Consider the following 230,686-nt stretch of genomic DNA (forward strand, 5'->3'; position numbering starts at 1 on the left):
GAGTTACTTTTGCTATGTATGAAATTTATGCCAAACAATGTGGTGCAAAGTGTTATAAAACTCAAAGTATTACTCATAATTTAGATGAGTTTAAAAAACTTTATGAAACGCACAAAGATGAAATTAAACTTATTTTTTTATGCTTACCAAACAATCCTTTAGGCGAGTGTTTGGATGCAAGTGAGGCGACCGAGTTTATTAAAGGTGTAAATGAGGATTGTTTAGTTGTGATTGATGCAGCTTATAATGAATTTGCAAGTTTTAAAGATAGCAAAAAACATTTAGAACCTTGTGAATTGATTAAAGAATTTGACAATGTGCTTTATTTGGGAACTTTTTCTAAACTTTATGGATTAGGAGGCTTACGCATTGGTTATGGCATAGCTAATGCTAATATTATTAGTGCATTTTACAAGCTTCGTGCTCCTTTTAATGTGAGCAATCTTGCTTTAAAAGCAGCAGTTGCAGCAATGGATGATGATGAATTTACTGAAAAAACTTTAGAGAATAATTTTTCTCAAATGGAGCTTTATAAAGAATTTGCTAAAAAACATAATATCAAAATTATCGATAGTTATACAAATTTCATCACTTATTTTTTTGATGAAAAAAATAGTACAGATTTGTCTGAAAAATTGCTTAAAAAGGGTATAATAATAAGAAATTTAAAAAGCTATGGTTTAAATGCTATACGCATTACTATAGGAACATCTTATGAAAATGAAAAATTTTTTACAGAATTTGATAAGATTTTAAGATAGATAAATCAAATAAAAATATGTAAAATTCGCTAAACTAAGGGATGAGAATTAATGGATTTTAAAAATATGCTTCATCAAATTGGGCAACTTTATCAAAATTTAACTCGCAAGCAGCGTATAGTGATTGCTGCATCTATTATAGTTGTGGTTGGGTTTTTGGTTTTTTTAGCTTTATTTCGTGGAAGTGGTAGTAATGCAAATAATGGATATGCAGTTTTAGTTGAAAATGTAAGCCCAAGTTCTTCTGCTGCAATTGTAGCTAAACTTGAACAAAATAATATTCCCTATAAATTAGAAAGTGAAAATAAAATTTTAGTTCCACAAGATCAGGTTTATCGTCAAAGAATGTTTATTGCAAGCGAAGGTCTTATAAAAGATAGTCGCGTGGGTTTTGAAGCTTTTGATACTCAAGCTTTTGGAGCTACAAATGAAGAGCAAAAGGTAAAATACCAAAGAGCCATAGAAGGCGAACTTGCAAGAACTATTGAGACTTTAGAACCTATTCGTAGCGCTGTTGTACACATAGCATTTCCTAAAGATAGTGTTTTTACTGAAAGGCAAATTCCGCCTACAGCTTCAGTTGTTGTTAATGTTCGCGAAGGCTTAAAGCTTACTAGAAAACAAATTGATGGTATAAAAAATATTGTTTCAGCGGCAGTTCCAAAACTTACTAAAGAAAATGTTAAGATTAGTGATCAAAGTGGTGTGCCTTTAGATGAGCAAGAAGCATATGAAGATGACTTGGTTCGTGCGCAAATTAAATTTAAAAGTGATCAAGAAAAAGCTTTAGAAGATAAGATTATAGAAAATTTAGCTCCTTTTGCAGGTGGCATGGATAAAGTAAAAGTGAGTGTAAATATAGATTTTGATTTTTCCAAGCAAGAATCTCAAAGTGAAATTTATGATCCAAATCCTATAGTACGTAGTGAGCAAACTTTAAACGAGGAAAGAACAGGTAGAAAAGATCCAGAAATTCAGGGTGTTCCAGGTGCTGTTTCTAATATAGGTCCTGTTGAAGGACTTGACAATAAGGGTCAAATTGACACTTATAAAAAAAATCAAGTTACTACAAATAATGAACTTTCTAAAACTATCACAAATACCAAAAAACAATTTGCAACAGTTTTACGCACTTCAGCAGCTGTTACTATAGATGGAAAATATCAAGATGTGGTTGATGAAAATGGGGATGTGAAAAGCGAATATGTCCCATTGACTAAAGAAGAGCTTGCAAGTGTTGAGAGTATAGTTAAAAATACTATTAATTTTAGCGCTACTAGAGGTGATAGTGTTGTGGTGCAAAATTTACCATTTCATCGTGAGTCGATTAGAGTTGAGAGTAAAGTTAAAACTTTTTACAATCGTTTTGTTGAGCCATTTATTCCGCCGGTTAAATACTTTATTGCAGCGATTTTACTTTTTATTTTTTACAAAAAAGTTATTGCTCCATTTACTCAAAAAATGCTTGAAGATGTCGCAGCACAAGAGGAAATGCAGCAAGGTCCAAATGCTGTTTTAGATGATGCTGAAGATGCTTTAGAGAAATTTAATGCAGCAAGGAAAAAAGTTGAAGAACAACTTGGTTTTGGGGATAACTTCAATGAAGATTCTATCCAGTATGAGGTTTTGCTTGAAAAATTGCGTGGTTTGGTAAGTGATAAAGGTGAGGAAATTGCAGCACTTTTGCAAAACTTAATTCAAAATGATAGCGAATTTGGCGAAAAGGATATGTGATGATAAAGCTAAGTGAAGAACAAAAAATGGTCTATGATGATTTATCGATGCCTGAGAAGGTAGCGATATTTCTTATACAACTTGGCGAAGATGCAACCACTTCTGTGTTTTCACATATGGAAATTGATGTAATCACAGAAATTTCACGTTATATTGCTATGGCTAAAAATGTTGATAGATCTGTAGCTACTGCAGTTTTAGAAGAATTTTACACTCTGCTTCAATCAAATCAATATATTAAAAGTGGTGGTTTGGAATATGCTAAAGAAATACTTTTTCGTACTTTTGGACCAGAGATTGCAAATAAAATTCTTGAAAAACTCACTAAAAGTATGGAGAATAATCAAAATTTTGCTTATTTGGCGCAAATTAAACCACAGCAACTTGCAGACTTTATTACCAAAGAGCACCCACAAACCATCGCTCTTATTTTGGCACACATGGATTCTATTCATGCGGCAGAAACTTTAGAGTATTTTAGCGATGAATTAAGGGCTGAGGTGGTTATAAGAATGGCAAATCTTGGTGATATTTCTCCAAGTATTATTAAAAGAGTTTCTGCAGTGCTAGAAAGCAAGCTTGAAAGTCTTACCTCTTATAAGGTTGAAGTGGGCGGCCCAAGAGCAGTAGCAGAAGTGCTTAATCGTTTGGGTCAAAAAGCAAGCAAATCAACCATTACTTATATTGAACAAAGTGATGAACGCTTAGCAGAGACTATTAAAGAGCTTATGTTTACTTTCGATGATATACAAAAACTTAGCACTCAGGCTATAAGAGAAATTTTAAAAGTAGCCGATAAGCGTGATTTAATGATAGGTTTAAAAGGTGCAAGTGAAGAGTTAAAGCAAAAATTCTTAGCCAATATGTCTACGCGTGCAAGCGAAGCTTTTCTTGAAGAAATGGGTTTTTTGGGTGCTGTGCGTGTTAAAGATGTTGAAGATGCACAAAGAAAGGTTGTTGAAGTGGTGCAAAAACTTGCAGAACAAGGTCTTGTTCAAACAGGCGATGCGGATGAAATGATAGAGTAGGTGAGAGATGGTTAATCGTAGCAATGTAATTTCTGGTGGGGCTTCTGATCAGCATGTTGTTGAAGGATATCGTTTTAAAGTTATTTCAGAATTTGATAATCATACAGGTGAAAAAAAACATACTCAAACTCCAGATGAAGAAAATACTAATATATCTTTAAATGACGAAAAACCAGTCGAAGAAAATCAAGTCATTGCCTCTACACAAGCTGTTATGGAAACTCAAATTCCAACATTTCAACCAAGCTTTGTTGAAGATTTACTTAAAAAAACAGATGAAATGTCAAGCAATATTATTAAACTTCAAATGCAAATAGAAAGCCAAGAGAGTGAATTTAATAACCGCTTAAATTCAGAACTTGAAAATGCTAAAGAAAAATTTACCAAAGAGGGTTATGAGAAAGCAAAAGAAGAATTTCAAAAGGAATTGAGTGATTTTAAAGATAAGTATTTAAAAAGTATAGCCAAACTTGATAATGCTTGCGAAAATCTTGAAAATTTCATAGAAAAAAATGAGAAAGAATTAGCAGATACTGCTATAGATATCGCTAAAGAAGTAATCTTAAAAGAACTTGAACTAAATTCAAGTAAGATAGCTTATGCTTTGGCTAAAGATTTAATCGGTGAGCTTAAGGGTGCTAGTGCAATTGAGCTTAAGGTTAATGCAGAGGATTATGAGTATTTAAAAGAGCAATTTGATCAGAATGCTCATATTAAAATAAGTCTTGATGATGCAATTAGCAAAGGAAGTGTTGTTATTATAAGTGACGCAGGCAATATAGAATCCAATCTTAACTCTCGTCTAACTAAAATTAAAAAAATGGTGAATAATGAGTAAAAAATTTGCCCATACTCAAGAAGAGTTAGAAAAGCTAAGTTTAAAAGAATTAGAAAATTTAGCAGCATCTATGCGTGAAAAAATCATACAAGTTGTGAGTAAAAATGGTGGGCATTTAAGTTCAAATTTGGGTGCTGTAGAACTTAGTATAGCAATGCATTTGGTTTTTGATGCAAAAAAAGATCCTTTTATTTTTGATGTGTCGCATCAGTCTTATACACACAAGCTTTTAAGCGGAAAAGAAGAAATATTTGATACTTTAAGACAAATCAATGGTTTAAGTGGTTATACAAAACCTAGCGAGGGAGATTATTTTGTAGCAGGGCATTCTAGTACCTCTATTTCTTTGGCAGTAGGTGCTTGTAAGGCTATTGCTTTAAAGGGTGAAAAGCGTATTCCTGTTGCTTTGATTGGAGATGGTGCTTTAAGTGCGGGTATGGCCTATGAGGCTTTAAATGAATTGGGTGATTCTAAATTTCCTTGCGTAATACTTTTAAATGATAATGAAATGAGTATTTCAAAACCAATTGGAGCAATTTCAAAGTATCTTTCTCAGGCTATGGCAACGCAGTTTTATCAAAGTTTTAAAAAGCGTATTGCTAAAATGTTGGATATATTGCCTGATAGTGCTACTTATATGGCCAAGCGTTTTGAAGAGAGTTTTAAACTTATTACCCCTGGGCTTTTGTTTGAAGAATTAGGGCTTGAATATATAGGGCCTATTGATGGACATAATTTAGGTGAAATTATTTCTGCATTAAAACAAGCAAAAGCTATGCAAAAGCCTTGTGTGATACATGCTCAAACCATAAAGGGTAAAGGCTATGCTTTAGCTGAAGGAAAACATGCTAAATGGCACGGGGTGGGAGCCTTTGATATAGATAGTGGAGAGAGTGTTAAAAAAAGTGATACTAAAAAATCTGCTACTGAAATTTTTTCTAAGAATTTGCTTGATTTAGCCTCAAAATATGAAAATATTGTTGGGGTTACGGCGGCTATGCCAAGTGGAACAGGTCTTGATAAGCTTATAGAAAAATATCCAAATCGTTTTTGGGATGTGGCTATTGCAGAACAGCATGCAGTAACTTCTATGGCCGCTATGGCAAAAGAAGGATTTAAACCTTTTATTGCAATATATAGCACCTTTTTGCAGCGTGCTTATGATCAAGTGATCCATGATTGTGCGATTATGAATTTAAATGTGGTTTTTGCTATGGATAGGGCAGGGATAGTAGGCGAAGATGGGGAGACGCATCAAGGTGTTTTTGATCTTAGTTTTTTAGCTCCTTTGCCAAATTTCACTCTTTTAGCCCCAAGAGATGAACAAATGATGCAAAATATAATGGAGTATGCTTATTTACATCAAGGACCTATTGCTTTGCGTTATCCTAGAGGGAGTTTTATTTTGGATAAAGAATTTAATCCTTGTGAGATAAAACTTGGTAAGGCACAATGGCTTGTAAAAAATAATAGTGAAATTGCTTTTTTAGGTTATGGACAAGGTGTGGCAAAAGCGTGGCAAGTCTTAAGAGCCTTGCAAGAAATGAATAATAATGCTAATTTGATTGATTTAATTTTTGCTAAACCTTTAGATGAAGAGCTTTTGTGTGAGCTTGCTAAAAAAAGTAAAATTTGGTTTATTTTTAGTGAAAATGTTAAAATTGGCGGTATAGAAAGTTTAATTAATAATTTTTTACAAAAATATGATTTGCATGTAAAAGTTGTTAGCTTTGAATATGAAGACAAATTTATTGAACATGGAAAAACAAGTGAGGTGGAAAAAAATCTAGAAAAAGATGTCAATAGTTTGTTGACGAAAGTTTTAAAATTTTATCATTAAATAATAAAAAATATTATTTAATATAAACTTCTTTTAATAAAAATTTTATTATTATTTTTACTTAAAAAAGCAAGGAATAAATAAAATGGAATTACTACAAATGCTTAAAAAACATGAGTTAAAAGCTACTCCGCAAAGACTATGTGTTTTAAAAATTTTAAAAAGACATGAGCATCCTAATATTGATGAATTATATACAGAAATTAAAAAAGAATACCCTTCAATCTCTTTAGCGACGGTTTATAAAAATCTTAATACTTTACAAGAACAAGGTTTAGTTGTTGAAATCAATGTTTTAAATCAAAAAACTTGTTACGATATCTATGAAGAAGAACATATTCATGTTGTTTGCACCAAATGTGGTGGTATAGAGGATTTAAGTTTTAAAGATGCTAAGCTTTATGAATATCAAGAGCATTTAGAAAAAAAGATAGGCAATCTCGTCAATCATCTGTCTGTTTGTGCTTATGTTGATAATTGCAAAAAGTGTCATTAAGCAAAATAAGGTTAAAATAACCCATATATTTTAAGGGTTATTTTAATGGTTTATGAAATTCAAAAAAACTTTTTACTATCTGATTGCACTCTTTTAGAGAATTTAAAAAAAGATAATATACCTTTTCGAAATTCTAAATTTGAAACTTTTTATACTCAAATAACTTCAAATCATAGTGTTAAATTTCAAAGTTTTTGCAATGAATTTTATAAAATTACAAAATTTAATAATTCAATTTTAGAACAGAATCAAGAAGAGAAAATTTCTAAAAAAAAATTTGAAAAAGCTCGAAAAAAGATTATAGGAAAGAGCATTAAAAAAGAACGCTTCGAATTTAAATTTTGCTCTTTAAAAAGTTATATTGATATTTATGAAGAGCCTAAAATTTGTATTTTAAAAATATTTTTTCCAACTTTGGATAGTTCCAATGAATTTAAAATTCCTAAAGATTTTAAAATTCAAAAAGAATTACATCATGATTTAAATTCTAAACATATCGTTTTATATGGTTTTGAATATCAAAATTTTGATATAGAGAAATGTTTTAAAATTATAGAAAAAAATCAGAATTTTAGCTTGGATTTTCCAAATTATATTAATGCTTATGATGGATTTAGAATTTTTTTATTTTATTTATTTAAAAAATTAAAATTTTATTGGACTTTATCTTTAGAGAGAAAAGATAAGCAAAGTTTATGCGAATTTTTATTTTATTCAAGAAGCTTGTATATAGTTTTATCAAGTATGAATACTATTTTAGATAAAAATTTGAGTAATATTTTGGCTTTAAAGTTTAAAGATATAACGAAAAAAACTCAAGATATTTTAGCAAGTGAAAATTCAAATCAAGATTTATTGCTATTTTTAAGCGATGAAAAAATCCAAGATTTGTTTAATGATTTTGATTTTTTCATAAAGGAAAATTCTTTTTATGAAGGCGATTGCAAAGATAGGTTTTTTAAACAACTTGTTGCGTTAGAACTTAGAAAAAAAATTATTTTATTTAGAAAAAATATACTAAAAAATTTTGATTTAGAGCTTTTTGAAAATAGTTTTTTTGAATTGGCAATATTTTTAGAATATTTTTATCATTTTTTAGAGATAAAAAATTTAAACAAACTTTATGAAAAATATTCCAAAGATAGGGATAAAAATATTTTTTCCAAAATAATCAATAATAAAAATAAATTTTGCAAATTGCTTAAAAAATCAAGTAAAAATTTGAAAATTTACAAAGGATAAAAATGCAAAAACAAGAAAAAATTATAGAAATGTTTAATCAAATTGCACCTACTTATGATAAGGCGAATAGAATTTTAAGCTTTGGAGCTGATGTAGCGTGGCGCAAAAAAGCTTGTCAAAGAGTGATGAGTTTGTATTTAAAAAAAGATTTAAAAATCGCTGATATTGCCTGTGGCACAGGGGATATGATAGAGATTTGGCAAGAGAGTGCTTTAAAAATGGAAAAAAATATTTTAAATATTAAAGGTATTGATCCAAGTAGTGGCATGCTAAATGTTGCAAAAGAAAAATTTCCAAATGTCGAATTTATAAAAGCAGGGGCGCAAAATTTACCTTTAGAAAGTCAAAGTTTAGATATTTTAAGTATTAGTTATGGCATTCGCAATGTTGTAGAAAGACAAAAAGCCTTAAGCGAATTTGCTAGAGTACTTCAAAAAGATGGTATTTTGGTAGTTTTGGAATTTACAAAAAGAGAAAAGGGTGGATTTATAGCAGCTTGTAGAGATTTTTATCTTAAAAATATTTTACCAAGTATAGGTGGGATAATCAGTAAAAATAAAAGTGCTTATGAGTATTTGCCAAACTCTATTGAAGGATTTTTAAGTAAGGAAGAGTTCATCTTAGAACTTAAAAATGCTGGTTTTGAAATACTTGATTATAAAAGTTTTAGCTTTGGCGTGAGTTCAATGTTTATAGCAAAAAAACTATGACACCAACAGAATTAAATCTTAAAGCAAAGGCTTTATTAGAAACACATTTTGATGATATAGTTTTAAGTGGAGAAATTTCAAAAATTACTTTGCATGGTTCAGGACATTGGTATTTTGATTTAAAAGATGAAAGATCAAGCATTGCTTGTGCTATGTTTAAAGGAGCTAATTTAAAAGTCGGATTTAAACCAGCTGTGGGGAATTTTTTAGAGCTTTGTGGAAGTGTAAGTTTATATCCTGAAAGTGGTCGTTATCAATTTATCGCTACTAGTATGAAAAAAGCAGGTTTTGGGGATTTGGAAGCACAGTTTTTGGCTTTAAAAGAGCGTTTGCAAAAAGAAGGACTTTTTGATCCACGCTTTAAAAAATCTTTGCCAAAATTTCCTAAAAAAGTAGGCATTATCACTTCAAAAACTTCTGCTGCTTTGCAAGATATGTTAAAACTTATTCACCAAAAAGAATATTTTTTGGCAAAAATTTATATTTTTGATGCTTTAACTCAAGGAAATAATGCTCCTTTTTCTCTTATACAAGCTTTAAAAAAAGCCGATGATATGGATTTAGATGTTCTTATTATAGCACGTGGTGGAGGAAGCAGAGAAGATCTTTTTTGTTTTAATGATGAAAATTTAGCAAGAGAGATTTTTAAAGCAAAAACTCCTATTATTTCAGCCATAGGACATGAGATTGATTATGTTATTAGTGATTTTGTTGCAGATTTTAGAGCTCCAACGCCTTCAGCTGCTATAGATACTTTGTTTTATTCTAAGTTGGATATAGAGCAAAGTTTGGATTTAATGGAAGAAAAATTAATGCAACTTTGGAATTATAAAATACAAAATTATGAAAATTTGCTTTTAAATTTAAGCAAATTTTTCAAATTTAATTCTTTGCCAAAAATAATAGATGAAAAAATAAAACAAAGCCATAATATAGAAAAGCAATTAAATCATCTATTGGCAAATCAAATGCGTTATAATGAATTAAAATTAGATAAATTGCAAAATGCTTATTTGCAACATGAGAATTTTTTTAATAAAAGCAAAAAGTTTATTTGTATCAGAAAAAATGGTAAAATAGCAAATTTAGAAGATCTTAAGAGTGATGATATCGTTATTTTAAGTTCTCAAACTTCTCAAAAAGAAGCAAAAATTTTATAAGGATAGATTATGAGAAAAATCAATTTCAGTGCAGGGCCATCGACTTTACCTTTAGAAATTTTAGAGCAAGCTCAAAAAGAACTCTGTGATTATCAGGGTAGGGGTTATTCTATAATGGAAATTTCTCACCGCACAAAAGTATTTGAAGAAGTGCATTTTGGAGCACAAGAGAAAGCTAAAAAACTTTACGGGTTAAATGATGATTATGAAGTATTATTTTTACAAGGTGGAGCAAGTTTACAATTTGCTATGATTCCTATGAATTTGGCTTTAAATGGGATTTGTGAATATGCAAATACAGGAGTTTGGACAAAAAAAGCAATTAAAGAAGCACAAATTTTAGGTGTCAATGTTAAAACCGTAGCAAGTAGCGAGGAAAGTAATTTTAATCATATTCCTAGAGTGGAATTTAGAGATAATGCTGATTATGCTTATATTTGTTCTAACAATACTATTTACGGCACTCAATATCAAAATTATCCTAAAACTAAAACTCCTTTGATTGTGGATGCATCGAGTGATTTTTTTTCTAGAAAAGTAGATTTTTCAAATATTGCTCTTTTTTATGGCGGAGTGCAAAAAAATGCTGGAATTTCGGGTTTAAGTTGTATTTTTATCCGTAAAGATATGTTAGAAAGATCTAAAAATAAACAAATTCCTAGTATGTTAAATTATTTGACTCATGCTGAGAATCAGTCCTTGTTTAATACGCCTCCAACCTTTGCCATTTATATGTTTAATCTTGAAATGGATTGGCTTTTAAATCAAGGCGGACTTGATAAAGTACATGAGAAAAATTCTCAAAAAGCTGCTATGCTTTATGAGTGTATTGATTTAAGTAATGGATTTTATAAAGGACATGCAGATAAAAAGGACAGATCTTTAATGAATGTGAGTTTTAATATTGCTAAAAATAAAGATTTAGAGCCTCTTTTTGTAAAGGAAGCCGAAGAAGCTGGAATGATAGGACTTAAAGGACATAGAATTTTAGGAGGAATTCGTGCAAGTATTTATAATGCGCTTAATTTGGATCAGGTAAAAACCTTGTGTGAATTTATGAAAGAATTTCAAGGAAAATATGCATGATAAAGCGTTTTGATGAGTGCGATAGAATGTCGCAAATTATTGTTTTTGATAAATATTTTAAGACTGCAGGACAAGTGGCTTTTGAACCTAGCGGAGATATTAAAAAACAAACTAAAGAAGCGCTTGCAGAACTTGATGCTTTGTTTGAAAAAATAGGCGCAAGCAAAGGAGATTTGATTCAAATTCAAATCTGGTTAGCTAATATGCAAGATTTTGATGCAATGAATGAAACTTATGATGCTTGGATTAAAAATTATCCTAAACCTGTTAGAGCTTGTGTAGGAAGTGCTTTAGCAGAGGGTTATTTGGTAGAAATTCAAGCTTTTGGAAAGCTAAGAGAGAATTAAAAATTCTCTCCTCCAAATTTTAAAAGCGCAGATCCCCAAGTAAAACCACCGCCAAAAGCATCTAGTAAGATCAGATTTCCTTTTTTAAGTCGTCCTTCTTCATAGGCATCATTCATTGCCATAGGTATAGAAGCAGCTGAAGTATTGCCATATTTTTGTACGGTAATCACACATTTTTCATCGCTTAGATTGAGTTTTTCTTGGACGGCTTTAATGATGCGTAGATTAGCTTGATGAGGAATAAAAAGATCAATTTCTTGTGCTAAAATGTTATTTTTAGCTAAAATTTCTACAACATCATTGCTAAGCGTGTTTACTGCTATTTTAAAAACTTCATTGCCTTTCATTTGCATAGAAAGTGTTTGACATAGACTTGATTTTTGCGATCTTTGAGTCATTAAAAGATCTCCATAATTACCATTGCTTGCAGTATGTACATCAAGGATATGATTTTCATTGTCCAAACTTACAACTCCAGCACCCGCACCGTCTCCAAAGAGTATGCAAATGCTTCTGTCATTGTAATCCATAATTGAACTTGTTTTTTCAGCTCCTACGATTAAAACATTTTTTTTCAAACCACTTTCTACTAAGGCTTTAGCTTGTTCAAGCAAATAGATAAAACCAGAACAAGCTGCTGAAATATCAAAAGCACTAATATTTACAAGTCCTAAATTTGAAGCAATTTTACAAGCCGTTGAAGGCATAGTAAAATAATCAGGACTTAAAGTGGCTACAAGAATCGCATCAATATCTTCAGGTTTTAAATTTGCTCTTTCTATGGCTTTTAATGCAGCTTTTGTGCCCAAATCGCTAGAATTTTCATTTTCACTGGCAATGCGTCTTTCTTTAATACCTGTGCGTCTAGTGATCCATTCATCGGTGGTATCTACTATTTTTTCAAGATCAGCATTGCTTAAAATTTTTTCTGGAATATAAGAAGCTATACTTTTAAGACCGGCTTTAAGCATTGTATTTCCCAAGTTCATTTTCTATAAGTTCATTGATATGAGATTGGCTAAAATTTATAGCTTGAAAAATTGCATTTTTAATAGCTCTAGAATCACTTTTTCCATGACTTATGATCACGCAGCCATTAACTCCAAGAAGGGGTGCTCCGCCATATTCTTGCCAATCTGTGTGTTTTTTTAATTTTTTAAAAGATGACTTCATAAGTAAAGCACCTATTTTAGAAATAAAAGATTGCTTTACTTCGTTTTTTAGAAGCTGAAAAATAGCTGTTGCTACACCTTCACAAGCCTTTAAGATAACGTTTCCATCAAAACCATCGCAGACTAAAACATCTATTTCACCATTGAAAATATCTCTACCTTCAGCATTACCTATAAAATTTGGAATTTTTTTCATAAGCTGATGACTTTCTTTGGTAAGTTCATTGCCTTTGCATTCTTCTTCACCATTAGAAAGTAAAGCAAGGCGTGGTTTTTGAATTTGCATAATTTCTCTAGCATAAACTTCACCCATTATGGCAAATTGAAATAAATTTTCAGCTTTACAATCTGTATTAGCTCCAACATCCAAAAGTAAAGTTCTGTTAACGATATTTGGCATTAAAGTGGCAATAGCAGGTCTTGAAATACCTTTAAGTCTTCCAAGCCTTAAGGTAGCCAAAGACATACTTGCTCCACTATGACCCGCTGAAACTACAGCATCTACTTTTTTTTCTTTTAATAAATTAATAGCTTTGTATATGGTTGTTTCTTTATTTTTTAAAGCATCTGTGGCATTTCCATTCATCGAAAAAATTTCACTAGCTTCTTCGTATTGTATATATTGTTCTAATTTTTTTGGTATTAAAGGTTTTAGAATTTTAGAATTTCCCACTAAGATAGCGTTAAAAGGTTTTGCTTCTAGTGCCTTTAAAACGCCTTCTATAATGGGTTTTTCTCCAAAATCACCACCCATTGCATCAATGGCAATGTTAATCATTGATTTTAATATTCCTTAGTTGTTGGATTCGCACGGTGAGGCATTTTGTAGCTTCCATCTTTGTCTTTTATAGGCATAGGAAGACTAACTTTATAGTGAGTTCTGCGTTTAGCTGCACGAGTTTTGCTCACTCTTCTCTTTGGTACTGCCATTTTTTCTCCTTTATAAAATTTAATTAATTATTGCAATTTATGCAATAAAAATAATCACTCAAATAAGCTTCAAGCTCGCTAATAGCAACTTCTATTAAATTAATATGTCCATCAAAAAATTCTATAGTATTGCTCAATTCGTTTGCTTCATCTTTAAAAATACCATCACTTGCAAAAAGTTCTAAATGTTCTTTAATTTCAAGTTCTAACTCAGTTCCACAACTATCACAAGGTCTATAGATAAAACCTTGCATAATAGCATTTATTTTAACAAGCTTAGGATTTATTTTTACTAAATTTCCCTCAAAAATCATATTTTCAAGATTAAGCTTAAAAGGATATTCCTTTGTATTAATCTTAGAAAAAGGGATTTTCATTTAGCAAATTTCATTTGGTTTAAAGAAAAAATCAATTTCTATTTTTGCATTTTCCAAGCTGTCACTTCCATGAACAGCATTAGCATCAATACTCTCAGCAAAATCGGCTCTAATTGTTCCTGCTTTAGCTTCTTTAGGATTTGTCGCTCCCATTAAATCTCTATTTTTTAATACAGCACCTTCTCCTTCTAGTACAGAAACAACAACAGGACCGCTAATCATAAATTCAACCAAGTCTTTAAAAAAAGGTCTTTCTTTATGAACAGCATAAAAATTTTCAGCTTGTTCTTTACTAAGTTGAACTTTTTTCATTGCAGCGATTCTTAATCCATTGCTTTCAAAACGATCTAAAATTTTTCCTATAACACCTTTTTTAACAGCATCAGGTTTAATTATAGATAAAGTTTTTTCCATCTTTGTAATAACTCCTTATTTTAATAAAGCTTAAAATTATACTTGAATTTGTTTAAAGAAAGTTAAATTAAAAGAAAAAGCTAGGAATCTCTAGCTTTTTAATTTTTTAAAATTATGCAAAAACTGGAGTGTCCCCACTTCTCATATCAGCGCCAATATTATCACGACTTGGTTGTCCTGATTCTACAGCACTCCAAACTATACATCCATCTGTTGGGCAAGCACTGGCACAAGCTGGTTGATCATTATGTCCTACGCATTCAACGCATTTGTTTGCATAAACATAATATCTATCTTCACCTTCTGGATTGTTAGCATCATCAACGATAGCACTCACTGGACACTCATCAATACAAGAACCACAAGCAATACATATATCTGTAATTTTTACAGCCATTTTTTCTCCTTTTTAATATTAAGATTTAAAAGATTTTAGCATAAAATTCTTAAATAATGTAAATTTTGATAATCAAAAATTTACATTATTTGATAATAATTATAACTTTCTTAAATTTTTAATATTATTTTAGATATTTAAAAAAAAATAAAGATTTAAACGATATAATTTCGTTATCAATAAAATTTATTATTTAGGAGAAAATATGATAGTTACTAAAAAAGCTTTAGATTTTACTGCTCCAGCAGTATTGGGAAACAATGAAATTGTTCAAGATTTTAATCTTTATAAAAACATAGGTCCAAAAGGAGCGGTAGTATTCTTTTATCCAAAAGATTTTACTTTTGTTTGTCCTTCAGAAATTATAGCTTTTGACAAAAGATATCAAGAATTTAAAAATCGTGGCATTGAAGTAATTGGAATTTCAGGAGATAATGAATTTTCACATTTTGCTTGGAAAAATACTCCAGTAAATCAAGGTGGTATTGGTCAGGTTAAATTTCCGCTTGTTGCTGACTTAACTAAGCAGATTGCTAGAAATTTTGATGTACTTTATGCAGAAGCAGTTGCCCTTCGTGGTTCGTTCTTGCTTGATGCTGATGGAACAGTTCGCCATGCTGTGGTTAATGATTTACCACTAGGTAGAAATATAGATGAAATGTTAAGAATGGTTGATACTATGCTTTTTACAAATGAGCATGGTGAAGTTTGTCCTGCAGGATGGAATAAGGGCGATGAAGGTATGAAAGCTAACCCTAAAGGCGTGGCTGAATATCTTGGCAAAAACGAAGCTAAACTTTAATTTCTTAGTATAAAGCCTCTTTACGAGGCTTTTTCTTCATTTTTATTCTTTAATTGAAATTCATAAATTTTCTACTATAATTTTACACACATATTAAAATTTTTATTTAGGCTAAAATATGGCAGGCGAAGATCAAGAAAAAACAGAAGAACCCACGTCCAAAAAGATAGAAGATGCGCGTAAAGAAGGTAATGTTCCAAAGTCTCAAGATGCGGCAGCTATTGTAACTTTGATAATTGGAGTAACTATAACTTTATTTATGATGAGTTTTATGGGCGAGAGAATTGTAAATTTATATAGATACTATCAAAGTTTTATTGGTGTTGAATTTGATTTGCGTATTATTCAAGCCATTATGATTAAAAGCATTTTTGAGGTTTTAATTATTCTTGCACCTATTGTTTTAAGTATTATGATTGCTGGGGTTTTGGGAAATATTATGCAATTTGGTTTTATTTTTACAACTAAACCTATTATGCCAAATTTAGGAAAAATCAATCCTCTAAAAGGTTTAAAAAACCTTTTTTCATTGAAAAAAATTGTTGAAAGTATAAAAATTATTTTAAAAGTGGGTATTGTTTTTACTATAGCTTTTATAGTTTTACTTAAATTTATGCAAGAGCTTCCAAGAGTTGAGCTTTATACTATGGTTGCACAGCTTACTTGGCTAAGAGACAGAGCTATTGTTTTAGCAGCTATTGTTATAGTTGCTTTTTTAATTATTGCTGTTTTAGATGTTTTTTTGGTGCGTTTTCAGTATTTTAAAGGTTTGCGTATGAGCAAACAAGAAATAAAAGATGAGTATAAACAAATGGAAGGAGATCCTCAGGTTAAAGGTAGAATTCGTAGACTTCAAATGGAAGCTGCGCGTCGTCGTATGGTTCAAGATGTTGCAGGTGCGGATGTGGTGATCACAAACCCAACGCATTATGCCGTAGCTATTCGTTATGATACAGGTAAAGAACAAGCCCCTAGGGTTGTTGCCAAAGGAGTGGATTTTCTCGCTCTTCGCATAAAACAAGTAGCCTATGAAAATAATGTTGTAGTTTATGAAAATCCTCCTTTAGCAAGAGAGCTTTATAAAGCTTGTGATGTTAATGATCTTATTCCTAGGGAAATGTTTAAAGCTGTAGCTGAGGTGCTAGGATTTGTTTATAATACAAATAATAAGAGTCGTTTAGCTGGTCAAGTAAAAAAAGGAAACTAAAACTTTTAAGGTGCTTTAGTTCCTATTTTGTTAATAAGCTCAAGAACCGATTTTTGAGTACTTGTATCTGCTGTATCGACTTTAAAATATATTTCTACTCTATTATTTTCTAGAGTTTGTGGATTTCCATTGATAGGATTATTAAGCCCGTAGCTTTTAATGCTAATATTTTTCAAATTTGCTCCACCTTCTATAAAATATTTTAATACATTTTCCGCTCTTTGGTAGGCGAGTTCATAACTTCTTATAATAGAGTCGCTATTGTCTGTATAGCCTCTAATTTCTATTTTTGCTTGAGGTGGCAAATATGTTGTTAGCTCAGCCATACGTTTTAAATAATCTTGTATATCAGCTGAAACGATTTGAGCACTACCTCTTTCAAATTCAACTTTAGATGGAAGGTTAAGAGCAACCTGATTATCGCTTTGATCTAGAGCTGCTTGAAGACGTTTGATAGTTTCTTGCTGTGTCATAGTCATTTGTTTTAACGATTTGAGTTCATCGCTTTCTTCTTTTGCTGCGCCTTTATATTTTTCTTGGGTTTTACTCTCTTCTTTGACTGTTTGAGTAGAGGTGTAATCAAAGATTTTAACAAATTCAGTTTTTAAAGCCTCTACTTTAGCAGGATTTGTTTTAGAAATTGCCCAAAGAGCAATAAAAAGTGCCAAAAGCAAACTTAGAAAGTCTGCATAAGGCACAGCCCATTTTTCACCTGCTGGACATTCTGGGCATTTATGTTTTTTAGCCATTTTTAACCTTTGTCAAATTGTGAAATTCTTGGATCATCGTGACTTAAGAAGTTAAAAAGTTTAGCTTCTAAATCTCTAGGATTGGCACCTTCTGCAATTCCTTTTATAGCTTCAGTAATAACAATTTGCTCTTTTACAAGATCCATTCCATTAGCTTTTAATTTTTTCCCCCAAGGAGCAAAAAGTGCATAAGCGCCAAAAATTCCCGTAACTGTAGCTGTGAAAGCACCTGAAATACCTGCTGCCATTGCTTGAGGATTGTCTAGTAATTTAAGAGCTAAAATAAGTCCAAAAACCGCTCCAACAAGCCCCATGGTAGGACAAGTCTCTCCAAATACTATCCAATATTCTGCACATTCTTTATAATGCTCTTCAAGTTGTTCAGTTTGTATTTCCATGCTTTCATGAATTTCTTCAAAGCTTTTACCATCTACAAGCATCATCATAGCATTTTTTAAAAATTCATTTTCAATCTCACTGGTTCTTGATTCTAACGCTAAAAGACCATCTCGTCTTGCAATAATAGCAAATTCTATTAACTGGGCTATCCTTTCGGGTAAATTTACTCCAGAACCTTTAAAAACAACTTTGAGTTCTTTGTAGGCTGCTTTTACAATTTTTTTATGCGTAGAAGTCATTGCGCAAAATGCAGCTGTTGGCATAACTATGAGAAAGGAAGAAAGATGCACAACATGCAAAGGATTGCCTCCCTCTAGTATATCTCCTACCGAAATACTAGTAACTGCAAGCACCATTCCTAATATGGTTGAAAGATCCATTAATTATCTCCTTGATTATTTTAAATCGCCCCAATTTTTGGCGATACTTGAACTTGTTTTTAATTTTACTTTTAATTTTACTATATTTTCCATAATATCTCTAGTTTTTTTTACAAAATTTTCACACAAATCGTCTTTTACTTCAAAAATTAATTCATCGTGAATTTGCAAAATAAGCTTTTTGTCTTCATTTAATTCTTTATTGATTTCTAGCATTGCAAGTTTGATTACATCAGCCGCTGAGCCTTGTAAGATTGAATTAATGCTTTCTCTTTCATACATGGCAATTTGCATAGGTTTTGCGTTTTCAAAATCAAAATAACGCTTGCGACCGCTTAAAGTAGTGATAAAGCCATTTTGTTTAGCTTCATTTTTAACTGTTTCAAAATATTTTTTAATACTAGTAAAATTTTCAAAATATTTTTCTATGTAAGATTTGGCTAAATGAGCTTCTATTTTTAAATTTTGACTTAAAGTTTTATAGCCCATGCCATAAATAAGTCCAAAATTTATACTTTTTGCAACACTTCTGGTTTCATAATTGCTTTCTCCAAAAATCATTATAGCTGTTCTTGCATGTATATCTTCATCGTTGGCAAAAGCATTTAAAAGTTTTTCATCTTCGCTAAAATGTGCAAGCATTCTCAGTTCGATTTGAGAATAATCAAGAGAGATAAAACTAAATCCATCTTTAGCTACAAAGCAAGATTTATAATCTTTTGCGTATTGTCCGTGTGCAGGAATATTTTGCAAATTTGGATCCTTAGATGAAAGGCGTCCTGTAGCGGTTCCAGTTTGTAAAAAACTTGAATAAATGCGTGAATTTTTATCTTTTAATGCTAGTTTTAACAAAGGTTCGCAATAAGTGGAATAAAGCTTGGCAAGTTCCCTATAATCTAAAATTTTGGTAATCGCAGGATGTTTATCTAAAAGTGCATTTAAAACTTTTTCATCGGTAGAATATCCTGTTTTACCTTTTTTTCCACTTGGGAGTTTGAGTTTTTCAAAAAGTATATCACCTACTTGTTTAGGTGAATTTAGGTTGAATCTATCCTCACAAAGAGTATAAATTTCTTCACTTAAATTTTTGATTTCATTTTCAAATTTTTTCATAAGGATTTCAAGTGCATTTGTATCAAGCTTTATGCCATTTTCTTCCATCATCATAATGATTTTAATGAAATCAAATTCACAGTTTTTAGCAAGTTCTAATAAAGGAGTTTCAAGATTTTTTAAAAAATAAAGATAAAATCTTAAAGTGATATAAGCATCTTCTGCAGCGTATTTACAAGCTTTTTCAAGTTCTACACTTGCAAAATTTTCTCCTTTTTTAACAAGGCTTTCAAAATGCAAGGTTTCGTAATTAAAAAGTCTTAAGGCTAAATCATCCATATTTACTCTTGAAGAAGGATTTTTAAGCCATGCCAAAATCATTGTATCTGCGTATTTTTGAGGTAAATTTAATCCAAAATTGTTTTGAATGATTTTAAAATCATATTTGAGATTGTGCCCTATAACAAAATGATTAAAGATTACTTCTATAGCTTTTTTGGCACTTTGCAATGAGATTTGCTCACCTACTCCAAGATAATTATGAGTTAAAGGCACGTAAAAGGCTTCATTTTCATTCATGCAAAAACTAAAACCAACAATTTTTGCTTCTTTAGTATCAAGTCCTGTGGTTTCGGTATCAAAAGCAATAATACTTTCTTTATCAAGGGTATTTAAAATTTCAAAAAGTTTGTTTTCATCTTGTACTAAAGTGGCTTTAAAACCTAAATTTTTATCTTTATTATCAGGATTTTGACGCAGTTTTTTAAGCAAAGTATTAAGTTCGTAATGTTCTAAAATTTCAAGTATTTTTAAAAGAGGTTCTTCATCAGGATAAGTGGCTTTTTCTATGAGATTTTGTACTTCTAAATTGTCATACAAAGAAGCTAATTTTTTGCTTAAAAATGCATTTTCCTTACCCTCTAAAAGCAAGTTACGACTTCTTTCGTTACGTACTAGGGTTAAATTTTCATAAATTCCCTCTATGCTACCAAACTCATCAAGCAAGGTTTTAGCTCCTTTTACACCTATACCTTTAACGCCTGGAATATTATCAGAACTATCCCCACAAAGAGCTAAAAAATCTCTGATTTGATTAGGTTTTACTCCGTATTTTTCTAAACACGCTGCTTCATCATAGTCGTTTTTAGAAATAGGACTGTAAATGCTTGTTTTACCATCTTTTATGAGTTGATAAAGATCTTTATCTTGAGTGATAATGCGTACAAAAATATCCCTATCTTCACAAGTTTTTACAAAAGAAGCGATGATATCATCGGCTTCATAACCTTCTTGAGAAACGCTTATAAAACCCATTTTTTCTATCATCTTTATGCAAATTGGAATTTGTTCTAGAAGTTCAGGCGGTGGTGGAGTGCGATTTTGTTTATAGTTTGGATCAATTTCACTACGAAAAGTTTTTCCTTTGGAATCTAATGCAAAAACAATATAATCACTTTTATATTCATTTTTTAAGCTATAAATAAAATTTGCAAAACCGCTAATCATTCCACTAGCTTGTCCTTGTGAATTTTTAAAACCTTTTAATGCGTAGTAAAGTCTGAAAAAAAATCCAAAAGTATCAATAATAGTTAAAGTTTTCATAATAATTTCTTCTTTTGATAAAATATATTTTTTGGTTATATTATTTCAAAATTTTGCTTAAAATGTCTCGAAATTTAAAGATATTTAAGCGAAAATACTTCAATTTTTAGTCATAATATCGAGTAGAGTAAAAATTTTATATGAATAACGTAAGGAAAATGTAATGACAAATCAGCAAATTGATGGAATTGCAGATAAGAATTTTAACACACCTGAAGGTAGAAAAGTTTTTAAAAAGGCAGTTTTTTCTTGCTGGTTGGGAACTGCTATGGAATATGCAGATTTTGCACTTTATGGTTTAGCAGCTGCAACAATTTTTTCAGAAGTATTTTTTCCTGAGCAAACTCCAGTAATTGCACTTTTGCTTAGTTTTGTAACTTATGGCATAGGTTTTATTGCAAGACCTATTGGGGCTTTGTTTTTTGGTCATTTAGGTGATAAACACGGAAGAAAAAATGTTATGATGGCTACAATAGCTTTAATGGGAATTTCAACTACTCTGATAGGTTTTATCCCAAGTTATGCAGTGATTGGTGTTTGGGCGCCTATTTGTTTGGTTGCATTGCGTTTTATGCAGGGTTTTGGCGCAGGAGCTGAACTTTCAGGTGGAACAGTTATGCTAGGAGAATATGCTCCTAGCAAGAGAAGAGGGCTTGTTTCTTCTGTGATTGCTTTAGGATCAAATAGTGGAACTTTGCTTGCGTCTTTTGTATGGCTTTTGATGGTACAAATGGATGAAGCAAGTTTTAAAGAATGGGGCTGGAGAGTTCCTTTTATGGGAAGTATTTTAATCGCTCTTTTTGCTGTATATATTCGTTTTCATGTCAAAGAAACCCCTGTTTTTGAAAAGCAAAAAAATGAAATGATGAAATTGCGTCTTAATAACGAAAAGCATATGAAAAAAGATGAAAGAAGTTTTTGGCAAAGAAGTCGTGCTTTTTGGACTATGGTGGGCTTAAGAATAGGCGAAAATGGACCTTCTTATCTTGCGCAAGGTTTTATTGTAGGTTATGTGACTAAAATTTTACTTTTAGACAAATCAGTAGCTACTACAGCGGTAATGATAGCTTCATTGGTAGGGTTTTTAGTTATTCCTTTGGCGGGTTATTTAAGTGATAAATTTGGAAGATGTATTACTTATAGAATGTTTTGTTTGCTTTTAATGATTTATGCTTTTCCTGCTTTTATGCTTTTAGATAGTAAAAATGAAATTATTGTGATTTTAACTATTATTGTAGGTATGTCTTTAGCATCTTTAGGGATTTTTGGTGTGCAAGCGGCTTGGGGTGTGGAGCTTTTTGGGGTAAAAAACCGTTATACAAAAATGGCTTTTGCTAAGGAGCTAGGTTCTATTCTTTCAGGAGGAACAGCGCCTATGGTGGCTTCTGCTTTGCTTGCATATTATGGCGCTTGGTGGCCTATCGCGACATATTTTGTATTAACTGCAGGTATAGGTTTTGTGACTACATTTTTTGCGCCAGAAACTAGAGGTAGAGATTTAAATAAAATAGAAGATGCGATATGAGACTTATCTTAGACACGGACATAGGCAATGCTATTGCAGGAGCAAATACTGATGATGGTTTAGCACTTGCTTTGATTTTGTCATCTAAAGAAATCAAACTTGAAATGCTAAGCACAGTTTGCGGTAATGTTCCAAGCCTTGTTGCCTATAGTGTGGCTAAGGATTTATTTAAACGTTTAAATTTAAATATCCCCGTTTATTTGGGAGCGAATGAAGCCCTAAAAGAACCAAGTAAAGCTTGGCGTCAAAGACTTGATGAAAGTGTTAAAAATTTTAAACTTGAATATCTTTGGGAAAATATAAAAAGTCCTGAAATTTTAGAAAATATAAATCCTGATGCGATTTTTAAAATGGGTGAGTTGGTGAGTAAAAATCCTAAAGAAATTTCTATTTGTGCGATAGGACCTTTGACAAATATCGCTATGACTATGAAAATTTTTAAAGATTTTGATATAAATCTTAAAGAGCTTTTTATTATGGGCGGCAGTTTTGATATGCCTTATTACACTAAAGATACAAATTTTGGTTTTGATCCTGAGGCGGCTAGTATAGTGCTAAATTCAAGAGCTAAAATTACACTCATACCTTATAATGCAACCATGCAGACTTTATTAACACACGAGGATTTAAAAGAGTTGCAAGGTAAGAATATTTTATGTGATTTTATCGTTGAAACTTTAGGTGTTTGGATTGATTATGCCTCTAAAACACGTGGTACAAAGGGAACTTGGATACATGATGCTTTAACGATAGCTTACGCATTAGATTCTAGTATTGCAGATTTTGATGAGTGTTATGCTGATGTTATTTGCGATAGTTCTTTGGCAAGAGGTATGAGTTGGCGTTGTTTTAAAGAACCAAAAATGAGTATGGGGGTGGATTTAAGCACTAAAAATTGTGTTAAAATTCTAAAAAATGTAGACAATGCAAAGCTTTTAAAACTTATAAAAGAGAGGTTTTTAAAAGGAGTTTGCTATGAAAATTATGAAAGCATAACGACTTAATTTTCCAAGTAAGATAAAAAATATAGTTTTTAAAAAAGAATATTTCGCAAAACCAAGTCCCAAGGCAAAAAGATCTCCTACTAAAGGTAAAAAAGTAAAAAAAGCAAATATACTTCCAAATTTAGCAAAATTAGCATTGAAATTTTCTAATTTTTTTAAGGATTTGCTAAAGTATTTTTCTAAAATTTTTTCTTTTCCAAAATACGCTAAAGCATAAGTACTTAAACTTCCTAAGGTATTACCCAAAGTGGCTACGATAAGTACCAAATTCGGAGTAAAATCAAGTTTTATAAAGCCTAAAACAAAGGCTTCACTTGCTAAGGGTAATAGTGTGCTTGAAAGAAAACACACCATGAAAAGCCCCAAATAGCTAATATCATTATATAAAAAATCAAACATAAAATTATGATTTTTGTGTATTTTTAAGCTCTAAGTCTAGATAATATCCTGTGTAAGAACGGGTTTTTTTGTGTTCTTTAGCGACTTTTTCCACGCTTCCTGTGCTTATAACTTTTCCACCTTTAACTCCACCTTCAGGCCCCATATCGATGATATAATCAGCATTTTTAATCACATCTAAATTATGTTCTATCACAAAAACAGAATTTTTAAGATCAACCAAATGTTGTAAAACTAAGATGAGTTTATTGACATCTTCAAAATGCAGTCCTGTTGTAGGTTCATCAAGTATATAAAGCGTTTTTCCTGTATCGTTACGGCTTAGTTCTTTAGCAAGTTTGATTCTTTGTGCTTCACCTCCACTTAAGGTGGTGGCATTTTGTCCTAGAGTTAGATAATCTAAACCCACTTTTACTAGAGTATCTAATTTTTGTTTGATTTTAGGAACGGCTGTAAAAAATTCACTCGCTTCTAAAACACTCATATTTAAAATTTCACTGATATTTTTGCCTTTATATTTAATTTCTAGCGTGGCATCATTGTAGCGTTTGCCCCCGCAAGTATCACAAACTACCATAACATCAGGTAAAAAATGCATTTCTATTTTGATTTCTCCATCTCCGCTACATTTCTCACATCTTCCACCCTTGACATTAAAAGAAAAGCGTCCGGCTTTATAACCACGCATTTTGGCTTCTTTAGTGGCGGCAAAAAGATTTCTGATTTCATCCATAGCACCTGTATAGGTGGCAGGATTTGAACGTGGTGTGCGCCCAATTGGGCTTTGATCAAGATAAATGACTTTATCAAGTTTTTCAAGTCCTTCTATTTGTACTCCGCCAAGTTTTTTAACTTTTTTCGCACGGTTTAATTCCTCTTGTGCAAAAGGAAGTAGGGTTTGAAGTATCAAAGAGCTTTTTCCAGAACCTGAAACTCCTGTTATAGCGACTAAATTTTGCAAAGGAAATTTTACGCTTAAATCTTGGATATTGTTAATATTTACATTTTTAAGCTCAAGCCATTCTTTCTGTGTTCTGTTTTGAAGTTGTGAAATTTGTTTTTTACCATTCATATAAAGTGCAGTTTCGCTTTTGCTTTTTAAAAGTTCTTTATAAGTTCCACTAAATACAACCTCACCCCCAAATTTTCCTGCTTTTGGACCAATATCTACAATAAAATCTGCTTCTTCTATGGTCATTTTATCATGCTCTACGACAATTAGGGTATTGCCCTTTTGTTGTAAATTTCTTAAAGTTTTAATCAGTTTTGCAGTATCTCTTTCATGAAGTCCTATGCTAGGCTCATCTAAGACATACATCACTCCGCTTAAACCACTGCCAATTTGTGAAGCTATGCGGATTCTTTGTGCTTCACCCCCACTAATCGTTCTTGCATCGCGCCCTAAAGAAAGATAACCTAGCCCCACATCATACAAGAAAAACAATCTTTCGTTGATTTCTTTTAGGATAGGTTTAGAAATAAGTTTTTGTTGCTCGCTTAAATAAGAAAAATTTTTCTCATCTGCAAAAAAGGCCGTACTATCTTCTATGCTCATATCTAAAATTTCACCCAAGCTTTTTTTGGCTACTTTCACGGCTAAACTTTCAGGTTTTAAACGATGCCCACCGCAGTCTTTACAAATTTTTTCACTCATATATTCGGCTAAATCTTTTTCATCTTTTAGCATTTCATAAGCCATTTTAACCACGCCTTCAAAAGTGCGTTTTAGGCGATTTCTTTTCCAAAGAAATTCTATAGTTTTGGCATTACCATACAATACAAGACGTTTTTGTTCTTCGTTTAATTGCATAAAAGGTATTTTGATAGGAATTTCATTTTGTTCGCAAAAGGCGATTAGGAATTTATAATAATAACTTTTATTAAAACCATACATGATTTTAACAGCACCGTTTTCGAGACTTAAATTTTCATCGATGATTTTTTTCATATCTAAAGTATAACGAATTCCAAGTCCATCGCAAGCTTCACATGCTCCTTTTGGAGAATTAAAAGAAAAGCTTAAAGGCTCGAGTGGAACAAAGGAAATTTTACAATCAAAACAAGCTGAATGCTCGCTAAAATGATAGTGTTTATTAAGGTTTATTTCCTCATGATTTAAAACTTCTATTTCTATTTCTCCAAAGCTTTCTTGTAAGCCTTTTTCTATATCGCTTGCAAGACGAGAAAGTAAATCTTCTTGAATTTCAAGCCTATCTATGACAAGTTTAATGGTGTGTTTTTTGGTTTTGGCTAGTTCAATTTCTTCATCAAGTCTTACCAAAACTCCATCAATTTGAGCTCTTACATAGCCTTTGTTGCGTAAATTTTCAAGCAAATCTGCATAAGTTCCTTTTTTTTCTCGTATGAGTGGGGCGTAGATGATGATTTTTGCACCTTTTGGAAATTTTAAAATTTCACTAACTATATCACTTACACTCATAGACGAAATTTTTTGTCCGCATTGATGACAATGTTGAATGCCAACTCTTGCGTATAAAAGTCTTAGATAATCATAAATTTCAGTGATGGTTCCTACAGTAGAGCGTGGATTTTTAGAAGTAGTTTTTTGATCTATGGCAATGGCTGGAGTTAAACCTTCGATTTTATCGACATCAGGTTTGTCTACCTTATCTAAAAATTGTCTGGCGTAAGCACTTAAACTTTCTATATAACGGCGTTGTCCTTCAGCATAAAGAGTTCCAAAAGCAAGGGTTGATTTTCCACTTCCGCTCAGTCCTGTAAAAACAATGAGTTTGTTTTTGGGAATTTCAAGGTGGATATTTTTTAGGTTATTTTCTCTTGCGCCAATGATTTTTATGGTATCGTTCATAGTCTTTCCTAAACATTAAATAAATTTAAGATTTTAGCATAATAATATTAAAAGAACTTGGATAAATCCAAGTTAAAAATTTATAAAATTTAGCTTATTAAGCAAAGAGTGGGTGGTTCCAAGTATTGATAAGGCATATACGCAAAGTAAAATTTTTCTATGAGCTGAAATATGCATTTTTTCTATGATTTTAATTCCTATAAAAACTCCAACCATAGAAGCTATACCTACTAGTATTCCTTTATGAATAACTTCAGAGTCTATAACTCCAGAATTTGAAAAAGATATAATACCAGAGACTGAAGCAAAAATAACAAAAAACAAGGATAAGGAAACAACTTTTTTATTATCATAGCCTAAAAAATAAGCTAAAATCGGAGCAATTAAAAGTCCGCCACCAATTCCCAAAGAAATAGCAAAAATACCAGTAAAAGCTCCAGCAATAAATAAAATGACATTCTTTACACAAACGCTTCTTTGATTTTGCACAATGTTTTCTTTAATTCCAAAAGCATATTTGATAAAAAATATACAACTTACCGCCAAAAATACGCTAGTAAGAGCTACATCACTTAAAGCTTTTAAAAGCATTCCGCTAAAGCTTGCCCCTATGAGCCCTCCAAAACCTATCATAATACCATCTTTAAGATTTAGATTTTTTTTCTTATAATTAATATAAGAGCCAAAAACTGCTGCAAAAATCATTTGTAATACTGAAATTCCGATAGCATGGTGAGCACTTGCTCCAAGTGCGAACATAGAAGGAACGATAATCATACCTCCACCAATGCCAAAAAGTCCAGAAGCAATACCTGAAATGATTCCTATGATTAGATAAGGTAAATCTGTGATTTCCATAGCTTTTCCTAAAAAATACTAAATATTTCAAATACGGAATAATTTTATCTTATTAAGCTAAGTATTATCTTAGTTTTTTATAACAATAGAATATTTTTTTTGGTAACTTTAAGCATCGTAAAAATGTTTCAAAATATTATAAAATATAAAGATTTTATAATATTTATTTTAAATTTAAAGCAAAATTTATATTTATTGATTAAAATTAATTAAGACTTTAAAAATTTTCATAAAAGTCTTAATTTTTGAAATATTTTATAAGAAAGGTAAAAGATGAGTGAAAATGATTTTTTTAGTAATTCTTTGATTTTAAAACTTACACACACTCTTCGCTCTTGGCGTTTCTAAAATTCTTTTTATCTAAATTTTTTCTTTAATATTATTTTAATTTATTTTTTTTAAAAAAAGGTTTATTATGTTTGTTAAAAATGTAAATTTTTATTATAGACAAATCCTTGAAAAATTTGAAAATTCTTATTTTGCAGAGGATTTGACCAAGGTAATTATAGGGATTGATTGTGATTATTTAGATGCTAATGAATTATCCTTTAGCGAGTTTAAGGCAAAATATTATGAAGCTTTAAGCAAGAATAAAATTTGCGACTTTGCTGGATTTTTTGGAGTTTTTAGTGCAAATTTTGTATCTTTGTTTGAAAAAATTCCACTTTCTTCTAAGAAAAATTATGATTTTCCTTTATTTTTATTTGCCAATGCTAAGGCTTATTTGATTTATGAGAAAAATAGCAAGATGTTTTTTAAATTTGGTGCTTCAAAATATTTTGAATATTTAAAAGATGATATTGAACCAATGAAAAAGAAACAAAAAAATGATTTTGAAATTTTAAATTCTTTAGAAGATGAAAAAAATGATTTTTTAAAAATGTGCGAAAAAGCCAAAGAATATCTTTTAAGTGGAGATATTTTTCAAGTGGTCTTAAGTAAGCAACTTTGTATCAAACATCAAGTAAATGCTTTTGATTATTATGAGAGTTTAAGTGCTTTAAATCCAAGCGCTTATATGTTTTATTTTCCAAGTAAATATGGTGTTGTTTTGGGTTCTTCTCCAGAGTTTTTATTGAAAATTAAAAAAAGAGAGATTTATTTAGCCCCTATTGCTGGAACTAGAAATTTGGAAAATAACTGTGATCTTTTAGCTTTAGAAAAAGATCTTTTAAGTGATGAAAAAGAACTTAGTGAACATAAGATGCTTGTAGATTTAGCAAGAAATGATGCTTCTAAATTTGGCACTCAAACAAGAGTGGAAAATCTTTTTTCTATTATTAAAAATAAATTTGTAATGCACATAGTGAGTGAAGTGTATGCCAATATGAAAGAAGATGCGAGTATTTTTGATGTGATTGAAGCAGTTTTTCCAGCGGGAACTTTAAGCGGAGCTCCTAAAATAAGAGCTTTAGAGATCACTAGCGAGCTTGAAGATTGCGATCGTGGAATTTATGGTGGTGCGGTAGGATTTTTAAATTTTAACGAAGACATAACTTTAGCGATTTTAATCCGTTGCGCTTTTTTTACTCAAGATAAGGCTTATTTGGCAAGTGGGGCGGGTATTGTTTTGCAAAGTGAGAGTCAAAAAGAATATGCAGAAATTTGTGCTAAACGCAAGGCGCTTTTGGTAGCTTTTGAAAATTTAAAAAAGGAAAATCAATGATACTTTTAATTGATAATTATGATTCTTTTGTTTTTAATGTTAAAAGCATGTTAGAGCAACTCAGCAATGATGAAATTTTAGTAAGAAGAAATGATGCAATTTCTCTGAGTGAAATTAAAAATTTAAATCCTACTCATATTATTTTAAGTCCTGGTCCAAAGCATCCAAGTCAAAGTGGGATTTGTCTTGAAATTTTTAAAGCAAGGCTTAATATCCCTGTTTTGGGCATTTGCTTAGGGCATCAAGCTTTAGCTTTAGCTTTTGATTCTTTAGTGGTTAAGATGCAAGAGCCTATGCATGCAAAAAATTCTTTGATAAAACAGTGCAGGGAAAATGAATTATTTTCTAATTTGCCTTCAAATTTTAGTGTAATGCGTTATCATTCTTTAGAGGTTAAACAGCTTAGTGATGAGCTTGAAATTTTAGCCCTTGATGAAAAGGGTGTGATTATGGCTTTGGGACATAAAAATTTACCTTATTATGGTGTGCAATTTCATCCTGAAAGCTATTTTAGTGAATATGGCTTACAACTTTTTTCTAATTTTTTAAAACAAGATATAAAAAAACCACAAAAACAAGAAAATCCTTTAAGTTTTTATTTGCAAAAAATGAGTGAAAATCATTTTTTACAAAGCGATGATTTTGAGCAAATTTGTAAGATTATTATGTCTAAAGATTATGAAATTTTACAAGTAGCGGCTTTGTTGATTTTAATCACTGAAAAGTCTTTAAACGAAAAATCTTTAAGTGCTTTTGTAAGACAAATTTTAAGATATTCTCAAACTTTTAGTGATGAGAGTGAGATGATTGATATTTGTGGAACAGGTGGAGATGGTTTTAAAAGTATCAATGTTTCTACGACTAGTGCTTTTATTTTAGCAGCTTTAGGAGTAAAAGTAGCCAAACACGGAAATCGTGCCATTTCAAGTTCTAGCGGAAGTACAGATGTGTTAGAAGCTTTAAATATAACTACTCCAAACACTTTAGAATCAGTTTTAAAACAACTAAATAATCAAGGGCTTAGTTTTTTACATGCTCCATTTTTTCATCCTTTGGTAGGAGAACTTAAAGAGGTCAGATCAAGACTTGGAGTAAGAACGGTTTTTAATGTTTTAGGTCCTTTATTGCACCCTAATTTAAAGTTAAAATATCAACTTATGGGAAATTATCACGCACCTGTGCATAGGCTTTTGATAGAGGTTTTAAAAAATTTAGGACGCAAAAAAGCTTTAGTGGTAAGAGGAAATGATGGTATGGATGAGCTTAGTATTTGCGATGAAAGTAAAATTTATGAGCTTTGTGAAGGAGAAATTTTAGAGTATTCTATCTGTCCTGAACAATTTGGTTTTAAAAGAGCTTTTCATAGTGAAATCATAGGATCTAGTGCATATGACAACGCTAAAGATTTAAAAGATATTTTAAGCGGTAGAATGCAAGGGGCAAAATTTGATTTGGTAGTTTTAAATGCTATGTTTGCACTTTATACAGCCAATAAAGCAAGTTCGCCTTTAGTGGCTAAAGATATGATTTTAGAAGCCATTTATTCAGGTAAGGTTATAGAATATTTTAAGGAGTATCAAGCTTATGCTAAAGCTTAAAATTTGTGGTATTAAAGATGAAAAAAATGCCAAAGATTTAGCTTTTTTAAATATTGATTTTTTTGGACTTATTTTTGCTAAAAGTCCAAGAAGAGTGAGTTTAGAACAAGCAAGAAATTTAAGTGCAATTTTTCATGAAAAAGATAAAAAAGTTGTCGGTGTTTTTGTAGATGAAAATTTGGAACAAATTTTAAGATGTATTAAAGAAGCTAAGCTTGATGGGATACAAATTTATCGCACTATTACCAAAGAAGAATTTGAAATTTTAAAGGTGCAAAATGTTTTTGTTTGGCAGGTGATTAGTGTGGAAAATAGTTTAGATTTAAAAAGTGAAATTTTTGCTAATTTAGTACTTTTTGATGCTAAGGGAATTTTAAAGGGCGGTAATGGAATAAGTTTTGATTGGACTTTATTAGGTTCTTATACTAAAGATTTTGCATTAGCTGGAGGCATAGGTTTGGATAATGTTCATAAGGCTGTACAAACGGGAGCTAAAATTTTAGATCTTAATTCAAAACTTGAAGATGAAAAAGGCTTAAAAGATATCAACAAAATAAAACAAATTTTAAAGGAGTTGAAAAAATGAAAAAAGCGTATTATGGGGATTTTGGTGGGCAGTTTTTGCCTGAAAGTGCAATGTTTGCTTTAAATGAGCTAGAAGGTGCTTTTTTGAAATTTTCTAAAGATAAACTCTTTAAAAAAGAATTAAACGAGCTTTTAAAAACTTATGTAGGGCGTCCTACTCCACTTTATTTTGCTAGAAATTTAAGCAAAAAATATCAGCATGAAATTTATTTAAAACGCGAGGATTTAAATCATACCGGAGCACATAAAATCAATAATGCCATCGCTCAAGCCCTTTTAGCAAAAAAAATGGGAAAGAAAAAAATCATAGCAGAAACAGGAGCAGGTCAACACGGGCTTGCAACAGCCACTGCAGCAGCACTTTTAGGACTTGAATGTGAAATTTATATGGGGGCAACCGATGTGCAAAGACAGGCTTTAAATGTTTATAAAATGGAGCTTTTGGGTGCTAAAATTCATGCAGTACAAAGTGGGCTTAAAACTCTAAAAGAAGCTACTACTGCGGCTATTCAAGCTTGGGTTGGAGATATTAAAAATATTTTTTATGTGGTTGGAAGTGCGGTAGGTCCTTATCCTTATCCTAAAATGGTAATGCATTTTCAAAGTATTATAGGAAAAGAATGCAAAATGCAACTTCAAAAACTCAATAAAAAAGTAGATTATATTATCGCAGCTGTTGGGGGTGGAAGCAATGCAGCTGGGATTTTTTATGATTTTATCAAAGATGAAAATGTTAAACTTATAGGTATTGAAGCAGGGGGGCTTGGCATTGATACGCCTTATCATGCAGCGACTTTAAATAAGGGAAAAACAGGCATTATTCACGGTATGAAAACCAAGGTTTTACAAGATGATTTAGGCAATATCTTGCCTGTACATAGTGTTTCTGCAGGGCTTGATTATCCAGGAATTGGTCCTTTGCATGCTTTTTTATTTGAAAGCAAAAGAGCGCAATATCATGCTATAAGTGATGAAGAATGTATGCAGGCTTTAAAATTACTTTGTAAAGAAGAAGGTATTATTGCAGCGATTGAAAGTTCGCATGCTTTGGCATTTTTAGAAAAACTTTGTCCAACTTTAAAAAAGAAAAGCGTGATAGTAGTAAATCTTTCAGGCAGGGGAGATAAAGATATGCAAATGATTAGAGATTATAAAAAAGGGGTGATTTATGGTTGATTTTAGAAAATTTTATAAAGAAAATGCAAATGTGGCTTATACGGTTTTAGGTTATCCAAATCTTCAAACAAGTGAAGCTTTTTTGCAAAGATTGGATCAAAGCCCTATTGATATTTTAGAACTTGGTGTTGCTTATAGTGATCCTATTGCCGATGGTGAGATTATTGCAGATGCGGCAAAAATAGCTCTTGATCAAGGCGTGGATATTCATAGTGTTTTTGAGCTTTTAGCTAGGATAAAAACTAAAAAAGCTTTGGTTTTTATGGTTTATTATAATTTAATTTTTTCTTATGGCTTGGAAAAATTTGTAAAAAAAGCAAAATCTTTAGGGATTTGTGCTTTGATTGTGCCTGAATTGAGTTTTGAAGAAAGTGATGATTTAATTAAAGAGTGTGAAAGATATAATATAGCTTTAATTACACTTGTAAGTGTTACAACCCCTAAAGAAAGGGTTAAAAAGTTAGTAAAACATGCTAAAGGTTTTATTTATTTATTAGCAAGCATAGGTATTACAGGTACGAAAAGTGTCGAAGAAGCAATCTTACAAGATAAAGTAAAAGAAATCAGATCTTTTACAAATTTGCCTATTTTTGTAGGCTTTGGCATTCAAAATAATCAAGATGTAAAAAGAATGAGAAAAGTTGCTGACGGAGTGATTGTGGGAACTAGCATAGTAAAGTGTTTTAAACAAGGAAATTTGGATATAATAATGAAAGATATTGAAGAAATTTTCAAAAAATAAAATTTTAAAACATATTTTTATTTTATATTTACTATAATTTTAAATTAAGTTTTTTATAAAGGTGGTAGTTATGTTAAAGATTCTTGAGTATTCCATCACTCATTTTTGCGAGCATATCTTAAGACTTCGCATTGAAGCAGCTCAAGATATAAGCGGTGAACTTTATGGAGCGAGTATTCCTATCATGGGCAAAAGCGAAGGAGAATGTAATTTTTATTTATTTTTTCCAAAAGAATTTTTAAAAAAAATTGCAGAAATTTTAATTAATGATGAAAAATTTAAAGAAGATGACTGGTGCGATTTAACTAAAGAATGTGCCAATCAGATTATAGGTTATGCTAAAAATTTGTTAAATGATGCCAAGGGTGATGACGAGTATAAACTCGGAATTCCGGAATATTTAGGAAAAGTTGATTTTTCTGAAATAGTTCTAGATGAAGCTTTAACTTATAAATTTGAAAATTGTTATTTTAGAATAGGATATTGCAAATAATGAGCGATGATATAGAGTTTAGCATTCATCATGGGCTTTTACAATCTTATGAAGATATCTTAGATATTACAGTAGATTTTGTAAGCGAGCTTGGAACTACAAATATGAGTGTAGCGGAGCTTTTAAAACTTGAAGTAGGTTCGGTTATTGATCTTGAAAAGCCTGCTGGAGAAAGCGTTGAGCTTTATATCAATAAAAGAATTTTTGGCAAAGGCGAGGTTATGGTTTATGAAAAAAATCTCGCTATAAGAATTAATGAAATTTTGGATTCTAAGACTGTGCTTCAATACTTTAAAAAAGAAATTTAAATGAGATTGCTAGTATTATTTTTTTTAATTTTACCTTTATATAGTGTTGAGCTGATTAGTTTTAATATCTACGATAGAAATGATCGAGTAGATTTAATGCTTTCTTTTGATAATGCCTATAATGGCAAGATTTCTCAAAAAAAAGAAAAAAATTTAACTCTTTTAACTTTTAGTGATTTAACGTATTCTAAAGATGAATTAAAAGAACTTAACTCTCAACTTGTAGATAAAATTAGTATTAGTTCTAAAAATAATAATACCTATATTATACTACAAAACAAACAAAATATTAATTTAGAACTTAGCTCTATCAATGATAAATTTGGAGTAAGGATACGAGCTATAGAGCAAGGAAAAGCAAATATCGAATCTGTACCTACAACTACTGTGAATAATTCTCAAGAATTAATGCCTAAACCAAAAAGTACAAGTTTAGAAGGGTATGATTATACAAATTATATCTTAGTAATGCTAATTTTAGTTATTTTGTTAATAGTGCTTTGGTGGTTTAAAAAGACTATGGTTTATAAAAATAACAATGTTTCTAGAGATTTTACTATGATTTTCCAAAGATTTTTAGATAAAAATAATCAACTTGTTATTTTTGATCACGCTAATAAACGTTATACAATGATAATAGGTAATTCCAATGTGCTTTTAGAAAGTGTTGAAATTCCAGAGGAACAAACAATAAAACATACAGAAAAAACAGAGAAAAATTTTGATTCTTTTTTTGAAGAGAATAAAAAAAGAATTCAAAATCTTATAGAGCAGCGTCAAAAAGGTAAAAAATCTTAAATTTTTTGATTGATTGCTAATGCTATGGTAGCTGGTTTTGCAATTTTTTTGAGCTCATCTTTGGGTAAATTAAGAATTTTGTTTTCTTGATATATATAAAGAGTATTGTTTGCAAAAGCAAAATCAATCTTATCTTCATTTGTGCTTAAAGTTTTAGCTAAGCACAAAATAAAATTAAGCCATGAAATGGTATGAATATTGGGTAAAAGTTGTTTATAGGGTTCAAGATTATAAGGATTAACTTTTTTTCCATTAAGCTTAATAATACTAGCAATTAAAGCTTTTTCTTTATGCGAAAATCCATAATTTAATCCACCTAGTACAAAATGAGCAGAGTGTTCATTAGCAAAATAGAAATTTAAATATTCTCCAATATGGCATAATTTGGCAGCATTTAGTAAAGTATGCTTATAGTTATCGTTAAGTTTATGAAGATTTTTAAGGGTTGTAAAAATTTGCAGAGCAAAATGTGGAGTTTTATTTTTTTGTTTTGATTGTAAAAATTTATCTTGCAAACATTTTAAACTGGGATTGAAATTTGGTGGAAATGTGATTTTAGGACGAAGTAAATCTTGCAAATAAACTCCTTCTCTGATTCCAACCCCACTCGTGATAACTTGTTTGGCTTTTATTTTTTCCGCAATCTTTAAAAAAATAAATATACCCTCTTTAATGGTATCAAAACGATCCTTTTTTATGCCAAAATTGATTAAAGAGTCTAAGTTTGAATTAAAAATTTTTAAAATATGTCCTTTTTCTTCATCTAGCATATAGCGAAAATCATGTAAATTTTTCAGTGGATAGGAATTTTTTTGCATGATGGAATTAGATATTGCTCTTAAGCTTCCACCTATTGCAATAAGGTTTTGATTGTAAAATTCTTTAGGAATTTGTTCTAAAATTGGTTTTATAAATTCTTCTAAAGAATCCATTTTTCCAGTATCATAGAACAATTCTTTTAGCCTAACAGTGCCAATATCAAGAGATATGCAAGAAATAATTCTATTATTTTTTATTAAACACAATTCACTAGAACCACCACCTATGTCTAAAGTGGTTCCATCCTTAAAAGGACTTAATAAATTTAGAGCTGCAAGACCACCTAAGTAACTTTCGCTTTTTCCATCTATACAGCGTATATTTAAAGACAGATTATCTTTGATTCTTTTAATGAAATTTTTTGAATTTGGGGCATCTCTTAAGGCTGATGTGCCTACTATAAATATTTTTTTGCACTTATGCTTTAAAGCGCATTGTTTGAAAAAAGCTAAGGCATCTTCGGCTCTTTGCATGGCTTCTTCTTGGAGAATTTTGCCATTATTATAAGCATTTTCTCCAAGTCTTACTTTGCGTTTGTATTCGCAAGTTGTATAAAAACCATATCTAGAAGTTTTTTCAAAAATCACCATTCTAATGGAGTTTGAGCCAAGATCAACAACGGCTGTTTTTTTTGCCATTAAAATTCTCTATCTCTATGTTTGAGTTTTAATTCTTCTATAGTTTCTACATTATCAGGATCAGGAATGATACATTCATATGGGCAAGCAACAATACAGGCAGGCTCTGAAAAATCATTAACGCACTCTGAACAAAGATCAGGGTCTATTACATAAATTGGACTATTTTCATAAATAGCTTCATCAGGACATTCTTCTCTGCAAGCATCACAACATACGCAGTCTTTTGTAATTAAAAGAGACATCATAACCTTTCAAAAATTTAAAAAATAATTTTAGTTTATACAATAACCAAACTTAAATAAAATATAAAAATAGAAATAAAGATAAATTTTTTGCACCGAAGGTGCAAAATTGTTAAGATTTTTTAGGGAAGCAGAAACGGTATCCTCTACGACGAACTGTTTCTATGGTAGATATATTTAATGGTTTATCCATTTTTTGACGAATTTGATTGATAGCTACTTCGATAACATTTGGAGTTACTAGCTCAGGTTCTTCCCAGATGGCATCTAAAAGTTGTTCTTTGGATACAATTTGATCCGAATGTCTTGCTAAGTGCGTTAAAACTTCAAAAGGTTTTCCTTTAAGTTCTATATCTTGATCTTTATAAGTAATTTTTTCCTCATCTGGATCAATAACTAAGTCTTCAATTTTAATAACATTGGTTCCGCCAAGTCTTAGTCTTGCTTCAATTCTTGCGAGTAGAATATCAAAATCTAAAGGTTTTGTAACAAAATCATCAGCTCCAGCTTTCAAAGCTTTGATTTCTGTTTCTTTGTCTGTTTTTGAAGACATAATCATAACTGAAGTTCTTGGAGATTTATGCTTAATAGTGTTAACAAGTTCCGCTCCATCTCCATCAGGTAAAGTCCAGTTTGCTAAAACTAAATCATAATGTCTAATGCCGATAAAGTATTCTCCATCTTTAAAATTTTCAGAAGAATCAGTTTGATAACCAAATTCATTAAGATTGTCTATAATTGTTTTATTTAGGCTAATCTCATCTTCTATAACTAAAATTCTCATTTGTTCTATCCTTATTAAGAAAAATTTAAAGAATTATATCATAGCTTAAGTAAATGTTTAGATATCTTTAAAAAAAAATTAATATTTTTTTTTCAATTTAACCCCAACTGTAGCATTTTTTATTATATGGGGTTTGAAAATTTTTATGTTAAGATTGGTTAAATTAGGAAAATCTTTTTTTAAATTTAAGCTTACAAAGTCTAAAGACTCTTCAAGGGTGTAAAATTCTTCTTTTTTATACCATGTTTTAATTTTGGTAATTACCTCTGCATAATTTAAAAATTCATTTGCTTTAGCTTTAAGCTTGATAATAATTTTTTGTTTTTTTTTTCTTTCGAAATCTAATATACCAATGATACACTTAAAGTGAAATTTTATTTTTATATGACTTTGCATTCTTCTTTAAAAATCAATCTTTTAATATTAGGTAGATGTTTATATACTATAATAAAAGCGATAATGAAAACGGGTGCATGTGTATGAATTTCTAAGTCATAATTAAATATAAAAGAACTTATAACAAAAGCAAGTAACGCTGCCAAAGAAGCTAGCGAAGATATTTTAAAAATTTTTCCAATAACTACCCACACAATAAATGCTGTAAGCACTTCCAATGGAAGTAAAACTATCATAGCGCCTGCTCCTGTTGCTATGCCTTTCCCTCCTTCAAATAACAAGTAAATTGAAAAACAGTGTCCAAAAATAGCCAAAACTGCGACGCTCCAAAGCAAAGCTTGATCATAATGAAGAAATTTCAAGATTAGTAAAGGAATAGCTGCTTTTGCAAAATCTAAAATTATTGTAGCAATGGCAAGTTTTTTTGCTAGTTTGGGATTTTTTTCTTTTACTACTCTTAAAACATTGGTTGCTCCTATACTTTTTGAACCTTCTTTTTTGATATCAGTTTTAGCAAAAAATTTAGCTAGGATTAGCCCAAAAGGGATTGAACCTAAAAGATATATAAAAGCGTAAATTATTAAATTTTCCATAATATCCTTTTCAAATCATCTTAAAATTTTAAGATTTATAACTAAAAATTATATCTTATGAAAATAAATAAACAAAAAATAATTTTTAAGATAAAAATAGTATTAATTAATTGTAAATATTTTTTAATAATATTTATTTTTATTTAAGCTCTAAATGATTATTATTTTATTTTAATTTATCTTTAATAGGAGTTTATAAATGAAAGTAAAATCATTGCTAATCGCATCCTTAGTTGCTTTTTCAAGCTTAAATGCTGCAAGTCTTATAGATGAAGCTAAAAATTCAGGTCTTGTTGCCTTACCAAAAGATCAAAAAGGCGTTGATGAAATTTTAAAACAAAATGGAGTAAAGGCTAGTGAATTTACTCTTGAAAAAGCAGAGCTTGGCAAAAAGCTCTATTTTGAACCACGTCTTTCAAAAAGTGGTATCATTTCTTGTAATACCTGTCATAATGTAGGACTTGGTGGAACAGATGGAATCAGTACTGCAATAGGTCATAAATGGACAGCAAATCCTCATCATTTAAATTCACCAACAGTTTATAATGCAGTTTTAAATAATACTCAATTTTGGGATGGTCGTGCAGGAACATTAGCCGATCAAGCTAAAGGTCCAATCCAAGCTGATCCTGAAATGGCAACTCCTGCTAAACTTGCAGTAGAAAAAATTTCATCTTTGCCTGAATATGTGAGTGAGTTTAAAAAAATCTATGGTAAAAGCGGTGTAAATTTTGACAATATTGCTGATGCAATTGCAAATTTTGAAAGAACTTTGATCACTCCATCTCGTTTTGATAAATTTTTAGAAGGCGATGAAAAAGCTTTAACAAAAGAAGAACAAAAAGGCTTAAAGCTTTTTATAGATAAAGGTTGTGTAGCTTGTCATAATGGTGTGAATTTAGGTGGCAATATGCAAGCGTTTGAAGTTGCTGGTAAATATAAATTTGCAAATTTAGGTGATTTTAAAGGTGATGCAAATGGCATGGTAAAAACTCCAACTTTAAGAAATGTTGCTGAAACTGCTCCATATTTTCATAATGGTGCGATTTGGAATTTAAAAGATGCTATTAAGGAAATGGGTAGTGTGCAACTTGGCATTAAAATTTCTGATAAAGAAGCAAAAAGTATTGAAACTTTCTTAAAATCTTTAACAGGAACAAAACCAGCAATTGTTTATCCACAACTTCCTATTTCTACTGAAAAAACTCCTAAACCTGAACTATAAGGTTCCAAACAAGCTCTAATTTTAGAGCTTGTTTAAATTTCTTTATCTTAGCTTTGTTATAATTGTCTTTAAATTTTGCTAGAAAGGTTTGCAATGAAACTTTTTGGAACTGATGGAGTTCGTGGAAAAGCGGGTGAATTTTTAGATAGTTTTTTGGCTATGCGTTTAGCAATGGCTGCGGGTATTTATTTTAAAGATAAAAGTATTACTAATAATATCTTAGTAGGAAAAGATACAAGAAGAAGCGGCTATATGATAGAAAATGCTATTGTTTCAGGGCTTACTTCTATAGGATATAATGTTATACAAATTGGTCCTATGCCAACTCCTGCGATTGCATTCTTAACTGAAGATATGCGTTGTGATGCAGGGATTATGATTTCAGCTTCTCACAATCCTTATTATGATAATGGTATTAAATTTTTTGATGCTCATGGAAACAAACTCAGTGAAGATATAGAGAAAAAAATAGAAGAAATTTATTTTGATGATAAGCTTATACAAGCCTCTAAGGTAGATATGGAGAAAATTGGTCAAGCGAAAAGAATTGATGATGTTATAGGAAGGTATATTGTTTCTATTAAAAATTCTTTTCCAAAAGATCTTACTTTAAAGTCTTTGCGTGTGGTTTTAGATGTGGCTCATGGGGCAGCTTATAAGGTAGCACCTACTGTTTTTAAGGAATTAGGTGCTGAAGTTATAGTAATGAGCGATAAACCTAATGGACTTAATATCAATGAAAATTGTGGAGCTTTACATCCTGCAAATTTAGCTGCTGAGGTAAAGCGTTTGCGTGCAGATGTGGGCTTTGCTTTTGATGGTGATGCAGATCGTTTGGTGGTTGTAGATGAAAAAGGCGAAGTGGCTAATGGAGATAGTTTATTAGGGGTTTTAGCACTTTATCTTAAAGAACAAGGTAAATTACAATCAAGTGTTGTAGCCACTATAATGAGTAATGGTGCTTTAAAAGAATTTTTAAATAAACATGGTATAGAACTTGATACTTGTAATGTGGGCGATAAATATGTGCTTGAAAAATTAAAAGCCAATGGTGGAAATTTTGGTGGAGAGCAAAGTGGGCATATTATTTTTAGTGATTATGCAAAAACTGGAGATGGTTTGATAGCCGCCTTGCAATTTAGTGCTTTAATGCTTTCTAAGAAAAAATCTGCAAGCTCTATTTTGGGTCAAGTCAAACCTTATCCTCAGCTTTTAACCAATCTTAAAATTGCAGAAAAAAAAGATTTAGATAAAATTAAAGGTTTAAAAGAATTAAAAAAAGATTTAGAAAATAAAAATATTAATACCTTATTTCGCTATTCTGGAACAGAAAATTTGATAAGACTTTTACTAGAAGCCAGAGATATTAAGCTCTTAGAAAAAGAAATGAAAAATGTTGTGGAGTTTTTTAAGAAAGCTTTAAATGACTAAAACTTTTAAATTTATTTTTTATTTTTGGGGTGCCTTTGTTTTGGTTTTTGCCCTTGATCAATGGGTAAAATCCTTAACTTTAGCAGGATTTAGATGGCAGAGTGAATACCTAGATTTAACTTATGCTCTAAATACAGGCGTAGCTTTTTCAATGTTGAGTTTTTTAGAACATAATTTAAAATATTTACATCTTGCTTTAATTGGCGTGCTTTTTATTTATCTTTTTTGGCAAAGAACACTTTTAAAAACTCATAGCATAGCTTTTGGAATGATGCTTGGTGCCGGCGTTTCAAATTTATTGGATCGTTTTATACATGGAGGTGTAGTGGATATGTTTTTTTGGCATAAATGGTTTAATTTTGCTATTTTTAATGTTGCAGATGTCATGATAAATATAAGTGTGGCTTTGATTTTAATACAAGAAATATTTAAAAAAAGGAAAAAAGATGACAGAATGGATTAATGATTATTATTTTTGGATTAAATGGGTGCATTATTTGGCATTTGTTTCTTGGATGGCGGGTCTTTTTTATTTACCTCGTCTTTTTGTGTATCATGCTGAACATAAAGACAATAAAGGTTTTGTCGAGGTTGTAAAAATTCAAGAAAGAAAGCTTTATTATTATATACAAACTCCTGCCATGATTGTGACTTTAATCACAGGAAGTTTAATGTTGCATGCTCATAAGGAAGTTTTAATGGTAGGTGCGGGTTTTATGCATGTTAAACTTACCTGTGTTACACTTTTGATTATTTTTCATATACATAATTATTATTGTTTAAAAGCTTTAGCAAATGATACTTCTACTAAAAGTGGAAAATATTTTAGAATTTATAATGAATTTCCAACTATAATGTTTATTATCATCGCTTTAATGATGGTTGTTCGTCCCTTTTAGTTTGTCTCCGCTTTAAATTCCATACTAGCGGAGTTAAGCGGATCAATATTTTCTTTCATGATATCGATATAATCTTTATTTTTAAGACGCTTATCATCTCTAAATACTGCGCGCACAAGATCCATTCCTGTGTAAAAATCTTTCATTAAAACCACAAAAAGATATTGACCAAATTCAGTTGCGATTAAAGCATTTTGATCTTTTATGATGGCACCACTTGTTTTAAGTCCTAAAAGTTCTATGAAAAGTTCTTTTTCGAGATTGCAATTTAGAGTTTTATTAAATTTATCAATTTCTATTTTCCCTGAAAAAATTTCAGTTAAAAAGACATATTTGATAATTTCTTTTTTATCAAAACAAGCTTTGGCTATATTAGCATTTTGTTTTTCTTGTATAAATTTAGCATAATCATTTAGATTAAATGCATTGATTAAAAGCTCCCCATCTAAAAAGCTAAAAGCTCCGCTGCCTACTCCTAGGTATTCATGATGAGAACTGACATATTCGTCATTAAGCTTGTTTTTTTCTAAAGAAAAACTCCAACCATTGTTTTGGGTATAGTCTTTAAAAAATTCTCGTATGATTTGATAATAAGCAAATTCATTATCTTTAATGCTCACTCCTAGACTTTTAGCGATATTATCTTTGGTAAGATTTGATTTCATTAAAGGATAGGTTGTGATTTGTTGCGGGGCTAAATTTTTAGCAATTTCTAAGTCATTTAAAAGTTGTTTTTCGTTTTGTCCTGGAAGATTGAAAATAAGATCTATACTAAAAATAGGTAAAATTCCTAAAGCTTTTGAAATTTTTTCTTGAAGTTCTTTAGATGAACCAAATTTATTATATCTTGCCACTTTTTTCAAAGTTTCATCATCAAAACTTTGAATCCCGCAACTTAAACGATCAATTATACCTTTAAACATAGAAAGCTTATTTGGATCAATATGATTTGGATCGCTTTCGCATGAAATTTCTTTTATATTAAATAACTTTTTACAAAGTTCTAAGGTTTTTAATAATTCCTCTTCATCAATCAGTGTTGTACCACCACCCACATACATGGAGGTAAAATCAAAACCTTTATTTTTCATGATTTTAATTTCTTCTCTAAGATTTTGAAAATATACTTTGGCTAAATTTTCATCATAATAATATTTATGAAAGCTACAATAAGGACAAAAAGTATGGCAAAAAGGTACATGGGCATAAAGCATATAGCTTTTGTCTTGTTTTGGAATTTTTTCTTCGGGTTGTTTTAAAAGTTCGACATTGAAACCTTTTTGGAGGGATTTTTCCATCATAGTATGAGAGTATTTTAAAGCTAAATTTTGAAATAAATTCATAAGTGGCCTATATATTAAAATATTTAAGATATAACTTTATCAATTTTTAGCTAAAATAGGAGTAAATTTTTTATTTCTTAAATAAAAAATGGGATTAAGTTTTTAAATTATTTAAAAAGGATATAAAATGGATAAAGCCAAAATTGTTCAAAATTTAAATGCTTTGTTTAAACAAAGAGCAGAGTTTTACTCTTATTTTGATGAAAATATTGCCAAAATCAATGATACTGAAGTATTTGATTTTAAGAATGCTAAAAATTTAAATCCAGAAGAGGTATATAAGCAATTTTATCATTTTGATTATGCTATAAGAAAATTATTGCCTGCTATTTACAAGGTTTATGAAATTACAGATACAGATTTAGATAAAGATTTTTAATTTATTTAGAGAATAGAACGAACTATTCTCTAAAAGATATATCTAAATTTTTTGATTCTTCTTTTATATTTTTACTCGTGTCTTCATTTTGCTCAAATCCTCCACCAAATGCTTTGATTACATCTACTATGGAATTGGCATAAGAATATTTAGTATTATTAAAAGCAACGGCAGCATTAAGCCAATTTTGACGTGCCTCTAAATAATCTTGCAAAGACATTTCTCCTATATCATAGCGTTCTTTAGCAATTTCATAGATTCTTTTGTAAGATTGTTCGCTTGCTTGTGCATTATCGTATTGTAAGCGTATAGTTTTTCTAGCTACTAAAGCATAGCGAATTTCTCCAAAAGCAGTAATCAAAGTATTTTGATAATTTACAAAAGCTTCATCTTTATTAAGCTTGGCTAAATTTACATTTTGGTAAATTTCACCCCAATGAAAAATAGGCAGAGTAAAGTTTCCACCTATATTCCAAGTCTTAGAACCTCCTTTAACCAAGGTATCTAAATCCCCGCTTTCAAATCCCAATAATCCTGTTAAAGAAAGGCTAGGTAAGAAAGCCGTGCGAGCTACTCCAACAAGATAATTTTGCTGAGTTAATTTTTCTAAAGAAGAGCCAATATCTGGACGTTGAAGCAAGATGGTACTTGAAATTCCAGTTGGAATGTCAAATTCTTTAAGATTAAAAACTTGATAGCTTTGATTTTTGTAAAGTATGTCATTTAAATCATTTGAAGTTAAAATTTTTAAAGCTTTAAGGTAATTTTCTTTATTTAACTTTGCTTCATTATATTGCAAAGCCATACTTTCTAAGTTGGCTCTTGCTTGAGCAAGTTCATATTCACCTACAGCACCAACTTGAAATTTTTCATCATTAATCCTATAAATTTCTTTTGCCGATTCATAGGTTTCTTTAAGAGCATTTTCATTTTCATAAGCATTTACAAGATTAAAATAAGTTTGAACTGTATTTGAAATAACAGAAAGTCTTGCAGCTTCATAATCATACTCACTTGCTTTAAAGCCTGATTTTGAGGCGCGATATGTATCGCGATATTTTCCCCAAAGATCGATTTCATAGCTTAAATTAAGTCCCATTTTAAAATCATTACCGTAACTTACTTCCCCAGTTCGATTGCTTGGAGCATTTATAGCTGTTTTTGCACGACTTCCGCTTGCACTACCATCAAATTTTGGCAACAAACTGCTAAAATCTATACCTAATTGAGCAGCAGCTTGTTCCATGTGTATGAAGGCAAGTTTTAAATCATTATTATTTTTAAGTGCTAAATCAACCACTTTATTTAAATTTTCATCATCAAAGTCTTTCCACCAATTTTTTGTGATAGAGCTATTGTTTTCTTTTTCCCAAGATAAGGCTCCAAGCTTATTATCAATGCTATAGTTTGCTTCGGGAGTATTTAAATTTGGACTTAAAGAGCAAGCTGAAATCAAAAGAGTAAAACTTGCTATAGTGCTAATTGAAATTATTTTATTCATGAACCTTACCTCTTTTTTTATCTAGCCATTCATTAAAATTTTCTAAAAGATAGAAAAATAAAGGCACGAAGAATATCGCTAAAGTTGATGCTGCGATCATTCCACCAACAAGCCCTGTTCCTAAAGAGTGTCTTGAAGCACTTCCTGCTCCTGTTGCGAAAATCATTGGTAAGACCCCAAAAGTAAATGCCAAAGAAGTCATTATGATAGGACGAAAACGAAGTTTTGCTGCTGCAACAGCTGCTTCAAAAACTCCTTTACCTTTTTTAAAGCGCTCTTCCATTGCAAATTCTACGATTAAGATAGCATTTTTAGCTGAAAGTCCAATCAAGAGCAAAAGTCCTGTTTGAAAATATATATCATTGCTAAATCCTCTTAAATATACCAATAAAAATGATCCAAATACCGCAAAAGGTACAGCTGTTACGACTGCTAAAGGTATAAGCCATCTTTCATATTGAGCAGCTAGAATTAAAAAGACAAATATCATACCTAAAGCAAAAGCATAACTTGCTGTTCCTTTACTAGAAACTTCTTGATAAGCTGATCCACTCCAAGCTATGGAATAATCATCCCCTAAAGTTTCTTTTGCTACTTGAGCAATCGCTTCTATAGCTTGACCTGAAGTATAACCTGGTGCGGGTTGACCTTGAACTTGTGCTGCTGGGAAAAGGTTGAATCGTTTTACATCATCAGGCCCTGAACTTCTTTGTAAAGTTAAGAAAGAATCAAGTGGTATCATTTTTCCATCATTTGATCTTACAAAAATATTTTTTAACGCATCTTGTGTATTTCTAAAATCACCTTTTGCGCGGATATTTACTTGGAAATTTTTACCTAGCATAGAAAAATCATTAACATAATAAGTGCCTATAGTTGCATTCATCGTGTTAAAAACATCTTGCATGTTAAGATTGTAGTGTTTTAATTTATCTCTATCAATTATAAGCTTGTATTGAGGGAAAGTTGTATCAAGGGTTGTTCTTACTCTTGATAGCTCTTTTCTTTGGTTGGCCACAGCAACAAGTTTATTTACATCTTTTTGTATTTCATCATAGCTTTTTCCGCTTTTGTTTTGAACATACATTTCAAAACCGCCTGTGATACTTAATCCAGGTATAGGAGGTAAGCCTATAAATACACTTGAAGCATTGCGATCAAAAGCAAATTTTTTATTAAGTTCGGCTATAATTTGATCAGCGCTTACATTTCTATCTTTCCAATCTTGCAAACCTATAAACATTGCAGCGGCATTTTCTTTGAGTGAACTTGTAAAAAGATCAAATCCTATCATAGCCATTGCATCTTTAACTCCATTAGTTTTTAAAACTTCTTGGCTTATGTGATCAACCTCTGAAATTGTTCTATGGAGTGCTGAAGCTGAAGGAAGATTAATAATGCTAATCATCAAACCTTGATCTTCTTCAGGAACTAAAGAATTTGGTACTGCTTTATAGAGATAAAAAATTGCTCCAAGCATAATACAAAAAATTAAAACAAAACGAATGGTTCTTTTTAGGATATATGCTACTCCTGCGCTAAATACAGAGGTGCTCCAATCAAAAAAATCATTAAATTTCTTTACAAATTTAAATGGCTCTCCTTCATTGCGTCGCAAAAAGAGTGCACATAAAGAAGGTGTTAAGGTAAGAGCAACAAAACCTGATATGGTTACAGATATAGCTAAGGTAAGAGCAAATTGTCTTTGAATTTCTCCAACAAAACCTGATATAAAAGAAACTGGTACAAAAACAGCACAAAGCACAAGAACAATTGAAATAACCGGAGAGCTAACTTCTTGCATCGCTTGGATAGCAGCATCTTTTACGCTTATTTGCTCATTTTCATGTAAAATCCTATCAATATTTTCTACAACTATAATCGCATCATCTACAACAATCCCTATAGCTAAAATCAAGGCAAAAAGCGTAAGCAAGTTAATACTAAAACCTAAAACATAAAGTCCAGCAAAAGTTCCTAACAATGAAACAGGAACAGCGATCATAGGTATGAGTGTCGAGCGGAAGTTCTTTAAGAACATATACATAACAATAATAACCAAAATCAACGCTTCAACAAAGGTTTTTATAACTTCTTTAATAGACTCGATAACAAATTTAGTCGTATCATAAGGAATCTTATATTCTAAACCCTCAGGAAAGCTCTTTGATAGTTCTTGCATTTTAGCTTCTACAAGTTTTGCTGTATTGAGTGCGTTTGCCCCTGATTGAAGATTGATCATAATTGGAACTGCATCATTGCCATTTAATCGTCCTTGTGAGCTGTATTGTTGTGATCCTATTTCCACATCAGCTACATCTTTAAGTCTTAAAAATGATCCATCATTATTTGTTCTTAAAATAATGTTTTCAAATTCACTAGGATTTTGTAGTCTTCCTTGCATAGTGATTGAATAAACATAAGGGGATTTTTGGGTTACAGGTTCTTCGCCAATTTTACCAGTTGCGTATTGGGCATTTTGGTCATTAACCGCAGAAATTACATCAGTAGCTGTGATTCCAAATTTATTTAATAAATCAGGCTTGAGCCAAATTCTTAAAGAATAATTACGATTTCCTATAGCGTTTGCATCTCCAACTCCTGGAACCCTTTTTAACTCATCTAAAACATTTAAAGTGATATAGTTATATACATCTACTGCACTCATTGAGCCATCACTTGAATACATAGAAATTGCAGCAAGTGTTGTTGAGGAAGTTTTTCTAACTGTTACTCCAAGTTTTTTAACTGCATCTGGCATTTTTGCAGTTGCGGCTGAAATTCTATTATTAACATCTATGGTGGCTTGATCAGGATCTGTACCGATATCAAAATAAACAGTCAAACTCATAGTTCCTGAAGAACTTGAAGTTGAATCCATGTAAATCATATTATCTGCGCCATTGATTGCATCTTCGATAGGACTTGCAACTGTTGAAGCAATGGTTTGTGCATCAGCTCCTGTGTAAGTTGCACTTACTTTAACTGTAGGAGGGGTTAAAGAAGGATATTGTTCTATAGGTAAATTTGTAAGACCTATAACTCCAGCTAAAGAAATGATAATTGCAACAACTGAAGCAAAAACAGGTCTTTCGATAAAAAATTTAGAAAACATTATTGTGCTCCAATTTCTTTAACTTCGCTACCAACTTGAATTTTTTTAAAGTTATCTAAAATGATTTTATCGCCATTTTGCAATCCTTTGTCAATAATGGCATATTCATTGTTTTGGTAGCTTATATGTACAGAAGATTTTTCTACTTTTCCATTTTTAACAAGAAGAACATAAACATCATTTTGATTTTGTTTAACAGCTATTTGAGGCACTTTAAAGCCATTTTTTTGTATAAAACCTTCTGAAGTAATTGTTGCAAAAGCACCTGGTAAAAGTGTTGAGTTGTTGTTGTCAAATATAGCTTTGGCTTTTACTGTTCCACTATTAGCATCTATAACAGAATCAATAAAATAAAGTTTGCCTTGAACGGTTTCTCCATTAAGATTTAAATTTGCATGAATGCTGTCTAAATCCCATTTTCCACTTTGAGTATTGCGGACTAAATTTAGTTTATCTGTATCTGAAATAAAGAAATCTGCGTAAATAGGATTTAAATTTGTAACTCTAACTAGTTCAGTTGTTGAAGCACTTACATAATCTCCTATATTAACTAAAGCATCTCCTATAGTACCATCAAAAGGAGCTTTTATTTCGGTATGATCTAGATCAATTCTTGCATTTGCAAGCTGTGCTCTAGCACTTGCTAGACTAGCTTTTGAATTGTTAAATGTAGCAAGAGAAGAGTCGTATTCCTTTTGAGAGATTGCACTTTTACTAAAAAGAGCTTTAGAACGATTAAAATCCTTGCTTGCATTTTCGAAAGTTGCCTTAGCCATTAAAGCTTGTCCGTAAGCTGAATCAACACTAGCTTTAAATTTATCTTGTTCTATAATAAATAATGTTTGTCCTTTTTTTACCTTATCTCCAGCTTTAAAAAGTTTATTTACTATTACGCCGCTAACTTGAGGTTTTATAATGACATCATAATCACTGACAAGTTTAGCAGGGTAAGTAAAACTAAGTGGTAAATCTTCAGATTTAGCACTCATGGTTGTTACAGGTTGAGGCGGCATTTGTATTTTTGGTACTTCTTCTTTGCTGCAAGCAGTGAGTAAAAGCACAACACCTAAAGCTAAAATAGTATTTTTTTGAAATAATTTCATGGTTTTGCCTTGAAAAATTAAATTAAAAATTGTAATTTTATTACAAAAATTTTTGGCTAATTATATCTTAATTTTGGTTAATAAAATTATTTTTTAAGCTTTGGAGCTATTGATTCCATTTAGAAAAACATTTACAACAAATTCAACATGTTCTTTTTGTTCTTTTTTATTTTTCAAAGGAGCGTTAATTAAAACATTAAGATGATGATAAGGTTCTTTTAACATAGTGCAAAAAAGAACAGCAAGTTTTTCTGCATTTTTTTTCATATAAGAATTATTTTGTTGCTTGAAAAAATCCATAAGTATGTTATAGGAAAAATTTTGTTGATTGTTTTCTATCCAATTGGCAAGATGTCTATCTTTGTCATAAACTTGAGAATAGATAATTTTACCAAAAGCTACAGCTTCTGGTTGATTGAAAATTTCTATAAAAGCTAAACCAAAAGAAGTTAAAATTTCTTTTAAAGTGCCATTTTCAATTTCTTGTGTTTTGGAATAAATAAGATGAAAGTGTTTTTTACATATGTCATCTAAAATTTCAAAGAATAGCCCTTCTTTACTTTTAAAACCATCATAAATATTAGAATAAGATCCTCCAGATAATTTAATAATATCACTCAAACTTGTTTCTTGGTATCCTTTTGTTAAAAAAAGCTCTAAGGCCACTGCTTTGATTTTTTCTTGTCTGGCTAAAACTTTTTGTGATGGTGTTCTATTTGAGTTCATTTTTATCCTTTATAAGAGTGCTTTTAGGGTATACAAATATACTTTTTCTAAAAACCGAAATTTTTTCATTATCCTTTGCGTAAGCTTTTATATGTAAAGGAAAGATTACGTCTTTTTTATCATTATTTGCTAAATTTTTTGTAGCCCTGATAACAACTATTTTTTTGACTTGTTCTCCTGCTTTTAATTTAAAAGGTTTGTTTGGTCTTATGATTTCAATTCCATCATTTATTCCTTCTAAATTTGCTGTAAAATAATATTCATGAGGTTTAGAATCTGTATTTTGAAACAAAAAGGTATAAGCATTTGAAATGACTAATTCACCTTTAACATTTGAAATATTATATAATTCACTACTACGATTGATATTTAAAAGCATGCTTTCTTTTTTGCTTCCCATGATGATTAAAGCCAGTAAAGCAATTAGAAGAACTATAAAATATGCTATCGTTCTAAATCTTAAATAATGAACCTTAGAACGCGTTTCAATAGCTTTTGCACTTGTCCAATTGATCAAACTTGGACGATTAAATTTGCTTTGAACCTTAGAGCAAGCATCGGCACATTCAAGACAATTAATACATTCAAGTTGCATTCCTTTGCGTATGTCAATATGAGTTGGACAGATGCTAACACAGGCTTCGCAACCTATGCATTCTCCCTCAGGCGGTTTTTTATGAAGTTTGGTGTGTCCATCATAGATCAAGCCCCCGCGTTTTTCATCGTAGATCACTTGCATTGTATCATGATCGAACATTACAGATTGTATTCTTGCATAAGGACAGACATAAACACAAAATTTTTCTTGTAAATAGGTAATATCCAAAGTAAAAAGTAAGCTAGCACAAAATAAAATTCCAAGTAAAAGTAGATGCTCGCCAGGATTTTGAATATAATTGAAAAAATCTTCAGGAGGAATAAAGTACCAAAGTAAATTACTAACAGCAACTAAAGATATAAAATAAAAAATTATTACTCCAAGAAATTTTTTAAAATATTGTCCCTCATATTCTTTTTGTTTGTTATTGATATTTTTGCGAATTTTAAGAAATTTAGTTTGTATGATATCTCTATATATAACTCTAAAAATCGTTTGTGGACAACTCCAAGCACACCAAATTCTTCCACCTAAAGTTGTAATAAAAAAAATAAATAAAAAAAGAAATATAAGAACAAAAGGCATGAGATAAAATTCTTGTGTTGAAAAAGAAATAAAAAATAGGTTTAATTTAGAATGATCAAAACTTAAAAGAAAAAAATGATTCTCATTAATTCTTATGAAAGGTAGGGCAAATATGATAATACTTGCAATTAAATATACAAAATATCGTTCTTTTGTATAGTTTGTAATGTGTCCTTGCATTTTTAGACCTTAAATTATAATTTTTTAGTACTTTGTAATTAAGGATTATAACCGATAAAAACTAAAACAATTTTTAAATGCTTTCTAAGTTAGAATTAATAAGAAGTGTTTTATAATTATATTTCACAACAAAAATTTACACAGAAAGGTGGTGAGGACTGTGCCAGGAATCAAGGTGCATCCTAACGAGTCTTTTGATGAAGCGTATCGTAAATTCAAAAAACAAGTAGATAGAAATCTAGTTGTGACTGAAGTAAGAGCAAGAAGATTTTTTGAGCCTATGACTGAAATTCGCAAAAAACAAAAAATTTCAGCACGCAAAAAAATGCTTAAAAGACTTTATATGCTTAGACGCTACGAGTCAAGACTCTAACCCAAAAGCCCGAAAGGGCTTTTTTATATCTACAAACTTCATTTGGTATTAAATTAAAAAGTATTTATTATTTTTTGTTAAAATTTCTAATTTAAATTTTCTGTTTTTAGGATAAACTTATGAAAAAAATCAAAAAAATCATTCAAATTGGTATGATAGGTGGTTTAGCAGCTGTTGCTGGAGGTGCTTTAGCAGGTTGTAGAAGTAATAATGACAATTCAGATACTTTAAATCAAGCAGCTAATGCTCAAGGAGCTTTTGTAATTATCGAAGAAACAGCTCCAGGGCAGTATAAAATCAAAGATCAATATCCAAGTGATGAAACAAGGGTAGTTTTAAAAGATCTTAATGGCACAGAAAGAATTTTATCCAAAGAAGAAATGGATGCTTTGATTAAAGAAGAAGCAGCTAAAATTGATAATGGAACTTCAAATTTAACTAAAGACAATGGACAAATCAGTAGTGGGGGATTGAGTTTAGGGGAAACTTTACTCGCAAGTGCTGCAGGTGCTATTTTAGGAAGTTGGATAGGTTCAAAACTTTTCAATAATCAAAATTTTGCCAACCAACAACGCGGTGCTTTTTCAAATCAAAGTGCTTATCAAAGGAGTGTTAATAGTTTTAATAAAGCAGGCACAACAAGCTCTGCTTCAAGTGCTAAAAAATCAGGCTTTTTTGGCGGAGGCTCTAAAGCCACAAGTTCTAGTTCTTCTTTTGGTTCTTAAGGATAAATAATGCAATTACTACAAGTAGATAAACTTCAAAAAGATTATTTAGAAAATATAGGTTTTTCTTGGCATACAGATGAAGATGGAAGTGATTATATTAGCAATAAGTTAGTTTGTGTTAAGGAAAGTGAAGCTAATGCTTATTATGAAGCGGTAAATGAGCTTTATGATATGTTTATTGCTGCAGCGCAAGAAGTGATTGATAATGATCGTTTTGATGAGCTTGGAATTCCTTTTAATCTTATTGATGCAATTAAGATGAGTTGGGAAAATGAGGTTCATTGGCATTTATATGGGCGTTTTGATTTAGCGGGTGGACTTGATGGCAAGCCTATAAAACTTATAGAATTTAATGCTGATACCCCTACTGCTCTTTTTGAAAGTGCGATTTTACAATGGGCACTTTTAAAACAAAATGGAATGGATGAAAGCGCACAATTTAATAGCATTTATGAAAGTTTGATGGATAATTTTAAAAGACTTATTACCCTTGATGAAAGTGTTGAAGGGTTTGAAGAGCATTATCAAGGATGGAAAATTCTTTTTTCAAGTGTTGCAGGAAGTAAAGAAGAAGAAATCACTACAAAATTGCTTGCACATATAGCCAATGAAGCAGGTTTTCAAACTAATTTTTCCTTTGTGGATGAGGTGGAATTTAGCGAAGAGGGTATTTTTAAAGAGGGCGAAAATTATGAGTATTGGTTTAAGCTTATTCCTTGGGAAGATATAGCCATAGAAGAGGGTGAACTTGCCATGCTTTTAACTCAAATCATGCGTAATCAAAGAGCAATTATTTTAAATCCTGCTTATACGCTTTTATTTCAATCTAAGGGAATTTTAAAAATTCTATGGGAACTTTATCCAAATCATCCATTACTTTTAGAAACAAAAGATACTCCTTTGGAAGGTAAAAACTATGTTAAAAAACCTGTTTTTGGTAGAGAAGGTGCAAATATCAGTATAATTAAAGATGGAAAAACTTTGCATGAGAATGTAGGTCCTTATGGGAATAATAAGGCTATTTATCAAGAATATGTAGAGTTTAATTCATGTGAAAACGAATACTATCAAGCAGGTGTTTTCTTTGCTTATGAAGGGTGTGGCTTAGGATTTAGAAAAGGAGGACTTGTGCTTGATAATTATTCTAAATTTGTAGGACATATTATAAAGGATTGAAAAATGAAAATTGTTTGTTTAGATGCGGCAACTTTAGGGGATTATGATTTAAGTGTTTTTGAAAAATTTGGTTCTTTGCAAATTTATACCACAACAAATAAAGAGCAAACCATAGAGCGTTTAAAAGATGCTAATGTCGCCATGACAAACAAGGTTGTAATTGATAAAGATGTGATTGATGCTTGTAAAAATTTAAAACTCATTTTGGAAACTGCTACAGGGGTTAATAATATCGATATTGAGTATGCTAAAGAAAAAGGTATTATTGTAAAAAATGCTGCTGGGTATTCTACTATGAGTGTGGTGCAACATACTTTTGCGTTTATGTTTGCTTTTTTAAATCAAGTGCTTTATTATGACAAATGGAGCAAAGAGGGTAAATGGTGTGAAAGTCCTATTTTTACAGATTATAGTAGAATTTTAAACACCTTAAGTGGTAAAAAACATGGTATTATAGGTTTAGGAACCATAGGTAAAGAAGTGGCAAAAATTTCAAAGGCTTTTGGAGTCGAAATTTATTATTATTCTACGAGTGGAGCTAATAAAAACGCAGATTTTGTACATTTGGAATTAAAAGATTTATTAAAAACTTGCGATATTATAAGTATCCACGCACCTTTAAATGAAAAAACCAAAAATTTACTCGCCTTTGAAGAATTAAAGCTTTTAAAAGATAATGCGATTTTGATTAATGTAGGAAGAGGTGGGATTGTCAATGAAAATGATTTAGCTAAAATCATAGATGAAAAAAATATTCGTGTAGGGCTTGATGTTTTAGAAATTGAACCTATGATGAAAAATCATCCACTTTTAAGCATTAAAAATAAAGAAAATCTTATTATCACTCCTCATGTTGCGTGGGCGAGCAAGGAGGCTTTAAATGCTTTAATGGATATAGTTTATAATAATTTAAAAGAATGGATAGAAAATGGCAAGTGAACATAGTTTTGATATTTCAGCAGCTTTAGATAAACAAGAGTTAAAAAATGCTTTTGAACAAGCTAAAAAAGAACTTGATAGTCGTTATGACTTAAAAGGAATTAAGTGTGAGATTGATTTAAGCGAAAAAGAGAGTATTTTTAAACTCAGTTCTTCTAGTGAAGGAAAGCTTGATGTTTTAAAAGATATAGTGATTTCTAAACTTATCAAAAGAGGAATTAATCCTAATGCTATTAAAGAGCTTTCTCGTGAAAGTGGAGCAATGTTTCGTTTAAATTTGAAAGCAAACGATGCTATTGATAGTGAAAATGCCAAAAAAATCAATAAAGCTATCAAAGATAGCAAACTTAAAGTTAATTCTTCGATTCGTGGTGAAGAAATTCGTGTTGTAGCAAAACAAATTGATGATTTACAAGCTGTGATGAAGCTTGTAAAAGAGCTTGATTTAGAGTTAAATATCAGTTTTAAAAATCTTAAATAAGGTCAAATTTGAAGCATTGTTTAGCTCTGTGTTTTATTTTTTTTCTTTGTGCTTGTAGTGTGAAAAATCAAAATTTTTCGAGTCAAAGCTTGATGGTTTTGATTGCTTCTCCTATGATAAAAATCAATGACGCAGCTTTTTTAAAAAAAGAAAATAATGCTTTAAATTTAGAAGTTTATAAACTAGGGCAAGCTTTTTTTGAACTCAAAATCAAAGATAAAATTTGTATCAATGCAGTGTGTTATGATAAAAAAGTGTTTAATCAAAAATTTTTTAAAAATGTATATTATGATGATATTTTAAGTGATATTTTAAAGGCAAATGCTTTATGGCAGGGTAAAAATTTAGAAAAAACTGATTGTGGTTTTGAACAAAATTTAAAAGCAAAAAATTATGAAATTTTTTATCAAGTTTGTGATAATAAAGTAAGTTTTTTTGATAAAATTTCACATACTAAAATTATCTTAACGCATATTCAAAATTAAAGGATAGAGTTTGAAATTTTTTTTACTGGTATTTTGCTTTGTAAATCTAGCTTTAGCGCAAGTTTATAAAGGTGAATTGTATTTTTATCATTTGCAGGATAAAGAAATTTTTGCCATAGTTTATGATAATGCGCCTATGACTCCACTTTTTGACAGGGATAAAAATCAAACAAGTTCTAGTTTTTTAATTATTGATGATATAAATGGAAATTTAGAGATTCCGCTCGTTAAGACAAATGATTTTTGGCAGGATGAGCGTAAAAAATATAAAATCAATTCTTCTAAAATGCTTACATATGATAATAAAAATTTTCAAGGAGAAAATTTAGGAACAACTACTTTAGAACTTGTTGAAACGCAAGATGGCATTCGTATAAAGCGTAGTCTTGATTTTATAGGTTTTAATGATGATTTTAAAGAATTTCATCCTGTTCATAAGAGTGTATTTAGTTTTGAACAAATTCGCCAAAAGCCTATTTTTTTACAAGATGGAAAAATTAGTTTTGAAGAATGGTATTATTTTTATGAAGATGGTATGAGCCGTGCTATTTTAGAGTTAAATAATTTTGTTTATGATATTAATGCTCACGCATTTGTAAAACTAAATGATTTGTATAATACTAAAAATCAAAAATTTCAAAATCTTTTACATGAGAAGCTTAAAAATACATGTGATGAGTGTTTTGAAGATCTGCAAAATTTACAATTTAATAATAATTTTTTGCTTAATAATGGAAAACTAAAAATTTGTTATCTACCTTTTGAAGGTCATTTTTTAGATGAAAATATTTGCGTAGAATTTAACGAAGATGAGCTTAAGGAATTTAAAAAATAATGGAAAAATTAAAAAATTTTTTAATTTTGAAAAATATAGAAGATACTCAAATTTATAAAGAGCTTAAGTGTGCTAAAAATGAGGCTTTGATTCTTAGGGAGCTTTGTAGAAATTATGTCGTTTCTATTTCTTCTATCAATGCCTTTACTTTATTATCGACAATTTTTGGAAATGATAAGTATCTTTATCTTGATGCTTTGGAGGATTTAAAAAAACTTATCGAAAGAGGTTTTGTAAATCAAAATTCGAGTTTTTTTAAAAGTTTAGAAAATAATAAAACTCAAACATTAACTCTTGCCTTATTGCAAAGTGAGCTTAGTCTAAGTGAATATTTTTTAGAATTTTTAGAAGCAAAACCTCGTTTAAATTTTGAGAAACAAGAGGCTTATGCAGATTATTTAGAATATTTAAAAGATGAATTTGCGCGTATTCAATTATACGAAAGATTAAGTTTTATACAAAAAAGTGCTTATAATAGTGAAATAAAAAATCAAATTAAACTTTATGAAAAACATATCAAAGAAAGACTAAAAAAAAGTAAATTTTATAATGTATTGGCTGATATTTTTAAAGAATACAATCTTGAACATAAAGAACAAATTATTTTTCTAGCACTTTTAAAAGAAGAATACGCCTTAAGTAATGAAAGTTCGATTTCTAGAGAAATGAATTCTTTACTTTCTTTAATCAGTGAAAATGATTTAGAAAGGCATAAAAATAAAAAACTATTACAAGAAAATGCTCCTCTTTTAAACTTAATCGAGTATGATGAATATTTAAATGCTTTTGGAGATATTTCTAAAAGTTTTTTTATTATCGATGAAATTTTACAAAGAATTATAAATTTTGAACCAAAACAAAGTAAAAAAATCAAAATTGAAAGTGTTTTAAAAGATCAAGATATTTTCGAGCTTATAGAACCAAGCACTGACATCAATGATATTATTATGCCTGAAAATACAAAAGAGCTTTTAGAAAATATTTTAAAACAACAAGATAAAAAAGTCCTAGAAAGACTTCATTCTTGGGGTATAAAGAGTAATAAAAATATAGAAGCTAAAATTATTTTTTATGGTCCTGCTGGTACTGGAAAAACTATGTCAGCTTTAGCTATGGCTAAATCAATGAAAAAATCTGTTCTTAGTTTTGACTGTTCTAAAATTTTGAGCAAATGGGTTGGAGAGAGTGAGCAAAATGTAAGAAAAATTTTTGATACTTATAAAAATATCGTGCAAACTTGTAAACAAAGTCCTATTTTACTTCTCAATGAAGCTGATCAGTTTTTAAGTACGCGTGTAGATGGAAGTAGTGGTAGCGATAAAATGCATAATCAAATGCAAAATATATTCTTAGAGCAAATTGAGCGTTTTAGTGGTGTGATTATCGCTACGACAAATTTTTTAGAAAGCTTAGATAGTGCATTTTCAAGAAGATTTGATTATAAGATAGAATTTAAAAAACCTGATTTTAAAGATAGGCTTAAAATTTGGGAAAAATTTCTACCTAAAAAAGCATTATTTGAAAAAGATTTTGATATAAATATTTTATCAAAATATGAATTAAGTGGAGCACAAATTTTAATGGTGGTGAAGAATACAGCTTTGAAAGTAGCTGTATCAAAAGATGGGGTTTTTAAAATGCAAGATTTTATAGAAAGCATACAAAAAGAATTAAATTCAAGTTTTGATAAAAGTAAGATTGTTGGATTTTAACTTTTTTAATGTTTTTGTATAGCGAACTATAAAATAAAACAAAGCTATAATTAAAGCACTCCATTCCCAAAACATAGGAATTTTTGGGGTTAAAAAATAATGATAACTTGCCAAAACTAAGCATAAATATCCTAGTTTTCTGATTTTACTAAGTTTTTTAAAGATTTTAAAAGAACTTAAAAGCATTAAAAATATGATTAAAAATGCGATAAATCCACTTGCTTCTAATAAACGATGTGAAATATCATCGAAAAGCCTTAAAATTTGAGCATTTCTATCAAAAATAAAATAATTTAAAAAGTGCAAAATCGCCCAAAAAGCTGCAAAAATACCTAAAATTTTAGGATAATTTTTTGTTTTTTTAAATTTAAGTAAAGAAAATAAAAGACTTAAATTTAAAAAGATTAAAGCAAATATTCCAGTGTAAATATAGGCTTCTTTTACAAAATCAAAGGCTTTTATGATATGATAAAAGCCATAAATTAAACTTATGATAAAGCTAAAATAAGCAAGAAATTTAAAGTATTTTGTCTGCATTAAAAATTCACTTTCAAGTCCATGTTTTTATATAAACTTGCCACTTCTTTTTCATATCCATTAAACATTAAAGTAGGTTTGGTAAAGAAGTCTCCTAAAGCCCTCTCGTTAGCTTGAGACCATCTAGGATGAGAAACATTAGGATTGACATTAGCATAAAAACCATATTCACTTGGAGCGTAACTTTCCCAAGTGGATTTAGGCTGTTCTTTGGTAAATTCTATTTTAACTATGGATTTAATACTTTTAAAGCCATATTTCCAAGGAACAACAAGGCGTATTGGAGCGCCATTTTGAGGCTTTAAGGCTTTTTTATACATTCCTACTGCAAGCAAGGTAAGAGGATGCATAGCTTCATCCATGCGAAGTCCTTCTACATAAGGATAGTCTATAGTTGGAAATAAAGCGTCTTGATCGGGAAATTGACTCTTATCTAAAAGAGTGGTGAATTTAACAAATTTTGCATCGCTTGTAGGTTTTGCCATTTCAATCAAACGACGCAATTCAAAGCCTACCCAAGGTACCACCATAGACCAAGTTTCAACACAGCGAAAACGATAAATTCTTTCTTCTAGTGGAAATTTTAAAATATCTTCCATGCTTAAAGTTAAAGGTTTTTCTATTTCTCCACTGATATCGATTTTCCAATTTTGAGTATTGAAATTTTGTGCCAATGATACAGCCTTTCTTTTATCTGTTGAAAATTCATAAAAATTGACATAATTTGTAGCCAGTTCTTCATCGCTGATTTCAAGTTTGTTTGGATTAGTATCGCTTGTGAAATTTAAAGCAGATAGTTTAGAAGCAAGCACGCTTGAACTTATTAAAGCACCCGCTCCAAGTTTTAAAAAATCTCTTCTTTTTTTATATAAATTCTCAGGAGTTATAATCATAATTTTTCCTTATTAAAAATTTTTATTATTAAACTATAACAATGTTAATACAGGATTAATTTTGTGTGATTTTTTCAAGTTCTATATTGTAGAATATTTCTTCGCAAAATTCTTTATAATGATTAAGTAGTTTAATTTTTGAAGTTTCTTGCATTAGAATTTTAAATTCTAATTTTTTTAATTTTCTAAGTTCATCCTTGAGCTCTTTATCTTTTGAAAACAATAAAAAATATTCTTTAAAGATGAGCTCATAAATTTCAAAAGTTCCATCGATAAGATAATTAATCGCTTTATCAAGATGCCGATTAGAGTCTTTAAAATTTAAAGGATTTAAAACCATGAAACAAAGATGAATCATGGCGAAGTGAAAATATTTAAGATGTTTTTCAGGTAAGGTGAACAAATCGCTTTTTTGAAAATTTTGAAGATTGTTAAAGTCAGAATTCAAGAAATGATAGCCAAAACAGTCATTGATATTTGAAATCAAATTTTTAATTTTTTGTTCTCCATCAAGTTTTTTTCTAAAGGCTACAAAATAAGCGAGAGCCTTGTAAAATATTTGAAAAAATTCAATATGTTTATTTTCTCTTAGACAAATAAGACTTAAATCTTTTGGAGAAGTGGAGTGCTCTTGCATATAATTATAAACTTTCAGGGAAATTTTATTTCTTACCTCAAGCAAGTAGCTCAAGTCTTTTTGTTTTAAAATTTGATAATAAAAAAATATAAAATCTTTAATTAAACCTTTATGATCTTTTTCAAATAATGAAATTTGAAAATCCACGCTAAGAAACTGATTGTAAAGATTAAAGTAATCGCATTCTAATTGTTGATAATTCAATATTTTATCCCACACTTAGCATAAAATTCTTTTAAAGCATGTTCTTTATCAGGCTGAGTTTTAATCCATTCTTCAAAGTGATTACACATATCCCATTCTTTTTGCTGAATTACTTCATAGTTTTGCTCTATATCGTTTTCGCTTATATTTTTTCTGTGTATTTTGTTTAAAATTTTTTCACATACAGCCCTAGGATTTTCATTTTTATATATAGGCCTTCCCACAACGATATAATCACTCAAATTTTCTCTAGCCATTGCAAGATTAGCAACACGTTTTTGATCATCACTTGTTTCTCCAAAAGGACGAATTCCAGGAGTGAGGGTTAAGAAATTTGAACTTGTGTGCTCTTTAATTTTTTTGCTTTCAAAAACCGAACATACCATACCATCAAGTCCATTTTCATAGGAAATTTTTGAAAAATTAATTACAGCTTCTTCAATTTTTTGTCTATAAATACTAAAGAAATTTTCTTCATCAAAACTCGTAAGAGCAGAAACTGCTAAAACCAAAGGTCTTTTTGAAAATTTGCTAAGCCGTGTCATAACTTCTTGTATAGCTATTTTTCCAGCACTTGCGTGGATATTGATCATATCAACACCAAGTTTTGATACTTCTTCGCAAGCATCTGCCATAGTGTTGGGAATATCATGAATTTTAAGATCAAGAAATATTTTAAAATCATCAACTTTTTTAAGTTCTTCTATGAATTTAAAACCATCTCTTAAATATGCTCTTAAACCTACTTTTAACCATATGTCTAAATTTTTTAATTCTTTGGCAAGTTGTAAGCATTCTTCTTTTGTAGAAAGATCAAGTGCGACACAAAGCTTCATTTTTTAGCCTTTATTAAGGCATCTAAAACTCCATTTATAAATTTTGGAGAATTGTCATTAGCAAGTTCTTTAGCAAGTTCTATAGCCTCATTGATGACAATGGCGCTAGGAGTATCGGTAAAAAGTAACTCATAAGCTCCAAGTCTTAGTATAGCTCTTTCTACATGTCCTAAAGCTGTAATTTGATTATCATTTAGAAATGAATTTAAGGTTTCATCAATATTGTTTAAATTATCTAAAATTCCATTATATAAATTTAAAGTAAAATTTTTTTGTTCATTGCGTATTTTTTTTTCATCTAAAATTTCATCTACAAAAACGTTGTTTTGAGAATTTAATTCAAAAGCATAAAGTAAGGAGATGACGCTTTGGCGAACTTGATGACGCGTTGCCATTAAAGCTCCTTGCTTAAATTTAACATCTCGATTACAGTTGTCATAGCTTCAAAGCCTTTATTGCCTGCCTTGCTTCCAGCTCTTTCTATGGCTTGTTCTATTGTGTCTGTAGTTAAAACACCAAAGCTTACAGGGATATTATGATTTAAACTCACATTGGCTATGCCTTTGGTGGTTTCTGCTGAAACATAGTCAAAATGCGGAGTTGAGCCACGAATTACTGCACCTACGCAACAAATTGCATCAAATTTTTTGCTTTCTATAGCTTTTTTTAACGCATACGGAAGTTCAAAAGCACCAGGAACAAGTATAAGGCTTAGATTTTCCTCTTTGCCTCCGTGTCTTAAAAAAGCATCTTTTGCTCCTTCTACAAGGCGATCTGTGATGATATGATTAAATCTTGCATTAATGATAGCAATTTTTGTATTTGAGTCTAAATTTAATTTTCCTTCAATAATATTCATTTGTTTTCCTTTATGATATTTTGTATTTCTAGTAATGTATTAACGCAATTTTTAAGGCGTGTAAGATTAAGCATATTGGGTCCATCGCATAAAGCCTCGCAAGGATTAATATGTGTTTCAAAGAAAAAGCCATCTATGCCTACGGCTGCTGCCGCTCTTGCTAAAGGTTCTACAAATTCGCTTTTCCCTCCGCTGCTTCCACCTGCAGCCCCTGGCATTTGTACGCTATGGGTAGCATCAAAAATAACTGGAGCAAATTCACGCATGATAACTAAAGAACGCATATCTACTACTAAATTTCCATAGCCAAAGCTAGCTCCTCTTTCAGCTACAAAAACACTATTTTTTTGAGCAGCTTCATAGCCTTCATCTTCTATACCACGGGTTTGTAGAACTTTTTTAACGCTGTATTTGATATCGCTTGGGTTTAAAAATTGTCCTTTTTTGATATTAACTTTTGCCTTAGTTTTTGCTGCGGCTACAAGTAAATCGGTTTGACGACATAAAAAAGCAGGAATTTGCAAGACATCAGCTACTTCACTTACAGGGTTTGCTTGATTGCTTTCGTGTATATCGGTTAAGATTTTCATACCAAATTCATCTTTTACGCTTTGTAAAATTTTTAATCCTTCTTCAAGACCAGGACCTCGAAAAGAATTAATACTTGTGCGATTGGCCTTATCAAAACTTGATTTGAAATAAAATTCTATATTTGGATTTTCATTAAAATTTTTTAACTGTTCAGCAACTTTAAAAATCAAATCTTTGCTTTCTATCACGCAAGGACCAGCAATGAGTATCATTTTTTTCATTTTTTTCCTTTGTTCTTAACTAAAATTAATCCACCAAAAATAATGCCTATTATACCTAAAAAAACCATAGTACTTGGTAAATTATCTCCCAAAATTATCCCAACTATCATACTAAATACTACATCAAGATAACTAACTCCGGCAACCACTCCTGCTTGTTTAGCGATACCATAAGCTTTAGTGACATGAATTTGATAAATGGTGCCTAAAGTTCCCATAATGGCAATGATAAGCCAAGCTGTAAGACTTGGCATCACAAAAGGTGCTAGAATGAAATCTAAATGTAAAGAATCAAGATGCTGTGGTTCAAAAAATTCAGCACTGATCATAGAAATTAAAGGCATTAAGGTTCCTAAAAGGATAAAAGAAAAGGCAATTTGTTCTGTAGTGTAAGATTTTCTAAGTTCTCTTACACTTGTAAGAGCTAAAGCGGCTAAAAATCCACTCGTGATACCTATAACTGAATTTTTTAAATCAAAGCCTGAATGATTTAAATTATGAGCCCAAGGCTGAGCGATTAAAAGCACTCCACCAAATGCTATTAAAATTCCTATCCAGCCTTTGATGCCAATATTTTCTTTAAAAACAACAAAAGCTATTAAAGTAATAAAAATAGGAGCAGTTTTTTGAAAAGCAAAAGCTCCGCCTAGTGTAATATTTGAAACATTATAGAAAAACATATATAATGAAAGCGTGCCTACTACTCCACGAAATACCAAGAGCCAAAAATGTCCCCCTTCTTTATGCGCCTTAGATCGTTTTAAAAGATAGACTATGAAAAAAATTCCTATGATATTTCTAAAAAACATAATTTCTATAGAACTCATTTCCTTGCTAAGAATTTTTGCACAAGCTCCCATAAGTGCAAAATCCAAACATGCTAAAATCATGAAATAAATTCCTAAATTATGCTTGATTACTTTTAGCATTTTTTTCCTTGACTAAAATCTGGGTTAATTCTAGTCTTTTTTTGCTTAATATTAAGCCAAATTTTATATAATTTTAAAAATATAATTTTCTAGGAAAAAAATGCAAAGCATCATACTTATAGGCAAGCCAAATGTTGGTAAATCAAGCCTTTTTAATAGAATGGCAAGACAAAGAATAGCTATTACAAGTGATATTTCAGGTACAACTAGAGATACAAATAAAACAGAAATTCATATTAATTCAAAAAAAGCCATGCTTATTGATAGTGGAGGGCTTGATGAAAGTGATGAACTTTTTAAAAATGTGAAAAAAAACACTTTAAAAGTAGCCAAAGAAAGCGATATCATACTTTATCTAGTTGATGGGAAATTAGCGCCTGATGATGAGGATAAACAGTTTTTTTATTCTTTAAAAAAACTTGGAAAACCTATAGCCTTAGTGGTTAATAAAGTAGATAATAAAAAAGACGAAGAAAGGGCTTGGGAGTTTGCAAATTTTGGCGTAAAGGAAATCTTTAATCTTTCAGTAACCCATAATGTAGGCTTAGATGAACTTTATGAATGGCTTGAAAAATTTTTATATGAAGAGTTTTTAATCCCCGATGAAGAAGAAAATTTAGAAGATTTTTTAGAGCATTATGAAGAAGGAAAAGAATTTCAATTTAAAGAAGTCGATCAAAATCATATCAGAGTGGGTATTGTAGGGCGTGTAAATGTTGGAAAATCAAGTCTTTTAAACGCTTTGGTTAAGCAAGAACGCAGTGTTGTAAGTTCTATTGCAGGAACTACTATAGATCCTGTTAATGAAAGTGTAGTTCATAAAGATAAAGTGATAGAATTTGTTGATACTGCAGGTATTAGAAAAAGGGGTAAAATTCAAGGACTCGAACGCTTTGCCCTAAATCGCACGGAAAAAATTTTATCTCATTCTCAAATAGCACTTTTGGTTTTAGATGCGCATGAGGGCTTTAACGAGCTTGATGAACGCATTGCTGGGCTTGTGGCTAAGCATTATTTGGGTGTGATTATTGTTTTAAATAAATGGGATAAAAGTGAGATGGATTTTGATAAGACTGTAAAAGAATTGCGTCTTGATCGTTTTAAATTTCTAGCTTACGCACCCGTGATTAGCGTATCAGCTTTAAGTGGAAAAAGGGTGCATGTTTTACTCGATAAAATTTTGCAAATTTTTGAAAATTTCACTCAAAAAATCCAAACTTCTAAGCTTAATACCTTGATAGAAAATGCCACAAGAGCACATCCTTTGCCGCATGATTATGGGAAATTGGTTAAAATTTATTATGCAGTACAATATGACTTAGCACCGCCAAAAATTGCACTTATTATGAATCGTCCTAAGGCCTTGCATTTTAGCTATAAGCGTTATTTACAAAATCAAATCAGAAAAGAATTTAATTTTGAAGGTGTGCCTTTAGTGATTGCTTCGCGTAAAAAGGGCAGTAAAGAAAATGATGAAAGCTAAAAATATCGTTTTTATAGGATTTATGGGTTCTGGAAAAAGCACTTTAGCAAGAGCTTTAGCTAAGGATTTAGATCTTGTTTTTTTAGATAGTGATTTTTTAATAGAACAAAAATTTAATCAAAAAGTCAGTGAAATTTTTGAACAAAAAAGGGAAAATTTTTTTAGAGAACAAGAGCAAAAAATGGCTGATTTTTTTAGTTCTTGTGAGAAAGCTTGTATTGCTACAGGTGGGGGTTTTGTTAATGTTTCAAATTTAGAAAAAGCAGGTTTTTGTATTTATTTAAAAGCAGATTTTGAATATTTAAAAAAGCGTTTAGACAAAGATGAAATTTCTAAAAGACCTTTATTTTATGATGAAATTAAAGCAAAAAAATTATATAATGAGCGTTTAAGCAAGTATGAACAAAAGGCAAATTTTATTTTAAATATAGAAAATAAAAATATAGATGAGCTTTTAAGCGAGATTAAAAAGGTGATAAAATGAGAGTATTAACAGGCCTTCAGCCAAGTGGCGATTTGCATATAGGTAATTATTTTGGTGCGATTAAGCAAATGGTAGATGCACAAGAAAAAAGCCAAATGTTTATGTTTATTGCTAATTATCATGCCATGACTTCTTCTCAAGATGGAGAAAAACTTAAACAAAATTCCTTAAAAGCTGCTGCGGCTTTTTTAAGCCTTGGTATAGATCCTCAAAAAAGCGTTTTTTGGTTGCAAAGTGATGTTAAGGAAGTTATGGAGCTTTATTGGATTTTATCGCAATTTACTCCTATGGGTTTATTAGAGCGTGCACATAGTTACAAGGATAAAGTTGCTAAGGGACTTAGTGCTTCACATGGGCTTTTTTCTTATCCTGTTTTAATGGCGGCAGATATTTTACTTTTTGATACACGAATTGTCCCTGTAGGAAAAGATCAAATCCAGCATGTTGAAATCGCACGCGATATTGCTTTAAAAGTTAATAATGAATGGGGTGAAATTTTTACCCTTCCAGAAGCGAGAGTTAATGAAGAAGTAGCTGTGGTTGTGGGTACTGATGGAGCAAAAATGAGTAAATCTTATCAAAATACTATAGATATTTTTAGCAGTGAAAAAACCTTAAAAAAACAAATTTCTTCCATAGTTACAGATAGTACCGCTTTAGAAGATCCAAAAGATCATGAAAACTGCAATATTTTTAAAATCGCAAAGCTTTTTTTAGATGAATCAGGGCAAAAAGAATTGCAAATACGTTATGAAAAAGGTGGTGAGGGTTATGGACATTTTAAAATGTATTTAAACGAGCTTGTAAATGCTTATTTTAAAGAAGCAAGAGAAAAATATAATGAGCTTTTAGAAAAGCCTTCGCATTTGAAAGAAATTTTGGATTTTGGTGCGACAAAAGCAAGAAAAATCGCCCAAGAAAAAATGCAAAAAATTTATGAAAAAATCGGACTTTAAGGAGTAGAAAATGCTAGATTTAAAAAATTTGCAAAATAATTTTGATGAAGTGGCTAAAAAGTTAAAAAATAAAAAAGTTGATGAAAATATCTTAAAAAAACTTGCTGAACTTTTTGCAAGTTTAAAAAAAGAAAAAACAGCTTTAGAAGAATTTCAAGCTTTTCAAAATAAATTCAGTAAAGAACTTGCTACAGCCGAAGATAAAGAAAGTTTAAAAGCAAAATTAAGCGAAAATAAAAGTAAAATTAATGAGCAAAGCACTAAAGTAAATGCTTTAGAAAATGAGCTTGAAGAAATCGCTCATGCCATCCCAAATATCCCTGATGAATGTGTGCCTGCGGGTGAAGACGAAAATGAAAATGTGGAGCTTAAAAAAGTTTTAAATCCACCTAGTTTTGATTTTACTCCAAAAGAACATTTTGAATTAGGCGAGAGTTTAAATTGGCTTGATTTTATGCGTGGGGTAAAAATTTCACAAAGTCGTTTTTGTGTGCTTAAAAATGAAGGAGCTTTATTAAGCCGTGCTTTGGTAAATTATATGATAGATTTTAATAGAAGTCGTGGATTTGAATTTGTTAATGTACCTTTTTTGGTAAATGGTGCTACTATGTTTGGGACGGGTCAGTTGCCAAAATTTAAAGAAGATATGTATAAGGTAGATGATGAGGATTTGTATTTGATCTCAACTTCTGAAATTCCAGTAACCAATCTTTACAGCGGAGAAATTTTAGCGAGTGAAACTTTACCTATAAAAATGACTTGTTATAGCGCTTGTTTTAGAAAAGAAGCAGGCAGTGCAGGGCGTGATACAAGGGGTATTATAAGACAACACCAGTTTGAAAAAGTAGAGCTTGTAAGTATCACTAAACCTGAGCAAAGTGATAGTGTGTTTAATGAAATGCTTGAGTGTGCAAGTGATTTGCTGAGTTCTTTAGGTTTAGCGCATAGACATTTGATGCTTTGCACTGGAGATTTGGGTTTTAGTGCAGCAAAAACTGTAGATCTTGAAGTGTGGCTTCCAGGACAAAATAAATATCGTGAGATCAGCTCGGTTTCAAATTGTCGTGATTTTCAAGCAAGACGCGCTAAAATTCGCTATAAAAACGAACAAGGAAAAAATGAACTCGTCCACACTCTTAATGGCTCATCTTTGGCAGTAGGAAGAACCTTGGTAGCGATTATGGAAAATTATCAAGATAAAGAAGGAAAAATTCATATTCCTGATGTTTTGAAAAAATATTTTTAAAGAGTATAGATGGCTGAACAAGAAGATATAATACTAGAAAAACCCGAAGATGGCTTAAATCAACCAAGACTTGATGAGAGTTTAGAGGGATTTAAAGGGCAAGAGGGGCAAGCTCCAGAAGATGAAGAATTTGCATCATTGCCAGAAGAATTACCTCAAGAAAATAGTGAAAGTGGTTTTAAATTTACAAGAGAAAGTGCGCCTGAAGATGTATCAACTTTTGAAGAAGTTGAAAGTCAAGAGCCTACGCCTTGGTATAAAGATCGTAAGTTTATGTCTCTTGTGGGTTTATCTTTGGGGATTATTTGTATTTTAGTTTTTACACTTTTTTATTTAACTTTTAGTGAAGGAAAAATTAAACCAGATATTATAGCTTCTAAGCCTTTAGAACAACCTGTTATTATGCCTGATGAATCATATAAATACAATGATATGCAAAGAATTGATGGTATGATCCAAAAAGCAAATGCTTTATATTTAAAGGGTGAGGTTGAACAGGCTTTAAAAGTTTATGAGCAAGTTGCCGTATATAATGAATCTTTATCTAATTATAATTTAGGCGTTTCTCAAATGAATGAGAATAAATTCCAAGAAGCTTTTGAAAGCTTCAAGAAAGCTATAGCCAATGGAGAAAATCAAAGTGTAGCTGCTATCAATGCTGCTGTTTGTGCTTTAAAGCTTAATGATAAGGAAAAATTTAGATATTATATTGATTTAGCTCAAGTGTATCTTCCAAAAGAAGGAAAATCAAAATTATATGATTATTATTTAAGCTTGATTAATTATTACAAAGGATATTACCCTGAGGCCTTACAAATGTTACAAAGAACAGATGTGGAGCCGTATTCTGATGTTGCAAAGTATTTGTCTGCTAAAATTTATGCAAAAATGGACTTTGATTCCAAGGCTATACAGCAATTAAATTCTCAAGGCAATTTTGAATCTAGTTTATCTTTAGGTCTTTTATACGCTAGAATAGGAGAATATGCTAAAGCTAAAGTCGCTTTAAGTACAGCGATGAAAATTGAAAGAGATTTTAATCAGAGTTTGGCGGCTTTAACATTGGTTGATATTAAAACAGGAAATTATCAAGATATGTTAGCGCGCTTGCAAAATTCTTATGATAACGATAAAGATAGATATAAGATTTTAGATACTTATAAAATTCAAGTTCGTTTAAATAAGGATCTTTTTAATATAGCAGTTGCTCAAAATTCTTTTTCAAAAGATTTGCTAAAAAAACAAAAAGATCAATTCGATTTGCTTTTTTATTTTGCACCTTATCAGGTTTTTGATAGTAAGCAGGCTGCTTTATATATTAAAAAAGCTAATGTTACAGATTTCGTTGATGATAGTACTGATGCGGGAATTTATCTTAATATAAGCAAGGCTCTTTCATCTACCAATGTAAAAATTGCCAATATTATTAACTATGCATTAAATCAGAAGTTACGCCTTGCTAACCAAGAATTTCAAAAACTTATCAAGGATTATCCAGAACATAGTATTTTACATTATAATTTGGCTTTAACTTATGCCCAAATGCAAAATTATGAACTTGCTTATAAGCATTTTTCAAGTTCATATCATCTTAATCCTAAAAATTACTTAGCAGGTGCTTTTGCTATGTTTTGTGCAAAATTAATTGATATTGATACAACTAAACTTTACAATGAAATTCTTGATAATATAGCTGCTGATTCTAATTTTAAAGCTAATATGCAAAAAAGTATGTTATTTTTAGTTAATAATAATTATATTTCTATGCTTCCTTATTTAGATGAAACAAAAAAAGATACGCCTTTGAGTTTGATTTTTGAAGCTATTGTTGCTAAAAATAATAATCTTAATAATCAAGTAGATGTGAAAATTGCTAAATTGCGTTCAGAGTTGCCTGAAGATATTTTGGCAAATATTTTGTATTTTAATTCTTTAAATTCAAATTTAAATATTAAAGAATATGCTCAAAATGCTCAAATTCATTTTAAAAATTTAAAACTTGATTATCGTAGTGTTTTTGGTGGGCCAAATATAGCTAGGGAATTTTATGTTAATTTAATGCATATTGCAGGGCTTTTAAATTTAGAAAGACAGAAATTTAAAGAGTTGATTAATGTTTCAGGAGCAAAAGATGAGGGTATTTTACAAACTTTAGCTTATTTGGATATTTTTGCACAGCAATACGAGGAGGCTTATGCGCTTTATAATTCTTTGATTGATGATTATGGAGCTAAAGATACTAAAACTTTATTTTTAGCAGCCGTAGCAGCCGTAGGTGCAAATAATCCAAATTCAGCTATAGCGCTTTTGCAGCTTTCTAAACTTACAGATAAAAATAACAAAGAGAGTAAAGCAGCTCTTGGTATGTTGTATCAAGAAGTAAAGAACTATGAAGCTGCGATATCTCAGTATAAAACTTTACCTAATAATTTTAAGAGTGAATTTTTTACTTTTGATATTAATAACAACTAAAAATGCTTAGAAATTTCTAAGCATTTTTAGTTAAGCTTGAAGATCTAGAGTTTTTCCGCCTAGTTCATCGATGCGATCGCTAACTTTTTTAAGTGCCGCATCTATTGTATCTTGACTGATTTGAGGAAGTTCTCCACCCCACATTTTTTCTGCTTGCTCAAATCCTTTTTTCATACCTTCAAGACCTTTTTTCAATTTTTCAACATCATCGCCACCGCCTTTAATAACAAAATCCGCGATGCGATTGGCTGTATTTTCCACTCCAAAAAAACCATCTTCACTTACAAGTTGTTGAAGTTCATCTGTATTCATATCAAGTGGATTTTTGCCACTGTAGCCTAAGGATGCAAAATCAATATTTGTAAGTATAGATTTCGCAGTATCTAAATTGGCACCATTTAAAAGACTATCTAGTCCAGTTTGGGCATTGCTCGAACCTATTACAGCATTCATTGTTTGCTGTTGAAACTGAACTAGGTAAATTTGTGTAATGCCTTTTCCACCAAGTGCATTTAATTTTTCAAGGGTATTTTTATCTACATCCTTGCTAGAATTAGCACTTTGAACATTTTTGTCTTTTGTGTTTTCCTTAGCATCATCTGCCTTCTTATTGCTAACTTGTGTTTGTGCCATGCTAGCGATATTTGAAAAAGTATTCACTTGCATATTTGCTCCTTTGTGTGAGGCTTTAATTTATATCGACTTTTGACTTAAAAAATTTATAAGGACATTAAATTCCTTATTTTCAAAGGAATTTAATGTTTTATTGTAGATAATAAGCAATTTGCTCTTTATTGAGAATGCGGATAAGATTGCTAGTACCTTCTACTCCTGTTGGAAAGCCTGCAGTTAGAAGATAGCATTTATCTTCATCCATAAAACCTTTTTCAACACTTGATCTTACAGAGTCTTTTAATAATTCTGTAAGTTCATTACTTTTGTTAACCAAGATTGCAGGATTAACTCCCCAAACTATACTTAAAGAGTTTAAGGTTTTTTCAGAATGCCCTACTGCTATGATTTCTATATTTGGACGATATCTCGCAATCTTAATAGCAGATTTTCCGCTACTTGTTAAAGAAAAAATAGCATCAGCGTTAAGATCTGTTGCAAGATGAGCTGAAGAACGCATGATTTTATCTGTATTGTCTAAATCATTAAAATCATTAAATTTGTTATATGGATAGCGTTTTTCTGTTTCTATTATAGTTTGGCACATTATATCAACAGCGTTTGCAGGATCTATACCAACGGCACTTTCTTCACTTAGCATTACTGCATCTGTTCCATCTAAAACAGCATTTGCAACATCTGAAATTTCAGCTCTTGTGGCGGTTTTGCTTTTGGCTAATGAAAAAAGCATCTGAGTCGCAGTAATAACAGGCTTAGAGGCATTGTTTGCTTTTTGTATAATTTCTTTTTGGATATTAGGAACTTTATAATAAGGTACCTCAATACCTAAGTCTCCTCTTGCAACCATTATACCATCGCTAGATTTAATAATCTCATCAATATTTTCTACTGCATCAAATTTTTCAATTTTTGCAAAAATAGATATTTTTGCGTTATTTTGTGCTAAAATTTCACGAACTTCATCAATATCGTGCGCATTTTGTACGAAAGATATTGCTAAAAAATCTACTTCATTTTTTATACCCCAAAGTAAATCATTTTTATCTTTTTGTGTAATAACATCAATATTGATTTTAGTATTCGGAAAATTAATACCTTTATTTGAGTTTAAAAAACCATCATTTTCTATAATGGTTTCAATTTTTTGATCATCTATGTTTACTACTTTAGCACGAATTGATCCATCATATAGATAAATATATTCATCAATTTTTAACATATCTAAAATAGATTTTTGATTGATACTGATTTTATAATGATTTTGAGCAATCTTCTCCCCTAAAATTGTTTCACGATAAAAATCAAGTCTATCACCCTTTTTTAATTCAAATGGTTCTTTAAGTTCACCTGTACGAATTTTAGGACCACTAATGTCTTGTAAAATTCCAATACGAGTATGCAATTCTTTAGCTACTCTTCTTATGGTATCTAAGTTTTTTTTATGATACTCATGTGTTCCATGAGAAAAGTTTAAACGGAAAACATTTGCACCATTGATAATCATTTGGCGTAGAATTTCTTCCTTTTCGCTTGCTGGACCTACTGTGGCTACAATTTTTGTTTTTTTAAGCATGGTAAACTCCTTTTGAAATTATTGTAGCTAAAAATAGAAACAAAATGATTACAATAATTCTGAAGAAAATTTATCTTCGTTAAATTCCATTCCTAGGTAATTACATATAAGCTTTGCATCTCTTTCAGCATTTCCTAAACAACTTGTTGCCCCAGGACTTGGAGTCATATTGAAAATAATACCAGGGGTTTCTGTGATGCTTGCTTCACCTAGCATTAATTCTCCTTTAGTTTTATCAATAACTTGTGGTCTTACGCCTCCAAAACCTTTCGCATAATAAATATCGCTTGCTTTAAGACTTGGGACTATTTTTTTGGCATCTTTAACAAATAAGCTTTTATCAATAAAAGGTAGTTCAAAAAGATAATTATAAAAGATGTAATTTCTAATTGTTGCATCTTTAAACATATTAAAAGTTACTTTTAAAACAGTTTTATCAAGTTTTAGTGCTTCAAAAAATTCTGGAACTGATTTTAGACCATGATAACGTTCTAGTTTTGGAATAACAAGTGCAGTAGGTCCAAAGCGAGTGTTCATATCAGCAAGCAAATCAGGATCTCCATGAAGGGCTGCAAATGGAAGTTTAGGATTTTGCACCATATAAACTTTGCCATTTAAAAGTTTTTGTTTGGTTAAATAAAAACTTCCTGCAACAGGCCAACAAGACTTATCCATACCTAAGTTCATTTTATGTGCTAAATATAAAGAGTGCGCCCCAGCATTGACAACTACGCTTTTGGCATGGTATTCTTGATGATTTGAGGTTTTTAATATAAAAATATCATCTTTTTTTTCTATGTGAATAATTTCTTGATTAAAGGCAACGAAAGTATTTTTATTTTGTTTTTGGGCTTGTCCTATTAGATTTATACTCATTTTCCCAAAATCTACAGTTGTAAAAACCTCGCCGCTTTCAACACCCATGGCACAGATATTTTCAGGTCTATCTTGATTGCAATCTTCTCCTAAAACAACCTTGGGTTCAATTTGTTTGATTTTTGCTTTATCGAAAAATTTTATATAAGGATAAAGTTCTTTAAATTCTTCATAGCGTTTTTTCATATAATCACATTCTATATCTCCAACAGCTAGAGCCATTTTTTGATGAGAAAACATGAAATTATTTTGCGCATTTTGCATGAGTCCATATTTAACTATCATATCAGCTGTTCTTTTTACTTTTCGCGCTTTTTCTAAAGTATAATTGGTTTCAATATCTCCACAATGAATGGTTTGAGAATTACTCGTTCCCTTAGAATTTAATGTTGCAGCTGTATTATATTTTTCTATCAAAGCAATATTTTTAATATTTGTATATCTTGCAAGCTCGTAAAATAATGCTGCTCCCGAAATTCCAGCTCCGATGACAAGCACATCAAATTCTTGTTGACCCATTGTTTTTCCTTTTTTTATTTTAATAAACTTTTTTCTAAATAAAGTTTAATTGAATTTGTTTTACAAAAAGTTAAATTTCATTAAGGTTTGATATCAATGAGAATTTTTGTAACATTTTTAATAAAGTAAATTGGGATTTTCTTTTATAATCTTTTTCATTCCTCGAAAGATTAAAAGTTTATCATAAATTGCGTGATCGAAATAATTTGCTAAAAATTGTCCATCTCCACCAGTGAAATAAAGCTTTTTATTTTGAGCGGCATCTTTTATCAGTAGGTAAATTCCTTTAAAAACACCATAACTTAAAGCATCCATAGTTTTTTGCGGGAATGCATCAAGACTAACTTGAGTGTTAAATTCACTTTTTAATCGTGGTGAAATATGGCTATAAATTTTTTTATAATTTGCAATACCTGGTAAGATAAAACCACCAAGATGTATAGAATTAGAAATAATATCAATTGTAATAGCACTACCTGCATCTACAACAACCCCATCTTCAATAGTATAACAAGCTGCTATGCGATCGATTCCTAATCCTTGATAAATTGTATCAAATAAAAAATAAGGTTCAAGATTGATAAAATTTTTTTGATTTTTTAAATGTTCTTTGAGATGTTCATTGACATTGATATAAAAAATTTTTTGTTCATTTTTAAATTCTAAAAACTGATCTATACTAAGAGTAAAATATTTGTTATCATCTAGGAAATTAGCATTTGAATTCCCAATATCACAGAGCAACATAGATATTAAATCCTTTCATTTCTAGATGATTTTTTGCTTTAGAGCAAAGAGAAGCCATGCTAAAAAAATATTTGTTATTTATGTTAATTTGCTGTGCTAGATTTTCTAAAAATAAGGCATCTTTCATTAAAAATTTTGTTTTTCCTGTATACATAAAAAGAATGTTATTTTGATCTTTAGCACAAATATAACTTTTTTTTCTAGTCAACATACTTAAGTCATAGGGCTTTAAATTTAATTTTAAAGACTTTATTGTTTGTTCTAAAATTTTTATCATAACAAATCTAAAATTTTATCTCCGTAGTAAAATTTACCATTCCCCATGAAAGAAATTTTATCAATAGCTTCTGAAAGTTTAAATACTTGTGCATTATCTAAATTTAGATTCATTTTGATAAGATAGCCTGTTTTTTCAAAAATATATAAATAATTATTGTATATATTACTTTTTACAAAAATAGCAAATTCAAATTTTTTTTCCGCAATTTTTCTTAAGTTATAATCAGTTTTAATAATAGTGCCATCTTTTTCTAGTATAAAAATACCATCATCGCTAAGTGCAACATCTTTTATGTCAGCATCAAGATAAAGAGTTCTAGCGGGGCTTACAATAATGATTTTTTTAGCTGTTGCTGCTATAAGTTTATCTCCGATTACGCTTAGATGGATTACATTGTTGAAAAAATTTTCTGCCGAAATAACCACGTCTTTAATGACTTGAAGATTGTTTCTTGAAAGAATTAAAATTTTGCCATCTAGCGTTGGATATACGATGATATTGTCTAAAAATATAGGATTAGCGGTACGACTGTCTTGAGCTGGAGCTGAGGTTAGGGTTTGGCTGAATTTAATACCCAAAGAACGATTTGCAAGAACTATAGTATTATTTGCAAGTACAAGGGCTAAATCATCTCCATTAGAAGCTACTCCTACAACACTAGCGTCAAATTGAAAATTATAAATTTCATTATAAGAATTGTCAAAAATTTTTAAATTTCCATTATTATCTGCAGTAAAATATTCCCCATCTTGATAAGCTAGAAGCATATAATTTTTAGGAAGTTTAAACTTGTCTATGGAAATATTATTTTTTAAGATAGCTGTATTATTGCTAAGTTTTGCAGAAACTAGATTCCAATCAACGATTTTACTTTTTAAATTGCTATTATGACTTAAATCTCCATCGGTTTGTTTTGGTTCAAAATATTGTCTTTTGGTGCCACAAGCACATAGAAATATTAAACAAAATAGTGTTAAAAATATTTTTTTCATTGTGTAATGCCTTGATAATGTTTGAGATTTTTAGCTATTTGATTTAAACTTGAATTTTCTTTTATCTGAGAAAGTAAAACATTAGCTTCTTCGATTTTATTTTGCTCTAAAAATTTGTAAGCTTCTAATAATTTATCATAATTTTTTAAAAATATCGATTTATCCCCTAAAGATAATGCGATAATATTTTTAAGTAAAGTGTTTGTTTGAGTATTACTGTAAATTTGTTTTAGTTCATTTTGGAGAGCTGTATTATTAAAATCATTAATATTTTCTTTTAGTAAAAAGATAGCGTAAAGATTGGTATTTTTATTTTTAAGTTGTTCTAAAAGATTTTTATTGCTAGGATCTTGTATTAGATTGGCATAAATTTCATTTGCTTCTTTTGTTTTATAATCGTTTATTTTTGAGATTATAAAATTTCCAGCAAACCAAGCAACTAAAATTATCACAACAGCAGATATATAAAATTTATACTTGCGTATAAATCTCTCTCCTTTGATAAAATTTTCTATAAATTGTTCTTCTGTGTTAAGTTCATTTTTAACAGCTTTTAAATTATCTTTTAGTCCCAAAATTTATCCTTGAAAAAATATTTTTATTTTTGTATAGAAAAATTATGATATTGTATCATATAAATTGCAAAATATCCTAAACAATTTAAAGCTTTTTATGATATAATTTTCAAAATTTTAACTTTTTTATTAAGGTTTAAGAAATGCAAATAGATGAGAAATTATTAAGCAAGCTTGAAAAATTAAGTGCTTTACAAATAACAAAAAACAGAAATGAAACCATTGCACAGTTAAGTGAAATTGTGAATTTTGTTGCAAAATTAAACGAACTTGATTTAGATTCCCAAGAGATTACTGTGAGTACTATAAAAGGTGGAGCTCCTTTGAGGATTGATGAGATAAGAAATAGCAATGTTATTGATGAGGTTTTAGATTGTGCTCCAAAAAAACAAGAACATTTTTTTGTTGTTCCTAAAATCATAGAATGATTAACTTAGCATTTAGTGCTTATTTGTAGAATAAATTTAAAACAAAAAAAATCAGAGAGTGATTGAAATGAATTTTTATTGGTTTGATGCTTTTATTTTAGGATTTACCTTGCTTTTAGGGCTTAAGGGTATTATCAATGGTTTGATAAAAGAAATTTTTGGACTTTTGGGTATTATTGGTGGTGTTTTTATTGCTTCAAAATATGCAACTCAAGCAGCTGAATTTATACAAAGTGCTTTTTATAAGATAGAAAATCAAAGCTTAGCTGGATTTGCTGGATTTTTGGCCATATTAATTATTTTTTGGATAGTTTGTTTATTGGTGGGTAATTTTCTTTCTAAGTTGATTAAATTAAGTGGCCTAGGTTTTTTAGATCGTATTGGTGGCTTTATATTTGGTGGAGCAAAAATCTTTTTAATTTTTGCAATTTTGGTTTTTTGTGTAGCAAGAATCGATTTTTTAAATGATAAATTAGATAATTTTGCTAAAAATAGCTATACTTTAAATTTACTTAAAGAAACGGGATCTTTTATTATGAATCAACCTTTAACAGAAAATAGTCTAGATCATGCTAATGAAAAGTTGCAAGATATTGTAAGTGATTTAAACAATACTCAAAAAGGGGAGTGATATGCTGATAGAAAATGTGGAATATGATGTTTTACTTGAGAGATTTAAAAAAATATTAAGACAAGGCGGACTTAAATATACTAAGCAAAGAGAAGTGCTTTTAAAAACTCTTTATCACAGTGATACTCATTACACACCCGAAAGTTTATATATGGAAATCAAACAAGCTGAACCTGATTTAAATGTAGGAATTGCAACTGTTTATCGTACTTTAAATTTGCTTGAAGAAGCAGAAATGGTAACTTCCATTTCTTTTGGTTCGGCAGGTAAAAAATACGAGCTTGCCAATAAACCTCACCATGATCATATGATATGTAAAAATTGCGGAAAAATTATAGAATTTGAAAATCCTATTATAGAAAGACAGCAAGCCTTGATTGCAAAAGAACATGGTTTTAAACTTACAGGGCATTTGATGCAGCTTTATGGTGTTTGTGGTGATTGTAATAATCAAAAAGCAAAGGTAAAAATATAAATGTTTGATAATATTTTAGAGCAGCAAAGAATAGAAAAAGCTAAAGAGTTAAAAAATTTAGGGATTAATCCTTATCCTCATTTTTTAGAAAAGGAAATGTCTTTAAAGACTTTTAAGGATAAATTTTCTTATATTTTAGAGCAAGTTGAAAAAAGAGATGAAAGTGTCAATGCTGTTGTTGCAGGACGTTTGAAACTTTTGCGTATAGCTGGGAAATCAATTTTTGCAAACATTGAAGATGAGGATACAAATTTACAAATTTATTTTAGTAAAGATAGCGTAGGCGAAGAGCTTTATACGATTTTAAAAAAGAATTTAGAGGTGGGTGATATTGTTTTGGTTAAAGGTTTTCCTTTTGTAACTAAAACAGGTGAATTTAGTTTGCATGCAAGCGAAGTAAAACTCGCTACAAAAGCTATTGTTCCTTTACCTGAAAAATATCATGGATTAACAGATATTGAGCAAAGATATCGTAAACGTTATGTTGATATGATAATGAATGTCGAAGTTAGAAAAGATTTTTTAGTGCGTTCTAAAGTGGTGAGTTTAATCCGTCATTTTTTTGAAAATAAAGGCTTTTTAGAAGTAGAAACTCCTATGATGCATCCGATTGCAGGTGGAGCAAACGCTAAGCCTTTTGTAACTTTTCATAATTCTTTAGGCGTAGAAAGATTTTTAAGAATTGCTCCAGAACTTTATCTTAAAAGACTTATAGTAGGTGGTTTTGAGGCGGTTTTTGAAATCAATCGTTGTTTTAGAAACGAAGGTATGGATTTAACTCATAATCCCGAATTTACAACTATAGAATTTTATTGGGCCTATCATAATTATAAAGATTTAATGGATTTAACCGAAGAACTTTTTGCTTTACTTTTGGATAAACTTAATTTAGGAAAAACAATAGAATTTGATGGAAAAATGATAAATTTTTCTAAACCTTTTGAAAGAATAACCTATAAAGACGCACTTTGTAAGTATGGTGGTTTAGATAGGGATTTAATCGAAGATAAGGAAAAAATTCTTACTAAATTAAAAGCAGATGGTTTTGAAGCGAATGAAAAGCTTGAACTTGGACATTTGCAAGCTGAACTTTTTGACAATTATGTGGAAGAAAAATTGATCAATCCTACTTTTGTGATTGATTTTCCTATTTCCATAAGTCCTTTATCAAGACGTAGCGATGAGGATTCTCAGATTGCTGAGAGATTTGAGTTGTTTATTTGCGGAAGAGAATTGGCAAATGGTTTTAATGAGCTTAATGATCCTCTTGATCAATATGAGAGATTTTTAAAACAAATTGAAGCTAAAAATGCAGGCGATGAAGAGGCTTGTGAAATGGATGAAGATTTTGTAAATGCTTTGGGTTATGGAATGCCTCCAACGGCAGGGCAGGGCATAGGTATAGATAGACTTGTTATGCTTTTGACAAATAAAAAATCCATTCGTGATGTGATATTGTTTCCTGCAATGCGTCCATTAAAATCAGAACTAAAGGAGAAAGAATGAGTTTAGAAATGTTTGATAAAGAAATTTTTGATTTAACAAACAAAGAGTTAGAGCGTCAATGTGAAGGTCTTGAAATGATAGCGAGTGAAAATTTCACTTTACCTGAAGTAATGGAAGTTATGGGAAGTATCTTGACAAACAAATACGCAGAAGGTTATCCGGGTAAAAGATATTATGGTGGTTGTGAATTTGTTGATGAGATTGAAACTCTAGCCATTCAAAGATGTAAAAAACTTTTTAATTGTAAATTTGCTAATGTTCAGCCTAATTCAGGTTCTCAAGCTAATCAAGGTGTTTATGCGGCTTTGATTAATCCAGGTGATAAAATTTTAGGAATGGATTTAAGTCATGGTGGACATTTAACTCATGGTGCAAAAGTAAGTTCTTCGGGCAAAATGTATGAAAGCTGTTTTTACGGCGTAGAACTTGATGGAAGAATTGATTATGAAAAAGTAAGAGAAATTGCTAAAAAAGAAAAACCAAAACTTATAGTTTGTGGAGCTAGTGCTTATGCAAGAGTGATTGATTTTGCTAAATTTAGAGAAATTGCTGATGAAATAGGTGCCTATCTTTTTGCTGATATAGCACATATTGCAGGTCTTGTTGTGGCAGGTGAGCATCCAAGTCCTTTTCCATACGCTCATGTAGTAAGCTCAACTACACATAAAACTTTGCGTGGCCCAAGAGGTGGTATTATTATGACAAATGATGAAGAGCTTGCTAAAAAAATTAATTCTGCCATTTTTCCAGGTATTCAAGGTGGTCCTTTGATGCATGTAATTGCTGCAAAAGCAGTAGGATTTAAATTTAATCTTAGCGATGAGTGGAAAGTTTATGCAAAACAAGTAAGAACTAATGCTCAAGTTTTAGCTAATGTTTTAATGGATAGAAAATTTAAACTTGTTAGCGATGGAACGGATAATCACCTTGTTTTAATGAGTTTTTTAGATCGTGAATTTAGTGGAAAAGATGCAGATTTAGCTCTTGGAAATGCAGGTATTACTGCAAATAAAAATACTGTTCCAGGAGAGATTAGAAGTCCTTTTATCACAAGTGGATTAAGACTTGGAACTCCAGCCCTTACTGCCAGAGGTTTTAAAGAAAAAGAAATGGAAATTGTGTCAAATTATATTGCAGATATTTTAGATGATATTAATAATGAAAAATTACAAGAGAATATTAAACAAGAATTAAAAAAACTTGCAAGTAATTTTATTATTTATGAAAGGGCTATGTTTTGATTTCACCAATGGATATGTCGCTAATTAAAATAATTGGCGATCATTATTATATAAGACGCGATAAAATTGTAAATAAAATTACACATAGAGGTCGCTTATTTTTTGATAAATTTGAAAGAGTTGATGCTCCTTTAAATTTAAATGTCATGAGAGAACACGCTGCTAAAAAAATTGTTGTCGCTCATGATTTAATAACAAAAGATAATAAAGTAGAAAATATTGTCTTTGATTATAATGGTTTTAATGCTGAAAGATTTTATCACCGTGCACAACTTATTTTAAGAGAAGAAGGTTTTATAAATTTCACAGCCTATAAGACTAAAACTCCAGGACATTTACATCTTTATATTCACAAAGGACACACGGCGTTAAACGAAGGTTATTCTTTAGCGTCTAAACTTTCAATGATGTTTGCAAGTAAAATGCCAGTAGAATGGAAGGTGTTTCCTAGCATGGATGTACCTAGGGAATTTAATATTTTAATATTGCCTTATGAGGTTTATCAAAAAGAACGAGGAAGTTCTTGGTCTAAGCATATGTAAGAAAGGACAAATTATGGAAAATCAAAAAAATGAATTTGATGATATTATTTTAGAAAAAAGTAATAAAAGTGAAAAAGTAAAAAAAATTCTTTTACGAGTTATTGCTTTAGTTATTTTGTTTTTAGCTATCATGATAGTTATGAAGCTTATTAATGGTAGTGGTGATGAAAATACGCAAAATCAAAGTGTATTGCCAAGTGAACCTATAGCAACTCAAGACAATAACAATGATACTTCTTTTGAAAGTATGCCAATTACAGATAATACTTCAGCAGAAGATCAATTTGAGGCATTAAGAAAACAATTTCAAGATGAACAAAATACAACTCAAAATACAACAACCTCTAGTTCAAATAACAATGATACTACAAATTTTGCTATGCCTGATCAAGAAGTTCCAGCAGAACCAACAGCAACTACTTCAGAAAATACCACTCCACAAGCAAGTACTCCTAAACAAGAAGTAACACAAACTGCAAAACCTAAAGAAGAAGCAAAAAAACAAACAGCTGTAAAAAAAGAAAAAGAAAGTGCAAAACAAACCCCTAAAAAAGAACAAAATGCAAATGATTTATTTAAAAATGTTGATGCTAAACCTGTATATCCAAGTGGTTTAGCATCGGGTATTTATGTGCAAATTTTCTCAGTAAGTAATTTGGATCAAAAATCAAAAGAACTTGCTTCTGTAAAGCAAAAAGGTTATGATTATAAACTTTATAAAACTACAGTTGGAGGTAAAGAAATTACCAAGGTTTTAATAGGACCATTTGAAAAGGCAGATATTGCAGCAGAACTTGCTAAAATCCGTAAGGATATTGCAAAAGATGCTTTTTCTTTTACTTTAAAATGAAATTTTTAGCAGTTATAGGCGATCCTATTTCTCACTCTAAATCGCCTAGAATGCATAATAATGCTATTAAAGCCTTAGGGCTTGATAGCATTTATACACGCTATCATTTAAGAAATGCTAACTGTTTAAGAGAAGATTTTTTTAAATTAGGACTTAGTGGAGCTAATATTACTTTGCCTTTTAAGGAAAAAGCTTTAGATATTGCTGATGTGAAGGATGATTTTGCTAGAAATATTGGCTCTGCAAATACTTTATGCTTAAAAGAAGATAAAATTTACGCTTATAATACTGATGCTTTAGGTTTTTTAGAAGCTATTAAGGATTTTGATAATATAAAAAAAGCTTTGATTTTGGGTGCTGGAGGTACAGCTTTGGCGCTTGCTTATGCATTAAAACAAAAAGGCGTAGAAGTGTATATAGCTAATCGTAGTAAAGAAAGATTTAAAGATTTTTTAGCTTATCCAACTTATCTTTATAAAAACTTGCAAGATTTTGACTTTGATTTGGTTATAAATTCAACTTCTGCTGGATTAAAAGATGAAAATTTACCTTGTGATAGAGAGCTTTTAGATAGAATTTTACCTAAAGCTAAATTTGCTTTTGAGGTAATTTATGGCAGAGAAACACCTTTTTATAGATTGTGTAAAGAGTATCATTTAAAAATTAAAGATGGACTTGATATGCTTTTATGGCAAGGAGTTTTTGCTTTTGAACTTTTTTTTGAAATACAAGATAAAAGAGAGATGATAAAAAATGCAATGCAACAGGCATTGATTTTAAAGTAGAATGATAGTTATTTTTCTTGTATAAGAAAATCTTATTTTTTGTGTGAGAAAGTTTAATTTTCCCACAAGTTTTATCATTCAAATATTTCTACCCCATCTTGATTTTTACTTTGATTATTTTGATTTGTTGAAGATGGATTTGTAGGAATATTTTGTGTAGGCGTGTTTTCAATTGTATTATTTTGATTAGAATTTGTTTGAGGTAAGCTTTCTTCAAAGGTAGCATCGCCATCAAAACTATTAAAACCACTGTTTGTATTAGGTATAGTTTTGCCTATGTCTGTTGCTTTTGGTAGATTGTTATAAAGTGTATTTAATGTATTTTTATAAAAAGCTAAAAAACTTTTATCAATTTCAAAAGCAGGTTGCTCTAAACCTTTATTGAGTTGAGTTGGTACGGTAGAGATAGTAGTTTTAAACATATTAACCCCATCATCATTTTTAATAGGATAGTTAAGCGCAACTAAAGAATCTAGTTTAGTGCTACTTGAAAGATTGGTTGAATTTTGTGGATTGTGTGCATCTATAAAATCTATTTTACCTTTAAAATTTATACCTAAATTGGATTTTACATAATCTCCACTCATAAAATTGCTTGTTTTTTGTGCATTTTTTTCTTCCGTATAAATACTGATTGAACTTTTAAGAGTGTAGTCTGGATTAGTAGTAACTATTTTATAGCCTTTTAGTTGAGCGATGGTTTTGATCTGCTCTTCTAAATTTTGTTTTAAAAGATCAATTTCTTTTTCTATGCGAATTTTAAGCACTGAATTTTCAAAATAATCAGAATAATTGTTATTTTGTTCTATATTAATAGGCTCAAGAGCAATGCTTACTCCAGAATCAATAGGTTCAACCTTTGTTGGAACTTGGGGTTTAAAATTTGGCATAGAAACATTGACAAAATTACTGCTTGTACTCCCACAAGCTGCTAAAATTAACATACTACTAGCAAGTAAAATATATTTTTTCATTTTTTACCTTTATTTAATGTGTTTGTGTTAATTATAGCAAGTTAAAGTTTTTTTGTTATATTTTTATAAAAGAAAATTAGGAAAGATATATGGAATTTTGGCAGCATATTTATTCAAATTTTAATGTTATAGCTTTTAGCATCTTTGGTTTAAAGGTGCATTGGTATGGCATTATGTATGTTATAGCTTTGCTTTTGGCTTTGCTTTTGGCTAAATTTTTTGTAAGAAAATTTCAACTAGACATTAATGAAAAACATTTGGATAGTTATTTTATATGGGTTGAAATAGGGGTTATTTTAGGTGCAAGGCTTGGATATATTTTGATTTATGATGCAAATACTATGTATTATATTACTCATCCTTGGCAAATTTTTAATCCTTATATTAATGGTGAATTTGTAGGTATTCGAGGTATGAGTTATCATGGAGCAATTATAGGATTTTTGATAGCTACTTTATTGTTTTGTAAAAAATATAAAACAAATCCTTGGATTTTTCTTGATTTGGTTGCTTTAAGTGTTCCATTGGCTTATGTTTTTGGTCGTATAGGAAATTTTTTAAATCAAGAGCTTTTTGGTCGCATTACAAATGTGCCTTGGGGAATTTATGTTGATGGAGTATTGCGCCATCCATCGCAACTTTATGAAGCATTTTTAGAAGGTATTGTTGTTTTTATTATAGTTTATTTAGCAAGATTTAAGCAAAGTTTTCAAGGGGAATTGATTCTTGTGTATGCTGGTGCTTATTCATTGGCAAGATTTATATGTGAATTTTATCGCGAGCCTGATTTTGGTATAGGTTTTGTTTTATGGGGTATGAGTATGGGGCAAATTTTAAGTTTTATAATGTTTATAACAGCTTTGTTAGTTTATATTTGTATAAAGTTTAAAAAAGTAAATATTTAATCTATCTTAAAGACTTTTGTAATATAATGAAATGGATTTTTTTAATTTCTTTTTACAAAGGAGTAAAGATGCGTGAGCTTATCGAAGGTTATTTGGGTAAGAGCATTGAGGGCAAAAAAAGTAAAATGCCTGCGAAATTAGACTTTATCCAAAGCGCCTCAGGGCTTTTTTTAGGTCTTTTTATGTGGGTGCATATGCTTTTTGTTTCTACAATTTTAGTCAGTGAGGATTTTTTTAATTCTGTGGTACATTTTTTAGAATTAAAATTTGTTTACGATAATCCTGTTATGAGTTATCTTACTTCATTTTTAGCCGCCTGTGTTTTAGTGGTTTTTTTCGTTCATGCTTTACTTGCAATGAGAAAATTTCCTATTAATTACCGTCAGTATCAAATACTAAGAACACACAGTAAAAAAATGAATCACAGCGATACTTCGTTATGGTGGGTTCAAGCTTTTACAGGTTTTATTATGTTTTTCTTAGGTTCTGCTCATCTTATTTTTATTGTAACCAATGCAGATAAAATCAGCGGCGATATGTCAGGAGATAGGGTTGTAAGCCATTTTATGTGGCTTTTTTATGCTGTTCTTTTAGTCTGTGTTGAACTTCATGGAAGTATAGGGCTTTATAGACTTTGTGTTAAATGGGGTTGGTTTGAAGGAAAAAATGTAAAAGAAAGTCGCAAAAAGCTTAAAACTGCTAAATGGATAATCAGTATTTTCTTCCTAGTTTTAGGTGTGTTAAGTCTTGCAGCATTTATAAAAATAGGTTATGAAAACTACCAAAATCAAACTCAAACTACTGCGATGATAAAAAACTACAATGGAGCAAATTATGAATATACAATATAGTGATGCTTTAGTAATAGGCGGAGGATTAGCAGGTCTTAGAGCGGCTATTGAAGTAGCAAAGAGTGGCCAAAGTGTAACACTTTTAAGTATTTGTCCAGTGAAGCGTTCTCACTCTGCAGCGGTGCAAGGAGGTATGCAGGCAAGTTTAGCAAATGGGGCAAAAGGTGAGGGTGATAATGAAGATCTTCACTTCGCAGATACAGTAAAAGGAAGTGATTGGGGCTGTGATCAAGAAGTAGCAAGAATGTTTGCTCAAACTGCGCCAAAAGCAGTGCGTGAGCTTGCGGCTTGGGGTGTGCCTTGGACTAGAGTTACTAAAGGTCCAAGAACTGTTGTAATCAATGCACAAAAAACTGTGATTGAAGAAAAAGAAGAAGCGCACGGGCTTATTAATGCTAGAGATTTTGGTGGAACTAAAAAATGGAGAACTTGCTATATCGCAGATGCAACAGGGCATTGTATGCTTTATGGTGTAGCAAATGAAGCTATTAAACATCAAGTAAAAATTATTGATAGAATGGAAGCAGTAAGAATTATCCATGATGGTAAAAAATGCTTAGGTGTGATTGCTAGAGATTTAACCAATGGACAACTCATTGCTTATATCGCAAGAGGAACTATGATAGCAACAGGGGGCTATGGTAGAATTTATAAACAAACTACAAATGCGGTAATTTGCGAAGGAACAGGTGCGGCTATCGCTCTTGAAACGGGACTTTGTAGACTTTCTAATATGGAAGCAGTGCAATTTCACCCAACTCCTATTGTGCCAAGCGGTATTTTGCTTACTGAGGGTTGTCGTGGCGATGGCGGAATTTTACGTGACGTGGATGGATATCGTTTTATGCCTGATTATGAGCCAGAGAAAAAAGAACTTGCAAGCCGTGATGTGGTAAGTCGTAGAATGATGGAGCATATTCGTAAAGGTAAAGGTGTAAAAAGTCCTTATGGAGATCATTTATGGCTTGATATTTCTATACTAGGTCGTGCGCATGTGGAAAAAAATCTTCGCGATGTGCAAGATATTTGTAAAACTTTTAATGGTATTGATCCAGCAGATGAAGGTCCAAAAGGTTGGGCTCCAGTTCTTCCAATGCAGCATTATTCTATGGGTGGAATTAGAACTAAACCAACGGGTGAAAGTCAATGGTTAAACGGACTTTTTGCTTGTGGAGAAGCAGCTTGCTGGGATATGCACGGATTTAATCGTTTAGGTGGAAATTCATGTGCTGAAACTGTTGTAGCAGGTATGATAGTGGGAGATTATTTTGCAGATTATTGTAAAAATAATGGTGAAGTAATTGACACAAATGTAGTAAAAGACTTCTTAACTAAAGAGTATCAATATTTAAAATCTTTAGTAGATAAAGAGGGTAAACATAATGTTTTTGAAATTAAAAATAGAATGAAAGAAATTATGTGGGATAAGGTAGCCATCTTTAGAACAGGTGAAGGTTTGAAAGAAGCAGTAGATGAACTTGAAAAACTTTATAAAGATTCTCAAGATGTTAAAGTACATTGTAAAGAACTTGATTGTGCAAATCCAGAGCTTGAAGAAGCGTATAGAGTACCAAGAATGTTAAAAATAGCACTTTGTGTAGCTTATGGAGCGCTTTTAAGAACAGAAAGTCGTGGGGCGCATTATAGGGAAGATTATCCAAAAAGAGATGATTTAAATTGGATGAAAAGAACCAATACTTTTTGGGTAGAAGGCGAAACATTACCACGCATAGAATATGAAGAGCTTGATATTATGAAAATGGAAATTCCACCAGCATTCCGTGGATATGGAGCTAAAGGAAATATTATAGAAAATCCTTTAAGTGAAAAACGCCAAGCTGAAGTGGATGCAATACGTGAAAAAATGGAAGCTGAAGGCAAAGGTCGTTATGAAATTCAAAACGCTTTAATGCCTTATGAATTACAAGCTAAATATAAAGCACCAAACCAAAGAATAGGAGTTGATTATGAGTAGAAAATTGACAATAAAGGCATTTAAATATAATCCTTTAAGCAAAATTTCTAAACCACATTTTGTAACTTATGAGCTTGAAGAAACTCCTTTTATGACGGTTTTTGTATGTTTGACTTTGATCCGTGAAAAAATGGATGCGGATCTGAGTTTTGACTTTGTTTGTCGTGCAGGGATTTGCGGATCTTGTGCAATGATGATTAATGGAGTGCCAAAACTTGCTTGTAAAACTTTAACTAAAGATTATCCTGATGGAGTGATAGAGCTTATGCCTATGCCTGCATTTAGGCATATTAAAGATTTAAGCGTGAATACAGGCGAGTGGTTTGAAGACATGTGTAAGCGTGTTGAAAGCTGGGTGCATAATGAAAAAGAAACTGATATTTCTAAACTTGAAGAACGCATTGAGCCAGAAGTTGCGGATGAAACTTTTGAACTTGATCGTTGTATAGAGTGTGGAATTTGTGTAGCTTCTTGTGCAACTAAACTTATGCGCCCAAATTTCATAGCTGCTACAGGACTTTTAAGAACAGCTAGATATTTACAAGATCCGCATGACCATAGAAGTGTGGAAGATTTTTATGAATTAGTAGGCGATGATGATGGTGTTTTTGGTTGTATGTCATTGCTTGCTTGTGAAGATAATTGCCCTAAAGAATTACCTTTGCAAAGTAAAATCGCTTATATGAGAAGACAACTTGTCGCTCAAAGAAACAAATAAATCTTTCCCCTTTTTAAGGGGAAGATTATGAAAGAATTATTCCAAAAAATTTGGCAAAATGAACTTCAATTTTTAAATTTTGATGCTAAATTTCAAGATAAAAGCAAACTTGATACGGCCGAGTGTGCGATTATTTTAAGTGTCAATAAAGACAATTATGAAAGATATTTTCTCTTAAAAGAATTTCAAGAGCTTTGCAAAAAAATTGATTTAAGAGTGGATATTTTTAGTATACAAAATGCTCAAATTTGTATTTTAAATTTTTTTAAATCAGGTTTTATTTCAAAGCAAGATTTGCTTAAGGCTCTAAAAATTTTAGAAAAAATTTCAAAAAATACTGAAATATTTGATTTTATTTCACAAGAAAAAGTTCAAAGTATAGATCAAAAAGCTTTATTTCAAAATGATTTTAAAGAATTAAACACCATTAATTTAGAGCTTCAAAAGCTAAGTTTTGATGAAAATTTAAAATCAAGACTTCAAAAAACTTTGGAAAAATTTCAAAATTTAGAGTTTAATATAGCCATCACTGGCGTGATGAATGCAGGAAAATCAAGCCTTTTAAATGCTCTTTTAAAAGAAGATTTTTTAGGGGTTTCAAACATACCTGAAACAGCTAATTTAACAGTATTAAGCTATGGTAAGAGTGAAGAAGCAAAGATATATTTTTGGGATAAAAAAGAATGGCAAAATATACTTGAAAGTTCGCACTTTAATGCAGATTTAAAAGAATTTATTGATAAGCTGGATAAGAGTGTAAATATAGAGGATTTTATCAAGGATAAACCTTTAATACAAAATATCGCACTTTGTGAACTTAAAAATTTCAGTTCAGCTAAAAATAAAATTTCAGCTTTAATTAAAAAAATAGAAATTAAAAGTCATTTAGATTTTTTAAAAAATAATATTTCCATAGTTGATACTCCAGGGCTTGATGATGTTGTAGTCCAAAGAGAAATTGTTACAAATGAGTATCTTAGAGAAAGTGATTTTTTAATTCATTTAATGAATGCTTCTCAAAGCTTAACTCAAAAAGATGCAGACTTTTTGGTGCATTGTCTTTTAAATTCAAGGCTGAGTAAGTTTTTAATTGTTTTAACTAAAGCGGATTTGTTAAGCAAAAAGGATTTAGAAGAAGTCATTGTTTATACCAAAGAAAGCTTAAAATCAAGACTTGTGGATTTAGATGAAAATTTGGTGGAAAAGATTGATTTTTTATGTGTGAGTGCTAAAATGGCAAGTGATTTTTATAAGGGTTTAGCACCTAAGGAAAGTTTGCAAAAAAGTGGTATGCAAGAATTTGAAAACTATCTTTTTAACGAGCTTTATGCAGGAGAAAAAAGCAAGATTGCCTTAAGAGCTTACAAAAAAGAATTACATTTGGAACTTAAAAATATTCTAAGCAAATATGAAATGCAAAATCGTCTTATTAAGGAGAATAAACAAGGTGTAAGTGAAGAAAATCAAAAGCTTTTACTTGAACTTCAAAAGCAAAATATCTTATTAAAAGAAGCACAAGATGAAATTTCAAATTCCATTGTAAAACTTAAAAATATAGATAATGGTATAGATAATCTTGTTTTACTTTTGGCTAAAAAATTAAAAGAACGCTTGATAGATGAGTTTAAATATTTAAAAAATAATGCACAAAAGCTTAATCTTTCTCGTATTTTAAATATAGTTGATATTACTACAAAAGATGGGATTAATGATATTTTAAGAGAAATTAAATTTGAAAATATTAAAAAAATCGAGGAGCTTAAAACAAATTTGTCTTTAAAATATGATTTTTTAAAAGATGATTTTGATAATGGTTTTGAAGGTTTTAAAGATGGAATTTCAAAAAATATAGATAGTATTTTTCAAAGTGAAAAATTTGCACTTTTAAGATTGAAAATTGAAAAATTAAGCAATTTAAAATCAGATTTATATGAGCTTGAAACGAATTTAGATATGGTTATTTTTGATACTTTTAAAGAATTTAAAATGAGCGAAATTTTAAATTCTTTAAATATCAATGGAGCATTTTTTGAGTTTTTAAATGATAAATTAAAACATTATGAAAAAAATCAAAAATCAAAATTAGAAAGTCTTGAAAAAGTTTTACAGAGTCTGAAAAATCAAGATATTAATATTTTAAATTCTTTTGAAGAAAATTTAGAAAAAATTGAAAAATTAAAACAACTTGAAATGGGGCTTTTAAATGCAGATTAATCTTTTAAATGATTTTATAAAAGCCTATGAAAATACTTATAGTGTGAGTTTTGATGATAGTTTTAAAGGGCGTATTCAAGAGCTTTGCAAGGAACTTAATGAGCCTTTTATGCACGCAAGTTATGCTTTAGAAAATGAATTAAAAGAGCTTGTGTTTTCTTTGGATAAGAATGTTAATATCGCTATTATAGGGCAGTTTTCAAGCGGTAAATCAAGTTTGCTAAATTTGATCTTAAGGCGTGATTGTTTGCCTACGGGTGTTGTTCCTGTTACTTTTAAACCTACTTTTTTACGCTATGCAAAAGAATATTTTTTAAGAGTAGAATTTGAAGATGGAAGTGATATTATCACAAATATAGAAAAATTAGCCTTTTATACGGATCAAAGAAATGAAGTAAAACAAGCAAAAAGTTTGCATATTTTTGCACCCATTCCTTTACTTGAAAAAATCACTCTTGTAGATACTCCAGGTTTAAATGCAAATGAAAATGATACTTTAACAACTTTTGATGAGCTTAAAAATATTCATGGGGCGATTTGGTTAAGTTTAATTGATAATGCAGGTAAAAAAAGTGAAGAAGATGCCATAAAAGCAAATTTAGAACTTTTAGGAGAAAATAGCATTTGTGTATTAAATCAAAAAGATAAATTAAGCGCAGAAGAGCTAGATAATGTTTTAAATTTTGCAAAAAGTGTGTTTTTAAAATATTTTAATGAGCTTATTGCTATTTCTTGCAAAGAAGCTAAAGATGAGCAAAGCTATGAAAAATCTAATTTTCAATCTTTGCTTGATTTTTTAACTCAGCTAGATACAACAGCTTTAAAAGAAAAATTTGTTAAAAGAAAAATTTTAAATTTATGCGAAATTTTAGAAGATGAAAACCAACTTTTTGTAGGTATTTTTGATCGTTTATTAAATCAATTTCAAAGTTATGAAAAGCATTTACTTTTAGCGTATGAAAATTTTTTAAAAGAGATTGAAATTTTAAATCATCAGATTTTAGAACAGCTTAAAAGCATTAGCGAAAGAATTTCTAGTGAAATTTTTGCAAGTGTTAAGGAAAAAGATGCTTATTTTTACAAAGAAAGCAAAGGATTTTTAAAGAAAGATTTATACACAAGATATGATTATAAAGCGCCTTATATTTCAAGCGACGATGCTTTTTTGGCGATGTTTTACAATAGTGATGTAATGAGTAAAGAGTTTAAAAAAATCAAAAATGAACTTTATAAATCTTTTGAAGAAATCAAGATGAAATTAAAAGATTTTATAAACATACTTGAAAGAGAAATTTTGCTTTTTAAAGCAGAATTTTCAAACATACAAAAAGATCACATTTTCCAAAGTGATAAAAATTTTAGTGAATTAAGAGCTTTTTGCAATGCAAGTGATGAGTACTTTTTGAAAGATTTTAAGGAGCTTTTATTTAAAAGTATTTTAGAGCTTGATTTATTTTTTGAAAAATTAAATCTTAAGGCTTTTACAAATTATGAAAATGCTACGAAACTAAGCCTTGCATTTTTTAGTCGTAAAATCAATGAAAGCCGTGTTCTTTATGAGCTTGATAGTTCTGAATTCGTACTTTTTTATCCTAAAAAAAGCGAAATTTATGAAAGAGTTTTAAATGAATTAAATGTTTATGAGTTTGAAACTTTGCTTATTAATAAGCCTATTTTGACAAAAATTGCAAAAAATTTTTTAGAACAAAGTCAAAATTTAATCCAAGAAAAAAATAAATTTTTAGATCTTAAAAAAGCAGAACTTCAAAAAAGAAGAGTACAGATTTTAAATGTTAGAGAAAGTATAAAGGAAGATTAATGAGAATATTTTTAGCTTTATTTTTATTTTTTAATTCATTACTTGCATTAAGTGAATTAGAAGAAGGTTTAAAACTTTATGAAGCAAATAAATTTGATAAAGCTTATGAAATTTTTAAAAGCCTTTGTGAAAAAGATATTTCTAAAGCTTGTTTTTCTTTAGCTTTTATGTACGAAAGTGCTAAGGGTATGAGTAAGGATTTAAATCAAGCTTATAAATTTTATGATAAAGCTTGTAAATTGGGTTTAGCAAGTGCGTGTTCTAATATGGCTTTGCTTTTGCAAAATCAAGGTTATAAAAATGAAGCTCTTTTGGCTTTTAATAAAGCTTGTACTTTAGGAGAATCGTTAAGTTGTAATAATATAGCTTTATTTTATGAAAAAGAAAAAGATGGACAAATGGCCTCAAGTTTTTATAAAAGATCTTGTGATTTAAAAAATGCAAGAGCTTGTTATCAATTAGGGTCTTTATATGATAAAGGAGAGCTTGTTAAAGCAAGTGTAAAATCTGCCCTTGCTTTTTATTCTAAATCTTGCACTTTAGGTTTTGGTGAGTCTTGTTATTTGTTAGGACGCTATAATCAACTAGAAAAACAAGATTTAACAAAGGCAAAAAGATATTTTGGTATGGCTTGTGATCAAAAACATCAAGAAGCTTGTGCAGCTTATAAAGAACTTAATTCTAAAGATATAGAGCTTTATTAAAAGTTCTATTTTCATTACTTTCAAAGATATTCTTAAATAAAATTAAGAATAACACAAAATTTATCGCTTTTTAAAGTTAAATTTATATTAATAGGGCTAATATAGTCTTATTTAAATTATTATCAAGGAGAAGTAATGCAAGACAATATTATTGATCGCAGAAGCTTTTTTAAACTAGGGCTTTTAGGTGGTTCTGTAGTAGCAGCTAGTACTATAGGTGGCGGTGCTGTTTTAAAGGCAGCAGAACTTACGCATTCGCATCAAGCTTCACAAGGAAAATCAAATAAAGTTAGAGGTAGAATGTTTTTTCAAACTCAAACTGAATTTGATACCTTAAGTGCAGCCTGTGAAAGAATTTATCCTAAAGATGAGCAAGGAGAAGGAGCTATAGGTTTAGGCGTACCTTATTTTATCGATAATCAGCTAGCTAGTGCTTATGGTTATAATGATAGAGAATATATGCAAGGACCTTTCATTGAGGGTAAAGCTGAACAAGGCTATCAAACTCCTATGCAACGCAAAGATATTTTTTTAGAAGGTGTGCATGCTCTTGAAGAAAATGCTCAAAAGCGTTATAAAAAATCTTTTTCTCTGCTTAAAGGTGGAGATCAGGATAAAATTCTAAGCGATTTTGAAAAAGGAAAAATTCAAACTACGGGTTTTAAATCTTCTTATTTTTTCACTCTTTTAAGAGATATGACAGTAGCTGGAGTTTTAGCTGATCCAATTTATGGCGGAAATGATAATAAAAATGGTTGGAGAATGATGCAATATCCAGGCGCACAAATGAGCTATGTGGATAAAATTGCAAGTGATGAATTTTTTAACATTGAACCTATGAGTTTAGCAGATATGGAGAGTTAAAATGGCTGAAGTATTAAAAAAAGTAGATGTGGTAACAGTTGGGGCAGGATGGACTGGAGGTATAGTGGCTGCAGAGCTTACTAAAGCAGGTTTGAATGTACTTAGTTTAGAACGCGGACATATGCAAAGTACTGAAAATTTTAATTTTATCCATGATGAGTGGAGATACGGGATTAATTATGGTTTGATGCAAGATTGCTCGAAAGACACTGTGACTTTTCGCCATGATCCTAGTGGTTTAGCCTTGCCTTATCGTAAAATGGGTTCGTTTTTATTGGGTAATAATGTTGGCGGTGCAGGGGTGCATTGGAATGGTTGGACTTTTAGGTTTATGCCTTATGATTTTGAAATTCAAACCCTAAGCAAACAAAGATATGGTAATAAATTAGGTAATGATTATACCTTGCAAGATTGGGGTGTGACTTATAAGGATATGGAGCCTTATTATGATAGATTTGAAAAAACCTGTGGGGTATCAGGTGAGCCAAATCCTTTAGCGGAAAAAATGGGAGCTTTTAGATCCAGTCCTTATCCACAAGAACCTCTTGAAAATACTAAAATGCTTAAACGATTTGAAAGTGCAGCAAAAAGTTCAAATTTACACACTTATCGTTTGCCAGCTTCAAATTCTAAAGGTGGCTATACAAACCCTGATGGTCAAGATTTAGCTCCTTGTCAATACTGTGCGTATTGTGAGCGTTTTGGTTGTGAGTATGGCGCAAAAGCAAGTCCTTTAAACACAGTAATTCCAAAGGCTATGAGCACAGGTAAATACACTATACGCACTTATAGCAATGTAACGCAAATTCTTAAAAAAGACGGAAAAGTAACGGGGGTAAAATTTGTCGATACTAGAACGATGAAAGAGTATATTCAACCTGCTGATATAGTTGTGCTTACAAGTTATATGTTTAACAATGCTAAGCTTTTAATGGTAAGCAACATAGGTGAGCAATACGATCCAAAAACAGGTAAAGGAACTTTAGGTAGAAATTATTGTTATCAAATGAACATGGGTACAACAGCTTTCTTTGATGAGCAATTTAACACCTTCATGGGTTCAGGTGCTTTAGGAACTACGAGTGATGATTTTAACGGAGATAATTTTGATCATTCTAAGGAAAAATTCCTTCATGGAGCTATGATTTATAGCGTTCAGCTTGGAACTCGCCCTATACAATCAGCCCCACTTCCAGCAGGAGCTCCAACTTGGGGTGCTGAATTTAAAAAAGCATTAAACTATAATTTCACAAGAGCTATTACCGTAGCAGGACAAGGTGCTTCTTTGCCTCATAAGAATAATTATTTAAGTCTTGATCCAACTTATAAAGATGCTTTTGGTATGCCACTTTTACGCTTAACTTATAATTTCACCGATCAAGATAGAGCTTTGCATAAATTTATCACAGATAAAACAGCTGAGGTAGCAAAAAGAATGCAAGGAGTAAAATCAATCAAAAAAGGTGCTTATCTTAAGGATTATAGCGTTGTGCCTTATCAATCTACTCATAACACAGGTGGAACAACAATGGGTGCAGATAGAGAAACTAGTGTGGTTAATACTTATTTACAACACTGGGATGCGGATAATCTTTTTGTTGTAGGAGCAGGAAATTTCCAACACAATAGTGGATATAATCCAACTGATACTGTGGGAGCTTTGGCTTATCGCTGTGCTGAAGGTATTTTAAAATATCATAAAAGTGGAAAAAGCTTAGCTTGATAATAACTTGAGAGTTTTTGAAAACTCTCAAGATTATAAATTTTTAATTTTCTGCCGATATAGTATAATATCAAGGAAGGCAAAAATGATTAATGATATAAATTCTTATTTAAACTACAATTATACAAAAAGGCAAATGGAGTTTGCTCTTGGAGGGTGGTATACAAGATGATTACTTTAAGTTCTTTTAATAGATATTTTGGAAATAATCCTCTATAGACACTTACTAAAATTAGAGATGAAAGTATTGAAAATGGAAATCCTGAGCTTACAAAAGAAGCAAGAGAAAAACTTGGTAATAGTTTTATAAATATGTACAAGGATTATGTGAAACTAAGCGATAAAGTAGAATTGGTTGAAGGATCAATAGAAGATAAACTTAGGAAAAATGAATTTTCAGAATCTGAGGTTAAAAGCTTATTTAAATGGATAGATGAAAATACAAAATCACCCCATTGGATGGAAGTTGATGGGGTGAGTTATGATGAAGCTTATATTAAAGTTTTTCATACAAGTAAAAATATAGACGAATTTAAAACAAAATATCTTGAGCTTCAACAAAAATATTTAGTCGATTTTAGAAATATTAATTCATCGCAAAAAAATTCAGAAGAAAACAAAGAAGAAGCTTTTAAACCTATACAAGCAGAAAGTAAAAACAAAGAAACTTACAAAGATGATAGCACAAGAAACGAACTTGTAAAAAAACTGTTAGAAGGTAAATTTAGCACTAGTAAAGAATTAGAACTTCTTTTTGGTATGAAATTTAGTGATGATGATGCAGGAGAATTTAATAAAATCCTTTCTTTAAATTCTACACCAAAAAGTATAGATATAAAGGCTTGAAAATGCAAAAATTTAATTATAAAAAGGATAAAAAATGTTAAATATTTTACATACAAATTCAAGTCATCGTTTTCCATAAATGTATACCCAAGGAAGTTCATCAAATATATGATACTTTAAAGCTTATGGAACGGCAAGAATATACAAAAAATTAGAAGCCAAAAAAGAAGAGAAGCAAAGTAATACTACAAATGTGGATAAAGCAGATAATAAAAAAGATAAATTTTTAGACATGTCCGTTTAGTTTTAAAACAAAGCTTTATTTATAAGGAAGATTGGCATAAATTTTTTATTTAAATTAAGAATTTTAAGATGCGATATTGAATTTAATGTCGTTATTTTGTGAGTTTTGTTGATAAGTTCTAGCGACAAAATTTTTAAAGTCTTTATCAAAATTTGAATTTTTATCGTTGTTTTTTGAATCTTTATTTGTTTTTTCTAAGCTATTTTCTGAATTTTTGTCATCTTTTTCTTTATTTTCTTCTTCTTTTTCTTTGGTTTCTTCGGCTTTAAGCTTCATTGCTTCAGCTCTTGCTTCAAATTCCATTTTTGCAGCATTTGCTGCAACTTTATAATCTTGTGGGCTAGGATCAGCAGGAGCCATAGCTGCTGCTGCAATTTGTCTTGCATTGGCTATAGTTTCTTCTGGTGTGTTTCCTTTTTGCATGCTGATAGGAACTTCACCCGCTGTAGCATACATTTGATTATCAGGGCCTCTTGTATAAGTAAAACTTGCAGCACCTGCTAAGCCGCCGCCCGCTGCTTGATGCGCAGCTTCATGAGCCTTTACATTTCTATCGATACTTTGGAGTTCGCGAACTTGAGCTACTTCTTTTTGGCTTAGCTCTACGCCATTAACCATTTGGGTTTGTTCGCCATTTTTTTCTTTATCATCTTTATTTTCACTAAGATTTTTTTCATCTTTTTGAGTGGAATCAGATTGATTTGTTTTATCAAAAGAAGGTTTGCTAGAGTAGTAATCATAAGAGTTATAACTTGAACTAATTTGCATTTATCCTCCTTTTTGTTTTTTAAATTTTTAGGAATTTTAACGCATTTTGACTTAAAAATTTGATAAATTTTGTAAAATAATCATAAATACAATTTCAAAGGAATGTAATGATTTATGAAAATGATTTGATTTATATAGAGAAAGAGGAGGCTCAAGTGCCTTGGCTTAAAATTTTTACTAAAGAAATTTATAAAGAATTTAGCGATTGTCCTTTAGAGTTGCAAAAGGAACTTTTTGAAAAAATTTTATTTTGTGAAAAGGCTATGATAGAATTTTACAAACCTGAAAAAATCAATATCGCCTCTTTTGCAAATTATGTGCCAAGGGTGCATTTTCATGTTATGGCAAGATTTAAAGAAGATGCGTTTTTTCCAGAGTGTATGTGGGGAAAACAGCAAAGAGAAACAATAAAGCTTGATTTGCCTAAATTTGAAGAATTTGTAAAATTTTTAAATAGTAAAATTTTTTGATTTTTATTAATGATTTGTTATGTTTTATCTAATAAAATTTTTATATTGAAAATTACTATAAAAAAGGAAAAAAATGAAAAAAGTTTTATTGAGTTCATTGGTTGCGGTGTCTTTGTTAAGCACAGGTTTGTTTGCTAAAGAATATACTTTAGATAAAGCACATACAGATGTAGGTTTTAAAATCAAACATTTACAAATTAGCAATGTAAAAGGAAATTTCAAAGATTATTCTGCGGTGATTGATTTTGATCCTGCGAGTGCTGAATTTAAAAAGCTTGATGTAACTATAAAAATCGCATCTGTAAATACAGAAAATCAAACAAGAGATAATCACTTACAACAAGATGATTTTTTCAAAGCAAAAAAATATCCTGATATGACTTTTACAATGAAAAAATATGAAAAAATCGATAATGAAAAAGGCAAAATGACAGGAACTTTAACTATAGCTGGAGTTTCTAAAGATATCGTTTTAGATGCTGAAATCGGCGGTGTAGCTAAAGGCAAAGATGGAAAAGAAAAAATAGGATTTTCTTTAAATGGAAAAATCAAACGCTCTGATTTTAAATTTGCAACAAGTACTTCAACTATTACTTTAAGTGATGATATTAATTTAAATATCGAAGTTGAAGCGAACGAAAAATAATTTTTTAGTCTAAGAGTCTTGCTCTTAGACTTTGTAAATTTTTATCCAAATTTTCTTCACTTTCTTGCCAAATCAATTTAAAATCCGGTTTAAAATTTTCATTTTCTAAATTAAATTCCGTGTTTTTCAAGGTGGATTCTAAAAAAGCAAGATGATTTAAAGCTTGATTTTTATCATTAAAAATTAAAATAAAATCATTTTCTACGATAAAAATTTTTGCTCTAAAGCGTTTTAAAATTTTTGCAATTTGTTTTAAAATGAGTTTGGTATAGCTTTCTTTGGTATCTTTTAGTTCATTAAAATGAAGCAAGGCAATGATATAGTTGTTTTTTCCTTTTGTAAAGCGTGTAAGGCTTTTTTCATTGGGTAGCTTTGTTAAGGTGTCAAAAAAAGCTAACCTATAAGCGTGATTTAAAAGATAAAAACAAAAAACCAAACTTGCAAATTCAAAATATCTTATTCCTGCTCCTTCTTGGAATAAAAATTGAAAATACGCAGTAAAAAATGCGATAAGAAGATAATATTCTTTAGTTTTAAAGGTTTTGATAAAAATGAGTATTAAGCCGACTAAAAAAAATAAAAATCCTAATTCACTCACAGGTTTAAAAAAATCTAATGCAATAAAATGAAATTCTAAACCAGCACTATTAAAAGTAGTATTTCTAGGTAAAATGATACTTAAAATGCCTATAAAAATAAGGGTTGTAATTGAAGCGATATTTTTTTTATTTAAAATTAAAACATGATGTTTTCCAACGCAAAATAGAGTAAAAATCATAGGTAAAAATAAAGCTACAAATAAATTAGCTTGAAAAAAACTTGTATAAAAATAAGGCAACTTGGCTCCTAATAGCACTAAAGTTAAAAAGAAAATTTTTGAATTTTTAAAGTAAAAGGATAATACAAGTGCTGAAATTTCAAAAATAAAACTCAATGATATTAAAAAATCTAATAAAAACATTATCAAATCCTTGATTTTAATAAAAGTGATAATTGTATAGAAAAAAGCTTAAAAGCGGATTTTATTTAAATTTAGCAATTTCATCTTGTATGGTTTGTTCTATATGGAGTAATTCTTCATGAGTTTTTTTGCTATTATCTAAAAGTTCATCAAATTTAAAGCCAAGCATAACAATACGATATAAATTGGGTTTATATTTTCTCCAATTATATAAAGTGCTAACATCAATGTCTAGTTCATATGCCATATCACGCTTGCTCTTTTTTGTCATTTTTTACCTTAAAAATTTAGCCTTTAAAAAATTTTACATTAAAATTTCTTTATTAAAAACACTTGAAATATTCAATCTTTTATATAAAATATATTTAATATTTCAATATTAATTAAGTTATAGTATGGAATAATAGTTTTTATAAAATTTTTATTTAAGGAGAATTACATGGAAGGTGCAAGTGGCGGGTCTATTTTTGTAACAATATTATTGTTTGTATTATACATGTTGCCCGCTATTATTGGTTTGAGCAGAAAGCATTCTAATTGGCTGATAATTTCTTTGCTAAATTTGTTTTTTGGTTGGACTATTATTGTTTGGCTTGTTTGTTTAATATGGTCTTTTACGGGAAGTTTTAAGCAAACTATTATTATTAAAGAAAAAAATGAGAAATAGGAGAAAAAATGACAAAATTTTTAAGCATTTGTAGTTTAATTGCGATGTTGTTAAGTGGTTGTGGAAGTGATTTTCCTGGACAACCTAGCGATGTGGCTAGAGTTCAGCAAAACAAATATCCAAATGGAAATTTAAAAGAAGAAATTCCCTATAATAAAGATTCAAGAATACATGGGTTAAAAAGAGCTTTTTATGACAATGGTCAGCTAAGAGCTGAAGAAAATTATAAAAATGGAAAAAAAGATGGAATTAGCAGGGAATATTCTAGAAATGGGCAATTACTTGAGGAGGTGCATTTTAAAGATAATCGCGGATATGGTGATTTTGCAAGCTATTATGAGAATGGAAATATGAGAGCAAAGGGAAAACTACTTGGCTATAATGAAGATGGTATGCCAGAATTTGAAGGTAATTACAAGGAATATTATGAAAATGGAACTTTAATGTGTGATTATAATTTTGATAATAAAGGTAAATTTGATGGAGTACAAAAGCGTTATGATGAAAATGGCGCCTTAGAAGACGAAGAAAATTATAAAAATGGACTTAAAAATGGAGTCTTTAGAGAATATAAAAAAGGGGAGATTGTAAGAGAAGAAGAATATAAAAATGGTATTTTAGTAGCAAAACCTAAAAATTAGAGGAGTTTAGATATGTTTAAAAAAGTAATTTTATTTTTCTTAATGGGGTTTGCCTTGCTTCAGGCCAACTCATTAGACAAATGTGATAATACGGCAGTTGTTTCAAATCTTAAAGAAAAAATTCCTAGTGAAATTTTTAAAAATCTTTATGAATTATCCGGACTTAAAGCCCAAGAGATTGATTATGAAGATTATGCAAAAGGCCTCAAGGAAATAGCCAAGCATGATGGAATGGTAAATTACACTGATATGATCGAAATTAATTCCATTTCAAATTTTGATCTTAATTTTGATTCTTGTATGGCTACGATTAATGCTGCATTAAAAGGGGAACAGAGAAAAGGTCTTTGGAGTGTTGTTTATAAGGTTTCTAACATAAATCAAGTGAAAATTACAGATATAACTTATATCAATGGAGATTTCCAATAATATTTTTATTAAAGTAAGTCAATAGAATTAATTTCATGACTTACTAATATTTTATACTCAATTAATTTCAAGTCTTTTTTTGATACAATTTCTTAAAAATTTTTATAAGTAAAAAATTTAAGGAAAATCATGGTTGAAGTAAAAAATCTTACTATGCGTTTTGCAAATCAGCTTTTATTTGAAAATGTTAATTTAAAACTTGTTCGAGGACAAAGATACGGACTTATCGGTGCTAATGGTGCGGGAAAATCGACTTTTTTGAAAATTCTTTCAGGAGAAATTGAGTCAAGTAGTGGTGAAATAGTATTTGATGAAGGCTTGAAAATCGCAGTTTTAGGACAGGATCAATTTGCTTTTGAAAACTACACCATCAAAGATGCAGTGATGTGTGCAAATAAGCGTTTATATGAGGCCTTAAAAGAAAAAGAAAAGCTTTATATGAGCGAGGAATTTACTGATGAGATCAATGAGCGTTTAGGTGAGCTTGAGATAATAACGGCTGAAGAAGATCCAAATTATGATTGTGAAACACGTTGTGAAAAAATTTTAAGTTCTTTAAAGATTAAAGATTTCGATGCTTTAATGAGCACCTTACAAAGTGCGGATAAATTTAAAGTTTTGTTAGCTCAAGTTTTGTTTTTAGGTGCCGATGCGCTTTTTTTAGATGAGCCTACAAATAACCTTGATTTAGAGGCGATTTCTTGGCTTGAAAATGAACTTTTAAGACATGAAGGAACTTTGGTTGTCATCTCTCATGATAGGCATTTTTTAAATAAAATTTGCACAAGGATTTTGGATGTGGATTTTAAACAAATTCGTGATTTTGCGGGAAATTATGATGATTGGTATATGGCTTCAACGCTTTTGGCAAAACAAGCTGAGCTTAAACGCGATAAAACCTTAAAAGAAAGAGAAGAATTAGAAAATTTCATTCGCCGTTTTAGTGCAAATGCTTCTAAAGCAAAACAAGCCACAAGCCGTGCTAAGGCGCTTGAAAAACTAGAGCTTGAAGAGATTAAAATTTCAAGCCGTAGAGATCCTAGTATAGTATTTAGAACTAATCGTGAAATAGGTAATGAAGTTTTAGAAATTAAAGGTATAGGCAAGGCTTATGATAAACAATTGTTTTCAAATTTGGAGCTAAAAATAGAAAAAAATGATAAAATCGCTTTGATTGGGGCAAATGGTGTGGGCAAAAGTACTTTGGCAAAAATCATCGCCCATGCTATAAGTCCAGATAGTGGATCCATACATCTTGGGGCAACTATAGAGCTTGGATATTTTCCTCAAGATACAAGTAATTTAATTTGTGAAAATTTGAAACTTTATGAATGGTTGATGAGTGAAAAATTTAAAGATCTAGATGAAATCCGTAAGTGTTTAGGTAGAATGCTTTTTAGTGGCAGTGATCAAGAAAAGATGGCAGCAAGTTTAAGTGGGGGTGAAAAACACCGTTTAATGCTTTCTCGTTTAATGCTAGAGCGTCCAAATTTCTTGCTTTTAGATGAGCCTGATAACCATTTAGATCTTGAAAGTATTATTGCACTAGGTGAAGCTTTGTATAATTTCAAAGGTGTAGTGCTTTGTATCAGCCACGATAGGGAGTTAGTTTCTGCTTTTGCTAATAGAATTTGGCATTTAGAAAATGGTAAGCTTACGGATTTTCGTGGAACTTATCAAGAATTTTTAGGAGAAAATGATGGCTAAATTTAGAATTCAATACAGCGCAGGTTTTGGGCACTATACGCAAAATCACAAGGGTTTTGGACCTACGATTTATATAGAAGAGGTCGTAGAGTTTGATAATGGCAAGGATTATTTTGACTATATAGATTTTTATAAAACTTATTCAAAGAGCGATGATACTTATTTTCATATCAGTTTTTTAGAAGATAGACCTCTAAGCGATAAAGAAATCACCATTCGCAATGAATACCGCAAAATGCGTGATGAAAACTGTAAAAAAGCCAAGGAGGAATTTATAGCCAACAATGAGCTTGATGTGGAGCATTTGCCTACTCACCATGATTAAAAAACATTAATTTTTACATAAAAAGGAACGCTTTTTGCTTGTATAGTTTTTGCATATTTTGAAAGGAGAAAACTATGCAGGTAAATTATAGAACGATTAGCTCGTATGAATACGATGCTATTAATGGTCAGTATAAACAGGTGGATAAACAGATTGAAGATTATTCTTCATCTGGAGATTCTGATTTTATGGATATGTTAAATAAGGCGGATGAGAAGTCAAGCGGAGATGCTTTAAATTCTAGCAGTAGTTTTCAAAGCAATGCGCAAAACTCAAATTCAAATTTAAGTAATTATGCTCAAATGTCAAATGTTTACGCTTATCGTTTTAGACAAAATGAAGGCGAGCTGTCTATGAGAGCTCAAAGTGCTAGCGTTCATAATGATCTTACACAACAAGGTGCAAATGAACAAAGTAAGAATAATACTTTGTTAAATGATTTATTGAACGCAATTTAATCAAAAGCTCCATTTTGGAGCTTTTATATTTACTTGCAAGAATTTATAATTTCTCTATTTCAAAAGGTGCAAAATTTTTACAAAAAATTTCAAATTCTTGCTCCTCTTTTTCATTTAATTTGATATGTAATATAGCTTTGCAATCCTTAAAATCTTTTGTGAAATTAAAAGAATAAGTTTTTAAAAAATGTTCAAAACGATTTAAATTTTTTAAATCAATAGCAATGGTTGTATTTTTTTTCAATTCGAATGAAAGTAAAGAAGAATTATTTATCACAGCATTTGCTGCATCGCTATAAGCTCTTACAAGTCCCCCTGTACCAAGTTTTATACCGCCAAAATATCTTACAGTGATTAAAGCCGCATTGATAAGATCATAGCCCCTTAGAACATTTAAAGTTGGCATTCCAGAAGTTCCTTTAGGCTCTCCATCATCACTTTTATCTTCTACAATTTGATTGAAATCATTTAAAACACGATAAGCATAGACAAAATGAACGGCTTTTGGATGTTCTTTTTTTAGTGTTTCTATTAAAAATTTAAAATCTTTAAAAGGGCAAAGAAAAGATAAGAAAGTAGATTTTTTAATATCGATTTGTGTTTGAAAAATTTGATCAATAGTTTGCATTTTTGCCTTCTTTTATTTAAAATTATACTTATAAAAACTAAAATCAATTTGATGTTAATTTTTAAGATATTTGATATTTGTATGATTTGCATTGATATTTTAAGTTTAATTTTGTAAAATTTTCATTATGGAAAAAATCAAAAATTATAAACTTATCATCATTTTACTTAGTCTTGATTTGTTGGCTTTGCTTTATGGAACTTCAACACTGAGTATTAGTGCTGATGAAGCTGATATTTATTTTGGTGAGCAGGGTAAATCACTTATTTTTTCTCATAGTTTGCTTTATTATATATCTCATTTTGGAACTTTTATTTTTGGGCAAAATGATTTTGGTTTAAGGCTTCCTTTTTTATTTTTTCATTTTTTAAGTTGTTTGCTTTTGTATTTGCTAGCTTTAAAATATACTAAAACTAAAATTGATGCTTTTTTTTCTTTATTGTTATTTGTTTTATTGCCGGGTACTGTTGCAAGTGCTTTACTGGTTAATGCCGCATCTTTGGTGATTTTTTTAACCCTTGCTATATTATGTGCTTACGAATATGAAAAAAAATGGCTTTTTTATATATTATTGATTATAGTATTATTTGTTGATAAATCTTTTAATATTTTATTTTTAACTTTTTTCTTTTTTGGGATTTATAAAAGAAATGCTATTTTATTTACCTTATCTCTTGTTTTGTTTGGAGCGAGTATCAGTTTTTATGGTTTTGATACAGGTGGTCGTCCAAGAGGTTATTTTTTAGATACCTTAGGAATTTTTGCTGCATGTTTTTCTCCTTTGGTTTTTGTGTATTTTTTTTATACTATTTATCGTTTGACTTTTCAAAAATATAAAAATTTATTATGGTTTTTAATGAGCGTAACATTTGTATTTTGTTTGTTGCTTTCTTTAAGACAAAAACTTTTTTTAGATGATTTTTTGCCTTTTTGTGTTATTTGCACTCCTTTGCTTATAAAAACTTTAATGCAAAGTTATAGGGTGAGATTACCAGTTTTTCGATTAAGGTATAAAATCTTTATAGAATGTTCTATAATTTTTTTGATATTTTGTTACTTTTTAATCGTCGCTAATCAATTATTGTATTATTTTATAAACAATCCAAATCGTCATTTTGCCAATAATTATCATTTTGCTAAAGAATTGGCACTAGAATTAAAAAAACAAGATGTTTTAGAGCTTGCAACAGCCCCAAGTTTGCAAAAAAGATTGCGATTTTATGGAATAAAAAATAGCAATAAGTTTTATTTAAAAGCTTTAAAACAAGCCGATAAGCATGATATGGACAAAAAAATTGTTAAAGTAAAACTTGGAAAATATGAAAAAGTATATCAGATTTTAAACTATGATTAAAGCTTTCAGTTTGTTGGAATTTGTGTTTATAATTCTCATTTTAGGTATAGTTTTTAATTTAGGCAGTCTTTACTTAAAAAAAGACAATCTACTAGAAGGTGCGATACAAATTCTTAATGATATCCAATATACCCAAAGTTTAGCCATGATGCAAGAAGGTATAAGAGTTGATGAGTTGACTATTGCAAAAAGAGAGTGGTTTAAAAGTAAATGGCAGATTTATTTTATAAAATCAGCTGCCACAGGTTATGATCAAACATATACTATTTTCTTGGATAAAAATGGCGATGGAAATGCTAATTTAGGTAAAACTGAAATCAATATAGATAGAGAAATTGCTGTTGATGTAATCAATCATAACAAATTAATGAATTCAGGTCAAAGTGGAGTTATTAGTAAAGATGATGAAAAAACTACACAAAGATTTAATCTTACAAAAAGATTCGGAATAGAAAAGGTTGAATTCAAAGGATCTTGTTCAGGATTTACTAGATTAGTATTTGATGAAATGGGCAGAGTGTATTCTCCGTTAAAAAATGCCAATTATGCCTATGAAAAAACTTTAGCAAAGAATAATTCAGATTGCATTATACGTTTGTTATCAAAAAAGCATGCTCTTTGTATCGTTATAGATACGCTTAGCGGTTATGTTTATATTCCAGATTTTAAAACACTTAAAAGTCAATTTGTTAATATAAAAAATAAAAATTACGAGTGCTCTAAAATATAGCCCCCATTATACTTATATAAATACTTACACAAATATTTATACTATTTAATCCTTTGTTTAATCCCCTTTTAAGTTTAATTGGTTATACTTTCATTTCCTTTTTTGAAAAAAGGACTTAAAATCTTTTAAATTATAAAGTTTCACTAGCTTAGTAGATTTTATAAATTAACTCTTTTGGTTTTTGTCTTATAAACTAAAAGCTTTTTTATAAATCTTGTTTTTTAATTTAAAAACTTTTCTTTTAAAAATGATTTTTTGTTTTGTTCTTTTAAATTAGTATTGTTATTCAAATCTTATTAGTCAATCTTTGAAATCTAAATAAGTGATCGATTGAGCCAGAACAGATTTAGGCATAAGCAATTATGTAAAATCTATTCAATCTAATAATTAAAAAGATTAAAAACTTTTCTTTTAATCTTTCATAACTTTTTCTTTGAAGAAAAAGATTAAACTATCTATAATTTTTTATGGAGAGTTTGATCCTGGCTCAGAGTGAACGCTGGCGGCGTGCCTAATACATGCAAGTCGAACGATGAAGCTTCTAGCTTGCTAGAAGTGGATTAGTGGCGCACGGGTGAGTAAGGTATAGTTAATCTGCCCTACACAAGAGGACAACAGTTGGAAACGACTGCTAATACTCTATACTCCTGCTTAACACAAGTTGAGTAGGGAAAGTTTTTCGGTGTAGGATGAGACTATATAGTATCAGCTAGTTGGTAAGGTAATGGCTTACCAAGGCTATGACGCTTAACTGGTCTGAGAGGATGATCAGTCACACTGGAACTGAGACACGGTCCAGACTCCTACGGGAGGCAGCAGTAGGGAATATTGCGCAATGGGGGAAACCCTGACGCAGCAACGCCGCGTGGAGGATGACACTTTTCGGAGCGTAAACTCCTTTTCTTAGGGAAGAATTCTGACGGTACCTAAGGAATAAGCACCGGCTAACTCCGTGCCAGCAGCCGCGGTAATACGGAGGGTGCAAGCGTTACTCGGAATCACTGGGCGTAAAGGGCGCGTAGGCGGATTATCAAGTCTCTTGTGAAATCTAATGGCTTAACCATTAAACTGCTTGGGAAACTGATAGTCTAGAGTGAGGGAGAGGCAGATGGAATTGGTGGTGTAGGGGTAAAATCCGTAGATATCACCAAGAATACCCATTGCGAAGGCGATCTGCTGGAACTCAACTGACGCTAAGGCGCGAAAGCGTGGGGAGCAAACAGGATTAGATACCCTGGTAGTCCACGCCCTAAACGATGTACACTAGTTGTTGGGGTGCTAGTCATCTCAGTAATGCAGCTAACGCATTAAGTGTACCGCCTGGGGAGTACGGTCGCAAGATTAAAACTCAAAGGAATAGACGGGGACCCGCACAAGCGGTGGAGCATGTGGTTTAATTCGAAGATACGCGAAGAACCTTACCTGGGCTTGATATCCTAAGAACCTTTTAGAGATAAGAGGGTGCTAGCTTGCTAGAACTTAGAGACAGGTGCTGCACGGCTGTCGTCAGCTCGTGTCGTGAGATGTTGGGTTAAGTCCCGCAACGAGCGCAACCCACGTATTTAGTTGCTAACGGTTCGGCCGAGCACTCTAAATAGACTGCCTTCGTAAGGAGGAGGAAGGTGTGGACGACGTCAAGTCATCATGGCCCTTATGCCCAGGGCGACACACGTGCTACAATGGCATATACAATGAGACGCAATACCGCGAGGTGGAGCAAATCTATAAAATATGTCCCAGTTCGGATTGTTCTCTGCAACTCGAGAGCATGAAGCCGGAATCGCTAGTAATCGTAGATCAGCCATGCTACGGTGAATACGTTCCCGGGTCTTGTACTCACCGCCCGTCACACCATGGGAGTTGATTTCACTCGAAGCCGGAATACTAAACTAGTTACCGTCCACAGTGGAATCAGCGACTGGGGTGAAGTCGTAACAAGGTAACCGTAGGAGAACCTGCGGTTGGATCACCTCCTTTCTAGAGTACAAAGTAATAAGTCTCACAACTATTACTTCAATATATAAACTCAATTGATTCTTGTTTAGATTTCAAAGATTGATGATAAAGCTAATTGTTTATGGGGAATTAGCTCAGCTGGGAGAGCGCCTGCTTTGCACGCAGGAGGTCAGCGGTTCGATCCCGCTATTCTCCACCATTTATTAAGGGCCTATAGCTCAGCTGGTTAGAGTGCACCCCTGATAAGGGTGAGGTCACAAGTTCAAGTCTTGTTAGGCCCACCATAAAAAAGATTTGAATAAAGAAGCTTTAAAATCTAAAGCAAGTATATAAAATAGATTAAATATAAAATATAAACTCTATACTTAGATTTATTTTTTATCTTTAACTATAAAAGAATATACTTTAATAGATATAAGTAGCATATACATTATGCATTTATATTTATAATGATTATGTTAATATATATACTTCCTTTAGGTTTTAAACCTAAATGTTCTTTTTAATTATCATTGTTAAGAGTCACAAGCAAGTTTTAATAAAAACAATTTTACAGGACTTGTTAAAGGATAAAACCTATTTATCTTTTCTTTAGTTTAACTTAACTTTTAGCTGTCTTTATTTCTATGAATAAAGAGAATATTGGATTTAAGGATTATAAATTAAAGACAAGTTTCAAACTCACAGCTTAGTTGAGACTAAATCATTTAGTTTTATATTAAGTGTTTGAATGCTTTCCGTCTTAAGATAAAGAAGTCTTATCATAAAAACTTTAACAAGGAAGTGATGCGTTTTAGAATCAATAATAAAAGGTAAAAAAAGGTAAGCTACTAAGAGCGAATGGTGGATGCCTTGACTGGTAAAGGCGATGAAGGACGTACTAGACTGCGATAAGCTACGGGGAGCTGTCAAGAAGCTTTGATCCGTAGATTTCCGAATGGGGCAACCCAATGTATAGAGATATACATTACCTATATAGGAGCGAACGAGGGGAATTGAAACATCTTAGTACCCTCAGGAAAAGAAATCAATAGAGATTGCGTCAGTAGCGGCGAGCGAAAGCGCAAGAGGGCAAACCCAGTGCTTGCACTGGGGGTTGTAGGACTGCAATGTGCAAGAGGTAAGTTTAGCAGAACATTCTGGAAAGTATAACCATAGAGGGTGATAGTCCCGTATGCGAAAAACAAACCTTAGCTAGCAGTATCCTGAGTAGGGCGGGACACGAGGAATCCTGTCTGAATCCGGGTCGACCACGATCCAACCCTAAATACTAATACCAGATCGATAGTGCACAAGTACCGTGAGGGAAAGGTGAAAAGAACTGAGGTGATCAGAGTGAAATAGAACCTGAAACCATTTGCTTACAATCATTCAGAGCCCTATGTAGCAATACAGGGTGATGGACTGCCTTTTGCATAATGAGCCTGCGAGTTGTGGTGTCTGGCAAGGTTAAGCAAACGCGAAGCCGTAGCGAAAGCGAGTCTGAATAGGGCGCTTAGTCAGATGCTGCAGACCCGAAACGAAGTGATCTATCCATGAGCAAGTTGAAGCTAGTGTAAGAACTAGTGGAGGACTGAACCCATAGGCGTTGAAAAGCCCCGGGATGACTTGTGGATAGGGGTGAAAGGCCAATCAAACTTCGTGATAGCTGGTTCTCTCCGAAATATATTTAGGTATAGCGTTGTGTCGTAATATAAGGGGGTAGAGCACTGAATGGGCTAGGGCATACACCAATGTACCAAACCCTATCAAACTCCGAATACCTTATATGTAATCACAGCAGTCAGGCGGCGAGTGATAAAATCCGTCGTCAAGAGGGAAACAACCCAGACTACCAGCTAAGGTCCCTAAATCTTACTTAAGTGGAAAACGATGTGAAGTTACTTAAACAACCAGGAGGTTGGCTTAGAAGCAGCCATCCTTTAAAGAAAGCGTAATAGCTCACTGGTCTAGTGATTTTGCGCGGAAAATATAACGGGGCTAAAGTAAGTACCGAAGCTGTAGACTTGCACACAACTTAGATTATTTAAGTTTAGAATATGAGAAACTAAGTTATATGTTTAGTTATATTTTTACTGATTTTTATAGAGTAAAGATAGAAATAAAACTTAGTAAAATCAGTAAAAATATTCTTAGACTAAAGTTAAGTAGTTTAAGTTGTGTGCAAGTGGTAGGAGAGCGTTCTATTTGCGTCGAAGGTATACCGGTAAGGAGTGCTGGAGCGAATAGAAGTGAGCATGCAGGCATGAGTAGCGATAATTAATGTGAGAATCATTAACGCCGTAAACCCAAGGTTTCCTACGCGATGCTCGTCATCGTAGGGTTAGTCGGGTCCTAAGTCGAGTCCGAAAGGGGTAGACGATGGCAAATTGGTTAATATTCCAATACCAACATTAGTGTGCGATGGAAGGACGCTTAGGGCTAAGGGGGCTAGCGGATGGAAGTGCTAGTCTAAGGTCGTAGGAGGTTATACAGGCAAATCCGTATAACAATACTCCGAGAACTGAAAGGCTTTTTGAAGTCTTCGGATGGATAGAAGAACCCCTGATGCCGTCGAGCCAAGAAAAGTTTCTAAGTTTAGCTAATGTTGCCCGTACCGTAAACCGACACAGGTGGGTGGGATGAGTATTCTAAGGCGCGTGGAAGAACTCTCTTTAAGGAACTCTGCAAAATAGCACCGTATCTTCGGTATAAGGTGTGGTTAGCTTTGTATTAGGATTTACTCCGAAAGCAAGGAAACTTACAACAAAGAGTCCCTCCCGACTGTTTACCAAAAACACAGCACTCTGCTAACTCGTAAGAGGATGTATAGGGTGTGACGCCTGCCCGGTGCTCGAAGGTTAATTGATGGGGTTAGCATTAGCGAAGCTCTTGATCGAAGCCCGAGTAAACGGCGGCCGTAACTATAACGGTCCTAAGGTAGCGAAATTCCTTGTCGGTTAAATACCGACCTGCATGAATGGCGTAACGAGATGGGAGCTGTCTCAAAGAGGGATCCAGTGAAATTGTAGTGGAGGTGAAAATTCCTCCTACCCGCGGCAAGACGGAAAGACCCCGTGGACCTTTACTACAGCTTGACACTGCTACTTGGATAAGAATGTGCAGGATAGGTGGGAGGCTTTGAGTATATGACGCCAGTTGTATATGAGCCATTGTTGAGATACCACTCTTTCTTATTTGGGTAGCTAACCAGCTTGAGTTATCCTCAAGTGGGACAATGTCTGGTGGGTAGTTTGACTGGGGCGGTCGCCTCCCAAATAATAACGGAGGCTTACAAAGGTTGGCTCAGAACGGTTGGAAATCGTTCGTAGAGTATAAAGGTATAAGCCAGCTTAACTGCAAGACATACAAGTCAAGCAGAGACGAAAGTCGGTCTTAGTGATCCGGTGGTTCTGTGTGGAAGGGCCATCGCTCAAAGGATAAAAGGTACCCCGGGGATAACAGGCTGATCTCCCCCAAGAGCTCACATCGACGGGGAGGTTTGGCACCTCGATGTCGGCTCATCGCATCCTGGGGCTGGAGCAGGTCCCAAGGGTATGGCTGTTCGCCATTTAAAGCGGTACGCGAGCTGGGTTCAGAACGTCGTGAGACAGTTCGGTCCCTATCTGCCGTGGGCGTAAGAAGATTGAAGAGATTTGACCCTAGTACGAGAGGACCGGGTTGAACAAACCACTGGTGTAGCTGTTGTTCTGCCAAGAGCATCGCAGCGTAGCTAAGTTTGGAAAGGATAAACGCTGAAAGCATCTAAGCGTGAAGCCAACTCTAAGATGAATCTTCTCTAAGCTCTCTAGAAGACTACTAGTTTGATAGGCTGGGTGTGTAATGGATGAAAGTCCTTTAGCTGACCAGTACTAATAGAGCGTTTGGCTTATCTTTAATAAAGCATCACTTCCTTGTTAAGGTTTTTAGAAGACTTTGAATATAGATAATATTTAGAGTTTAATAGAAATCTTTCAAGTAGAGTTTGTATTAGAACTTGCTCTTAACATTGTTTTTTAAGTATTCTATATAAAAACTTATCAAAGATAAAAGATAAGAAAAGAAGAAAGAGAATAAAGAAAAAAGTAAAGGAATAAAAGATTAAGTTTTATTCTTAAATTCAATTTTTCAAAGAATATTTAAATAACAATGTCCGTGATTATACAGATGTGGAAACGCCTTGCTCCATCCCGAACCAAGAAGCTAAGCACATCGTGGGTGATGATACTACGCCTTACTGGCAGGGGGAAAGTAGCTCATTGCGGACTTGTTAAATGTCTTCATTACTTACTTTATATATAAATCCTATGTTTATTTTTATTGTTGTTTTAGATGATACTTAGAATCGTGTTTAAAAAAGAGTTTGCTGCTGGTTAGGGTTTTTAGAGAGAATAGGGTGTTTTTAGGGGTTTGAAAATACTAGAAGGATAAAATTTAAAATTTTCTATGAAAAGTAAAATAAATTAAATTTTATTCACACATTCTTTAAAGACTTTTCCACGCTCTGCATAAGAGTTGAACTGATCTAAACTTGCACAAGCGGGACTTAAAAGAGCTACTTCATTGACTCTTAAGTGATTTGAAATTTCATTTACAGCTTTAGATAAAACTTCGCATTTATAGGCTTTCAAATTCGCTTTTTTTGCATAATCAAGCATTTTTTCGGTACTAATACCTATAGCATAGAGTTCTATATCAAATCCTTTCATAAAATCAAATAAATTGCTAAGATCTACACCCTTATCATCTCCCCCTATGATAAGATGGATTTTTTTATCTTTATAGCGACTAAGTGCAGCCATTACAGCACTTTCATTTGTAGCTTTAGTGTCATTTACCCAAAGCCTATTTTGACTGTCTTTAAGCTCTTCGAGTTTATTTTTTTCCATTACAAAGCTATTTAAAAGCTTATAGCTTAAAGTATCAAGTAAAATTTTTTCTATAGCTAAAGCCATGATAGCATCGAGTAAAAAAGGACTTTTAAAGGAAATTTTTTCCGTATCAATGCCAAATTTAACAGCTAGATCTTTTTCATCTTCATAGCTTATTTTATGAGCTTTTGTTGGAGTATTTGCATAAATTTTAGGCAGTATTACTACATCACATTCATTCATTCTTTTTAAAACGCTTAGCTTATCTTGAACATAATTATCAAAACTTCCATGCCAAGAAAGATGATCAGGACTTATAGGTAAAAGTGCATAAATTTCAGGTTTAGCTTTATGAGTGTAGTGTAGGGTAAAAGATGAAGTTTCAAGTATCCAAAGTTTTGCATAAGGATTAAGCTCTGCTAAAGGAGTTCCAACATTTCCACCCATAACAGCACCAATGTGTGATAATAAATGTGTAGCCATTTGTGTGGTGGTGGTTTTGCCATTGGTTCCGCTTATCCAAACGGATTTTGGCATGATATCATAAAAAAAGTCATATTCGCTTTGTAAATTTTTTGCTTTTTGAATGAGTTTGTGCTTTGGTGGAAAACCTGGACTAGGAATTTCAATATCGCTTAAATTATCATCAAAATCATTAGGATTTAAAAGTAAATTTCCTAGTGTATCTTTTTTTGTTTCTGTAAAATGATCATCATAAATATCAAAAGGTCCAAATTTATCTACTAAATTTTCAGCAATAGCACGTGTGGTTTTTCCGTATCCAAAAAGTGAAATTTTCATTATCTTAGCTTTATTGATGCAAGTGCAAGCAAATTTGAAAGTAAGGCTATCATCCAAAAACGCACTATAATTTTATTTTCCACCCAGCCAACTTTTTCAAAATGATGATGAATAGGCGCCATTTTAAATACTCTTTTATTAAAAATTTTAAAACTTCCAACTTGTAAAATTACAGAAACAGTTTCAAGAACAAAAACAAAACCTATGAGTAAAAGTAAAATTTCATTTTTGCTAATAACGGCTAAAAATCCTATAAAGCCACCTAAAGCTAAACTTCCACTATCTCCCATAAAAACTTGTGCAGGATAACAGTTGTACCATAAAAATCCCATTAAAGCACCAATTAGCGCTGCACAAATAATCACTACTTCACCAAGTCCTTGAATTTTTGGCAAAAGTAGATATTCACTATAATTTAAATTTCCACTCAAATATAAGAATATCCCTAAAGTAGATAAAGAAAAAATGCCTGGAACTGTAGCTAAGCCATCAAGTCCATCGGTTAAATTTACAGCATTAGAGCTAGAAATTAAAACCAAAATCCAAAAAGCAATGGCAAAAATTTCCATATCAAAAAGAGGGTGTTTATAAAAAGGTATAAAAAGTTCCGTGCTAAGCTCTGAACTAAAATATAAAGGTAAGATGCAGATAAGTCCAGCGATGATTTGTGCTAAAAGCTTCATTCTTGGACTAAGTCCTGAATGATTATCTTTTTTTAGAACTTTGCCTAAATCATCTATGAGTCCTATCAAACAAAAAAGTATCAAACAAAGTAAAGCACTTATAGCAAAAATATTATCAAATTTGATACAAAATAAACTTGCGATTACTGCAGAACTGATGAAAATAAGCCCACCCATGGTTGGAGTATGGCATTTGGTTTTATGAGTTTCTGGGGCGTATTCGTAAATAGGTTGACTAGCATTTTTAGCTTTTGCCCAAGTAATAAATTTAGGCATTAAAAATAAAGACAAACATAAAGCGATAAAAAATGCAAATCCTGCACGCACACTAATATAAGTAAAAAAAGCATAATGACTTAAATCTGAAAGATAATACAAAACCTAGCCTTCTTTTTGGTTTTTAAAAGTTTAATTTTAGTAAAATCTAACCAAAAAAATTCTTATAAAAGAGAGAAAAATGAAGCAAAAATGCGTTTTAATTATTACAGATGGAATAGGGTATAATAAGAATAGTAAGTTTAATGCTTTTGAAGCAGCTAAAAAACCAAGTTATGAAAAGCTTTTTAAGGAAGTCCCAAATTCTTTACTAAAAACGAGTGGTTTAGCTGTAGGTTTGCCAGAAGGGCAGATGGGAAATAGTGAAGTAGGGCATATGTGTATAGGAAGCGGGCGTATTATTTATCAAAATTTAGTGCGTATTAATAAAGCCATTGAAAACAAAGAACTTGAAAAAAATGAGAATTTAAAAAAACTTTTAGCAAAATGTAAAAGAGTGCATATTATAGGGCTTTATAGTGATGGCGGGGTACATTCTATGGATACGCATTTTAAAGCCATGCTTGAAATTTGTGCGAAAAATGGCAATGAAGTTTTTGCTCACGCAATCACTGATGGGCGTGATGTAAGTCCAAAAAGTGGCTTAAATTTCATAAAAGATTTAAAAGAATTTTGTGAAAACTTAGGCGTGCATTTTGCTACGCTTTGTGGGCGTTTTTATGCTATGGATAGAGATAAGCGTTGGGATAGGGTAAAAGAGTATTATGAGTGCTTGTTAGGTAAGGCTTATAAAGTGCCAAATTTATTAGAATACCTACAAAAATCTTACGATGAAAATGTTACTGATGAGTTTATCAAAGCAGCTCAAAATGAGAATTACAAGGGCATGAGAGAAGAAGATGGCATTATCTTTATCAACTTTAGAAATGATAGAATGAAACAACTTGTTGAAGTGTTAAATTCTAAGGATTTTAAAGAGTTTGAACGCGAAAAAATCTTTGAAAATTTACTTACTATGAGTGTTTATGATGATAAATTTAAACTCCCTGTGCTTTTTGAAAAAGAAAAAATTGAAAATACTTTAGCGCAAGTGATTTCTAAAGCAGGGCTTAGTCAGCTTCATACCGCAGAAACCGAAAAATACGCCCATGTAACTTTCTTTTTTAATGGCGGAAAAGAAGAGCTTTTAGAAAATGAAACAAGGGTTTTAATCCCAAGCCCCAAGGTAAAAACTTATGATGAAAAACCCCAAATGAGTGCTTTTGAAGTGTGTGATGCAGTGAAAAAAGGCATAGAAAAGGGTGAGGATTTTATAGTGGTAAATTTTGCAAATGGAGATATGGTTGGACATACAGGTGATTTTAATGCTACTATAAAGGCTGTTGAAGCGGTGGATACTTGTTTAGGCGAGATTTTAGAATGTGCAAAAAAGCATGATTATGCTTTTATCATTACAAGTGATCATGGAAATTGCGAGGCTATGCAAGATGAAAAAGGAAATTTGCTTACCAATCACACCACTTTTGATGTTTTTGTTTTTGTGCAAGCAAGGGGAGTTTCAAAGATTAAAGATAATATGGGGCTGAGTAATATAGCTGCAAGCGTGCTTAAAATTTTAGACTTAGAAATTCCAAAAGAAATGAATGAGGCTTTATTTTAGTTTGTTTGCCTTTTTTATAAGAAATTTGTTAAGATTGCAATTTTTAAAATTAAACTTATTAAGGATAGATAATGAAATTTAGTGGAAAAAATGTTTTAATTACTGGAGCAAGTAAGGGAATAGGTGCTTCTATCGCAAAAACTTTGGCAGGTTTTGGGCTTAAAGTTTGGATCAATTATCGTTCAAAACCTGAACTTGCAGATGCTTTAAAAGATGAAATTATTGCAAGTGGTGGTGTTGCTGCTGTGATTAAATTTGATGCAAGCAAAGAAGATGAGTTTGAAAACGGCGTAAAAACTATAGTTGAGAGTGATGGAGAGTTAAGTTATCTTGTAAATAACGCAGGAGTTACAAATGATAAACTTGCTTTAAGAATGAAATTAGAGGACTTTAGTGGCGTTGTGGATACGAATTTAAGCTCAGCTTTTTTAGGTTGTAGAGAAGCTTTAAAAACCATGAGTAAAAAACGCTTTGGTGCTGTTGTAAATATCGCTTCTATTGTCGGAGAAATGGGCAATGCTGGGCAAGTAAATTATTCTGCTAGTAAGGGTGGAATGATAGCTATGACTAAATCTTTTGCTAAAGAAGGAGCAAGTAGAAATTTACGCTTTAATTGCGTAACTCCAGGTTTTATAAAAAGCGATATGACTGAAGTTTTAAGCAATGAAATCAAACAAACCTATCAAGATAATATCCCTTTAAAACGCTTTGCAGAGCCTGAAGAAGTAGCTAATTGTGTAGCGTTTTTACTTAGTGATTATGCCTCTTATGTGACAGGCGATGTGCTTAAGATCAATGGTGGTTTATATATGTAAGGAAAAATGATGGATTTAAAAGAAATAGCACAATTTTTAGATGATAATGCACCAGCATTTTTAGCCACTTTAGGAACTTGTGGAAATCCTAGAGTGCGTCCTATACAAAGTCCATTGCTTGTGGGAGATAAAATTTATTTTTGCACAGCAAATACAAAAGGACTTTTTAAGCATATAAAAAATTATAATGATATTGAATTTTGTTCTTGTGCAAAAGATGGGACTTTTTTAAGACTTAGAGCTAATGCGGTTTTTGAACCAAATTTAGAAGTTAAAAAAATGATGTTTAAAAAATATCCTTATCTTGTAAATCTTTATGAAACTCCGCAAAATCCAAAATTTGAAGTTTTTTATCTTGATCATTTAAGCGCTAGAATGCAATTTATGAATGGAGAATTTAAGCTTTTTAAGGCTTAATGATTTGATAATTTTATTAACTATATATTAATTAAGATAAATATTATCTTAATTAATATTAACTTTTTGTTATTTTTTTAAGGTATAATCATTCCGTTTAATTTGCAAGGAATAGATTATGATATATTGCAAAAATTTTTTAATATTTATTTTATTATATTCATCTATCTTCTTTGATTACTTATCTTATGCTTTTTTATATTTACTAAATTATAAATTTGTTTTTAATCCATTTTATATTGAAAGGAGAGTTTGTTTTTGGATTTTTGGCATGCGGTTATGTAAGATTGACTTACATTAAAAATTATTATTAATTTTTTTAAATAAGGAGAATGATATGGGTGAATTTTCTAGAAGAGATTTTATAAAAACAGCCTGTATTAGTGTAGGAGCTTTAGCTGCAAGTTCAAGTGGAGTTTATGCTTTAGATGATTCATCTAAGATGGATAAAGATATAAATTTACCTTCTTGCGATGTTTTGGTAATTGGATCAGGTGGAGCAGGTTTGTGTGCTGCAGCCGCAGTGAGAAAAGAAAATCCAAAATTAAGCGTTGTAGTAGCTACAAAGATGATGCCATCGCGTAACGCAACTTGTATGGCAGAGGGTGGAATTAATGGAGTTACTGATTTTTCTAATGGAGATTCCTATAAATTACATGCTTATGATACTATTAAAGGCGGAGCTTATTTGGTAGATCAAGACGCGGCTTTAAAATTTTGCGAATTAGCTGGAAAGGCTATTTTTAATATGGATTTTATAGGAACCTTGTTTTCAAGAAATGAGCAAGGTGGAGTAGCTCAGCGTTTAATGGGAGGAGCTTCTAAGAAACGCTGTAACTATTCTGCAGATAAAACAGGTCATATTTTAATGCATTCTTGTTTAGATGATGCTATTAGTAGTGGTGTGAAATTTTTAATGGATCATGAACTTTTGGATATAGGTGTTGTGGATGGAAAATGCGAGGGTGTCGTTTTAAGAGATATACAAAGCGGTGGAATTTATCCTGTGTTATGCAAAGCTTTGGTGATTGCTACAGGGGGATACACAAGGATATTTTATAATAGAACTTCAACTCCTTTTATTGCCACAGGAGATGGTGTGGCAGCTGCTCTTAGAGCAGGACTTGGTTTTGAAGATCCTGAGATGATACAATTTCACCCAACAGGAGTTGCAAATGGTGGAACTCTTATTACAGAAGCGGCGCGCGGTGAAGGGGGATATCTTTTAAATAATCGTGGTGAGCGTTTTATGAAAAATTACCATGAAAAAATGGAGCTTGCACCGCGAGATGTGGTTGCGCGTGCTATAGAAACAGAAATTCGTGAAGGTAGAGGTTATGGCGAGGGACTTGGAGCTTATGTTTTGTGCGATGTACGCCACTTAGGAAAAGAAAAAATTTTAAAAGATTTACCAAAAATTCGTCACACTGCAATGCTTTTTGAAAATATTGATTTAGTAGATACTCCTGTACCTATCCGTCCAACGGCGCATTATTCTATGGGTGGAATTGAAGTGGCTAAATTTGAAGATATGAGTACTAAAATTGCTGGAATTTATGTAGGTGGAGAAGCTTCTTGCATTTCTATACATGGAGCTAATAGACTAGGGGGAAATTCTTTAGCCGATGCAGTTGTAACAGGGCATTTAGCAGGCATTGGTGCGACAAATTATGCTAAAGATGCAAGTTTTGGAAAAGGGGCAAAAACTCATGAACTTGCTCAAAAATGGCAGGTTAGATTTAAAGAAATTACAAATAATGGCGGAAATGGTCAAGAAATGTATGAATTGCGAGAAGAGCTAGGAAGTCAAAATTGGGATAATATGGGGATTTTTAGAACTCAAGAAAAACTCGATCTTCTAGCAAAAAAATTAGAAGATATACAAGCGAGATATGAAAAAATTCGTATTCCAAATCCTAATGAAGTGATGAATACTGCTTTTACAGATTATGTAGAGCTTGGTAATTTGATTTTACTTTCTCGCTGTGCTTGTTTAGCAGCTAGAAATAGACTTGAAAGCCGTGGGGCTCATACTAGAGAAGATTATCCAAAGCGAGATGATAAAAATTTCTTAAAACATAGCATTGTAAATTTAGAAAATGATGAATTAAAACTTAGTTATAAAGATGTCGTGGTAACTGAGTTTTCACTTGATGGAAGGAGAGTACAATGAAAATTATCATAGATCGTTTTAATGGCAAGGAAAAATATGAACAAAGTTATGATATTGATGATAAGGATATACAAGGGAAAACTCTGCTCTCTCTTTTGCTTTTTATCAAAAAAACAAAAGATATTACTTTAAATTTTACCGCCTCTTGTCAATCTGCAATTTGTGGGGCTTGTGCAGTTCGTGTGAATGGGCATTCTTATCTTGCTTGTGATACTAAAATGCAAGATTTGTTAAAAGAATATGATAATCCTTCAAGTATACGCATTTCTCCGCTTGGAAATTTTAGAGTAATTTCTGATTTAATTGTGGATTGGGAACCTTCTATAGAAAATTTAAGAAAAATTCGTCCTGCCATGGTGGCAAAAAATGAATTTTCAGCGGAAAAGGGCTGTAAACAAAGTCAAGAAGAATTTGATCGTATTAGCAAGCAATGGGATTGTATTTTATGTGGTAGCTGTGCTTCAGAGTGTAATAAATTAGAAGCAGATAGTAGCGATTATATGCAACCTTTTGTTTTTACTCATGCTTGGCGTGCAGCGGCGGACTCTCGAGGTAAGGATCCTATGTTGCATGTAAAACCCAGCGTAATGAATGGACTTTGGCTTTGTGTTCATTGTCAAGAGTGCGCTGATCGTTGTCCAAAGGGTATAAGTTCAGTAAGTGATATAGCAAATTTAAGAGTGATGGCGATTAAAAAAGGTTTAAATGAAGGCTTAGGGCCTGATCATGCTGAAGCTTTTTATAAAGATTTAGTTGAAGGTTCAGGACGCTTGAATGAAATTTATCTTGCTTTGCGTTCTGAGGGTGTTATAGGTTCTATGGGTAAAACAGATATAGCTTTTAAACTTATGCGTGCAGGAAAAATGAATCCTATGCATGTTTTTGGCGAGGGTGAAATAGAAGGGTATAAAGATTTGGTTAAAATGATAAAGGCGGCACAAGAAGCTGCTGTTAAGGAGTAAAATATGCAAAAAGAGTACGCTTTTTTTCCAGGTTGTGTTTTATCTCAAGCTGCAAAAGAATCTAAAATTTCACTTGAAGCTATTGCACCTATTTTGGGTTGGAAGTTGAATGAAATTAAGGGGTGGAGTTGTTGTGGGGCTTCTCAAGCGCAGTGTGTTGATCCTATTGCGACTTTGGTAGCTAATGCAAGAAATATTGCTTTAGCAGAAGAGATGAAAATGCCAATGCTTACAACTTGTAGTACTTGTATGCTAACTTTAACTAAAGCAAAAAATACTCTTGATAAGGGTGCAAAAGAACGCATCAATATTTTTTTAGCACAAGGTGGAATGAAATATCAAGGTTCAACGCCTATTACAAGTCTTTTGTGGGAGCTTTATGAGGATTTGGATAATTTAAAAAGCAAGGTGAAAAAGCCGCTTTCAAATTTAAAAGTAGCTTTATTTTATGGTTGCCATAGTTTAAGACCTGAAGATGCTTTCGGTAAAAAAGAAAGTTCAACCAATCCAAAAAGTTTTGAAAGTGTAGTAGAAGTTTTAGGGGCTAAAATAGTTCCTTTTGAAAAACGCCTTGATTGTTGTGGTTTTCATGCTTCTTATCCTGCAGAAAAATCTGTGAAAAAAATGTCTAGTCAAATTGTCAATAATGCAAGTGAAAATCAAGCTGATTGTGTTGTAACACCTTGTCCACTTTGTCAAATGCAGCTTGATATCTATCAAGAAAGATTTCAAGATTATACTAATTCTAAAGCAAGATTGCCTATTATTCATTTATCACAATTAGTAGGACTTGCATTAGGACTTTCTAAAGAAATGGTTGGTTTAGATTATAATATTATTGATGCAAGTAAAATTGCATAAAAACATGGGCAAAAAGCCCATGTTTAAAGATTTAATTCCATTCTTAAAGAATGCTCCCAAAAAGCCACTTCTAAGCGTGTTACAGTATGAAAAATTTCGCTGAGTTTTTGGAATTTTTGTGCACCAACACTTGAAGTATAAGAATTAACAAAATCTTCAAATTCTTTAGCTTCATTTTGAAAATTTTCACTTCCATAGGTCAAAATCCATTCCTTGTAAGGATGATCTTTTAAATTTTCATTTTTTAAACGATTTATAATTTCAGCACCTATTTTTGCATAGCCTATAGCGCAAGCACTAAGAGCAACTAACATATCTAAAAAATCTCCATTTTCACCTACGCTTAACATATAACGCGAATAGGCTATATTGACTAAACTTTCATCTTTTATATCGAGTTCATCTGCATTAATGCCAAGAGATAAAATTGCACGATGAAGTTCCATTTCTCCTTCAACTATATAATTTTGAAATTTCATAGCAAAACGAAGTTCTTTTGCAGTATTTGAGTTAAGTGCTAATCTTGCATAACATTTTGCGTAATTAAGCAAATAAATATAATCTTGCTTGAGATAAAAAAGAAAATTTTCTTGCTTTAGGCTTTTATCTTCCAATTTTTTAACAAAATCATGATGTAGATAAGCATTCCAAATTTTTTGATTTTCTTTGATTAAATTAGAGAAAAGCATCATTTTTCCTTTATGTTTTAATATTTTATTTTCAAGTATAATGAAAAACTATAAATATTTTAAGCTTTTTATAGTAAAATACGCTTTATTTTAATTTTTTAAAGGAGAACAAATGGCAACATTTGATGATGTAAAAGCAGTAGTAGTAGAGCAATTAAGTATTGATGCAGATGCAGTTAAAATGGAATCAAAAATTATTGAAGATTTAGGTGCTGATTCTTTAGATGTTGTAGAGCTTATTATGGCTTTAGAAGAAAAATTTGAAGTAGAAATTCCAGATAGTGATGCTGAAAAATTAATTAAAATTGAAGATGTTGTAAATTATATTGACAATCTAAAAAAATAATTTTTTTTCTTGCAAGGAGCTTATTCTTGAAAAGAGTTGTAGTTACAGGTATTGGTATGATCAATGCCCTTGGTTTAGATAAAGAAAGTTCATTTAAAGCAATTTGCAATGGAGAAAGCGGAGTAAATAAAATTACTCTTTTTGATGCTACGGACTTTCCTGTTCAAATTGCAGCTGAAGTTAAAAATTTTGATCCATTAGAGGTTGTTGATGGCAAAGAAGTAAAAAAAATTGACCGTTTCATACAACTTGGAATTAAAGCAGCAAGAGAAGCAATGCAGGATGCTGGATTTAGTGAAGAATTAGATAAAGAAGAATTTGGCATTGTTTCGGCTTCTGGTATTGGAGGTTTGCCTAACATAGAAAAAAATTCCATTATTTGTTCCGAGCGAGGTCCGCGTAAAATTTCCCCTTTTTTCATACCTTCAGCACTTGTAAATATGTTAGGAGGTTTGATTTCTATAGAGCATGGACTTAAAGGGCCAAATATTTCTTGTGTTACAGCTTGTGCAGCAGGAACTCATGCTATAGGAGAAGCTTATAAAAGTATAGCTTTGGGAAATGCTAAAAAGATGTTAGTCATAGGTGCAGAAGCTGCGATTTGTCCTGTGGGTATAGGTGGTTTTGCTTCAATGAAAGCTTTATCAACTAGAAATGAAGATCCACAGCATGCTTCAAGACCATTTGACAAAGAAAGAGATGGTTTTGTCATGGGAGAAGGTGCTGGAGCTTTAGTTTTTGAGGAATATGAAGAGGCTAAAAAACGCGGTGCTACGATTTATGCTGAATTAATTGGATTTGGAGAAAGTGCAGATGCGCATCATATTACTTCACCAACTTTAGATGGGCCTTTAAGGGCTATGAAAAAAGCTTTAAATATGGCAGGGAATCCAAAGGTAGATTATATCAATGCACATGGAACTTCAACCCCTGTAAATGACAAAAATGAAACAGCAGCAATTAAAGAGCTTTTTGGCAATAATATCCCGCTTATAAGTTCCACCAAAGGACAAACAGGTCATTGCTTGGGTGCTGCAGGTGCAATTGAAGCAGTTGTTAGTGTTATGGTTTTAAGAGATGGGGTAGTTCCACCTACAATCAATCAGCTTGTAAAAGATGATGAATGTGATCTTGATTATATTCCAAATATATCAAGAAAAGTAGATTTAAAAGTGGTGATGAGTAATTCTTTTGGTTTTGGTGGCACAAATGGCTGTGTTGTATTTAAAAAAGTAGATTAATATGGCTTCTTATTTAGATTTTGAAAAAAATATTCAGCAAATTGACGAGGACATTATCAATGCTCAGATTAAAGGAGATACTGAAGCTGTATCAATTTTAAAGAAAAATCTTGAAAAAGAAATTTCTAAAACTTATAAGAATTTAAGTGATTTTCAGCGTTTGCAATTAGCGCGTCATCCAGATCGCCCTTATGCTCTTGACTATATTGAACTTATTTTAAATGACGCTCACGAAATACATGGTGATCGTGCCTTTAGAGATGATCCTGCTATTGTTTGTTTTATGGGTTATTTAGGAGAGAAAAAAATAATTGTAATTGGTGAGCAAAAAGGACGTGGAACAAAAGATAAAATCGCTAGAAATTTTGGGATGCCACATCCTGAAGGATATCGCAAAGCCTTAAGAGTAGCAGGACTTGCAGAGAAATTTCAAATTCCTATTTTATTTTTGATAGATACTCCAGGTGCTTATCCTGGAATAGGTGCTGAAGAAAGAGGACAAAGTGAAGCTATCGCTAGAAATTTATATGAATTAAGTGATTTGAAAATACCGACCATTGCTATAGTTATCGGAGAAGGCGGTAGTGGCGGGGCGTTAGCTATAGGGGTTGCAGATAAACTTGCAATGATGAAAAATTCTGTTTTTTCAGTAATTTCTCCTGAAGGTTGCGCTGCAATACTTTGGAATGATCCTGCAAAAAGTGAAGCTGCAACCAAAGCTATGAAAGTAACAGCTGATGATTTAAAATCTCAAGGTTTAATTGATGATGTGATAGACGAACCTACAAATGGTGCACATCGCAATAAAGAAGCTGCAGCAGTAGCTATTGCTGATTATGTAAAAAAATCCCTAAATGAACTTGAAAATATTGATGTACGAGAACTTTCTGCAAATCGTATGCAGAAAATTTTAAAGCTTGGAGCCTATCAAGAGGCTTAGGCTTTTACTTCGCTTTTTTAAATAATTTTATTATTTATAATTGTTATCAAAATTAAGTTAATTAAAAGTATTCTTTTTTTATACTCCAAAAATGATTTTAAATATCAAAATAATTTTTTTTAAAGGAATTAATTTGACTCAAATCAAAAATATGAAATTTAAAAAAAGTTTACTGTGTTTTTTAATTTTATCTGGAGCTTTGTTAAAAGCAGAAGAAACATATCAACTTAATGATGTTGTGGTTAGCGCTAGTGGTTTTGAACAAGATTTGGTTGATGCGCCTGCTAGTATTTCTATCATTACAAAAGAAGAGCTTGAAAAAAAGCCAATTAAGGATATAGGGGAGGCTATAGGAGATATTCCAGGTGTAGATGTGACTATGGATAAAACAGGCACTTATGATTTTAGCATACGAGGTTTTGGTAGTTCTTATACTCTAGTTTTAATTGATGGAAAACGTCAAAGTGTTGCAAATGGGTTTTATACTAATGTTTTTAAAGGCAGTGAGTCAGGATATCTGCCGCCTTTATCTATGATAGAGCGTATCGAGGTTATACGTGGTCCAGCTTCTACACTTTATGGCAGTGATGCTGTAGGCGGTGTGATAAATATTATCACCAAGAAAAATCCTGATAAAATCGAAGCAAATATAGAATTTAATACTCTTTTGCAACAGCACTCTAATCACTATGGCAATGCGGGCGGTTTTAATGCTTATGTAGCAACTCCTTTGATTGAAGATACATTATCAATTTCTGCAAGGTTGAAGTATTATGATAAGGCAGCTTCTGATTTAAAATGGCCTACACCGGTTTGGAATAATAACAATCAAAAACCTGATAATTACCAACAAAGACCTGATAATTACCAAATTGCTATTCATAGTCCAGGTGCTTTTACTAGCTTAGGTTTTGGTTCTAGGCTTAATTGGACAGTAGATGATAAAAATAATATATATTTTGATATAGAGCGATATATTAATGAAATTTCAGTGAATTCTATAAGTAGTAGGGCTATTAAAAGTGAAAAACAACTTTTTAAGGATAATATTGTTTTAAATCATGATGGTAACTATGATTTTGGTTCAACTAACTCATATTTACAATATGGTAGCACTAAGGATAAGGAATTACATAGTCAAATTTGGGTAGGAGAAGGTAAGGTTGTTTTACCTTGGAATTTAGGTCAATACGGTAATTTAGTAAATACCTTTGGTGCAAGGATTGATTATGAGATGTTAAAAAATGATCAAGCAAGCGCAGGTAGTTAAATAAGAGGTAAAAATCTTGATCAAACCATGGTTGCGCTTTATGGGGAAAATGAGTATTTTATAACCGATGATTTGATTTTTACTACAGGTTTGCGTTATATTTATAGCAATTTGTTTGATTCTGAATTTACCCCTAGGATTTATTTGGTTTATCACTTAAATGATAATATAGCCTTTAAAGGAGGTGTTTCAAAAGGCTATAAAACTCCTTCTGCCAAGCAGTTGACAAATGGATATTATAATTATGCCAATGGCAATGCTCTTTTTGGAAACCCTGACTTAAAACCAGAAGAAAGTATAAATTATGAATTGGGTGCTGATTTTAGGGTATTTGATTTTGCACATTATTCTATCACAGGATTTATTACTGATTTTACAAATCAAATCAGTAGTGAATATTTAACAGGTATGTAAAATGGTATTAATTGTAGCAATGGCACTGTTTGTAAGCGTCCTATTAATCTTGGAAAAACACAGACTAAAGGTATAGAATTTGCATTTAATACCAAAACTTACAATGGTTTTAGCCTAAATTCAAGTTATACTTTTATGGATAATCGCTATAAAGATAGTCAAAAAAATTGGTTTGGTGGTGATAGAATAGAAAATTTACCAAGGCATATAGCAATGTTAAAATTAAACTATGAGCGAGGTAAATTTAATTCCTATATAAAAACACGAGCAAGACTCGATACTATAGCTAAAGCAAGAGTTGGTGGTAATGGTAGTTTGCCATGGCAAAAATATAAGCCTTTTTATATAGTAGATTTAGGGATAAATTATAAAATCAATAAGCAATCTAGCTTAAGTTTTGCAGTGCAAAATCTTTTTGATAAAAATTTCTTTGATCCGCAAGTTACAAGATGGGATGGGGCTAATCCTGCTGGATATGCAAATCGCTATCAAGATTATACAGAAGGAAGAAGTTTTTGGTTAAGTTATAAATATGATTTTTAATTTTTTAAGGCTTTAATCACCTTTATATTTTCAAAAAAGCAAAAATAAAGTACAATGTGAAAAATAAATAAAAGGTTTTATTATGGCGTTTAAAAATTTAAAAGAACTTTCTTTTGAAAAATCAAATTATATTAAGCCTAAGAGATTTGCTTATGAAAGTAATGGTAGGCTTTGCACTTGGGATTTTATAGAATCTAAAGATAGTGTTTCAGTGCTTTTGTATCATAAAGAATTAGAAAGTTTTATTTTTGTACGCCAATTTCGTATACCACTTTGGTATCATCAAATGCATGATAAAGATTATGTAAAAGATGATGATATGGGCTATACTATAGAGCTTTGTTCTGGGCTTGTGGATAAAAAATTATCTTTAGAGGAAATAGCAAAAGAAGAATGTATAGAAGAACTAGGATATGCTCCTAAAAATTTAGAAAAAATAGGAGATTTTTATACAGGGTTTGGTTCAGGTGTAAGCAAGCAAAGCTTTTATTTCGTAGAAGTTGATGAAAAAGATAAAATTTCTTCTGGAGGTGGAGTTGATGATGAAGAGATTGAAGCTGTTTATGTTAAGGTGCAGGATTTTGAAAAAAAATGTAAAAATATGATAAGAACGCCTTTGCTTGATTTTGCTTATATGTGGTTTTTAAAAGAAAAGTGGGGAAAATTAAAGATTATTTAGGTTAAACCTTAAAAAGGTTCAACCTAGGATTTTAATGATCTGACTCATCAAGCATTTCTTTAAATACATTGAAAAGATCAAGCGATGCATTTTCAGCAACTTCGCATTTATTAATTATGCTGTGTTGAGTAATATCTTTGCTAATATCTTCTGTATTTGCTATTGTTATAGCATTATTCATATTTTCATGAACTTTTTCATGTGGCTCGTTAATTTTTAAGAAGCTTTTATTTTGCCCAAATCTTTCTTTTCCTGTGCTAGCAAGCCATTTTCCTAAGCGACAAGATGTATGATCGGCTAATTGCTTTCCTGATTTGGAAAAAATTTCTTTATAACCATTTAATTTAAAAGCTATATGATCTAGTTTTGCTAAAGATACGAAAGCTTCTGAAGCGATACCAACTGCATTTGAATTAGTAGAATGCGCTTCATTTACTAAGTGAGTAAATTTTTCGGAAAAACTCATAATATGAGCATTAGAATCTATAGAAATTTTTTCAACTTGCTCACTTTGAGTATACATTTCATTTGCATTTTGCTTTAGAAGGTTGATGTTCATTTCAACTTCTGTGGTTGCTTTTTGTGTTTTTTCAGCTAGTTTTCTTACTTCATCGGCAACAACAGCAAAACCACGCCCATGTTCACCTGCGCGTGCAGCTTCTATGGCAGCGTTAAGAGCTAAAAGATTGGTTTGATCGGAAACATCTTTAATTAGATTAATTACATTAGTAATTTCATCTACACTTCTATGCAATGTTCCTGCAACATCTCTTGTTTTATTGGCTGATTCTGTAATATTTCCCAAAGAGGCATTGATAGAATTAGCAATATGGTTAAGTTCATCCATTTCAGCAAGAGAAGTTTTAGAATAGCTAGAGATAACTTCTGCCTTATTTACATTTTCTAACATATCGCCTTGAATAATAGTAATATTTTTTAAAACCCCAGTTAATAAAACATTTAAAAGATCTGTTTTAAGTTTAGACTCTAAAGCCGCTTGTTCTAATGATGTAATTTTATTTTTTAATTCTAAATTTTCCGATTGAAATTTTTCAATTTTATGTGTAAGATTTTTATTTTCTTCTTCAAGTTTTTGAAGATCAGAATGGTTTATTTTACTTCCAAACATTGTTTTGCCTTATTTTTTATAATTTGCTAGATATTGGCTAAGTTCATCTTTTACATGAAGCTTTTCTTTTTTTAAAGTTGAAATTTCCATGCTGCTAAGAGAAGTTCTACCTTCTTCTGCATCTTTAATCATGTCATCAAGTTCATTATGACGATCAAATAGTTTATCAAAATGAGCATCTTTACCTTTTAGCTCTGACATTAATTCTCTATATTCATGTAGCATAAACTCTCCTTGTATTAGTGAAATTTAAAATTCATTTAACAAGGTATTTTACACTATTAAAAGATATTTTTAGCTTAAAAAATAATAAAATTAATAATAATTTTTAAATGTGTGTTATATAAGTGATTTGTTAAAGTTTATTTTTAAATTGGAAATTTTAAAATTGAGGAATAAATCCTCAAAATTATTTAGAATTTTGTTTTTTTAGAGTTCTTAGAGTAGAAGCTGCAATTCTCATTTTTCTCGTGGTGCCATCTTCTAAAGTTACACGAACTGTTCTGAGATTAGGTAAAAAGCGTCTTTTTGTTTTATTGTTAGCATGGCTGACATTATTACCCACCATTGGACCCTTGCCTGTGATTTGACATACTCTTGCCATTTTTTTGTCCTTATGAAAATTTTTAAATGGAGATTTTATCAAAATTAAGCTTAAAATATTCCATAATTTATAGTTTTTTTAATATATAAGTCGATAAAATATTATTTATCACATTTATATATAGTTTAAGGTTTTGATCATGTATGTAGCTCCAAGTTTATTGTCTGCAAATTTTTTGAAATTAGAAGAAGAAGTTAAAGCTATTGAAGCTGCAGGTGCGGATCTTTTACACATTGATGTAATGGATGGACACTTTGTTCCAAATTTGACTTTCGGACCTTGCGTGATCGAAAAAATTTCAACTATTAGTAAGTTGCCATTAGATGTGCATTTAATGGTTAAAGATGTAAGTAAATTTGTAGATCTTTTTATCTCTTTAAAACCGAAATTTATCTCTTTTCATATGGAAAGCGAAGTTCATCCTATAAGGCTTTGTGAATATATAAGAAGTCAAGGAATCCATCCTGCTATTGTTTTAAATCCACATACTCCTATTGATTCTATTAAACACATGCTAGAATTTGTAGATATGGTGCTTTTAATGAGTGTTAATCCTGGATTTGGTGGGCAAAAATTTTTACCTTTGATACATGAAAAAATCAAAGAATTGCGCCAAATGATTGATAAAAAAAATGCTAAAGTTTTTATAGAGGTTGATGGTGGTGTTAATGGTTTAAATGCTAGTGATTTAGAAGAATCTGGAGCTGATATTTTGGTGGCTGGAAGTTATATTTTTTCTTCCAATGATTATAAAACTGCAATTTCATCTTTAAAGCTTGAATTTTGAGTTTACAGCAAATTGATCAGATTATTTCTATATTAAATAAGCAAAGCAAGCCTTATGATTGGGTGATGCAAGAGTTTGCCAAAGTTGAAGAATTAAAAAATTTTGATTTAGATTTAGAAACTTTTGAGCTTTTGGGGTTAGGTTTAACTTTAAATAAAGATAATATTTTTACTCTTAAAACACGCACAATAAAAATTAAAGATGAAATTTTTTGCATAGTGGATATAGAAAGTACTGGTGGGGTGAGCAAGGGGGAAATTTTAGAAATTGGAGCGGTAAAAATTCAAAATTCTAAAGAAATTGGACGCTTTCAAAGTTTTGTTAAAGTAAAAGAAATTCCAAAAAATATAACTGAACTTACGGGTATTACTTATGAGATGGTGGAAAATGCTCCAAGTTTAGCAAAGGTTTTAAGTGATTTTAGGCTTTTTTTAAAAGACAGTATTTTTGTAGCGCATAATGTGCGTTTTGATTATAGTTTTATTTCTAAGGCTTTAAATGAGTGTGGTTTTGGCATTTTGCTTAATCGTCGTATTTGCACTATAGAATTTGCACAATGTTGTATAGAAAGTCCAAAATATAAACTAGAGGTTTTGAAAGAATTTCTTGGCGTGGAAAATATGCATCATAGAGCCTTAGATGATGCTTTGGCAGCTGCTGAAATTTTTAAATATTGCCTTGGAAAACTTCCTTATCATATAAAAACTACAGAAGAACTTATAAATTTTACAAAAACTGCACGTATAAAGCAAAAATAAATATTTAAAGTGTATAATTAAAACATAAATGACGGGAGCTTGTGTAACAGGCTGAGAGTAAGCTAAAAGCTTAGACCGAACCGGATCTGGATAATACCAGCGTCGGGAAGATTTATAAATTTCAATACTTTAAAAATTTATACTCACCCTTCATTTATCCAAATTTTTTAAAGGATAAATTTATGAAAACTCAAATGAATTATGCCAAAGAAGGTATTTTTACTAAAGAAATGCAGATTGTTGCGCAAAAAGAAAATTTAAGTAAAGATTTTTTGCTTGAAAATATTGCTTGCGGTAAAATTATTATCCCTGCAAATATTAATCATAAAAGTCTTGATCCAAATGGTATAGGTTTTGGACTGCGTACTAAGGTTAATGTAAATTTAGGAGTTTCAAATGATTGCGTTGATTATAGCGAGGAAATGAAAAAAGTAGAGCTTGCTCATAAATTTGGCATAGAAGCGATTATGGACTTAAGCAATTATGGCAAAACAAGTCGTTTTAGAGACGAGCTTGTTAATGTTTCAAAAGCTATGATAGGAACAGTTCCTGTATATGATGCGGTAGGATTTTTAGAAAAAGATTTAAAACAAATTGGTGCTAAAGACTTTTTAGATGTTGTATATCATCATGCTAAAAGTGGGGTTGATTTTATGACAATTCATGCAGGTATTAATTCTCGCGCAGCGCATATTTTTAAACAAAGTAAAAGACTTACAAATATAGTTTCAAGAGGAGGCTCTGTGCTTTATGCTTGGATGATGATGAAAGATGCTGAAAATCCTTTTTTTGAGTATTATGATGATTTGCTTGATATTTGTTTAAAATACGATGTAACTTTATCTTTGGGTGATGCTTTGCGTCCTGGCTCTACTCACGATGCAAGTGATGGGGCACAAATTTCAGAACTTATAGAATTATCACTCCTTACCCAAAGGGCTTGGGATGTTGGGGTTCAAGTAATGATAGAAGGTCCAGGGCATATGGCTATTAATGAAATAGAGGCAAATATGCAATTAGAAAAGCGTTTATGCAAAGGAGCTCCTTTTTATGTCTTAGGACCTTTGGTAATAGATATTGGCGCAGGGTATGATCATATTAGTGGTGCTATTGGAGGAGCTGTGGCTGCAGCTAGCGGTGCTGATATGCTGTGCTATGTAACACCTGCTGAACACTTAAGACTTCCAAATTTAGAAGATGTTAGAGAGGGTATAGTTGCGACTAAAATTGCAGCTCATGCGGGAGATATAGCTAAACTTCCAAAAGAAAGAGCAAGGGATGATGAGATGAGTAAGGCTAGACAAGAGATAGATTGGGAGAAAATGTTTAAACTTGCTATTGATGGAGAAAAGGCCAAAAAAATGTTTAATGAGCGTCGCCCTGATGATTTAAACTCATGTTCCATGTGTGGAAAAATGTGTGCAATGAATACTATGAATCAAATTTTAAAAGGCGAAGATGTGAGTTTAGCTTGAATAAACTTTGAGAGTAAGATCTATAGAGATACCTTGCTCTCCTGCTTTAAGATTAAGTGGATAATCAAGCTTGATTAAGTTATTATAGTTTTTTAGAGCATCAATAAAATCATAAAGCCTTCTAGGATTGTTCATTGTCGCTTTAATGGCTAAGCGGTTTTTTAGATATTTTTCTTGTTTTTCGGGCTTAGTTTCTTGAATTTTTACATTTTGAAAATATTTTTGTAAAAAAATATCAAAATTTCCTATATTAAAATTTTGCTCAAATTGCTCTAAACTTTTGTTGTTTTCGCTTCTTAGAGTTGATATTTTATCTTCGCTAAAGTCAAATTTTGCTTTAGCGGCTTTTAAGATAGCAAGTTGTGAGTTTTCTCTAAGATTTGCTTGTTTGTAATTTTTTAATGTCGGTAAAAGTAAAAATAAGATCAAGGCTATGCAAACGCTTATAAAACTTAACGCGCAAATGATAAGCTTTAATAAATCAATTTCTTCTAGGCTTTTATCTTTCATCTGCAACTCCTGGAATTTGTTTACTAATACTAACAAAACGATACCACCCATTATCTAAGCGGTAATAGGTTGTATAGCTTTGATCAAAGATGCTTTTTAAAGGGGTTTCTAAAAGTAGAGTAAACATTTCTCTTGTAGGAGTGACCCCGATAAGTTTTAAGGAATATTCGTCTTGTTCAACACTTTCAAGAGTAATATTATCAGTTTTTACAATAATATCAAATAGATTTCTTAAGCTTTCTTTAACAATTTGATTTTGAGTGTTAAAATTTTTCGCTATTTGGCTTTGATCAAATAAAATTTCATAAAGCATTTCATTTTGCTTAGTTTGATTTTGAAGCACTATAACTTGTTGTTTTTCATCATCGATAGAGCTATTGATTAATGCAATTTTTATTGTATATGTAAAATATACTAGCAAGATAAATAATATACTAAAACCAAAAAGTCCTAGCCAAATTTTATCAAAGAGTGTGAAAATAGGTTTTTTTCTTGGCTGTATGAAGCTATAAGTCATTTAAGCTCCTTTCGCATCAACTCTATCATAAGATCTAAGGTGTTGATTTGTTTCGTTTTTATCTCTAAAAAAGTTTCACTTTCTAAAAAATCAATAGCACTTATGTTAATATCTGATTCGCTATACAATAAAATACCATTGATAAATACCCCAGCATATTTATCATCATTATAAAATTTTTCAATGCTCGTAATAATATAACGACAAAGTTCCATATCATTGCTAAATTGATTTAATTCATCAAGGTTAAAATTATCATTATTATCCAAAGTTTCAAGATTATTTTCTTGATCAAGTAGATCAAATTTATTATTTAAGGCTTCATTGAAGTTATCTAAGGTAACTTCGGTATCATCGTTGTTGTTTTCAATTTCTTGATTATCTTCTGATGGAAGTTCAAGCTCTAAACCTAATTCTTGCTCAAATATTTTAAAATCACCGTATAAGATAGTATTGCCTTTAGCAACAATAATTGCCAAAAGATGTCCTTGTTTAAATCCATAAAGTAAAATTTGATCATCAGGCTGTTTTTCTTTTTGCATATTGTAGTAAAGAAGAGCAAAAGGGGAATATAAAAAATCTAAACCTCTATATTCTTCAAAAAGCTCGCTATAATATTCTACATGTTCGGTAGCCGTATAAACAAGGGCATTATTAAACAAAATATGCTGTAAGCTGATTTTTCCTATATTAAAGTGCTCACAATCTTGAATATTTGTACTAGGTATTAATCCTTGTTCTTTGGCATCTAAAAATAAAGCAGTGTGGTAAAATAAGAAATGCTTGCTTAAATTTTTTATGTATTCTAATAAATTTTCGCTTTTATCAAAAGTTTTTTCATTGCTACTGATTAGTTTATTTCCTCTATAAATAGAAGCTTTTACAATATTTTTTTTATCTTCTAAAATAATACTAATAAAAAGTTGTGGAAATATTTTTTTAAGTAAAAATAACATTTCATTCCTTAAATTGATCAGCTAAGCTAATTTTATCAAATTGTTCCATTAGAAATTCTTTAGCTTTTTCTTTATCTAAAGATAAAATATCCAAAGGTTCACTTAGACTATAAGTAATCTTACTAAAAGGTTTTGGCAAGATCATCTTATCCCAACTTTTAAATTCCCAAAAACGATTTGCTTCATAGTTTAAAATTCTTATCTTTAGTTCTTTTTTTTGAGCCAAAATGATAGAACCATCTGAAATACTATGATAAGGCCCTCGTGGACCATCGGGCGTGATAACTATATCGTCATTTTGTTCTAAAACTTTAAATGCAGCTCTAAGTGCACTGCTAGCACCCCTTGAAGTGCTTCCTCTTACAGTATCAAGACCGAAAAGCTTGATGATTTTTGCAATTTGTTCTCCATCTTTATGGTGGGAGATCATGACATAGGCTTTTTTATTTTTTTGTCTATAATGTCTAAACGCAAAAGGCATGAGTGCTAATTTTCCATGCCAAAAAAGTATCACACCAGCTTTACGGTCAACTTTTTCACCTTTATAGTGCTTTTTACAGCTTAAAAAAATAAGCCATTGCAAGATGAAAATTATATATGTTAAGCAATGGATTTTAAACGATTTCCCCATATAAAACCATACGCTTTGCATTAGTTATTTTTACTTCTTTAAATTGCCCTAAAAGTTCTTCGCTACCTTCAACTTGAACTAAAAAATTATTATCTGTTCTTCCAGCAATGCTATTGCCTGCTCTTAATTCTTCAAATAAAACTTTAAAAGTTTTATTTTCTTGTTTTTTTACAATTTCATCTAAAATTTCACTATGACGATTTTGTAAGGTGCTAAGTCTTCTTGAAGCTGTTTCTTCATCGATTTGATTAGGCATGGTTGCAGCTTTTGTTAAAGGGCGTTTGGAGTATTTAAAAGAAAAAATTTGTTCAAAACGCACTTTTTCCAAAACATCCATAGTTTCTTCAAAATCTTTTTCACTTTCCCCTGGAAAAGCTACAATAATGTCTGTAGAAATGCTAACATTTGGACAAAGTTCTCTAAGTTTTAAAGCTCTATTTAAATACCATTCTTTAGTATAGCCACGCTTCATAGCTTTTAAAATTTCACTTGAGCCGCTTTGTAAAGGCATGTGCATGGATTTGCAAACTTTTGGATTATTGGCAAAAACTTCTAAAAATTTATCATCCATATGCAAAGGATGTGGACTTGTAAAGCGAATGCGTTCCAAACCTTCTATAGTGCTAAGTTCTTCTAAAAGATCTGAAAAGTCCATTTTTTTATGTTCGTTTCTAAATCTTTTGCCGTAGTTATTGACATTTTGTCCTAGCAAGAAAATCTCTTTAGCGCCTTTTTCAACGGCTTTTTGAGCTTCTTTGTAGATGATGTTAAAAGGTATGGAAATTTCATCTCCTCTAGTATGTGGCACTATACAATAAGTGCAGTGTTTATCACAACCTATGGAGATATTAATATAGGATTTATAAATACTATTTCTAAAATCTGCAAAAGCAAATTCACTTTCATCATAGTCTATGTCCACCCCCATAAATTTTGGAGTTTTTATAGCTTGAGTGATTTTGGAAATATTTCTTGCCCCTAGAACAAAATCCACATAAGGAGCACGTTTGAAAATTTCATTTCCCAAATGTGATGCAGTGCATCCACAAACTCCTATTTTAGCACCTTCTTTTTTAACTTTTTCAAAGCCACCCACTTCTGAGAAAAGTTTATGCACAGGTTTTTCACGCACTGAACAGGTATTAATAAGAATAAGATCTGCTTCTTTGATATCTTCTGTTAGTGCGTAATTTTCTTTTTGTGTTAATTCTGCGATCATATGCTCAGAATCTCTGACATTCATCGCACAACCTAAAGTTTGAATAAAAAGTTTTTTAGCACTCAAAGAATATGCACCTCATACATAAAATCATTATCATCAAGTCCGTATTTTACGGTTCTATGATAAATGCTTACTCCTTTTTTTTCAAAATGATTTACAAGGGCAATAAGTTGTTTGTGTGTATTATCTTTATCAAAATAAAAAAACTTTTGTCCTTCTTTTTCTATAGCCTCTTCGATTTTTTCTAGGCTAATATTTTTAGGTTTTTCATTAATCAAAGTTCTTGCCAATTTTAATTCCATAGCTAAATCCTTAAGAATTTTCATTTTAATCTATAATTTTAGCAAATTTTACTTTTAATTAAACTTATTAAGGATATAATTTTTATCTACATTTTTAAATTTCCCACAAAAAAGGTTTTATAAAATATGGAAAAGATAGCAGATATTATCGAATCTATTGCTAATGAAAAAAATTTAAACTTAGAGAATGTAAGAGAAAAGGTAGCTACCGCTTTAATCAATACTGCAAAAAGAATTTATGGACAAGAATATGAGTTTTTTGTGGATCCTAAAAATTTAAATCTTTATCAAAAAATTACCATAGTAGCAGATAATGACGAGAGATTGCAAAATAAAAGTGAGAGTTTTATCGCATTAAGTAAGGCAAAATCAGAAGCTCCAGATGTTGAAATAGGAGATGAATTAACCTATGAATGCTCTTTGGAAAATTTAGGAAGAACTGCGGTAAATACCTTGCATAAAGAACTTGAATATCATATACAAAAATTATTAGAACAAACTATTTTTGAAAAATATAAAAACAAAGTAGGGCAAATGGTTTTTGGTACAGTTGTTAGAGTAGATAATGAAGAAAATACTTTTATTGAAATAGATGAATTAAGAGCTTTTTTACCGAGAAAAAATCGCATTAAAGGGGAAAAGTTTAAAATAGGTGATGTGGCAAAAGCTGTGATACGCCGTGTTTATACAGATAAGGGTATTAAAATCGAGCTTAGTCGTACAAGTCCTAAATTTTTAGAATGTTTACTTGAAGCCGAGGTTCCAGAAATCAAAGATGGTTATGTCAATATTATAGGATGTGCTAGAATTCCAGGTGAAAGAGCAAAAATCATTCTTCAGGCCAATGGGGCAAATATCGATCCTGTAGGTGCTACAGTAGGTGTTAAAGGTGTAAGAATTAATGCAGTAAGCAAAGAGCTTCATAATGAAAATATTGATTGTATAGAATTTACAAATGAGAGTGAAATTTTAATTTCTCGTGCCTTGGCTCCTGCTATTGTAAATTCTGTAAAAATTGAAGATAAAAAAGCTATTGTAAGTTTAAATAGCGAACAAAAAAGCAAAGCTATAGGAAAAAATGGTATTAATATTCGCCTTGCTTCTATGTTAAGTGGTTATGAAATAGAGCTCAATGAATTAAGCTCATCGCAGCTAAATAATGCCATCAGCAATGAAGAAGCAATGAAAAATCTTCAAGATTTGTTTAAAATTTAAAATATTTGTGAATTTTCACAAATATTTTTTATAAAACCACTTCCAATAAAATGTCGCAAAGATAAAAATCATACCCAATAAGCCTGTAATTAGTTCTAAACTCAAGCCTATTTCAAATAAAAAGCCCATAAGCATTGAAATAATAGCGCTAAAACTAAGATAAATCATATCTGTATAAGCGATCACTCTACCATGATATTCTTTGTCGGCATTTTTTTGTATCATAGTGTAGGTGTAAGCCCAAAGTGCTGAGGTAAAAAAACCTGCACCGATTAAACCTAAAAAAGAAATATAAAAATTAAATTGAGTTAAAGCCCAAAGTATAATACCCAAGCCTTGACCAAGATACATGTAAAATAAATTTTTATCATTAATAAATTTGCTTAAAACCATAGGTCCTATAGCTAAAGAACAAGCACGTACTGCATTTAAAAACCCTATTACTAAAGCAGCAGATAAAACTTCTTTATATTGATGTTGCGCTAAAAGCGTAACCAAGGTTTCATAAGCAGTTAAACCTATAAAAGCGTGAAGCAAGATAAGATGAAAAATTATCTTATTGTTTAAAACATAGAAAAATCCTTCTTTTATCATGGTAAAAAAGCGACTTTGTGTTTTTTGATGAAAATCAGGAATGCTTAATCTTACTAAAAAAGAAATGCCTATGAGTATAAGTATACAGTCAAATAGAAAAGCGGTTTTAACTCCTAGAAAATAAATAAAAATTCCCGCACTTGCCATACCTGCTGTATAAGAAATCGCCCAAATGACACTGTGCATTTCATTAGCGAGTTTAAGTTCTTGAGGAGTTAAAATTTTGGCCAATAAACTCATTTCAGCTTGAAAATAAATCGAAGCAACACAAAGTCTTATGAAAATTAAAATAAATAAAAGCCAAAGCATACTAAGACTTGTGACAAAAATAAGACAAAAAATAGAAATTAATTCTATGCTAATCATACTGAGTAAAAGTTTTTTAGGTTTATTTTTCTCTACTATGACGCCATTAATAGGAGCAAGTAAAACTCCAGGTAAAAAAGCAAGCATAGCACTTGTAGCTGTTGCCCAAGTAGGAGCATTAAGTTCGACTAAAAGGGTAAAAACTCCCGTTTGAGAAAACCATGCTCCAAAATATACTATAAACTGAACCGAAGCTAATATTCTGATATTTTTATTATTTTTTAATAGTTCAATGTAATTCATAAGCGAAACTATAGCATAATTTATATTTTAAATGCTATAATTATTTTAATTATGTAAAAAACAAGGAAAAATTTTGAAAAGACTGGATAAAAAAGAAGCTTTAGATTTATTACACCATGCAAGTTTAACAGAACTTGGAGAAATGGCTTATAAAAGAAAATTAGAACTTCATCCTGAAAAAATCACCACTTTTGTTGTGGATAGAAATATTAATTATACCAATGTTTGTTGTATTGATTGTTCTTTTTGCGCTTTTTATCGCCATCATAAAGAAGATGATGCTTATATTTTAAGCTTTGAAGAGATAGGCAAAAAGATAGAAGAGCTTGAAGCTATCGGGGGAACACAAATTCTTTTTCAAGGCGGGGTGCATCCAAAATTAAAAATAGAATGGTATGAAGAATTAGTTTCTTGGATAAAAGAACATTATCCAAATATCACTGTGCATGGTTTTTCAGCAGTTGAGATCGCTTATATTGCAAAAGCATCTAAAATTTCAATCACTGAAGTGTTAAAAAGATTGCAAGCTAAAGGTTTATTTTCTATACCAGGAGCAGGTGCTGAGGTGCTAAGCGATAGGGTGCGTGATATTATCGCACCAAATAAATGTGATACAGCTACTTGGTTAGAAGTACATCGCCAAGCTCATAAAATTGGTATGAAAAGTACAGCTACTATGATGTTTGGAACGGTTGAAAATGATGAAGAAATCATCGATCATTTTGAGCATTTGAGAAAATTACAAGATGAAACAGGGGGATTTAGAGCTTTTATTTTATGGAGCTTTCAAAGTGATAATACTGCTTTAATCCAAAAACATCCAGAGATTATGAAACAAAGTTCTAACAAATATTTAAGACTTTTAGCTTTAGCAAGACTTTATTTAGATAATTTTAAAAATTTACAAAGTTCTTGGGTAACTCAAGGCTCACTTATAGGCCAGCTTGCTTTAAAATTTGGGGCCAATGATTTAGGCTCAACTATGATGGAAGAAAATGTAGTAAGTGCTGCAGGAGCAAGTTATAGAATGAATCAAGATGAGATGATAAGGCTGATTAGAAGTTTAGGCGAAAATCCAGCTAAACGCAATACCGCTTATGAAATTTTAGAAAGGTTTTAATGCAGTATTTAGAGAGTAGGGGTATTAAAATCCCTTTTATTTTTGAAAAAAATTCTGATTTTCCTATTGTTGTTTTAAAGCTTGTTTTTAGAAATTGTGCTAGAAGTTATGATGAAATAGCAGGCTTAGCTAAGATGTTTTCACGTATTTTAAATGAAGGCGTGGATGATAAATTTTTTAAGGATTTAGAATTTAGAGCGATAAATTTAGAGGCAAGTAGTGGTTTTGAAAGTTTGGAAATCAATCTTTCTTGCTTGAAAGAAAATTTTGATTTTGCTTTAAAGAGTTTAGAAAAATTGCTTTTAAAACCAAGAATAGAAGAAAAAACTTTGCAAAAATTAAAAATCAATGCCTTAGGTGAGCTCGCGAGTAAAAATAGTGATTTTGATTATTTAGCAAAAAATTTACTCAATGCTCAAATTTTTAAATGTAAAGAATTTCAAAGTCCAAATGATGGAGATGAAAAAAGTATAGAAACTTTGTCTTTAAAAGATTTGCAAAATTTTTATAAAAATTTTATCCATCTTAGTGATTTGGTTGTGATTTTAGGAGGAGATTTAGAAGAAAAACAAGCCAAGGAAGATCTTTTAAAACTCTTATCAAAACTTCAAATAGGCAAAAAAAATACTCCAAAAAAATATGAGTTAGGCAAAAACATCAAAGATGAAATTTTGGTACGCCCAGAAAGTGAACAAGCTTATATTTATTTTGCTACGCCTTTTTTTGCTGATTTTAAAGATAAGGATTTATATCTTGCAAAAATTGCCTTATTTGTGCTAGGGCAAGGAGGATTTGGTTCAAGGATTATGGAAGAAATTCGTGTTAAAAGAGGTCTTGCATACTCAGCTTATGCTATGCTTGATATGAATATGTCTTTTTCTAGAGTTTTTGGATATTTACAAACTAAAAATGAAAGCGCTAAAGAAGCTAAAAAAATCGTAAAAGAGCTTTTTGAAGATTTTATAAAAAATGGCATGACTCAAAATGAACTTGATCAAGCTAAAAATTTTCTCATAGGATCAACTCCTTTGCGTTATGAAAGCTTAAGCAAGCGTTTATCTATGTCTTTTAACGAATTTTATCAAGGTTTAAATTTGGGATATTATAAAGAAGAGTTAAAACTTATGGAAAAGGTTAAACTTGAAACCATAAATGCTTATATTAAAAAACATCAAGAGCTTTTAAATATAAGTTTTGCAAGCATACAAAATGAAAATTAAAGAAAGTGATTTTGAATTTTTTAAAAAATTAAAAATTAGAAGTGCTATTGATTTAGCGCTTCTTTTACCTAAAAAAATTGAAAATTTAAATCCAAGTAAAAATCCTAAAGAAAATGAAATTTGTACCCAAAAAATCACTATAAAAAGCGTTAGTTCAAGAAAAAATCAACTTTTTGGTTTAGGTTTTTGTGAGGAATGGCAAGAAAATATTTCTTTTGTGTTTTTTCATCCTAGAGCTTGGCATTTTGGTATTTGTAAGGTAGGAAAAGAGCTTATTTTTAATGCTAAACTCTCGCATTTTAATCACACTTGGCAATTTAACAATCCTAAAATTTTAACTTCTTTTGAGGGTTTTAGTCCAAAGTATCAAATTTTAGGTTTAAAAGATACAAAAATTGCTGCTTTTATACATAAATATCTTAATTATGAAAATTTAAAAGAAAGTGGCATAGAGGATAAATATATACATTTTCTTTTAAATTTGCATGCTTATGATGAAAAAAGTTTTTTTATGTTTGAAAATTTGCAAAATTTTAGCAAAGATTTAAAATATATAGAAATATATAATTTTTTAAAGCGTTTAAAAGCTAAAAAAACGCATTTTAAAGCTCATCAAATCAATGTTTTTAATATAGCCAATTGGCTTAAAGATTTGCCTTTTTCTCTTACTAAAGATCAGCTTAATGCCTTAAAAGACATAGAAAAAGATTTACACTCAAAAGAAGCCAAAAGGCGTGTGATTATGGGTGATGTGGGGTGTGGTAAAACCTTGGTTTTACTTGGTGCGGCTTTGATGGTTTATCCTAAGCAAGCTATTTTAATGGCACCTACTAGTATTTTAGCGTATCAGCTTTATGAAGAGGCTAAGAAATTTTTACCTGATTTTATGAATATTTTGTTTATTAAAGGGGGTAAAAAAGAAAAAGATTTAGAACAAAATATCCAAAAAGCAAATCTTGTTATAGGCACTCATGCTCTAATTCATTTAGAAAGCCATAATGCCGTACTTGTAATGATAGACGAACAACATCGTTTTGGATCAGCTCAGCGTGAGAAAATTCATTCTTTAAATAAACAAGAATTTGCCCCTCATTTTATACAGTTTTCAGCTACGCCTATTCCAAGAACTTTAAGCATGATACAATCTGAACTTTTAAATTTTAGCTTTATTAAACAAATGCCTTTTAAAAAAGATATTACAACTTATTGCATACAAAATGAAGGTTTTTCTAAGCTTAGCGAGAAGATCAAAGAAGAAATCGCTAAAAATCATCAAATTATCATTATTTATCCCTTATTGAGTGCTAGTGATAAGATTCCTTATCTTTCTTTAGAGCAGGCCAAAGAATATTGGCAGAGTCATTATGAAAAAGTTTTTGTAACTCATGGAAAAGATAAACAAAAAGATGAAATTTTAGAGCGTTTTAGAGACGAGGGAAATATTTTACTAAGCACTACAGTGGTGGAAGTAGGTATTTCTTTGCCAAGATTGAGTATTATAGTGATTGTAGGAGCGGAACGTTTAGGACTTGCTACTTTACATCAACTTCGTGGCCGTGTAGGTCGTGTAGGGCTTAAAAGTGCTTGCTATCTTTATACTAAGCTTAAAGAAATTCCGAGTCGTTTAAAAGAATTTGCTAGCACTTTAGATGGGTTTAAAATAGCAGAGCTTGATCTTAAAAATCGTTTGAGTGGAGATTTGCTCGATGGTTTTATGCAACATGGAAATGAGTTTAAATTTTTTGATTTTTCCAAGGATGAGGAGATTTTAGAAAAGGTAAAAAAAGATTTGGCAAAAAAATTGCCAAATTAATGTCCGCCGTACTTGTAAAGCATATTTTGAAAATGTGAAGCTATCATTTGTGCACGCTGTAAAATGACATTTTTCATTTCTTCATTATAAACTATATTTAAACTTTCTTCAAAAAGTTTTAGCCAAATTTCAAAAAACTCTTGAGGAAAAGGAGGTAGATCTAAGTGCTTTTTTAAGGGTTGCCCATTATAATCACCTTCGCCTAAAAGCATGCCTGCCCAAAAATTTCCTATTTTTGCTTTATGTTCTTTCCATTCTTCATCGCTTGTTCCAATAGCATTGTTAAAAATAGGACCTAAATCCTTATCTTTTCTAACTTTTTCATAAAATATTTCCATGAGTTTTGCTATGCTTTCTTGATTAATTGTTTCAAATTTCATATAAGCCTTTCTTAAATGTTAATTTTATGGCGTTAATATAGCAAAAATAAGATAAATTAAATTTAACATAAGTTAAGAATGGAAATATTATATAATGAAAGATTATTTAGAACTTTTATCTAGTGTAGGAAAATTAAAAAAATTTCAAAAAAATAGTATTTTATTTTATGAAGGCGAAGAGGCTAAAAAATTTTTTATTTTACTCAAGGGAAAAATACGCATTTATAAAAGTACAGCAAGTGATAAAGAAATTACTTTGCATTATTTTAATCCTCCAAATTTTATAGCAGAAATGCCTGCTTTTAAAAAATTAAATTATCCTGCTAATGCTGTTTTTGAAGAGGATGGAGAAATTTTGGAAATTGATTTTATTAATTTTCAAAATTTATGCAGTGAAAATAAAGAATTCAATTTTTTACTTATCAGTTCACTTTTTGATAAAATTAAAATTTTAGAAAAGAAATTATCTCAAAATGCATTAGATTTAAGGACGAGATTATTAAAGTATCTTTTGGAAAATGAAAAAAATTTAGATACAATTTCACAAAAACAAATTGCAATTGATTTAAATGTTAGAGCGCAATCTTTATCTCGAGTGTTAAAAGAACTTAAAATTTCAGAACTTATTGATACAAAAAAAGGTAGAATTGAAATTTTAAATAAAGATATGATCATGAAAGAATTTTGGTAAAATTTAAGGTAGAGAATGGATTTTGATTTTATATTAGCTCAAGCTCCTGCTTTTTTAACGGCTGCTTGGCTTACGATAAAACTAAGCTTTTTTGGAATTATTTTTTCTTTGATAATAGGTTTGTTTTGTATTTTAATGAGTTATTTTAAAATAAAAATTTTAGAAAATATTTGCAAGCTTTATATAGAGTTTTCAAGAAATACGCCTTTATTAATTCAACTTTTTTTCTTATATTATGCTTTACCTAAATTTAATATACATTTAGAGCAAATTCCACCGCTTGATTTGATTTGCTTAAGCGTAGAAGAAACTTTAAGGCCTTCTTTTGCTTGTGCTATAGTAGGACTTAGTTTTTTAGGAGGTTCTTATATGGCTGAAAGTTTAAGAGCGGGATTTGAAGCCATAAGAAAACAGCAGTTTGAAGCGGGACTTTCTTTGGGTTTTTCAAAATTTGGAAATTTGCGTTATGTGATTTTGCCGCAAGCTTTGGCTATTTCTATGCCAAGTATTAGTGCTAATATTATATTTTTAATCAAAGAAACTTCAGTCGTTAGTATTATTGCCTTGCCAGATTTGGTGAATTTAATGAAGAGTTTAAATTCCTTAACCTATAAGACAGATGAGCTATTGTTTTTGTTGTTTATGGGATATTTATGCATTATTTTGCCTTTGTCTTTTATTTTGCTAAAGTTTGAAAAAAGGTTGCTTCATGCTTGAACTTTTAAATACCGATACGCTTTTAAGACTCTGGCAAGGGCTTTTTGTCACTCTTGAAATTTCATTTATCAGCATTATTATTACTTCGATAGGTGGGTTATTTTTAGGAATTTTAATGAGTTTTAAAAATACCTATATCTATGCTTTTTGTCGTTTGGGTTTAGAATTTGTGCGTGTTATGCCACTTTTAGTATGGCTTTTTGTGGTGTATTTTGGTTTTCCTAGATGGTTTGGGTGGGATTTGAGTTCTGCAAGTGCAGCTATTATTGTTTTTAGCATTTGGGGTTGTTTTGAGATGATGGATTTGGTGCGTGTTTCCTTGCAGAGTATTCCAAAACATCAGTATGAAAGTGCATCATCTTTAGGTTTAAATACGGTGCAAAGTTTTGCTTATGTTATTATTCCACAAGCTATGCGTCGTTTAACTCCTATGAGCATGAATTTACTTACTCGTATGATTAAAAGTACAACCTTTGCTTATTTAATCGGCGCGGTAGAGCTTGTAAAAGTAGGGCAACAAATTATAGAATTTCATAATAGAAATGATTTTGCACCTTTTATTATTTATGGTTTGATTTTTTTTATCTTTTTTATACTTTGTTATCCTATCACTTTATATTCAAGAAAATTAGAGAAAAAATGGAGCTAAAATGAGTATACTAAAAATAGAAAATTTACAAAAGTATTATGGTTCGCATCATGCTTTAAAAGATATTAATTTAGAAGTTAAGGCTAAAGAAGTTGTGGTGATTTTAGGTCCTAGCGGATGTGGAAAATCTACGCTTTTGCGTTGTATTAATGGGCTTGAAGAGATTGCAAGTGGTAATATTTATATTGATAATGAGAAAATAGATAAAGATTTTAAAGAATGGCCAAGAATGCGTCAAAAAGTTGGTATGGTTTTTCAATCTTATGAGCTTTTTGAGCATTTAAGTGTTGAAGAAAATATACTTCTAGGGCCTATGAAAGTGCAAAAAAGAAAGAAAGATGAGGTTTTAAAAGAGGCTAAAATTTGGCTTGAAAAGGTGGGGCTTTTGCATAAAATTCATGCTTATCCAAGAGAACTTAGCGGAGGACAAAAGCAAAGAATTGCCATAGTAAGAAGTTTATGCATGAATCCTGAGTTAATGCTTTTTGATGAGGTTACAGCAGCGCTGGATCCTGAGATTGTCAGAGAAGTTTTAGAAGTGATGTTAAATCTTGCAAAAGAGGGTATGACTATGCTTATTGTTACTCATGAAATGGGTTTTGCTAAAGCTGTAGCAGATAAAATTATTTTTATGGATGAAGGAAAAATCATCGAAGAAAATGATCCTAAAAGTTTTTTTAAAAATCCAAAAAGCGAAAGAGCAAAGAAATTTTTAAATTTATTTGATTATCATAATATAGATAAAAATAATATTGGTTTATGATAATAAAATTTACAAGACTAAAATTTTATAGAAAAACTAAAAAAGTCTTGACAAAATTTTTTTTTTGAGTTATAATCTTACTTTTATTTTTGCTGGTTTAGCTCAGTTGGTAGAGCAGCTGCCTTGTAAGCAGCAGGTCGGGGGTTCAAGTCCCTTAACCAGCTCCATTTATTTTAGCAGTGTTTGACCAGAATATTGAAAAAGCAATATTTTTATGGTGAGTTACTCAAGTGGCCAACGAGGGCAGACTGTAAATCTGCTGGCTTTCGCCTTCCGTGGTTCGAATCCACGACTCACCACCATGCTTTGCGGGAGTAGCTCAGTTGGCTAGAGCATCAGCCTTCCAAGCTGAGGGTCGCGGGTTCGAGTCCCGTTTCCCGCTCCAATAATTTAAAAGAACTGGGAGCTGTATTTTAAAACCTTTAACTTACAGTATATATCCCATTTAAGAGTTTTTGTTGTCTGTTATTGTGTATAATTTTTCTGAGCGCTCGTATGGCTCAGAGGTAGAGCACTCCCTTGGTAAGGGAGAGGTCGCGGGTTCAATTCCCGCTATGAGCTCCATGAATTGAAAAAATTATATAGATATAAGACTTGCTTTGCTCAATTTATTTTTTATACGGAGGAAAAAAATGGCTAAAGAAAAATTTTCACGTAATAAGCCACACGTAAATATTGGTACTATTGGTCATGTTGACCATGGTAAAACTACTTTAACAGCTGCTATTTCTGCTGTTCTTTCTAGAAGAGGTTTAGCAGAGCTTAAAGATTATGATAATATCGATAATGCTCCAGAAGAAAAAGAGCGTGGTATTACTATTGCTACTTCTCATATTGAATATGAAACAGACAATCGTCACTATGCACACGTTGACTGCCCAGGTCACGCAGATTATGTTAAAAACATGATTACAGGTGCTGCACAAATGGATGGAGCGATCTTGGTTGTTTCTGCTGCAGATGGCCCTATGCCACAAACTAGAGAGCACATTCTTCTTTCTCGTCAAGTAGGCGTTCCATATATTGTTGTTTTTATGAATAAAGCAGATATGGTTGATGATGCTGAACTTTTAGAGTTAGTTGAAATGGAAATTAGAGAATTATTAAGCTCTTATGATTTCCCAGGCGATGATACACCTATTATTTCTGGTTCTGCTTTAAAAGCTCTTGAAGAAGCTAAAGCTGGACAAGATGGTGAATGGTCAGCAAAAATTATGGATCTTATGGCTGCAGTTGATAGCTATATTCCAACTCCAACTCGTGATACTGAAAAAGACTTCTTGATGCCAATTGAAGATGTTTTCTCAATTTCAGGTCGTGGTACTGTTGTTACAGGTAGAATTGAAAAAGGTGTTGTAAAAGTAGGTGATACTATCGAAATCGTTGGTATTAAAGATACTCAAACAACAACTGTAACAGGTGTTGAAATGTTCAGAAAAGAAATGGATCAAGGCGAAGCAGGAGATAACGTAGGTGTTCTTCTTCGTGGTACTAAAAAAGAAGAAGTTATCCGTGGTATGGTTCTTGCTAAACCAAAATCAATTACTCCACACACTGACTTCGAAGCTGAAGTTTATATCTTAAATAAAGATGAAGGTGGTAGACATACTCCATTCTTTAACAACTATAGACCACAGTTTTATGTAAGAACAACTGATGTTACAGGTTCGATTAAATTAGCTGATGGTGTTGAAATGGTTATGCCAGGTGAAAATGTGAGAATTACTGTAAGCTTGATCGCTCCAGTAGCACTTGAAGAAGGAACTCGTTTTGCTATTCGTGAAGGTGGTAAAACTGTTGGTTCAGGTGTTGTTTCTAAAATTATTAAATAATTTAATAAAGCCAAGTTAAAAGCTTGGCTTTAATTTTTTAAGGAAAATTGAAATGAGAATTAAAGTTGGTTTAAAGTGTGAAGAATGTGGTGATATTAATTATAGCACCTATAAAAATAGTAAAAATACTACTGAAAAATTAGAATTAAAAAAATATTGCCCAAGATTAAAAAAACATACACTTCACAAAGAAGTTAAGCTAAAAAGTTAAGCTTGCGCCCTTAGGGCAATAGCTCCAACGGTAGAGCGCCGGATTCCAAATCCGATGGTTGGGGGTTCGAATCCCTCTTGCCCTGCCATAATTAAGGTTTAAATAAATGGAAAAATTAATAACTTATTTTAAATTATCAAAAGCCGAATTAAGGAAAGTAATTTTTCCTTTAAAAGAACAGGTAAGAAATGCCTATATTACAGTTTTTGTGGTTGTTGCGGTGATTTCTTTGTTTTTGGCGTTAGTGGATTGGCTTATGTCCTCTATTGTTTCTGCGATCGTATAAGGAGAGTAAATGAGTACTCATAAATGGTATGCAATTCAAACTTATGCTGGCAGTGAAATGGCAGTTAAAAGAGCCATTGAAAATTTAGTAAAAGATAACGGAATTGAAGAACAACTTAAAGAAATTGTTGTTCCAACTGAAGATGTTATTGAATTTAAGAATGGAAAGGAGAAGATTAGCGAAAGAAGTTTGTATTCAGGATACGTTTTTGCACTTCTTGATTTAAATACAGAGCTTTGGCATCGCATTCAATCTCTTCCAAAGGTTGGTCGTTTTATTGGAGAATCCAAAAAGCCAACCCCTTTAACAGAAAAAGATATTAATTTGATTTTGGAAAAAGTTCACAATCGTGCAGCGCCTAAACCAAAGATTTCTTTTGAAGAAGGGGAAAATGTGAGAATCACAGAAGGACCATTTGCAAACTTTACTGCAATTGTAGAAGAGTATGATATGGTTCGTGGTTTATTAAAATTAAATGTTTCTATTTTTGGACGTTCAACTCCAGTGGAGATCTTATATTCTCAAGTTGAGAAAATAATTTAATTTATATCAAGTAAGGAGATTTGTTATGGCTAAAAAAGTCGTAGGCGAAATTAAATTGCAAATTGCTGCCACAAAAGCAAACCCATCACCACCTGTTGGTCCTGCTTTGGGTCAGCAAGGTGTTAATATTATGGAGTTTTGTAAGGCTTTTAATGAAAGAACAAAAGATATGGCAGGTTTTAATATCCCTGTTGTTATCACTGTTTATGCAGATAAAAGTTTTACTTTTATTACAAAACAACCGCCAGCTACGGATTTGATCAAAAAAGCAGCTGGAATTTCTAAAGGTACGGATAATCCACTTAAAAATAAGGTGGGTAAGTTAACTCGTGCTCAAGTTTTAGAAATAGTAGATAAGAAAATTGCAGATTTAAATACTAAAGATAGAGATCAAGCTGCTAAAATTATTGCAGGTTCAGCTCGTTCTATGGGTGTTGAAATCGTAGATTAATCCTTTCACCGCCAAGGTAAAAGGCGGTAGCACTTTAAAATGCGGAGAAAATAAATGGCTAAGATAGCAAAAAGATTAAAAGAATTATCACAAAAAATTGATTCAAATAAAGAGTATGCTTTAAGCGATGCAATTGATACAATAAAGACTTTAAAGTCTGCTAAATTTGATGAGACTGTAGAAATTGCTTTAAAACTTAATGTTGATCCAAGACATGCAGATCAAATGGTAAGAGGATCTGTTGTTTTACCTGCTGGAACGGGTAAAAAAGTTCGTGTTGCTGTAATTGCAAAAGACGCAAAAGCTGATGAAGCGAAAAATGCTGGTGCAGATATTGTGGGTAGCGATGATTTAGTAGAAGAAATTCAAAAAGGTAATATGAATTTTGATGTTTTGATTGCTACTCCAAATTTAATGGGACTTGTTGGTAAAGTTGGTAGAATTTTAGGGCCAAAAGGTTTAATGCCAAATCCTAAAACTGGAACAGTGACTATGGATGTTGCTCAAGCAGTTAATAATGCAAAAAGTGGTCAGGTAAATTTCCGTGTTGATAAGCAAGGAAATATCCATGCAGGTCTTGGTAAAGTAAGTTTTTCCAAAGAACAATTATGGGATAATGTTAGCACTTTTGTAAAGGCAATTAACAAACATAAACCTGCTGCAGCTAAAGGTAGATATATTAAAAATGCGGCTTTATCTTTGACAATGAGCCCTTCTGTAAAGCTTGAAACACAAGAATTGCTTGATATGAAATAAGAGTTGCTTTTTTGCAACTCTTTTGTTTTAAAATAAACATTTGAAAAAATTTTTGATTTTTTGAAATGTTTATTTTAGATTGAAGATAGTCGAGGCGTAAGCTTAATTGGATTTCCACTCTACTTGAAATCTCAATCGGAAAGGAGAAAATGTGACTAGAAGCGAAAAAGTTGAGATTATTGCTAAACTTGAAGAAGGTTTTAAAGCTAGTGAAGCTATTGTAGTTTGTAATTACAGAGGTCTTAGCACAAAAAAACTAGAAGAGCTTAGAAATAATGCAAGAGAAAACAATGTAAAAGTTCAAATTGTTAAAAATACTTTGGCTAACATTGCTCTTAACAATTCCGGTAAAACAGGTCTAGTTCTTAAAGATACAAATATTTATCTTTGGGGCGAAGATCAGCTAAGTGTTTCAAAAGTAGCTGCTAAATTTGAAGAAAATAACGATAAATTTGAAATCAAAACAGCTCATATTGAAGGCGAAGTTGCAGATGTTGCTAAGGTTAAAGCTCTTGCTAAAATGCCTTCACGCAATGAGTTGCTTGCTATGCTTTTGCAAGTTTGGAATGCGCCAATTACCAATTTCACAATAGGTTTAAATGCGCTTAAAAATAAAAAAGAATCTGAATAAATTAAATAAAAGGATAAAAAATGGCAATCTCTAAAGAAGATGTATTAGAATATATTTCAAATTTAAGTGTTCTTGAGTTATCAGAACTTGTAAAGGAATTTGAAGAAAAATTTGGTGTGTCTGCTGCTCCTGTAATGGTAGCTGGTGGTGCTGTAGCTGGTGGTGCTGTAGCTGCTGCTGAAGAAAAAACTGAATTTGATATCGTTTTAACTGATGGCGGTGCTAAAAAGATTGAAGTTATTAAAATCGTTCGTGCTCTTACAGGCCTTGGTCTTAAAGAAGCAAAAGATGCAGTTGAGCAAACTCCTTCAACTCTAAAAGAGGGTGTGGCTAAAGCTGAAGCTGAGGAAGCTAAAAAACAACTTGAAGAAGCTGGTGCTAAAGTAGAACTTAAGTAATTTTAAGCTTTAAAGTTAGAAGAAGATTTGCCAAGGCAAGTCTTCTTTTTTTATTTTTACCTAATTTTTAGGTCTTCTTTTTTAAATTTACAAAATTTACCATGAGGTATGTGCGATATGTTAGATAATAAATTAGGAAATCGTTTAAGAGTAGACTTCTCAAACATTTCAAAACAAATAGAAATCCCAAATCTTCTACAATTACAAAAAAAGAGTTTTGATTATTTTTTAAATCTTGGTAATGGTGAAAGTGGTATAGAAAAAGTTTTTAAATCAATTTTTCCTATTCATGATCCGCAAAATAGATTGAGTCTTGAATATGTTAGTAGTGAAATAGGCAAGCCAAAATATACCATTCGCGAATGCATGGAAAGAGGTTTGACTTATTCTGTAAATTTAAAAATGAAAATCCGTCTTACTCTGCATGAAAAAGATGAAAAAACAGGGGAAAAAGTTGGCGTAAAAGATATTAAAGAACAAGAAATTTATATCCGCGAAATTCCTTTAATGACAGATCGTGTATCTTTTATCATTAACGGGGTTGAGAGAGTGGTTGTAAATCAATTACATAGAAGCCCTGGTGTTATTTTTAAAGAAGAAGAAAGTTCAACGGTTGCAAATAAGCTTGTTTATACAGCACAAATTATTCCTGATCGTGGTTCGTGGCTTTATTTTGAATACGATGCCAAAGATGTTTTGTATGTAAGAATCAATAAGCGTAGAAAAGTTCCTGTAACTATGCTTTTTAGAGCTTTAGGGTATAAAAAACAAGATATTATTAAGTTGTTTTATCCTATTCAGACTATACATGTGAAAAAAGATAAATTTTTAACAGAATTTAATCCAAATGATTTTATGGATAGAATAGAATATGATATTAAAGATGAAAAAGGAAAAATCGTTCATCAAGCTGGAAAAAGACTTACAAAGAAAAAAGCAGAACAGCTTATTAAAGACGGTTTAAAATGGATAGAATATCCTGTAGAAATTTTACTTAATCGTTATTTAGCAAATCCTATTATTGATAAAGAAAGTGGAGAGGTTTTATTTGATTCTTTAACTTTGTTAGATGAGAGTAAGCTTGCTAAGATTAAAGAGCAAAAAAGTTTTGATATAGCAAATGACTTGGCTAATGGCGTTGATGCAGCGATTATTAACTCCTTTGCTCAAGATGGAGAAACTCTAAAACTTCTTAAACAAAGTGAAAATATCGATGATGAAAATGATTTAGCTGCGATTAGAATTTACAAAGTTATGCGCCCAGGTGAACCTGTGGTAAAAGATGCAGCGAAGGCTTTTGTAAATGATTTATTCTTCAATCCTGAAAGATACGATCTTACCAAGGTAGGTCGTATGAAAATGAACCATAAGTTAGGTCTTGAAGTGCCTGAGTATGTTACTGTTTTGACTAATGAAGATATTATTAAAACTGCAAAATATTTAATTAAAGTAAAAAATGGTAAAGGACATATTGATGATAGAGATCATTTAGGAAATCGTCGTATCCGTTCTATAGGTGAACTTTTAGCCAATGAACTTCATTTAGGTCTTGCAAAAATGCAAAAGGCGATCAGAGATAAATTTACTTCTTTAAATGCGGATCTTGATAAAGCAATGCCTTATGATTTAATCAATCCTAAAATGATTACTACAACTATCATTGAATTTTTTACAGGAGGTCAGCTTTCGCAATTTATGGATCAAACCAACCCTTTAAGTGAGGTTACTCATAAGCGTCGTTTATCAGCGCTTGGTGAAGGTGGGCTTGTAAAAGAAAGAGCAGGTTTTGAAGTGCGTGATGTTCACGCGACACATTATGGTAGAATTTGTCCAGTTGAAACACCTGAAGGTCAAAATATTGGTTTGATTAACACTCTTTCTACTTATGCAAAAGTAAATGAACTTGGCTTTGTTGAAGCACCATATAGAAAAGTTGTAAATGGTAAAGTGACTAATGAAGTTGTTTATCTTACAGCAACACAAGAAGAAGGCTTATTTATCGCACCAGCTTCAACTAAGGTTGATGCTAAAGGCAATATAGTAGAAGAATTTGTTGAGGCTAGACAAGATGGTGAAACTATACTTGCAAGACGCGAAGAAGTGCAATTAATCGATCTTTGCTCAGGTATGGTTGTTGGGGTTGCGGCTTCTTTGATTCCGTTTTTAGAGCATGATGATGCAAACAGAGCGCTAATGGGTTCAAACATGCAACGTCAAGCTGTGCCACTTCTTACTGCTTCAGCTCCGATAGTAGGAACAGGTATGGAACAAATTATTGCGCGTGATGCTTGGGAAGCTGTTAAAGCAAAGCGTGGCGGTGTGGTTGAGAAAGTGGATAATAAAAGCATTTTCATTTTAGGTGAAGATGATAAAGGTCCATTTATTGACCATTACACTATGGAGAAAAATTTAAGAACCAATCAAAATACAAATTATATTCAACATCCTATTGTTAAAAAAGGTGATATAGTAAAAGCAGGACAAATTATCGCAGATGGTCCTTCTATGGATCAAGGCGAACTTGCTATAGGTAAAAATGCTTTAATCGCTTTTATGCCTTGGAATGGTTATAACTATGAGGATGCTATAGTTGTAAGTGAGAGAATTATTCGTGAAGATACCTTTACAAGTGTGCACATTTATGAAAAAGAAATTGAAGCAAGAGAACTAAAAGACGGTATAGAAGAAATTACCAAAGATATCCCAAATGTAAAAGAAGAAGATGTTGCGCATCTTGATGAGAGCGGTATTGCAAAAATTGGTACCCATATCAAACCAGGCATGATTTTGGTGGGTAAGGTTTCTCCAAAAGGTGAGGTTAAACCAACTCCTGAAGAAAGACTTTTAAGAGCGATTTTTGGAGAAAAAGCAGGACATGTTGTGAATAAATCACTTTATGCAACCGCTTCTTTAGAGGGTGTTGTTGTGGATGTTAAAATTTTCACTAAAAAAGGCTATGAAAAAGATGATCGCGCAATAAAATCTTATGATAAAGAAAAAATGGCTTTAGAAAAAGAACATCATGATAGACTTTTGATGATGGATAGAGAAGAAATGCTTCGTGTTTGTGCTCTTCTTTCCAAAGCCCCTTTAAATAGTGATCAAAAAATTGGAGATAAAAATTATAAAAAAGGACAAACCGCAGATATTAGCGAACTTGAAAAAATCAATCGTTTTACTTTAACAACTTTGATTAAAGCTTATTCTAAAGAGATTCAAAAAGAATACGATGATTTAAAAAATCATTTCCAAAATGAGAAGAAAAAATTAAAAGCAGAACACGATGAAAAGCTTGAAATTTTAGAAAAAGATGATATTTTACCAAGTGGGGTAATTAAGCTTGTTAAAGTTTATATTGCTACAAAAAGAAAGCTTAAAGTCGGTGATAAAATGGCAGGACGTCATGGAAATAAAGGTATAGTTTCAACTATAGTTCCTGAAGTAGATATGCCTTATTTGCCAAATGGTAAGAGCGTGGATATTGCGCTTAATCCACTTGGCGTTCCAAGTCGTATGAATATAGGTCAAATTTTAGAAAGTCATTTAGGTTTAGTTGGACTTAGACTTGGGGATCAAATTCAAGAAATTTTTGATAGAAAGCAAAAAGATTTTCTTAAAGAATTAAGAGCGAAAATACTTGAAATTTGTTCTATTCCAAGACTTGCAAACGAAAAAGAATTTATTAAAAGCTTAAGCGATGAAGAGCTTTTAAACTATGCTAGAGACTGGAGTAAAGGAGTTAAATTTTCTACTCCTGTTTTTGAAGGTGTAAATATAGAAGAATTTAGCAAGCTTTTTAAAATGGCTAAGATAGATATGGATGGCAAAACAGAACTTTATGATGGACGCACGGGGGAAAAAATTGCAGAGCGTGTTCATGTAGGATGTATGTATATGCTAAAACTCCATCACTTGGTTGATGAAAAAGTTCATGCAAGAAGTACAGGACCTTATAGCTTGGTTACCCAGCAACCTGTGGGTGGTAAAGCACTCTTTGGGGGACAAAGATTTGGAGAAATGGAAGTTTGGGCACTTGAAGCTTATGGAGCGGCTCACACTTTAAGAGAAATGTTAACCATAAAATCAGATGATGTAGAAGGTAGATTTAGTGCCTATAAAGCATTGACAAAAGGTGAAAATGTTCCAGCAACAGGAATTCCTGAAACATTTTTTGTATTAACCAATGAGCTTAAATCTCTTGCTTTAGATGTTGAGATTTTTGATAAGGATGAAGATAATGAGTAAATTTAAAGTAATAGAAATTAAAGAAGATGCAAGACCTAGAGATTTTGAAGCATTTCAACTAAGACTTGCAAGTCCTGAAAAAATCAAATCATGGTCTTATGGAGAAGTAAAAAAACCAGAAACTATCAATTATAGAACCTTAAAGCCTGAAAGAGATGGGCTTTTTTGTGCAAAGATTTTTGGACCTATAAGAGATTATGAGTGTCTTTGTGGTAAATACAAAAAAATGCGTTTTAAAGGCGTTAAGTGTGAAAAATGTGGTGTTGAAGTAGCAAATTCAAAAGTGCGTCGTTCTAGAATGGGGCATATCGAGCTTGTAACTCCTGTGGCTCATATTTGGTATGTTAATTCTCTTCCAAGCCGTATAGGAACGCTTTTGGGTGTTAAGATGAAAGATCTTGAGCGCGTGCTTTATTATGAAGCTTATATTGTTGAAAACCCAGGTGATGCTTTCTATGATAATGAAAGTACTAAAAAAGTGGAATATTGCGATGTTTTGAACGAAGAGCAATATCAAAATTTAATGCAACGCTATGAAAATAGCGGCTTTAAAGCAAGAATGGGTGGAGAAGTTGTTCGTGATTTACTTGCAAATTTAGATCTTGTAGCGCTTTTAAATCAGCTTAAAGAAGAAATGGGGGCTACAAATTCAGAGGCTAAGAAAAAAACTATCATTAAACGCTTAAAAGTTGTAGAAAATTTCTTAAATTCAAATTTAAACGCCAATACCGATAGCGACGAAGCTGTACCAAATCGTCCTGAATGGATGATGATTACAAATCTTCCAGTTTTACCGCCAGATTTGCGTCCTTTAGTGGCTTTAGATGGTGGGAAATTTGCAGTTTCTGATGTGAATGACTTATATCGTCGTGTTATCAATAGAAATACACGTCTTAAAAAACTTATGGAACTTGATGCACCTGAAATCATTATCAGAAATGAAAAAAGAATGCTTCAAGAGGCTGTTGATGCGCTTTTTGACAACGGTCGTCGTGCTAATGCTGTAAAAGGAGCAAATAAACGCCCATTGAAATCTTTAAGTGAAATCATCAAAGGGAAACAAGGACGTTTTAGACAAAATCTACTAGGTAAAAGGGTGGATTTCTCAGGTCGTAGTGTTATTGTTGTAGGTCCAAAACTTAGAATGGATCAATGCGGTTTACCTAAAAAAATGGCTTTAGAGCTTTTTAAGCCACATCTTTTAGCTAAGCTTGAAGAAAAAGGTTATGCAACCACAGTAAAACAAGCTAAAAAAATGATAGAAAATAAAACCAATGAAGTTTGGGAATGTTTAGAAGAGGTAGTAAAGGGACATCCTGTTATGCTAAACCGTGCACCTACTTTGCATAAGCTTTCTATCCAAGCTTTTCATCCTGTTTTAGTGGAAGGTAAGGCTATACAACTTCATCCTTTGGTTTGTGCAGCATTTAACGCAGACTTTGATGGGGATCAAATGGCAGTGCATGTACCGCTTTCTCAAGAGGCTATTGCAGAATGTAAAGTGCTTATGCTTTCATCAATGAATATTCTTTTACCAGCAAGCGGTAAGTCTGTAACCGTTCCATCGCAAGATATGGTTTTAGGAATTTATTATCTTTCGTTGGAAAAAGCAGGTGCTAAAGGTTCGCATAAAATTTGTACAGGCATTGATGAAGTGATGATGGCACTTGAAAGCAAGTGTTTGGATATTCATGCGAGCATACAAACTATGGTAGATGGTAGAAAGATTACCACTACAGCAGGAAGATTGATTATTAAATCCATCTTGCCTGATTTTGTGCCTGAAAATAGTTGGAATAAAGTCTTAAAGAAAAAAGACATTGCTGCACTTGTAGATTATGTTTATAAACAAGGTGGTTTAGAGATTACAGCAAGTTTCTTAGATAGACTTAAAAATTTAGGTTTTGAATATGCAACTAAAGCAGGTATTTCAATTTCGATTGCAGATATTATTGTTCCTAATGATAAACAAAAAGCTATCGATGAAGCAAAAAAACAAGTAAGAGAAATTCAAAATTCTTATAATCTCGGTTTGATTACTTCAGGGGAAAGATACAATAAAATCATTGATATTTGGAAAAGTACAAACAATGTTCTTTCAAAAGAAATGATGAAGCTTGTAGAAAAAGATAAAGAAGGTTTTAACTCTATTTATATGATGGCAGATTCTGGTGCTAGGGGTAGTGCGGCTCAAATTTCTCAGCTTGCTGCGATGAGAGGACTTATGACCAAACCTGATGGTTCTATTATCGAAACGCCTATTATTTCAAATTTCCGTGAAGGGCTAAATGTTCTTGAATACTTTATTTCAACTCACGGTGCTAGAAAAGGTCTTGCAGATACCGCTCTTAAAACAGCAAATGCGGGTTATTTGACAAGAAAACTCATCGATGTTGCACAAAATGTAAAAATTACCATTGAAGATTGTGGAACACATGAGGGTGTTGAAATCAATGAAATTACCGCAGATAGTTCTATTATAGAAACTTTAGAAGAAAGAATTTTAGGCAGGGTTTTAGCTGAGGATGTGATTGATCCTATTACAAATTCTGTGCTTTTTGCGGAAGGTACTTTAATGGATGAGGAAAAAGCAAAAATTCTTGGCGAAAGCGGTATAAAAAGTGTCAATATCCGCACTCCTATTACCTGCAAAGCTAAAAAAGGAATTTGTGCAAAATGTTATGGTATCAATCTTGGTGAAGGTAAATTAGTAAAACCAGGCGAAGCAGTGGGAATTATTTCCGCTCAATCTATCGGTGAACCAGGAACGCAGCTAACTCTAAGAACTTTCCATAGCGGGGGAACTGCAAGTACGGATTTACAAGATAGACAAGTAAGCGCACAAAAAGAAGGTTTTATAAGATTTTATAATCTTAAAACTTATAAAAACAAAGAAGGTAAAAATATCGTAGCAAATCGTAGAAATGCGGCGGTTTTACTTGTGGAGCCAAAAATCAAAACTCCATTTAAAGGTGTGATTAATATAGAAAATATTCATGAAGATGTGATTGTTTCTATTAAAGATAAAAAACAAGAAGTAAAATACATATTAAGAAAATACGATCTTGCTAAACCAAATGAATTAGCAGGTGTAAGTGGCAGTATAGATGGAAAACTTTATTTGCCATATCAAAGCGGCATGCAAGTAGAAGAAAATGAAAGTATCGTAGAAGTGATTAAAGAGGGTTGGAATGTACCAAATCGTATTCCTTTTGCGAGTGAAATTTTAGTAGAAGATGGCGAGCCTGTAGTTCAAAATATCAAAGCAGGCGAAAAAGGAACACTCAAATTTTACATCCTTAAAGGCGATGGTTTAGATAGAGTAAAAAATGTTAAAAAAGGTGATATTGTTAAAGAAAAAGGATTCTTTGTAGTGATTGCTGATGAAAATGATAGAGAAGCAAAAAGACACTATATCCCAAGAGAATCTAAGATAGAATTTAACGATAGTGAAAAAATCGATGACGCAAATACTATCATTGCAAGTGCTCCTAAAAAAGAAAGAAAAGTGATTGCAGAATGGGATGCTTATAATAATACTATCATTGCAGAAATTGATGGTGTTGTAAGCTTTGAGGATATTGAAGCAGGTTATAGTGCTGATGAGCAAATTGATGAAGCTACAGGTAAGCGTTCTTTAGTAATTAATGAGTATTTACCTAGCGGAGTTAGACCAACTTTGGTAATTGCAGGAAAAGGTGATAAAGCTGTGCGTTATCACCTTGAACCAAAAACCGTTATTTTTGTTCATGATGGCGATAAAATTGCTCAAGCAGATATTTTAGCAAAAACTCCAAAAGCAGCAGCTAAATCAAAGGATATTACAGGAGGTCTTCCAAGAGTTTCTGAACTTTTTGAAGCAAGAAAACCAAAAAATGCGGCTGTGATTGCAGAAATTGATGGTGTTGTTCGTTTTGATAAGCCTTTGCGTTCTAAAGAAAGAATTATTATCCAAGCAGAAGATGGAACAAGTGCTGAGTATTTAATCGACAAATCAAAACATATTCAAGTAAGAGATGGAGAGTTTATTCATGCAGGTGAAAAACTTACAGATGGAGTTGTTTCGAGTCATGATGTGCTTAAAATTTTAGGTGAAAAAGCCTTGCATTATTATTTGATTTCTGAAATTCAGCAAGTTTATCGCGGACAAGGTGTTGTGATTTCTGATAAACATATAGAAGTTATCGTTTCTCAAATGCTAAGACAAGTAAAAGTTGTAGATAGTGGACATACGAAATTTATTGAAGGTGATTTGGTTTCAAGACGTAAATTCCGTGAAGAAAATGAAAGAATCATTAGAATGGGTGGAGAACCAGCTATTGCCGAGCCTGTGCTTTTAGGTGTAACAAGAGCAGCGATTGGAAGTGATAGTGTGATTTCTGCGGCTTCATTCCAAGAAACTACCAAAGTTTTAACTGAAGCAAGTATAGCAGGTAAATTTGACTACTTAGAAGATTTAAAAGAAAATGTTATTCTAGGTAGAATGATTCCTGTTGGAACAGGGCTTTATGGCGAACAAAATTTAAAACTTAAAGAACAAGAATAAAACTCTATTTTATAGCCCTTCGGGGCTATATTAATACAGTGTATCTAAATCATTAAAATAAATTTTTAAAACTTTTTCTATTTTATTTTTTTCTTCTAGAAGTATTTTTTTATTTTTTTCTCTAAAAGCTTTATTAGAGCAATAAATTAGATAAGATATACTAATGGCAGCAATTATTTTATTTTTATGTTCTATGCCTATAGCCATACATTCAATTTGAGGATTCATTTCTCCAATTTCTATGGCAATTTTTTCTTTTTTAATTTGTTTGATTTGTTGATAGAGTTCATTTATATTATTTAAGGTGTTTTCTGTAATTTTATCAAAATTTTTAGGATAAAGTTTTTCTAATTCCTTTTTATTTTTATTTGATAGTAAGGCTTTGCCTAAAGATGTTGCATAAGCAGGATACGAAGTGCCTATAAAAGATTTTAATTGTACTGTATTATTGGCATCAATTTTTTCTAAATAAAGCACATTTCCATCTTTTAAAATTCCCATTTGACAAGTTTGATTGGTTAAATTTCTTATATTTTTCATATGCTTTTTGATTATTTCAAAAATATTATTTTCATTTTTTATATTACATCCTAATTCTATAATCTTAAAATCCAAATAATAACTTTTATTTTTTAAATCACATTTGATATATTTTTTTTCTTGAAGAGTTTGTAAAATAGGCCAAAGAGTTCCAGCAGGAATGTTTAATTTTTTAGCTATAGCACTTAAGGTAAGCTTTTCTTTTGCAAGTAATTCTAGAATATTTAACACTCTAAGAGTGGGCTGATGCATATTGTCTTTATCCTTGTTTTATTTTTATAAATTTTAGCATATTTTTTACTTTTAGTAACATAAAATCATAATTTTTTTATTTATTAATTTTAATATTTTTTTGTAAAAATTGGCAGTTAATAAGAATAAAATACGAATTTTTACCAAGTTAACAGCTTGATTTTTTTACAAATATTTTGTTATATTTTTTGTATATAAATATATTTTTGTATATACAAAATTAAAAAAATGGGAATTTTAAAAGGAACTTTACCGGCTTTACTTACTCCATATAAAGATGATGGAAGTATCAATGAAAAAGAATTTATTCGCTATTGTGAATTTGGTATTTCTAAAGGCTTGAACGGATTGTTTTGTAATGGAAGTGCAGGGGATTCTCAAGCTTTGAGCGTGGAAGAGCAAGTTAAGTTAATGAAACTCACCAAAAAGGCTACAAAAAATAATATACCTATCATCACGGGTATTACCTCGACAATTTATGAAAACACTTTTATTTTGGCGCAAAAAGCTTATGAATTAGGTCTTGATGCCTTATTACTTGCTATGCCTTATTATTATAAATTGAGTGAAGATGCACTTTTTGAATATGTAAAATATTTAGCTTCTGAAGTGAAACTTCCCTTATATGTTTATAATATACCTCTTTTTGCACCAGCACTAAGCTTAAAATTTATAGAAAAGGTTTCAAAGCTTGATAATGTTGTGGGTATAAAAGATAGTAGCGGAGATGCTTTGCTTTTAAATCATATTTTAGATGTAGTACCTAGTAATTTTGATGTTTTTGTAGGAAGAGAAGAATTTTATGTAGGTGCATTATTAGCAGGTGCAAAAGGTTCTATGACTAGCATAGGTGGAGTTTTTCCAGAACTTATGAGCGAAATTTACAAATCAATCAATGAAAAAAATATAGGCAGAGCTTTGCTAATACAAAAAAGTTTATTAAAGGCCATAAGATTTGGTATGAGCATAGCTTTTCCTATGGGTTTTGCTTTGCTTTTAAAGGCCAGAGGATTTGAATTTGTAAATGCTAGTATTCATCCTTTATCACCTGCTACAAAAGAAGAATTAAACACTCGCTTTGATGAAGCAAAAGAGCTTATTAAAACTATAGAAAAAGAAACAGGTATAAAACTATGAAAGGATATATTATAGTCAATGAAAAAGACAATGTTGCCACAGCTTTGCGTGACTTTAAAAAAGGCGAAAAAGTGGCAAATATTGAGCTTTTAAATGATATTGCAAGCGGACATAAATTTGCACTAAAGGATATAAAAAAAGATGAAATTATTATCAAATACGCAGAAGCTATAGCTAGTGCAAGTTGCGATATTAGTACAGGGGAATGGGTGCATATCCATAATACTGCGGGAATTAGAGGTCGTGGAGATAAGGAATGAAAATGAAAAAGATAATGGGTTATAGAAGGGAAGATGGAAAATTTGGCTTAAGAAATAAAGTCATTATCATACCAAGTGTACATTGTGCTAATAAAGTGTGTGAAAATATAGCTAGAAAATGTAATGGAGCAGTTTATATCAACCATCAGCATGGTTGCTCCCAGCTTGAATTTGATGCTTTACAAACTAGAGATGTTTTAATAGGTCATGGGAGCAATGCCAATGTTTTTGGTGTTTTAATTATAGGGCTTGGTTGTGAGGTAATACAAGCCAAAGCAGTAGCAGAAAAAATCAAAGAAGCAACGCCTTATAAAAAGGTTGAATATTTAGTGATACAAGAATGTGGTGGTAGTAAAAATACCATTGAAAATGGTATCAAAATAGTCAATGAAATGCTTGAAAGTGCTGCAAAATTACAAAAAAGTGAAGGAGATTTCAGTGATTTGATTTTAGGCACAGAATGCGGTGGAAGTGATAGCTATAGCGGACTTAGTGCTAATCCTGCTTTAGGAAGTTTGAGTGATTTTGTAATCGATGAGGGTGGTGCGGTAATTTTAGCAGAAACTACAGAACTTATAGGTTGTGAAGCCATACTAGCTAAGAGAGCAAAAAACGATGAAATAGCTAAAAAGGTATATGATAAGATTTTAGCTTATGAGAATTTAGTCAAATCTTTTCATGCTGATATTCGAGGAGCAAATCCTAGCCCAGGAAATATGGCAGGCGGGCTTAGTACTATAGAGGAAAAATCTTTAGGCTGTGTTTATAAGGCAGGAACTAAAACCTTAATGGATGTGATTGATTATGCTAAGCCTGTAGTTTCTAAAGGTTTAACTTTTATGAATACACCAGGCAATGATATAGAACAACTTAGTGCTATGGTTGCAGGTGGAGCAAATATTTGTGTTTTTACTACAGGTCGTGGCACTCCAACGGGTTCTGCTATCGTGCCTACTATCAAAATGAGTTCTAATACTTTTTGTTATGAAAATATGAATGATGCTATTGATATTAACGCAGGAAGCATTATAGATGGGGTAAAAACAAAAGAAGAAGTGCGTGATGAGCTTATAGAATTAATCGTGCGAATTTCAGATGGAGAATTGGTAAAAGCCGAGCTTAACGAGCAAAATGATTTTTCAGTTTGGAGACTTGCTACAACTTGTTAAAGGGTAAAGTGATGAAACATGCAAATTCAATAAAGTTAGAGTTAGTATGTAAAAAAATATCTTGGCGTATTTTGCCTTTGATTGTTTTGATGTTTTGTCTTTCTATGCTTGATAGGACAAATATTAGCTTTGTGAAATCTCATATAGAAATTGATGCAGGCATCGGTGAGGCTGCTTATGCTTTGGGTGCTGGAATATTTTTTATAGGTTATGCCATTTTTGAAGTGCCTTCAAATTTATTTTTGCATAAATTAGGAGCAAAAATTTGGTTGAGCCGTATAATGATCACTTGGGGTCTTGTAACTATGGCAATGATTTTTATACAAGGAGAAATAAGTTTTTATGTATTAAGATTTTTATTGGGTTTAACTGAAGCAGGTTTTAGTCCAGGCATTATTTTATACCTTGGTTATTTTTTCCCAGCTATATATCGATCTAAGGCTTATGGAATTTATCAAATGGGAGTTCCAATTGCTTTTGTTTTTGGTTCTTTAATTAGCGGTTTTATACTTGATTATACACCAAATATATATTTTAAAAATTGGCAATGGATGTTTTTAATAGAAGGAGGTATTACCGTTTTAGTAGGTATTTTTTGTTTATTTTATCTTGATTCACATCCAAAAGATGCAAAATGGTTAGATATAAAAGAAAAAGATATTTTGCTAAAACATATTGAAATTTCCAATACTAAAGCTAAGGATTATTCTATAAAAGATATTTTTAAAAGTATTTTGGTGTGGAAATTTGTATTTGTTTATTTTTGTATTCAATTAAGTGTTTATGGAGTGCTTTTTTATTTACCAAGTAAAATTGCCCAAATATTGCAAATAAATGTAGGTTTTGAAGTTGGACTTTTAAATGCCATACCTTGGATTTTTGTTTTTATCGCCTTGCCAATATTTACCTCATTGGCTGATAAAAAACATTCTTGGAATTTACATGCGATTTTATTTTTACTGCTAGCAAGTTTGAGCATGATAGCTTCAACTTTTGTTACAAATTTGGCGGCATTTTTATTTTTTATTAGCTTGGCTGCTATAGGTTTTATAGTCATTCAGCCTATATTTTGGAATTTGCCAACTCAAGTTTTAAAAGGAAAAGGAGCCGCGGCTGCTATTGCTCTTATAGGATCCTTGGGAAATTTAGGAGGTTTTGTAGCTCCTACTTTAAAAACATATATAGAAAATCATTTTGGAGTTGAGTTTGGACTTATAGTGTTAGCATTGATAGCAATTTTAGGTGTATTGGTATTAATACATTTAAAAATAACTTTAAATTTAGATAAAGGAGAATAAATGGATTTAAAAATTAAAAATAAGGTTTGTATTATTACAGGAGGAGCTAAAGGTATTGGGTATGGTATTGCTAAATTATGGGCAAGCGAAGGCGGAATTCCTGTAATTTTTTCAAGATCTACGCCTAAAGAGCACGATAAAGAATTAAAAAAATTATCTAGTGAGTATGAATTTTATGAAATTGATTTAAAAAATTATGAGCAAATTGAAAAGCTTGTAAAAAAAGTTGCTATCAAACATGGTGGAATCTATGCTCTTGTAAATAATGCAGGTACAAATGATAATTTACATATTGAAAATACAAGTACTCAAGATTTGATAAAATCTTATGAAAATAATCTTTTTCATTATTATACTATGACCAAAGAATGTTTGCCTTACATTAAAAAAGAACAAGGCAGTATTTTAAATATAGTGAGTAAAACAGGCATCACAGGACAAGGAAGAACTTCAGCTTATGCTTCGGCCAAAGCGGCTCAAATGGGTTTTACTAGAGAATGGGCTTGTGCTTTTGCTAAGGATAATGTTAGGGTAAATGCTATAGCTCCTGCTGAAGTTATGACTCCTCTTTATGAAAAATGGCTGCAAAATTTTCCTAATCCTAAAGAGCAATATGAAAAAATCGCAAAAGCTATACCTTTAGGCCATCGTTTTACTACCATAGAGGAAATTGCAAATACAGCGGTTTTTACACTTAGTCCCCTTGCTTCACATACTACAGGGCAAATTTTAATGCCAGATGGAGGTTATGTGCATTTAGATAGAGCATTAAATTGGGATGAAAACTAAGGAGTAAAAAATGACTGATTCTAAAAATATAAAAATAGCTATTGTTTTGGTAACTTCTCTTTTCTTTTTATGGGGAGTAAGCTATGGACTTATTGATGTGATGAATAAAAATTTTCAAAATCATCTTCATATTAGCCAGCATGAAAGTGGTTTTTTACAGTTTGCTTATTTTGGTGCTTATTTTATCATAGCCTTACCCGCAGGTTATATAGCCAATAGATTTTCTTATAAAATGGGAATCATTTTTGGCTTAGCTCTTTATGCCATAGGAGCTTTGCTTATTATACCTGCTACAAATTTGGCTTCTTTTCATTTGTTTTTGTTTGCGTTTTTTATTTTAGCTTGTGGTATTGGTTCTTTAGAAACTAGTGCAAATCCCTACATGACAAAGCTTGGTGATGAAAAAAATGCGAGTTTTAGAATCAATGCTGCGCAAAGTTTTAATGGTTTGGGGCAATTTGTAGGACCTATTATAGGCGGAGCTTTATTTTTATCTATTACTAAACAAGAAGAGGGTGCGAGTAAAGAGCAAATCGAGGCTGCATTGGTAGCTAATATGGGAAATGTCCAGCTTGTTTATATAGGAATTGCTGTCATTGTTATTTTGATTTTAATTGCTTTTGTTGCAAATAAGCTTCCAGAAGGAAGTGCGGTAAGTGATGATTATAAGCAAAAAGATGATTCTAAGCCCATATATGTTTTTAAACACAGACATTTTAACTTAGGGCTTTTAGCGCAGTTTTTGTATATAGCCAATCAAGTTGCAGCAGGAGCTTTTTTTATCAATTATGTTGTAGAACATAATGAAGGTTTAAAAGATGCGCAAGGTGCTTATTATTTTTCTATAGCTTTGGTTGCATTTATGCTAGGGCGCATTGTTTCTACTCCTTTGATGAAGATAATCAAAGGTGAAAAAATTTTAGGATTTTATTCTCTAATCAATGTGCTTATATGCTTTAGCTTGTATTTTGCTAGCGGGTTTTTTAGCATAGTGCTTTTAATAGCTTTATTTTTCTTTATGTCTATTTCTTTTCCTACTATTTTTGCGGTAGCAACAAAAAATTTACCTTTAAATCAAGTAAAACTAGGCGGTTCTTTGCTTGTGATGAGCATAGTAGGTGGAGCAATTATGCCTATAATTATAGGTTTTATTAATGATCATTATGGTACAGGCGCTGGGTATTTAGCAATGGCACCTTTGTTTTTATATGTGGCTTGGTATGGCTTTATAGGCTCAAAAGTGAGAAAAAATGCAAAAGATTTTTGATGCTCATCTACACCTTTGGGATTTGGAAAAAATACCTATTTCATGGATAAAAGACGATGAAAAATTAGAGCAAAATTATGATTTTTTTAGGATGAAACAAGAATATAAAGAATTTGAATTTATAGGTGCTATGTATGTTGAGGTTAATAGTGATGATTTAGAAAAGGAAGCTTTGTTTGCTTTGGAGCAAAAAAAGCTTCATAATCTTTTGTTTTGTTTAGCGGATTTTAAGCATAAAGAAGAGCTTAGTTCTTTTAGGGAAGTAATGCACACGAGCAAAAAAGGAGCTAAAAGACTATTTGAAGCAGACTTTGAAGAAAAAATAGAAATTTTAAAAACTTTCAATATACCTTTTGAAGCTTGTATGAAAAATGAAGAACTCAGTTTTTTGGAAAATTTTTTAAATAAAAATTCAAATTTAAAAGTAGTTTTAAATCATCTAGGAAGTCCAAAAATAAATCGTTTAAATGAATACAAAAAGATTTAAATCTTTTGAAAAAATTTCCAAATTTATATATCAAGCTTTCTACTCCTGATGATTTTTCACAAGAAACTCCTAAGGAATTTATTTTTGAACTTTTTGCTTTTTTAAAAGAAAATTTTAGCGAGGATAAGTTTATATTTGGCAGTAATTATCCAGTGTCTAATTTGTCTCCAAAGCAATGGATTGAGTTGATTATGCAAAGTAAGGTTTTTAAAGATTTGGACTTGATATTTTATAAAAATGCTTTATCAATTTATAAAGGAGAATGAATGCAAAGATACGGTCAAATCATAAAGATAAAAAAAGAGAAGATACAAAAATATAAAAATCTTCATGCAAAGCCTTATGAAGGGGTTTGTGAGATGATTAAGGAATGCAATATACAAAATTATTCCATTTATTTGTTTGGGGAATATTTATTTGCATATTTTGAATATATAGGTGCTGATTTTGAAGCAGACATGGCTAAAATGGCAAGAGATGAAAGCACACAAAAATGGTGGAAAGTAACAGATCCTTGTCAAATATCTTTAGGCTATGCAGGACAAAAATGGCTAAATATGGAAGAAGTATTTCACTTAGACTAAAAAAGGAGAAAAAATGACAACTTATTTAAATTATATTGATGGAAAGTTTATCCCACATAATGGAGAATTTATCGAAGTTTTAAATCCAGCTACCAAAGAAGTAATTTCAAAAGTAGCGAGTGCTTCTTTAGAAGATACTAAAAGAGCGATTGAAGCAGCCAAAAAAGCACAAAAAGTTTGGGAGGCTAAACCAGCGATTGAAAGAGCAAATCATTTAAAAGAAATAGCTAGTTAATACGCAAAAATGCTAATTTCTTAACCGAAGTTTTAATGCAAGAGCAAGGAAAAACCAGAGTTTTGGCTAGCATAGAGATTAATTTTACAGCAGATTATATGGATTATACGGCCGAATGGGCTAGAAGATATGAGGGTGAAATCATACAAAGCGATAGGGCTAATGAGCATATATATTTATATAAAAGTGCTATTGGGGTAATTGGTGGAATTTTACCTTGGAATTTTCCATTTTTCTTAATCGCAAGGAAGATGGCACCTGCTTTACTAACAGGAAATACTATTGTTATAAAGCCAAGCAGTGAAACTCCAAACAATGCTTTTGAATTTGTAAAACTTGTTTCGCAAAGTTCTTTACCAAAAGGTGTGTTTAATTTGGTTGCAGGTAAAGGTAGTGTAGTAGGATATGAATTATCAAGCAATGAAAATATAGGCATGGTAAGTCTTACAGGAAGTGTTGAAGCAGGGGCTAGAGTAATGGAAGCTGCAGCTAAAAATATCATAAAGGTTTCTTTAGAACTTGGCGGAAAAGCTCCTGCTATAGTGTGTAAAGATGCGGATATTGATTTGGCAGTAGAAGCGATTAAGGCAAGTCGAATTTGCAATAATGGACAGGTTTGTAATTGTGCCGAAAGAGCTTATGTGCATACAAGCATTTATGATGAATTTGTAGATAAATTTGTAAAAGCCATGAGTAAGGTAAGTGTTGGAAATACCTTAAAAGGTGATTTTGATATGGGACCATTGGTCAATCAAGCAGGGGTTGATAATGCTTTAGCAATGCTTCAAAGAGCTACAGCTAAAGGAGCAGTTGTGGAATGCGGTGGAAAAATCACTGATACAAGTGGGTATTATTTTCCTGCAAGTGTTCTTACTAATGTTAAGCATGAGGATGAAATTATGCAAAAAGAAATTTTTGCTCCCATTTTGTCTATTGCTAAATTTGATACACTTGATGAAGCTATTGATATGGCAAATGATTGTGAATATGGTCTTACAAGTTCTATTTATACACAAAATTTAGATATAGCAATGAGAGCTAGCAGAGAAATTAAATTTGGTGAAACTTATATTAATCGTGAAAATTTTGAGGCTATGCAAGGTTTTCATGCAGGCTTTAGAAAAAGTGGCATAGGCGGAGCTGATGGAAAACATGGTCTTGAAGAATATTTAGCTACCCATGTGGTATATTTGCAGTATAATACTAATAAACAATGATTTTTATCCTATCTAAATTTTTAGATAGGAGTTATTATAATCTTGGAATCAAGTATGATGCTTTATAACTATGGATTAAACACTTTTTTAGTAATTTCTTAAAATCAATTTTGGAATTTTTCATTTTGTCTAAAATGAGTAAGATTATTTTTATAAGTAAAACAATAATTAAAAATTAGTTTATGTTTTATAAATATTAATGTAAATTATGTAGGTTTATTTTATAAAAATTTTTAAAAGCATTTAAATTATTTCTAGTTTATATTTTTGTAAGTAAATTTTAGATATCATCCAAAGTTTATTACATTTTTAAAGAAAGGAATTATTGTGCCTACCATAAATCAATTGGTTAGAAAAGAGCGCAAAAAAGTTTTAGAAAAATCTAAATCTCCAGCGCTTAAAAATTGTCCACAAAGAAGGGGAGTTTGCACTAGGGTTTATACTACAACACCTAAAAAACCAAACTCAGCGTTAAGAAAAGTTGCCAAAGTAAGACTTACTAGTGGCTTTGAAGTGATCAGCTATATCGGCGGTGAAGGTCATAACTTGCAAGAACACAGCATTGTTTTAGTGCGTGGTGGTAGGGTAAAAGACTTACCAGGGGTTAAATATCACATCGTTCGTGGTGCTCTTGATACAGCAGGTGTTGCAAAAAGAACAGTTTCTCGTTCTAAATATGGTGCTAAACGTCCTAAAGCAGGCGCTGCAAAATAATCATTCATACAGACAAATCCGTTAGATTTGATTTTGTTTGAGTAAAATTTAAAATTTGAAGGAAAAATAATGAGAAGAAGAAAAGCTCCGGTAAGAGAAGTCTTGCCTGATCCGATTTATGGTAATAAAGTAATCACAAAATTTATTAATTCTTTAATGTATGATGGTAAAAAAAGCACAGCTACAACAATTATGTATGGTGCTTTGGAAGCTATTGATAAAAAAGGTGGCGAGAAAAAAGGTATTGATATTTTTAATGATGCGATTGAAAATATTAAGCCTTTATTAGAAGTAAAATCTCGTCGTGTAGGTGGTGCAACTTATCAAGTTCCAGTTGAAGTTCGTCCTGCTAGACAACAAGCTTTGGCGATTCGTTGGATTATTTCTTTTGCAAGAAAAAGAAGCGAAAGAACTATGATTGATAAACTTGCAGCTGAGCTTTTAGATGCAGCAAATAGCAAAGGTGCTTCATTTAAGAAGAAAGAAGATACTTATAAAATGGCTGAAGCAAATAAAGCATTTGCTCACTATCGTTGGTAAGAAGGAGTGTGTATGTCAAGAAGTACTCCTTTAAAAAAAGTTAGAAATATCGGTATTGCTGCTCACATTGATGCGGGTAAAACGACTACATCTGAAAGAATTCTTTTCTTTACAGGTATGAGTCATAAAATCGGTGAAGTTCATGATGGTGCTGCAACTATGGACTGGATGGAACAAGAGAAAGAGCGCGGGATTACTATCACTTCTGCGGCTACAACTTGTTTTTGGAAAGATCATCAAATCAATCTTATTGACACTCCAGGCCACGTGGATTTTACAATTGAAGTTGAAAGATCTATGCGTGTTCTTGATGGTGCTGTTGCGGTATTTTGTTCAGTGGGTGGGGTGCAGCCTCAAAGTGAAACAGTTTGGAGACAAGCAAATAAATATGGTGTTCCAAGAATAGTATTTGTAAACAAAATGGATAGAATCGGTGCAAATTTCTACAATGTAGAAGATCAAATTCGCAACCGTTTAAAAGCTAATCCAGTTCCACTTCAAATTCCAATCGGTGCTGAGGATAATTTTAAAGGCGTAATCGATCTTGTAACTATGAAAGCTTTAGTTTGGGAAGATGATACTAAGCCAACGGATTATGTAGAAAAAGAAATTCCAGCTGAACTTAAAGAAAAGGCAGAAGAATATCGCACAAAAATGATAGAAGCAGTTTCTGAAACTTCAGATGAGTTGATGGAAAAATATTTAGGCGGAGAAGAATTAAGCCTTGAAGAGATTAAAACAGGGATTAAAGCAGGATGTTTAAGTCTTTCTATCGTTCCTATGCTTTGCGGTACAGCGTTTAAAAATAAAGGGATTCAACCTTTACTTGATGCTGTTGTGGCTTATTTACCAGCTCCTGATGAAGTGGCAAATATCAAGGGTGAATATGAAGATGGCACAGAAGTTTCTGTAAAATCAACTGATGATGGCGAGTTTGCAGGACTTGCATTTAAAATTATGACAGATCCATTTGTAGGACAACTTACTTTCGTGCGTGTTTATCGCGGTTGTTTAGAAAGTGGTTCTTATGCTTATAACTCAACTAAAGATAAAAAAGAAAGAATTGGTCGTTTGTTAAAAATGCACTCTAACAAAAGAGAAGAGATTAAAGTGCTTTACGCAGGCGAAATTGGTGCTGTTGTAGGACTTAAAGATACTTTAACAGGGGATACTCTTGTAAGTGAAAAAGATAAGGTAATCCTTGAAAGAATGGATTTTCCAGATCCAGTTATTTCTGTTGCAGTTGAGCCAAAAACTAAAGCAGATCAAGAAAAAATGTCTATTGCTTTAAATAAATTAGCACAAGAAGATCCAAGTTTTAGAGTTTCTACAGATGAAGAAAGTGGCCAAACTATCATTTCAGGTATGGGTGAGTTACACCTTGAAATTATCGTTGATAGAATGCTTCGTGAATTTAAAGTTGAAGCTGAAGTAGGTCAACCACAAGTTGCTTATCGCGAAACTATTAGAAAAACTGTTGAACAAGAATACAAATACGCTAAACAATCAGGTGGTCGTGGTCAGTATGGACATGTATTCTTACGCCTTGAACCACTTGAGCCAGGTAGTGGATATGAATTTGTTAATGATATCAAAGGTGGAGTAATTCCAAAAGAATACATTCCTGCAGTTGATAAAGGTGTTCAAGAAGCATTACAAAATGGTGTTTTAGCAGGTTATCCTGTGGAAGATGTTAAAGTAACTGTTTATGATGGAAGTTATCACGAGGTGGATTCATCTGAGATGGCGTTTAAACTTGCTGCTTCTATGGGCTTTAAAGAAGGTGCTAGAAAAGCAGGTGCTGTGATCTTAGAGCCTATGATGAAAGTTGAAGTAGAAACTCCTGAAGATTACATGGGTGATGTTATTGGAGATCTTAACAAACGCCGTGGTCAAGTAAATAGCATGGATGAGCGTGGTGGAAATAAAATCATCACAGCATTTTGTCCTTTGGCTGAAATGTTTGGTTATTCTACTGATCTTAGAAGTCAAACTCAAGGTCGTGCGACTTATTCTATGGAATTTGATCACTATGATGAAGTTCCTAAAAATGTTGCGGATGAAATCATCAAAAAAAGAAACGGTTAAATTTTTAGCGGGATTTTTCCCGCTTTCTGTCCTCGTAGCTCAGCAGGATAGAGCGCAAAATTCCTAATTTTGAGGCCGTGAGTTCGAATCTCGCCGTGGACACCATTTTATGGGGTGTTATTATGATAAAAATTGCTTTTTTTATAACTTTTGTAATTTCTTTTTTGGCAGCACAAAGCCCAGTAAATTTTAAAGAAGATAATAATATAACAAAAGAACGAAATATATTTAAAGAACAATCTCCAAAACGCATTAAAATTCCAACGCATTAAAATATATGTCAGATCTGATTACGCTAGCACAATTATCACAAGGGTATCGTTACAATAGTGATTCTTTAATTTTAGCTGATTTTATTTTAAAACAAGGAATTAAAGGCGCTGTTTTTGATGTAGGTGCGGGCTGTGGTATCATAGGTATTTTACTTAAAAAAAATATTGCAAATTTAAGTTTATCTTTGATTGATATTCAAAAAGAAAATATAGAATTGATTGAAAAAAATTTAAAATCCAACAAAATACAAGGCGATATTTTTCATGATGATTTTAATCAATTTCAAATCATAAAAAAATTTGACTTCATAGTTTGCAATCCTCCATTTTATAGACAAGGAGCTTACAAGAGTGAAGATCAGCATAAAGCTATAAGTAAATTTCAGGAATTTTTACCCTTGCATAGCTTTTTAGCTAAAACAAATTCTATGCTTAAGCCAAATGGTACTTTGTATTTTTGCTATGAAGCTTTAGCTTTAGATGAAATTTGTTTTATTTTAAAAGATATGAAAATGAAAATAACAAAGCTTTGCTTTGTACATACATATCAAAGCAAAAAAGCAAGACTTGTTTTGATACAGGTAAAAAAAGGTTCAAAATCGCCTTGTGAGATTTTACCTCCTTTTTTTGTATATGAAAATGAAATTTTAAGCAAACAAATGCAAGAAATTCACTTAAGATTTAGGTTAAAAAGTTATGATATTTGATAAAAATTTTTCTTATGCTTTTGATGAAAATGCTTGTGAGAAATGCGGTGGAAAGTGTTGCACTGGAGAAAGTGGCAATATTTTTGCAAGCAAGGAAGAATTAGAAGTATTAAGAAAGCATTTAAATTTAGAAAGCAAAGAATTTGCTGAAAAATACTTGAGAAAAGTGGGCTTTAAAATGAGTTTTAAGGAAGTCGAATGTGAAGATGGTTTTGCTTGCATTTTTTTTGATACTCAAAAAAGAAATTGTAGTATCTACGATTTTCGTCCAAAACAATGCAGAACTTTTCCATTTTGGGAATATTTTAAAACACATCAAAAGGAATTAGAAAAAGAATGTATAGGTATTTGTTATTTGTCTTAGCAGCCTTTTTTTTGGCAGCTTGTGGAAGTTCAAAAATCAATGTTGTTTATCCTGATTATACAAAATATAAAAGCAATGATTTTGATTTAAGGGTTATGAAGGCTTATAATTATGAGTATTATAAACAATACAAAGAAGCCAGAGATGAATTTTTAAGTCTTTATCAAGATTATAATAATACTAATTTTTTAGAAAATGCATTTTTACTTACTTTAGTAAACAATCTTGACAAGCAAGCAGAGTTAGATAATCTAGCAAAGCCTTATTTAAATCAAAATGACAATCTTAAGCGACTTAGTGCTCTTTATGCTTTAAATTCAAATGATATCAACAATGCTCAAAAACTTATGAAAGAGCTTTTAACAAAAAAGGATAGTGATCCTAGAAATTTAGAGCTTTACGGAGATATTTTGGTTAAAAAAAATGATTTAAAAAATGCTACAAAATACTATAGATCTGCTTATAATCAAGTGCAAAATGAAGAAATTTTATTTAAACTCATAGGAATTTATGCGATTTTGAATGATACTTTAAATATTAAAAATGTTTTAGAATTTTCAAGAAAAACCAATGGTTGCACTCTCAAAACTTGCGTCTTGCTTGCTAAAATTTATTTTGATGAAAAAAATATCGAAGCTTTAAAAAGTATATATAAAGAGCTTTATCAACTTACCAAAAATAAAAGTTTTGTATTGGCTTTAGTTGAGCTTTTAAATTCTCAAGGCAAAACAGAAGAAGCTTTAAAAATTTCTTTGCAGTATGATTTAGATGATGACATTAAACTCGCTTTGTATCAGAATTTAAAACGCTTTGATGATGCTAAAAAAATGAGTTTAGCTCTTTATCATAAAACAAAAAATAAAGAATATCTTCTACGAGCGGCAGTTTTTGAATTTGAAGCTGCAAATGAAGCTAAAAAAATCACTCCAAAAGTAATTGATTCTGTAAAAGAAAAATTCGAACAGGTTATCGATAAAGATAGCAATGCTTTGTATTTAAACTACTATGGATATTTGCTTATAGATTATGATTTAGATGTTAAAAAAGGTATAGAGCTTGTGAAACTTGCCTTAGAAAAAGATCCACAGAATTTGTATTATTTAGATTCTTTAGCTTGGGGGTATTATAAACTAGGCGATTGTAAGCAAGCATGGGAAATTTTAAAACAAACATTAGATGATAAAGAATTTGCAAATTCTGATGAGAGCAAAGCTCATATAAAAGCGATAAAGGCGTGTATAAAACCATGATATTGGATAAAATTTTTGAAAAAACAAAAGAAGATTTAAAAGAACGCAAACTAAAACTTCCTTATGATACGTTAGGGCGTTCTTTAGCTTCAAATCCTTTCTTTCCAAAAGATGTGATTAAGGCTTTAAAAAGAGTAGAAAAAGAAGTTAAAATCATAGCAGAAGTAAAAAAAGCAAGCCCTAGCAAGGGAGTCATTAGAGAAGACTTTGATCCTTTGAGTATCGCTTTAAATTATGAGAAGAACAAAGCTGCGGCGATTTCTGTTTTAACTGAGCCGCATTTTTTTAAAGGTTCTTTAGAATACTTAAGTCTTATACGCCGTTATACGCAAATTCCTTTACTTAGAAAAGATTTTATCTTTGATGAGTATCAAATTTTAGAAGCTTTGGTTTATGGGGCGGATTTTGTATTATTAATCGCTAAAATGCTAAGCATGAAAGAGCTTAAAAAACTGCTTGAGTTTGCAAGACATTTAGGTCTTGAGGCTTTGGTTGAAATTCATGATAAAGAGGATTTGAGTAAGGCTATTTTTGCTGGAGCGGATATCATTGGTATCAATCATCGTAATTTAGAGGATTTTACTATGGATATGAGTTTGTGCGAAAAACTTATCCCACAAATCCCAAATTCAAAAATCATCATCGCAGAAAGTGGTTTAGAAAATAAAGAATTTTTAGAGCATTTGCAAAATTTAGGCGTTGATGCTTTTTTAATCGGCGAATATTTTATGCGCGAAAAAGATGAAGGAAAGGCTTTAAAAGCTTTGCTTTAAGGAGGGAAAATGCAGTATTTGTATGCACCATGGCGGAGTAAGTATTTTGAAAAAGAAAAAAGCATTTGTCCATTTTGTGATTGTGCTAATAAGATCAAAAGCGATGAAGAATTAGGCGTGATTTTTAGAGCAAAGCATTGTTTTGGAGTGATGAACCGCTATCCTTATTCTGCAGGGCATTTTATGGTGATTCCTTATATACATGAAGAACATATAGAAAATTTAAGTGATGAAATTTGGCAAGAAATGAGTTATTTTGTGCGTTTGGGGGTAAAAATTTTAAAAGAGCAAATTCATGCAAATGGAGTGAATATCGGTATGAATTTAAGCAAGGATGCAGGAGCTGGCATAGCTTTTCATTGTCATTATCATCTAGTGCCACGCTGGTCAGGAGATACAAATTTTATCACAACCATAGGAGAAACTAGGGTTTGTGGCGCTAATATAGAGCAAGTTTATCAAAAACTTGTTTTGGCTTTTAAAAATGCTCAGTGAAGTTGAATTTGTAGAGTTTCAAAAAGAAAATTTCTCTCTTTTAATCGATGCAAGAAGCCCTAGAGAATTTTTGCATTCTCACTTGATAGGAGCTTTAAATTTTTATGCACTCAATGATGAAGAATATCAAGAAATAGGAACAATTTATAAGAAAAATCAAGCTTTAGCTAAGGCTATGGGTGCGAGTTATATTTGTCAAAATACCGCTAAGCATATATTAGAAATCACTCAAAATTTTCGTATAGGAGAAAAGGTGGGGATTTATTGTTCTCGTGGGGGTTTGCGTTCAAAGTCTATCGCAGTGATTTTAAGTGAGCTTGGCTTTAGGGTGGTGCGTTTAAAAGGTGGGTTTAAAGCTTATAGAACTTTTGTAACGCATTATTTCGAAAATGAAATAAATTTTGATTTTTTTGCTCTTTGTGGTAATACAGGTTGTGGAAAAACAGAGCTTTTAGAACAACTCCCACAAGCTATAAATTTAGAAAAAATGGCAAATCATTTAGGCTCGTCTTTTGGTGATATTTTAGGAAAACAACCTACGCAAAAAGCTTTTGAAGCAGAATTTTTTCACAATATTCAAAATTTAGAAAATTTTGCTTTCATAGAAAGCGAAAGTCGCAAAATAGGGGATATTATCTTACCTTTGAAATTTTATGAAAAAATGCAAAAGGCTTTTAAAATTTATTGTTTTTGTTCTTTGGAAAATCGCGTTAGAAGAATACAAAAAATTTATCAAGAAAAAATGACTCCTTTGAAATTTCAACAATGTGTGCAAAAAATCAGTCCTTATATCAGCTTAAATTTACGCCAAGATTTGCTTCAAAGTTATGAGAGAAAAGAATGGCAAAAGCTTATTGTTATGCTTTTGGAGTATTATGATAAAACTTATAAAAAACCAGATAAGATTGATCTTGAGTTAAATACTGATGATATTTTAAAAGCTAAAGAAGAGCTTTTAGATCATTTTAAAGCACAATTACTTTTTTAATATCAGATAATTTTATTAAATAATCAAATTTTTTCTTCATCATCTTGTAATAATCCTTTTTATCTTTGTTGTTTTTTAACTTGGCTCAAATTTTTATTTTAATGCTAGTAAATTTGAATTATAGAGAAGTAAAATATTTTTTAAAATACCTATTTATAGTAATTTAAGATAAAAAAATAAATTTTAATAAAAAAAATATATAAAATATTTCTTAAATTTATATTTTTTTAAATCATTTTAAATATAATTATCTCGCAATTAAATTTTTGTAAGAAAGGACAGGTAAATGAATGCGATAAATTCAAGTTTTATTGTGTTGTGTACTTTGCTAGTTTTGCTTATGACTCCAGCTTTGGCAATGTTTTATTCAGGTATGGTAAGAAGTAAAAATACTCTTAATACTATAATGAATTGCTTTATTGTTTTTGGTGTTATTACTTTACAATGGGTAGTGCTTGGATTTAGTCTTTCTTTTGGTAAAGATGAAGGACTTGGGCTTGTAGGAAATTTCGAGAATTTCCTCTTAGAGGGTATTAGCGGATACAACGCTTCAGGCGTTCCAAATATTCTTTTTGTGATTTTTCAAATGATGTTTGCACTTATTGCATCTGCCATCATAACAGGCTCTTTGGTGGGAAGAATTAAACTGGGTGTTTTGGTGATATTTCTACTTTTTTGGAGTACTTTAGTTTATGATGTGTTAGCACATATGATTTGGAGCAGTGAGGGATTTTTGCTTAAAAGAGGAAGTCTTGATTTTGCTGGGGGCGGTGTTGTGCATATTAGCTCTGGGGTTGCTGGACTTGTAGGAGCTTTGATGGTAGGCGCTAGAAAAAGTGATGATGAGGATAAAAACGCGCATTCTATTCCTTATGCTTTCTTAGGTGCGATTTTGCTTTTTATAGGATGGTTAGGTTTTAATGCTGGAAGTGCTGGCGAAATGAATGATATTGCTATCAATGCTTTTATAGTAAGTATTATATCAGCAGCTTGCGGCTTTTTATCTTGGGTGGTACTTGAGTGGCTCATCCATAAAAAACCGACTATTTTAGGTGGACTTAGTGGGCTTGTAGCAGGGCTTGTGGGAATTACTCCAGCTTGCGGTTATGTAGATATTTATGCTTCTCTTGTTATAGGGACTTTGTCTTCTGTGTTTTGTTATTTTGGTTTAAGTTTTATTAAATACAAACTCAAATGGGATGATTCTTTAGATGCCTTTTCTTTACATGGAATCGGAGGTATTTGGGGAGGAATTGCCACAGGGCTTTTTGCAAGTGCTAAAGTAAATCCTAATGTGATTGCCCAAAATGCACTTGGCGAGGGATTTTTTATCAGCGGAAGTTTGGAACTTTTAAAAGAGCAAATTTTTGCTATTGTGATTTGTGTGGTTTTGTCAGCTCTTATAAGCTTTGTTATTTTTAAGATTATCTCTTGTTTTACAGACTTAAGAGTAAAAGAAGAAGTAGAGCAAAAAGGCTTAGATGTGAGTTTGCACGGAGAAAAAGCTTATACTTTAGCTTAGTTGGCTAAATTTTTACTAAAAAGTCCTTGTAATCATAAACAAGGACTTCAAAATCATTCTTAATTAAAATCAGACAAATACTTTAAAATAAAGTGGATAAATTCATCACTATCATTTGGGCAAGTGATTAAATCATAATCGCACTTTGCTAAATGTTTATACTCCATACCTAGCTCAAAAATCGTTTCAGAACAATCAATGCAAAAAGAAATAGGGTAAATCAGAGCTTTATCGTTTAAATTTGCCAAAACATCGCTTGTATTTGGTTCAAGCCATTTTACAGGGCCTAGTTTAGACTGATAAGCTAAAATAAATTCATCAAAATGATCTTTTAGCTTTTCTTTTAAAATTTCTACATGATCATTTACATGCTTTTCATATAAATCACCTTTATCAATAATGCTTTGTGGTAAAGAATGCGCTGAAAAAATCAAAATTTTGGCATCAAATTTACTTTTTTTAGCCAAAATGTGCGAAACTATCATCTCGTTATAAAGCTCATTTTTGTAAAAAATATCTATAGTTTTTACTTTTGCTTGAATTTTTTGCTTTGAAATTTCATTTTGCAGAACTTCTAAAGATGAAGTTACTGTGGTGCAAGAATGGTGCGGATAAAGTGGAAAAAGAATGATTTCATCACTTGCATTTAAAGTGTATTTTTGCAAAATTTCTGTGGCAAAAGGAGGAACATAAAGATTTACAAAATCAAATTTAAATTCATCTTGTTTTAAATTAAGCTTGTCACACAGGCTTTGAGTAAGTTCGTTTAAAGGGGATTTTCCGCCCATTTTTTTATAGTTTTCTTGCATGGCTTTAACGCGAGCCTTTGTTATGATCCATGCTACAAATTTTCTTAAAAATCGATTTTTGATTCTTAAAATATAAGGATCATTAAACATATTTTTTAAAAAAACTTCACAATCTTGTAAATTCGTAGCTCCGCCCATATTTAAAAATAAAACTAATTTCACGCAAACCTTTCTAAAATTTCTTGAACTTTGTAAGCATCGCTCGTGCTGGCTAAATGATTGGGTTGATTATCGATAAGTTTTAACAAAGCTTCGTGTTCTGAAAAAAGTGGACTTTGTTGAGTAAGTTCTATAAAATTTCCATCTTTTAATAAAGAAAAGTCATTTAAATTGGCTTCATAAAAATGATTTTTAGTAATAAGATGAATTTTTCTTAGTTTTTGTGTGCTATTCCAACTTTGATGTATGCTAGCAATACATTTTTCAAGCCCACATAGAATAATGCTTTCACTTTCTCTTGTTTGATCTTGGGTGTATTTTTTAAGCAAATTGGTTTTTGTTATTTCTTGTTTGCTTAAAAAACAAAGCAAATCAAGATCATGCACAGCCAAATCTTGCAAAATCCCTACATCGCTGATTCTTTGTGGGTAGGGTGAAAATCTTTGTATGTTAATGCTGATAATTTCTTCATTTTCAAGCTCTTTTTTTAGGGCTAAAACCGCAGGATTAAATCTTTCACAAAAACCTACACCTACTTTTATGCTGTATTCTTTAGCTAAATTTGAAATTTCGTCTATTTCTTTTAAATTTAGAGCTAAAGGCTTTTCGATTAAAACGCATTTGCATTGTTTAAAAACTTTTTTTGCTATTGTTAAATGTGAATTTGTAGGTGTTGCTATGATGATAATATCATTATTTTGATTTAAAAATTTATCCAAATCATCATAAAAAATATCATCAAAAATATTTAGGTTTGGATTTTTGCAAAGGTCAAAAAGTGCATTAAGTTTAAAATGAGAATTTTTACTAAGTTCATTTAAGTGGTTTTGCCCCATTTTTCCAAGACCTATGATACCTATTTTCATGGAATTAATCTTTAAAAATACAAATAACTTGCTCTTGCTCTTCTTCACTTAAAAAAGGTGAAAAAGGCAAAGATAAGATGTGTTCGCTTGCGTATTCTGAATTTTTAAGTTCTAAATTTGAAAACTCACTAAAGCAAGGTTGTTTATGCAAAGGGGTTGGATAGTGTATAGCATAAGGTATATTAGCTTTTTCAAATTTTTGCAATACACTAGCTCTATCTTCAACTAAAACACTGTATTGTGCATAAGCGCTAAAAGCATTTGGATTAATTTGTGGAATTTGACAGTTTTTTAAATTTGCATTATAAATTTGTGCTAATTTTTGTCTTTTGTCTAATTCTTTTTCTAGGTATTTTAACTTAACATTTAAAATCGCTGCTTGTAAGGTGTCAAGGCGTCCATTTATACCTATAAATTCATGTTTATAACGCTGAGTTTGTCCGTGATTGAGTAAAATTCTTATTTTTTTAGCAATTTCATCATCATGGCAAAAAATAGCCCCGCCATCGCCATAAGCTCCCAAAGGCTTCGAAGGAAAAAAGCTTGTGCATGAAATTTTAGCTATAGAGCAGGATTTTTCTCCTTTGAAACTTGCGCCAAAACTTTGTGCACCATCTTCGATCAAAGTGATATTTTTATCTTTTAAAATTTCTTCTAAAGCCCTTAAATCACTCATTTGTCCAAACATACTCACTGCTATAACAGCTTTAGTTTTTGAAGTTATTGCTTTTTGCACTGCTTTAAAATCAAGATTGTAATTTGATAAATTTATATCTGCAAAAACAGGTTTTGCACCTACCAAGGCCACAACTTCAGCTGTTGCTATGAAAGTAAAACTAGGCACTATAACTTCATCATCTTTACCAATATCTAAGACTCTTAAGGCAAGGTATAAAGCACTAGTTCCACTTGAGCAACCTATAGCGTGTTTAACACCTAAGAAATGAGCTAAATTTTGCTCAAATTCGTTAAGCTTTGCACCGCCTATGAAAGAAGAGCTTGATAAAACGCTTTCAATTTCAGCATTGATTTCATCTTTGTATGCGAGATATTGGGCTTGAAGATTGATAAAATTCATAAAAAACCTTAGAGAAATAAAATTAAATAAAAATGTTTATTGTATTTTAGTTTTACTTAATTTAAAGTAATTTTGGTATGATATGTTTTTATAAAAATTTCTTTAGGAAAATTCATGGATATCAGAAAAGCTTATTTGGATTTTTTTGCATCAAAAGGACATGAGATAACCCCGTCAAGTCCTTTAGTTCCTGATGATGCAACTTTACTTTTTACCAATGCGGGTATGGTGCCTTTTAAAAGTATATTTACAGGAGAAATTCCACGCCCAAACCCTCCACGCAAAACAAGCTGTCAAACTTGTATAAGAGCGGGTGGAAAGCACAATGACTTAGATAATGTAGGATATACCGCACGCCATCATACTTTTTTTGAAATGCTTGGGAATTTTAGTTTTGGAGATTATTTTAAAGAACAAGCCATAGCTTATGCTTGGGAATTTGTAACTGAAGTTTTAAAACTACCTAAAGATAGACTTTATGTAACTGTGCATGAAAACGATGATGAAGCTTTTAATCTATGGCAAAAACACATTCAAAAAGAAAGAATTTACAAATTTGGTGATAAAGATAACTTCTGGCAAATGGGCGATACTGGTCCTTGTGGTCCTTGCAGTGAGATTTTTTATGACCAAGGACAAGAGCATTTTAACTCAAGCGAAGATTATATGGGCGGAGATGGAGATAGATTTTTAGAAATCTGGAATCTTGTTTTTATGCAATATGAAAGAAGTGCTGATGGAGTGCTTAGCCCACTGCCAAAGCCAAGTATTGATACAGGAATGGGGCTTGAAAGAGTAACAGCAATTAAAGAAGGTAAATTTAGCAATTTTGATAGCTCGCTTTTTATGCCAATCATCAATGAAATTTCAAAACTTTGTAACAAAACTTATGTTTATGAAAGTGGAGCAAGTTTTAGAGTCATAGCTGATCATATAAGATCAAGTGTATTTTTACTTGCACAAGGGGTAAGTTTTGATAAAGAAGGTAGGGGTTATGTTTTGCGTCGTATTTTGCGTCGTGCTTTAAGGCATGGATATTTGCTAGGTTTTAAACAAGCTTTTATGTATAAACTAGTTGATGTTGTGTGCGATTTAATGGGCGGACATTATACCTATCTTAATGAGAAAAAAGACTTTATAAAAGAACAAATTCGCCTTGAAGAAGAAAGATTTTTAAGCACTATAGAAAATGGGATTGAAATTTTTAATGAAGAGCTTAAAAACACTAAAGAAATTTTTAGCGGAGAAGTAGCCTTTAAGCTTTATGATACTTATGGTTTTCCGCTTGATTTAACGGCTGATATGCTAAGAGAAAAAAATCTTAAAGTTGATGAAGAAAAATTTGAACTTTTCATGAATGAGCAAAAAGCACGCGCTAAGGCTTCTTGGAAAGGAAGTGGAGATAAAACTGCAAGCGGAGATTTTAAAAACTTACTTGAAAAATTTGGAGAAAATCATTTCGTAGGTTATGAAAAAGCAGAATGCGAAAGTAAAATTTTAGCCCTTTTAGATGAAGATTTTAAAGAAGTTTCCACCCTTAAAGATGCGGGTTGGGTGATGCTTGAAAACACACCTTTTTATGCAACAAGTGGGGGGCAAAGTGCTGATAGTGGATTTATAGCTAAGCGTGAAGTTTTAGATACGCAAAAGTTTTTTAATCTCAATCTTAGCTTTATAAAAGCAGGCGAAGAACTAAAAGTTAACGATATAGTTCATGCAAGAATCGATACAGAAAAAAGAGAGCAAATCGCACGCCACCACTCAGCCACTCATCTTTTACATCATGCTTTAAGAGAAATTTTAGGTTCTCATGTAAGCCAAGCAGGATCTTTGGTTGAAAGCAATAAACTAAGATTTGATTTTACTCATCATAAAGCTTTAAACAAAGAAGAGCTAGAAAACATTGAAAAAAGAGTCAATAAAATGATTATAAACTCAAGCGAAGCTATCTTAGAAAATATGCCTTTAGAAGAAGCTAAAAAAAGCGGTGCTATAGCATTGTTTAATGAAAAATACCAAGGCAATGTGCGTGTTTTAACTCTAGGTGAAAGCAAAGAACTTTGCGGGGGAACTCATGTTAAAAATACTGCTCAAATAGGAAGTTTTTACATAGTTAAAGAAAGTGGTGTGAGTGCTGGAGTTAGACGTATTGAAGCTGTGGTTTCTAAAGCGGCTTTAGAATTTGTAAAAAATCAACTCGAAGAACTTTCTAAAGTAAAAGATGAACTTAAAAATAATGATATTTTAAGCGGGATTAAAAAGCTTAAAAATGAAATTTTAAGTTTAAAAAATGAGCTTAAAAATTCAAGTAAAACCGAGCTTGATTCTAAAAATATCCAAGGTGTTGAAATTTGCGTAAAACGTATAGATAATGGCGATATTAAAGCTATGATTGATGATTTTAAAAACAAATTTGCTAAAGCGGTGATTTTACTTATCCAAGTAAAAGATGAAAAAATCACTTTAGCAGCTGGCGTTAAAGATGTGCCTTTAAAAGCAGGAGCTTTGGTTAAAGAAGCGGCGCAAATTTTAGGTGGAAATGGTGGCGGAAGAGATGATTTTGCTACTGCAGGTGGAAAAGATTTAAGCAAAATCAATGAAGCTTTAAAACAAAGCTTAGAAACGATAGAAAAAGCACTTTAATGTTAATTCTTGCTTCAAGTTCCATTTCAAGAGCTAACTTGCTTAAAACCGCAAAGATTGATTTTAGGCAAGTTAGTTTTGATTATGATGAAAATTTAAATAAAAATATTTCACCTTTTTTATATGTTCAAAAAATAGTTCTTGAAAAAGAAAGACAATTTTTAAGTACTTTAGGCAAAGATTTTCAAAACCAAAATTTGCTTTTTGCAGATAGTATAGTTTGTATAGATGAAAAAATTCTTACCAAAGCAAAGGATAAAAAAGAAGCTTATGAAATGCTTGCCTTGCAAAATGGAAAGTATGCAAGTATTTTATCGGCTTTTTTGCTTGTAAAACCTGAAAAAAGAGTTTTTTCTCTTTCAAAAACTACACTTTATTTTAAAAATTTTGATGAAAATGCTTTAAGAGATTATGTAGAAAATGATCTTTATAAAGGCAAGGCGGGTTGTATTATGTGTGAGGGTTTTCATCAAAATTTCATCACCCAACAAGTAGGAAATCTAAGCACTGCTTTAGGGCTTGATATCCAAACTTTAAAGGCTTATTTATGAAAATATTAAAATATATTTTTTCATTTTTTACTCTTTTGTTTATAGCTGGATTTATTTATGTGGCTTATCTTTTCACAAGTGCTGATACTGAGGGTTATACTTTTAAAGAATACAAACCTCCTCTTACAACACAAATTTACGATAGAAATGGCAAGCTTGTGGCTAATATTTTTGAACAACATCGTTTTTACGCTCCTTATGAAGAGCTTCCTCCACGCCTTATAGAAGCTTTGGTTGCTATAGAAGATACAAGCTTTTTTGAACATAATGGAGTTAATATCGACGCCATTTTTAGAGCTGCCGTAAAAATTATAAAAAGTGGTGGAAAAACCATGGAAGGAGCTTCCACTCTTACTCAGCAATTTATTAAAAACACGGAATTAACCCCAGAAAGAACTATTGCGCGTAAAATTCGAGAAGCTTTGCTTGCTTATAAAATGGAAACCATTTTAACTAAGGAACAAATTTTAGAAAGGTATTTAAATTTTATCTTTTTTGGACATGGGTATTATGGAGTAAAAACCGCAGCTTTGGGGTATTTTCATAAAAATTTAAATGAACTAAGCCTTAAAGAGATTGCTATGCTAGTAGGTATGCCAAAAGCACCTAGCAGTTATGATCCTACAAAGCATTTAGATCTTTCCATCTCAAGAGCAAATAATGTTATTTCAAGAATGTATAATCTAGGTTGGATTTCAAAAGCAGATTATGATACAGCCATTAAAGAAATTCCGCAAGTTTATGATGATACGCTTACTCAAAATGCTGCTCCTTATGTCGTAGATGAAGTGATTAAACAATTAAGCCCTAATATCAAAGACTTAAAAACAGGTGGATATAAAATCATTTTAAATATAGACTTAGATGTTCAAAATATGGCACAGAATGCTTTAAAATTTGGTTATGATGAGATAGTAAAACGCGATAAAGATGCAAATTTAAGCACTTTAAACGGAGCTATGGTCGTGGTAAATCATCAAAGTGGTGATGTTTTAGCTTTGGTAGGTGGAGTTGATTATGAAAAAAGTAATTATAACCGCGCTACTCAAAGTATGCGTCAACCTGGAAGCTCTTTTAAACCTTTTGTGTATCAAGTGGCGATTAATTTAGGATATTCGCCTATGAGTGAAATTGCTGATATTTCTAGAATTTTTGAAGGTGGAGCGGGTAATAATGAGGATTGGAAACCTAAAAATGAAGGGGGTAAATTTTTAGGTTTAATTACCTTAAAAGAAGCTTTAACAAGATCAAGAAATTTAGCTACCATTAATCTCGCACTTGATATGGGGCTTGATGTTCTTTACTCTAAACTAATGGAATTTGGATTTAAAGATATACCGCCTAATTTATCAATCGTATTGGGAAGTTTTGGTATTTCTCCTTTGGAGTATTCGAAATTTTATACCATGTTTGGGAACTATGGTACGATTAAAGATCCTCAAATTATCAGACAAGTTCAGGATAAAACTGGTAAAACCATCATGGAATTTAACTTAAATGAGCGTAAAGTCAGCGATGAAGCGCAAAGTTTTCTGGTTTTAGATATGATGAGAAATGTTGTTGAAAAAGGCACAGGGCGTAATGCAAGAGTAAAAGATATAGAAATAGCAGGAAAAACAGGAACAACGAATAAAAGTGTTGATGCTTGGTTTTGTGGACTTACGCCTGAAATAGAAGCAATCATTTGGTATGGAAATGATAACAACAAGCCTATGCGTTATACAGAAGGTGGGGCTAGAACAGCTGCTCCTGTGTTTAGAGAATTTTTAACTCAATATATAGAAAAATTCCCTGATACAACTAGAAAATTTAGCATTCCTAATGGAGTTTATCGTGGAAATTATAAAGGAGAAAGTGCTTATTATACCACCAAATCACCATTACCAAAAGCAAATATGAAATTTAATGAAAGCGAGATTATATTTTGAAAGTAGAAAGATCTACTTTCAAAATGATTAAGCTTTTTTGATGATTATTTCATCATCTTTTGCATCAATGATAATGCTATCATTTTCATGAAGTTCATCAGCAAGTATCATATCGCTTAATTTATCTTCTATAAGATCATAAATAGCTCTTCTTAAAGGTCTAGCACCAAAATCAGGGTCAAAACCATCTTTAGCGATTAAAAGGGCTGCATTTTCGCTTAAACTTGCTTTTATTCCCTTGTTTTCTAAGCTCATTTGTAAATCTTTAAATAAAAGCTTGACTATTTCATAAGCTTCATCTTTTCCAAGTGGATTAAAGGTGATAATATCATCTAAACGGTTTAAAAACTCAGGTTTAAAGAAATTTTTTAACTCATTTTTTACCGCATCTTCTTGTTCTTTTCCGCTTAAATTCATAATAGCGTTTGAGGCGATATTAGAAGTTAGAATGATAATGGTATTTTTAAAATCCACTGTTACACCTTTGCTATCGGTTGCTCTACCATCATCTAAAATCCCTAAAAGCACATTAAATACATCTTTATGTGCTTTTTCAACTTCATCAAACAAAAGCACGCTATAAGGTTTTCTTCGTACGGCTTCAGTAAGCTCTCCACCTTCTTCATGTCCTATATATCCTGGAGGCGCACCTAAGAGTCTTGAAACACTATGTTTTTCCATAAATTCACTCATATCAAAGCGAATCATTGCTTTTTCATCATCAAATAAAAATTTTGCCAAAGCTTTAGCCGATTGTGTTTTTCCTACCCCTGTTGGCCCTAAAAATAAAAAGCTTCCTATAGGTTTATTGTCCGCATTAAGCCCTGCTTTGTTACGTTTAATGGCTCTAGCTAAAGCACTTAAGGCCTTATCTTGTCCTATGACACTTTCTTTTAAATGTTTTTCCACTTCTAAGAATTTTTGTTTTTCAGAAGTTAACATTTTTTGCACGCTAATACCCGTCCATTTGCTTAAAATTCCAGCAACCAAATCCTCATCTACTTGATTTTTAAGTAAAACTCCATTTTCACTCATTTTTTTCCATTTATCTTCTAAAATTTCTACTTCTTTTTCAAGACTTGGAATTTTTCCATACTCTAGCTCGGCTGCTTTTTGAAATTCACCTCTAGCTTTAGCCAAAGAAGCTTCATTTTTAAGCAGATCAATTTCTTTTTTCTTAGCACTTATGCCATCAAAAACACTTTTTTCATTTTCAAACTGTGAATTTAGGGCATTTTGTTTTTCTTTTAAATTAGCTAGTTCTTTTGCGATTTCATCGAGTCTTTTTTGATTTTTTTCATCATTTTCCATTTTTAAAGCTTCATTTTCAACTTCTAAAGTTTCTATATCTTTGCGTACTTTTCTTAAAGAACTTGGTTCGCTTTCAATTTGCATTTTCAGTTCAGCTGCAGCTTCATCGATTAAATCAATGGCCTTATCAGGTAAAAAACGATCTGCTATATAACGCTTTGAAAGTTTAGCTGCGGCTACTAAAGCACTATCATTTATGGTTACATTATGATGAATTTCAAGCTTTTCTTTTATACCCCTTAACATAGCCAAAGCCTCATTAACACTTGGCTCACCTACATTTACAGGTTGAAAACGGCGTTGCAAGGCTGCATCTTTTTCAAAATATTTACGATATTCTTTTAAAGTAGTTGCGCCTATGGTATGGAGTTCACCTCTTGCAAGAGCAGGTTTTAAAATATTTGCCGCATCCATGCTGCCTTCACTCGCTCCAGCTCCTACTATAGTGTGAATTTCATCGATAAAAAGAATGATATTTTCACTTTTTATCACTTCATTAACCACAGCTTTTAATCTATCTTCAAATTCTCCTCTGTATTTTGCACCTGCAATTAAAGCACTCATATCAAGAGCGATGACTTTTTTATTTTGCAAAGATTTTGGAACATCTTTTTTAATAATTCTTTGTGCTAAAGCTTCTACTATAGCTGTTTTTCCTACGCCTGGTTCACCTAAAAGTATAGGGTTATTTTTGGTTTTACGTATTAAAATTTGCATCAAACGTTCGATTTCTTCTTCTCTGCCTATAACAGGATCAAGTTTACCCTCGCTTGCTTTTAAGGTTAAATCTATACCAAATTTATTTAAGCTATCTAAAGTTTCATCGCTTGTTTTGCTATCCATTTTTCGTCCCGCTCTTAGACTTTCAAGCTCTTTTTGAAATTCTCTTAAATCTAAAAATTGCGCCAAAATTTCTTTAATAGGACTTTTTTGACTTTCACTTATAAGCCAAGTATCCACACTTAAATAACTATCTCCATTAGCACTCATTAATCCTTTAGCATTTTCTAATGAATTTATAAGTTCATTGGAAAAGCGTATATTTTCACGGTTTACATTTGAACTCGTTGCAAGTTTTGAAATTCTGCTTTTAATTTCAAGCTCTAAGGCTTCTTTAGAAATATTTAATTTATTTAAAATTTGATTTAAAATACTTGTACTATCTACGCTTAAAGCCCATAAAAGATGTAAAGGTACAACTTCATTATTTTTAGAATGTATAGCTAAAGATGCTGCACTTTCAAGGTTTGAAAGCATATTATCAGTTAAAAAATCTTGTATATTTGCCATGTTTTATCCTTTATTTAGTTTATAGACTTGCTATTATATAACTTTAGTCATATAATGTCAAGTTAATTGAGTAAAATTTTTTAAATAATAGGACAAATGACTAATTTTAGATTATTTCATAAACATATCTATAGCCTTGTTTAATTCTTCTATACTTTGAATATCATTTTCTTCTACGGCGTGTACCATACAATGAGCTAAATGTTCTTTTAAAACTACTTTTGCAGTATTGTTAACTTCGGCTTTTACGGCAGCAAGCTGGATTAAAATTTCACTACAGTCTTTGTCATTTTCAACCATTCTTTTAATAGCGCTTAAATGTCCTATGGTTCTACTTAGACGATTGCAAACTGCTTTAAGATGTTTTTGAGAATGTGTATGAGTATGTTTTTCTTGGCACATTGTATTAACTTTCTTTTTGAAATTTTTAGTCTATTTTAACATATTTTTAAGAATTTAAATTTATTTACGAATTTTTAAGCAATTTTTATTAAAATTTACTCTTTAAACTAAAACTCAATGATGGAGCTTATTTTGAAAACAAAACGATTTTTTGCGGGTCTTGCAGGCTTTGCCACTACTTTCATTTTATGTCTATTTTTAACAAGTCATTTACAAGCTAAAGTTGATCAAAAAGAAGAGCAGGTTCAAAAACGCCTAGAAGCTTTAGATAAGCTTACAAAAACTCTTGCCATAGTAGAGCAATACTATGTGGATGATCAAAATATCAGCGATTTGGTGGATAAATCTTTATCAGGACTTTTAAGCAATCTTGATGCGCATTCTTCTTTTTTAAATGAAAAAGATTTTAATGATATGAAAATTCAAACCAATGGCGAATTTGGTGGCCTTGGTATAACCGTAGGTATGAAAGATGGTGCTTTAACAGTTGTTTCTCCTATAGAAGGAACACCAGCAGATAAAGCAGGGATAAAATCAGGAGATATTATTTTAAAAATTAATGATGAGGCCACTTTAGGAATTAATCTCAATGATGCTGTAGATAAAATGCGTGGTAAGCCAAAAACTCAAATCACTTTAACTATTTTTAGAAAAGGTGCAACAAAACCTTTTGATGTTACACTTACAAGAGAAATTATTAAGATAGAAAGTGTTTATGCAAAAATGATAGAAAATGAAAACATTCTTTATCTTAGGGTTACAAATTTTGATAAAAATGTTGTAGATGTGGCAAGTAAAGAACTTAAAAAATATCCTAATGTTAAAGGAGTTATTTTAGATCTTAGAAATAATCCTGGTGGACTTTTAAATCAAGCCATAGGACTTGTAAATTTATTTGTAGATAAAGGTGTTATTGTTTCTCAAAAAGGACGCATCGCAAGTGAAAATCAAGAATATAAAGCCGATCCTAAAAACAAAATTTCTAATGCTTCTTTGGTTGTGCTTGTAAATGGTGGAAGTGCTAGTGCAAGTGAAATCGTAAGCGGAGCTTTACAAGATCTTAAACGCGGTGTTATTGTGGGTGAAAATACTTTTGGAAAAGGTAGTGTTCAGCAAATCATACCTATTAATAAAACTGAAGCTTTAAGGCTTACTATTGCAAGATATTATCTTCCAAGCGGGCGTACTATTCAAGCAGTGGGTGTAAAACCTGATATTGAAGTTTTTCCAGGTAAAGTAAATACTCAAGAAGATGGTTTTTCTATAAAAGAAAGCGACTTAAAACAACATTTAGAAAGTGAGCTTGAAAAAATAGATAAAAATAAAAAAGAAGATAAACAAGAAAATAAAGACAATAAAAATCTAATCAGTCAAAAACAAATCAATGATGACGCACAGTTAAAATCAGCTATTGATACTATTAAAATTTTAAATATCAAACAAGGACAATAAAATGACAAAAAAAGAAATGCTTTATGAAGGAAAAGGTAAAAAACTTTTCAAAACTGATGATGAAAATTTACTAATTAGTGAGTTTAAAGATGATTTAACTGCTTTTAATGCAGAAAAAAGAGGCAATGAAAGTGGAAAAGGTGCATTAAACTGTAAAATCAGTACTGAAATTTTTCATTTGCTTGAAAAAAATGGGATTAAAACCCATTTGGTAGAAATTATAAGCGATACAGAACAAGTGGTTAAAAAATGTAAAATTGTTCCTATTGAAGTTATAGTACGCAATGTTGCAACAGGTTCTCTTACAAAAAGACTGGGCATTAAAGATGGCACTGTGCTACCTTTTGCTTTGGTGGAATTTTGTCTTAAAGATGATGCCTTAGGCGATCCTTTTATCAATGATGAGCATTGTTTGATTTTAAATTTAGTGCAAAATGAAGCTCAAATTAGTGAAATTAAAAATATGGCTAGGAAAATCAACTCTATTTTAACTCCATTTTTTGACAATAAGAATTTAAGGTTGATTGACTTTAAAATCGAACTGGGTTTAACTAAAGATAATGAGCTTGTTTTAGCTGATGAAATAAGCCCTGATAGTTGTAGATTCTGGGATAAATTTAGTAATGAAAAATTAGATAAAGATAGATTTCGTCAAGATCTAGGTAATGTAAAAATGGCTTATGAAGAAGTTTTAAAAAGAATATTAAATTAAGGAAAAATATGGAAGTTATTGTAAATATTTCTTTAAAAAATGGGGTTTTAGATCCACAAGGCAAAGCGGTGGAAAAAGCTTTGCATTCTTTAAATTTTAATAGTGTTAAAGAAGTAAAAATAGCAAAACAAATCAAAATTTCTCTTGATGAGAAAGATGAAAAATTAGCCAAAGAACAAGTAAAAAAAATGTGTGAAGAGTTGTTGGTAAATAGCGTCATTGAAGATTATGAGCTTATAATTGAGAAAGAATAAAATGAAAGTTGCTATTATTAGATTTCCAGGGACAAATTGTGAATTTGATACAACTTATGCCTTTGAAAAACTTGGAGTAAAGACGCAGATTGTTTGGCATGAAGAAAAAGAATTTGATGCAGATTTAGTTGTTTTACCAGGAGGATTTTCTTATGGAGATTATCTAAGATGCGCAGCTATTGCAAAACTTGCTCCTGCTATGCAAGGTGTTTTTAATCATGCAAAAAAAGGAGGATATATCTTAGGTATTTGTAATGGTTTTCAAATTTTACTTGAAAGCGGTCTTTTAAAAGGTGCAATGAAGCATAACAACAATCTTAGCTTTATCTCAAAAAACCAAAGTTTAAGAGTGGTTTCTAATGATAATGCCTTTTTGAAAAATTTCAAAAAAGATGAAATTATTAATTTACCAATTGCCCATGGAGAGGGAAATTATTACGCTGATGAGACTACTTTAAAAGAATTGCAAGATAAAGATCTTATTATTCTAAAATACGAGCCAAATCCAAATGGTTCTGTATTTGATATCGCAGGAATTTGTGATGAAAACAAAAAAATCTTTGGACTCATGCCCCATCCTGAGCGTGCTTGTGAAAAAGTTCTAGGTAATGATGTAGGTTTAAAAATGCTTAAAGGCTTTTTATCTTGAAAATTTTATTAACTTTAATTTTTAGCATTGTTGTATTGTTTGGCAGGGGTGAAATTTCTGTATTTAGCGGCCAAGATGAAAATATGCAAAAAGAATTACAAAAATTACCCCAAGAAGAACAAAAAATTTATCAAAATATTCCGCCAAGTGATGAAAACAATGACTTTGAAAGCAATGTAGATGATCCTTTTGTAGCCAAAGGGAGTTTGGTTCTTACAAATGATGAATATCCAAGTAGAGTATATGTTGGAGAAGTTTTTCCTATTACGATCTATGCTCGCACTACGGAAAATATAAAATTTGATTTTAACATAAGCGTAGAAAAAACTAACTTATCTTTTTTGAATCCAGATGCAAAATGGGAATTTATCAACAATGAATATAAAACAACTTTATGGTTTGAAGCCAAAAATTCAAATGCTAGTTTGAGTAAAATTTCTATCAAACTTCTTAGAAATAATGAAGCTTTTCAAGAGGCTGATATCAATCTTAATCCTATCAAATTTGAAAATACTTTATTCAATAAAGATTTTTCACACCTTGTGGCAAGTTCTTTGGAAATTAAAAAAGTTAAAGCGAGTTATTTTGATGATGCTAATATCATTATGATGGTAGAACTAAACGCAACCAATACAAATCTTAAAAGCTTTTTTATAGAAGGAATTCAAAAGCAAGGTATTGAAAATTTAAAAGGGGATTTTAATGCTTCTAGCGCTTTTTATTATGCTATTTTGCCATTAAGTAAAACAAATTTTGAATTTTCGTATTTCAATAAGGACAGTAAAAAGCTTGAAAATATAAATTTAAAATTAAAAATTAGTGACGATGAGATTAGTACTCAGAGTGATTTAAATCCTGTAAATAAAGACTTAAATATTTATAAACAATATGCTTTGTGGTTTTTAGCGGTTTTATTTGGAGTTTTATTTGTATGGAGAAAAAATTACATTATTCTGGCTTTGGCAGTTGTTTGTTTTGCACTTAGTTTTCTTGTAGATACCAATACTCAAAATGCAATTATCAAGGCTGGTTCTAGGGCTAAAATTTTACCTACAGAGCCTTCAACTTATTTTTATACGGCAAATGCAGATGAAAAAGTAGAAGTTTTGGGCAAAAGACAAAATTATATTAAAGTATTGTTTTCTGATGGAAAAATAGGTTGGGTTAATAAAGATGATTTACAAAAAAATTAAAGCTCTTTATTTTTGGATTTTTTTTGTTTTAAGTGTTGCTTTGGTGATTTTTTGTTTTTGCTTTACAAAATCTCAAAACACACTTTGGAAAATTCGCAAAATTTGGGCTAAATTTCAAAGATATACTATCTCTTATAAACAAGAAATCATTGGTACTTTTAATCCACAAGCTCAGATGATTTTAATGAATCATCAAAGTGCTTTAGATATCATCGCTTTAGAAGAATTATATCCTAAAAATTTATGCTGGATTGCCAAAAAAGAATTAGGAGAAATTCCTATTTTCAAAGTTGCTATGAAAAAACCAAAACTTCTTTGTATAGATAGAAAAAATCCGCGTGATTTGGTGCGAGTTTTAAAAGAAGCAAAAGAAAGAATTAGTGAAGATAGGGTTTTGGCTATTTTTCCAGAAGGAACTAGATCTAAAAATGAAAAAATGCTTAAATTTCAAAGTGGAGCAAAAATTTTAAGTGAAAAATTAAATCTTAAAGTTCAACCTATTTTAATTGTGGATTCTGCAAAAATTTTAGACACAAAAAGTTTTAGTGCAAGCAGCGGAGTACTTAAAATCATTTGTATGGATTTAGTCGATACAAATGATGAAAAATGGCTTGAAAACACCAGAAAAAAAATGCAAGAATTACTCGATCAAGAAAGAGCTAAGCTTTGTTAAACACTCTTTTAGTAGTTGGTTTTGGGGGATTTATAGGAGCAATATTAAGAATGCTTTCTATAAATTTAGTGAATAAATTTTTTCCTTATTCTATCAGCTTTGGAACTCTTTTTGTAAATGTTTTGGGTTCTTTTATCATAGGACTTTTGTTTTCTTATGCACAAAATAAAGGTTTATCTCCTTTACTTAAAAGCTTTATAAGTACAGGTTTTTTAGGAGCTTTTACAACTTTTTCTACTTTTTCTTATCAAAATTTACTTCTTTTGCAAAGTGGAAATTATCTTCATTTTGCGTTAAATATTATCTTAAATGTCTTTCTTTGCTTATTTGCCGCATGGCTTGGCTTTTTAATTTTCAAATAAATCTTTAAATTTACTTTAGAATTTGTATTTTTTGCTAAAATACCACTTTAAAAAATTACAAAGGAATCAAAATGCAATTTCAAACCGAAGTTAATCAGCTTTTACAGCTTATGATACACTCTTTATATTCTAATAAAGAAATTTTTTTAAGAGAACTTATTTCAAACGCAAGCGATGCTTTAGATAAGCTTAATTTTTTAAGCGTAAGTGATGATAAATATAAAAGCTTAAAATTCGAACCTAAAATTGAAATCAAAATTGATAAAGATAAAAAAACTTTAAGTATTAGTGATAATGGCATAGGTATGGATAAAGATGATCTTATCAACAACCTTGGAACCATAGCAAAAAGCGGTACTAAAAGCTTTTTAGAAAATTTAAGCGGTGATGCTAAAAAAGATTCTCAACTCATAGGACAATTTGGAGTAGGTTTTTATTCTGCTTTTATGGTGGCTAGTAAAATCGAAGTTTTAAGTAAAAAAGCTTTAGATGATAAAGCTTATCTTTGGAGTTCTGATGCAAATGGTTATGAGATTGATGACGCAAACAAAGAAGAACAAGGAACAAGCATTACTTTATATTTAAAAGATGATGAGTTTGCTAATGCTTATAAAATCGAAAGCATTATAGAAAAATACTCTAATCACATTCAATTTCCAATTTTCATGGAAAAAGAAGAATTTACTCCTGCTAAAGAAGGCGAAGAAGAAGGGAAAACTGAACTTAAAATTTCTCAAATCAATAAAGCCAATGCTTTATGGAGAATGCAAAAATCAAGCCTTAAAGCAGAAGATTATGAAAGATTTTATGAGCAAAATTTTCATGATTCAAACAAACCTTTACTTTATCTTCACACTAAAAGTGAAGGAAAATTAGAATACAATTCTTTATTTTTCATACCACAAAATGCACCTTTTGATTTATTCCGTGTGGATTATCAAAGTGGCTTAAAACTTTATGTAAAACGCGTATTTATCAGCGATGACGATAAAGAACTTTTACCAACTTATTTGCGTTTTGTGCGGGGGATTATCGATGTAGAAGATTTACCACTTAATGTAAGTCGTGAAATTTTACAAGAAAATCAAATTTTAAAAGGTATCAAAGAAGCTAGCGTTAAAAAGATTTTAGGTGAACTTGAAAAACTCAAAAACAATGATAAAGAAAAATACTTATCTTTCTTTAAAACCTTTGGTAAGGTATTAAAAGAAGGACTTTATGGTTTTGGCGGAGAAAAAGATAGTCTTTTAAAACTCATGCTTTATAAAAGCACTAAAGGTGAAAATTTACGCTCTTTAGAGGAATATAAAAATGACCTTCAAGGCGAACAAAAGGAAATTTTTTATATAGCAGGAAATAATGAAAGTTTATTAAGAACCTCCCCTTTACTTGAAGAGTATAAACAAAAAAATATAGAAGTTTTACTCATGGACGATGAGATTGATTCTTTAGTAACTCCTATGCTAGAATTTGAAGGTTTAAAATTTGTATCCATTAATCAAGTAGAAGATAAAAATGAACTAAGCGACGAAGAAAAAAATACTTTTGCTCCACTTGTAGCTAAATTTAAAGAACTTCTAAAAGATCAAGTTGAAGATGTAAGACTAACCAGTCGTTTGAAAGATAGTCCAAGTTGTATAGTTTATGATAAAAATAAACCTGATTTTGCTATGCAACAACTCTTAAAACAAATGGGTCAAGAACAAAATTTCAAACCTATTTTAGAAATCAATCCAAAACACGCTATTTTTACAGGTCTTAAAAACAACGAAAGCTTTAGTGCAGATATAGCAACCTTAGTTTTAAATATGGCAAAATTAAGCGAAGGTATGGGAGTGGATAATCCTGCTGAATTTAATGCAAGCCTTACAAAAATCATCAACAAGGCTTTTTCATGATAGAAAATATCTCTGCAAGTCTTTGGACAAAGCAAGATTTAAACGCATATCAAATTTTTGATGTGCGTACTCCTTTAGAATGGGAAGAAGGTATTTTACCTAATGCGCAATGTGTGGCTTTATATGATAATCAAGGGCTTTTAAATGCTAAATTTTTAGATGAATTTCAAAGCAAAAGAGATGAAAGTAAAAAACTTGCTTTTATTTGTCGTAGTGGCCATAGAAGCATGGTTGCAGCTGAATTTATAGCTGAAAAATTGGGACTTGAAAGCATCAATTTAGATGGCGGAATGCTAGCCCTTAAGGGTTGTTAATGCTAGGAATTTATTTACTCATAGCAGCTTTGTCTTTTTTAGCTCTTTATTTTGCTGTTAAAAAGCTTACTTTAAATATAGATGAGCGAACCCTTTTAGAGCCTATTAAAATGGATATTTATCCAAAATTTTGTGATTTAATCGATGAAAAAATCAGAGAATTTAAAGAAAATATCCAAAATGCTAATTTAACATTAAAAAATTCTAATCAAAAAGATGAATTTTTAGAAAAACTTGGGGATTTAAGCAGAGAGTTGACTTTCATACAAACCATGAATTTGAGCAATAAAAACGATAGTATCTGGCAAAATGAACTTTTTTCTTTTTTAAAAGAATTAGAAAATTTATTGCTTGAGTATCTAGAAAAAGGCGAAGAAGAAGCTGAAAATTTAAGAGAATTTCTGATGGATGAATTTGAAAAACTAAAAGGTTAGGCATTGCAAGAAGAAGGAAATTCTTTAAAATATTTTAAATTTATTTCATGAAGTATTTTTACTTTAGTTCTGATTTTTATTTTAATTCGTTATGACGAGCTTGCTAATCTTTTAGCAGGAGTGGCAATACTTCTTATTGGAATGACTAATTTAGGTATAGGTTTTAAAGTTTTTAGTGGTGATTTGCTTGAAAAAATTTTAGTAAAGTCAACTGATACAAAGATAAAAAGTATACTTTTTGGTACTTTAAGTACTTTAATTATGCAATTTTCAATTTTAGTTTCTATTGTTACGATTTCTTTTTTGAGTGCAGGGCTTATTTCTTTGGGTGCGGGCATAGGGATTATTTTTGGAGTAAATTTAGGAAATACGGCAAGTTCTTGGCTGATTGTTGGTTTAACAAATATTAAAATTTTAATGTTGGCTATCCCGCTTTTGATTATTGGAGTATTATTTTTCTTTCAAAAAGATAGTATTTTAAAAGGTTTGGGTAATATTTTTATTGGTATAGGTTTTTTCTTTTTGGGTGTGGATTATATTAAAAGTGGTTTTGAAAATTTTAAACATATAATTGATCTTTCTCGTTTTGATTTTGCTGGTTTTAAAGGAGTTTTTGTTTTTTAGGATTAGGTGCTTTGCTTACAGGAGTTATACAATCAAGCACAGTTATAATGGCTATTATTGTCGCTGCTTTACTTGCACAACAAATCAGTTTGGAAAATTCCTTAGCAGCAACTTTGGGTACTAGTGTTGGAGGAGTTGTAACGGCTGTTTTAGCTTCTTTAAGTACCAATATTGAAGGAAAGAAATTAGCGTTTGCAAATTGTATTTTTAATTTTGGTATAGCTTTTTTAATAGTGCTTATTTTTCCTTATTTTATACATTTCTTAATTTTTTATCCATTGCGTTAAACATAGAAGATATAGCTTTGAAAGTGGCATTATTTCACACTTTGTTTAATTTAATTGGTGTTGCGTTTTTTTCATTCTTTACTCCTTAAATTGTTTTTTTAAATAAAATAGTAAAAGCTCCTAAAGATAAGAATAAAGACAAGCCTTTATATCTTGATTAGTTTGGTTAAATTTAGTGACACAGCCATCGAAGCTTTAAGGAAAGAAAGCGAGCATCTTTATAACAATACCTATGCAGTTGTTGCTCATGCTATAGGTTTTAGTCGTAAAGATATACAAAGTGATAAAAGTTTTAAAGAAATTTTAGAAAATAAAAAGTGGTTTAGTAAAAATGTGGATTTGGACTATTTGTATCAAACTAGGATAAAGGTTCTTTTTGAAGCTATTATCGATTTTTCAACTAAAGCACAAGTTTATATTAACGATGAAACAAAGAATCATAAAATTTTTACCTTTAAGATGGCAGCTAAAAATTTAGCCGAAACAACTAAAAATTTAAAAATTATCCAAGCAAATATTAAGAAATATTCTAGTTCTTCTAATGAATTTTTGGCTTTAGAGTACAATAAAATTAGATCGAATTTAGGAGAGCTTTTAAGAAGTATCGAAGAGCTTAGAGTTGTTGAAGATCGTGAAAAGCTTTATTTGATTATTAAAAATCTTCAAAAAGGAAAAGAAATTTTAAAAGAAATCGATACTTTAACCTTGAGCAATGTTGAACATCTTATTTCAGTAAGAAAAATCACAACAGCTGAAGGAATTTCAATACTTAATGATACAACTTTTGCTGCTAAGATTGCTGAAGAACTTATAGGTGCTGTTGAGGTGATATTTTCTAAAGATATATCAAACTAGTTGTTTGTGCTAGTTTGGTTATTGTCTTGTATAGGCGTTAGAAATTCTTCATTGATTAAAATATCAACAACATCTTTAAACATAGGCAAAGCACTTTGTGCAGCATAATAACTATAAGGTTTAGTAGGATGTCTTACGAGAACTCCTATGGTATAGGCGTGATTTAAATCATTTGCAAAACCAAAAAAGGATGCATTGTAGCGATTTGAGGTGTAACCTTGTCTTTCGGCTATTCTTGCCGTTCCTGTTTTACCTCCTGCAATAATACCTTGTGTAATTGCCTTTTTTCCTGTTCCTTTTTCTATAACATTTATAAGAACATTTTGCATCGTTTTAGCGGCTTCGCTAGAAAGAATTTTTTCTTTTTTTACATCATCATCAAGATTTGTAAAGCGTCCATTTTGATAGAATTTTTCAGCTAAACGTGGTGTGATATAAAACCCATCATTGTTGAAAACATTATAAGCTGCAAGGAGTTGTATAAAGGTTGTTTTAAGTCCATAACCATAACTTAAAACAGATTTTTCTATATCTCTTAAGCGCTTAGGATTTGGAATTTCTCCTTTTTGTTCATAGGGTAGATCAATACCACTTTTTTCGCCAAATTTAAATATTTTAAGTCCTGATACGATTTCTATATTGTTAAGCCTTTTAGCAATTTGTATCATGCCTATATTTGAAGAATATCTTATAACTTCCTCCATAGTCATTTTGTCCATTTTGTGATCGTCTTTGATGGTGAAACGTCCTAGCTTGTAAGAACCGCCATAAGTATTAATCACTTCATCCATTTTTATTTTACCAAGTCTTAAGGCTGTTGTAAAGATAAAAGGTTTGATAACAGAACCTGCTTCATAGCCGTATTCTATAGCGCTTGCATTAAGAACTGATAGATCCTTTCCGCGATTTTGTGGGTCATAACGCCTTGAGCTTGCTAGAGCTAAAATTCTTCCTGTTTTACTTTCCATTACCCCAACGATGATTTCATTGGCTTTTAAATCCTCATTTCTTTGATCTATAGCTTTCTCTATACTTTTTTGCAGTTTTAAAGAAAGATTTAAATATAAATCACAACCATTGATCTTTTTTTGTTGTAGTGAATTTAGATTTAAAATAATATTTCCACCTATATCTTTAAGTCCTTGAATTTTTTCATTTTGAACAGGGCTTAGACATGCATCGTAGTATTTTTCTAAACCTTTAACTCCTATATTTTTTAAAATTCCACTTTCTGGATCTAATATCATTTTAGTATAACCGATAATAGGAGTAAAAGAATCTTTTGACATGTAAATTCTATCTTCTTCATGTTCGATGATATTTAATCCTCTTGTTTCAACTCTTCCTGAGTTATTTGTAAAAGCTTTGAAAAAACCTTGTATATAAAGTTTTTTAGCAAGATCTTTAAGGTAGCTTGCTTGCTTGGAGTCTAAGTTTTGTAAAAGAACAAAATTATAAGAGCGTTTTTTTTGATTTTGCATTCTTTTTTTAATATCTGCTACTTGATCGTTACTTATCCCACTATAAATTTGAAAAAGCTTTAAAAATAGATCAAATTTATCTTTGTTAATGCTTCTAAGATCAATTTCAGCACGATAAATTTGTTTAGAACTTGTGATAGTAAAATTATCTTTGGTTATAATCGATCCTCTTAGAGCAAGAGCGTATTGATCTTTTTCAGTGTTAGGTATATGACGTTTTGATGTAAGAAAAAAAGTAGAGCTGATAAAAATAATCATAAACAAAAGTGCCATGCAGTAGGCAAAGGCAACTTTTGAAACCCTATTTTTTTTATATTCTTGCATTAGGGTTTAAATTTGAGTTCTTGTGATTTCTTTATAAGCACTGATTGCTTTATTTCTTACTTCTAGCATAAATTTCATGCTGCTTTCAGCTTTAGTGATAGCTATAGCTGCTTGATGTAAATCTTTTACTTGTCCTGTGGCAATGTCTGTCATTGCAGCTTCTCCACTTTCTTGTGCTTTATTTAAATCATTGATTTCATTTTTAAGCATCTTGGCAAATTCATCACCAATTCCTGTGGAATTTTGACTTTTGTTGGTATTTGAAATATTATTATTTAATCTTAAATCATTAATATTGTTCATTTTTTATTATCCTCTTAATAAATCAATCGCACTTTGAGATATAGTTTTTGCACTTGTAAAAGCACTTACATTGGCTTGATAAGCTCTTGTAGCTTCAATCAAATCTGCCATTTCAATAACAGGGTTTACATTTGGATACGCTACATAACCTTCAGCATTTGCATCAGGATGGCTTGGATCATACTTCATACGAAAATCTTTGTCATCTCTGACCACTTTATCCACTACAACACTTTGAATAGCAGGTTTAGCTTCTTCTGGCGAACTTGGATCATTTAAAGGATTTTCATATTTTAAAAAATTATTATCTTTGTTAATTTGCTCATTTAAAAGCTTATCAAAATCTGTTGCTTTAAAGATCACTTCGCGTCTTCTATAAGGCCCACCTTCAGCTGTTCTTGTAGTGTTTGCATTAGCTATATTAGAGCTAATAACATTCATTCTAAAACGCTGAGCACTTAAACCATAACCACTAATATCAAAATCACTTAAGTATGCCATAATTTACCTTTAACTTAATTTAGAGCTTGCATCAAGTATAGAACTAAAGATATTGCTTTGTCTTCTTAAAACTCCATCAAGAGCTGTTATCATAACTGTATTTTTACTCATTTCTGTGGTTTCTACATCTAGATCAACAGTATTTGCATCATTTCTTGCTAAATGACCATCTCTTAAGTAAATAGTAGATTTACTAGGATCAGGGAATTTCCAAGGTTTTTGATGCTCTTCTTCAGTTACGGCTAATTGCAATTCTTTATTATCATTTTTTTTGAAAATTTCATTTGCACGATTTACCAAAGCTGTTTCAAATTCAATATCTCTTGCTTTATAAAAAGGAGTATCAACATTTGCAAGATTGGCATTGATGAGTTGATTTCTTAGATTTCTACCCGCTAAAGCACCAGTGACCAGTTCTTTTGATTTAAATGGGTTAATCATTTTTTATCCTTTTTATAATTTTTAATATTAACAAGCAAATACTGTTCCAATTTAACTATTTTGTATAAAAATATCAAAAATTATTTTCCTTTTTGTAAATTTATGGCTTTATTGTGATCATCTATATTTGTGCTAAAAATATGAACTCCAGTATTTTTATCACGCACAAAATATAAATAATCTGTCTTTAAAGGAAAAATAGCTGCACGAATAGCAGCTAAAGAAACATTACAAACCGCTTCTTTAGGCAATCCTGTAAATTTATAGGTATTATAAGAGCTATTATCTTGTCTTATTCTTTGTGGGGTAACTTTTACATGGGAATAAATTCCATAATTTAAAGTTCCATCCATTTGAAGTTTCATACCTTTTTTAAGTCGATTGTAAATTACGCTTGCAACTATAGGCATTTCATTGTCATTAGCAGCTTCTTTTTGTATTACAGAAGCGATGATGATATATTGGTGCCATTTTTTTGGATTATAATCACCAAAAATTTTCTCAGAAGTTTTTTTATTGGAAATTTCAGCATGGTTTAAAAGCATTTGAATGAGTAGATTTTCTGTAATGCCTTTCGGGATTTTATAAGTTTCTGGTAAAAAAACTCCTTCATCATAAGGAGCTTGAGCTTGAAATTCTTTTAAAAGTATATCTTTATCAAGTCCAAGTTGTTTGGCTGCTTGTTCTAGAAAGATTACGCTTGTTTCTCCTGGGATAAGAGTAATGGTTTGAAGTGCTGCTTTAGCAATAGTGAGTTTATGTAGAAATTCAGCTCTATTTAAATCTTTTGTACCTATGTTGATCCAGCCTGATTGAGGGTGTCCTAAAAAAAATAAAATATATTTATCAATATTACTCATCTGATATTTATTTTGCTTTAAATATGTTATAATTTGAGAAATTGAACCTTGGGGAATAAATACCACAGAATTGCTTTTTAAAGGCTGAGTTAGATAATAAAAAATCCCCAAAATAAATATCAAAAAGAAGTTGCGTATGAAAAAGAAAATTTTATATATTGTTGTATTTTTTGTTGTGCTTATATTAGCTTTGTTTATAGTGCTTAAAAATGGAATTGTCATCTCTAGTATCCAATTTGATTTTTTAAAATTGGAACAATTATATATTAAATTAGATAAAAAATTAATTGTACGAGCAAAAAATATCACTATAAATGAGACTCAAAATTCCGAAATTTCATCACAAACCCACTCTTCTGATAATGCTTCAACAGAGATTTTAAAAATAACAAAAAATTTAAAATATCTATATACTTTTGTTAAAGAGATTGATATACAAAATTTAAATATAAAAGATAATCATGTGCGTATTTTATTTAAAGATAATGAATTTTTTATAGATAATGATTTATTGTTTTTAAAATTAACATTACAGCGTCAAAATAAAGAACTTATAGCTGATATTAAAAAACTTTTATTAAAAGATTATGATTTAAGTATTGATGGAAATTTAAGTATCAATACTAAGAGCGAGTTTTATTATTTTCAAGGTAGAGCAAGTGGAGAATTGCTTGACTTTAACGCAAGCATCTCTTACAAAGATAAAAATTTAGCTTATAAAATAGAAGATTTAAACATTAGAAATATTACGGAAATTTTTAAAAGAGTTAATAAAAGAATAGAACTTCCGCAGAGTTTAAATCTTTGGGTAGCATATAGGGCTAAGGGAGAATTTTATCATTTAGATTATTTGCAGGGCTTTATAGATTTTACTAAAGATAATTATTATTTAGACAATATTAGTGCATCAGGTTATGTTAATAATGTCAAAGTTCGCTTGGATGATAAAATGAATGCTATTGAAATTCCAAAACTCGATTTAAATTTAAACAAACAAAAGCTCGATTTTGTCTTTAATAAAGCTTTCTATAATGGTGCTGATTTAAGTTCTAGTAAGGTTTATCTATATGATTTGTTTGATGAAAAAAAAGTTGGGATTTATTTGCGCATTAAGTCTGATAATCTAAAATTTGACGAAAAACTTGCTAAAGCTTTAGAGGATTATCATTTTTCACTACCTTTTTATCAAAAAAGCGGAAAAATTAAAAGTGATTTGGAGCTTAAAATTGATTTTCATGATAAGGGTGAAATTTCTTATAGTGGTATTTTAGCTTTAGAGAATGCTAGTATTTCTTTGGCTGATTTTAATATTACAAAAGCATTTGTAAAATTAAATCAAAATGATTTAAATATAGAAAATGCCAGTGTTAAAAATGGCTTTTTAGAAGCTGATTTTAATGCTAAATTTGACTTACAAAAACAGCAAGGAAATTTCAATACTCAGATTTCAAGGCTTTATTTTGACAATGCAGAGCTTTTAGATTTAAAAAATCAAAATGTAGAAGTAAAATTAGATTATTCGCAAAATGTTAACATTAGCATTCCTCAGTGGAATTTGATTTTAAATTTTAAAGATGGACTTGAGGCTAATCTTAATAATCCTAAGATTTTATTTTCATTTTCTCCATTACTTAAAAAGCTTGGGTTTATCAATGCTAAAAATGTTTATTATAAAACTTTAAATTTTGAAGATTTTAATGCAAGTGTTAATGATGCTTATTTTAAAAATAATTTACTTATCAACGGTCAAACTCCTTATGAAAATGATAGCTTTGATATTGTAAAAAATAAGGGCATTATGGAAATTCATACTCAAAGTGATACAGCAAGTGCTAAAATAAGTTCTGATAATAAAGAAATTCATTTAAAAAATTTAAGTTATATTTATAGAAAACATTCCAACTCTTCAAATTCAACATTTGATATTGCTACTAATACCCAAAATATTAGTTTTGGTGGAGCAAATGTAGCTTTAATTTTGGCAGATTCTAATAAAACTTTGGCTTTTGATAGAGTAGAAGCTGATTTAAAAGGCAATGCTTTAGATCTTAAAGGTTCTAGAGGAAATGCAAAATTTGATCTTTATTATTCTTCTAATGATTTAAATTTAAACGTTAGCAATATTGATGATAATTATTTAAATGAGTTTTTACAAAAACAAGCTGTTCAAGATGGAGTGTTTAACTTAAGTATAAAAGGAAGTGGATTGGAGTATTTTGATGGACAGATCGATTTTAAAAATACTTATGTGAAGGATTTAAAAGGTATAAATCAGCTTATTTCCTTTATCGATACTGTACCAAGTTTATTGATGTTTAAATCTCCAACTTTTAATCAAAAAGGTTTAAGCTTACATGATGGAAAGATTATTTTTAATAGAAAAAAAGATCTTTTAAGTGTTTCGGCTATTAATTTAAATGGTGATAGTGTAGATATATATGGTTTAGGATCAGCAAATTTAAGATTAAATACAGTGGATTTTAGTTTAGAGCTTAAAACTTTAAAATCAGCTTCAGAAGCTATATCCAAGGTTCCAATTTTAAATTATGTAATTTTAGGTAAAAATCAAGAAATTAGCACAAACTTAAAAATAGATGGAAGCATAGATGACCCTAAATTTCATACCGAAATTTTAACAGATACCCTAAAAACCCCTTTTAATCTTATTAAAAATATCATACAACTTCCTGCTAATTTACTTAATTAAAAATATTTAAAGTTTGTTTGAAAACTAAAACAAACTTTAAACTTACTCTTGCATTTTTTTTTATTTGTAATATACTTAAAAATGAAAATAAAAATAAGTATTTTAAAGGACTAAAAATGCAAATTACTTATACCTTAACAGATGAGTCGCCAGCTCTTGCGACTTATTCGTTTTTGCCTATAGTGAAAGCTTTTTTAAGTAGGGCACATATAGGAGTAAAAACCTCGGATATTTCTTTGTCTGGAAGGATTTTAGCTACTTTTAGTGAGTATTTAAAAGAGGAACAAAGATGTGAAGATGCTTTAGAGCTTTTAGGCGAGCTTGTCAAAAGATCGGATGCAAATCTTATTAAAACCCCAAATATTTCAGCTTCTATTCCTCAGCTTAAGGCGGCGATTAAAGAATTGCAAGATAAGGGTTATATGTTACCAAATTACCCAGATGAGCCAAAAAATGATGAAGAATTGCAAATTAAAACAAAATATCAAAAAGTTTTAGGTTCAGCGGTTAATCCTGTATTAAGACAAGGAAATTCAGATCGTCGTTCAACAAAAGCGGTAAAAGACTATGCAAAAAACAATCCTTATCGTGTGGTTGAGTTTAATCCAAACTCAAAAACTCGTGTTTCTTACATGAAAGAAGGGGATTTTTTCTCTAATGAAAAAGCGGTTTTAATCGATCAAGATTGTGTGGCTAATATAGAATTTACAAGCGTTGATGGTAAAAAAGAAATTTTAAAAGAGGGCTTAAAACTTGAAAAAAATGAAATTTTAGACGCTACTTTTATGGATGTGCAAAAACTTCAGGAATTTTATGCAAAAGAAATTAAAGCAAGCAAAGATGATGATGTGCTTTTTTCTTTGCATTTAAAAGCTACAATGATGAAAGTAAGTGATCCTATACTTTTTGGTTATGCGGTAAAAGTATTTTTTAAAGAATTATTTATCGAATTTCAAGATGAATTTGAAAAATTAGGCATTAATCCAAATAATGGTTTAAGTGAGCTTTTAAGTAAGATCGAAAATTCAAGCAAAAAAGATGAAATTTTAAAAAAATACAGTGAAATTTTAGCTAAATCTGCAGATATTTCTATGGTAAATTCAGATAAAGGCATTACAAATCTTCATGTTCCAAGCGATGTTATCGTTGATGCTTCTATGCCTGCAATGCTTAAAAATGGCGCAAGATTGTGGGATAAGGAAGGTAAGGAAAAGGACACAAATGCCGTAATTCCTGATCAAACTTACGCAACTATTTATGAGGCGGTTATTGAAGATTTGCATAAAAATGGTACTTTAAATCCTTCAAAACTTGGCAGTGTATCTAATGTAGGTTTAATGGCTAAAAAAGCTCAAGAATATGGATCGCACGATAAAACCTTTGTGGCTAAAGAAGAAGGAACTTTTAAAATAGTTTCTAACGGTAAAGTTTTATTAGAACATAAGGTTAGAAAAGGTGATATTTATAGAGCTAATCAGGCTAAATTTGATGCAGTGTTAAATTGGATTGATTTAGGTATAGAAAGATCAGAACTTAGTGGAGCCGAAGCTATTTTTTGGTTAGATAGCAAAAGAGCTAGTAATAAAATCATGATAACTTTGGTACAAAATCGTTTAAAAGAAAAGGGTAAAAATGTAGCCATTTTAACTCCAAAAGAAGCTTGTTTAAGAAGTTTAGAGTTAATCCGAGAAGGTAAAGATGTTATTTCTATCACGGGTAATGTTTTAAGGGATTATTTAACCGATCTTTTTCCTATTTTAGAGCTTGGAACAAGTGCAAAAATGCTTTCTGTTGTGCCTATGTTAAATGGTGGAGCTATGTTTGAAACAGGAGCAGGGGGTTCAGCACCTAAACAAGTAGAACAATTAGTCGAAGAAAATCATCTGCGTTGGGATAGTTTGGGTGAATTTTTGGCTTTGCAAGCAAGTTTGGAATTTTATGCAAATAAGTGTGGCAATCATAAAGCTAAGGTTTTAGCAGAATGTCTTGATGAGGCTATAGGCGAATGGCTTGAAAATAATAAAGCTCCATCAAGAAAAGTCAAAGAAGATGATAATAGAACAAGTCATTTTTATTTAGCAATGTATTTTGCAAATCATTTAGCAAGACAGGCAAGTGATATGGAGCTTCAAAGCTTTTTTAAAGATATTGCCCTAGAGCTTTCTTCTAATGAAGAAAAAATCAGAGCCGAATTTAACGATGCACAAGGTGTGAAAGTGGATTTGGGTGGGTATTATAAATTTGATGATGAAAAAGCAAATAAAATCATGCGTCCAAGTGCAACTTTTAACGCTATTTTAGAAAAAATAGGACAAAGATGAAAATCACTGTTATAGGGGCTGGCAATGTAGGTTCAAGCGTAGCTTATGCTTTGATTTTAAGAGAAATAGCAAATGAAATTGTTTTAGTAGATATTAACGAGGATTTGCTTTACGCAAAAGAACTAGAGCTTACTCAAAGCATAGCTGCTTTAAATTTAAATATAGATTTACTTTGCACTAAAGATTATACTCATACCAAAAATTCAGATATAGTGCTTTTTAGTGCAGGTTTTGCTAGAAAAGATGGGCAAAGTAGAGAAGAATTGCTTCAGTTAAATACAAGCATTATGCTTGATTGTGCTAAAAAAATTAAAGATTTTACAGAAGATCCGCTTTTTATTATTTTAACTAATCCTGTGGATTTTCTACTTAATACTCTTTATGAAAGCGGGATTTTTTCATCAAAGAAAATTATAGCCATGGCGGGTGTTTTAGACAATGCAAGATTTAAGTATGAACTTGCCAAAAAACTTAATGTCAAAATGTCAAGAGTGGATACAAGACTTATTGGTTTTCATAATGATGATATGGTTTTGGTAAAATCTTACGCAAGTGTTAAAAATAAAAATATAAGCGAATTTTTAAATGAAGAAGAATTTGAGGATTTAGAAAATGAAGTTAAAACAGGTGGAGCTAAAGTAATCAAACATCTTAAAACTTCAGCTTATTTAGCCCCTGCTAGTGCTTGTATAAGAATGCTTGAGTCTATAAGAAGTGGCGAGTTTTTACCTATGAGTGTGATTTTACATGGAGAATTTGGAGTGCAAAACAAAGCCTTGGGAGTTATGGCAAGATTAGGACTTGAAGGTGTGATTGAAATCATGAAAATGGATCTTAGTTTGCAAGAAAAAGACAAATTAGAAAAATCTTTAATCAAATATCAATATAAAGGAGAATAAATGAACATACATGAGTATCAAGCAAAAGCAATTTTTGTAGACAATGGCATCCCTACCTTAAAGGGAAAAGTTGCATTTAGCGTAGATGAAGCTGTGGCTAATGCTAAAGAATTAGGCGGTAGTGTTTGGGCAGTTAAAGCTCAAATTCATGCAGGAGGCCGTGGTCTTGGTGGTGGTGTTAAAATCGCTAAGAATTTAGATGAGGTAAAAGATTATGCAAGTAAAATTTTAGGAATGAATTTAGTAACTCATCAAACAGGACCTGAAGGCAAACTTGTGCAAAAACTTTATATAGAAAGTGGTGTTAATATAGTAAAAGAGTATTATTTGGCTATTTTATTTAATAGAATGGCAGAGCAAATTACCATTATCGCTTCAAGTGAAGGAGGGATGGATATAGAAAAAGTAGCCAAAGAAAGTCCTGAAAAAATTGCAAAAGTAGGTATTGATCCACAAATTGGATTTAAAATGTTTCATGGACTTGAAGTAGCGAGAGTTTTGGGACTTGATAAAGATGAAGGCAAAAAACTCATTTCTATGATAGCTAAACTTTATAAGCTTTACATGGATAAAGATATGAATATGCTTGAAATTAATCCTTTAATTAAAACTGCAGAAGGGGATTTTTATGCCCTTGATGCAAAATGCAGTTTTGATGATAGTGCGCTTTATCGTCATCCTGAAATTGCTGAACTTAGAGATACTACTGAAGAAAATCCTGCTGAAAGAGAAGCGGCTGAATTTGGCTTAAGCTATGTGAAATTAGATGGAGATGTAGCTTGTATGGTAAATGGTGCGGGTCTAGCAATGGCAACTATGGATATTATTAATTATAGTGGTGCAAAACCTGCAAATTTCTTAGATGTAGGCGGGGGAGCTTCTCCAGAAACTGTTGCAAAGGCTTTTGAAATTATTTTAAGAGATAAAAATGTAAAAGTTATATTTATCAATATCTTTGGTGGTATTGTTCGTTGTGATAGGATAGCAAATGGAATTTTAGAAGCTACTAAGAATGTTGAGGTAAATATTCCAATTGTAGTGCGTCTTGATGGCACTAACGCAGCAGAAGCAAAGACAATTTTAGATAATTCAAATCTTAAAAATATCAAAGCAGCAACCAATCTTAAAAACGGTGCAGAGCTTGTAAAAAGTTTAGTAGGATAAGGATGGAAAATGAGTATATTGGTTAATAAAAATACAAAAGTAATAGTTCAAGGTTTTACAGGTAAAGAAGCAACTTTTCACGCTGAGCAATGCATGGCTTATGGTACAAATATAGTTGGAGGTGTCACCCCTCATAAAGGCGGACAAACTCATTTAGGTAAACCAGTTTTTGATACCGTTGCAGATGCGGTTAAAGCAACAAAGACTGATGTGAGCTTGATCTTTGTCCCTGCTTTTGCTGTGGGTGATAGCGTGATTGAAGCAGCTGATGCGGGTATTAAGCTTGCAGTTGTAATCACCGAGCATACGCCTGTAAAGGATATGATGTTTGCTAAGCAATATGCTAATAAAAAGGGTATGAAAATCATTGGACCAAATTGTCCAGGTATTATCACTTCTGAAGAATGTAAGTTAGGTATTATGCCAGGTTTTATTTTTAAAAAAGGTTGCGTGGGGCTTATTTCAAAAAGTGGAACTTTAACTTATGAAGCTGCTAATCAGGTAGTTCAAGGTGGTTATGGAATTTCTACTGCAGTAGGAATTGGTGGTGATCCTATCATAGGTCTTGCTTATAAAGAACTTTTAAGTGAATTTCAAAAAGATGATGAAACTAAAGTTATTGTAATGATAGGTGAAATTGGTGGTAGTTTGGAAGTGGAAGCGGCTAAATTTATTAAAGAAAATATTAGCAAACCTGTGGTAGCATTCATTGCAGGTGCAACTGCTCCTAAAGGCAAAAGAATGGGGCATGCAGGTGCCATAGTAGGAAGTGCTGATGAAAGTGCTGCAGCTAAAAAAGAAGCTTTAAAAAGCTATGGAATTCATGTGGTGGATTCTCCGGCTTTAATTGGTGAAGAAATTCAAAAAATATTAGGTTAATAAAGGAAAAAAACATGAGTATGACAGCTCCAAAAGATACCCCTGTTTGGGTAGATGAGCATAGATGTAAAGCATGTAATATTTGTGTTAGCTATTGCCCCGCTGGGGTTTTAGCTATGCGCGATGATGTGCATGCGGTTTTAGGACAAATGATAGAGGTGGTACACCCTGAATCCTGTATAGGCTGTACCGAGTGTGAGACACATTGCCCTGATTTTGCTATTATGGTGGCAAAAAGAGATGAATTTAAATTTGCCAAACTTACTGCTGAGGCTAAAGATAGAGCTGTAGCCGTAAAAAATAACAAATACAAAAAATTAGCATAGGAAAAATAATGAGAGAAGTTATAGCAACAGGTAATGTTTTAATCGCCAAAGCTGCGATTGATTGTGGATGTAAATTTTTTGGAGGTTATCCTATTACTCCTAGTAGTGAGATAGCTCATGAATTAAGCCATATACTTCCTGCAAATGATGGAACTTTTATACAAATGGAAGATGAAATTTCAGGTATTAGCGTGGCTATTGGTGCGGCAATGAGTGGGGTAAAATCCATGACTGCAAGTAGCGGTCCTGGAATTTCTTTAAAAGCAGAGCAAATAGGACTTGCATTTATTGCTGAAATTCCACTTGTGATTGTAAATGTTATGAGAGGTGGTCCTTCAACAGGTCTTCCAACTCGTGTAGCACAAGGAGATTTGTTTCAAGCTAAAGCACCAACTCATGGGGATTTTGCAAGTATTGCTATTGCTCCTGCAAGTCTTGAAGAAGCTTATACAGAAACCATTAGAGCGTTTAATTTAGCTGAAAAATATATGACTCCAGTATTTTTACTTATGGATGAAACTGTAGGGCACATGAATGGTAAAGCGGTTTTACCTGATTTAAAAGATATTAAAGTATATAACCGTAAAAAATTTGAAGGCGATAAAAAGGATTATAAACCTTATGCAGCAGGAGAAAATGAGCCTGCAACTTTAAATCCTTTCTTTACAGGTTATCGTTATCATGTTACAGGACTTCATCATGGAGATATAGGTTTTCCAACTGAAGATGGAGTTATAGTGAAAAAAAATATGGAAAGACTCATAGGTAAAATAAAAAACAATCAAGAAGATATTTGTACTTATGAAGAGTATATGCTTGATGATGCTGAATTTTTAATCATTGCTTATGGAAGCGTGAGTCGTTCAGCAAAAGAAGCTATACAAAGATTAAGAGAGCAAGGGATTAAAGTGGGGCTTTTCCGTCCGATTACTCTTTATCCAGTGGCTGAGAAAAAAATCGCTGAAGTTGTAAGCAAATTTAAAAAAGTAATGGTAAGCGAGCTTAATATGGGACAATATCTTGAAGAGATTGAAAGAGTAACTTCGCGTCGCGATTTTATTAGTTTGCACCGTGCAAATGGTCGTCCTATCACTCCAAGTGAAATTATTGCTAAGGTAAAGGAGAATATATAAATGGCTTTTAATTATGATGAATATCTAAGAGTAGATAAAATGCCTACTCAATGGTGTTGGGGATGTGGCGATGGTGTTGTTTTAAAATGTATTATCCGCGCGATAGAAAAACTTGGTTGGAATATGGATGATGTTTGTCTTGTTTCGGGTATAGGTTGTAGTGGCAGAATGAGTTCTTATGTAAATTGTAATACAGTTCATACAACTCATGGTAGAGCAATAGCTTATGCAACAGGCATTAAACTAGCCAATCCTAGTAAACATGTTATTGTAGTAAGCGGAGATGGGGATACTTTGGCAATTGGTGGAAATCATACTATACATGGTTGTCGCAGAAATATTGATTTAACCCACATTGTGATCAATAATTTTATCTATGGACTTACGAATTCCCAAACAAGCCCAACCACTCCAAAAGGTTTTTATACAGTAACAGCTCAATTTGGAAATATTGACCCTAATTTTGATGCGTGTGAATTAACTAAAGCTGCAGGAGCTTCTTTTGTGGCAAGGGGTAATGTGATCGAAGCTAATAAGCTTGAAAATTTAATTTATAAGGCTTTAGCGCATAAGGGTTATAGTTTTGTAGATGTTTTTTCAAATTGTCATATCAATCTAGGCAGAAAAAACAAAATGGGCGAAGCTGTAGCTATGCTTGATTGGATTAAAAATCGCGTTGTGGATAAAGCTAAATTTGAAAGCATGGATTTTGAAGAAAGAAAAGATAAATTTCCAACAGGAATTTTACATGAAGATAATTCTCAGCCAGAATACTGCCACGCTTATGAAGAAGTACGTCGTGCAGCCAAAGAAAAAAGAATGGTGGATTTAGGAGCTTTAAAATGAAATATCAATTAAGATTTGGCGGTGAAGGCGGACAAGGTGTTATCACCGCAGGAGAAATTTTAGCAGAAGCAGCCATTAAAGAAGGTCGTCAAGCTTTTAAGGCTTCTACTTACACTTCACAAGTGCGTGGTGGCCCTACTAAGGTGGATATTATCATCGATGATAAAGAAATTTTATTTCCTTATGCTGTAGAAGGGGAAGTAGATTTTATGCTTTCGACTGCAGATAAGGGTTATAAAGGTTTTCGTGGGGGTGTAAAAGAAGGAGGTATCATAGTTGTAGAGCCAAATTTAGTACATCCTGAAAGTGAAGATTATAAAAAATGGCAAATTTTTGAAATTCCTATTATTACCATAGCTAAAGATGAGGTAGGAAATGTGGCTACTCAATCAGTTGTAGCACTTGCAATTGCTGCTTATATGAGTAAATGTATAGATTTAGATGTTTTAAAAGACACTATGCTTCATATGGTTCCTGCAAAAACTCGTGATGCAAATGCTAAAGCTTTTGATCTGGGTGTAAAATACGCCACTCAAGCAAAACCATATTCATAATAAATTCCGCATCATGCGGAATTTAACTTCTAAAATTTTACACATTGCAAATAAAATTTAAATTTTAATTATTTTAATTTAGCTACTTTTAACGATTAAAATTTTATAATCAAAAACTTATATTTTCAAGGAAAATTAATGGATTTTTTTGATGAAATGTTTAATAAAACTCCAAAAGAAAAATTTATAGAAATTATACAAAATGGAAATTTAGGAGCCTTAGAAAAAGTTTTTGAGGAATTTTTTGCTGATCATATTGCCATGGTGGAACTTTTGGAAAAACAAGGTTTAACAGAAATGGATGTAAAAAATTTCATATTAGAAAATGGTGATTTTATAGAAGAAAGGCAAAATGATATTTATATAGAATTGGGCGCAAAAATTTTAGGACACGAAGGCTAAAATTGTTTAAAATAAGCCCTTGTTTAATTTGTATTTTTTTTATTTTTAGTAATGTTTTAGCATCTGAACCAACTTTTGATTATACTTATAAATTTATACTTAAAAAAGATGAGAGAGCTAGTGTGCAGATTAAAGAAATAGGCTATGAAGATAAGGTGCAAAATTTTGATTTTTATTGGACTTTGTTTGATAATACTAATATCATCGTACATTCGAAATTTCGCAAATATCCGCGTCAATTTGTGATGAGTTTAAGAAGAAATTTAGATTGGGTAACTCAAACTTTAATACCTGATTATACTAATCCACATATTGATAGAGCAAGACTTATTTTAGAATTTAGTGGTTATAATAAAGGTTTGGCAACTTTTACGGTTTATATAGAAGATAAGGAATCTCGCTTAATGGTAGAATTTTTAGATCCGAGAAAAAAAGCTTTACAAAATCCACCGCAAAATAATCAGGTTGTTCCTATGATTAATTTTAACGAACCTCAGGTAAAACCATTAACAAGCAAAGAAAATAATAATAGCAATTAACAAGGAAAAGATAGTGCAAAAAATAGATGAATTAATAAAACAGTTTTTAGAAGAACTTGGCTATGAACCTATTTTAAATATGCTTTCAAATGTAAAACCAGGAAAGAAATTACGCTCTAAATTATTATTAGCTATCGCAGATGAGAGTGAGATTGCTTTTAAAATTTGCGCAGCTATAGAATTGATACATCTTGCTAGTTTATTACATGATGATATTATCGATGAGAGTGAATTAAGGCGTGGAGCAAGATCTGTTAATGCTGAATTTGGTACAAAAAATGCTCTTATGTTGGGCGATATTTTGTATTCAAAAGCCTTTTATGAATTAAGCAAAATGGATGCTAGATTTGCAAGTATTATTTCAGATGCTGTTGTAAAGCTTGCTATAGGCGAACTTATGGATGTTGATTTGGGAGAGAAATTTAATATCAATAAAGAAGCTTATTTGAAAATGATCTATAATAAAACAGCTGTTTTGATTGAAGCAAGTGCTAGATGCGGAGCTATTTTGGCTGGATTATATGAAAAAGATTTTGCAGAATATGGTAAAAATTTAGGACTTGCTTTTCAGATGATTGATGATATTTTAGATATTAAGAGTGATGAAAAAATTCTTGGAAAACCTGCTATGAATGATTTTAAAGAGGGTAAAACTACCTTGCCTTATATTTATCTTTATGAAAATTTACAAGAACAAGATAGGATATATTTGCAGACTTTATTTAAAAAAGATTTAAATGAAAATGAAAAAGAATGGCTAAAAACTAAATTTGAAGAACAAAAAGCTTTAGAAAAAGCTATTTTAGAAGCTAAAACTTATGCAAAAAAGGCTAGAAAAGCAATTGAAAAATATGATAATAACAAGCTTAATGATATTATTAAAGCTATGATAGATAGGGAATTTTAATGTATTATTGTATATCTTTTACTCATAAAAATACAGATATTGCCTTAAGGGAAAAGTTAAGCTTTTCCAATGAAGCTAAAAAAAGTGAGTTTTTAAAAATCATTAGCACTCATGAAAATATTGAAGAATGTTTGGTTATAAGTACTTGCAATCGTGTTGAAATTGTTGCTTTTGTAAAAATGGCCTGTGCGGAGTTTATTGTTAAATCTTTGGCTTTACTTTGTGATGTTGATAAAGATATTTTACTTGAAAAAGCTGATATTTTTGAAGATAGTGGAGCAATCCACCATCTTTTTTCTGTAGCAAGTTCTTTGGATAGTTTGGTGGTTGGAGAAACTCAGATAGCAGGACAATTAAAAGATGCCTTTGCTTTTGCTGTAAAAAATAATTTTTGTGGAGTACACCTTTCAAGAGCAGTACATAGTGCTTTTAAATGTGCTGCTAAGGTGCGCAATGAAACTCAAATTTCTAAAAATTCTATTTCTGTAGCTAGCGTTGCCGTGGCAAAAGCAAAAGAACTTGCAGATTTAACGCAAAAAAAAGCTGTTGTTATTGGAGCTGGAGAGATGGGAGAACTTGCGGCAAAACATTTAATTGCTGCGGGTGCTAAGGTGATTATTTTAAATCGTGATTTACAAAAAGCTAAAGATTTGTGTGAGAGACTTGGTGTTTTAAGCGAATATGATAGTTTAGAAAATTTAAAAAAATATTTAAATCAATACGAGTTTTTTTTCTCAGCTACCAATGCACCAAATGCTATTATTACAAATTCTTTAATAGAAGAACTTTCTTATAAAAGGTATTTTTTTGATATTGCAGTTCCAAGGGATATTGATATCAATGAAAATGAAAATATATCTGTTTTTGCTGTAGATGATCTTGAAATTGTGGTTCAAAAAAATTTAGCACTAAGAGAACAAGAAGCTCGTATGGCTTATGGGATAATAGGTCGTGAAACAAGTGAATTTTTTAGGTATTTAAACGATTTGGCTTTGATGCCTATTATCAAAGCTATACGCTTGCAAGCTAAAGAATATGCAGATAAACAACTTGAAATTGCGTTAAAAAAAGGATATTTGAAAAAATCTGATAAAGAAGAGGCTAGAAAGTTGATTCATCAAGTTTTTAAGGCTTTTTTACACACGCCTACTGTAAATTTGAAACATTTACAAGGTAAAATGCAAAGCGATACAGTGATTAATGCTATGCGTTATGTTTTTGATTTGCAAAATAATCTTGAAGGTTTAAATCAATATAAATGTGAATTTGATATGGAGAATAATGATGAGATTTACTAAATTTTATGCACCAAGTTTAAAAGAAGCGCCAAAAGATGCGAGTTTACCTAGTCATATTTTTTTAACGCGTGCGGGTTTTGTAGAACAAGTTGGTAGCGGACTTTATAATTTCTTGCCTTTGGGAAAAAGAGTTTTAGACAAGATTAAAAATATAGTTAAAGAAGAAATGGATAAGGCTGGAGCACAAGAAGTAAATCTTAGTTTTATCACTCCTGCAAGTTTGTGGCAAGAAAGTGGGCGTTATAATGTTTTTGGAAAAGAACTTTTGCGTTTTAAAGACAGAAAAGAAAATGAATTTGTTTTAGGTCCAACACATGAAGAAGCTATGCTTTCTTTGGTAAAAAACAAAATCACAAGCTATAAACAACTTCCTTTGCATTTATATCAAATTGGACTTAAATTTCGTGATGAAGCAAGGCCTAGATTTGGGCTTTTAAGATGTCGTGAATTTCTAATGAAAGATGGATATAGTTTTCATGCTAATGAAGAAGATTTAGGACGTGAGTTTGAGCTTATGTATAAAACTTATTCTCAAATTTTACAAAGAATGGGGCTTGATTTTAGAGCAGTTGAAGCTGATAGTGGGGCTATTGGTGGAAGTGGTTCTAAGGAATTTATGGTTTTGGCAAAAAATGGGGAAGATGATATTTTAATTTGTGAAAATTGTGATTATGCGGCTAATGTTGAAGCTGCAAAAAGAGCTAAAAAAACTTGTCAAGATGAGCGTCCTGAAGCAAATTATGCAAGTAAATTTCACACTCCAAATATTAAAACTATAGATTCTTTAGCACAATTTTTTAAAATCAATGCTTTTTATACGATTAAAGCAGTGGTAAAAAAAGCTATTTATGAAAATGAAAGCAAATTAGTTGTGTTTTTTATAAGAGGAAGTGATGATTTGCAAGAGGTTAAGGCTCAAAATGCTTGCAGTGCCCTTGAACTAGTCGATGCGAGCGAAGAAGAATTGGAAAAAGCTGGCTTAGTAGCTGGTTTTATAGGTTTTGTGGGATTAAAAGATATAGATTTTTATATAGATTTTGAGCTTGAAAACGAAAAGCAAATGATTATGGGTGCGAATGAAAAAGATTATCATTTAATCGGTATTGATGTTGTAAATTTAAATAAAGATCGTTTTAAAGATTTGATTGAAGTTAAAGAAGGGGATTGCTGTGTTAAATGTGGAGCAAAATTAAAACAAAGTAAAGGTATAGAAGTAGGGCATATTTTTAAGCTAGGACAAAAATATTCCAAAGCGATGAATGCAAATTTCTTAGATGAAAATGGCAAAAGTCAGCCTTTTTACATGGGATGTTATGGCATAGGTGTTTCACGCTTGTTGGCTGTAGCTACTGAAGCAAGTCATGATGAAAAAGGATGTATTTGGAATAAAACTTTAGCTCCTTTTGTGCTTGAAATTATTGTTTCAAATCTCAAAGATGAAAAGGCTTTAGAATTTGCTAATAAGCTTTATGAGGATTTAACTAATCTTGGATTAGAAGTATTGCTTGATGATAGAAATGAGCGTTTTGGGGTTAAAATGAATGATTTTGAACTTATGGGCTTTCCTTATGCGTTAGTTATTGGTAAAGGATTAGAAAAGAATGAAATAGAGCTTATCCAAAGAGAAGGTTTGGTAAAAGAACTTATAAAAACTGATGAACTTATGGAAATTCTTAAAAAGAAAGTGTTATGAATTATAAATTAAGTTTAAGCCCTTTATTTGTACTTGAAATTATTGCAAGTGTACTTTTTATAGTTTTTTTTGGTTTTGGTAATTTTTTATTTTTCATACTTTTGAGTATGATTTTTGGTGCGGTTTTATTGGGAATTTTTTGGAAAAATATGCTTGAATTTCAAATGGGTGGCTTAAAGGATATGTTAACACAATTTTCTTTTGTTATCGCAGGGTTTTTGCTTATTTTTCCAGGGATTATTACAAGTGTTTTTGGAATTTTTGTATTTTTCTTTGGTATTGCTTTGAAACTAATGACTAAATCAAAATATCAATACACCAAGCAAGAGTATCAAAATTCTAATGAAGAAATTATTGATGTTGAAATTATAGAGGATAGAAAATGAAGCTTATTATTGCAACAAGAAAAAGTCAATTGGCTCTTTGGCAAAGTGAACATGTAGCCCAAATTTTAAAAAATACACATCAAATTGAAGTGCTTTTAGAAGGTTTTAAAACAAAAGGCGATGTTTTGCTTGATTCTCCTTTGGCAAAAATTGGTGGTAAAGGACTTTTTACAAAAGAACTTGAAGAAAGTATGTTAAGAAAAGAAGCACATTTAGCAGTGCATAGTTTAAAAGATGTGCCTAGTTTTTTTCCTCAAGGTTTAGTTTTGGCAGCGGTAAGCAAAAGAGAGCAAAGCAATGATGCTATGCTAAGTCAAAATTATAAAGATTTTCTTTCTTTACCAAAAGGTGCAAAAATAGGCACTACTAGTCTTAGACGCAAGATGCAGCTTTTATTATTAAGACCTGATTTAGAGATTATTTCTTTGCGTGGTAATGTCAATTCTCGTATAGAGAAATTAAAAAATAATGATTTTGATGCGATTATTTTGGCAATGGCGGGAATTAAACGCTTAAACTTAGATAAGCAAGTGAATTTTGTTTATGAATTTAGCAAAGATGAGCTTATTCCTGCGGCTTCTCAAGGAGCTTTAGGTATAGAAAGCATAAATGATGAAAAAATTTTAGAACTTTTAAAATGTTTAAATGATGAAAATGCTTTGATTGAAACAAGCATTGAAAGAGAATTTATTGCTACTTTAGAAGGAGGTTGTCAAGTTCCTATAGGTATTAACGCAGAACTCTTAGGAGATGAAATTTGTGTGCGTGCGGTACTTGGACTACCCGATGGAAGTGAAATTTTAAAAGATAAGAGAATGATTAAAAAGAATGATTTTAAAGGTTTTGGAGAGAGTTTGGCTAAGGAGTTTATTGCTAAAGGTGCTAAAGAACTTTTAAAAAAAGCTGAGAGTATGATATGAAAGAATTTATTCAAATTTTAAAAGAAAATGATCTTTTAAGGGTAATTGAAGAACCTGTAGATGTAGATCTTGAAATCGCTCATTTAGCTTATATAGAAGCTAAAAAAGGAGAAAAAGGGAAGGCTTTATTATTTAAAAATCCTATAGATAAAAAATTAAATAAACAATATAAATTTCCTGTTTTGATGAATACTTTTTGCAATGAAAAGGCTTTAAATTTAGCTTTTGGACGTGATTATGAAGAGGTGGCTGAAGAAATTTCAAAACTCACCAAGCTTCATATTCCTACGAGTTTTAAAGCAAAAATGGATTTTTTTATGAATTTGTTAAGTTTTAAAAATATTCCTCCTAAAAGACTGAAAAAAAATAAAGCCTTGTATGATTATGAAATTTTAAACTCACTTGAAGAACTTCCCATACTAAAAACTTGGGAAGATGATGCGGGTAAATTTATTACCATGGGGCAAGTTTATACACAAAATTTAGATAAAACTCAAAATAATCTTGGAATGTATCGTTTGCAAATGAGTGATAAAAATGAACTTTTAATACATTGGCAAATTCATAAAGATGGGGCAAATTTTTATCACGAATACAAAAATGCTGGTTTTAAAAAAATGCCTGTAAGTATAGCCATAGGTGGAGATCCGCTTTATATTTGGTGTTCTCAAGCACCTTTACCTAAGGGAATTTTTGAACTTTTACTTTATGGTTTTATTAAAAAAACTCCTGCAAAAATTACTCCTTGTGAAAATGGTATTTTTGTGCCTTATGATAGTGATGTGGTTATTGAAGGTTATGTGGATTTAGAAGAGTTTAAAATCGAAGGTCCTTTTGGAGATCATACGGGTTTTTACACTCCTGCTGAACTTTTTCCTGTGATGAAAGTAGAAAAAATTTATGCTAAAAAAGATGCGATCTATCAAGCAACGGTTGTAGGAAAGCCTCCTTTAGAAGATAAGATCATGGGGCTTGGTACTGAAAGAATTTTTTTACCCTTGCTTCAAACTTCAGTACCTGATTTAATTGATTATAATATGCCTGAAAATGGGGTCTTTCATAATCTTATCTTAGCAAAAATCGATGCAAAATATCCCGCTCATGCGCAACAAATTATGCATGCATTTTGGGGAGTAGGGCAAATGAGTTTTGTTAAACATGCAATTTTTGTGGATAAAAATGCACCTTCTTTGAAAGATTATGATGCTTTAATTCCTTATATGTTAGATCGTTTTAATACAAAGAAAATTTTAATTTCAGAAGGAATTTGTGATCAATTAGATCATGCTTCACCTAATTCTTGTTTTGGGGGTAAAGCAGGACTTGATGCTTGCGAAGAAATACAAGTTGAAGAGCTTGAAATTTTAGAAGATGAAAAATTACTAGAACTTTTTAAAACTAAGGTAGAACTTTTAAATTTAAAGCAATTTTATAAAGAAAGTAAAAGTCCTATAGTTTGTATTTTGCTTGATAAAAAAGAAAAAATCGAACAAAGTTTTGACAAACTTTTAGAATTTAAAAAACATTTTAGGATTTTAGTGTTTTTAGATGCTGAAAATAAGCTTGAAAATTCTTATATGCTTGTTTGGCGTGTGGTAAATAATATAGATGCTAAAAGAGATATTTTTATCAAAGAAGAAAGACTTGGAGTAGATGCAAGTGCTAAAGGTGAAGCTGAGGGTTATTTAAGAGCTTGGCCTAAGCAAACAGATTGCACTAAAAGCGTGATAGAAGATTTGATCTTGCGTAATATTTTAGAAAATAATCCAGATCTTTTTAATAAATTTGAAATTTTTTAAGATAATTGAGATTTATTTTAAAATTTTGGCACAGTTTTTGCTTATTATTTTTTTATTATTGAAAAATAAAATTTTCTTTATAGGTGTTCATAAATTTATAAATTTGTCGATATAAGCTTTTAACTAGCAATAGGAAATTTTAAAAAGGATTTTAAAATGGAAATATCGAAGGCAAATGGGCAAATGGATACAGCTTTGGCAAACATTAGCCAAAGAACAAGTGAGACACAGGCTAGTTTAAACATTCAAACCGATAGAAGTCAAGGCCAAGAAGGCGATGATGGACAGCAACGAGGTGTGAGTGAAAAGTTAGCTGATATTACAAAAAAGTTAAATGAGCAAATGGATTCTCTAGATACCAATGTTCGTTTTGGTTATAGTGATAAAATCGGTTCTATGTATATTAGCGTGACTGAAAAAAGTACTGGAAGGGAAATCCGTCAAATTCCTAGCGAAGAAGCTATGAGATTAGCTGAGTATTTTAGGGATGTGATAGGAATGATATTTGATAAGGAGAGTTAAAAATGGCATTTGGTAGTCTATCTAGTTTAGGATTTGGTTCTGGGGTTTTAACTCAAGATACTATAGATAAATTAAAAGAAGCAGAGCAAAAAGCTCGTATTGATCCTTATACTAAAAAAATTGAAGAAAATACAACCAAACAAAAAGATTTAACAGAAATCAAAACTAAATTACTAAGTTTTCAGACAGCTGTTTCATCATTAGCCGATGCTACGGTTTTTGCGAAAAGAAAAGTTGTAGGAAGTATTAGCGATAATCCTCCAGCAAGTCTTACAGTTAATTCGGGTGTTGCTTTACAAAGCATGAATATCAATGTTACTCAACTTGCACAAAAAGATGTGTATCAAAGTAAAGGATTAGCAAATGACGGTGGTTTTGTTAATGCACAATTAAATGGAACTGCCGATCTTACTTTTTTTTCAAATGGCAAAGAATATACTGTTACGGTAGATAAAAACACAACCTATAGAGATTTAGCTGATAAAATTAATGAAGCTAGTGGAGGAGAGATTGTTGCTAAGATTGTAAACACAGGAGAGAAAGGCACTCCTTACCGCTTAACTTTAACCAGTAAAGAAACAGGCGAAGACAGTGCGATAAGTTTCTATGCGGGAAAAAAAGATTCGAATGGTAAGTATACAAGTGATTCAGAGGCAGAAACAATATTCAAAAATCTTGGATGGGAATTAGATAAAACGACTCAGACTATTGATCCAGCTAAGGATAAAAAAGGTTATGGTATTAAGGATGCTTCTTTGCATATCCAAACTGCGCAAAATGCAGAATTTACACTTGATGGTATTAAGATGTTTAGATCAAGTAACACTGTTACCGATCTTGGTGTAGGAATGACTTTAACTTTAAATAAAACAGGTGAAATTAATTTTGATGTACAGCAAGATTTTGAAGGTGTGACAAAAGCCATGCAAGATTTGGTGGATGCTTATAATGATTTAGTAACCAATCTTAATGCTGCAACTGACTATAATAGTGAAACTGGAACAAAAGGAACTTTACAAGGCATCAGTGAAGTAAATTCAATACGCTCAAGCATTCTTGCTGATTTGTTTGATTCTCAAGTTGTTGATGGAACTACTGAAGATGCAAATGGTAATAAAGTAAACACTAAGGTTATGCTTTCTATGCAGGATTTTGGCTTAAGTTTAAATGATGCAGGCACTTTGAGTTTTGATTCTTCTAAATTTGAACAAAAAGTTAAAGAAGATCCAGACTCTACTGAAAGTTTTTTTTCAAATATTACTAAATACGAAGACATTAATCACACAGGAGAGGTAATTAAGACAGGAAGTTTAAGTAAATATCTTAATTCCAATGGAGGTAATACTAATGGTTTAGAATTTAAACCAGGAGATTTTACTATAGTTTTTAATAATCAAACATATGATTTATCTAAAAATTCTGATGGTACTAATTTTAAATTAACAGGGAAAACAGAGGAAGAATTGCTTCAAAATTTAGCTAATCATATAAACAGTAAAGGTATTGAAGGCTTAAAAGTTAAGGTTGAATCCTATAATCAAAACAATGTTACAGGGTTTAGGTTGAATTTTAGTGGAGATGGTAGCTCGGATTTTTCAATCAAAGGAGATGCTAACATTCTCAAGGAATTAGGTTTGTCTGACGTAAATATAACCTCTAAGCCTATAGAAGGTAAAGGTATTTTTTCAAAATTAAAAGCCACGTTGCAAGAGATGACTGGAAAAGACGGTTCAATTACAAAATATGATGAGAGTTTGACAAATGATATTAAATCATTAAATACCTCTAAAGACTCGACTCAGGCTATGATTGATACAAGATATGATACAATGGCGAATCAATGGTTGCAATATGAGAGTATTTTAAATAAACTCAATCAACAGCTAAATACTGTGACTAATATGATTAATGCGGCAAACAATTCTAATAATTAAGGATAAAAAAGATGCAAAATAATTTAGCCTATAATGCTTATTCTCAAAATCAAGTGGGGATAGAGTCCCCGCAAAAACTTATTGAAATGCTTTATGAGGGAATTTTGCGTTTTTGTGCAAGAGCTAAAGTAGCCATAAGAAATGAAGATATAGAACAAAGAGTGTATTTTGTAAAAAGAACCACGGCTATTTTTATAGAGCTTATTAATACTTTAAACTATGAAAAAGGCGGAGAAGTGGCACATTATTTAAGCGGGCTTTATACAAGAGAAATTCAACTTTTATCTTTGGCAAATTTAGAAAATAACGAAGATAGAATCAATGAAGTTATAAATGTAACCAAAGGTTTGCTAGAAGCTTGGAGAGAAGTGCATAACAATGAAACAGTGGCTCAGTGATTTTAAACTTGCATTAATCCAAGAAGATGTCAATAAACTTGAAAATTTACTTGATGAACTTGATATGAAAGCTTTTATTAAAAATTTAGCCAAAGAATCGCCTTCAGAAGATTTTTTAAAAGAAAATGCAAATGATGTATTTTATCAAGTTCAAGCTCTTTTGCAAGAAGCTGTTATACTGATTGAACAAAAGAAAAAAACAAAAGCTGTTGAAATTCAAAAATTTCAAAAAGCGTTGACATATTTTAAATCTTAAAAAAGCATAGCGATAAGCCGAGTTCTGTCTTGAATGCTCATTTATCTAGTTTTGTTTTTGCAAACAAAATCAAGCGAAGGGTTAAAACAAAGACGCTAACCATCCCTTCTTGCTGCACATTGGGTTTACATAGCCGAAATTGTTACCAAAATCGCTGGTGGGCTTTTACCCCGCCGTTTCACCTTTTCCACTTACGTGGTAGTTTTCTTTCTGTTGCACTATCCCTTAGGTTACCCTAGCCATCTGTTAGATGGAATGTTTGTCTTTAGCAGCTCGGACTTTCCTCTCCTAAAAAGAAGCGAGCATTTACTATGCTTTAAATTTGGATTTTAACGTAATTTTACTTATTTTTTCATCAAATAAAATAATTTTATTGTGATATCAATCAAAATTTGATAAAATTGTTTTTTATTTTTTAACAAAGGAAATTTATGGCATCTTATTCAATGGGTGATTTAAAAAAGGGACTTAAAATAGAAATCGATGGAATTCCTTTTAAAATAGTTGAGTATCAGCATGTAAAACCAGGCAAAGGTCCTGCTTTTGTGCGTATTAAAATCAAATCTTTTATTGATGGTAAAGTACTTGAAAAAACTTTCCATGCAGGTGATAAATGTGAAGCTCCAAATTTAGAAGATAAAACTATGCAGTATCTTTATGATGATGGTGAAAATTGCCAATTTATGGATACGCAAACATATGAACAAGTAGCTATTAGTGATGATGATGTAGGTGAGGCGAAAAAATGGATGCTTGATGGTATGATGGTAGATGTGCTTTTCCATAATGGTAAAGCTATCGGCGTAGAAGTTCCACAAGTTGTTGAACTCAAAATCATCGAAACAGCTCCAAATTTTAAGGGTGATACTCAAGGATCAAATAAAAAACCGGCTACATTGGAAACAGGCGCAGTAGTGCAAATTCCTTTTCATGTGTTAGAAGGTGAAGTTATACGCGTTGATACTGTGCGTGGTGAGTATATAGAAAGAGCGAACAAATAATACAAAAAAAGCTTTTGGACTATTCCAAGGCTTTTTTAAATTTATATAAAATTTATTTTGTTACTTAATTTCTCATTCCATTCTTAAAAATATTTTTTTAAACTTTTCTTCAATTTAAAATTTCTATAATATTTCTAATTCATATTGGAGATGGTTGATGGAATGGTTACTTCTTGCTTCTATACCTTTGATTGTTTTAGGTTTTGCTTTAAAGATTAACCCCTTTTTAGTGGTAACTTCAGTTGGAATTTATGCTGGACTTGTTTCAGGTTTTGATTTTGTTAAGGTTGTTAGTGATATAGGAAAATCTTTTGTAGATAATCGCTATGTTGCTATAATTTGGCTTATTTTACCTTTACTTGCTGTTTTGGAACGCAAAGGCTTAAGAGAGCAGGCTAAAAATTTAATATCCAAAATAAAAGTTGCCAGTACAGGACGAATTTTAATGTGTTATTTTGTTTTTAGACAAGTTACTGCAGCTTTAGGGCTTTTATCTTTAGGCGGACATGCACAGATGATAAGACCTTTAATAGCCCCTATGGCAGAAGCTGCAGCTAAGCTTAAATTTAAAAACTTAACACATAAAGATAGTCAAAAAATCAAAGCTTTTTCTGCGGGAACGGATAATGTTGCTGTATTTTTTGGAGAGGATATTTTTATAGCCGTGCATTCTATTTTATTTATTAAAGCTTTTTATGAGAGCAATGGTATTATTGTTGAGCCATTGCATTTATCAGTTTGGGCTATACCAACTGGAATTTTGGCTTTAATTATCCATTGCTCTAGACTTTATTTATTTGATAAAAGATTGGAAAAAACTTATAAAGGGTTGAGTGATGATAAGTCTTGATTTACTTTATTATATTGTAGGAATTTTATTTTTAGTTTTTGGAATTTTAAGTTTTTCTAATCAAGCTAAAGATATAAAATCAAGAATAAGCGGCGGGGTATTTTGGATAAGTTATAGTTTTACTTTTTTACTAGCAGGAGTTTTGCCTCATTTTGTGATGGGTTGTATAGTGATTTTACTAGCACTTATAGCAGGGTTTAATTTATTAAAACCAGCAAAGATCGAAGTTAGCAAAGAAGAAAAAGAATACGAGATAAAACATGCAAATATTTATAAAAATAAACTTTTTATTCCTGCTTTAATGGTTCCTTTGATTACACTTATTGGGACTTTTTTATTTCCCCATTTGAGTTTTTTTGAAAATAAAAATGCTACATTGATGGCTTTGATTATAGGTATAATTATTTCTTCAATAGTTGCTTGTTTTATGTTTAAGGCTTCTCCTAAAAGAGCTGTTAAAGATGCAGCACATACTATGGATCACATTAGTTGGGCGGCGCTTTTACCGCAAATTTTGGCTACACTTGGGGTAGTTTTTGTTTCTACAGGAATGGGCGATCAAGTATCTAAACTTTTATCTAGTTATATTAGTTTGGATAATGCTTTTATTGCAGTAGCTGTGTATTGTATCGCTATGGCGCTTTTTACTATAGTAATGGGCAATGCTTTTGCAGCTTTTCCTGTGATTACTGCTGCTATTGCTTTGCCGATTTTAATCATACAAATGCATGCAAATCCTGCTATTATAGGTGCGATTGGAATGCTTAGTGGATTTTGCGGAACTTTAATGACGCCTATGGCTGCAAATTTTAATATAGTTCCTGCGGCACTTTTAAATTTGGATGATAAAAATGGCGTAATTAAAGCCCAGTTTATGTCAGGACTTGTTTTGCTTGTAGCTAATATCTTTTTAATGTATTTTTTAGCTTTTAGATTTTAAGGAGAAACAATGGAAAAATTTATAAAACAATTTAGCTTTATTGCACTAGAAAATATTTTTAGAGAATTGCCAAATAAAATTACACATTCTTTTAATGATATCAATGATATTAAACCGCCAAAACTTATGTATCCTATATTTTATGGTTCTTATGATTGGCATTCTAGCGTGCATTCTCACTGGCTTTTGGTGAAAATTTTAAAAGATTTTTCTCATTTTGCTCCAAAGGATGAAATCATCAAAGCTCTAGATTCTCAATTTAGCAAAGAAAAAGCAGAAGGAGAGCTTAAATATCTTCAAAACCCTGCACACAAAGGTTTTGAAAGACCTTATGGATGGGGATGGTTTTTAAAACTGACTTTGGAGATAAATTTACTTGCTAAAGAAAATGACAAAGCTGAAATTTGGGCTAAAAATTTAGAAGGCATAGCTGATTTCTTTGTTAAAGAATTTAAGGAGTTTTTACCTAAGATGGATTATCCTATACGAGTTGGAACCCATTTTAATAGCTCTTTTGCTTTGTATTTTGCTTTAGAATATGCAAGATTTAAAAAAGATCAAGAATTGGAGTATTGCATCATCCAAAGTGCTAAAAAGTGGTTTTTAAATGATAAAAATATGCAAGCTTTAGAGCCTTGTGGAGATGAGTTTTTATCTCCTGTTTTGATGGAAGCGGTGCTTTTAAGTGCTGTTTTACATAAAAATGATTTTGTAAAATTTTTTAAAGCATATTTGCCAAATTTAGAAGCAAAAGAGCCTGCAACTTTATTTACCCCTGTGAGTGTGAGTGATAGGAGCGATGGTAAAATAGCACATTTAGATGGGTTAAATTTAAGTCGTGCTTGGTGTTTTAAAATACTTTCAAATTTTTGCGATGAAAATTTAAAAATTCTTTTAAGAAACAATGCTACAGAGCATTTTGATAAAGCTATAGCTCATATAGAAGATGATTATCTTGGGTCGCATTGGCTAGGAAGCTTTGCTTTGCTTGCTCTGGATGTGGATATTTTATAAAAAATTTCATAAGATGAGTAAATTTGTTGCTAAATAGATATTTTTTAAATTTAGATTTTGTTTTTATGCTTTGAAAAATATATTTTTTGATATTATAAGCCCTATAATATTTTAAAGGATGATAATGGTTTTTTTAATCATCTCTAGTATTATAGTGGCTATTATTTTGGGCTATATTACTAGACATAATGTTGGAATTTTTGCTATGATTTTTGCTTATATTATAGGAGCTTTTTTTATGGATTTAGCTCCTAAAAAAATCATAGCTTTTTGGCCTATTTCTATATTTTTTGTTATTTTTGCTGTCTCATTGTTTTATAATTTTGCAACCGTAAATGGAACTCTTGAAAAATTAGCTGGACATTTGATGTATCGTTTTGCTAATCATCCTTATTTGCTTCCTTTTGTTATTTTTGTGGTTAGTGCTATTATAGCTGCTTTAGGAGCAGGTTTTTATACAGTTTTAGCTTTTATGGCACCACTTACTTTTTTACTTTGCGATAAAATCGGTTTAAGCAAAATTGCTGGAGCTATGGCTATAAATTATGGTGCTTTGGGAGGAGCAAATTTTATAACTTCTCAAAGCGGGATTATTTTTCGAGGATTGATGGAAAATTCAGGCATTGAAGCAAATGAAGCTTT

225 protein-coding genes, 8 tRNA genes, 3 rRNA genes, 1 other RNA gene, 7 pseudogenes and 1 riboswitch (2 of these 245 only partly in view) are annotated in these 230,686 nt (G+C 31.2%); of the genes and pseudogenes, 175 read left to right on the forward strand and 69 right to left on the reverse strand.

The window, feature by feature from the left end:
- From hisC to FBE87_RS01560, 11 genes are all read left to right on the forward strand, one after another.
- Positions 1-761 carry the 3' portion of a histidinol-phosphate transaminase gene (gene hisC, locus FBE87_RS01510; RefSeq protein ID WP_100621158.1) on the forward strand. Its footprint begins 334 nt before the window's first position, so the window shows 761 of its 1,095 coding nt (coding positions 335-1,095); its start codon lies beyond the left edge, outside the window; its stop codon occupies positions 759-761.
- Positions 762-812: 51 nt separating this feature from the next.
- Positions 813-2,495: a flagellar basal-body MS-ring/collar protein FliF gene (gene fliF / locus FBE87_RS01515; RefSeq protein ID WP_002859425.1), complete on the forward strand. Its 1,683-nt coding sequence runs from the start codon at positions 813-815 to the stop codon at positions 2,493-2,495.
- Complete coding sequence (gene fliG, locus FBE87_RS01520) at positions 2,495-3,523, forward strand: flagellar motor switch protein FliG (protein WP_002854670.1); 1,029 nt, start codon at positions 2,495-2,497, stop codon at positions 3,521-3,523. Before fliF ends, fliG begins: the two co-directional genes overlap by 1 nt.
- Positions 3,524-3,530: 7 nt before the next feature.
- Positions 3,531-4,361 carry a flagellar assembly protein FliH gene (gene fliH / locus FBE87_RS01525; protein WP_100621157.1) on the forward strand — a complete coding sequence of 277 codons (831 nt, stop codon included), beginning with the start codon at positions 3,531-3,533 and terminating at the stop codon, positions 4,359-4,361.
- Positions 4,354-6,201 (forward strand): 1-deoxy-D-xylulose-5-phosphate synthase, encoded by a 1,848-nt coding sequence (gene dxs / locus FBE87_RS01530; RefSeq protein ID WP_002858717.1) that lies wholly within the window; start codon positions 4,354-4,356, stop codon positions 6,199-6,201. The genes fliH and dxs overlap by 8 nt, the downstream gene beginning before the upstream one ends.
- A gap of 85 nt (positions 6,202-6,286) precedes the next feature.
- Positions 6,287-6,697 carry a peroxide-responsive transcriptional repressor PerR gene (perR, locus tag FBE87_RS01535; RefSeq protein WP_002872045.1) on the forward strand — a complete coding sequence of 137 codons (411 nt, stop codon included), beginning with the start codon at positions 6,287-6,289 and terminating at the stop codon, positions 6,695-6,697.
- A 45-nt stretch (positions 6,698-6,742) separates the two neighbouring features.
- Positions 6,743-7,939 (forward strand): hypothetical protein, encoded by a 1,197-nt coding sequence (locus tag FBE87_RS01540; protein WP_002872046.1) that lies wholly within the window; start codon positions 6,743-6,745, stop codon positions 7,937-7,939.
- A gap of 2 nt (positions 7,940-7,941) precedes the next feature.
- A complete protein-coding gene (gene ubiE / locus FBE87_RS01545; protein ID WP_052798276.1) occupies positions 7,942-8,649 on the forward strand; it encodes a bifunctional demethylmenaquinone methyltransferase/2-methoxy-6-polyprenyl-1,4-benzoquinol methylase UbiE in 708 nt (235 codons plus the stop codon).
- Positions 8,646-9,809, forward strand: coding sequence for an exodeoxyribonuclease VII large subunit (gene xseA, locus FBE87_RS01550; RefSeq protein WP_002859429.1), 1,164 nt, complete (start codon positions 8,646-8,648; stop codon positions 9,807-9,809). Before ubiE ends, xseA begins: the two co-directional genes overlap by 4 nt.
- Before the next feature lie 9 nt (positions 9,810-9,818).
- Positions 9,819-10,895 carry a phosphoserine transaminase gene (gene serC, locus FBE87_RS01555; protein ID WP_002860307.1) on the forward strand — a complete coding sequence of 359 codons (1,077 nt, stop codon included), beginning with the start codon at positions 9,819-9,821 and terminating at the stop codon, positions 10,893-10,895.
- On the forward strand, positions 10,892-11,242 hold the full coding sequence (locus tag FBE87_RS01560) for a RidA family protein (RefSeq protein WP_002860306.1): 351 nt from the start codon (positions 10,892-10,894) through the stop codon (positions 11,240-11,242). The genes serC and FBE87_RS01560 overlap by 4 nt, the downstream gene beginning before the upstream one ends.
- Here the strand turns inward: FBE87_RS01560 and FBE87_RS01565 are convergent.
- From FBE87_RS01565 to FBE87_RS01590, 6 genes are all read right to left on the reverse strand, one after another.
- Positions 11,239-12,213 carry a beta-ketoacyl-ACP synthase III gene (locus FBE87_RS01565; RefSeq protein WP_002869731.1) on the reverse strand — a complete coding sequence of 325 codons (975 nt, stop codon included), beginning with the start codon at positions 12,211-12,213 and terminating at the stop codon, positions 11,239-11,241. The two genes, FBE87_RS01560 and FBE87_RS01565, sit on opposite strands and share 4 nt — an antisense overlap.
- A complete protein-coding gene (gene plsX / locus FBE87_RS01570) occupies positions 12,206-13,192 on the reverse strand; it encodes a phosphate acyltransferase PlsX (RefSeq protein ID WP_002860304.1) in 987 nt (328 codons plus the stop codon). Before plsX ends, FBE87_RS01565 begins: the two co-directional genes overlap by 8 nt.
- A 5-nt stretch (positions 13,193-13,197) precedes the next feature.
- Complete coding sequence (rpmF, locus tag FBE87_RS01575) at positions 13,198-13,344, reverse strand: 50S ribosomal protein L32 (protein WP_002858674.1); 147 nt, start codon at positions 13,342-13,344, stop codon at positions 13,198-13,200.
- A 23-nt stretch (positions 13,345-13,367) separates the two neighbouring features.
- Entirely contained in the window at positions 13,368-13,721 is a 354-nt protein-coding gene (locus FBE87_RS01580) for a hypothetical protein (protein WP_100626291.1), read from the reverse strand.
- Entirely contained in the window at positions 13,722-14,135 is a 414-nt protein-coding gene (ndk, locus tag FBE87_RS01585; RefSeq protein ID WP_002854376.1) for a nucleoside-diphosphate kinase, read from the reverse strand. It lies immediately after the preceding gene.
- Between the two features lie 112 nt (positions 14,136-14,247).
- Positions 14,248-14,532 (reverse strand): 4Fe-4S dicluster domain-containing protein, encoded by a 285-nt coding sequence (locus FBE87_RS01590; RefSeq protein WP_002854354.1) that lies wholly within the window; start codon positions 14,530-14,532, stop codon positions 14,248-14,250.
- A gap of 205 nt (positions 14,533-14,737) precedes the next feature.
- On the opposite strand from FBE87_RS01590, the gene FBE87_RS01595 reads away from it, so the two are divergent.
- Together FBE87_RS01595 and flhB are read left to right on the forward strand one after the other, a co-directional pair.
- Entirely contained in the window at positions 14,738-15,334 is a 597-nt protein-coding gene (locus FBE87_RS01595) for a peroxiredoxin (RefSeq protein WP_002854219.1), read from the forward strand.
- Positions 15,335-15,452: 118 nt separating this feature from the next.
- Positions 15,453-16,541, forward strand: coding sequence for a flagellar biosynthesis protein FlhB (gene flhB / locus FBE87_RS01600; RefSeq protein WP_002858726.1), 1,089 nt, complete (start codon positions 15,453-15,455; stop codon positions 16,539-16,541).
- A gap of 5 nt (positions 16,542-16,546) precedes the next feature.
- Here flhB and motB read toward each other — a convergent pair whose 3' ends face one another.
- Genes motB through polA form a run of 3 tightly spaced genes read right to left on the reverse strand, consistent with a single transcriptional unit; the run spans position 16,547 to position 20,724 of the window.
- Positions 16,547-17,290 (reverse strand): flagellar motor protein MotB, encoded by a 744-nt coding sequence (gene motB, locus FBE87_RS01605; RefSeq protein ID WP_002851120.1) that lies wholly within the window; start codon positions 17,288-17,290, stop codon positions 16,547-16,549.
- Between the two features lie 2 nt (positions 17,291-17,292).
- On the reverse strand, positions 17,293-18,069 hold the full coding sequence (gene motA, locus FBE87_RS01610) for a flagellar motor stator protein MotA (protein ID WP_002858693.1): 777 nt from the start codon (positions 18,067-18,069) through the stop codon (positions 17,293-17,295).
- A 15-nt stretch (positions 18,070-18,084) separates the two neighbouring features.
- Positions 18,085-20,724 (reverse strand): DNA polymerase I, encoded by a 2,640-nt coding sequence (gene polA / locus FBE87_RS01615; protein WP_002868167.1) that lies wholly within the window; start codon positions 20,722-20,724, stop codon positions 18,085-18,087.
- A gap of 163 nt (positions 20,725-20,887) precedes the next feature.
- On the opposite strand from polA, the gene FBE87_RS01620 reads away from it, so the two are divergent.
- Positions 20,888-22,249 carry an MFS transporter gene (locus FBE87_RS01620; RefSeq protein WP_038400997.1) on the forward strand — a complete coding sequence of 454 codons (1,362 nt, stop codon included), beginning with the start codon at positions 20,888-20,890 and terminating at the stop codon, positions 22,247-22,249.
- Positions 22,246-23,253: a nucleoside hydrolase gene (locus tag FBE87_RS01625; protein WP_002860301.1), complete on the forward strand. Its 1,008-nt coding sequence runs from the start codon at positions 22,246-22,248 to the stop codon at positions 23,251-23,253. Before FBE87_RS01620 ends, FBE87_RS01625 begins: the two co-directional genes overlap by 4 nt.
- Here FBE87_RS01625 and FBE87_RS01630 read toward each other — a convergent pair.
- The 3 genes from FBE87_RS01630 to FBE87_RS01640 all read right to left on the reverse strand — a co-directional run bounded on the left by FBE87_RS01630 (position 23,209) and on the right by FBE87_RS01640 (position 27,340).
- Positions 23,209-23,652, reverse strand: a complete 444-nt coding sequence (locus FBE87_RS01630; RefSeq protein WP_002868165.1) for a YqaA family protein — start codon at positions 23,650-23,652, stop codon at positions 23,209-23,211. The genes FBE87_RS01625 and FBE87_RS01630 overlap by 45 nt on opposite strands.
- A gap of 4 nt (positions 23,653-23,656) precedes the next feature.
- On the reverse strand, positions 23,657-26,482 hold the full coding sequence (uvrA, locus tag FBE87_RS01635; protein ID WP_052799362.1) for an excinuclease ABC subunit UvrA: 2,826 nt from the start codon (positions 26,480-26,482) through the stop codon (positions 23,657-23,659).
- Between the two features lie 72 nt (positions 26,483-26,554).
- The gene (locus tag FBE87_RS01640) at positions 26,555-27,340 is read right to left on the reverse strand and encodes a sulfite exporter TauE/SafE family protein (protein ID WP_002873375.1); all 786 of its coding nucleotides are present in this window, start codon (positions 27,338-27,340) and stop codon (positions 26,555-26,557) included.
- A 123-nt stretch (positions 27,341-27,463) separates the two neighbouring features.
- On the opposite strand from FBE87_RS01640, the gene FBE87_RS01645 reads away from it, so the two are divergent.
- The 9 genes from FBE87_RS01645 to FBE87_RS01685 all read left to right on the forward strand — a co-directional run bounded on the left by FBE87_RS01645 (position 27,464) and on the right by FBE87_RS01685 (position 34,706).
- Positions 27,464-27,553, forward strand: coding sequence for a hypothetical protein (locus FBE87_RS01645; protein WP_042635777.1), 90 nt, complete (start codon positions 27,464-27,466; stop codon positions 27,551-27,553).
- A 202-nt stretch (positions 27,554-27,755) separates the two neighbouring features.
- Complete coding sequence (locus tag FBE87_RS01650) at positions 27,756-29,006, forward strand: anthranilate synthase component I family protein (protein WP_002858746.1); 1,251 nt, start codon at positions 27,756-27,758, stop codon at positions 29,004-29,006.
- Complete coding sequence (trpD, locus tag FBE87_RS01655; RefSeq protein ID WP_002867764.1) at positions 29,003-30,604, forward strand: anthranilate phosphoribosyltransferase; 1,602 nt, start codon at positions 29,003-29,005, stop codon at positions 30,602-30,604. The genes FBE87_RS01650 and trpD overlap by 4 nt, the downstream gene beginning before the upstream one ends.
- Positions 30,591-31,190, forward strand: coding sequence for an N-(5'-phosphoribosyl)anthranilate isomerase (locus tag FBE87_RS01660; RefSeq protein WP_002872431.1), 600 nt, complete (start codon positions 30,591-30,593; stop codon positions 31,188-31,190). Before trpD ends, FBE87_RS01660 begins: the two co-directional genes overlap by 14 nt.
- On the forward strand, positions 31,187-32,365 hold the full coding sequence (gene trpB, locus FBE87_RS01665) for a tryptophan synthase subunit beta (RefSeq protein WP_002854204.1): 1,179 nt from the start codon (positions 31,187-31,189) through the stop codon (positions 32,363-32,365). The genes FBE87_RS01660 and trpB overlap by 4 nt, the downstream gene beginning before the upstream one ends.
- Positions 32,358-33,107: a tryptophan synthase subunit alpha gene (gene trpA / locus FBE87_RS01670; protein WP_002854645.1), complete on the forward strand. Its 750-nt coding sequence runs from the start codon at positions 32,358-32,360 to the stop codon at positions 33,105-33,107. The genes trpB and trpA overlap by 8 nt, the downstream gene beginning before the upstream one ends.
- Positions 33,108-33,177: 70 nt before the next feature.
- On the forward strand, positions 33,178-33,600 hold the full coding sequence (locus FBE87_RS01675) for a chemotaxis protein CheX (RefSeq protein ID WP_002854524.1): 423 nt from the start codon (positions 33,178-33,180) through the stop codon (positions 33,598-33,600).
- Positions 33,600-33,908, forward strand: a complete 309-nt coding sequence (gene fliN / locus FBE87_RS01680) for a flagellar motor switch protein FliN (protein ID WP_002868677.1) — start codon at positions 33,600-33,602, stop codon at positions 33,906-33,908. The genes FBE87_RS01675 and fliN overlap by 1 nt, the downstream gene beginning before the upstream one ends.
- On the forward strand, positions 33,909-34,706 hold the full coding sequence (locus FBE87_RS01685) for a hypothetical protein (protein WP_002867766.1): 798 nt from the start codon (positions 33,909-33,911) through the stop codon (positions 34,704-34,706). It abuts the gene before it with no gap.
- Here FBE87_RS01685 and FBE87_RS01690 read toward each other — a convergent pair.
- The 5 genes from FBE87_RS01690 to plsY form a co-directional block, all read right to left on the reverse strand.
- Positions 34,703-36,163, reverse strand: coding sequence for a Ppx/GppA phosphatase family protein (locus tag FBE87_RS01690; protein WP_002858654.1), 1,461 nt, complete (start codon positions 36,161-36,163; stop codon positions 34,703-34,705). The genes FBE87_RS01685 and FBE87_RS01690 overlap by 4 nt on opposite strands.
- On the reverse strand, positions 36,163-36,408 hold the full coding sequence (locus FBE87_RS01695; RefSeq protein WP_002854647.1) for a YfhL family 4Fe-4S dicluster ferredoxin: 246 nt from the start codon (positions 36,406-36,408) through the stop codon (positions 36,163-36,165). Before FBE87_RS01695 ends, FBE87_RS01690 begins: the two co-directional genes overlap by 1 nt.
- A gap of 112 nt (positions 36,409-36,520) precedes the next feature.
- Positions 36,521-37,192: a homeostatic response regulator transcription factor HsrA gene (gene hsrA / locus FBE87_RS01700; protein WP_002851101.1), complete on the reverse strand. Its 672-nt coding sequence runs from the start codon at positions 37,190-37,192 to the stop codon at positions 36,521-36,523.
- Positions 37,193-37,270: 78 nt separating this feature from the next.
- Positions 37,271-37,588 carry a dihydroneopterin aldolase gene (locus FBE87_RS01705; protein WP_002869738.1) on the reverse strand — a complete coding sequence of 106 codons (318 nt, stop codon included), beginning with the start codon at positions 37,586-37,588 and terminating at the stop codon, positions 37,271-37,273.
- On the reverse strand, positions 37,573-38,181 hold the full coding sequence (gene plsY, locus FBE87_RS01710) for a glycerol-3-phosphate 1-O-acyltransferase PlsY (RefSeq protein WP_002860289.1): 609 nt from the start codon (positions 38,179-38,181) through the stop codon (positions 37,573-37,575). Before plsY ends, FBE87_RS01705 begins: the two co-directional genes overlap by 16 nt.
- Positions 38,182-38,380: 199 nt before the next feature.
- On the opposite strand from plsY, the gene FBE87_RS01715 reads away from it, so the two are divergent.
- From FBE87_RS01715 to hemJ, 4 genes are all read left to right on the forward strand, one after another.
- Positions 38,381-39,406: a cytochrome-c peroxidase gene (locus tag FBE87_RS01715; protein ID WP_002857587.1), complete on the forward strand. Its 1,026-nt coding sequence runs from the start codon at positions 38,381-38,383 to the stop codon at positions 39,404-39,406.
- 93 nt (positions 39,407-39,499) lie between these two features.
- Entirely contained in the window at positions 39,500-40,837 is a 1,338-nt protein-coding gene (glmM, locus tag FBE87_RS01720) for a phosphoglucosamine mutase (protein ID WP_002875815.1), read from the forward strand.
- Positions 40,830-41,300, forward strand: a complete 471-nt coding sequence (lspA, locus tag FBE87_RS01725; RefSeq protein WP_002875814.1) for a signal peptidase II — start codon at positions 40,830-40,832, stop codon at positions 41,298-41,300. Before glmM ends, lspA begins: the two co-directional genes overlap by 8 nt.
- On the forward strand, positions 41,284-41,736 hold the full coding sequence (hemJ, locus tag FBE87_RS01730) for a protoporphyrinogen oxidase HemJ (protein WP_002854237.1): 453 nt from the start codon (positions 41,284-41,286) through the stop codon (positions 41,734-41,736). Before lspA ends, hemJ begins: the two co-directional genes overlap by 17 nt.
- Here hemJ and FBE87_RS01735 read toward each other — a convergent pair.
- The gene (locus FBE87_RS01735; RefSeq protein WP_168977213.1) at positions 41,733-43,079 is read right to left on the reverse strand and encodes a coproporphyrinogen III oxidase family protein; all 1,347 of its coding nucleotides are present in this window, start codon (positions 43,077-43,079) and stop codon (positions 41,733-41,735) included. The two genes, hemJ and FBE87_RS01735, sit on opposite strands and share 4 nt — an antisense overlap.
- 127 nt (positions 43,080-43,206) lie before the next feature.
- On the opposite strand from FBE87_RS01735, the gene cmeU reads away from it, so the two are divergent.
- Positions 43,207-43,458: a CmeU family protein gene (cmeU, locus tag FBE87_RS01740; RefSeq protein WP_002859455.1), complete on the forward strand. Its 252-nt coding sequence runs from the start codon at positions 43,207-43,209 to the stop codon at positions 43,456-43,458.
- Positions 43,459-43,480: 22 nt separating this feature from the next.
- On the opposite strand, the gene cmeC is transcribed toward cmeU, so the two are convergent.
- From cmeC to ccoG, 5 genes are all read right to left on the reverse strand, one after another.
- Complete coding sequence (gene cmeC / locus FBE87_RS01745; protein ID WP_002859456.1) at positions 43,481-44,959, reverse strand: multidrug efflux transporter outer membrane subunit CmeC; 1,479 nt, start codon at positions 44,957-44,959, stop codon at positions 43,481-43,483.
- The gene (gene cmeB / locus FBE87_RS01750) at positions 44,952-48,074 is read right to left on the reverse strand and encodes a multidrug efflux RND transporter permease subunit CmeB (protein ID WP_168977214.1); all 3,123 of its coding nucleotides are present in this window, start codon (positions 48,072-48,074) and stop codon (positions 44,952-44,954) included. The genes cmeC and cmeB overlap by 8 nt, the downstream gene beginning before the upstream one ends.
- Positions 48,074-49,177, reverse strand: coding sequence for a multidrug efflux RND transporter periplasmic adaptor subunit CmeA (gene cmeA / locus FBE87_RS01755; protein ID WP_002886250.1), 1,104 nt, complete (start codon positions 49,175-49,177; stop codon positions 48,074-48,076). The genes cmeB and cmeA overlap by 1 nt, the downstream gene beginning before the upstream one ends.
- Before the next feature lie 93 nt (positions 49,178-49,270).
- Positions 49,271-49,903 (reverse strand): multidrug efflux system transcriptional regulator CmeR, encoded by a 633-nt coding sequence (gene cmeR / locus FBE87_RS01760; protein WP_002886252.1) that lies wholly within the window; start codon positions 49,901-49,903, stop codon positions 49,271-49,273.
- On the reverse strand, positions 49,890-51,266 hold the full coding sequence (ccoG, locus tag FBE87_RS01765) for a cytochrome c oxidase accessory protein CcoG (protein WP_002868682.1): 1,377 nt from the start codon (positions 51,264-51,266) through the stop codon (positions 49,890-49,892). The genes cmeR and ccoG overlap by 14 nt, the downstream gene beginning before the upstream one ends.
- 160 nt (positions 51,267-51,426) lie before the next feature.
- Between ccoG and rpsU the strand changes: the two genes are divergently transcribed.
- The 8 genes from rpsU (at position 51,427) to FBE87_RS01805 (ending at position 57,995) form a co-directional block, all read left to right on the forward strand.
- Positions 51,427-51,639, forward strand: a complete 213-nt coding sequence (gene rpsU / locus FBE87_RS01770; RefSeq protein ID WP_002780697.1) for a 30S ribosomal protein S21 — start codon at positions 51,427-51,429, stop codon at positions 51,637-51,639.
- A 119-nt stretch (positions 51,640-51,758) separates the two neighbouring features.
- Positions 51,759-52,364 (forward strand): UPF0323 family lipoprotein, encoded by a 606-nt coding sequence (locus FBE87_RS01775; protein ID WP_002869745.1) that lies wholly within the window; start codon positions 51,759-51,761, stop codon positions 52,362-52,364.
- Positions 52,365-52,373: 9 nt separating this feature from the next.
- A complete protein-coding gene (locus FBE87_RS01780) occupies positions 52,374-53,543 on the forward strand; it encodes a glutathionylspermidine synthase family protein (protein WP_002868684.1) in 1,170 nt (389 codons plus the stop codon).
- Between the two features lie 3 nt (positions 53,544-53,546).
- Positions 53,547-54,482: a D-2-hydroxyacid dehydrogenase gene (locus FBE87_RS01785; protein ID WP_057033415.1), complete on the forward strand. Its 936-nt coding sequence runs from the start codon at positions 53,547-53,549 to the stop codon at positions 54,480-54,482.
- Positions 54,472-54,963 (forward strand): YajQ family cyclic di-GMP-binding protein, encoded by a 492-nt coding sequence (locus FBE87_RS01790; RefSeq protein ID WP_002854188.1) that lies wholly within the window; start codon positions 54,472-54,474, stop codon positions 54,961-54,963. The genes FBE87_RS01785 and FBE87_RS01790 overlap by 11 nt, the downstream gene beginning before the upstream one ends.
- Positions 54,964-54,971: 8 nt before the next feature.
- Positions 54,972-55,448: a hypothetical protein gene (locus tag FBE87_RS01795; protein WP_002854442.1), complete on the forward strand. Its 477-nt coding sequence runs from the start codon at positions 54,972-54,974 to the stop codon at positions 55,446-55,448.
- A gap of 10 nt (positions 55,449-55,458) precedes the next feature.
- A complete protein-coding gene (locus FBE87_RS01800; RefSeq protein ID WP_002868686.1) occupies positions 55,459-56,283 on the forward strand; it encodes a hypothetical protein in 825 nt (274 codons plus the stop codon).
- Positions 56,283-57,995: an ATP-binding protein gene (locus FBE87_RS01805; RefSeq protein WP_168977215.1), complete on the forward strand. Its 1,713-nt coding sequence runs from the start codon at positions 56,283-56,285 to the stop codon at positions 57,993-57,995. Before FBE87_RS01800 ends, FBE87_RS01805 begins: the two co-directional genes overlap by 1 nt.
- Here FBE87_RS01805 and FBE87_RS01810 read toward each other — a convergent pair.
- Genes FBE87_RS01810 through FBE87_RS01845 form a run of 8 tightly spaced genes read right to left on the reverse strand, consistent with a single transcriptional unit; the run spans position 57,960 to position 63,702 of the window.
- Complete coding sequence (locus FBE87_RS01810; RefSeq protein WP_002857273.1) at positions 57,960-58,532, reverse strand: sulfite oxidase heme-binding subunit YedZ; 573 nt, start codon at positions 58,530-58,532, stop codon at positions 57,960-57,962. The genes FBE87_RS01805 and FBE87_RS01810 overlap by 36 nt on opposite strands.
- A complete protein-coding gene (gene msrP / locus FBE87_RS01815) occupies positions 58,532-59,425 on the reverse strand; it encodes a protein-methionine-sulfoxide reductase catalytic subunit MsrP (protein ID WP_002873357.1) in 894 nt (297 codons plus the stop codon). The genes FBE87_RS01810 and msrP overlap by 1 nt, the downstream gene beginning before the upstream one ends.
- A gap of 55 nt (positions 59,426-59,480) precedes the next feature.
- Positions 59,481-60,266 (reverse strand): hypothetical protein, encoded by a 786-nt coding sequence (locus tag FBE87_RS01820; RefSeq protein WP_002873356.1) that lies wholly within the window; start codon positions 60,264-60,266, stop codon positions 59,481-59,483.
- Positions 60,263-61,102, reverse strand: a complete 840-nt coding sequence (gene pyrF, locus FBE87_RS01825; RefSeq protein WP_002860283.1) for an orotidine-5'-phosphate decarboxylase — start codon at positions 61,100-61,102, stop codon at positions 60,263-60,265. The genes FBE87_RS01820 and pyrF overlap by 4 nt, the downstream gene beginning before the upstream one ends.
- The gene (nusB, locus tag FBE87_RS01830; RefSeq protein ID WP_002824771.1) at positions 61,099-61,497 is read right to left on the reverse strand and encodes a transcription antitermination factor NusB; all 399 of its coding nucleotides are present in this window, start codon (positions 61,495-61,497) and stop codon (positions 61,099-61,101) included. The genes pyrF and nusB overlap by 4 nt, the downstream gene beginning before the upstream one ends.
- Entirely contained in the window at positions 61,497-61,961 is a 465-nt protein-coding gene (gene ribE, locus FBE87_RS01835) for a 6,7-dimethyl-8-ribityllumazine synthase (RefSeq protein ID WP_002854278.1), read from the reverse strand. The genes nusB and ribE overlap by 1 nt, the downstream gene beginning before the upstream one ends.
- The gene (gene kdsA / locus FBE87_RS01840) at positions 61,958-62,773 is read right to left on the reverse strand and encodes a 3-deoxy-8-phosphooctulonate synthase (RefSeq protein ID WP_032593339.1); all 816 of its coding nucleotides are present in this window, start codon (positions 62,771-62,773) and stop codon (positions 61,958-61,960) included. The genes ribE and kdsA overlap by 4 nt, the downstream gene beginning before the upstream one ends.
- Positions 62,770-63,702: a DMT family transporter gene (locus tag FBE87_RS01845; protein WP_002877515.1), complete on the reverse strand. Its 933-nt coding sequence runs from the start codon at positions 63,700-63,702 to the stop codon at positions 62,770-62,772. The genes kdsA and FBE87_RS01845 overlap by 4 nt, the downstream gene beginning before the upstream one ends.
- 100 nt (positions 63,703-63,802) lie before the next feature.
- On the opposite strand from FBE87_RS01845, the gene der reads away from it, so the two are divergent.
- From der to pflB, 5 genes are read left to right on the forward strand one after another with little or no spacing between them, the layout of a single operon-like run.
- Positions 63,803-65,185: a ribosome biogenesis GTPase Der gene (der, locus tag FBE87_RS01850; protein WP_165433075.1), complete on the forward strand. Its 1,383-nt coding sequence runs from the start codon at positions 63,803-63,805 to the stop codon at positions 65,183-65,185.
- Positions 65,172-65,669, forward strand: coding sequence for a shikimate kinase (locus FBE87_RS01855; RefSeq protein WP_002904001.1), 498 nt, complete (start codon positions 65,172-65,174; stop codon positions 65,667-65,669). Before der ends, FBE87_RS01855 begins: the two co-directional genes overlap by 14 nt.
- Positions 65,666-66,625, forward strand: a complete 960-nt coding sequence (gene trpS, locus FBE87_RS01860; RefSeq protein WP_087689315.1) for a tryptophan--tRNA ligase — start codon at positions 65,666-65,668, stop codon at positions 66,623-66,625. Before FBE87_RS01855 ends, trpS begins: the two co-directional genes overlap by 4 nt.
- Positions 66,626-66,635: 10 nt before the next feature.
- The gene (serS, locus tag FBE87_RS01865; RefSeq protein WP_002926917.1) at positions 66,636-67,871 is read left to right on the forward strand and encodes a serine--tRNA ligase; all 1,236 of its coding nucleotides are present in this window, start codon (positions 66,636-66,638) and stop codon (positions 67,869-67,871) included.
- A 9-nt stretch (positions 67,872-67,880) separates the two neighbouring features.
- On the forward strand, positions 67,881-70,343 hold the full coding sequence (pflB, locus tag FBE87_RS01870) for a motility protein PflB (RefSeq protein WP_002858651.1): 2,463 nt from the start codon (positions 67,881-67,883) through the stop codon (positions 70,341-70,343).
- Between the two features lie 30 nt (positions 70,344-70,373).
- On the opposite strand, the gene FBE87_RS01875 is transcribed toward pflB, so the two are convergent.
- The 7 genes from FBE87_RS01875 to FBE87_RS01905 form a co-directional block, all read right to left on the reverse strand.
- Complete coding sequence (locus tag FBE87_RS01875; protein WP_002860276.1) at positions 70,374-71,009, reverse strand: hypothetical protein; 636 nt, start codon at positions 71,007-71,009, stop codon at positions 70,374-70,376.
- 97 nt (positions 71,010-71,106) lie between these two features.
- Entirely contained in the window at positions 71,107-72,549 is a 1,443-nt protein-coding gene (pyk, locus tag FBE87_RS01880; protein WP_100621780.1) for a pyruvate kinase, read from the reverse strand.
- A 48-nt stretch (positions 72,550-72,597) separates the two neighbouring features.
- Positions 72,598-73,944 (reverse strand): FAD-dependent oxidoreductase, encoded by a 1,347-nt coding sequence (locus FBE87_RS01885; protein ID WP_032580913.1) that lies wholly within the window; start codon positions 73,942-73,944, stop codon positions 72,598-72,600.
- A gap of 117 nt (positions 73,945-74,061) precedes the next feature.
- Complete coding sequence (locus tag FBE87_RS01890) at positions 74,062-74,691, reverse strand: type III pantothenate kinase (RefSeq protein ID WP_002854234.1); 630 nt, start codon at positions 74,689-74,691, stop codon at positions 74,062-74,064.
- Positions 74,678-74,968 carry a hypothetical protein gene (locus FBE87_RS01895; RefSeq protein ID WP_002859475.1) on the reverse strand — a complete coding sequence of 97 codons (291 nt, stop codon included), beginning with the start codon at positions 74,966-74,968 and terminating at the stop codon, positions 74,678-74,680. The genes FBE87_RS01890 and FBE87_RS01895 overlap by 14 nt, the downstream gene beginning before the upstream one ends.
- On the reverse strand, positions 74,965-75,963 hold the full coding sequence (locus tag FBE87_RS01900) for a hypothetical protein (RefSeq protein WP_002902579.1): 999 nt from the start codon (positions 75,961-75,963) through the stop codon (positions 74,965-74,967). The genes FBE87_RS01895 and FBE87_RS01900 overlap by 4 nt, the downstream gene beginning before the upstream one ends.
- Positions 75,960-76,538, reverse strand: a complete 579-nt coding sequence (locus FBE87_RS01905; RefSeq protein WP_032580912.1) for a hypothetical protein — start codon at positions 76,536-76,538, stop codon at positions 75,960-75,962. Before FBE87_RS01905 ends, FBE87_RS01900 begins: the two co-directional genes overlap by 4 nt.
- A gap of 143 nt (positions 76,539-76,681) precedes the next feature.
- Between FBE87_RS01905 and gatC the strand changes: the two genes are divergently transcribed.
- The 8 genes from gatC (at position 76,682) to FBE87_RS01945 (ending at position 82,996) form a co-directional block, all read left to right on the forward strand.
- Positions 76,682-76,966, forward strand: coding sequence for an Asp-tRNA(Asn)/Glu-tRNA(Gln) amidotransferase subunit GatC (gene gatC, locus FBE87_RS01910; protein WP_002860269.1), 285 nt, complete (start codon positions 76,682-76,684; stop codon positions 76,964-76,966).
- 67 nt (positions 76,967-77,033) lie between these two features.
- Positions 77,034-77,597: a CvpA family protein gene (locus FBE87_RS01915; RefSeq protein WP_002860268.1), complete on the forward strand. Its 564-nt coding sequence runs from the start codon at positions 77,034-77,036 to the stop codon at positions 77,595-77,597.
- 1 nt (position 77,598) lies between these two features.
- The gene (locus tag FBE87_RS01920) at positions 77,599-78,072 is read left to right on the forward strand and encodes a Fur family transcriptional regulator (RefSeq protein ID WP_002854230.1); all 474 of its coding nucleotides are present in this window, start codon (positions 77,599-77,601) and stop codon (positions 78,070-78,072) included.
- Positions 78,073-79,578: a lysine--tRNA ligase gene (gene lysS, locus FBE87_RS01925; RefSeq protein ID WP_002858694.1), complete on the forward strand. Its 1,506-nt coding sequence runs from the start codon at positions 78,073-78,075 to the stop codon at positions 79,576-79,578.
- Positions 79,575-80,819 (forward strand): serine hydroxymethyltransferase, encoded by a 1,245-nt coding sequence (locus tag FBE87_RS01930; RefSeq protein WP_002860267.1) that lies wholly within the window; start codon positions 79,575-79,577, stop codon positions 80,817-80,819. The genes lysS and FBE87_RS01930 overlap by 4 nt, the downstream gene beginning before the upstream one ends.
- The gene (locus FBE87_RS01935; protein ID WP_002859481.1) at positions 80,816-81,361 is read left to right on the forward strand and encodes a DUF1882 domain-containing protein; all 546 of its coding nucleotides are present in this window, start codon (positions 80,816-80,818) and stop codon (positions 81,359-81,361) included. The genes FBE87_RS01930 and FBE87_RS01935 overlap by 4 nt, the downstream gene beginning before the upstream one ends.
- 13 nt (positions 81,362-81,374) lie before the next feature.
- Positions 81,375-82,211, forward strand: a complete 837-nt coding sequence (locus FBE87_RS01940) for an SPOR domain-containing protein (protein WP_032580908.1) — start codon at positions 81,375-81,377, stop codon at positions 82,209-82,211.
- Positions 82,208-82,996 carry a shikimate dehydrogenase gene (locus FBE87_RS01945; RefSeq protein ID WP_002858718.1) on the forward strand — a complete coding sequence of 263 codons (789 nt, stop codon included), beginning with the start codon at positions 82,208-82,210 and terminating at the stop codon, positions 82,994-82,996. The genes FBE87_RS01940 and FBE87_RS01945 overlap by 4 nt, the downstream gene beginning before the upstream one ends.
- 74 nt (positions 82,997-83,070) lie before the next feature.
- Here the strand turns inward: FBE87_RS01945 and FBE87_RS01950 are convergent, their stop codons facing one another.
- Entirely contained in the window at positions 83,071-83,970 is a 900-nt protein-coding gene (locus FBE87_RS01950; protein WP_002886240.1) for a membrane lipoprotein lipid attachment site-containing protein, read from the reverse strand.
- 89 nt (positions 83,971-84,059) lie between these two features.
- On the opposite strand from FBE87_RS01950, the gene lgt reads away from it, so the two are divergent.
- The 11 genes and pseudogenes from lgt (at position 84,060) to FBE87_RS09345 (ending at position 96,833) form a co-directional block, all read left to right on the forward strand.
- Positions 84,060-84,875 (forward strand): prolipoprotein diacylglyceryl transferase, encoded by an 816-nt coding sequence (gene lgt, locus FBE87_RS01955; protein WP_002854600.1) that lies wholly within the window; start codon positions 84,060-84,062, stop codon positions 84,873-84,875.
- 68 nt (positions 84,876-84,943) lie between these two features.
- Positions 84,944-85,726 carry a fumarate reductase cytochrome b subunit gene (locus FBE87_RS01960; protein ID WP_002854660.1) on the forward strand — a complete coding sequence of 261 codons (783 nt, stop codon included), beginning with the start codon at positions 84,944-84,946 and terminating at the stop codon, positions 85,724-85,726.
- Complete coding sequence (locus tag FBE87_RS01965; RefSeq protein ID WP_002854193.1) at positions 85,710-87,701, forward strand: fumarate reductase flavoprotein subunit; 1,992 nt, start codon at positions 85,710-85,712, stop codon at positions 87,699-87,701. The genes FBE87_RS01960 and FBE87_RS01965 overlap by 17 nt, the downstream gene beginning before the upstream one ends.
- Complete coding sequence (locus FBE87_RS01970; RefSeq protein WP_002854302.1) at positions 87,694-88,419, forward strand: fumarate reductase iron-sulfur subunit; 726 nt, start codon at positions 87,694-87,696, stop codon at positions 88,417-88,419. The genes FBE87_RS01965 and FBE87_RS01970 overlap by 8 nt, the downstream gene beginning before the upstream one ends.
- A gap of 27 nt (positions 88,420-88,446) precedes the next feature.
- Entirely contained in the window at positions 88,447-90,633 is a 2,187-nt protein-coding gene (locus FBE87_RS01975) for a dynamin family protein (RefSeq protein ID WP_100616603.1), read from the forward strand.
- Entirely contained in the window at positions 90,623-92,452 is a 1,830-nt protein-coding gene (locus FBE87_RS01980) for a dynamin family protein (RefSeq protein ID WP_100616604.1), read from the forward strand. The genes FBE87_RS01975 and FBE87_RS01980 overlap by 11 nt, the downstream gene beginning before the upstream one ends.
- Positions 92,452-93,156, forward strand: coding sequence for a tetratricopeptide repeat protein (locus FBE87_RS01985; RefSeq protein ID WP_002860264.1), 705 nt, complete (start codon positions 92,452-92,454; stop codon positions 93,154-93,156). Before FBE87_RS01980 ends, FBE87_RS01985 begins: the two co-directional genes overlap by 1 nt.
- Positions 93,157-93,291: 135 nt before the next feature.
- Entirely contained in the window at positions 93,292-94,020 is a 729-nt protein-coding gene (locus tag FBE87_RS01990) for a gluconate 2-dehydrogenase subunit 3 family protein (protein ID WP_002855611.1), read from the forward strand.
- Between the two features lies 1 nt (position 94,021).
- The gene (locus FBE87_RS01995) at positions 94,022-95,743 is read left to right on the forward strand and encodes a GMC family oxidoreductase (RefSeq protein ID WP_002872556.1); all 1,722 of its coding nucleotides are present in this window, start codon (positions 94,022-94,024) and stop codon (positions 95,741-95,743) included.
- Between the two features lie 168 nt (positions 95,744-95,911).
- Positions 95,912-96,589 (forward strand): annotated as a pseudogene (locus FBE87_RS02000) (hypothetical protein).
- 34 nt (positions 96,590-96,623) lie between these two features.
- Positions 96,624-96,833 (forward strand): annotated as a pseudogene (locus tag FBE87_RS09345) (hypothetical protein).
- A gap of 63 nt (positions 96,834-96,896) precedes the next feature.
- Here FBE87_RS09345 and FBE87_RS02005 read toward each other — a convergent pair.
- Complete coding sequence (locus FBE87_RS02005; RefSeq protein ID WP_057097031.1) at positions 96,897-97,601, reverse strand: putative metalloprotease CJM1_0395 family protein; 705 nt, start codon at positions 97,599-97,601, stop codon at positions 96,897-96,899.
- Positions 97,602-97,708: 107 nt separating this feature from the next.
- On the opposite strand from FBE87_RS02005, the gene FBE87_RS02010 reads away from it, so the two are divergent.
- Together FBE87_RS02010 and FBE87_RS02015 are read left to right on the forward strand one after the other, a co-directional pair.
- Positions 97,709-98,071 carry an HIT family protein gene (locus FBE87_RS02010; protein ID WP_002858673.1) on the forward strand — a complete coding sequence of 121 codons (363 nt, stop codon included), beginning with the start codon at positions 97,709-97,711 and terminating at the stop codon, positions 98,069-98,071.
- A 73-nt stretch (positions 98,072-98,144) separates the two neighbouring features.
- Positions 98,145-98,717 carry a YceI family protein gene (locus FBE87_RS02015; protein WP_002855621.1) on the forward strand — a complete coding sequence of 191 codons (573 nt, stop codon included), beginning with the start codon at positions 98,145-98,147 and terminating at the stop codon, positions 98,715-98,717.
- A gap of 4 nt (positions 98,718-98,721) precedes the next feature.
- Here the strand turns inward: FBE87_RS02015 and FBE87_RS02020 are convergent, their stop codons facing one another.
- Positions 98,722-99,651, reverse strand: coding sequence for a hypothetical protein (locus FBE87_RS02020; protein ID WP_223209688.1), 930 nt, complete (start codon positions 99,649-99,651; stop codon positions 98,722-98,724).
- Between the two features lie 88 nt (positions 99,652-99,739).
- Positions 99,740-99,949, reverse strand: a complete 210-nt coding sequence (locus FBE87_RS02025; protein WP_002858725.1) for a transcriptional regulator — start codon at positions 99,947-99,949, stop codon at positions 99,740-99,742.
- Between the two features lie 168 nt (positions 99,950-100,117).
- Between FBE87_RS02025 and FBE87_RS02030 the strand changes: the two genes are divergently transcribed.
- The 6 genes from FBE87_RS02030 to FBE87_RS02055 all read left to right on the forward strand — a co-directional run bounded on the left by FBE87_RS02030 (position 100,118) and on the right by FBE87_RS02055 (position 103,905).
- Positions 100,118-100,345: a superinfection immunity protein gene (locus FBE87_RS02030; protein WP_002855619.1), complete on the forward strand. Its 228-nt coding sequence runs from the start codon at positions 100,118-100,120 to the stop codon at positions 100,343-100,345.
- 8 nt (positions 100,346-100,353) lie between these two features.
- Positions 100,354-100,986, forward strand: coding sequence for a toxin-antitoxin system YwqK family antitoxin (locus tag FBE87_RS02035; protein WP_002818736.1), 633 nt, complete (start codon positions 100,354-100,356; stop codon positions 100,984-100,986).
- Between the two features lie 12 nt (positions 100,987-100,998).
- Positions 100,999-101,415 (forward strand): hypothetical protein, encoded by a 417-nt coding sequence (locus FBE87_RS02040; RefSeq protein WP_052798898.1) that lies wholly within the window; start codon positions 100,999-101,001, stop codon positions 101,413-101,415.
- 129 nt (positions 101,416-101,544) lie between these two features.
- Positions 101,545-103,122, forward strand: coding sequence for an ABC-F family ATP-binding cassette domain-containing protein (locus tag FBE87_RS02045; protein ID WP_002858735.1), 1,578 nt, complete (start codon positions 101,545-101,547; stop codon positions 103,120-103,122).
- Positions 103,112-103,447 (forward strand): hypothetical protein, encoded by a 336-nt coding sequence (locus FBE87_RS02050; RefSeq protein WP_002859498.1) that lies wholly within the window; start codon positions 103,112-103,114, stop codon positions 103,445-103,447. The genes FBE87_RS02045 and FBE87_RS02050 overlap by 11 nt, the downstream gene beginning before the upstream one ends.
- A 74-nt stretch (positions 103,448-103,521) precedes the next feature.
- A complete protein-coding gene (locus FBE87_RS02055; RefSeq protein ID WP_057097022.1) occupies positions 103,522-103,905 on the forward strand; it encodes a hypothetical protein in 384 nt (127 codons plus the stop codon).
- Positions 103,906-103,948: 43 nt separating this feature from the next.
- Here the strand turns inward: FBE87_RS02055 and FBE87_RS02060 are convergent, their stop codons facing one another.
- Positions 103,949-104,533, reverse strand: coding sequence for a YigZ family protein (locus FBE87_RS02060; protein WP_002858665.1), 585 nt, complete (start codon positions 104,531-104,533; stop codon positions 103,949-103,951).
- Positions 104,534-104,660: 127 nt separating this feature from the next.
- Here FBE87_RS02060 and FBE87_RS02065 point away from each other — a divergent pair, with 127 nt between their 5' ends.
- The 7 genes from FBE87_RS02065 to rrf all read left to right on the forward strand — a co-directional run bounded on the left by FBE87_RS02065 (position 104,661) and on the right by rrf (position 112,820).
- Positions 104,661-105,887, forward strand: a complete 1,227-nt coding sequence (locus FBE87_RS02065; protein WP_002868718.1) for a membrane protein — start codon at positions 104,661-104,663, stop codon at positions 105,885-105,887.
- On the forward strand, positions 105,880-106,617 hold the full coding sequence (locus FBE87_RS02070; protein ID WP_002868719.1) for a hypothetical protein: 738 nt from the start codon (positions 105,880-105,882) through the stop codon (positions 106,615-106,617). Before FBE87_RS02065 ends, FBE87_RS02070 begins: the two co-directional genes overlap by 8 nt.
- Positions 106,618-107,081: 464 nt before the next feature.
- Positions 107,082-108,594, forward strand: a 16S ribosomal RNA gene (locus FBE87_RS02075).
- A gap of 102 nt (positions 108,595-108,696) precedes the next feature.
- Positions 108,697-108,772 (forward strand) — tRNA-Ala (locus FBE87_RS02080).
- Between the two features lie 8 nt (positions 108,773-108,780).
- A tRNA-Ile gene (locus tag FBE87_RS02085) sits at positions 108,781-108,857 on the forward strand.
- A gap of 536 nt (positions 108,858-109,393) precedes the next feature.
- A 23S ribosomal RNA gene (locus tag FBE87_RS02090) occupies positions 109,394-112,449 on the forward strand.
- A 254-nt stretch (positions 112,450-112,703) separates the two neighbouring features.
- Positions 112,704-112,820, forward strand: a 5S ribosomal RNA gene (gene rrf, locus FBE87_RS02095).
- Together the 16S, 23S and 5S rRNA genes with 2 tRNA genes alongside form the textbook arrangement of a ribosomal RNA operon.
- A gap of 195 nt (positions 112,821-113,015) precedes the next feature.
- Here the strand turns inward: rrf and murD are convergent.
- The gene (gene murD, locus FBE87_RS02100) at positions 113,016-114,224 is read right to left on the reverse strand and encodes a UDP-N-acetylmuramoyl-L-alanine--D-glutamate ligase (protein WP_002858617.1); all 1,209 of its coding nucleotides are present in this window, start codon (positions 114,222-114,224) and stop codon (positions 113,016-113,018) included.
- The gene (mraY, locus tag FBE87_RS02105) at positions 114,224-115,285 is read right to left on the reverse strand and encodes a phospho-N-acetylmuramoyl-pentapeptide-transferase (RefSeq protein ID WP_002858494.1); all 1,062 of its coding nucleotides are present in this window, start codon (positions 115,283-115,285) and stop codon (positions 114,224-114,226) included. Before mraY ends, murD begins: the two co-directional genes overlap by 1 nt.
- 79 nt (positions 115,286-115,364) lie before the next feature.
- Here mraY and gpmI point away from each other — a divergent pair, with 79 nt between their 5' ends.
- The 7 genes from gpmI to sdhE all read left to right on the forward strand — a co-directional run bounded on the left by gpmI (position 115,365) and on the right by sdhE (position 122,071).
- The gene (gpmI, locus tag FBE87_RS02110) at positions 115,365-116,843 is read left to right on the forward strand and encodes a 2,3-bisphosphoglycerate-independent phosphoglycerate mutase (RefSeq protein ID WP_002858599.1); all 1,479 of its coding nucleotides are present in this window, start codon (positions 115,365-115,367) and stop codon (positions 116,841-116,843) included.
- On the forward strand, positions 116,827-116,925 hold the full coding sequence (locus FBE87_RS09350; protein WP_002869268.1) for a hypothetical protein: 99 nt from the start codon (positions 116,827-116,829) through the stop codon (positions 116,923-116,925). Before gpmI ends, FBE87_RS09350 begins: the two co-directional genes overlap by 17 nt.
- On the forward strand, positions 116,915-117,658 hold the full coding sequence (gene fabG, locus FBE87_RS02115) for a 3-oxoacyl-ACP reductase FabG (RefSeq protein ID WP_002858551.1): 744 nt from the start codon (positions 116,915-116,917) through the stop codon (positions 117,656-117,658). The genes FBE87_RS09350 and fabG overlap by 11 nt, the downstream gene beginning before the upstream one ends.
- 6 nt (positions 117,659-117,664) lie before the next feature.
- Positions 117,665-118,075, forward strand: coding sequence for a pyridoxamine 5'-phosphate oxidase family protein (locus tag FBE87_RS02120; RefSeq protein WP_010891857.1), 411 nt, complete (start codon positions 117,665-117,667; stop codon positions 118,073-118,075).
- Positions 118,076-118,412: 337 nt separating this feature from the next.
- On the forward strand, positions 118,413-120,248 hold the full coding sequence (sdhA, locus tag FBE87_RS02125) for an 8-methylmenaquinol:fumarate reductase flavoprotein subunit (protein ID WP_002868200.1): 1,836 nt from the start codon (positions 118,413-118,415) through the stop codon (positions 120,246-120,248).
- Positions 120,245-121,210: an 8-methylmenaquinol:fumarate reductase iron-sulfur subunit gene (gene sdhB, locus FBE87_RS02130; RefSeq protein ID WP_002889654.1), complete on the forward strand. Its 966-nt coding sequence runs from the start codon at positions 120,245-120,247 to the stop codon at positions 121,208-121,210. The genes sdhA and sdhB overlap by 4 nt, the downstream gene beginning before the upstream one ends.
- Before the next feature lie 3 nt (positions 121,211-121,213).
- Positions 121,214-122,071: an 8-methylmenaquinol:fumarate reductase membrane anchor subunit gene (gene sdhE / locus FBE87_RS02135; protein ID WP_002855106.1), complete on the forward strand. Its 858-nt coding sequence runs from the start codon at positions 121,214-121,216 to the stop codon at positions 122,069-122,071.
- 23 nt (positions 122,072-122,094) lie between these two features.
- On the opposite strand, the gene tenA is transcribed toward sdhE, so the two are convergent.
- On the reverse strand, positions 122,095-122,763 hold the full coding sequence (gene tenA / locus FBE87_RS02140) for a thiaminase II (RefSeq protein WP_002864183.1): 669 nt from the start codon (positions 122,761-122,763) through the stop codon (positions 122,095-122,097).
- Positions 122,764-122,872: 109 nt separating this feature from the next.
- On the opposite strand from tenA, the gene acpP reads away from it, so the two are divergent.
- The 5 genes and pseudogenes from acpP to FBE87_RS02180 all read left to right on the forward strand — a co-directional run bounded on the left by acpP (position 122,873) and on the right by FBE87_RS02180 (position 128,193).
- Positions 122,873-123,106 carry an acyl carrier protein gene (acpP, locus tag FBE87_RS02145; RefSeq protein ID WP_002854831.1) on the forward strand — a complete coding sequence of 78 codons (234 nt, stop codon included), beginning with the start codon at positions 122,873-122,875 and terminating at the stop codon, positions 123,104-123,106.
- 26 nt (positions 123,107-123,132) lie between these two features.
- Complete coding sequence (locus tag FBE87_RS02150; RefSeq protein ID WP_002858574.1) at positions 123,133-124,347, forward strand: beta-ketoacyl-ACP synthase II; 1,215 nt, start codon at positions 123,133-123,135, stop codon at positions 124,345-124,347.
- Position 124,348: 1 nt separating this feature from the next.
- A complete protein-coding gene (gene accA, locus FBE87_RS02155) occupies positions 124,349-125,287 on the forward strand; it encodes an acetyl-CoA carboxylase carboxyl transferase subunit alpha (RefSeq protein ID WP_002858530.1) in 939 nt (312 codons plus the stop codon).
- A gap of 142 nt (positions 125,288-125,429) precedes the next feature.
- Positions 125,430-127,514 (forward strand): annotated as a pseudogene (locus tag FBE87_RS09170) (TonB-dependent receptor).
- 82 nt (positions 127,515-127,596) lie between these two features.
- The gene (locus FBE87_RS02180; RefSeq protein WP_002855131.1) at positions 127,597-128,193 is read left to right on the forward strand and encodes an NUDIX domain-containing protein; all 597 of its coding nucleotides are present in this window, start codon (positions 127,597-127,599) and stop codon (positions 128,191-128,193) included.
- A gap of 31 nt (positions 128,194-128,224) precedes the next feature.
- Here the strand turns inward: FBE87_RS02180 and FBE87_RS02185 are convergent, their stop codons facing one another.
- The 3 genes from FBE87_RS02185 to rpmB all read right to left on the reverse strand — a co-directional run bounded on the left by FBE87_RS02185 (position 128,225) and on the right by rpmB (position 129,926).
- Positions 128,225-129,322 (reverse strand): methyl-accepting chemotaxis protein, encoded by a 1,098-nt coding sequence (locus FBE87_RS02185; protein ID WP_002858516.1) that lies wholly within the window; start codon positions 129,320-129,322, stop codon positions 128,225-128,227.
- Positions 129,323-129,331: 9 nt separating this feature from the next.
- The gene (locus tag FBE87_RS02190) at positions 129,332-129,547 is read right to left on the reverse strand and encodes a YdcH family protein (RefSeq protein ID WP_002855201.1); all 216 of its coding nucleotides are present in this window, start codon (positions 129,545-129,547) and stop codon (positions 129,332-129,334) included.
- A 184-nt stretch (positions 129,548-129,731) separates the two neighbouring features.
- Entirely contained in the window at positions 129,732-129,926 is a 195-nt protein-coding gene (rpmB, locus tag FBE87_RS02195) for a 50S ribosomal protein L28 (RefSeq protein ID WP_002854974.1), read from the reverse strand.
- A gap of 139 nt (positions 129,927-130,065) precedes the next feature.
- Here rpmB and rpe point away from each other — a divergent pair, with 139 nt between their 5' ends.
- The 3 genes from rpe to thiC all read left to right on the forward strand — a co-directional run bounded on the left by rpe (position 130,066) and on the right by thiC (position 132,946).
- Positions 130,066-130,713, forward strand: coding sequence for a ribulose-phosphate 3-epimerase (gene rpe / locus FBE87_RS02200; protein ID WP_002858571.1), 648 nt, complete (start codon positions 130,066-130,068; stop codon positions 130,711-130,713).
- Entirely contained in the window at positions 130,710-131,471 is a 762-nt protein-coding gene (locus tag FBE87_RS02205) for a 3'-5' exonuclease (protein ID WP_057042354.1), read from the forward strand. Before rpe ends, FBE87_RS02205 begins: the two co-directional genes overlap by 4 nt.
- Positions 131,472-131,492: 21 nt before the next feature.
- A riboswitch (TPP riboswitch) is annotated at positions 131,493-131,597 on the forward strand.
- A 56-nt stretch (positions 131,598-131,653) separates the two neighbouring features.
- Positions 131,654-132,946, forward strand: a complete 1,293-nt coding sequence (gene thiC, locus FBE87_RS02210) for a phosphomethylpyrimidine synthase ThiC (protein WP_032589549.1) — start codon at positions 131,654-131,656, stop codon at positions 132,944-132,946.
- On the opposite strand, the gene FBE87_RS02215 is transcribed toward thiC, so the two are convergent.
- From FBE87_RS02215 to FBE87_RS02240, 6 genes are read right to left on the reverse strand one after another with little or no spacing between them, the layout of a single operon-like run.
- The gene (locus FBE87_RS02215; RefSeq protein WP_198510212.1) at positions 132,938-133,456 is read right to left on the reverse strand and encodes a hypothetical protein; all 519 of its coding nucleotides are present in this window, start codon (positions 133,454-133,456) and stop codon (positions 132,938-132,940) included. The genes thiC and FBE87_RS02215 overlap by 9 nt on opposite strands.
- Entirely contained in the window at positions 133,446-133,973 is a 528-nt protein-coding gene (locus tag FBE87_RS02220) for a hypothetical protein (protein WP_002858498.1), read from the reverse strand. The genes FBE87_RS02215 and FBE87_RS02220 overlap by 11 nt, the downstream gene beginning before the upstream one ends.
- Positions 133,970-134,929 carry a hypothetical protein gene (locus tag FBE87_RS02225; protein WP_002854773.1) on the reverse strand — a complete coding sequence of 320 codons (960 nt, stop codon included), beginning with the start codon at positions 134,927-134,929 and terminating at the stop codon, positions 133,970-133,972. Before FBE87_RS02225 ends, FBE87_RS02220 begins: the two co-directional genes overlap by 4 nt.
- A 1-nt stretch (position 134,930) precedes the next feature.
- On the reverse strand, positions 134,931-135,560 hold the full coding sequence (locus tag FBE87_RS02230) for a lysophospholipid acyltransferase family protein (RefSeq protein WP_002880682.1): 630 nt from the start codon (positions 135,558-135,560) through the stop codon (positions 134,931-134,933).
- Positions 135,544-136,845 (reverse strand): tRNA (N6-isopentenyl adenosine(37)-C2)-methylthiotransferase MiaB, encoded by a 1,302-nt coding sequence (miaB, locus tag FBE87_RS02235; protein ID WP_002857621.1) that lies wholly within the window; start codon positions 136,843-136,845, stop codon positions 135,544-135,546. The genes FBE87_RS02230 and miaB overlap by 17 nt, the downstream gene beginning before the upstream one ends.
- Positions 136,842-137,084: an HP0268 family nuclease gene (locus FBE87_RS02240; RefSeq protein ID WP_002851103.1), complete on the reverse strand. Its 243-nt coding sequence runs from the start codon at positions 137,082-137,084 to the stop codon at positions 136,842-136,844. Before FBE87_RS02240 ends, miaB begins: the two co-directional genes overlap by 4 nt.
- A 126-nt stretch (positions 137,085-137,210) precedes the next feature.
- On the opposite strand from FBE87_RS02240, the gene nusA reads away from it, so the two are divergent.
- On the forward strand, positions 137,211-138,299 hold the full coding sequence (gene nusA / locus FBE87_RS02245; RefSeq protein WP_002866986.1) for a transcription termination factor NusA: 1,089 nt from the start codon (positions 137,211-137,213) through the stop codon (positions 138,297-138,299).
- A 15-nt stretch (positions 138,300-138,314) separates the two neighbouring features.
- On the opposite strand, the gene FBE87_RS02250 is transcribed toward nusA, so the two are convergent.
- The gene (locus FBE87_RS02250; RefSeq protein ID WP_100621695.1) at positions 138,315-139,502 is read right to left on the reverse strand and encodes an MFS transporter; all 1,188 of its coding nucleotides are present in this window, start codon (positions 139,500-139,502) and stop codon (positions 138,315-138,317) included.
- A 73-nt stretch (positions 139,503-139,575) separates the two neighbouring features.
- Here FBE87_RS02250 and FBE87_RS02255 point away from each other — a divergent pair, with 73 nt between their 5' ends.
- The 3 genes from FBE87_RS02255 to recG are packed head-to-tail and all read left to right on the forward strand — an operon-like array spanning position 139,576 to position 143,655.
- Positions 139,576-140,622, forward strand: coding sequence for a dehypoxanthine futalosine cyclase (locus FBE87_RS02255; protein WP_002868792.1), 1,047 nt, complete (start codon positions 139,576-139,578; stop codon positions 140,620-140,622).
- The gene (locus FBE87_RS02260; RefSeq protein ID WP_002858609.1) at positions 140,622-141,842 is read left to right on the forward strand and encodes a pitrilysin family protein; all 1,221 of its coding nucleotides are present in this window, start codon (positions 140,622-140,624) and stop codon (positions 141,840-141,842) included. The genes FBE87_RS02255 and FBE87_RS02260 overlap by 1 nt, the downstream gene beginning before the upstream one ends.
- Positions 141,832-143,655: an ATP-dependent DNA helicase RecG gene (gene recG / locus FBE87_RS02265; protein ID WP_100621694.1), complete on the forward strand. Its 1,824-nt coding sequence runs from the start codon at positions 141,832-141,834 to the stop codon at positions 143,653-143,655. Before FBE87_RS02260 ends, recG begins: the two co-directional genes overlap by 11 nt.
- Here the strand turns inward: recG and ctb are convergent.
- Positions 143,652-144,035, reverse strand: a complete 384-nt coding sequence (gene ctb / locus FBE87_RS02270; RefSeq protein WP_002858471.1) for a truncated hemoglobin Ctb — start codon at positions 144,033-144,035, stop codon at positions 143,652-143,654. The genes recG and ctb overlap by 4 nt on opposite strands.
- Before the next feature lie 94 nt (positions 144,036-144,129).
- Here ctb and nssR point away from each other — a divergent pair, with 94 nt between their 5' ends.
- The 19 genes from nssR to rpoC all read left to right on the forward strand — a co-directional run bounded on the left by nssR (position 144,130) and on the right by rpoC (position 160,754).
- Complete coding sequence (gene nssR / locus FBE87_RS02275) at positions 144,130-144,726, forward strand: nitrosative stress-sensitive transcriptional regulator NssR (protein ID WP_100621693.1); 597 nt, start codon at positions 144,130-144,132, stop codon at positions 144,724-144,726.
- 15 nt (positions 144,727-144,741) lie between these two features.
- Positions 144,742-145,443, forward strand: coding sequence for an amino acid ABC transporter permease (locus tag FBE87_RS02280; RefSeq protein ID WP_002858512.1), 702 nt, complete (start codon positions 144,742-144,744; stop codon positions 145,441-145,443).
- Positions 145,436-146,092, forward strand: a complete 657-nt coding sequence (locus tag FBE87_RS02285) for an amino acid ABC transporter permease (RefSeq protein WP_100621692.1) — start codon at positions 145,436-145,438, stop codon at positions 146,090-146,092. The genes FBE87_RS02280 and FBE87_RS02285 overlap by 8 nt, the downstream gene beginning before the upstream one ends.
- Before the next feature lies 1 nt (position 146,093).
- Positions 146,094-146,855, forward strand: coding sequence for an amino acid ABC transporter ATP-binding protein (locus tag FBE87_RS02290; protein WP_002858600.1), 762 nt, complete (start codon positions 146,094-146,096; stop codon positions 146,853-146,855).
- A 91-nt stretch (positions 146,856-146,946) separates the two neighbouring features.
- Positions 146,947-147,022: transfer RNA gene (locus FBE87_RS02295), tRNA-Thr, on the forward strand.
- 49 nt (positions 147,023-147,071) lie between these two features.
- Positions 147,072-147,157 (forward strand) — tRNA-Tyr (locus FBE87_RS02300).
- Positions 147,158-147,163: 6 nt separating this feature from the next.
- Positions 147,164-147,240 (forward strand) — tRNA-Gly (locus FBE87_RS02305).
- 104 nt (positions 147,241-147,344) lie between these two features.
- Positions 147,345-147,419 (forward strand) — tRNA-Thr (locus tag FBE87_RS02310).
- Between the two features lie 68 nt (positions 147,420-147,487).
- Positions 147,488-148,687: an elongation factor Tu gene (tuf, locus tag FBE87_RS02315; RefSeq protein ID WP_002855271.1), complete on the forward strand. Its 1,200-nt coding sequence runs from the start codon at positions 147,488-147,490 to the stop codon at positions 148,685-148,687.
- Positions 148,688-148,739: 52 nt separating this feature from the next.
- Complete coding sequence (gene rpmG / locus FBE87_RS02320; protein ID WP_002793551.1) at positions 148,740-148,898, forward strand: 50S ribosomal protein L33; 159 nt, start codon at positions 148,740-148,742, stop codon at positions 148,896-148,898.
- Between the two features lie 12 nt (positions 148,899-148,910).
- Positions 148,911-148,986, forward strand: a tRNA-Trp gene (locus FBE87_RS02325).
- A gap of 18 nt (positions 148,987-149,004) precedes the next feature.
- A complete protein-coding gene (gene secE / locus FBE87_RS02330; protein WP_002854985.1) occupies positions 149,005-149,184 on the forward strand; it encodes a preprotein translocase subunit SecE in 180 nt (59 codons plus the stop codon).
- Between the two features lie 9 nt (positions 149,185-149,193).
- Positions 149,194-149,727, forward strand: a complete 534-nt coding sequence (gene nusG, locus FBE87_RS02335) for a transcription termination/antitermination protein NusG (RefSeq protein ID WP_002851098.1) — start codon at positions 149,194-149,196, stop codon at positions 149,725-149,727.
- Positions 149,728-149,752: 25 nt separating this feature from the next.
- Positions 149,753-150,178, forward strand: a complete 426-nt coding sequence (gene rplK, locus FBE87_RS02340; protein ID WP_002779452.1) for a 50S ribosomal protein L11 — start codon at positions 149,753-149,755, stop codon at positions 150,176-150,178.
- A 54-nt stretch (positions 150,179-150,232) separates the two neighbouring features.
- Positions 150,233-150,934 carry a 50S ribosomal protein L1 gene (gene rplA, locus FBE87_RS02345; protein WP_002854928.1) on the forward strand — a complete coding sequence of 234 codons (702 nt, stop codon included), beginning with the start codon at positions 150,233-150,235 and terminating at the stop codon, positions 150,932-150,934.
- Positions 150,935-151,085: 151 nt separating this feature from the next.
- Positions 151,086-151,565: a 50S ribosomal protein L10 gene (gene rplJ / locus FBE87_RS02350; protein WP_002858610.1), complete on the forward strand. Its 480-nt coding sequence runs from the start codon at positions 151,086-151,088 to the stop codon at positions 151,563-151,565.
- Positions 151,566-151,585: 20 nt separating this feature from the next.
- Positions 151,586-151,963, forward strand: a complete 378-nt coding sequence (gene rplL, locus FBE87_RS02355) for a 50S ribosomal protein L7/L12 (RefSeq protein WP_002858569.1) — start codon at positions 151,586-151,588, stop codon at positions 151,961-151,963.
- Between the two features lie 108 nt (positions 151,964-152,071).
- Positions 152,072-156,208, forward strand: a complete 4,137-nt coding sequence (gene rpoB, locus FBE87_RS02360; protein ID WP_168977216.1) for a DNA-directed RNA polymerase subunit beta — start codon at positions 152,072-152,074, stop codon at positions 156,206-156,208.
- Positions 156,201-160,754: a DNA-directed RNA polymerase subunit beta' gene (gene rpoC, locus FBE87_RS02365; RefSeq protein WP_002867604.1), complete on the forward strand. Its 4,554-nt coding sequence runs from the start codon at positions 156,201-156,203 to the stop codon at positions 160,752-160,754. Before rpoB ends, rpoC begins: the two co-directional genes overlap by 8 nt.
- A gap of 30 nt (positions 160,755-160,784) precedes the next feature.
- Here the strand turns inward: rpoC and FBE87_RS02370 are convergent, their stop codons facing one another.
- Entirely contained in the window at positions 160,785-161,546 is a 762-nt protein-coding gene (locus FBE87_RS02370) for an IclR family transcriptional regulator (protein ID WP_002793545.1), read from the reverse strand.
- A gap of 228 nt (positions 161,547-161,774) precedes the next feature.
- Here FBE87_RS02370 and FBE87_RS02375 point away from each other — a divergent pair, with 228 nt between their 5' ends.
- The 21 genes and pseudogenes from FBE87_RS02375 (at position 161,775) to FBE87_RS02475 (ending at position 179,702) form a co-directional block, all read left to right on the forward strand.
- Complete coding sequence (locus tag FBE87_RS02375; RefSeq protein ID WP_002793543.1) at positions 161,775-162,683, forward strand: dihydrodipicolinate synthase family protein; 909 nt, start codon at positions 161,775-161,777, stop codon at positions 162,681-162,683.
- Positions 162,680-162,943, forward strand: a complete 264-nt coding sequence (locus FBE87_RS02380) for a UxaA family hydrolase (RefSeq protein WP_002779462.1) — start codon at positions 162,680-162,682, stop codon at positions 162,941-162,943. Before FBE87_RS02375 ends, FBE87_RS02380 begins: the two co-directional genes overlap by 4 nt.
- 2 nt (positions 162,944-162,945) lie before the next feature.
- On the forward strand, positions 162,946-164,112 hold the full coding sequence (locus FBE87_RS02385; protein WP_002871641.1) for a UxaA family hydrolase: 1,167 nt from the start codon (positions 162,946-162,948) through the stop codon (positions 164,110-164,112).
- Positions 164,113-164,123: 11 nt separating this feature from the next.
- On the forward strand, positions 164,124-165,410 hold the full coding sequence (locus tag FBE87_RS02390) for an MFS transporter (protein WP_002871642.1): 1,287 nt from the start codon (positions 164,124-164,126) through the stop codon (positions 165,408-165,410).
- Positions 165,411-166,199: an SDR family oxidoreductase gene (locus FBE87_RS02395; RefSeq protein ID WP_052798262.1), complete on the forward strand. Its 789-nt coding sequence runs from the start codon at positions 165,411-165,413 to the stop codon at positions 166,197-166,199.
- 10 nt (positions 166,200-166,209) lie between these two features.
- Positions 166,210-167,466, forward strand: coding sequence for an L-fucose:H+ symporter permease (gene fucP / locus FBE87_RS02400; RefSeq protein WP_002868189.1), 1,257 nt, complete (start codon positions 166,210-166,212; stop codon positions 167,464-167,466).
- A pseudogene (locus FBE87_RS02405) lies at positions 167,450-168,219 on the forward strand (amidohydrolase). Before fucP ends, FBE87_RS02405 begins: the two are co-directional and overlap by 17 nt.
- A complete protein-coding gene (locus FBE87_RS02410; RefSeq protein ID WP_100621689.1) occupies positions 168,220-168,537 on the forward strand; it encodes an L-rhamnose mutarotase in 318 nt (105 codons plus the stop codon).
- Between the two features lie 13 nt (positions 168,538-168,550).
- Positions 168,551-169,989 (forward strand): annotated as a pseudogene (aldA, locus tag FBE87_RS02415) (aldehyde dehydrogenase).
- A gap of 327 nt (positions 169,990-170,316) precedes the next feature.
- Positions 170,317-170,703 (forward strand): 30S ribosomal protein S12, encoded by a 387-nt coding sequence (rpsL, locus tag FBE87_RS02420; protein ID WP_002782934.1) that lies wholly within the window; start codon positions 170,317-170,319, stop codon positions 170,701-170,703.
- 69 nt (positions 170,704-170,772) lie between these two features.
- A complete protein-coding gene (gene rpsG / locus FBE87_RS02425) occupies positions 170,773-171,243 on the forward strand; it encodes a 30S ribosomal protein S7 (RefSeq protein ID WP_002779471.1) in 471 nt (156 codons plus the stop codon).
- Positions 171,244-171,255: 12 nt separating this feature from the next.
- Complete coding sequence (fusA, locus tag FBE87_RS02430; RefSeq protein WP_100621688.1) at positions 171,256-173,331, forward strand: elongation factor G; 2,076 nt, start codon at positions 171,256-171,258, stop codon at positions 173,329-173,331.
- A gap of 28 nt (positions 173,332-173,359) precedes the next feature.
- Positions 173,360-173,436, forward strand: a tRNA-Arg gene (locus FBE87_RS02435).
- Between the two features lie 17 nt (positions 173,437-173,453).
- On the forward strand, positions 173,454-173,603 hold the full coding sequence (locus FBE87_RS02440) for a hypothetical protein (RefSeq protein WP_002854981.1): 150 nt from the start codon (positions 173,454-173,456) through the stop codon (positions 173,601-173,603).
- A gap of 5 nt (positions 173,604-173,608) precedes the next feature.
- Positions 173,609-174,310: a tRNA1(Val) (adenine(37)-N6)-methyltransferase gene (locus FBE87_RS02445; protein WP_002868186.1), complete on the forward strand. Its 702-nt coding sequence runs from the start codon at positions 173,609-173,611 to the stop codon at positions 174,308-174,310.
- Entirely contained in the window at positions 174,300-174,674 is a 375-nt protein-coding gene (locus FBE87_RS02450) for a YkgJ family cysteine cluster protein (protein WP_002864630.1), read from the forward strand. Before FBE87_RS02445 ends, FBE87_RS02450 begins: the two co-directional genes overlap by 11 nt.
- Positions 174,647-175,924, forward strand: coding sequence for a hypothetical protein (locus FBE87_RS02455; RefSeq protein ID WP_002868185.1), 1,278 nt, complete (start codon positions 174,647-174,649; stop codon positions 175,922-175,924). Before FBE87_RS02450 ends, FBE87_RS02455 begins: the two co-directional genes overlap by 28 nt.
- Entirely contained in the window at positions 175,921-176,697 is a 777-nt protein-coding gene (gene trpC / locus FBE87_RS02460) for an indole-3-glycerol phosphate synthase TrpC (protein WP_002868184.1), read from the forward strand. Before FBE87_RS02455 ends, trpC begins: the two co-directional genes overlap by 4 nt.
- A 9-nt stretch (positions 176,698-176,706) precedes the next feature.
- Positions 176,707-177,192 carry an HIT domain-containing protein gene (locus FBE87_RS02465; RefSeq protein ID WP_002873435.1) on the forward strand — a complete coding sequence of 162 codons (486 nt, stop codon included), beginning with the start codon at positions 176,707-176,709 and terminating at the stop codon, positions 177,190-177,192.
- Positions 177,182-178,180 carry a tRNA 2-selenouridine(34) synthase MnmH gene (gene mnmH / locus FBE87_RS02470; protein WP_100621699.1) on the forward strand — a complete coding sequence of 333 codons (999 nt, stop codon included), beginning with the start codon at positions 177,182-177,184 and terminating at the stop codon, positions 178,178-178,180. Before FBE87_RS02465 ends, mnmH begins: the two co-directional genes overlap by 11 nt.
- Positions 178,181-178,466: 286 nt before the next feature.
- Positions 178,467-179,702, forward strand: a complete 1,236-nt coding sequence (locus FBE87_RS02475; protein WP_002780812.1) for an ammonium transporter — start codon at positions 178,467-178,469, stop codon at positions 179,700-179,702.
- 59 nt (positions 179,703-179,761) lie between these two features.
- Here the strand turns inward: FBE87_RS02475 and hemH are convergent, their stop codons facing one another.
- Genes hemH through FBE87_RS02490 form a run of 3 tightly spaced genes read right to left on the reverse strand, consistent with a single transcriptional unit; the run spans position 179,762 to position 182,614 of the window.
- A complete protein-coding gene (gene hemH / locus FBE87_RS02480) occupies positions 179,762-180,673 on the reverse strand; it encodes a ferrochelatase (protein WP_100621687.1) in 912 nt (303 codons plus the stop codon).
- Positions 180,670-181,536, reverse strand: coding sequence for a Gfo/Idh/MocA family oxidoreductase (locus FBE87_RS02485; RefSeq protein WP_002858502.1), 867 nt, complete (start codon positions 181,534-181,536; stop codon positions 180,670-180,672). The genes hemH and FBE87_RS02485 overlap by 4 nt, the downstream gene beginning before the upstream one ends.
- A gap of 4 nt (positions 181,537-181,540) precedes the next feature.
- Entirely contained in the window at positions 181,541-182,614 is a 1,074-nt protein-coding gene (locus FBE87_RS02490; RefSeq protein WP_002879275.1) for a DegT/DnrJ/EryC1/StrS aminotransferase family protein, read from the reverse strand.
- Between the two features lie 114 nt (positions 182,615-182,728).
- Here FBE87_RS02490 and alaS point away from each other — a divergent pair, with 114 nt between their 5' ends.
- Genes alaS through FBE87_RS02505 form a run of 3 tightly spaced genes read left to right on the forward strand, consistent with a single transcriptional unit; the run spans position 182,729 to position 187,736 of the window.
- Positions 182,729-185,257 (forward strand): alanine--tRNA ligase, encoded by a 2,529-nt coding sequence (gene alaS / locus FBE87_RS02495; protein ID WP_052798258.1) that lies wholly within the window; start codon positions 182,729-182,731, stop codon positions 185,255-185,257.
- Positions 185,257-185,808: a septum formation inhibitor Maf gene (maf, locus tag FBE87_RS02500; RefSeq protein WP_002855005.1), complete on the forward strand. Its 552-nt coding sequence runs from the start codon at positions 185,257-185,259 to the stop codon at positions 185,806-185,808. The genes alaS and maf overlap by 1 nt, the downstream gene beginning before the upstream one ends.
- Complete coding sequence (locus tag FBE87_RS02505) at positions 185,805-187,736, forward strand: penicillin-binding protein 1A (RefSeq protein ID WP_100621686.1); 1,932 nt, start codon at positions 185,805-185,807, stop codon at positions 187,734-187,736. Before maf ends, FBE87_RS02505 begins: the two co-directional genes overlap by 4 nt.
- 27 nt (positions 187,737-187,763) lie before the next feature.
- Here the strand turns inward: FBE87_RS02505 and FBE87_RS02510 are convergent, their stop codons facing one another.
- Both FBE87_RS02510 and FBE87_RS02515 read right to left on the reverse strand, forming a co-directional pair.
- The gene (locus FBE87_RS02510) at positions 187,764-190,337 is read right to left on the reverse strand and encodes an AAA family ATPase (RefSeq protein WP_002858618.1); all 2,574 of its coding nucleotides are present in this window, start codon (positions 190,335-190,337) and stop codon (positions 187,764-187,766) included.
- Between the two features lie 111 nt (positions 190,338-190,448).
- Positions 190,449-190,739 carry a metal-sensing transcriptional repressor gene (locus FBE87_RS02515; RefSeq protein ID WP_002855280.1) on the reverse strand — a complete coding sequence of 97 codons (291 nt, stop codon included), beginning with the start codon at positions 190,737-190,739 and terminating at the stop codon, positions 190,449-190,451.
- 117 nt (positions 190,740-190,856) lie between these two features.
- On the opposite strand from FBE87_RS02515, the gene FBE87_RS02520 reads away from it, so the two are divergent.
- From FBE87_RS02520 to FBE87_RS09175, 11 genes and pseudogenes are all read left to right on the forward strand, one after another.
- On the forward strand, positions 190,857-192,191 hold the full coding sequence (locus FBE87_RS02520) for a S41 family peptidase (protein WP_002856815.1): 1,335 nt from the start codon (positions 190,857-190,859) through the stop codon (positions 192,189-192,191).
- Between the two features lies 1 nt (position 192,192).
- Entirely contained in the window at positions 192,193-192,903 is a 711-nt protein-coding gene (gene purC, locus FBE87_RS02525) for a phosphoribosylaminoimidazolesuccinocarboxamide synthase (protein ID WP_002858572.1), read from the forward strand.
- 8 nt (positions 192,904-192,911) lie between these two features.
- On the forward strand, positions 192,912-193,157 hold the full coding sequence (purS, locus tag FBE87_RS02530) for a phosphoribosylformylglycinamidine synthase subunit PurS (protein ID WP_002858611.1): 246 nt from the start codon (positions 192,912-192,914) through the stop codon (positions 193,155-193,157).
- A 1-nt stretch (position 193,158) separates the two neighbouring features.
- Positions 193,159-193,831, forward strand: a pseudogene (gene purQ / locus FBE87_RS02535) (phosphoribosylformylglycinamidine synthase I).
- A complete protein-coding gene (locus FBE87_RS02540; protein WP_002872001.1) occupies positions 193,803-194,999 on the forward strand; it encodes an SH3 domain-containing protein in 1,197 nt (398 codons plus the stop codon). The pseudogene purQ and the gene FBE87_RS02540 overlap by 29 nt, the downstream one beginning before the upstream one ends.
- On the forward strand, positions 194,980-195,672 hold the full coding sequence (locus FBE87_RS02545; protein WP_002858620.1) for a lysophospholipid acyltransferase family protein: 693 nt from the start codon (positions 194,980-194,982) through the stop codon (positions 195,670-195,672). The genes FBE87_RS02540 and FBE87_RS02545 overlap by 20 nt, the downstream gene beginning before the upstream one ends.
- Positions 195,666-196,034 carry a fluoride efflux transporter CrcB gene (crcB, locus tag FBE87_RS02550; RefSeq protein ID WP_002858490.1) on the forward strand — a complete coding sequence of 123 codons (369 nt, stop codon included), beginning with the start codon at positions 195,666-195,668 and terminating at the stop codon, positions 196,032-196,034. Before FBE87_RS02545 ends, crcB begins: the two co-directional genes overlap by 7 nt.
- A 71-nt stretch (positions 196,035-196,105) precedes the next feature.
- Complete coding sequence (gene htpG, locus FBE87_RS02555; protein ID WP_002858566.1) at positions 196,106-197,932, forward strand: molecular chaperone HtpG; 1,827 nt, start codon at positions 196,106-196,108, stop codon at positions 197,930-197,932.
- Positions 197,929-198,246 carry a rhodanese-like domain-containing protein gene (locus FBE87_RS02560; protein ID WP_002858489.1) on the forward strand — a complete coding sequence of 106 codons (318 nt, stop codon included), beginning with the start codon at positions 197,929-197,931 and terminating at the stop codon, positions 198,244-198,246. The genes htpG and FBE87_RS02560 overlap by 4 nt, the downstream gene beginning before the upstream one ends.
- Entirely contained in the window at positions 198,246-198,680 is a 435-nt protein-coding gene (locus FBE87_RS02565; RefSeq protein ID WP_002858595.1) for a hypothetical protein, read from the forward strand. Before FBE87_RS02560 ends, FBE87_RS02565 begins: the two co-directional genes overlap by 1 nt.
- 54 nt (positions 198,681-198,734) lie before the next feature.
- Positions 198,735-200,446, forward strand: a pseudogene (locus FBE87_RS09175) (Na/Pi cotransporter family protein).
- On the opposite strand, the gene FBE87_RS02585 reads toward FBE87_RS09175, so the two are convergent.
- From FBE87_RS02585 to mltG, 5 genes are all read right to left on the reverse strand, one after another.
- The gene (locus tag FBE87_RS02585; protein WP_002858598.1) at positions 200,443-202,251 is read right to left on the reverse strand and encodes a penicillin-binding protein 2; all 1,809 of its coding nucleotides are present in this window, start codon (positions 202,249-202,251) and stop codon (positions 200,443-200,445) included. The pseudogene FBE87_RS09175 and the gene FBE87_RS02585 sit on opposite strands and share 4 nt — an antisense overlap.
- Positions 202,252-202,257: 6 nt before the next feature.
- Positions 202,258-202,554: a flagellar hook-basal body complex protein FliE gene (fliE, locus tag FBE87_RS02590; RefSeq protein ID WP_002851122.1), complete on the reverse strand. Its 297-nt coding sequence runs from the start codon at positions 202,552-202,554 to the stop codon at positions 202,258-202,260.
- 6 nt (positions 202,555-202,560) lie between these two features.
- Entirely contained in the window at positions 202,561-203,055 is a 495-nt protein-coding gene (gene flgC / locus FBE87_RS02595; RefSeq protein WP_002858484.1) for a flagellar basal body rod protein FlgC, read from the reverse strand.
- Positions 203,056-203,064: 9 nt separating this feature from the next.
- On the reverse strand, positions 203,065-203,496 hold the full coding sequence (flgB, locus tag FBE87_RS02600; RefSeq protein WP_002858492.1) for a flagellar basal body rod protein FlgB: 432 nt from the start codon (positions 203,494-203,496) through the stop codon (positions 203,065-203,067).
- A gap of 80 nt (positions 203,497-203,576) precedes the next feature.
- A complete protein-coding gene (gene mltG / locus FBE87_RS02605) occupies positions 203,577-204,578 on the reverse strand; it encodes an endolytic transglycosylase MltG (protein WP_002859067.1) in 1,002 nt (333 codons plus the stop codon).
- Between mltG and FBE87_RS02610 the strand changes: the two genes are divergently transcribed.
- The 21 genes from FBE87_RS02610 (at position 204,493) to FBE87_RS02710 (ending at position 226,239) form a co-directional block, all read left to right on the forward strand.
- Positions 204,493-207,063 carry a DUF3971 domain-containing protein gene (locus FBE87_RS02610; protein WP_002858480.1) on the forward strand — a complete coding sequence of 857 codons (2,571 nt, stop codon included), beginning with the start codon at positions 204,493-204,495 and terminating at the stop codon, positions 207,061-207,063. The two genes, mltG and FBE87_RS02610, sit on opposite strands and share 86 nt — an antisense overlap.
- Before the next feature lie 116 nt (positions 207,064-207,179).
- Entirely contained in the window at positions 207,180-209,384 is a 2,205-nt protein-coding gene (locus FBE87_RS02615) for an NADP-dependent isocitrate dehydrogenase (protein ID WP_002858520.1), read from the forward strand.
- Positions 209,381-210,283 carry a malate dehydrogenase gene (locus FBE87_RS02620; protein ID WP_002858544.1) on the forward strand — a complete coding sequence of 301 codons (903 nt, stop codon included), beginning with the start codon at positions 209,381-209,383 and terminating at the stop codon, positions 210,281-210,283. The genes FBE87_RS02615 and FBE87_RS02620 overlap by 4 nt, the downstream gene beginning before the upstream one ends.
- On the forward strand, positions 210,284-211,447 hold the full coding sequence (gene sucC / locus FBE87_RS02625) for an ADP-forming succinate--CoA ligase subunit beta (protein WP_002899446.1): 1,164 nt from the start codon (positions 210,284-210,286) through the stop codon (positions 211,445-211,447).
- 9 nt (positions 211,448-211,456) lie between these two features.
- Entirely contained in the window at positions 211,457-212,326 is an 870-nt protein-coding gene (gene sucD, locus FBE87_RS02630; protein ID WP_002928453.1) for a succinate--CoA ligase subunit alpha, read from the forward strand.
- Between the two features lie 14 nt (positions 212,327-212,340).
- Positions 212,341-212,652: a 4Fe-4S binding protein gene (locus FBE87_RS02635; protein WP_002854819.1), complete on the forward strand. Its 312-nt coding sequence runs from the start codon at positions 212,341-212,343 to the stop codon at positions 212,650-212,652.
- 8 nt (positions 212,653-212,660) lie between these two features.
- Positions 212,661-213,785: a 2-oxoglutarate synthase subunit alpha gene (locus FBE87_RS02640; RefSeq protein ID WP_100626236.1), complete on the forward strand. Its 1,125-nt coding sequence runs from the start codon at positions 212,661-212,663 to the stop codon at positions 213,783-213,785.
- Positions 213,786-214,631 (forward strand): 2-oxoglutarate ferredoxin oxidoreductase subunit beta, encoded by an 846-nt coding sequence (locus tag FBE87_RS02645; RefSeq protein ID WP_002854895.1) that lies wholly within the window; start codon positions 213,786-213,788, stop codon positions 214,629-214,631. It begins immediately after the preceding gene.
- The gene (locus FBE87_RS02650) at positions 214,628-215,185 is read left to right on the forward strand and encodes a 2-oxoacid:acceptor oxidoreductase family protein (protein ID WP_052786424.1); all 558 of its coding nucleotides are present in this window, start codon (positions 214,628-214,630) and stop codon (positions 215,183-215,185) included. The genes FBE87_RS02645 and FBE87_RS02650 overlap by 4 nt, the downstream gene beginning before the upstream one ends.
- Positions 215,186-215,323: 138 nt before the next feature.
- Positions 215,324-215,587 carry a DUF2018 family protein gene (locus FBE87_RS02655; RefSeq protein WP_002854834.1) on the forward strand — a complete coding sequence of 88 codons (264 nt, stop codon included), beginning with the start codon at positions 215,324-215,326 and terminating at the stop codon, positions 215,585-215,587.
- Positions 215,588-215,589: 2 nt separating this feature from the next.
- A complete protein-coding gene (locus tag FBE87_RS02660; protein WP_002858491.1) occupies positions 215,590-216,126 on the forward strand; it encodes a hypothetical protein in 537 nt (178 codons plus the stop codon).
- A 13-nt stretch (positions 216,127-216,139) separates the two neighbouring features.
- Positions 216,140-217,033, forward strand: coding sequence for a hexaprenyl-diphosphate synthase (locus FBE87_RS02665; RefSeq protein ID WP_002869870.1), 894 nt, complete (start codon positions 216,140-216,142; stop codon positions 217,031-217,033).
- The gene (gene hemA / locus FBE87_RS02670; RefSeq protein ID WP_002854989.1) at positions 217,033-218,331 is read left to right on the forward strand and encodes a glutamyl-tRNA reductase; all 1,299 of its coding nucleotides are present in this window, start codon (positions 217,033-217,035) and stop codon (positions 218,329-218,331) included. The genes FBE87_RS02665 and hemA overlap by 1 nt, the downstream gene beginning before the upstream one ends.
- Complete coding sequence (locus FBE87_RS02675; protein ID WP_072224440.1) at positions 218,315-220,024, forward strand: proline--tRNA ligase; 1,710 nt, start codon at positions 218,315-218,317, stop codon at positions 220,022-220,024. The genes hemA and FBE87_RS02675 overlap by 17 nt, the downstream gene beginning before the upstream one ends.
- A complete protein-coding gene (gene fxsA, locus FBE87_RS02680; protein ID WP_052795288.1) occupies positions 220,021-220,410 on the forward strand; it encodes an FxsA family membrane protein in 390 nt (129 codons plus the stop codon). Before FBE87_RS02675 ends, fxsA begins: the two co-directional genes overlap by 4 nt.
- Positions 220,407-221,330, forward strand: a complete 924-nt coding sequence (gene hemC / locus FBE87_RS02685; protein WP_002856753.1) for a hydroxymethylbilane synthase — start codon at positions 220,407-220,409, stop codon at positions 221,328-221,330. The genes fxsA and hemC overlap by 4 nt, the downstream gene beginning before the upstream one ends.
- Complete coding sequence (locus tag FBE87_RS02690; RefSeq protein WP_087706963.1) at positions 221,327-223,129, forward strand: menaquinone biosynthesis decarboxylase; 1,803 nt, start codon at positions 221,327-221,329, stop codon at positions 223,127-223,129. The genes hemC and FBE87_RS02690 overlap by 4 nt, the downstream gene beginning before the upstream one ends.
- A gap of 156 nt (positions 223,130-223,285) precedes the next feature.
- Positions 223,286-223,651 (forward strand): FlaG family protein, encoded by a 366-nt coding sequence (locus FBE87_RS02695; RefSeq protein ID WP_002776146.1) that lies wholly within the window; start codon positions 223,286-223,288, stop codon positions 223,649-223,651.
- A gap of 2 nt (positions 223,652-223,653) precedes the next feature.
- A complete protein-coding gene (fliD, locus tag FBE87_RS02700; protein WP_165433067.1) occupies positions 223,654-225,585 on the forward strand; it encodes a flagellar filament capping protein FliD in 1,932 nt (643 codons plus the stop codon).
- A gap of 11 nt (positions 225,586-225,596) precedes the next feature.
- Complete coding sequence (gene fliS, locus FBE87_RS02705) at positions 225,597-225,983, forward strand: flagellar export chaperone FliS (RefSeq protein WP_002776169.1); 387 nt, start codon at positions 225,597-225,599, stop codon at positions 225,981-225,983.
- On the forward strand, positions 225,964-226,239 hold the full coding sequence (locus tag FBE87_RS02710) for a hypothetical protein (protein WP_002776186.1): 276 nt from the start codon (positions 225,964-225,966) through the stop codon (positions 226,237-226,239). The genes fliS and FBE87_RS02710 overlap by 20 nt, the downstream gene beginning before the upstream one ends.
- Here FBE87_RS02710 and rnpB read toward each other — a convergent pair.
- An RNA gene (rnpB, locus tag FBE87_RS02715) (RNase P RNA component class A) lies at positions 226,237-226,557 on the reverse strand. The two genes, FBE87_RS02710 and rnpB, sit on opposite strands and share 3 nt — an antisense overlap.
- Positions 226,558-226,670: 113 nt before the next feature.
- Here rnpB and efp point away from each other — a divergent pair.
- The 5 genes from efp to FBE87_RS02740 form a co-directional block, all read left to right on the forward strand.
- Positions 226,671-227,240: an elongation factor P gene (efp, locus tag FBE87_RS02720; RefSeq protein WP_002855210.1), complete on the forward strand. Its 570-nt coding sequence runs from the start codon at positions 226,671-226,673 to the stop codon at positions 227,238-227,240.
- Between the two features lie 157 nt (positions 227,241-227,397).
- Positions 227,398-228,090: a DUF969 domain-containing protein gene (locus FBE87_RS02725; RefSeq protein WP_002856730.1), complete on the forward strand. Its 693-nt coding sequence runs from the start codon at positions 227,398-227,400 to the stop codon at positions 228,088-228,090.
- The gene (locus tag FBE87_RS02730; protein ID WP_002859936.1) at positions 228,077-229,030 is read left to right on the forward strand and encodes a DUF979 domain-containing protein; all 954 of its coding nucleotides are present in this window, start codon (positions 228,077-228,079) and stop codon (positions 229,028-229,030) included. The genes FBE87_RS02725 and FBE87_RS02730 overlap by 14 nt, the downstream gene beginning before the upstream one ends.
- Positions 229,031-229,039: 9 nt before the next feature.
- A complete protein-coding gene (locus FBE87_RS02735; protein WP_002858603.1) occupies positions 229,040-230,044 on the forward strand; it encodes a DUF2891 domain-containing protein in 1,005 nt (334 codons plus the stop codon).
- Between the two features lie 118 nt (positions 230,045-230,162).
- Positions 230,163-230,686, forward strand: partial view of an SLC13 family permease gene (locus tag FBE87_RS02740; RefSeq protein ID WP_010891864.1) — the beginning only. 769 nt of this gene lie beyond the right edge of the window; 524 of the gene's 1,293 nt are visible here — the first part of the coding sequence; the start codon lies at positions 230,163-230,165; its stop codon lies off the right edge, out of view.

Source organism: Campylobacter sp. CFSAN093246, from assembly GCF_012889415.1.
GTDB classification, from domain to species: Bacteria; Campylobacterota; Campylobacteria; order Campylobacterales; family Campylobacteraceae; genus Campylobacter_D; species Campylobacter_D jejuni.

Bases quoted from the DNA above. Each gene is read 5' to 3' on its own strand.
- polA (WP_002868167.1), bottom strand. From the start codon at position 20,724: ATGAAAACTTTAACTATTATTGATACTTTTGGATTTTTTTTCAGACTT.
- htpG (WP_002858566.1), top strand. From the start codon at position 196,106: ATGCAATTTCAAACCGAAGTTAATCAGCTTTTACAGCTTATGATACAC.
- FBE87_RS01775 (WP_002869745.1), top strand. From the start codon at position 51,759: ATGAAAAAAATCAAAAAAATCATTCAAATTGGTATGATAGGTGGTTTA.
- tuf (WP_002855271.1), top strand. From the start codon at position 147,488: ATGGCTAAAGAAAAATTTTCACGTAATAAGCCACACGTAAATATTGGT.
- FBE87_RS01920 (WP_002854230.1), top strand. From the start codon at position 77,599: ATGCTGATAGAAAATGTGGAATATGATGTTTTACTTGAGAGATTTAAA.
- FBE87_RS02730 (WP_002859936.1), top strand. From the start codon at position 228,077: ATGATAAGTCTTGATTTACTTTATTATATTGTAGGAATTTTATTTTTA.
- FBE87_RS01940 (WP_032580908.1), top strand. From the start codon at position 81,375: ATGGAAAATCAAAAAAATGAATTTGATGATATTATTTTAGAAAAAAGT.
- FBE87_RS02385 (WP_002871641.1), top strand. From the start codon at position 162,946: ATGAAAAAGATAATGGGTTATAGAAGGGAAGATGGAAAATTTGGCTTA.
- FBE87_RS02395 (WP_052798262.1), top strand. From the start codon at position 165,411: ATGGATTTAAAAATTAAAAATAAGGTTTGTATTATTACAGGAGGAGCT.
- FBE87_RS02035 (WP_002818736.1), top strand. From the start codon at position 100,354: ATGACAAAATTTTTAAGCATTTGTAGTTTAATTGCGATGTTGTTAAGT.
- FBE87_RS02490 (WP_002879275.1), bottom strand. From the start codon at position 182,614: ATGAATTTTATCAATCTTCAAGCCCAATATCTCGCATACAAAGATGAA.
- FBE87_RS02380 (WP_002779462.1), top strand. From the start codon at position 162,680: ATGAAAGGATATATTATAGTCAATGAAAAAGACAATGTTGCCACAGCT.
- purC (WP_002858572.1), top strand. From the start codon at position 192,193: ATGACAAAAAAAGAAATGCTTTATGAAGGAAAAGGTAAAAAACTTTTC.
- fliS (WP_002776169.1), top strand. From the start codon at position 225,597: ATGCAAAATAATTTAGCCTATAATGCTTATTCTCAAAATCAAGTGGGG.
- hsrA (WP_002851101.1), bottom strand. From the start codon at position 37,192: ATGAGAATTTTAGTTATAGAAGATGAGATTAGCCTAAATAAAACAATT.
- fliD (WP_165433067.1), top strand. From the start codon at position 223,654: ATGGCATTTGGTAGTCTATCTAGTTTAGGATTTGGTTCTGGGGTTTTA.
- FBE87_RS02070 (WP_002868719.1), top strand. From the start codon at position 105,880: ATGATTAAAGCTTTCAGTTTGTTGGAATTTGTGTTTATAATTCTCATT.
- lgt (WP_002854600.1), top strand. From the start codon at position 84,060: ATGGAATTTTGGCAGCATATTTATTCAAATTTTAATGTTATAGCTTTT.
- nusA (WP_002866986.1), top strand. From the start codon at position 137,211: ATGGAAAAGATAGCAGATATTATCGAATCTATTGCTAATGAAAAAAAT.
- FBE87_RS02215 (WP_198510212.1), bottom strand. From the start codon at position 133,456: ATGAAAGATAAAAGCCTAGAAGAAATTGATTTATTAAAGCTTATCATT.
- rplK (WP_002779452.1), top strand. From the start codon at position 149,753: ATGGCTAAAAAAGTCGTAGGCGAAATTAAATTGCAAATTGCTGCCACA.
- FBE87_RS01990 (WP_002855611.1), top strand. From the start codon at position 93,292: ATGCAAGACAATATTATTGATCGCAGAAGCTTTTTTAAACTAGGGCTT.
- FBE87_RS02190 (WP_002855201.1), bottom strand. From the start codon at position 129,547: ATGCTACATGAATATAGAGAATTAATGTCAGAGCTAAAAGGTAAAGAT.
- hemA (WP_002854989.1), top strand. From the start codon at position 217,033: ATGTATTATTGTATATCTTTTACTCATAAAAATACAGATATTGCCTTA.
- rpmF (WP_002858674.1), bottom strand. From the start codon at position 13,344: ATGGCAGTACCAAAGAGAAGAGTGAGCAAAACTCGTGCAGCTAAACGC.
- FBE87_RS02250 (WP_100621695.1), bottom strand. From the start codon at position 139,502: ATGAATTACATTGAACTATTAAAAAATAATAAAAATATCAGAATATTA.
- FBE87_RS02615 (WP_002858520.1), top strand. From the start codon at position 207,180: ATGCAAATTACTTATACCTTAACAGATGAGTCGCCAGCTCTTGCGACT.
- ccoG (WP_002868682.1), bottom strand. From the start codon at position 51,266: ATGCAAGGACACATTACAAACTATACAAAAGAACGATATTTTGTATAT.
- dxs (WP_002858717.1), top strand. From the start codon at position 4,354: ATGAGTAAAAAATTTGCCCATACTCAAGAAGAGTTAGAAAAGCTAAGT.
- FBE87_RS01630 (WP_002868165.1), bottom strand. From the start codon at position 23,652: ATGTTTGATTTTTTATATAATGATATTAGCTATTTGGGGCTTTTCATG.
- rplL (WP_002858569.1), top strand. From the start codon at position 151,586: ATGGCAATCTCTAAAGAAGATGTATTAGAATATATTTCAAATTTAAGT.
- FBE87_RS02675 (WP_072224440.1), top strand. From the start codon at position 218,315: ATGATGAGATTTACTAAATTTTATGCACCAAGTTTAAAAGAAGCGCCA.
- alaS (WP_052798258.1), top strand. From the start codon at position 182,729: ATGGATATCAGAAAAGCTTATTTGGATTTTTTTGCATCAAAAGGACAT.
- rpoB (WP_168977216.1), top strand. From the start codon at position 152,072: ATGTGCGATATGTTAGATAATAAATTAGGAAATCGTTTAAGAGTAGAC.
- cmeR (WP_002886252.1), bottom strand. From the start codon at position 49,903: ATGAACTCAAATAGAACACCATCACAAAAAGTTTTAGCCAGACAAGAA.
- flgC (WP_002858484.1), bottom strand. From the start codon at position 203,055: ATGGCATACTTAAGTGATTTTGATATTAGTGGTTATGGTTTAAGTGCT.
- FBE87_RS02635 (WP_002854819.1), top strand. From the start codon at position 212,341: ATGAGTATGACAGCTCCAAAAGATACCCCTGTTTGGGTAGATGAGCAT.
- lysS (WP_002858694.1), top strand. From the start codon at position 78,073: ATGTTTGATAATATTTTAGAGCAGCAAAGAATAGAAAAAGCTAAAGAG.
- plsY (WP_002860289.1), bottom strand. From the start codon at position 38,181: ATGGAAAATTTAATAATTTACGCTTTTATATATCTTTTAGGTTCAATC.
- FBE87_RS02375 (WP_002793543.1), top strand. From the start codon at position 161,775: ATGGGAATTTTAAAAGGAACTTTACCGGCTTTACTTACTCCATATAAA.
- xseA (WP_002859429.1), top strand. From the start codon at position 8,646: ATGACACCAACAGAATTAAATCTTAAAGCAAAGGCTTTATTAGAAACA.
- FBE87_RS01595 (WP_002854219.1), top strand. From the start codon at position 14,738: ATGATAGTTACTAAAAAAGCTTTAGATTTTACTGCTCCAGCAGTATTG.
- FBE87_RS02225 (WP_002854773.1), bottom strand. From the start codon at position 134,929: ATGTTATTTTTACTTAAAAAAATATTTCCACAACTTTTTATTAGTATT.
- fliF (WP_002859425.1), top strand. From the start codon at position 813: ATGGATTTTAAAAATATGCTTCATCAAATTGGGCAACTTTATCAAAAT.
- msrP (WP_002873357.1), bottom strand. From the start codon at position 59,425: ATGATTATAACTCCTGAGAATTTATATAAAAAAAGAAGAGATTTTTTA.
- FBE87_RS01945 (WP_002858718.1), top strand. From the start codon at position 82,208: ATGAAATTTTTAGCAGTTATAGGCGATCCTATTTCTCACTCTAAATCG.
- fucP (WP_002868189.1), top strand. From the start codon at position 166,210: ATGACTGATTCTAAAAATATAAAAATAGCTATTGTTTTGGTAACTTCT.
- FBE87_RS02505 (WP_100621686.1), top strand. From the start codon at position 185,805: ATGAAAATATTAAAATATATTTTTTCATTTTTTACTCTTTTGTTTATA.
- FBE87_RS01690 (WP_002858654.1), bottom strand. From the start codon at position 36,163: ATGGCAAAAAAAACAGCCGTTGTTGATCTTGGCTCAAACTCCATTAGA.
- ctb (WP_002858471.1), bottom strand. From the start codon at position 144,035: ATGAAATTTGAAACAATTAATCAAGAAAGCATAGCAAAACTCATGGAA.
- FBE87_RS02610 (WP_002858480.1), top strand. From the start codon at position 204,493: ATGAAAAAGAAAATTTTATATATTGTTGTATTTTTTGTTGTGCTTATA.
- recG (WP_100621694.1), top strand. From the start codon at position 141,832: ATGAAAATTAAAGAAAGTGATTTTGAATTTTTTAAAAAATTAAAAATT.
- trpS (WP_087689315.1), top strand. From the start codon at position 65,666: ATGAGAGTATTAACAGGCCTTCAGCCAAGTGGCGATTTGCATATAGGT.
- FBE87_RS02515 (WP_002855280.1), bottom strand. From the start codon at position 190,739: ATGTGCCAAGAAAAACATACTCATACACATTCTCAAAAACATCTTAAA.
- FBE87_RS02230 (WP_002880682.1), bottom strand. From the start codon at position 135,560: ATGGGGAAATCGTTTAAAATCCATTGCTTAACATATATAATTTTCATC.
- FBE87_RS02185 (WP_002858516.1), bottom strand. From the start codon at position 129,322: ATGTTTGGAAGTAAAATAAACCATTCTGATCTTCAAAAACTTGAAGAA.
- FBE87_RS01995 (WP_002872556.1), top strand. From the start codon at position 94,022: ATGGCTGAAGTATTAAAAAAAGTAGATGTGGTAACAGTTGGGGCAGGA.
- flhB (WP_002858726.1), top strand. From the start codon at position 15,453: ATGGCAGGCGAAGATCAAGAAAAAACAGAAGAACCCACGTCCAAAAAG.
- FBE87_RS01915 (WP_002860268.1), top strand. From the start codon at position 77,034: ATGAATTTTTATTGGTTTGATGCTTTTATTTTAGGATTTACCTTGCTT.
- FBE87_RS02465 (WP_002873435.1), top strand. From the start codon at position 176,707: ATGCAGTATTTGTATGCACCATGGCGGAGTAAGTATTTTGAAAAAGAA.
- FBE87_RS01715 (WP_002857587.1), top strand. From the start codon at position 38,381: ATGAAAGTAAAATCATTGCTAATCGCATCCTTAGTTGCTTTTTCAAGC.
- acpP (WP_002854831.1), top strand. From the start codon at position 122,873: ATGGCAACATTTGATGATGTAAAAGCAGTAGTAGTAGAGCAATTAAGT.
- FBE87_RS02710 (WP_002776186.1), top strand. From the start codon at position 225,964: ATGAAACAGTGGCTCAGTGATTTTAAACTTGCATTAATCCAAGAAGAT.
- flgB (WP_002858492.1), bottom strand. From the start codon at position 203,496: ATGATTAACCCATTTAAATCAAAAGAACTGGTCACTGGTGCTTTAGCG.
- FBE87_RS02260 (WP_002858609.1), top strand. From the start codon at position 140,622: ATGCAGTATTTAGAGAGTAGGGGTATTAAAATCCCTTTTATTTTTGAA.
- FBE87_RS02280 (WP_002858512.1), top strand. From the start codon at position 144,742: ATGGATTTTGATTTTATATTAGCTCAAGCTCCTGCTTTTTTAACGGCT.
- FBE87_RS01975 (WP_100616603.1), top strand. From the start codon at position 88,447: ATGAAAGAATTATTCCAAAAAATTTGGCAAAATGAACTTCAATTTTTA.
- sdhB (WP_002889654.1), top strand. From the start codon at position 120,245: ATGAAAATTATCATAGATCGTTTTAATGGCAAGGAAAAATATGAACAA.
- FBE87_RS01855 (WP_002904001.1), top strand. From the start codon at position 65,172: ATGATGAAAGCTAAAAATATCGTTTTTATAGGATTTATGGGTTCTGGA.
- hemC (WP_002856753.1), top strand. From the start codon at position 220,407: ATGAAGCTTATTATTGCAACAAGAAAAAGTCAATTGGCTCTTTGGCAA.
- motA (WP_002858693.1), bottom strand. From the start codon at position 18,069: ATGGATCTTTCAACCATATTAGGAATGGTGCTTGCAGTTACTAGTATT.
- trpD (WP_002867764.1), top strand. From the start codon at position 29,003: ATGATACTTTTAATTGATAATTATGATTCTTTTGTTTTTAATGTTAAA.
- sdhE (WP_002855106.1), top strand. From the start codon at position 121,214: ATGCAAAAAGAGTACGCTTTTTTTCCAGGTTGTGTTTTATCTCAAGCT.
- FBE87_RS02645 (WP_002854895.1), top strand. From the start codon at position 213,786: ATGGCTTTTAATTATGATGAATATCTAAGAGTAGATAAAATGCCTACT.
- sdhA (WP_002868200.1), top strand. From the start codon at position 118,413: ATGGGTGAATTTTCTAGAAGAGATTTTATAAAAACAGCCTGTATTAGT.
- FBE87_RS02120 (WP_010891857.1), top strand. From the start codon at position 117,665: ATGATGGATTTAAAAGAAATAGCACAATTTTTAGATGATAATGCACCA.
- FBE87_RS01875 (WP_002860276.1), bottom strand. From the start codon at position 71,009: ATGCAAGTGAATACTTTTTCAAATATCGCTAGCATGGCACAAACACAA.
- FBE87_RS02180 (WP_002855131.1), top strand. From the start codon at position 127,597: ATGGCGTTTAAAAATTTAAAAGAACTTTCTTTTGAAAAATCAAATTAT.
- nusG (WP_002851098.1), top strand. From the start codon at position 149,194: ATGAGTACTCATAAATGGTATGCAATTCAAACTTATGCTGGCAGTGAA.
- rpmB (WP_002854974.1), bottom strand. From the start codon at position 129,926: ATGGCAAGAGTATGTCAAATCACAGGCAAGGGTCCAATGGTGGGTAAT.
- FBE87_RS02010 (WP_002858673.1), top strand. From the start codon at position 97,709: ATGATTTATGAAAATGATTTGATTTATATAGAGAAAGAGGAGGCTCAA.
- sucD (WP_002928453.1), top strand. From the start codon at position 211,457: ATGAGTATATTGGTTAATAAAAATACAAAAGTAATAGTTCAAGGTTTT.
- FBE87_RS01810 (WP_002857273.1), bottom strand. From the start codon at position 58,532: ATGCAGACAAAATACTTTAAATTTCTTGCTTATTTTAGCTTTATCATA.
- mnmH (WP_100621699.1), top strand. From the start codon at position 177,182: ATGCTCAGTGAAGTTGAATTTGTAGAGTTTCAAAAAGAAAATTTCTCT.
- ndk (WP_002854376.1), bottom strand. From the start codon at position 14,135: ATGGAAAAAACTTTATCTATAATTAAACCTGATGCTGTTAAAAAAGGT.
- FBE87_RS02445 (WP_002868186.1), top strand. From the start codon at position 173,609: ATGTCAGATCTGATTACGCTAGCACAATTATCACAAGGGTATCGTTAC.
- FBE87_RS02725 (WP_002856730.1), top strand. From the start codon at position 227,398: ATGGAATGGTTACTTCTTGCTTCTATACCTTTGATTGTTTTAGGTTTT.
- fliN (WP_002868677.1), top strand. From the start codon at position 33,600: ATGAGCGATGATATAGAGTTTAGCATTCATCATGGGCTTTTACAATCT.
- ubiE (WP_052798276.1), top strand. From the start codon at position 7,942: ATGCAAAAACAAGAAAAAATTATAGAAATGTTTAATCAAATTGCACCT.
- FBE87_RS01890 (WP_002854234.1), bottom strand. From the start codon at position 74,691: ATGTTGCTCTGTGATATTGGGAATTCAAATGCTAATTTCCTAGATGAT.
- FBE87_RS02045 (WP_002858735.1), top strand. From the start codon at position 101,545: ATGGTTGAAGTAAAAAATCTTACTATGCGTTTTGCAAATCAGCTTTTA.
- FBE87_RS01620 (WP_038400997.1), top strand. From the start codon at position 20,888: ATGACAAATCAGCAAATTGATGGAATTGCAGATAAGAATTTTAACACA.
- lspA (WP_002875814.1), top strand. From the start codon at position 40,830: ATGACTAAAACTTTTAAATTTATTTTTTATTTTTGGGGTGCCTTTGTT.
- FBE87_RS01885 (WP_032580913.1), bottom strand. From the start codon at position 73,944: ATGGGTCAACAAGAATTTGATGTGCTTGTCATCGGAGCTGGAATTTCG.
- FBE87_RS02650 (WP_052786424.1), top strand. From the start codon at position 214,628: ATGAAATATCAATTAAGATTTGGCGGTGAAGGCGGACAAGGTGTTATC.
- FBE87_RS02005 (WP_057097031.1), bottom strand. From the start codon at position 97,601: ATGCAAATTAGTTCAAGTTATAACTCTTATGATTACTACTCTAGCAAA.
- cmeB (WP_168977214.1), bottom strand. From the start codon at position 48,074: ATGTTTTCTAAATTTTTTATCGAAAGACCTGTTTTTGCTTCAGTTGTT.
- glmM (WP_002875815.1), top strand. From the start codon at position 39,500: ATGAAACTTTTTGGAACTGATGGAGTTCGTGGAAAAGCGGGTGAATTT.
- FBE87_RS02690 (WP_087706963.1), top strand. From the start codon at position 221,327: ATGAAAGAATTTATTCAAATTTTAAAAGAAAATGATCTTTTAAGGGTA.
- FBE87_RS01640 (WP_002873375.1), bottom strand. From the start codon at position 27,340: ATGGAAATCACAGATTTACCTTATCTAATCATAGGAATCATTTCAGGT.
- FBE87_RS02455 (WP_002868185.1), top strand. From the start codon at position 174,647: ATGTATAGGTATTTGTTATTTGTCTTAGCAGCCTTTTTTTTGGCAGCT.
- FBE87_RS02620 (WP_002858544.1), top strand. From the start codon at position 209,381: ATGAAAATCACTGTTATAGGGGCTGGCAATGTAGGTTCAAGCGTAGCT.
- fabG (WP_002858551.1), top strand. From the start codon at position 116,915: ATGAAATTTAGTGGAAAAAATGTTTTAATTACTGGAGCAAGTAAGGGA.
- FBE87_RS02485 (WP_002858502.1), bottom strand. From the start codon at position 181,536: ATGAAAATAGGTATCATAGGTCTTGGAAAAATGGGGCAAAACCACTTA.
- perR (WP_002872045.1), top strand. From the start codon at position 6,287: ATGGAATTACTACAAATGCTTAAAAAACATGAGTTAAAAGCTACTCCG.
- FBE87_RS02030 (WP_002855619.1), top strand. From the start codon at position 100,118: ATGGAAGGTGCAAGTGGCGGGTCTATTTTTGTAACAATATTATTGTTT.
- thiC (WP_032589549.1), top strand. From the start codon at position 131,654: ATGAAAACTCAAATGAATTATGCCAAAGAAGGTATTTTTACTAAAGAA.
- mltG (WP_002859067.1), bottom strand. From the start codon at position 204,578: ATGACAATTCCATTTTTAAGCACTATAAACAAAGCTAATATAAGCACA.
- fliG (WP_002854670.1), top strand. From the start codon at position 2,495: ATGATAAAGCTAAGTGAAGAACAAAAAATGGTCTATGATGATTTATCG.
- FBE87_RS01660 (WP_002872431.1), top strand. From the start codon at position 30,591: ATGCTAAAGCTTAAAATTTGTGGTATTAAAGATGAAAAAAATGCCAAA.
- sucC (WP_002899446.1), top strand. From the start codon at position 210,284: ATGAACATACATGAGTATCAAGCAAAAGCAATTTTTGTAGACAATGGC.
- FBE87_RS02040 (WP_052798898.1), top strand. From the start codon at position 100,999: ATGTTTAAAAAAGTAATTTTATTTTTCTTAATGGGGTTTGCCTTGCTT.
- fxsA (WP_052795288.1), top strand. From the start codon at position 220,021: ATGAATTATAAATTAAGTTTAAGCCCTTTATTTGTACTTGAAATTATT.
- maf (WP_002855005.1), top strand. From the start codon at position 185,257: ATGTTAATTCTTGCTTCAAGTTCCATTTCAAGAGCTAACTTGCTTAAA.
- FBE87_RS01560 (WP_002860306.1), top strand. From the start codon at position 10,892: ATGATAAAGCGTTTTGATGAGTGCGATAGAATGTCGCAAATTATTGTT.
- FBE87_RS02015 (WP_002855621.1), top strand. From the start codon at position 98,145: ATGAAAAAAGTTTTATTGAGTTCATTGGTTGCGGTGTCTTTGTTAAGC.
- FBE87_RS01900 (WP_002902579.1), bottom strand. From the start codon at position 75,963: ATGAAAAAAATATTTTTAACACTATTTTGTTTAATATTTCTATGTGCT.
- FBE87_RS01785 (WP_057033415.1), top strand. From the start codon at position 53,547: ATGAAAATTGTTTGTTTAGATGCGGCAACTTTAGGGGATTATGATTTA.
- FBE87_RS01540 (WP_002872046.1), top strand. From the start codon at position 6,743: ATGGTTTATGAAATTCAAAAAAACTTTTTACTATCTGATTGCACTCTT.
- kdsA (WP_032593339.1), bottom strand. From the start codon at position 62,773: ATGAAAAAAATGATACTCATTGCTGGTCCTTGCGTGATAGAAAGCAAA.
- nssR (WP_100621693.1), top strand. From the start codon at position 144,130: ATGAAAGATTATTTAGAACTTTTATCTAGTGTAGGAAAATTAAAAAAA.
- FBE87_RS02065 (WP_002868718.1), top strand. From the start codon at position 104,661: ATGGAAAAAATCAAAAATTATAAACTTATCATCATTTTACTTAGTCTT.
- fliH (WP_100621157.1), top strand. From the start codon at position 3,531: ATGGTTAATCGTAGCAATGTAATTTCTGGTGGGGCTTCTGATCAGCAT.
- FBE87_RS02410 (WP_100621689.1), top strand. From the start codon at position 168,220: ATGCAAAGATACGGTCAAATCATAAAGATAAAAAAAGAGAAGATACAA.
- rplA (WP_002854928.1), top strand. From the start codon at position 150,233: ATGGCTAAGATAGCAAAAAGATTAAAAGAATTATCACAAAAAATTGAT.
- FBE87_RS02655 (WP_002854834.1), top strand. From the start codon at position 215,324: ATGGATTTTTTTGATGAAATGTTTAATAAAACTCCAAAAGAAAAATTT.
- FBE87_RS01645 (WP_042635777.1), top strand. From the start codon at position 27,464: ATGTTTCAAAATATTATAAAATATAAAGATTTTATAATATTTATTTTA.
- gatC (WP_002860269.1), top strand. From the start codon at position 76,682: ATGCAAATAGATGAGAAATTATTAAGCAAGCTTGAAAAATTAAGTGCT.
- FBE87_RS01805 (WP_168977215.1), top strand. From the start codon at position 56,283: ATGGAAAAATTAAAAAATTTTTTAATTTTGAAAAATATAGAAGATACT.
- cmeU (WP_002859455.1), top strand. From the start codon at position 43,207: ATGGATAAAGCCAAAATTGTTCAAAATTTAAATGCTTTGTTTAAACAA.
- murD (WP_002858617.1), bottom strand. From the start codon at position 114,224: ATGAAAATTTCACTTTTTGGATACGGAAAAACCACACGTGCTATTGCT.
- pyrF (WP_002860283.1), bottom strand. From the start codon at position 61,102: ATGAAGCTTTGTGTCGCACTTGATCTTTCTACAAAAGAAGAATGCTTA.
- FBE87_RS01965 (WP_002854193.1), top strand. From the start codon at position 85,710: ATGAATATACAATATAGTGATGCTTTAGTAATAGGCGGAGGATTAGCA.
- FBE87_RS02285 (WP_100621692.1), top strand. From the start codon at position 145,436: ATGCTTGAACTTTTAAATACCGATACGCTTTTAAGACTCTGGCAAGGG.
- cmeC (WP_002859456.1), bottom strand. From the start codon at position 44,959: ATGAATAAAATAATTTCAATTAGCACTATAGCAAGTTTTACTCTTTTG.
- rpe (WP_002858571.1), top strand. From the start codon at position 130,066: ATGTATGTAGCTCCAAGTTTATTGTCTGCAAATTTTTTGAAATTAGAA.
- accA (WP_002858530.1), top strand. From the start codon at position 124,349: ATGGCTTCTTATTTAGATTTTGAAAAAAATATTCAGCAAATTGACGAG.
- FBE87_RS01930 (WP_002860267.1), top strand. From the start codon at position 79,575: ATGAGTTTAGAAATGTTTGATAAAGAAATTTTTGATTTAACAAACAAA.
- FBE87_RS01895 (WP_002859475.1), bottom strand. From the start codon at position 74,968: ATGATAAAAATTTTAGAACAAACAATAAAGTCTTTAAAATTAAATTTA.
- trpA (WP_002854645.1), top strand. From the start codon at position 32,358: ATGGTTGATTTTAGAAAATTTTATAAAGAAAATGCAAATGTGGCTTAT.
- FBE87_RS02025 (WP_002858725.1), bottom strand. From the start codon at position 99,949: ATGACAAAAAAGAGCAAGCGTGATATGGCATATGAACTAGACATTGAT.
- ribE (WP_002854278.1), bottom strand. From the start codon at position 61,961: ATGAATATTATTGAAGGAAAATTAAATTTAGACTCAAATACAAAAATT.
- FBE87_RS01675 (WP_002854524.1), top strand. From the start codon at position 33,178: ATGTTAAAGATTCTTGAGTATTCCATCACTCATTTTTGCGAGCATATC.
- FBE87_RS02440 (WP_002854981.1), top strand. From the start codon at position 173,454: ATGATAAAAATTGCTTTTTTTATAACTTTTGTAATTTCTTTTTTGGCA.
- FBE87_RS01650 (WP_002858746.1), top strand. From the start codon at position 27,756: ATGTTTGTTAAAAATGTAAATTTTTATTATAGACAAATCCTTGAAAAA.
- FBE87_RS01625 (WP_002860301.1), top strand. From the start codon at position 22,246: ATGAGACTTATCTTAGACACGGACATAGGCAATGCTATTGCAGGAGCA.
- FBE87_RS01960 (WP_002854660.1), top strand. From the start codon at position 84,944: ATGCGTGAGCTTATCGAAGGTTATTTGGGTAAGAGCATTGAGGGCAAA.
- trpB (WP_002854204.1), top strand. From the start codon at position 31,187: ATGAAAAAAGCGTATTATGGGGATTTTGGTGGGCAGTTTTTGCCTGAA.
- FBE87_RS01985 (WP_002860264.1), top strand. From the start codon at position 92,452: ATGAGAATATTTTTAGCTTTATTTTTATTTTTTAATTCATTACTTGCA.
- FBE87_RS02695 (WP_002776146.1), top strand. From the start codon at position 223,286: ATGGAAATATCGAAGGCAAATGGGCAAATGGATACAGCTTTGGCAAAC.
- rpmG (WP_002793551.1), top strand. From the start codon at position 148,740: ATGAGAATTAAAGTTGGTTTAAAGTGTGAAGAATGTGGTGATATTAAT.
- fusA (WP_100621688.1), top strand. From the start codon at position 171,256: ATGTCAAGAAGTACTCCTTTAAAAAAAGTTAGAAATATCGGTATTGCT.
- fliE (WP_002851122.1), bottom strand. From the start codon at position 202,554: ATGAACAATATTAATGATTTAAGATTAAATAATAATATTTCAAATACC.
- FBE87_RS01580 (WP_100626291.1), bottom strand. From the start codon at position 13,721: ATGAAAATCCCTTTTTCTAAGATTAATACAAAGGAATATCCTTTTAAG.
- gpmI (WP_002858599.1), top strand. From the start codon at position 115,365: ATGAAGCAAAAATGCGTTTTAATTATTACAGATGGAATAGGGTATAAT.
- FBE87_RS02585 (WP_002858598.1), bottom strand. From the start codon at position 202,251: ATGCAAGAATATAAAAAAAATAGGGTTTCAAAAGTTGCCTTTGCCTAC.
- FBE87_RS02370 (WP_002793545.1), bottom strand. From the start codon at position 161,546: ATGCATCAGCCCACTCTTAGAGTGTTAAATATTCTAGAATTACTTGCA.
- FBE87_RS01970 (WP_002854302.1), top strand. From the start codon at position 87,694: ATGAGTAGAAAATTGACAATAAAGGCATTTAAATATAATCCTTTAAGC.
- FBE87_RS02220 (WP_002858498.1), bottom strand. From the start codon at position 133,973: ATGACTTATAGCTTCATACAGCCAAGAAAAAAACCTATTTTCACACTC.
- hemJ (WP_002854237.1), top strand. From the start codon at position 41,284: ATGACAGAATGGATTAATGATTATTATTTTTGGATTAAATGGGTGCAT.
- tenA (WP_002864183.1), bottom strand. From the start codon at position 122,763: ATGATGCTTTTCTCTAATTTAATCAAAGAAAATCAAAAAATTTGGAAT.
- FBE87_RS02450 (WP_002864630.1), top strand. From the start codon at position 174,300: ATGATATTTGATAAAAATTTTTCTTATGCTTTTGATGAAAATGCTTGT.
- serC (WP_002860307.1), top strand. From the start codon at position 9,819: ATGAGAAAAATCAATTTCAGTGCAGGGCCATCGACTTTACCTTTAGAA.
- FBE87_RS02565 (WP_002858595.1), top strand. From the start codon at position 198,246: ATGCTAGGAATTTATTTACTCATAGCAGCTTTGTCTTTTTTAGCTCTT.
- der (WP_165433075.1), top strand. From the start codon at position 63,803: ATGCAAAGCATCATACTTATAGGCAAGCCAAATGTTGGTAAATCAAGC.
- FBE87_RS09350 (WP_002869268.1), top strand. From the start codon at position 116,827: ATGAGGCTTTATTTTAGTTTGTTTGCCTTTTTTATAAGAAATTTGTTA.
- FBE87_RS01790 (WP_002854188.1), top strand. From the start codon at position 54,472: ATGGCAAGTGAACATAGTTTTGATATTTCAGCAGCTTTAGATAAACAA.
- FBE87_RS02050 (WP_002859498.1), top strand. From the start codon at position 103,112: ATGATGGCTAAATTTAGAATTCAATACAGCGCAGGTTTTGGGCACTAT.
- rpsG (WP_002779471.1), top strand. From the start codon at position 170,773: ATGAGAAGAAGAAAAGCTCCGGTAAGAGAAGTCTTGCCTGATCCGATT.
- efp (WP_002855210.1), top strand. From the start codon at position 226,671: ATGGCATCTTATTCAATGGGTGATTTAAAAAAGGGACTTAAAATAGAA.
- FBE87_RS02290 (WP_002858600.1), top strand. From the start codon at position 146,094: ATGAGTATACTAAAAATAGAAAATTTACAAAAGTATTATGGTTCGCAT.
- FBE87_RS02510 (WP_002858618.1), bottom strand. From the start codon at position 190,337: ATGGCAAATATACAAGATTTTTTAACTGATAATATGCTTTCAAACCTT.
- FBE87_RS02560 (WP_002858489.1), top strand. From the start codon at position 197,929: ATGATAGAAAATATCTCTGCAAGTCTTTGGACAAAGCAAGATTTAAAC.
- FBE87_RS01695 (WP_002854647.1), bottom strand. From the start codon at position 36,408: ATGTCTCTTTTAATTACAAAAGACTGCGTATGTTGTGATGCTTGCAGA.
- FBE87_RS02060 (WP_002858665.1), bottom strand. From the start codon at position 104,533: ATGCAAACTATTGATCAAATTTTTCAAACACAAATCGATATTAAAAAA.
- FBE87_RS02545 (WP_002858620.1), top strand. From the start codon at position 194,980: ATGATTTACAAAAAAATTAAAGCTCTTTATTTTTGGATTTTTTTTGTT.
- trpC (WP_002868184.1), top strand. From the start codon at position 175,921: ATGATATTGGATAAAATTTTTGAAAAAACAAAAGAAGATTTAAAAGAA.
- FBE87_RS02735 (WP_002858603.1), top strand. From the start codon at position 229,040: ATGGAAAAATTTATAAAACAATTTAGCTTTATTGCACTAGAAAATATT.
- cmeA (WP_002886250.1), bottom strand. From the start codon at position 49,177: ATGAAATTATTTCAAAAAAATACTATTTTAGCTTTAGGTGTTGTGCTT.
- FBE87_RS02520 (WP_002856815.1), top strand. From the start codon at position 190,857: ATGATGGAGCTTATTTTGAAAACAAAACGATTTTTTGCGGGTCTTGCA.
- purS (WP_002858611.1), top strand. From the start codon at position 192,912: ATGGAAGTTATTGTAAATATTTCTTTAAAAAATGGGGTTTTAGATCCA.
- motB (WP_002851120.1), bottom strand. From the start codon at position 17,290: ATGGCTAAAAAACATAAATGCCCAGAATGTCCAGCAGGTGAAAAATGG.
- FBE87_RS01845 (WP_002877515.1), bottom strand. From the start codon at position 63,702: ATGCTAAAAGTAATCAAGCATAATTTAGGAATTTATTTCATGATTTTA.
- pyk (WP_100621780.1), bottom strand. From the start codon at position 72,549: ATGCTTAAAAAAACAAAAATTGTAGCCACAGTAGGTCCAGCAAGCGAA.
- FBE87_RS01735 (WP_168977213.1), bottom strand. From the start codon at position 43,079: ATGAATTTATTTCAAAATTTAGCTTTAAAATACTCTCATACTATGATG.
- serS (WP_002926917.1), top strand. From the start codon at position 66,636: ATGCTAGATTTAAAAAATTTGCAAAATAATTTTGATGAAGTGGCTAAA.
- FBE87_RS02475 (WP_002780812.1), top strand. From the start codon at position 178,467: ATGAATGCGATAAATTCAAGTTTTATTGTGTTGTGTACTTTGCTAGTT.
- uvrA (WP_052799362.1), bottom strand. From the start codon at position 26,482: ATGAACGATACCATAAAAATCATTGGCGCAAGAGAAAATAACCTAAAA.
- FBE87_RS02240 (WP_002851103.1), bottom strand. From the start codon at position 137,084: ATGGAATTAAAATTGGCAAGAACTTTGATTAATGAAAAACCTAAAAAT.
- FBE87_RS01780 (WP_002868684.1), top strand. From the start codon at position 52,374: ATGCAATTACTACAAGTAGATAAACTTCAAAAAGATTATTTAGAAAAT.
- FBE87_RS02055 (WP_057097022.1), top strand. From the start codon at position 103,522: ATGCAGGTAAATTATAGAACGATTAGCTCGTATGAATACGATGCTATT.
- nusB (WP_002824771.1), bottom strand. From the start codon at position 61,497: ATGGCAACGCGTCATCAAGTTCGCCAAAGCGTCATCTCCTTACTTTAT.
- FBE87_RS02640 (WP_100626236.1), top strand. From the start codon at position 212,661: ATGAGAGAAGTTATAGCAACAGGTAATGTTTTAATCGCCAAAGCTGCG.
- FBE87_RS01705 (WP_002869738.1), bottom strand. From the start codon at position 37,588: ATGCAAAGTCATATAAAAATAAAATTTCACTTTAAGTGTATCATTGGT.
- FBE87_RS01980 (WP_100616604.1), top strand. From the start codon at position 90,623: ATGCAGATTAATCTTTTAAATGATTTTATAAAAGCCTATGAAAATACT.
- plsX (WP_002860304.1), bottom strand. From the start codon at position 13,192: ATGATTAACATTGCCATTGATGCAATGGGTGGTGATTTTGGAGAAAAA.
- pflB (WP_002858651.1), top strand. From the start codon at position 67,881: ATGGCTGAACAAGAAGATATAATACTAGAAAAACCCGAAGATGGCTTA.
- FBE87_RS01590 (WP_002854354.1), bottom strand. From the start codon at position 14,532: ATGGCTGTAAAAATTACAGATATATGTATTGCTTGTGGTTCTTGTATT.
- FBE87_RS01950 (WP_002886240.1), bottom strand. From the start codon at position 83,970: ATGAAAAAATATATTTTACTTGCTAGTAGTATGTTAATTTTAGCAGCT.
- FBE87_RS01565 (WP_002869731.1), bottom strand. From the start codon at position 12,213: ATGCTTAAAGCCGGTCTTAAAAGTATAGCTTCTTATATTCCAGAAAAA.
- rpoC (WP_002867604.1), top strand. From the start codon at position 156,201: ATGAGTAAATTTAAAGTAATAGAAATTAAAGAAGATGCAAGACCTAGA.
- FBE87_RS02390 (WP_002871642.1), top strand. From the start codon at position 164,124: ATGAAACATGCAAATTCAATAAAGTTAGAGTTAGTATGTAAAAAAATA.
- FBE87_RS01685 (WP_002867766.1), top strand. From the start codon at position 33,909: ATGAGATTGCTAGTATTATTTTTTTTAATTTTACCTTTATATAGTGTT.
- secE (WP_002854985.1), top strand. From the start codon at position 149,005: ATGGAAAAATTAATAACTTATTTTAAATTATCAAAAGCCGAATTAAGG.